Source organism: Planococcus massiliensis, assembly GCF_000821325.1.
Lineage (GTDB): Bacteria > Bacillota > Bacilli > Bacillales_A > Planococcaceae > Planococcus > Planococcus ruber.
This window is the reverse complement of sequence record NZ_CCXS01000001.1, coordinates 993124-1223809: the sequence shown is the minus strand read 5'-3', so window position 1 is coordinate 1223809 and position 230686 is coordinate 993124. Positions and strand designations below refer to the sequence as shown.

Here is a 230686-nt window from a genome sequence, read left to right as displayed (position 1 = left end):
TTTCGTCATATTGGTGATGCTGTCGAGCACGAATCCTACTTCTGTCGAGTACGCCTCAAATTCACTCTTCCCTAAGTCCTTCTTTAATGCATCCAGTACTTCCTGTTCATGGTTCTTGATCGACTGCTTTAGCTGCGCCAATTGGGCTTTGCGGAAGTCAGCCGGTTTTGTTGCCCCTGTATAATAATAATCGCGTTGTGCTTCAATCATCTGTTCCACATCGTTAGCCGTAAAATTCATATCATTCTCCCCTTTTGGTCGTTAAATTTGCCTTCAGCTCTTTACCCGTTCCCCGTTCCCCCAAATCACTCGGTTTCAAGAAGCCGGTCGATATGCCGCTGAATCGTCAGCCCTTCTTCAAAAGGAACAAGGAAAGTCGATTGATCCCGCATCGAATCAAACAAGCTTGGAACTGCCGGGAAATCGGTGATTTCCTTGCGCTCTTCTCCCTTTTCCGAAAGGTACAGTGCTGACCAATTTTGGAGCGTCAATACGCCTTTTTCTCCGTGCACTTTAAATTCAAGCAATTCTTTTTGTCCGGTGCCGCTGATGCCTGCAAGCAATAGCGGAATCTCACCAGCTGTGCGGCCATGAGCAATGATGCCGGTCTCGCAAAGATCTTGCCGTCCGGGATAAGTGATCTGATGCGATTGGATGGAAATGCCGCCGAAAATCCGGTTGATCAATTGCAAATAATGCGGAAAGACTTCCCGGACAAATCCGCCTTGGCTTCTTGAAGCAATCCACGGATTTTGCTGCCACGGACGCGGCCAATCCGGAAAGAAAGTCTGCAATTCAATGCGCATAATTTTGCCGATGCTTCCATTGCGGATTCGTTTGACCATTTCGTGGACGGCCGCTGAATACATCAGCGGAAAGTGCATCGCTGTTTGGATGCGGTTCTGATCCGCTGCAAGCGCCATTTCTTCACCGGCAGCTGCCTGATGCGCCAGCGGCTTTTCGCACAGGATGTGGACGCCGGTGCGGGCAGCTTGAATGGCGATTTCCGCATGGAAAGCCGGCGGCGTCCCGATATAAAGCCAATCGATATCTGCATGAAGCAAGGCTTCTAAAGAATCATAGCCTGGAATGTTGTATTCTTTTTCCAATGCAGCCACTCTTTCCTGTTGTGCATCGTAAATTCCGCGTATTTCAATGCCCTTTTCCTCAAGCATCTGTTTGATGATTCGTTCCCCCACGATTCCTGCTCCTACAATGCCGATAGTTATCATCGAATCCCTCTTTCCTAAAGGCCCTTTGGCTTAATTTTTGCCTATCTGTTTAATAGTGTAACCTTTTGGGGTATTGAATAGTCAAACGATTAAGACAGAAAATTCAAAGGAGGAATTGAACATGGAAAAGCAAGCAAACTGGTGGGAACCTATTTTTTCTGGAGAACTTGAAGTGGGATTGAACAAAGAGAAATTGGCAGATCTTGAACAAGAGTCCTTTTTGTATTTCGATCCAACTTCCCCGGTCGACATGGAGAATCACGCTTAATTGGCCGCATCACACATCGCATTTTGCCGCATCCGTACATAGCATCGCCTTTTCGAGTCATAATGGAAAAGGCGTTTTATTATGCCCTTTTTTATTCGATGCTTCGCCATAAATACAAAGCAGCATACGATAGATAAGGTTCCCATTCCGGCAAATGCGCTGTGATTTCTTCAATTTTCGGCTTTTCGCTCCGCTCCCATTGTATTTTCAAAGCATTTTGAAGGCCGATATCTGCTAATGGAAATAAATTAGGCCGCCCGAGACCGAACATGAGAAAGCTTTGCGCCGTCCAAGGGCCGATTCCTCTATAGGCGACAAGTTCAGCTGCAATCTCTCCGTCCTCGCGATTTTTCATTTCTTCAAGCCGCAAGGTGCCGGCTGCAATCGCCTGCGACAAGCCGATGACATATTCCGCTTTTCGGGTACTGAACTGCAGCTCCCTTAAATCAGGCGGTTCAAGCTTCGCTATTTTTTCAGCGTTCGGGTAAGACCAGACCCCTTCCTTTTGCTCACCGAAATTTTGGACAAACCGGCTCGTTAACGTATGGGCAAACGCAAGGTTCAGCTGCTGATGTATGATGCTTTTCATCAAAGCGCCATACAAGGAAAATTCGCGAACGAGCGGCGTACCGCGATGCTCTTGAAAAAGATGGGCGAGGTTTGTCGACTGAAAATGCCGATGGATGTTTTCAAGTGACCGGTCAAAGTGGAAAATATTTTTGATTTCTTCCAGTTGATCAGGATCCGCTCCTGTGATTTCAAATTTCGGCTGGTCGGTTGAACCCGTCGCTTTTACTTTCACAATATTTCCTTCCGGCATCGGCAGCCTGACCGCTTTCTCTGAAAGGTCGATTGCATGCAATGGATCGAGCGACAAACGCTCCAATGTCCGGTCAAAATCGTAAGTGAACGGCAGATTGATTTCCATGGAACCCCTCCTTTTTTCTAAACGTAGCCGAACGTGTTTTCGATTGCAAGCCAAATCGATTCAAAATATAATGAAAAAATGGAAGCAGGGATGTAAATGAAAAAACTAATTGGTCCGATTTTTTTGTCCCTTCTTTTGAGCGCCTGTACATTCGTTTCCCTCGAAGAAGAAAACGGCTCATCAGAACGGATAGACGTTAAAGTCATCTCTGTCATTGACGGAGATACGATTAAAATCGACTTCGAAGGAAAAAACCAGACAGTGCGCTATTTGTTGGTCGATACACCGGAAACGAACCATCCGACCATCGGCAAACAGCCGCTCGGTGCGGAAGCTACAGCTGAAAATAAACGGATCATCGAGTCCGGTGAAGTTTCGATCGAGTTCGATGAAGGCGGACGCTACGATGACTATGACCGGCTTCTCGCCTATATCTACGTCAATGGCGAAAGCGTCCAGGAACAGCTGCTTGCCTCAGGCCTTGCGCGTGTCGCCTATATTTATCCGCCGAATACGCGCTACGTCGAAGAATTCAAGGAAGTTGAAAAACAGGCAAGAGAAAAAGAGATCGGCATTTGGGAATCCCCCAATTACGCAACCGACCGCGGCTTTAACGCAGCGGCTTACGGCTCTTCTGCCCCGTCTGCCGGCCAATCGTACGATAAAAGATGCAACATCAAAGGCAATATTAGCCGCAGCGGCAGTAAAATTTACCATATGCCCGGACAAAGTTCATACGACCAAACCAATCCGGAAGAATGGTTCTGCACAGAACAAGAAGCACAAGATGCCGGATTCCGAAGCACCGGAAGCTGATTTAGGAGGATACGCATGCAAGCCATTGTTTTAAGGTTCGATTATCAATCATCGGGCGCCATCGAAAATTTGCAAAACCAAGCCAAAACGGTGAGCATCAACCCAAACCAGATTTTCCCGCCGCACATCACGCTGCAAACCTATACGCAAGCGCATCCGCTGGAACTCAAAAAAGCGGTTGAATCGTGGGCGGAATCTTTCCAGCAGCTTCCGCTGTCGTTCGATTCACTTGGATTTTTCAAACAGCAAGGCAGCTTTTTTCTGGCTCCGGTGTTTACCAAAAGCTTGGCTGAACTGCACCGCGCGGTGAATCTTTCCACCCGGGAGTTTTCGGGCCAAAACCGTTATTATTTGCCTGATCACTGGGTACCGCACGCAACGGTCATCAATAACATCGCTCCGCCTTTTTGGGGACCGCTCTTTGCCCGTCTCACTTTAGAGTTCACGCCATTCCAAGGCAAAGGAATCGCACTTGAATGCTGGTCGATCCGGCAGCAAAAAGCGCAAACTGAGTGGTGCATTTTTCTCGGCGAATAAAGTATTGACTTTTTTTCGGGGCACGATATAATTAGACTTGTCCTGGAAATTGAGATTCCTTAGCTCAGCTGGGAGAGCGCTACCTTGACAGGGTAGAGGTCGCTGGTTCGAGCCCAGTAGGAATCATTGGGTGCCAAACCCGCAGCAGGCTTTAGGAACAGAGCCTGCCATAAAAAGCCATCACATTTATGTGGTGGCTTTTTCCATACCCAAAAAGACGGCTGAAAGCGAATGCTTCCAGCCGTCTTTTCTTATGCTTCTGAAGTTCTAATTTCTTTCTTCTCGCGCCCCATCCATTGGATAACAAATAGGACGATGAAGACGACCGCACCGATTGCATCTGAATAGCCTTCCGGATAGATCAACGCAAGTCCTGTCGCGACAGCGATAATCCGTTCAAACCAGTACAGTTTCCGGTACCAGAACCCGATCAATCCGGCTCCGATCGCCAGCATCCCTGCAATCGCCGTGATTAAGACGACAATTAATTGAGGGATCGTCGTATCAATCATCAGCAGAGCTGGATTCAATACGAACATATACGGAATTATGAACGCGGCCGCAGCCAATTTCGCAGCAATAAAACCGGTTTTGATCGGTTCTCCGCCGGATATCCCGGAAGCTGCAAAAGCTGCTAAGGCAACTGGCGGTGTGATATCGGCAATGATGCCGAAATAGAACACAAACAAATGGGCAGACAACGCAATGACTAACGGCACAGCCGCCCCTGCAGGTTCACCGATCATCAGCAAAGTAATGATTGCCGGTGCCGCAATAGTCGATGTAATAACGTAGTTTGCCGTAGTCGGCGAACCCATCCCAAGCACAATGGCTGCAAGCATTGTAAAGAAGAGCGTTAAGAGGATATTTCCGCCCGAAGCAGAAACCAGTCCGTTTGCTAAGCTCAATCCAAGTCCAGTTTTTACAACTACCCCAACGATGATTCCTGCTGCGGCTGTTGCTGCCGCTACTGCCAGTGCAGTTCTTGCCCCGTCGACAAGTGCATGGATAATATCCTTGATGCCTAAACGGGTTTCTTTATTGAATGCACTGACAAAAATGGTTAAGACGATGCCATAAAGCGCCGCGTGCATCGTCGGAATCCCGATCAATAAGAACACGATGATGGCCACAATCGGCAAAAGTAAATAAATTTTCTTTAAGACTTCTTTTCGGTTCGGCATTTCTTCTTTTGTTAACCCTTTTAAGCCGATTCGCTTCGCTTCAAAATGGGTCATGATCCAAACACCGGTAAAGTAAAGAAGTGCTGGAATCGCAGCTGCTTTTGCAATCTCCCAATACGTAACTCCACCGATAAATTCAACCATCAGGAAGGCCGCTGCCCCCATGATCGGCGGCATCAATTGCCCGCCTGTCGAAGCCGCCGCTTCAACGCCTCCGGCAAACTCTTTCTTATACCCTAATTTTTTCATCATCGGAATCGTATACGATCCAGAAGTTACAACGTTTGCGACAGAGCTCCCTGAAATCGTCCCTTGAAGGGCACTGGAGAAGATGGCGACTTTTGCAGGACCGCCAGTCAAATGGCCTGCAAGCGAAACAGCGAGGTCATTGAAGTATTGCCCTACTCCTGTTTTCACCAGGAAAGCCCCAAATAGCAGAAAGACAAAGATAAACGTTGCAGAAACACTGATCGGCGTCCCAAGTATCCCGTCAGTTGTATAAAACATTAACTGGATGACAGAATCCAGATCCTGGCCTCTGTGCTTTAGGAAGCCCGGGAAATAAGGGCCGAAAAAGGCATAGGCCAAGAAAGCCGAAGCGATGATCGTAATCGGCAAGCCGACTGCCCGGCGGGTAGCTTCCAGTGTCAGCAAAATCGCCAAAATCCCCACAATAAGATCCAATTCGGTCACGCGCCCAAGCCGGAATACTAAATCATCGTACATAATCGGCCAATACAAACCGACTCCGATCGCGAGTAATGCCAAAATATAATCGTAAATCGCAACTTTATGTTTTATTCCTTTTCGCTTAATCGCCGGAAACAGCAGGAATATAAGGGACAACGCAAAACCTAAATGGATGGAGCGCTGAATATAAGCTGTATATTGGCCGAAAATCGCCGTGTAAAGCTGGAAAATGGAAAATGCCAAAAGGCCGAAAAATACAATATGTTTCATAATTCCTGCTAAGTCGCGGGTATTGGACTCCGGATCGTATTTCTGCAAAATCTCTTTTTGCTTTTCTTCGGAAATATAATGTTCATCTTTTGGTGGGAGTTTCATTGGTTCCCGTTCTTCCGGCGGAAGTTTATTGCTCATTTAAATTCACTCCTTCTAGTTGCTCAAATAGGGACAATCGCTGGACCTTGACCGTGTAGGATTTCCCCCGGTCCAGCGTTTTCTTTAAATCGTATTCTTGGCCATTTGCCAAAAGAAACAAATCCGCATCAATATCACCGACGAATAATCGAAAATCGCTTACTTCCTTGTTCATATTGGTGATCAGGTATTTTCCATCTTTTTCGACAAATGTTTCGCCTTCTCCTGCATTGGATGGCATACCGATATTAAAATCTTCATATTCCAATTCCACCATGCGGAGGTTATCGTCCGGCGACAGCTCATAGCTTTCCAATACATCGGAAAGATGGATGGAATGCGTATAATTTATTTGAAAAGCATCCCCTTCAACTTTGATAAAAGCCGAAAGCGCCGCTTCCCTGTTATCGATAAAAACTAAATTCTTTTCCATGGGAATAAATACTAATGCGGAGAGAATAAGAATGAGGGCTAGTACCGAAAGAAGAATCCATTGATTTGTCTTTGTTGGCATCTTAGTTCTCCTCTACTAAATATGAATCTCTACAAAAATAACGACGATAAAGCTTTCGCTTTATCGCCTATTATTTTGGTTTGCTTATTAGTTGACTTCATCGAAGTATTTTTGTGCACCCGGATGAATATCGATTCCGATTCCATCAAGCGCCGTTTCCGTTTTAATGAATTCAGCTTTCGCGTGTTGGATTTGGTCTGTATTTTCATAGATGGCTTTTGTGATGTCGTATACGAGATCTTCGGAAAGATCGTTTTGAACGACTAACATGGCAAGCACTGATACTGTCGGTACATCTTCAGTCAAACCGTAAGTACCGGATGGCACTGTATCTGTTGCATAGTAAGGGTATTTTTCAATCAATTCCGCAGCTTTGTCTTCCGCTACCGGCACAATCACTACATCTGCTGTTGCGCTTAAGCTTTCAACTGCTCCTGTCGGTGTCCCGGCAGTAATAAATGCCGCATCGATTTGGCCAGCCTGCAGACTTTCTTGGGATTCGCCGAAGTCAAGATTCTGTGCTTCGATGTCTTCCATTGTCATGCCGTGGATTTCAAGCAATTGCTCTGCGTTGATATAAGTACCTGAACCTGGTGCTCCTACTGAAATGCTCTTGCCTGCTAAATCATCAAAAGAAGTAATGCCGGAATTTGCAGTCGTTACCAATTGAATCGTTTCCGGATAAAGTGCTCCGATCGCTGAAACGGTATCGATGACTTCCCCTTCAAACATATTCGATCCTTCAGCTGCATAAAAAGCTGTGTCGGTTTGGACAAATGCGATTTGTGCATCTCCGTCCGCAAGCGCTGTCATATTGGCGGCAGATGCTTGGGAAACTTCAGCTGTTGTATCGATCCCCGTTTCATTTTCCACAATTGTAGCCATCGCTCCGCCAAGCGGATAATACGTTCCCGTCGTTCCACCTGTTAAGATGCTCAGGAATTCCGGATCAGCTGAACCGCCAGAACCGCCGTCTCCGCTGTCATTTGCCGCGTCATCTCCGCAGCCTGCAAGGAACACAGATCCTGCAAGCGCTACCGCTGCAAATAAACCAAATTTCTTTTTCAACATAAAATGACCTCCCCTTTGTTTGAAAATTTCTATATTTCCAATTCTATCATAACATGACTTTGTATCTAGGAGTCAAACTGATTTTTATAGAAAAGAGAAACTAAGGAAAAAGTTCGGTTCATTTGCATTAAATTTCTGCTCCGTCCACCTGGGTTTCCGGCGCCGTTTCTTCAGGTCTCAAGTCTTCAAATGTTTTGCCTTGCTCTTCCAGATCGCGCGTCCGGTGTGCAATGCGGGCAGAGGCGCAGGCTGCGATGCTCGCAACCAGATCATCGAGAAACGTATGGACAGCTCCGCCGACTTTCGTATCCAGCTTGCGGATGATGCCGACTTTGTTCTTGTCGAGATGGCCGAATGTGGTAACCGCGATGCTGCCGTAAGTCAATACCGCACCTAAGCCGATCATTTCATCAACGCCAAACAGCCCTTCGTCCGCTCCGACGATTTGCTGAAGCGGAGCAGACAGCTTCCCTTGTTCGGCAAGTTCATCAAGTTCAATGCCGACAAGCAAAGCATGCTGCATTTCCCGTTTGCGCAATACGCTTTCTACGGATTCTATACAATGCGAAAGCGTCAAGCCTTCGTTATAAGGCAATTGCATTTCCAATACGATCTTAGCGATTTCCTCTACTTCCACACCGCGTCGAGCCAGTGCTTCATGGGTCGCTTTTGTCACTTCTTCTGAATGTACTCGGAATTTCCCACCATCCATACTAAAAATCCCCTTTCCAATTTAGCGTTCTTACTAATTATACCTTGTCCGAATGAATATGTTACAATTTTCGTACAGAATAGTATAGGAGGTTCATCTATGAACAGAGGCACAGTGGAAGATTTAACGATTTACAGTGAAGCGCTGCAAGAAGACATGCAATTGTTGGTCTACCTTCCCCATAATTACTCACCTTTATATAAATACACATTGGTCATCGCATCCGACGGCAAGGACTATTTTCAATTAGGCCGTGCTCCTAGAGTGGCAGATGAATTATTGGAGAATAAAGAAATTGAAAATATTATTTTTGTCGGCATCCCGTATAAAAGCGTGAAAGAACGCAGCATCAAATACGAACCGACCGGAGAACAGCACGGGGCTTACTTGCGTTTCTTAGCCCACGAACTCGTTCCGTTCCTTGACGAAAAATATCCGACCTACCAGGTAGGCATGGGACGAGCTTTGATCGGCGATTCGCTTGCCGCGACCGTTTCATTGAGTGCCGCCCTAACTTACCCGAATATTTTTGGCCGTGTCATTCTCCAATCGCCAAAAGTCGGCGAGGAGTTGTTGGAGAAAGTATCGAATTTCAAATCTGCGCATCCTTTTACAGTCTATCACGTGATCGGGACCGGGGAAACCGCTGTGAAGCTCAGCAATGGCGGCACCGCCGACTTCCTGGAACCTAACCGGACTTTGCACAAATTGCTGAAAGAGAAAGGATTTTCGGTCTTCTATGAAGAATTCGATGGAGACCACACTTGGAAGCATTGGCAGCCCGACTTAAAGCGTGCGCTTGTACAAAATTTCGGCGTTTGACCGGCCATTCACAATTTTCAAGTTTCTTTTGGTATAATAAAATAAGAAATAGGAATTACTGACGAGGAGGTCATATTATGAAATACGGAGTTGTCGCTTTTCCATCCAAAAAACTTCAAGATTTAGCAAACTCATACCGCATGCGGTACGATCCGCATTATGAGCAGATCACGCCGCATATGACGCTCAAAGATGCGTTTGAAGCGGACGATGCTGAGATTAAAGATATTTCAGAAGAATTATCTAAAATTGCGAAACGGCATAAACCTTTTAAAATCCATGCCACCCGCGTCAGCAGTTTTGCACCGTTGACAAATACGCTTTACTTCAGAATTGAAGACAATTCCCAAATTACAGCGTTGCATGAGGATCTCCATTCTGACTTTTTTGGCGGCCCGGCACGTTTCTCATTTGTGCCGCACATTACAATCGCACAAAAAATGTCCGATTCCGAGCACGCGGATATCTTCGGCCAATTAAAAATGGTCGGCGTCAACCATGAAGAAGTCATCGACCGCATCCACCTGCTGTACCAATTGGAAGACGGATCTTGGACGGTGTACGATACATTCCGGTTAACAGGAGATGAGGAATAATTGCAAAAAGCTAAAATCGCAGAAACTCCTTTAGAAAAAGAACACGCTTTTGACATTAGACGAAAAGTATTCGTAGAAGAACAAGGCGTCCCTGTGCACCTTGAGCTGGATGAATATGACGACACAGCCGTCCATTTTATCGGCTATGAATTAGAACAGCCAATCGCTGCAGGGCGCATCCGGGAAACGGACATGGGCGTCGGGAAAATTGAACGTGTTTGCGTGCTTCCGGAATACCGCGGTTTGCATGTCGGGGTGTTGATGATGAATGAAATGGAGGAATACGCGCGTAAAGCCGGGCTTCTAACCTTAAAGCTTAATGCCCAGTCTTACGCCATTCCATTTTATGAAAAATTGAATTACACCGTCACTTCCCCCGAGTTTATGGACGCTGGGATTCCCCACCGTGCCATGGAAAAAAACGTTATGTAAAAAGAGGCCATCGCTTTTATGCGATGGCCTCTTTTTTCTTCACTTATAAGATATGATAGCCGCTGTCTACGTGAATCGTTTCGCCCGTGATGCCCCGAGACATATTGCTGAAAAGGAAGACGGCGGTATCGCCGACTTCTTCCGGCGTCGTATTGCGGTGAAGCGGTGCTTTTTCTTCAATTTCGTGAAGGATGCTGTTGAAATCACTCACGCCTTTAGAAGACAACGTCCGGATTGGCCCGGAAGAAATAGCATTGACCCGAATTCCTTGGCGTCCAAGATCTGCAGCCAAATAACGGACAGACATTTCAAGAGAAGCTTTTGCCACTCCCATGACATTGTAGTTCGGCATAACGCGTTCTCCCCCAATATATGTGAGCGCGATGATGCTGCCGCCTTCTGACATAAGCGGTTTTGCATGGCGGGCAATAATCGTCAATGAATACGAACTGATATTTTGGGCCAATAAGAATCCATCTCTCGACGTATCAGAGAAATTCCCAGCCAGCTCTTCTGTTTTCGCAAAAGCGATGCAATGCGCCAACCCATCAATTGTGCCGACTTGTTCTTTAATAGTAGAAAAACAGTTTTCCACGCTTTCATCGTTCGTTACGTCACACGGCAAAATGATGTCGTGGTTCCCGTCAAGCGTCGCGACAAGGTCGCGGACCGATTTTTCAAACCGTTCTCCTGCGTAAGTAAAGATAAGGCGTGCTCCGGATTGATCCAAAGACCGCGCGATTCCCCAAGCGATGCTTCGTTTATTGGCTACTCCCATAATTACGTAAGTTTTGCCTTCCAATGATATCGACATTCCGATTCCTCCTGCAATTCTTATTCTAATCATCATTTGTAGCTTTATATTATTACCTGGTACTAATATTACCTCATAAAAAAGAAAAGTGCAATTCGCACTTTTCTATAGCTGCCCTAAAAATGTTGTAGCCAATCCTAAATAGATCAAAATCGAAATGATGTCATTCAACGTGGTGATGAAAGGCCCTGAAGCAACAGCAGGGTCGATTTTTAGCCGGTGTATCAACAATGGGATAAAAGAGCCGGCTAAAGTGGCGACAAAGATCGAACCGAAGACCGCTGCTCCAACAAGAGCGCCGATCAGCAACTCGCCTTTCCAAAAATACACCAGGCCAACCACGACCGCTCCGCAGACGATTCCGGTAATCAATCCAGTGCCTGCTTCCCGGAACAGGAGCCGCATCTTGCTTTCTTCTTCGATATCGCCTGTCGCGATCCCGCGGACGGCAACGGCCAGCGCTTGGGTTCCGCTATTCCCCGCCATCCCGGCAATTAACGGGATAAAGACGGCAAGGAGCGCCACTTTATCAAGCGTCGCTTCAAACATTCCCATCAAATTGGCAGTCAGCATTCCGAGGAATGTCAGCAAAATCAGCCAAGGCAGCCGTTTTTTCGCTGCCGTAAACGGCCCCTTATCAAACGTATCCATATCAGATACTGCAGCCAGTTTCGAGTAATCGTCTGAAGCTTCTTCATCTAAAACGTCGATGATGTCATCGACTGTAATGATGCCGAGCAAATGCTGCTGAAAATCAACGACCGGCATCGCCAGGAAGTCATAGTCTTTGATCATGCGGGCAACTTCTTCCTGGTCTTCGCTGACCGAAACACTGACCACCCGTTCGTTCATGATCGAACCGATCAGCGTATCTTCATCCGAAACGATCAAATCGCGCAAGGTAACGATTCCCGACAAGCGTTTGTCTTCATCGACAACAAAAACATAGTAAATGGTTTCCGCATTCGGCGCGGCATTCCGCAGGATATTCATCGCGGACCGGACAGTGGAGTTTTTCGGGATGGAAACAAACTCCGTCGTCATGATGGAACCAGCCGTATATTCTTCGTAATGGAGCAAATCTTTGATTTGCCGCGCAGATTCTTTTTCCATAATCGTCAAATACGTAGCCACTTGTTCTTTGTTCAGCAAATTTAAAATATCCACTGCATCATCCGTGTACATATGTGATAGCAAGTCCGATGCGTAATTGGCATTCATTTCCTTGAAGAGATCTTCGTATTCATCGTCATCAATTTCAATGGCTTCAAAAATATCCGCCATTTCCTTCGGAGAGAGATACTGATACATCAAATGCCGGATATCTTGATCTGCCTTTTCATAAAATGTCGCCTGATCATAGGGATGATGCGTCAAAAACTCTTCTCTGAAGCCTTCGACGTCCCCTCGATTCAGAAGACCTAGAATCATTTCATGATCCATTTCACGATCATTCTGGTTCATTTCTTCCATTTGGCGTACTCCCTCCTTCCCTAATCTCAACACACAATTTCACCATTCTATACGTTACACTATGTATAAAGATAATCAAGATTAAAGAGGTGTTTTTTCATGGGATTTGATATTATTGGCGATATTCATGGCTGCTACCAGGAACTTCTGGATTTACTCAGTGAACTTGGATACCGGGAACAAGGCGGGCTTTACTTGCATCCAGACGGCCGCCGCCTTGTGTTCGTCGGAGATGCAATGGACCGCGGCCCTGCCTCGCTTGATGTCCTGCACCTCTTATTTAAAATGCAGGACGCAGACATCTTATACTATTCCCCAGGAAACCATTGCAACAAACTCTATCGGTTTTTTAAAGGCAATAAAGTCCAGATTGGCCACGGACTTGAAAATACGCTCGACGAGTGGCAGCGGCTGCCAAAAAAAGAGCAGTCGGAGTTCCGGACCCGTTACTTGCAGTTCTACGAAAAACTGCCGCTCTATCTGCAGCTGAGCCCAGATTTGGTAGTTGCCCACGCCGGCATCAAAGAAGAAATGGTCGGAGCAAAAATCAGCAAAGGCATTGCGGCTTTTGTTCTTTATGGAGATACGACCGGCAAATTCCATGCCGATGGCCGCCCCGTCAGAAGAGACTGGGCGGAAAATTACCAAGGCGCTAAATGGATTGTCTACGGCCATACGCCGACAGAAGAACCCTATATCATCAATCGGACGGCCAATATCGATACCGGCTGTGTGTTTGGCGGCTCGCTCACCGCTTTTCGCTTCCCGGAAAAGGAACTGGTTTCTGTCCCATCAAAGCAGCCGTTCCAGCCTGAAAAATTTCACCGCTATACGTGAATCAATTGCTCCATATCTTCGTTTAATGGAGAAGAAAAGGCGAATGGCTCTTCCGTGACCGGGTGCAGCAACTGGAGCTTGCTGCAGTGCAAAGCTTGGCGAGGAATGATGTCGCGAATGCCCCCGTACAAATCATCGCCCACTAAAGGATGGCCGATGTGGGCTAAATGGACGCGGATTTGATGCGTTCTGCCCGTATTCAATTGCAGCTTCACCCGTGCATAGGCATCGAATTGCCGAATCACTTCCACTTCGGTTTCAGCAAACTGCCCGTCTTCACGGACTTCCCGTTCAATGATGCTGGAGTTTTTGCGTCCTATCGGCGCCGTAATCGTAAATTGTTTCTCTTCAAAAATTCCATGGGCCAGTGCATCGTATTGCCTTTTCATGATTTTTTCTTTTTGCTGCATCGAGAGCATATGATGGATATGGCGATTTTTCGCGATGCATACGAGCCCTGAAGTATCACGGTCAAGCCGGGTAGCAATGTGCAATGTTGCCGGCACGCCGTGGTCTTCAAAATGTTTGGCGACAATATTGGCCAGGCTCCCTGTAGGATGCTCCCTTGAAGGAATCGTATTTTGAAGCGGCGGCTTATCTACAATCAGCAGAGCTTCATCTTCATAAATGATCTTCAACGGGCCGCTTTCCGCCTGCAGCCCTCCTCCCAATTCCTCTTTAGGAAAAATAACGGTCACGGCATCGCCTTGTTCAACGACATGCCGGACCGTTACTTCACGACCATTCACCAGGATTTTTCCGCCGCCATATTTTACAGATGCCAAAGTCCGCTTGGAAATCCCCCAGCCGCTCAACGCATCGCGCAGCAGCATGGAGGTTTTCACGGGATAAGTTAATTGAAATGCGTTCATTTGTTCCACTTTTAAACCTCGCTATCGATAAATGAATCGTGTACACGTTTCCAGAATGGGAAGGCACGGAAACGGGCAAATCGGACATTTTCATCCGCTACCCGGTATTCGATGGACTTCACATCTTTATGGAGCAGTTGCAGATGGTCAACGGTGACCATGAAATCCGGCGCTTTCACCGGCCGAAGCGCGCATCTGTGGTGGGCTGGCAGCACTAACGGAGAGCCGACCGTTCGGAAAACGCGGTTGTTGATCGATGCCATTTCCGTCAGCTGCATCGCGTGAAGCGATGGATGGATAATGGCTCCGCCCAGCGCTTTATTGTATGCGGTACTGCCCGAAGGCGTGGACATGCAGAGCCCGTCTCCCCGGAAACGTTCAAAATGCCCTTCATTTAAAAAGACATCCATTACTAGCGTGACATCCGGCGATTTGACGGTCGATTCGTTCAGTGCCAAGTACACGGACGGTTCGGCTTTGTTTAAATAGTGGATGCTGACTTCAAGCAAAGGATACTCGATAACTTCGTATTCTTTTTTCGCAATCGACAACACTAGCTTTTCAATCTCGATCGGTTTCCAGTCTGCATAAAACCCTAAGTGGCCGGTATGTATCCCGACAAAAGCCACTGTATCCAATTGATCCCGGTATTTATGGAATGCATGCAGGAAAGTTCCGTCTCCGCCAATAGACAGCACAACATCCGGCGCCTCTTCACTCCATTCCAACCCAAAGTCCTGCAAATATTCCCGCGCAGTCGCCATCAATTCATTTGAAAGTTCATCGGTTCTCGATATGATAAAAAATTTCATCGCTTAGATGGTCCCCCTTCTCTTCCTGTAGGAAAATGTGTACCTGAAGATTCCTTGAATTCCGTAAAGTAAGCTTGCGCTTCCTGGATTTCGTCACGGATTTGCGACATCTCTTCATCCAGCTGGAAAGCCGCTTCTGCAGCACGCTGCAGCCTGTTTTTGATTTCTTCGGGAAAAACGCCTTTGTATTTATAATTCAGCGAATGCTCAATGGAAGCCCAGAAGTTCATCGCCAGCGTCCGGATCTGGATTTCAGCGAGAATCAGCTTTTCCCCATTGATCGTTTGGACCGGGTATTCCACAATGACATGATATGAGCGGTAGCCGCTTTGTTTTTCATGGGAGATGTAGTCCTTCTCTTCAACGATCCGCAAGTCGTTCCGCTGCCGCAGCAAGGTGACGACGGTTTGGATATCTCCGACAAATTGGCACATCATGCGAAGCCCTGCAATATCCTGCATCTGATGCGCCAATTCCTCCGACGGTTCAAATGCGATCCCTTTTTCAAGGGTTTTATCATAAATGCTTGCCAACGGCTTTACACGGCCTGTGACGAATTCAATCGGCGAATTTGTATTGTCCGTTTCAAATTGTTGGCGCATGCCTTTAAATTTAATCTTCAATTCATCCACCGCTTGTTTATACGGTGCTAGAAAACGATCCCATTGGCCCATACCCAATCCTCCTAACCCTCTTTAAGCTTGTGAAGCCAATCTCTCATGAAAAACTTCTTCGACGGCCGTACGGAATTCTTCTGCATAATTATCGTTGCCTTCGATATTTTCAAGGAGCATGCCCAGTTCTTCGTGAAATGCATCCAAAGGCATGATTTGTTTTCCCCAAACCAATAGAGGAACAACTTCCGTTCGCTTCAACGCTTCCGCTAAAAGCGGCCAAGTGTGGTCTTTAAAATGCACATAAATATATTCGGTTCCGGTATCGGCCAGATAGACAAAAGCACACGCTTCTGTATCCGTCAGCATTTTCCCGGCTGCTTCAACTGCTTCCGCAGGTTCAGCCGCATTCACTTGAAATTGGATGGTTTTGCCTTCGATGAGGCCCGCTGATACTTCTACTAATTTACGCAAAGGGATGCATCCTTTCCAGTTTTTATCTACAGTCATATTTTAACACAGCTCCCCTGTCCGTTGCAGTTCAGCTAAAATTATCCCATAATAAATACAAATGATGAGGTGAAGCTAAAATGACAAAAGAACTTGAGATTGAATACAAAAACATGTTGGACCAACAGGAATACAGCCGCTTATTGAAAACTTTCGACGTGAAGGCGGAAGAGATCCAAACGCAGACCAACCATTATTTCGACACAAAAGAGTTCGACTTAAAAGCGAAGCGCTGCGCACTGCGCATTCGTGTAAAAGATGAAAACTTTGAATGCACTCTGAAAACCCCCGCTCCGGAAGGAAACTTTGAAATTACCGATTCCCTAACGGCAGAGCAAGCCCAGAACATGCTGGAAGGCGTTTCGTTTCATGCGCCGGAAGTCAGCGCGGCTCTAGATGAATTGGGCGTCGAGGAAAAAGGCCTTGAACGATTCGGTTCTTTGACGACCCACCGGATCGAATTTCCTTATAAAGATGGCTTATTGGTCATTGATCACTCCGAATACGGCGAATCTGAAGACTATGAAGTGGAATTTGAAGTGCAAAATGCGGAACGTGGCCGCAAACAGTTTCTGGAATTCTTAAAAGAACAGGATATCCCTTTGCGTCCTGCCGATAAAAAAATTGCCCGATTCATGAAATCCATTCAGTCTTGATCCAAATTTCAGCCTAACCCTATTCCCTGTCTTTTCCACTTTCAATCGATTTATTTGAGAAATTTCCGTTGCGTTGATAGAATGAATCTACAGCTAAAGCAAAGGAGACTCAATAATGACTGGAAAACCAATTATTCCGTACGAAGAAATTGGTGCGGAACGCTTGTCGCAGTTAATTGACGCGTTCTATGCGCGAGTGGCAAAGCATCCCAAGCTTGAGCCTATTTTTCCTAAGGATCTTACTGAAACAGCTCGAAAACAAAAACAATTTATGACCCAATATTTAGGTGGACCCAATATATATTCTGAAGAGCACGGCCATCCGCGGCTAAAGGCACGCCATCATCCGTTTCCGATTACGCCGGAGCGGGCACAGGCTTGGCTTGAGTGCATGAGCGAAGCGATGGATGAAGTGGGATTGACAGGCAAATTCCGCGAAGTCTTTTACCAACGTCTTGTTTTGACTGCTCACCACATGGTGAATGAGCAAGATAGCGAGGAGGAGTTAGTGTGAATCAATTAGATCTGACTCAGGAAAGCCCGGATCTCCCGAAGCCGGCGAAGCCCATGGAACTTTACATTTTTCTCGATCCGTTAAATCCGCAATGCTGGGAGCTGCAATCCATCGTCCGTAAACTTCAAATCGAATACGGCCAATACTTTTCGATGCGATTCGTTTTAAGTACAAAATTGTTTAATCTTAATAATGCTGCCCAAGCACCGAATATCGATACCGAGAACCTTTCCCATCCTGTCCTTGCTTCCGTAGCCGTGAAGGCTGCTGAACTTCAAGGGAGACGAGCAGGCAACCGATTCTTGCATAAACTTCAGGAACATCTCTTGTTGAAGACAAAAGATGTTTCTTCTTATGACGTTTTGCTTTCGATTGCCGGCGAATCTGAATTGGATTTAGAGGAATTCAAGCAGGATTTCCACTCAGTCAATACGGCGAAAGCGTTCCAATGCGATTTGCAGATCACACGGGAAATGGAAATTGACGAAGTGCCGAGTGTCGTTTTCTTCAATGAATGCATTGAAGACGAAGGTGTCAAAGTGACTGGACTTTATTCATATGATGTCTATCAAACCATTCTTCAAGAAATGTCCGGAGAAGAAAATTTAAATCGGCAGTCTCCGCCTTCTTTGGATGAATTATTTATCAAATATTCCACAATGGCTACAGGAGAAATTGCTTCCATCTACAATATTTCGGAGCAAAATGCGGAACGGGAATTGAAAAAGCAATTGCTTCAGCAAAAACTCGAACGCATCAATTTGCCCGGCCAGACTTTATGGACATTAAAATAGCCTTTCGCAGCTGCGAAAGGCTATTTTTTCTATTTAAGTGAAAAAATCGGCAAAGTGAAAGGCGCCTTCCACGTCCGGAAGGCGCCTTTCGGTATTACACAAAGGGGATGGGAGAAATGTTCACGCTCAAACAAAGGGGTGTATGTTTGTATGTGATTTATTTCACAACCTAACTTTATCACGGAATAATAGTTAATGCAATAATTCACAAAGGATTTCACAAATTTGTCATATTGCTGTAAAGATAAATTCTTAAATGTCCCTTTTTATTATATTGATATACAAAAAAGAAGCCGGCTGGTACTCCGGCTCCTTTTGCATTTATTTATTCAGCAATAATTTTTCCAGTTCGTTGAGTTTTTGTTCAAAAACTTTGCAAGCTTCTTCCACCGGTTCAGGCGATGTCATGTCGACGCCCGCTTTTTTCAACACTTCGATCGGATAATCCGAGCTTCCTGCTTTTAAGAACTCGTTGATGTACCGTTCAACTGCCGGCTGCCCTTCTTCTAAAATGCCTTTGCTGAGAGCAGTCGCTGCACTGAATCCTGTAGCGTATTGGAAGACGTAATAGTTATAGTAGAAATGTGGAATCCGCGTCCATTCCAAACCGATTTCTTCGTCGATTGCCGCGTCTTCCCCGAAGTATTTCTTATTCAAATCGTAATAAACTTCGGTCAAGCGGTCAGCCGTCAAAGCTTCTCCGTCCTGGTTCATCTTATGGATTAAATGCTCGAACTCTGCAAACATCGTTTGGCGGAAGACGGTGCCGCGGAACCCATCCAACCAGTAATTCAACAAATACATTCTTTCCTGGTCGTCCTCAGTAGTCCGCACCATGTATTCATTCAATAAGGCTTCATTCGTCGTCGAAGCTACTTCAGCGACGAAAATCGAATAATCGCCGTAGACGTACGGTTGGTTTGAACGCGTGTAGTAGCTGTGCACACTATGCCCGAACTCATGTGCCAAGGTATAAAGATTATTGACGTTGTTTTGCCAGTTCATCAAAATATACGGGTTTGTGCCGTAAGCACCTGACGAGTAGGCTCCGCTCCGCTTCCCTTTGTTCTCTTTGACGTCTACCCAGCGGTTTTCAATGCCGTGCTTCACAATGCCGGTATATTCCTCACCTAGCGCTTCCAGGCCTTTAAGCATGATTTCTGTCGCTTTTTCATAGGGGATCTCCATTTTCACTTCTTTAACAAGCGGCGTGTACATGTCCCACATATGAACTTCGTCAAGCCCTAAAACTTCTTTGCGCAATTTCACATATCGGTGCAGCAGATGGAGGTTCTTATTGACCGTCTCTACCAAATTATCATAAACGCTTTCCGGAATATGGTCGTCAGACAAAGCGGACTGGCGAGCGGATTCGTATTTGCGGATGCGTGCATTTACGTTATCGCGCTTAATATTTCCTGATAAGGTGGAAGCAAAAGTATTGCGGTATTTGCCATAAGTCGCATATACCGCTTTAAATGCGTCTTCGCGGACTCGGCGGTCAGTGCCTTCTAGGAAATTCGAATAGTTTCCGTGAGTAATCTGCACTTTTTCGCCTTTTTCATTTTCGATCTCCGGAAATTCCAAATCTGCATTGTTCAGCATGCTGAACGTTTCAGAAGAAGAGTTTGCCACTTCGGACATTTGCGCAAGCAAGGCCTCTTGTTCAGCAGGCAACACGTGCGGACGCATATTATTCAATTCCTCGAGGGCATGTTTGTATAATTTTAACCCGTCATGTTCTTCAATGAATGACGCTAACGTCGATTCTTCGATTGCCAAAATTTCTGGAGTCAAGAATGACAAGCCGGTCGCCACTTTTGCATAAAATGCTTTAATGCGGCTGTCCATTGCCTGATAGGTTGAATTGGTCGTGTCCTGGTCATAACGCATGTGCGAAAACGTGTATAGGCGCTGCAGGCGCTGGATCAATTCATCTTTATACACCAGCACTTCGTACAAAGCATTTGCCCCGTTTTTCAATTTCCCTTGATAGGATTCGGATTTCTCCGCGAGTTCCGCCACTTCTTTAAATTCTTGTTCCCACGCTTCATTGGTTTCAAATATATCTTCCAGTTTCCATGTAAGTTCTGCAGGTACTTCATCTCTGAGCAATAATTTTTCAGCCATTCCATTTCCTCCTTTTCCCGCTCTTTCGGGAGTCGAACTATAGCTTATTTTCTCAATTTTCATACGCTATTGCAATAGTAATCATATAAAAGCTCATACATCATTGTAAAGTTATCTGGCTGGCTCGCCAAAATAACGAAAAGCTCCAAGTATTGTTCCAGCAAGGCTACCGCTTTCTCAAAATGGCCCGGATCTGCCAATACAAGTTTGCCGCTTTCAATTAGCTTTGCCATTGAAATCTGCCCGTTGAACGCTTCAACGGCAAGCAACTGCCACAAGACGGCATGCTGCGGAAAGATTTCTGCACCGATAAACGGATGTCCAATGGAAATCGGTAGCTTTTTCATATCCAGCTGGAGCGTATAGCAGGCACGCCAAAAAAGATTTTGCATCCGGTTCTTTGCAAACAGCTGGCTTTGAATGAATTGCTGCCGAGTTTTGGAGAATAGTCCACAAACCTGTGCGAATTCTTCTTTGCTCAGGCGCTTTGGTACAGCAAATGGAAACGATTGGCGTGAAGCATCCAAAGATTTCACTTTGCCAATTCTTCGGCTGCCGCTCACATAAAACAAATTTGAATAATAATAAAAGCGATTCTCGCTAGGGCAAAAAGCCAGCAAATATGGATTTTGGCCCTTGTGCTGAAACAATTCGGTTTCATAGGTTTTCAGCCGGATTATTTGGATGGATTCATTAGGGGGATCATCCAAGCCGCCAATCCAGATAGGCTCAATTCCAAGCTGCAAATAGCCTTCTGTCCGATGAACCACATCTTTTTGGGGAATCGTACTGCATTGGAATTCGATCGCTGTTCGCCCTTCTACGAGCAAGTCTGCCCGTTGGCGAATAGCCGGCAAGAATTTTTCAAGTTCACATTGTAATTGACGGTTTTGGAAGAATTGAAGGAGTGAAAGTTTACCGTGAAGATGCAAGGAAGATTCAGGTTCATGGGAGTAGTCACAACCTGAAAGCGTTTTATGGGCAAAATGGGGGATTTTTATGTCGCCGACTTTTAAGACGACCGGTGTATGGCACCGGGAACAATAGAACCGTTCTTTTTCCCGAAGAGCCAGAAGACTTTCCTTTTGATGAATGTGTGAAAGATTAATAATGGATCGATTGGCTAATGATGCGATTAATATCGAAAACACCTCCCACTCAATTGTAAGAATATTCCCGAATATAAGCAATAAAAAAATCCCCTCGAAAGGGGATTTTATCCGAAATAATAGAGAACGTTCGACAAAGCATCTTGTTTAAAGATCTCTTTGCCATATTCCTCTAACCGGTGAATTGTTAGAGGTGAACTTTGTAGGTACTCGGAAATGATGCTTGTATTGTCTTTGACATCGTCTTCAGAATGAAGCAGATCGTCAAAGCTCACATGCAAGTAGTATTTGTTTTCGAAATGATACAAGGCAGATTCAATCGGCACATACATTAAGCGCCGTGCAATTGGCAACAACTCGTCTACATCGTTGAAAGCAAAAGTAAATTCAAGTTTTTTCACATCCGGTTCATCAAAAACCGGTTCGAATTCATCGAAATCAGCTGTGTTGGCATCATCGCTTGAAAACATTTTACGGCGTTCTTCTATATCATCAGGCATATCGATCTTCTGCCCGTCTTTCGTTAATTGTGCACGGGTAACCGTCACTTCAAGTCCTTTATCCATCGCCTGGACTTGGATCCATAAAGGCCCTTCCATTATAAAGTCGGCCTCTTCATTCACTTCATCCATCATTTCCCAAAAAAGCTCTTCACTTTTATCTCTGTTAAACCATATTTCATCACGGCTAAAACCCCGTTCTTCAACGTCGAGATAGGAAATGTAAAATTTAACTGTATTGTCATTGATTCTTTCGATTTCCATTTTACACCTCTCCTTTCGAAATGGACTAAGAGGATCGTCCTTCTATGCCGTGCTTGTCTTATCTTACTAGTACTAGTATATCGTGTTTCCTAAGAGAAGAAAAAGTTTCTGCCTGAATCATTCAGGAACTCTTAAGTACATACGAGTCTAGATTATTTCACCAAATTATGCAACTATTTTAGATAAAGAAAAGCTGTCCATAATTTCCTTATGAAAGTTCATAAAGACTGGACAGCTTACGTAGCTTTTTTAGTTCACCATACGCTGCGCTTCGAGCAATTGGTAAGCACGAACTTTGCGCGGAAGGAAACGGCGAATTTCGTCTTCATTGTATCCAACCTGGAGACGCTTTTCGTCCATGATAATCGGACGGCGCAACAATCCTGGATGTTCTTGGATTAACTCATATAAGCGTTGTAGAGGCAGGCTCTCGACATCAACATTTAATTTTTGGAAAATCTTCGAGCGAGTCGAAATTATTTCATCTGTACCGTCTTCTGTCATGCGCAAGATTTCTTTGATCTCGCTGATTGTTAACGGCTCAGAAAATATATTGCGTTCAGTATATGGAATTTCATGTTCTTCTAGCCACGCTTTTGCTTTCCGGCAAGACGTACAGCTTGGAGAAGTAAATAGAGTTACCATCATAGTGGAACACTTCCTTTCGGATTCAAGTTAAATCATATTAGAAATTTATTAAATTAGAATCACTATAATATAGAAGCTCTACATTCATTATACAATATTAGCTTTCAATTGAACATACCTTAGACAAAAAAACTATTATTTTTGTAGGGTTTGTCACATTATCGTTATAATTTCACGGCTTCATTCTCTCGTACATATTATTAAAAATACCCGCATCCTGTCCCTATTAAACCCTATTGTGAAAAAAATTTATTCTCAATTACAAGTGAAGATTTGAAAATAAAGTCTTCTCTTTATAGTACGTTTCACCTTTTAAATAGTTTCGTCTGCTTGAGAAAAAGTCCGGAAGCTTTTATTTTTCTTATTCACTAAAAAGCCGCAAGAGGAATTTGGCGCTTTTCCTCTTGCGGCTGCATCATGCTGCTCCATTATTCAGGTGTATAATCCACGCCGGGTGAATAACTATTGCCGGCATTCCATAGAAGGTATTCGTCAATGCCATTATCATGCAAGGCTCTGATCTGGGCTTCCACTTCCGCTTTCCCGTAGTTCAAGTAATTTCCTGCCCCTAAATAGGAAGCGGTAAAGTCTTGAAGCCATGGACGCGATACCGGTGGATCTTTCAATTCGCCCAGTTTTTTGTTTTCCACTTTTGCATATTCAGAAACTAGCTTATAAGGCTCCAAATCGGGTTTCGCAATGCCAAAATAAGAAGTCCAGTGGCTTGGATAGATCATAGAAGAAATGACGTCCACGTTCTCAGAAATTCGAGAGAAGTTCTGTCCAATTCCAGGCGCTTCCGGAAGTGTCGCTGAATAGCCGAAGATGTCCACCGAAACTTCTACATCATACGGTTTAAGCTGTTCTCTGGCATAGGCTACAAAATCTGTGACAGCTTCTACTCGTCTTTGAACAGGATCTAAATCAGAGTCTGCATATTCACCCATTGAATATTGAAGCGTGTCTGCACGTTTTTCAAACCCTTCAGGAAATCTCACATAATCAAACTGGATTTCCTTAAACCCAAGCTTCGCCGCTTCGATTGCAATTTGGACATTATAGTCCCAGACTTCTTTCAAAAATGGATTGACGAACGACTCGCCTCTCCCGTTCTTCCATACTCCATTGCCTTCGACAAATGAAAGCTCGGGTTTAGCATTTGCCAATTCCGAATCTTTAAAGACAACCACTCGTGCAATTGGGTAAATCTTTTTTTCTTCCATTCTTTCCAGTACTGCCCGCGGATCTTTTATAAAAGGCTGTCCAATGCCCAATTTCGCCAGCGGTGATCCTTCTTCCGGCTTGTAAGTCAGATAACCCATATCTTCTTTAAAATCGATTACCATGGCGTTTAGGTCCGTTGTATCGATTAAATCAACCAGCTTCTCAAAACGCTCGCCCCCAGCAGAATGCCCCGTTACAAAAATGCCTCTTACTGCATCAGGATATTCAAAAGTCAGTCCGGAATCGTATTTAAATAATTGTGAAGTAGCTAAAATTTCTTCATTCACTTCTAGTGAATGATATGTACGTGTTGTAAAGTCAGGAGCTGCCTCTTTATCTTCAGCCGCCATAACTGTAGTGGATGCCAATGTGCTTAGCATCAGTGCGCTAGTAATTGTTAATTTTGTCCATTTCATTGTTGCCATGCACCCTCTCCCTGTTGTAGTTTAATTTTATCATTATTTCAATAAATTGAAAGAAAAAAACGATGATTCCAAAGTATGGAATCATCGTTTACTTTATATTATTTTACCGCAGCAGATGCTTTCAAGGACTGGAATTCGCTTTCTGAACATTGTACAAAATGCCCAGGGGTGATTTCTCTCATCTTCACATCGTCTTTCTCCGTGTAATTATGGATAGCAGGGTCGTAGGATTTACGGACCCGGTTGCGCTCATAATTCGGATCTGGAAGCGGAATGGCTGAAAGCAAAGATTGAGTATAAGGATGCATTGGATTGTTATATAAATCTTCTGCTGGAGCCAACTCAACCATTTTACCGAAATACATAACGCCGATACGGTCTGAAATGTATTTAACCATCGACAGATCGTGGGCGATAAACAAATACGTTAACCCTTTTTCTTCTTGCAATTCTTTCAATAAATTAACCACTTGCGCCTGGATAGAAACGTCCAGGGCAGAAATCGGTTCATCGGCAATGATAAAATCCGGTTCTACCGCCAGTGCGCGGGCGATTCCTAAACGCTGGCGCTGTCCACCTGAAAATTCATGTGGGTAACGGTTCGCGTGCTCTTTGTTCAATCCAACTGTTTCGAGCAAATCAAAAACCATTTTCTTGCGGTCTGCTGCATTTTTAGCCAGGCCGTGAATATCAATGCCTTCAGCTATAATGTCCATGACTTTCATACGAGGATTCAAGGAAGCATAAGGATCCTGGAAAATCATCTGCATTTTGCGATTGAACTTTTTCAAATCTTTCTTGGATTTCTTGCCATGTACGTTTTCGCCTTCATAAAAAACGTCGCCTGAAGTTGCATCGTACAATCGGATGATCGAGCGGCCAGTTGTAGATTTCCCACAACCGGATTCCCCTACCAATCCAAGTGTCTCACCGCGATAAATATCGAAGCTGATGCCGTCTACCGCTTTTACTTCATTGGGTTTGCCTACATTAAAATGCTGTTTTAACTCTTTGATTTCAAGTAATTTTTCTGCCATCAAATTGCGCCCCCTTCATAATATCGGCTTCCCGGAAATTTCTTCATGCGCTCGATAACCGTCGCAGGAGGATCCACTTGCGGAGCATCCGGATGCAAGAGCCAAGTTGCAGCAGAATGTGTATCGCTGACTTTAAAGAATGGAGGGTTTTGCTCCATATCAATTTGCAATGCATATTCGCTGCGAAGTGCAAACGCATCTCCTTTAGGCGGATCCAAAAGGTCCGGAGGAGTTCCTGGAATGGCATATAATTTCGCTTCTTCTGTATCCAATGAAGGCATTGAACTTAATAGTCCCCATGTATATGGATGCTGTGGATTATAGAAAATTTCATCCACTGTTCCAATTTCCACAATCTTGCCGCCGTACATAACAGCTACACGGTCAGCTACATTCGCAACAACCCCTAAATCATGGGTTATGAAAATGATCGATGTGTCGATTTTTTTCTGAAGGTCTTTCATCAGCTCTAGAATCTGCGCTTGGATCGTAACATCGAGTGCCGTAGTCGGCTCATCCGCAATCAAGATTTGCGGATTGCAGGCTAAGGCGATGGCAATTACGATACGTTGGCGCTGACCGCCTGAGAATTGGTGCGGATATTGCTTCATCCGCAATTCTGGCTTAGGCATCCCAACAAGGCGAAGCAAATCGATCGCTACTTTTTTCGCTTCTTCTTTGCCAATTTTTTGGTGTTTCAATAACGGTTCAGTAATTTGACGGCCAATCGGCATCGTCGGGTTTAAAGAAGTCATTGGATCTTGGAAAATCATCGAAATGTCTTTTCCACGAATCTTCTGCATTTCTTTATCGCTCAATTTCGTCAGATCACGGCCGCCAAATAGGATTTCTCCATTTTTAAATTCAGCTGAATGATCAGGCAATAAACGCATGATCGATTTTGTCGTAACCGATTTACCAGAACCGGATTCTCCTACAATTGCTAACGTTTCACCTTTGTATAAATCAAAGTTAACGCCTCGGATCGCTTTGACTTCCCCACCAAATGTGTTAAAGGAAAGCTCGAGGTCTTTTACTTGTAAAATTTTCTCCATTTAACTTTCCTCCTTAATCTTTCATCTTCGGATCCAGCGCATCACGAAGACCATCGCCGATCAAGTTGAAGCAAATCATGATAATACTTAATAGGACAGCCGGGAATGCTAAGATATGCGGCTGGTATTGAAGCAATTTATAACCATCGTTGATCAATGTTCCAAGCGATGCATCGGGTGCTTGAAGACCAAGTCCAATGAAACTTAAGAAAGCCTCGAAGAAAATGGCGCCAGGAATCGTGAACATCGTATTGATGATGATGATGCCTAACACGTTAGGCATTAAGTGTTTCCAAATAATGCGGGAATCGCTCGCCCCTAATGTGCGGGAAGCCAAAACGAATTCCTGGGATTTGTATTTCAGTACTTGTCCACGAACTACTCGTGACATCCCCGTCCAACCGGTGATGGTCAAAGCGATAATGATCGCGAGAATCCCCGGATCCATGATCAAGATGAAGAGAATAACAACAACCAAGTTTGGAATACCTGTTAAAATTTCGACGACACGCTGCATGATATCATCAATGCGGCCACCGAAGTAACCGGAAATTCCGCCGTAAATAACACCGATAAGCATGTCGATTGCGGCAGCGACAAATGCGATGAATAGGGATACTTGCGTTCCTTTCCATACACGCGAGAACATGTCACGGCCAAGCCCATCAGTTCCGAACCAATAGTTGACTTCGACATTTTTCATATCATACAAGTCGACTTCTTTGCCGCCAAGAGAACCTGTTCCGTCCATGATCCCAAGTTTTTCAATTCCTGGAATCTTGGGCGGCAAGTTTGCATGCGTGATTGTTTGAGCATTTGGCTCGTAAGGGCTGATCATTGGTCCAACAAAAGACATGATGACAATCAATCCGAAAAGGATGATACTGACGATTGCCCCTTTATTTTTCTTTAGGCGCATCCAAGCATCTTGCCAGAAGCTGACACTCGGCTTCGTGATGCGTTCTGCCTGTTTTGTGTCTACCGTGATGCGTTCAAATGAACCTTTTGGCAGTTTTTCTAGATTTTGGGTCATTAGTTTTTACCTCCTGAAAGACGGATGCGCGGATCGATAACGCCGTACAAAATATCGACAATCAAGATAACGATAATTAGGAAGACTGAGAAGAAAATCGTTGTTCCCATAATGATTGAGAAGTCATTCACCATGATTGATTTTACAAACTGCTCCCCGATTCCTGGAATTGCAAAAATTTGCTCGACTACTAAAGAACCAGTAAGAATACCGACTGCCATTGGTCCAAGAACCGTAATTAACGGAATCAATGCGTTGCGGATCGCATGTTTAAATGCAATTTCTGAACCGCTGGCGCCTTTTGCTTTTGCTAAAGTGATATAGTCAGAACCTAAAACTTCAATCATTTCTGTACGAATGAAACGAGCCGCTGTTGCAAGCGGGAACATTGCCAGTGCGATTGATGGCAGGACGCTGGACATAAAGCCGTCTTTCCACAAAGCAACAGGGAACCATTCCAGCTTTAAGCCGAACCAATATTGCAGCAAAGAAGCAAATACAAACGATGGTATTGATATCCCAATAATTGCAACTAGTGTACTGGAGTAGTCAATCCACGTATTTTGCCTCAAGGCAGCAACCATTCCAAGCAAGATGCCGAGAATTGTTCCCAGCACCATACCTTGGAAACCAATTTGAGCGGATGGACCCATACGGCTAATAATCAGGTCTGTAACATTTGCTCCTTTAAATTGGTTAATTGAAATACCTAAATCCCCTTTTAACAAGCCAAACATATAGTCAAAATATTGAACAGGCAGAGGTTCATCTAAACCATACCGTGCTTCTACTACTGCCCTTTGTTCTGGAGATAATTTATCTGCGGAAGCGATAGGGGAACCTGGTAAAATCTTCATTAAGAAAAATGTAAATGTTGCAATCAATGCCAATGTGATCACCATATAGATTAATCGTTTGCCGATGTATCGTGCCATGTTGCACCTCCAAAAAATAATTCTATTTCACAAGCTATGTGCATTGACAATAGGCTTGTTCTTTTCGATAGTTAGCAGAAAATGGTCAATTTTCGGTGAATTCGCCTGCATTAGAAAAGAGAGTATATCGTCCAAATACCAGCGATATACTCTCTTTCTATTTGTTTTTCACAGAGGCCGGGTAATTAACTTATTTACCTGAAATGTAAGCCCATTTGTAGCTGTAATCTCCGCCGAATGGGTGAGAGATAATGTCATGCACGTAAGGTTTTTGAAGAGACATCAAACCGCGTTGGTAAATTGGTGCGATTGCAGCATCTTCTTCGATCAAGATTTGTTCTGCTTTAGCCATAGCTTCCCAGCGACCAGCAAGATCTTGAGCCAAATCGCCTTTCGCTTGATCAACTAAAGTATCAAATTCTTCGTTAGAGTAGGACATTTTGTTTTGAGCAGATCCTGTTACGAATAGGTCAATGAATGTCATTGGATCCTGATAGTCAGGGCCCCAACCAGAGTTTTGGATATCATAGTCTTGTGCTTCATCAAGCTCTAAGCGAACTCCGAAAGGAACAGCTTTAAGCTCAAGAGTCAAACCTTCAAGGTTTTCTTCAAGTTGAGATTTCATGTACTCGTCCATTTTCTTAGCAAGCTCTGAATCTCCACCTAGCATTTCAAGTGTAACTTCAGTCAAGCCAAGCTCTTCCATTCCAGTTGCCCAGAATTTCTTCGCTTCTTCAGCGTTGAATTCGTTCATGTCGCCGTTAACTTCACGGAAGTCCGCATTGTTTTCATCGAATGTGAATTCAGTTGGTACTAGGTAGTTAGCTGGCAATGAACCGTTTGCTAATACTACATCAACTAGGTCTTGTTTGTTGAAAGCCATAGAAATCGCTTTACGGATATTTACGTTTGCAAGTGGAGTCTGTTCTCCATTGCGCTCTTGGTTAAATTTCAAGTAGAACACAGTTGGTTCTAGTTCTCTTACAACATCTGGATCTTCAGCATATTGCATTGCGAATTCACCAGATAGACCTGTACGGTCTTTTTCGCCTGAAGTATAAAGGTTGATTGCAGTGCTAGTTTCTTTAACAACGTCTACGTTGATTGTTTCAAGTTTAACTGTTTCTGCATCCCAGTACTCAGGGTTTTTCTCCATAGACCAAGTCAAGCCAGTGCCATCCCAGTTTGTTAACATGAATGGACCGTTGTAAAGCAAGTTATCTGAGTTAGAAGCGTAAGCATCGCCTTTTTCAGTAACGAAAGCTTCGTTCAATGGGTAGAAAGTTCCGAAAGCCATTAGTGACATGAAGTATGGGGTAGGGCGCTCAAGAGTAACTTCTAGAGTTTTCTCGTCAACAGCTTTAACTCCCAATTCAGCTTTGTCCATTTCGCCTGCAGCAATTGCTTCAGCGTTTTTAATCGTACCAGCCATCATGTATGGGCCGTAAGGTGATCCAGTCGCAGGATCGATCGCACGCTGCCAAGAGAATACGAAATCGTTAGCAGTTACTGGTTCGCCGTTAGACCATTTAGCATCACGTAATTTGAAAGTGTAAGTTAATCCATCTTCGCTGACTTCTGGTTCAGCTTCTGCAAGAGCAGGTTCAGCAACGTTTTCTTGGTTTAAACGGAATAAACCTTCGTTAACGTTGTTCATGATGTTGAAAGCAACGGCATCCTCAGCCAATGATGAATCCATTGTTGGGATTTCTGCACCTTCCATCAAGTTAAGTACTTGTTCAGCATCTGGTTCTCCTGCTGGTTCTTCTCCGGCTGCTTTATCGTCGCCGTCTGTCTCTGGTGTTTCAGCTTTATCGTCATCCCCGCCGCCACATGCAGCTAGGAAAGCGCTAAGAACTAAAACAAGGCTAAGTAGCCAAAATAACTTGCTGTTCTTCACTTAGGTGACCCCCTTAAATTTTCTGAAAAATTGGTACACTGTTTATTATACATAATCTTTTTTTCTTGTACAGTACTTTTTTTAAAAGTATTTACACTTTTGTAACAATTGTGTTTCAACATTATTACACAAAAAGCCGTGATTATTGAAGTTATCAGCATTTTCGAGGTGGAATTATTTTCATTATTTTTTTGATTTTTTTTTCAAGTTCTTCTACAATTAATAAGAATTGAGGTGCAAAAATGAAAAAATTGGTGATAAGTGTCATTGTTGTGCAGGTGCTAATTTTACTGACCATGCTCATTCGAAGCGAGCCTTTCTCCCTGCTTTCTTATATAAATAATTCGTTTATTTTTGGAGGGGTCCTGGTTTTTATCGGTTTATGGGTGTTTGTCATCAGGACAGGAGTTTTCGATATCTTTACACTCAGTATGCGGAAATTCTTCAAAGTCAGATCCACTCTCGAAGATGATGAAATGCGGGCCCCTTCCGAAATTTTCTCGCTGTCGGCTACACCACTATTGATCATCGGCGGCGTGACATTGCTTTTTATGGCGATTTCCTTATTGATTTATGAACTTTAACCGTTGCACAAAAAAAGTTTTTTGTATTATACTTAGAAAATAAACATTGAGCGATGAGAAAGAAGAGTAAATGCAGTTTCTTCTATATAGAGAGCCTGTGGTCGGTGGAAACAGGCAGAGAGCTGCATTGAATGGACTTTTGAGCTGAAACAGTGAAGTAACAGTAGCTGTTTCCGTGATCTTCACGTTATGAAGAAGAGTGGCCAAATACGGCAACTAGGGTGGTACCGCGGAAAAACACATCATTCGTCCCTTTTTTACAGGGATGTGTGCTGTGTTTTTTTATTAGGAGGAGGAAAAGAAATGAAGAAAAAAATCTTTTCAGGCGTTCAGCCTACCGGTACAGTCACACTAGGAAATTACATCGGTGCGTTTAAACAATTTACTGATCTGCAAGATGAATTTGACTGCATTTTTTGCATTGTCGACCAACACGCCATCACCATGCCGCAAGAACGGTTAGAACTCAGAAAAAATATTAAGGCTCTTGCAGCTCTTTACTTGGCTGTCGGGATCGATCCCGAGAAAGTCACCCTATTTATCCAATCTGAAGTTCCCGCACATGCCCAAGCCGGATGGATGATGCAATGCGTCTCTACTATTGGCGAATTGGAGCGCATGACCCAATATAAAGATAAATCAGCGAAGACCGCTTCTGTGTCTGCTGGATTATTGACTTATCCTCCGCTAATGGCTGCTGATATACTGCTCTACCAAACAGATGTTGTGCCTGTTGGCGATGATCAGAAGCAGCATATTGAACTGACGCGCGATTTAGCAGAACGGTTCAACAAAAAATACAACGATGTTTTGACCATTCCGGAAATCCGCGTTCCGAAAAACGGCGCGCGCATCATGTCGCTGCAAGATCCTACTAAAAAAATGAGCAAGTCGGATGCCAATAAAAAATCTATCGTCACGTTATTGGACGATTTAAAAACGATTGAAAAGAAAATCAAATCAGCTGTGACGGATTCGGAAGGGATCGTCAAATACGATCCAACAAACAAACCAGGGATTTCAAACCTCTTGACGATTGAAGCCGCACTTACGGATGCAAGCATCGATTCGCTTGTTGCTAAATATGAAGGCGTCGGCTATGGCGACTTCAAAGCTTCCGTCGCGTCAGCCGTAACTGCTCACTTGGCTCCTATCCAAGAACGCTATAAAGAATTATTGGACTCGGAAGAATTGGACCGCATTTTGGACGAAGGCGCCGAAAAAGCGAATTTCTTAGCCAATAAGACATTAAAGAAAATGGAAAATGCGATGGGCTTAGGCCGCAAGCGCAAATAAAGAATGAAAGAGGCTGCATTTTGCAGCCTCTTTCATTTTTTCAGGATTTCCTGCGTGAAGCGCCTTATGCCTTTCGGGGCTGACGGGCCGCTTCCGCTTTTCTTATTGTCCAGACTCCAGCGGCCAGCCCCTCGGGATCATAAGTCCCTTCGCTACGGAAATCAGGATTTCCTGCGTGAAGCGCCTTATGCCTTTCGGGGCTGACGGGCCGCTTCCGCTTTTCTTATTTCCCAGAGATGTACGCCCATTTATAGCTGTAGTCTCCTCCAAACGGATGCGAGATGATGTCGTTGACATACGGTTTCTGCAAGGACATCCGGCCGCGCTGATAGATCGGTGCGATTGCCGCATCTTCTTCTATCAGAATCTGTTCAGCTTGCGCCATTGCTTCCCAGCGTCCTTCAAGGTCTTGAGCCAGCTCTCCTTTGGCTGCATTGACCAACTCATCAAACTCAGGATTTGAATAGGACATTTTGTTTTGAGGGGAATCGGTTACGAACAAGTCGATGAATGTCATCGGATCTTGATAGTCCGGACCCCAACCGGAATTTTGAATATCGTAATCTTGTGCTTCATCCCGTTCTAGGCGAACACTGAACGGGACGGTATTAATTTCAATCGTTAAGCCTTCAAGATTTTCTTCAAGCTGGGCTTTCATGTATTCGTTTAATTTTTTTGACGTCTCGGTGTCGTCTCCTAAATAATCCAAGGTCACTTCACTGACACCGAGTTCTTGCAATCCGGTTTCCCAATATTGCTTCGCCTCTTCTGCATTGAATTCATTCATGTCTCCGTTGATGTCTCGGAAATCTTCGTTATTTTCATTGAACGTAAATTCTGTCGGTACAAGATAGTTCGCAGGCAAGGATCCGTTAGCCAGCACGACATCCACTAAATCCTGCTTATTGAAAGCCATCGATATGGCTCTTCGGATGTTTTCATTGGCGAGCGGCGTCTCTTCCCCATTCCGTTTCTGATTAAATTTCAAGTAGAAGATGCTTGGTTCGAGTTCCGTCACAACTTCCGGATCTTCTGCATATTGCATTGCGAATTCTCCTGACAATCCAGCCCGGTCTTTTTCTCCGGATGTATAGAGATTTACAGCTGTGCTCGGTTCTTTAATCACGTCCACATTGATGGTTTGAAGCTGAACCGTCTCTGCATCCCAATATTCCGGATTCTTTTCCATTGACCAGGTTAGCCCCGTTCCGTCCCAGTTCGTCAGCATAAACGGTCCGTTGTACAGCACATTATCGGAGTTGGACGCATATGCATCTCCCTTATCCGTTACAAAAGCTTCGTTCTGAGGATAGAAAGTGCCAAATGCCATCAATGACATAAAGTATGGCACCGGACGTTCAAGGGTTACAACTAACGTTTTATCATCAGTCGCTTCTACTCCCAGTTCGGCTTTGTCCATTTCACCAGCTGCAATCGCTTCTGCATTTTTGATGGTTCCTGCCATCATATAAGGCCCGTATGGTGAGCCGGTTGCGGGGTCGATCGCCCGTTGCCAAGCAAATACAAAGTCATTTGCAGTAACTGGTGTTCCATCAGACCAATTAGCCTCACGCAAAGTAAAGGTATACGTCAAACCATCTTCGCTGATTTCAGGTTCGCTTTCAGCGAGAGCCGGTTCAGCCATATTTTCCTGATTCAACCGAAACAATCCTTCATTGACATTGTTCAAGATATTGAAGGCTACTGCGTCTTCCGCTAAAGCCGAATCCATTGTTGGAATTTCAGCGCTTTCAATTAAATTCAATACTTGTTCCGCATCAGGTTCTCCTGTTCCTCCGCCCGTACCGCCTTCATTATTCCGGCTGCCCTCATCGCTTCCTCCATTGCCGCCACAAGCTGCTAAAAACCCACTTATCACCAGCATGAAAATAAGTAAGATCGGTCTTTTCTTGGTGAACACGGGAATGCCTCCTTATTTTTCCGAAAAGATTGATTTTTTTAATTATAACTCTTCTATTATACTTTTGCACTTTATTTTGATAAATATTAATATTTTGACTTATCGCTTTTTATTCTATAAAAAAGAGCCGCATTGGAGGCGGCTCTTGCTTTTAACGAAGTGATTTGGGGTTAAGTGCATCTTTCAATCCTTCACCGATAAAATTGATGGATAGAATCGTCAATGTGATAATGAAAGCCGGCGGCATCCAAATCCAGGGTTTGCCTTGCAATACGTCAGGTTCATTTGCCGAGGACAGCATGTTGCCCCAACTTGGGGTGGCTTGCGGAACCCCGAATCCTAAATAGCTCAATGCGGCTTCCGCAACAATCATGCTGGCAAAGATCAAAGTGGCCTGCACAATGATTGTCGACATGACGTTCGGCAGCAAGTGCTTCCGGATGACTTTCCACGGCGAACAGCCGATGGACAACGCCGCCAAAATGTATTCATTCTCCTTCTCAGCGAGAACTTTGCTTCGCACCAGCCGCGCAACCCCGCCCCAGCTCAAGACGCCAATCACTAAAATCAGCACCCATAGGCCGTCTACTATGCCATACAAAATCGTATTTAAAACGATAACAAATACCAAAAATGGGAAGTTCAAAACGAAATCCGTAAAACGCATCAGGATATTGTCTACCATGCCGCCGAAAAATCCGGCAATTGAACCGACGAGCGTTCCTAGAGTCACTACGATCAGAGTCGCGCTAAAACCGACCAATAAGGAAATGCGCCCCCCGTAAAATAATCTTGTCAGGACATCCCTCCCGCTCTTATCGGTTCCAAGCAAATGCTCCCCGTTCGGCTGAATGTTCATCGATCCAATATTTACTTTTGTAACATCTGGGAGCGGCGATAAAAAATTCGCTACGAATGGTGCAGATAAAGACATGATGGTGACCAGTAGGATGAAAATGCTGCTAGCCATAGCTAGTTTATTCCGCAAAAATTTCTTTCTAGCAATCTGCCAGGGAGACAAGCTTCTTTCCGGCTTCTTTTGCTGTGAGATGGTAGTAGTTGATGCCATAATTGCTCCTCCTTAGTCCAGACGGATTCGTGGATCCACGATTCCGTATAAGATGTCTGCGATTAAATTCCCAGCAAGTGTCAAGAACGACAAAAGCATTGTTAAGGCCATTAAGGTCGGATAATCCCTGCTGGTAACTGAATCAAGGAAAAGCTGGCCAATGCCCGGATATGTGAAAATGGTTTCAGTAATGATGGCGCCGCCGATAAGTGCAGCAAAATCAAACCCTAAAAAGGTAACTAATGGAATAATAGAATTTCTTAAAATATGGACATTGTAAATTTTCTTGAGCGGCGTCCCTTTTGCACGCGCTGTGCGCACAAAATCTTTTCGGGAATTTTCAATAATATCATTGCGCAAGAACTGGGTATATGAAGCGGTACTCATTGCTCCTAAAACTAAGGCAGGCAGCAATACATGATGAAGCCGGCTGAACCAGTAGTCGAGCGTACCTTCCTCTACTAAAATATCGACAGATCCTCCGAATGGGAACCAATTTAAATGGAAGGAGAAAAAGTATATAGCAAATACAGCTGCGACAAAGGAAGGAATTGCGAGCATGATATAATTCACTCCAGCTATCGCATTGTCTCCGATTGTATACGGTTTACGCCCTGAATACATGCCCATTAGAAATGCAAGAATATAGGTTATGAGCAAGGACATGACCCCAAGAAACAGCGTATTGGGGATTTTCTCGATAATCACATCTGCTACCGGAACTTTAAAGCGCGTTGATTTTCCGAAATCGCCTTGCAGAAAACCGGTAATCCAGTCGAAATATTGAACAGGAAGCGGTTCGTTATACCCTAATTTTTCTCTCATTTCTGCTATGTATTCCGGATTCGTATTGAGTGGATCGATTTCGCCGCTCAAGGAATCTCCCGGCATCAATTTCGCTAAAGTAAATACCACAATGGATATCAGGATGAGCATAGGTATCATTCCAAGCAACCTTCTAATCGTATATTTCAGCATATATACTCTCCTTGTCTGTCATATTCTCAGCTGCGCTCCCGGGCACGGTAAGAATTGTTTGCCATCAAACATCCCTTACCGTGCATAAGAGCCAATAATGATTCAACGATGGGCGACTTGCTGCGCCCACCGTTGAATGAAAATCTACTATTATTATTCTGTTACAAACCATTCGGCTGGGCTGTTAGAACCTGATACATCAAATTCAGTTCCGCCAACACGTTCGTTCATAGCTACAATTTCTTCCAGTTCAGCAATATAAAGCATTGGCACTTCTTCGTTGACGATCTTCTGCCATTCGATGTAAAGGTCCGCACGTTTTTGCTGATCTGTTCCCACAATGTCAATATTTAAAGCATCATCAAGCAATTGATCTGCTTCCGGATTGTTGTAGCGCGGGTAGTTCCATAATTGATCTGCTTTCCATAGTCCAGATGGATCCGGGTCTGTGCCAGTTCCCCATCCGCCGAAGAATGTTTCGATTGAAGGATCATCTTTTTCAATCATGTCGTAGTAAAGGTTAACTTCGACCATTTCAAGTTCGGATTTGATGCCGACTTCTTCCCAATATTGCGTGATTGCTTGTGCGCGAGACTCAAATGTCGGATTTCCAGTTGCATAGTGTGAGAATTTCACAACGAACTCGTCGCCGTTCGGATCTTCACGGAAGCCGTCATCATTTGTATCTACGTATCCAGCTGCATCTAACATTTCTTTTGCTTTTTCCGGATCGTATTCATAAGTGTTTAAGTCTGCTTCCGCATCGTCTGCTGCGTTCCAATGTGAAGTTGGAACCGGTTTGTTCACGACATTTGCATAGCCGAAGAAGAATGCATCCACCCATTCTTGGCGGTTGATCGCATACATCATCGCTTGGCGAAGCTCTTTGCTTTGGTATTTCGGAAGTTCTTCCGTGATGGTTTGTGTCGCATTGTCGAATTTGCCAAGCTTGAATCCTACATAATAGTAAGAAAGGCCAGGATATGTGACAATTTCAACGTTTTCTAACGGTTCTACTTCAGGGCCGGAAACCGGTTGAAGCGAAATCATATCGATATCGCCATTTTGCAATGCCCCTACAACAGAAGAGTTGTCGATGACGCGCAAGACGATTTTGTCCAAGTTAACTTCGCCATTCCAGTATTCATCGAAACGAGAAAACTCAACCGATTCGCCGGGAACAATTTTGTCCACTTTGAATGGCCCGATTCCGATTGGTGTTGAACGCACCCATTCAGATGCTGACATTTCAGCTACCGGCACATCGCCAAGAACGGATTCTGGAAGCGGGTAAGACCAAAGGTTCGTCAAGTTGTTCACACGCGCTTCGTCAAATGTGATTTTCACTTCGTAGTCGTTTATCACTTCCACTCCTGAAATCGTATCAGCTTCTCCGTTGCGGTAAGCTTCTGCTCCTTCAATCGTTTGGACGTTTGTATAACGGGGACCGTCATAGTCAGGATCTGCTAACGTTTCGAAAGCGAATACCCAGTCATTGACTGTCAATTCTTCGCCGTTGTGCCATTTAACGCCTTCTTCAAATTTAAAGTTGAAGACTTTGTTGTCTTCTGTTGTCCATGAAGCTACGTTCGGCTCCGGCTCCAGGTTTTCGTTATAATTAATCAATGATTCATCGAATAAGGAAATAACATCAAAGTCTGTTTGAATCCCATAAAATGCCGTAGAAAATAATCCTTCAGGTGGAGCATCGATTCCGTAGACTAACGTGCCGCCTTTTTGCGGTTCTCCGTCAGCTGCCTTATCTTCTGTAGTGCCGTCTTCTTTCTTTGAATCTTTGCTGCTTGTATCGCCATCATCTCCGCCGCAAGCCGCTAGAAATGCGGAAACGACAAGGATCATCGCGAAAAGCCAAAGTAAGGATTTGTTCTTCTTCATACTTTTCCCCCTCAAAAAAATTTTTTTGATTTAATACAGAAGACATGCTGCAAAATGGCCTGGCCGCACTTCTTTTAATGGAGGCTTTTCTTTCGAGCATGCTTCCATTGCCATCGGGCACCGCGTATGGAACGGGCAGCCGGTCGGCGGATTTTGCGGACTTGGCACATCTCCTTCCAGCACAATCCGTTCTTTCTTGATCGCCGTATTTGGTTCTGGGATCGCAGAAATCAAAGCCTGTGTGTAAGGATGCAAAGGTTCTCTGTATAAATCTCTATTTGAAGCAAGCTCAACGAGATTGCCCAAATACATTACTCCGATTCGATCGCTCATATGCTTTACGACGCTCAAATCATGCGCGATAAACAAATAAGTCAAATCGAACTCGATCTGCAATTCCTTCAGCAGATTCAATACTTGCGACTGTACAGATACGTCCAGTGCGGACACCGGTTCATCTGCGACAATCAATTTCGGGTTCAAAGCCAGTGCACGGGCAATCCCGATGCGTTGGCGCTGGCCGCCGGAAAATTCATGGGCGTATTTATAATAGGCCTCTTCCGGCAGTCCGACTCTCGTCAATAATGCTTTGATTTCTTGCTCCAACTCTTTTTTATTGCGCTTCTCGTAATTGAGGATAGGTTCTGCAACAATATCTCCCACCATTTGCATCGGATTTAAGGAGGCATAGGGATCCTGGAAAACCATTTGGAAGTCTCGCCGTGCTTTTTGCAATTTGGAGCCGGTGACTTTCGTGATGTCTTTTCCTTCAAATAGGATTTTTCCATCCGTCGGTTTCAGCAACCGGAGAATCGTCCGGCCAGTTGTCGATTTGCCGCAGCCCGATTCCCCAACCAGCCCTAAGGTTTCACCTTTTCGGATGCTAAAGGACACATCATCCACCGCTTTTACGTTGCCGACGACCCGCTTGAAAAATCCGCCAGTTACCGGATAGTAGGTTTTTAAATTCTGTACATCAAGCAAGACTTCACGATTTTCTAAGCTATCGATTCTTTCCTGGATAAAATCTCTCGTTGTCATAGAACAGGTACCCCTTCTCTTTGGCGTTCTTCTCCTGCCGGCCAGCTTTCATCGTAAAGGAGGCATGCTGCTTCGTGCTGCGGTTCCACTTCTCCCAATTGAGGAGTGACCGTTAAGCATTCCGGCATCGCTTTCGGGCAACGGTTGGCAAACCGGCAGCCGATTTGCGGCATATTTATAATAGAAGGAACTAATCCATCAATTGTTGCTAATTTCTCTACATCTTCATCCATTTTCGGAATCGCCTTCATCAAAAGGTCTGTATAGGGGTGCTTCGGATTGTTGAACAATTCATCTACCGTCGCCTTTTCGACAATCTTCCCTGCATACATAACAATCACTTCATCACAGATTTCCGCTACTACGCCAAGATCATGTGTAATCAGGATTATGGACATATCATTGGTTTCCTGAATATCTTTCAGCAGTTCCAAAATTTGGGCCTGCACCGTAACATCCAAAGCGGTTGTCGGTTCGTCTGCTATGAGCAATTTCGGTTGGCAGGCGATGGCCATCGCGATCATGACCCGTTGTCGCATTCCACCCGATAATTGATGGGGATACTCGTTAACGATTTTATCCGCTCTTGGAATTCCCACACTTTTCAGCAAAGCGATTGAACGGAGCCTCGCTTCTTTTTTAGAAATCGATTCGTGGTTCAAGATCACTTCTTCTATCTGGTAACCGATGGTGAATACGGGATTTAGCGAAGTCATCGGTTCCTGAAAAATCATTGATATCTCTTTGCCCCGTATTTTATTCATCTTTTTATCGCTTAGTTCTGAAATGTTCAATCCTTCAAAGTCAATTTCTCCGCCGCGGATTTTGCCGATGCCGTTCGGCAATAGCTGCATAATGGACAATGACATTACGCTCTTTCCACACCCAGACTCTCCCACGATCCCGACAATTTGTTTTCTGTCGACATTGAACGAGACATCTTCGACTGCATTGTAAAACTTCCGGTCAATTTTAAAGCCCGTTTGTAAATTTCTTACTTGCAAAAGGGGTGTCGTTTTTTTCGTTGTGTAGTTCCCAGTCATGTGAACACCTCAAAATTCTTTTTTTTCTGTCAATTAACTCTAAACAAAGTTTATTACAAAAACATTACCAAGGCAACGCATTTTTTATAATTTTACAAATTATTTAACAATTTCTATAAATATGGTAATTATAGGCATCCCCCCCTCTTATTCAACAAAAGAAAAACCACCAGCTGAAAAATAGCTGATGGTTTTATTGGCGCAAATCATTATTCTGCTAGTTTTTTAAATACTAAAGAAGCATTGTGTCCGCCGAAGCCAAGCGAGTTGCTCATAGCATAAGCAAACTCTGCTTTGCGGGCTTCATTCGGCACGTAGTCCAAATCACATTCTTCATCCGGTGTTTCGTAGTTCATTGTCGGCGGCATGATTCCTTCTTTCAAAGCCAAAGCTGTGAAAATCGCTTCGATTCCGCCTGCCGCTCCCAATAAGTGGCCTGTCATGGATTTAGTAGAGCTCATTCCTAATTTATAGGCATGCTCTCCGAAAACCGTTTTAACTGCCATCGTTTCATATAAATCATTGTATTGGGTACTGGTTCCGTGGGCATTGATGTAGCCGATCTCGGTTTTATCAACACCGCCGTCTTCCAGCGCTTGCGCCATTGCTCTTGCTGCGCCTTCGCCGCCAGGTGCCGGAGCCGTAATATGGTGCGCATCGCCAGTTGAACCGTAGCCAATCAGTTCGGCATAAATTTTCGCACCGCGTGCTTTTGCATGTTCATATTCTTCCAGAATCACAATCCCTGCACCTTCCGCAATAACGAATCCATCACGGTTTTTATCAAATGGGCGTGATGCTGTTGCCGTATCTGTATTTGTCGTTAAGGCTGTGTTCGCTGTAAAGCCGGCTACCGATAAACGAGTGATCGGCGCTTCGGCTCCACCTGAAATCATGACATCCGCATCGCCGCGCTGGATTACTTTGAATGCGTCGCCGATTGAGTTTGTGCCCGACGCACAGGCTGTCACCGAACAAGAGTTGATCGCTTTTGCACCAAAGTGGATGGAAACCTGGCCAGAAGCCATATCCGGAATGATCATCGGCACAAAAAACGGGCTGATGCGGCGAACGCCGCGATCATTCAACACATCCATCTGATTTTCAATCGTTTCCATTCCGCCGATGCCGGAACCGATCCAAACACCAGTACGAAGTGCTGTCTTTTCATCCAGCTCAAGCCCGGCATCCTTCATCGCCATGATGGATGATGCGAGCGCATAATGAGTGAAGCGATCCATCTTGCGGGCTTCTTTCCGTTCAATATAATCTTCGATTGAAAAGTCTTTAACTTCTGCAGCTACTTTAGCTGGATATTGATCTGCATCTAAACGAGTCAGCGGCCCTACACCGGATTTCCCCGACTTTACCGCTTCCCACGTGGTTTCGATATCATTTCCTAAAGGAGTCACTGCCCCAATACCTGTAATTACTACTCGACGATTAGCCATTCTCATTTCTTCCTTTCGCATATCTCTTATTTGCCCCATCTCATTGCGATTGCGCCCCATGTCAATCCGCCGCCAAATCCGACCATGACGACGACATCATCCTCTTTAATCCGTCCTTCTTCCACATCTTCTACAAGAGAAATGGGAATCGAAGCTGCAGATGTATTGCCGTATTTATGGATCGTTTTCGACATTTTCTCTACCGGTAATTCCAAACGGGCCCGTGACGCCTCCATGATGCGGATATTGGCTTGATGAGGAATTAAAAAGTTGACTTCTTCTTTCGTTAATCCTGCTTTTTCAATGACATTGATTGCAGATTCACCCATTTGGCGAACAGCGAATTTAAACACTTCTCTGCCGTTCATCACCAAATGCTTGCCTTCTTGGTAAAGGTTCGAACCGCCGCTGCCATCCGCTCCGAGTTCGAAGGAAAGAATTCCGCGCCCTTCGGATACTTTCCCGATGACTGCTGCTCCGGCTCCGTCGCCGAACAGCACAGCTGTATTGCGGTCTTCCCAGTTCGTAATTTTCGATAATTTTTCCACGCCTACAACGAGAACATATTTATAAACATCGGAATCAATGAATTGTTTAGCAGTAACGACGCCATACATGAAACCTGCGCAGGCAGCTGAAACATCCATAGCCGCAGCATGTACTGCCCCAATCTCCTGTTGGATGACGCATGCCATCGAAGGAAACGGCTGATCCGGTGTAACCGTTGCAACCAAAATCAATCCGATTTCAGCAGGATCGATGTCAGCATCTTTAATTGCTTTCTTCGCTGCCTCTAATGCCATATCGGACGTGTCCTGTTCATCTCTTGCAATTCGGCGCTCTTCAATCCCGGTCATCGTACGGATCCATTCATCAGAGGTATCCATCCGTTTTTCCAAATCGAAGTTCGTTAATTTATCTTCCGGCAAACATCTGCCAATGCCGATAATTCCTGCATTCATTATGGGTCCCTCATTTCAATTTAACATCAATTATTAGTACCTGGTATTAATAATACGCCATATCCTGTTATTTTTCAACTAACTGACATACTTCCGACAAAATATCTTTGATTCTTCGAAACTTTCTTTGTGTATGGAGGACGGTATGATATGATTAAGCTAGATATTTTATGTAGAGGTGAGATTAGATGCAATATATTGGCACATTCTTTTGGTCGTTCTTATTGATTTCTTTATTGAACTATGTGGTAAGCGCTGTACAAAACGTCCATTTCGACTTCATGTTAGGCGTTTATATTTCTCTAATTGTCTCTGTCTTGATTTTTGTTATTTCCGCAATCATCCCAGACGAGCCAGCAGCAGAAAAGCATTAATTAAAAATACGCCATCCGGAATTATCCGGATGGCGTATTTTTTTAATTTCTGGTGATCTTCAAATGCCCCTCTTCCATTCCTAAATGCAAGGTGGCATTTGCTTCGATTTCCCCTTTGATCAATTCCCGGGCAATCTTTGTTTCAATTTCCCTTTGGATAAAGCGTTTTAGCGGACGGGCTCCGAATACCGGATCGGTTCCCGCTTCCACAATATACTCAATGACCGAATCATCGACCGCTAATTCCAATTGCTGGCCTTTCATGCGCTGTGCCAGTTCTCCCAGCATCTTTTTCGCAATTCCATAGAAATGAGAATTGCCGAGTGCGTGGAAAATGACAATATCGTCAATGCGGTTCAACAATTCCGGTTTAAAATGCTTCCGCAATTCGGCCATGACAATGTCTTCAAGATCGTGTTCAGTATCCGTTCCGCCAATGAAAGCGGAGCCGATATTCGAGGTCATGATCACAACCGTATTCGAGAAATTGATCAACCGGCCTTGGCTGTCTGTAATCCGTCCATCATCCAAGATTTGCAGCAAAATATTGGCGACGTCCGGATGCGCTTTTTCGATTTCATCCAAGAGCACCACGGAGTACGGATTTCTGCGAACTGCTTCTGTCAACTGGCCGCCTTCTTCATAGCCAATATAGCCCGGAGGAGCCCCGACCAGACGGGAAACGCTGTGTTTTTCCATATACTCCGACATATCGATGCGGATAAAATGGTCTTCCGAATCGAAAAGGTTCGCAGCCAACGCTTTAGCGAGCTCTGTTTTCCCCACCCCGGTAGGACCTAGGAAAATGAAAGAACCGATTGGCTTTTGTTCATCTTTAATGCCCGCACGAGCGCGCCATACGGCTTCTGTTACCAGTTCAACAGCACGGTCTTGCCCAATGACCCGCTCTTTTAATGTTTCATCCAGTCTTAACAGCTTCTCGCGTTCCCCTTCGACTAACTTCGTAACAGGGATGCCTGTCCATCTGGCGACGATTCCGGCAATTTCATCTTCGGTCACTTCTTCGCGCAAGAGGCGTTCTGCACCGCCTTCATGCAAGTCTTTTTCAAGAACTGCCAGTTCTTTTTCAAGTTCTGGAATTTTGCCGTGGCGGAGGACAGCCGCGGCATTTAAATCGTATTTGTTCTCTGCTTCTTCCAATTGCCGACGATACTGATCCAGCTTTTCACGCTTTTCCTGAATCTTTTTCAGCGATTCTTTTTCTGTGTTCCATTGGTTCTTCATATCTGCCGTGGAAGATTTCAAATCCGCAATTTCTTTTCTCAAAATGGCCAACCGATTTTGGCTCGCCGGATCTTTTTCTTTCATTAAAGCTTGTTCTTCAATTTCCAATTGCATCAAACGGCGAGTAACTTCATCCAGTTCCTGCGGCATCGAATCGATTTCCGTCCGGATCATTGCACACGCTTCGTCGATCAAGTCAATCGCTTTGTCCGGCAAGAAACGTTCGGTAATATAGCGGTCTGACATTGCCGCTGCGGCGACAATGGCCCGGTCATGAATGCGGACCGCATGGTGCAGTTCAAACCGTTCTTTTAACCCTCTCAAGATGGAGACCGTGTCTTCGACAGACGGCTCGCGCACCAGGACCTGTTGGAAACGGCGTTCTAAAGCCGGATCTTTTTCGATGTTCATCCGGTACTCATCAAGTGTCGTTGCACCGATGCAGTACAGTTCGCCACGCGCAAGCATCGGCTTCAGCATATTCCCGGCATCCATTGCCCCTTCGGTTTTTCCTGCTCCGACAATCGTATGGATTTCATCGATGAATAAAATAATTTGGCCGTCGCTGTCTTTTACTTGCTTCAGCACACTTTTTAAGCGTTCTTCAAACTCCCCCCGGTATTTGGCACCGGCAATCAGTGCACTCATGTCGAGTTCGTAAATGATGCGGTCTTTTAACCCTTCTGGCACATCATTTCGGACAATCCTCTGCGCTAATCCTTCGACAATCGCTGTTTTCCCAACCCCAGGCTCTCCAATCAGAACCGGATTGTTTTTCGTTTTGCGCGAAAGAATCCGAATGACATTGCGAATTTCCTGATCCCTTCCGATGACCGGATCCATATTGCCATTTTTCGCTTGTTCCACCATATTTCGACCATATTGTTCCAATGGGGATTTTTGTTCTTCGTTCGTAAATTGAACCATAAAATCACTCCTTAATAAGTTTGACCTTATTTGACTAATTTAATTATATAAAATTACAATTTCTTTGGCAAATAATAACCATAAAAAAACACCGTAAAATCAGATGATTTTACGGTGTTTTATGCTCTCATTATCGAACGCCAAGCGCCATTTTTGCATAACGCGACATATGGTCTTTGCCCCATACTGGCTGCCAAACGATTTTCACGTCTACTTCTTCAATTTCTGGAAGTTCGTACAACGCACGTTTGACCATATCCACGATTTGCGGCCCCATTGGGCATCCCATCGAGGTCAATGTCATCGTCACGACCGCAAACCCATCTTCTGAAAGGTCAAGGTCGTAAACAAGCCCTAAGTTGACGATGTCGACTCCAAGTTCCGGGTCCACTACTTGTTCCAAGGCACCCATCATGCTATCTCTCATGTCTTGATCCATCATAATCCCTCCCTATTCTGCTCTTCTCATCTTACCAAATTTTCTTGGAAAAAGAAATTCAACCGCTTATTCAGCCACATGCTCAGCTAACCAAGCCATAGCTGCAAGCATTCCAGGACGGCTCACCGCATGGCCGGATTCTTTTTCCCGCATAAAACGGATTCGCTCCGGCACTTCGGCATAATCTTCCTTTAACGCGTTATAGAAATTAAAAGTCGGCTCAAAAGGAACCGTCGTATCCTGTTCTCCGTGCCAGAAAAATAAAGGACGCTGTTGGAAGACAGCCCGGTTTTTTGTTCCGTCAAAACGGGCAAGCGTATCCAGCATCTGTTTCCGTTCGTCATCCGTAATCGGCAATTTAAATCCTTTCGATTCAAATTGGGCCATTTGCGCTTTTGCCAATTGGACATAATTGGCAGCACCCATCATGACCGAGGCCGCTTTGATCCATGGATATACTGTCAACGCCCCTAAAGTCGTGATGCCCCCCATCGACGTACCGCCAATGCCAATCTCGCCTACAGCTAAATTCTTTTCGTAGATGGCTGTATGTATTATCGCTAATTCTTCTATTGATGTCAGAACAATCTCCCAAAAACGCAGGCTCATTTGGATTTCATCTAAGCCTTCATCCCGGTCTCCATGCAAATGGGCATCCGGCAAGATGACGCGCATGCCTTCGTTTGCCAATTGATAAGCGTAATGCAGATTATGTTCTTTTGCACTCATATGCCCGTGAAAAAAAACAACTGTCGGCAAAGCTTCTGCAAACCGGTCTTCAGCTGCAACATTCAGGAGCGGGATGCCTTCCCAAATTTCGTGTACCACTTTCACTTTACCCACATCCTTTTTCTTATTCTCCCCAATCGTACCAATGTTCTCCTTCTCCAGCAAACAATCCGCTAAAGCTGACAGAACTTTTTCGAAGCGCCGCATTCCCATGGAAGTTTTTTTGACGAACTGCTTCCTTTATCGCTAAACTATACATAGAGAGAAAGGAGACGGTTTTTAATGAAGCAGCATTTAATAGTGTTAGATTTAGACGGCACCTTATTGACCGATCAAAAAGTCATTTCAGATAAAACAAAATCCACTTTACAGAAGGCCCAGGAGCAAGGCCATCAAGTGATGATCGCCACCGGCCGCCCTTTTCGTTCCAGTGAAGCATATTACAAAGAATTGGGACTGAGCACGCCCATCGTCAATTTCAACGGCGCTTTTGTCCACCATCCAATGGATTCAACTTGGGGCACTCACCATACCCCGATTTCTTTGGATGTTGTGCATGAAGTGGTCGAATCAATGCATCAATTCGATTTCTATAACATCGTCGCAGAAGTATTAGACGATGTATACGTCCACCACCATGATGAAAAATTAATGAATATTTTCAGTTTTGGAGATCCAGAGATCACTACCGGCGACTTGAGAAACTTTTTGAAAGTGGATCCTACCTCAATGCTGATCCATGCACCGGTTGAAAAAGTGCCATTGATCCATGACCATTTATCTTCGGTCCATGCGGAAGTGATCGACCACCGCAGATGGGGCGCTCCATGGCACGTCATCGAGATTGTCAAAAGCGGTTTAAGCAAAGCGGTCGGCCTCGACCGGGTTTCCAAATCGCTCGGCATTCCGCGTGAGAATATTATCGCGTTCGGCGACGAAGACAATGATCTTGAAATGATCGATTTTGCAGGCGTCGGTGTGGCTATGGGCAATGCCATTGAGCCATTAAAAAACATTGCCAACGAAATCACCTTAACGAATAATGAAGATGGAATCGCTGAATTATTGATAGACCGGTTAAGCTTAAAATAAAAGGAGGATTTATATGCGATTATTCGCTGACAGTGCATCAGATTTGCCAAAATCTTTTTTCCAGGATGAAAATGTGGTTTTATTTCCATTGCGGGTCCATATCGGAGATGAAGAGTTCGAAGACATTCGAACCGTACATTCGAAGAAAGTGTTCGATGCCATCCGGGAAGGCATCCATCCAAAAACTTCGCAAGTATCGCCGGATGAGATGCTGAATGCCTTTGAGCAGTTGGCAAAAGAAGGAGATGAAGGATTCTATATCGCTTTTTCTTCTGAATTATCCGGAACCCATAATACAGCTGCTATGGTAGCAGAACAGGTCCGTGAAGATTATCCTGAGTTGAAATTAACGATTTTGGATTCAAAAGCGGCATCTTCCGGCTACGGGCTTCTTGTAAAAGAAGCGGTTAAGATGCGCACAGCAGGCGAATCTTCTGAAGCCATTATCGAGAGAGTTCGGCACTTGGCAAATCACCTTGAAAGCTTGTTTACTGTAGAAGATTTGGATTATATGGCGAAAGGTGGAAGAATTTCAAAAGGCAGCGCGTTTGTTGGAGGCTTGTTGAATATTAAGCCTTTGCTGCACGTGGAAGACGGCAAACTGGTGCCAATTGAAAAATTGCGCGGGCGCAAAAAGGTCCTTAAACGAATGGTCGAACTTATTGAAGAACGCGGCAATAATTTGAATGAACAAACGATTGCCATTTGCCATGGCGACGATTTAGACTTTGCCATGCTCTTAAAATCCGAAATCGAAGAACGCTTCCATCCGAAAGCGATTGAAATTGATATGATTGGATCTGTAATCGGCGCCCATACCGGCCCCGGCACACTCGGTGTGTTCTTCTTTAACGAATGGAAAGCTTGAGGTGGCAGCGATGAAGAAAATCGTGGTTGTCGGAGCCGTCGGCGGTGGCGCTACAGTGGCTGGCCAGATCCGTTTTTACGATAAGGATGCCAAAATCACAGTATTTGACCGCGATTCAACCATGTCTTATGCTGCCTGCGGCACTCCTTATGTGATTGGCGGCGTCATTGAGGATACTGAATCCTTGTTGATGGCCGACCCAGAGCAGTTTAAGGAAAAACGAAACATCGATGTATGGTTAGAGCACGAAGTGATGGAAATTAACCGGGCTGAAAAATCCGTTTTGGTGAAAAACCTTAAAACCGGTGAATGCTTCCACGAACCCTATGATTTTCTCATCCTCTCTCCCGGCGGTTCCGCAATGGTCCCTGCCTTAGACGGTTTGGCTTCTACCGACCATTTTGTTCTTAGAAGCTTTGGTGATATGGAACGGATCATGTCTTATATCGAACAAACGCAACCTTCAAGCTGTGCGGTTTCAGGAGCTGGGTTTATCGGCATTGAAATGGCAGAGAATTTAAAGAACCTGGGCCTCCACGTCCAAATGGTGCATAAATCTTCACACGTCATGTCGATATTGGATCCGGACATCTCTAATCAAGTATTAGCGGAGTTAAAAAGCAACGGTGTGGTTGTACATACGAACTCTGTAATCACGAAAGCAGACCAAAAAGAGCTTCTCTTATCTACGGGACAGAAACTGCACGCTGATTTTCTCATCCTGAGCACCGGATTAAAACCGAATACGGAACTGGCCGAAAAAGCCGGACTTCCAATTGGCGAAACCGGCGGCATCATTACAAATGAATTTATGCAGACGGCCGATCCCTCGATCTATGCGCTGGGAGATGCTTCTGAAAATACCGATTTTGTAACTGGCGGCGCAAAACGCGTACCGCTTGCTTCGCCTGCTCATCGCCAAGCGTTTATCGCTGCCCAACATTTAACGGGGCATGCGATTCCAAAGACCGGTTTGCTTGGCACATCGATTGTCAAAGTCTTCGCGCTCGATGTGGCCATGACCGGTTTGAATGAACGATCCCTGATCGAAAAAGGATTGCTTTATGAGACTGTATTGCTTAAAGGCAATTCAAATGCCGGCTACTATCCGGACCATAGTGAAATCACTTTGAAAGTCCATTTCAACCCTGAGACGAGAAAGATATTAGGTGCCCAGTGCATCGGCAGCAAAGGCGTCGATAAACGAATCGATGTCCTGGCTACTGCGATGTACGCCGGCCTGGCGATTGAAGATTTGCAGGCGCTTGAACTTTGCTACGCGCCTCCTTATTCTTCACCAAAAGACCCGATCAATATGGTCGGCTATAAAGCCATCAGCAACCAAAAAGGAACCAATGCCTAAATCGGTATTGGTTCCTTTTGGTTAACGATTATTTAGTTGTGTTTCTATTTGCTTTCCGTTGCTTGCCTTTTCTCCAGACTATCCATAAGAATGCCATGAATACAAGGTAAAGCACAGCTAAAGCGGCAATATACGCTTTATTGAATCCCGTTTCGTCAATGACGTGGAAAGTTTCCCCTAGTTCGCGGTCCAACGTAATCCGGTAATCGCCGTTCGCTTCCTGGCGGATAATATCGCTTTCGAATAAACCGCGAAGTTCTTTATCGCTGCCGATCACATCAGCCGGAAGGTTAATCGTTTTCGTTTCGGCCGAGTTATTAATCGCAACGATCCACGTTTCTTCTTCATTTGACCGTTTGTAGACTAGCCAATTGGGTTCTTCCAAAATGATTTCCGTTTCTCCTGTGCGAAGCGCTTCCGAAGAATTGCGCAGCGAGTTCAAATCGGAAATATGCTCGATTAATTCTTCATCTACCGACAAGTTCAAGATCTGATGCGACTCTTGCGGAGTGATTCCGTTCATCGCTGTTTCCGATCCGTATTGAACGACTGGAATCCCCGGCATTGTCAGCAATTGAGAAAAGATGACCCGCATACGAGTCGGCGGAAAACCCCGTTCTGCCACGACATCCGATACAAAGCGCGACCCCAGCAATGAATCAATCTGGATGAGCTTGCCTTCGCTCGATTCCACCAATTCCCCTAAACCGGTGCTGTCCGCCCCAAAGTTTTTATAGCTTTCGCGCAATGTCTCTTCAGCGCCTGGCAACACCATGGCATCAAAGCCCGCAGTCTCTTCCATTTCTACATCATTTAATAAATAAACATCGCGAATTTCTTTCATCGCTTCTGAAAACTTCTCAATAAACTGTGGATCCAATTGATCGGCATCAGATAGACGCAATCCATCCACTTGATATGTACGAATGAAATCGCCCATAGCGGCAATCAATTCATCCTGCACTTCAGGATTTGAGGTATCCAAAGCCAGCGTCCCCTCTTCATTTTCCGAAAACCATTGCGGATGTTCAGCTGCCCAAATATGGTTGCTGCTGACTTGCTGCGTCGGCACGTCCACCATTAGTTTCAGATCAAATTCATGTGTCTTCTCAACGACTTCCTTTAACTCTTCTTCCGTCCCGAAATGCCGTTCCAACTGCCGGTAATCCAGTACTTTTTTGCCATCATACGTATCGGTTGCAAAAACCGAGCCGATTGATAAAAGCGTAAAGCCCATGTCTTTTACATGCTGCAGCTGTTCGATTACGCCGCCAAAATCACCGCCATTGAAGGCTGCTGGATTTTGCGCATCCACTTCAAAATCGTTTTCGATTTGTTTATTGAAAAAGCGGTCAATCAACACGTCATATATAATTTCATCTTCAATCGTCTGTTCTTCTTCTGCAAAAGCTGCGGGTTGGATCAATCCAACTGCCAACACTCCGCTCAAGATGCCTGTTAACCATTTTGCTTTCAATTTAAATCCTCCCTTAATGAGGCTACTCTATTCCAGTCCACCCGATTAATTTTATCAAACCCTTGGCCTTGCCGCTATGGATAATTCCCGAAAACGTCGAGACGCCTTCCCACTTTCGTCTAAACTGTGAATGGACTAAAGATTATAGCTTAAATCAGCCCATAGAAAAACTGCACTTCCATCGTCAGTTGCAACTAACAATGGAAGTGCAGTTCAATTCGGCATTCACTTAAACCTTAAGCTAAGAAATTGATGCCGACTGGCAGTTTAAATCCGAAGAACATGGTTACGAAAAGGAAGACCGCAAACAAAACCCAGAATAATGTAACCGGTTTTTGTTTTTTCGAACGGACCAATACCATTTCCATCATGCCAATCGTCAATAAACCGAACAAGAATTTCAAGCCATATTGCATTGCATCAGATGATGACCATTCGATAAACAAGGCCAATCCTGTAATGATGATCAGGATATAGAACAAACGCAAGATCATGTGGACAATTTTGCGGCCCTTGCTGTCGCGGTTCATGAATGCAGCTACTAGAAACAGTACGATTCCAATAACCCATGTTGTAATGTGTACATGTGTAGTTTCAGTTAAAAAGTCCAAAAGCTCACCTCATTTAATAGTGTCCTTAACAGTTTAGCATAGTTAAGGTGCTAAAAGACATGCCTTCTGTTATGACAAATGTGTGACGAGCGTACCAATTGACTCGATTGAGACTTTGATGGTATCTCCTGCTTTAAGAAACTTAGGCGGATTATATCCTTTTCCTACACCTGAAGGCGTGCCTGTTAAAATCACGTCTCCTGCTTCAAGCGGCACGTATTTGGAAATCTCTGAAACAAGATCATCCACACGGCGGATCATATCTCCAGTGTTGCCATTTTGGCGAACTTCATCATTCACTTTTGTGACAATCGATAAATTTTGGGATTGCGGAATTTCATCTTTTGTGACAAGGTAGGGACCCATCGGGCAAGACCCTTCCAAGCTTTTGCCCAAGAAGAATTGTTGATGTTTTTCCTGCAAGTCACGTGCAGTTAAATCATTTGCTATCGTATAGCCGAAGACATAGTCGTATGCCATCTGCTTCGGAATGGATTTTCCTGGCTTGCCGATGACAACTGCCAACTCACCTTCGTAATCATATGCATCCGTTAGATCTGAATGGACAGAAACAGTCTGTTCATCTGCAGCGATCGTATGCGGCGCTTTTGTAAAGACCACTAAATCGACAGGGCCATCGCCGCCCATTTCCTTAATATGCTCAGTATAGTTTTTGCCGACGCAAATGACATTTTTCGGTGTTTTTGATATTGGAGCTAACCATTCGATATCCGAAAAAGAGAGTTTAAATTGATCTGGATTTTCAGATGCTTTAGCTGCTTCGCTTAATTTGCGCATTTGCTCTACGAATTCCATCCCTTGGGGAATTCCTTCAATCAGTGTAGCAGGAAACGAAGGCAAAACTTCTAATTCCTTTTGAATCGCTAACACATCCCAAACAGCTTCCTCTTTTTTCACTTTTGGTCCAAAACGTTCTTCTTCTTGATATCGAAAAGATAACAGCTTCATTCGTCAAACACTCCTTTTCTTTGATTCCATTCATTATACACATTCATTCTTTTGAATTGTTGCTTTTTTCGAAATTTCTGCCATAGCTCGCTTTGCGCCATAAGAATTCAATCGGGCCTTGCTTAAACTTGGAAAACCAAACTTCTGCAAAAATAAGCTGAATAGCAAAAATTCCAAGCGCAATCCATGTGCCGGTCAATAAATCCACTTGGCCATACAAACCTAAGCCGTATGAGTAGAAAATCAACGTGGCAATGACGGACTGCATTAAATAAGTCGTCAGCGACATCCGCCCCGCCTTGGCTATCGGATTGAACAATTTTTTCGCTCGTGCATTTTGCGCAGCCAATATAATCAGGGAAGCGTATCCAACTGCTACGATCGGTCCGCCAAAAGAATCCTGCAAATAACTATAAGCATAATTATTGTCGATTAAATATGGCGTTGCTTTGAGCACCAACCCAAATGCCAGCGTACTGATTCCGAGGATCCGCCAAAACTTCGTCAACTCTTTCGCGCGTTCGACCAACCGCCATTTGGCTGCCGCTGCACCGATCATGAAGAATGGCAGAATCCGGACAATCAATTCCAGATAATATACAGGATTATTGCTGTACATCCAATCATCAAACCGTTGGCTGAAAATTTCTGCGAACGTTCCGGTCGGATACGCAGCCAAGGAATTTTGGACTTCCTGCATACCAGTGTAGAAGTTTGGATCGATGCCAACTGCCACAAACATCAGCGCCAAAAAGAAAAATTGAGGAACCGCATAAATCACAGCCCCTAGGCCCAGGAGCCAAGATGCAGGAATCCGCATCATGCCAATCAATAAGAAACCGGTGATGGCGTAGGTAATTAAAATATCACCATACCAGATTAAAAATGCATGAATGATCCCGATGATCAGCAAAATCGCCAATCTTTTTGCCGCAAAAGGTGCAAATGGCTGGCGCCGCTCCTCGGCTTTCATAAACTGCATAGTTAAACCATACCCAAAAAGGATAGAAAATAACGGATAAAAACTAGCTTGGACGAAGATATCCAAAAAAACGAAAACTTCATCATCCCAAGCTCCATCGAACCAACTGTAAGGATCGATATATGAAAATGGCGAATGGAACGCCAGCATATTAATCAGCAGGATTCCGAGAAGAGAAAACCCGCGCATTAAGTCCAGCGCTGCAATTCGTTCTGTTGCTGCAACAGGTTGTGCTTTCACTTAAATCCTCCTAAATCTTCACTTCTTCGCCTGATGAAAACAAGTACAGCAGGCGTTCTTTAATTGGAATTTTCAATATCGCTTCAACCGCTTCTTGATAAACCGATAATTGAACCTCATACCGTGCCGACATTTCTCTTGGAACATCTGAAATTTGGCTTACCCGGTCTGTTTTGTAATCGAGGAGAACCCAACCATCTTCTTCTTCAAACAAGCAGTCGATAATCCCTTGGACAATTTGATAGTCGCCTGCCTCGTCTTGTTTGGCATAAGTGAATGGAACTTCTCTTTTGATCGTTAAAGCGTTCGAAAGGCGTTCGGCAATTTCACTTTTGTAAAAAGCCTCGATGTCTTTGACACGAATAGCTTTTGCCTCCTCAGCGGATAAAATTTCCCGCCCTGTCAAAGTGCCGATAAACGCTTTAATTTCAGCAGCCTCCATTTTCTCTTTAAATGAGATATGCTGCATGACGGCATGCACCGCAGTTCCAATATCGGCAGCCGACAGCCGTTTATCCTGCATGAAATCCGGCCGGTGCATAATTGTTTTTTGGGCAGGGGCATTTGGCTGGATGAATGATTCCGGCTCATCAGAACGCTGAAGCATCTGCAGCCGCTTCATTTCGGAAACGGACTGTTTTGACCGCTTTTCCACAGCGTGCATGAACGGATAACGATAATCAAAACGGGCTTTGATTTCTTCCGTATAGTCTTTTTCATCTGCCGTAATTTGCAAAAGTTCATCCAGATCCAACAGAGCCGGCACCAAGGATTGCGATTCAACAATATTTAGCTGGAAACGCGATTGATGAGGCAACACGCTTCCAAAATTGCCAATCGCCTCCGTGATATCCGGATGCCGGGACAGTGCCGGTCCGATCCAATCCAGATAGCCTTTTGCCCGTGAGCGCATGAAATCGGGCAGCTTAACATCCGAAGAAGATACTTTCCACTTTTCGATCGTCTTCTCGATATCTTTGACAGACGCTGTTAAGTAAAGGCGTTCTTTTGCCCGAGTCATGGCAACGTACAATACGCGCATTTCTTCCGCTTTCATCTGGAGCTGCTTCATTTCCTTCACAGCCAGAAACGGCAGCGAAGTGTATTCAATCCGCGTATCCGGGTTGACAGCTTTCACCGCCAAACCGTAGTCCTGGTCAAATAAATACGATTTATGGAAATCCATTTCATTGAACTGGCGGCCAGTCCCTGCAAAAAACACAACTGGAAACTCCAATCCTTTCGACTTGTGGACGGTCATTAAGCGGACCACATTTTCTTTTTCACTCAATGATTTTGCAGTGCCGAGGTCATCCCCTCTTTCCCGCATCCGATCGATGAAACGCAGGAAGCGGAACAAGCCGCGAAAAGAAGTTTTTTCATATTCCAGCGCACGGTCATGCAATGCCCGCAAATTCGCTTGCCGCTGTTTGCCGTTTGTCATGGCGCCTACCATTTCGTAATAGTTTGTATCCAAGTACACTTGCCAAATCAATTCAGCGAGCGATCCGCGGCGGGCCAGATTGCGCCAATCTTCCAATTGATACATAAACCTTCTGAGTTTCTCTGCTGTCGCCGGATGGATGCCAGACCCTCCACGGATAAAAACTTTTAACGCTTCATAGAAAGAGGCTTGCGGAGCAGCCAAACGGATGGCCGCCAGTTCATTTTCCCTAAGCCCGATGAACGGCGAACGCAAGACTGAGACGACCGGTACATCCTGATACGGATTATCGATCACCCGCAGCGTATTCAGCATGATCATCACTTCCAACGCATCAAAATAGCCGCCGGACAGTTCTGCGTACAAAGGAATGCCGGCCATCTTGAATTCGTCTACAAAATCGCCAGACCATGTCATTGAACGCATGAGCACGACAATATCGCTGTACTCCAATGCCCGCTGCGTCTTTTTCCACGGATCGTAGATTTGCGTTTCCTTTTCCATCAATTCCCGGATTTTGCCTGCAATGTAACGGGCTTCCCATTGTGATTTCAACAGCTCATCATCCGGCTCTTCTTCCGTTTCCGGTTCGTGGATCAGCGTCAGTTCTACCGGAACTTCCTGTTCGGGATAAGGGGCCTGATGCTTCAGCGCAGCTGCCTCGTCGTAATTGATCTCCCCTACACGCTCACCCATGATTTGAGAAAAGATATAATTTGTGCCGTCAAGCACTTCTTTGCGGCTGCGGAAATTGGCATTCAAATCGATTCGCATGCCCTGGTCTCCGCCGTCATGGGCAAAACGGTTGTACTTGCCAAGAAACAGCATCGGCTCTGCCAGACGGAAACGGTAGATGGACTGTTTGACATCTCCAACCATGAACAGATTACCGTCGCTTTCGCTGCCAGATTTGACGAGGGAGAGAATGGTCTCCTGCAGCATATTGGTATCCTGGTACTCATCTACCAACACTTCTGCAAACTGGCGGCGATAATCTTCTGCAATTGCGGAAGGCTTTCCATCATCCATAAGGATTTGAAGCGCATAATGCTCCAAATCGGAAAAATCGACAATGGCGCGTTCAATTTTCAACGCTTTGTACTGCGCGGCGAATTGTTTTGTCAATTCGACCAACGTCCGCATCAATGGAGCCATTTCACGCATTTCATCGAGCAGACGGTTCGGCGTGCGAGTGAAATAGGAGTCGAAGACGCCATTGACGATTTTCTTTACCTCATTCCGGCGCTTTTTCGCTTCGTCAGCAAGAGCCGGGTCGCAGCTGTCTTTTCGAATGGAAGCCGCTTTTCCGAAAGTAAAATTCTTGCTGTATTGGTAGAGGCTCTCCCATGATTCTTCTAATGCAAAAATAGCCTGTCTGACAAGTTCTTCATCCAGATCAAAAGTCTCTGCCAGTATAATCGGGCCATCCGGTTCGCGTGTCAGCTGCTGCCCTTCATGGATCAACTGAAGCGCTTCTTCTAATGCATGGTGGATCGTCATTTTCAAATCACCGATAAATGGCAGATCATCGATAGCGGATCCGCTTGGAACATCGTATAATTCCGGGACTTTCTCGAGCCACTGCTCTGGAGACGGATGGACGCGCGAGTAATCGTACAATTTGCTGAGCAGCACTTCCATTGCCTGGTCGCTTCTGTCGGAAGTGAAGCTGTCTGCCAGCCGGTAGACCGCATCTTGCCCTTCGCCTTCATAAGCCCGTTCAAGCACTGCTTCCAATACATCATCCCGCAGCAAAGCCGCCTCGGTCTCATTGGCAATCCGAAAACCGGGATCGATTTCCAAAAGGTACGCATATTGCTTCACGACTTGCAGGCAGAACGAATGCAGCGTGGAGATCTGAGCTTTATTGATCAAGCGCAGTTGTTTCCGCAAATGCTTCGATTCCGGATTTTCAGCTACCGCTTTTTCCAAAGCCGCCGACATCCGGTGGCGCATTTCTGCAGCTGACGCGTTCGTAAAAGTCACGACCAGCAATTCATCAACGGAAACCGGATCTTCTTCAGATAAAACCCGTTCAATCATCCGATTGATCAGGACAGCCGTTTTGCCGGATCCAGCTGCTGCTGAAACCAGCATATCCTGCCCTTTTGCCCAGATGGCCTGCCATTGTTCATCTGTCCAAGTGGCATCACTCGGTTTGATCGGTATCATCTGCGATCGTCTCCTTTCGAATCAATTCTACAGCCTTATCTGGCGACAAAGCCGGTAATTTGCGGTAATTTTGTTCAGGATCAGTCGGATCAAACTGGCAGATCGACCGGTAAGAGCAAAATTGGCAAGGGGTATCTTCTTTCACTTTATAAGGCGTAATTTGCGTATCTCCATCCAGAATGCCGTTTCCTGCCGCTTCGTGCTTACCGCGGACAAACTTCCGGATAAAATTCATATCTTCTTTCAAAACCGTTTTTGATTGGGATTTTGAAATCACGCCCTTTTTATTCATGCGCACCGGAATCACATTGGAGAACCCGTCAATTTCATGGTCCATTGCCTGGATCACTTCCGGGTCTTCCACGACCAAGCCGTTCATTTTAAAGGACCGGGCCAATTCCTCTTCCAGCTCTTCTGCGGTTACCAGTTTCGTCAACTTCAACATCGGATTGTGCATGTGGAAATAGAGAACGCCTGCCGGTTCAGCTTCTGCTCCGAGCCAGCGCTCGGAATGAGTCAATGCTACATCCAGATAGGTGAATGTCTGCAGCGACAATCCATGGTAAACATCGCCTAAATCCAATCCCTGTTTGGAAGATTTGTAATCGACTACCCGGATATAAGGCTTTCCGTCGATCTCGGTCGAGTCAATCCGGTCGATGCGTCCCCGGACATTCATCTTTCTTCCGCGTTTCAAATTGATTGCAAGCGGCGGAATCTGCTCTTTCGGCCCAAAACCGACTTCAAGCGCTACCGGTGAAAAGCCGGTCACTTTGGCATGGCGGCTCAGCATAAACGCCGTTTGGCGAATAATGCCTTCCAATTTGTGCTGGATGTAGCGGTAGCGATGCGAACTGATCAAGATATGGTTGACAAAATAAGGCGAAAGTTGATCCATTGCATTTTTGGCCAACTCGCGGCATTGCTTTTCAGTAAGCGAAGACCAGGAGACATTCAAGCGGTTCACTTCATCTGAAATCCATTTGATCGCCGCATGGAAAAGATCGCCTATTGCCGGAGCCGCTAATTTATACTGGCTGCGTTCTTCTAAACGAAGGCCATATGTGACATAATGCGCAAAGGCACAGCCATAATACGTCTCCACTCTTGAAACACTTGATGCAATTGGTGTGCCATATAGAGGTTCAGCGATATCTTCCCTTAATTGTTCCGCAATATTCGGCTTCAACGGTTCCAAAATTCGTTCAATGACCGATGCCCATAGAGGATCCTGCTGATAATAATGGAGGACGGCCCGCCATTCGGGCGACAGTTCTCCGCCACGCAGCTGGGAAGTCAAATAAGACAAACTTGCCCGGGGATGAGAAATGTAAGAAAGATGGGCCGCGTTTCTCAATTCTTCCGGATCAATTACTGCTGGAGTCAGATCGAGAGAAAGCATATCGCTGAGCTTCTGGATATAAAGAGAAGGCAAAAGCGCTTTTCCTTCTTCATCCGCAATTGGATACGACACAGTCAAATAATCCGAAGAAGAAGTAAATGTCCGATAAGCCATGTAGGTTTCATCCATAAGCCGCATTTTCGAAGTCGGAGCCAATTCAAAGCCGATTTGGGCAAACCATTCTCTTTCCGTATCGGTCAGCAGCCCTTCCTGTTCGACGCGCTGAGGCAAGATGCCGTCATTGGCACCGATGACAAAAACGGATTTAATGTCCATCAAACGGGCTAAATCCATTTTAGATACGGTCACTTGGTCTAATGAAGGCGGAATGCGAGAGAATTCGAGTGTTTCAAATCCTTCGTCCAAAATTTTCAACGCAGCACTCAATTCGACTTTCTTATCGCCGAACATGAGGACGAATTGGTCTAAAACAGCTGTCCACTGCGTCCATGCCTGTTCATGTTCCGTTGCCGAAAGCAGGCGGTGTTCCGCCTCTTCTCTATCTTTTAGGGCTTGCAGTTTTTCATAGACATTCAATTGCTCCATAAAGACATATAAAGTTTCGGCAATTTCTCGGCCGGTATTGCATCGTTCCAAATCGCCTCTCAGCTGAAGCAGCGGTTCTCTAATCAAATCACGGACGGCATGAAGCTCTACCTGAGCCGCCAATTCCTCATCCGTTTGAATGCCGGTATGGAATTCCAGCCCACGGTATTTTTTATAGAACCAGCGTTTTTCATCAAACCAGCGCTCTCCATAGATGCCGTTGGCAATGACGAAGTTTTCAAGAATATCACTCCGTTCACGCCATTTGGAGACGCTGCCTTCCGGGAAGAACAAATCGGTCTTGACTGCTCTAAACACCGGTTCGTAGGAAAAATTCGACAGCACCGCTTCTAAGACGGAGCGATTGAATTCAATGAGCGGATGGTGCAGCATGGATTTTTTTCGGCTGATAAAATAAGGGATTTCATATTGCGGAAAGACTGTATTAATCAATTCGTCGTAGACTTCCGGCTGCCGGTACAATAAAGCAATGTCCTGGTAGCGAAGCCCATTTCGAACTTGGGCGCGGATTTTTCGGGCCACGGCATGCATCTCTGCCCGGCGATTCGAAGCCTCGACCAATTCAACATTTCCTTCAGAGACGGCTGTACGCAAAGGAAAATCGTCAAAATGTTTTTCGAGATGCGCCAATTCACGGTTATTGAAGCGCCGCTGCTCTGTCATATAAACGGACCTATCGATATCTACGGCTTCCGCTTTTGCCAATTCCGTCAACCGGTATGCAGTATTCGCCGATTGATAAAAGAGGTCCTGTTCATCCTCTGGATTTGATTGGTCATCCATCGGAAGTGCTATAGTCACGTTCTTCGCGTATTTCATGAGTTCAGTTAGTATTTCATATTCACGGGCTGTGAAATTGACGAATCCATCAATATAAATGGTCGAAGCTTTGATCATTTCCGAATGTTTAATGCGTTCTGAAAGCATCGCTAAATGCCCTTCAGAATCTACAAAAACCGTACCAAGGCGATTTTCGAGTTCCGAAAGGATGAGTTCCAAATCCGAAGCTTTATCAAGCAAAGTGCGGGGAGCCCCCACTTCGGTCAATGAATTGCGGATGCCAGTCAGGTCGCCGCAATCAACGCAGTATCTGGAAAATTCTTTTACCAGCTGTTCAATCTGGTCGGTAAAGCCTCTTTTTCCAGCGGCTCTCCGGAATAATTGAAATTCTTCTTTATGTTCTTCCAATAAACTGCGGATCAGCATGCGATAACCGAAAGTATCTACTTCTCTTCTGCTGATGCCGCCCACTTCCTGCAGTACTCGCCAAGCAAGGCGCTTAAATGTTACAGCTTGGGCACGGATCATGCCTTGCATGCCGTAAGCGGATGAAAGCCGATACTCGGTAGAAAATGACATTTGATCCGGCACGATGAAGAAAATCGGATCGCCGTCAGCTTGCCGCTTTAATTCATCGGCTATTTCTTCCTGGATGAATCGTGTTTTTCCGGAACCTGCGCGTCCGTATACAATCCGTAATGCCATTATTTAACCTCCAATAAGAACGTTTGTTCTAATTATATAAGAACTTGGCCATTTTTGCCATTCACAACCGCTATTCAACTTTTCCGCTTTCGCGCTCTTTTTTGGCTTGCCGAAAATCCGCTTCCACTCGCTTATTCAGCCTTTTCTCCAGCACTTTGCCGATCACATAGAGCAAAATAATCACCACTACAACGACAGCTGTCCGGATCGGTTGCGTAAATAATGCACGGATATCATAGCCGACATAAGAAATCATTAAGACCATTACGAATTTCCCAGCCATCAGCGTCAGCAAATAATAATGGCGGCTGATATTAGATAGCCCTGCCACTAAATTGACTAATGCGGATGGGGTGAAAGGAAAACAGAGCAATAAAAAAAGCGGACCGAAGCCATTCCGTTCAACCCAATGAATCAGCCGCTGTACACGCTCATGTTTTGTCATGAAATTCATGAAGCGGGCCCGGCCATATTTCCGGATAATCAGAAAAACCACATAAGATCCAGCAACCGCCCCGCCCCAGGAAATAAGGAATCCGATCCACAAACCATAGGCTGTCGCATTCGCAAACACAAAAACGAACAGGGGAAGAAACGGAAGAAAGGCTTCAATGAAAGGCAGCAAAAAACCGATTAACGGGCCAAAAGCCCGGTAAGATTGGGTCAATTCAATAATATTTTCCATCGTAAAAAAATCAGCCATGAACTCAATCCTTTTAGGTGCTCTAGTTTTCGAAAAATCGTTTCTATTTTCAAATAATTTTATGCTATGCTTATATTCGTATATTAATTACTTTACACTCTTTCTCCTCATTTGGAAAAGAGAAATACTTTGTGCGGGGAGCGATTTGAATGGATGATCGTGGATTTTTTTCCGGGATCAAAGCTGGAACAAGCATTGCCGTAGGTTACTTCCCGATTGCCTTGACTTTCGGATTGTTAGCTAAGACCACGGGCTTATCTTTGATCGAAGCTACTGCGATGAGCATCTTCGTCTATGCAGGTGCAGCCCAATACATATCTCTTTCGTTAATCGCAGCGGGCGTCTCTCCGCTTCTCATTGTTTTAAACACGTTTGTTGTCAACATACGCCACTTTCTTATGACGGCTTCACTCAACGAAAAGATGCAGCCTGAAAAAAAATGGATAAAAGCGCTTTATGCTTTCGGCGTGACGGACGAATCTTTTTCGGTGCTTGCGACGCAAAAAGGCGGCAAACTGCGGACGTCTTTCGGAATTGGCGTCATAGTTGTCGCATACGGCAGCTGGGTCGTCTTTACAGCAGTCGGGCATTTGATCGGAGCCAATCTCCCCCATTTCCTCCAAGCAGCCATGTCAATTGCGCTTTATGCCATGTTTGTCGGTCTCTTAGTCCCTTCCATGCGCGAAAATCGGAAAGTTGTCAGTTTGGCACTAATCGCGGGGTTGATCAATTCTTTCTTTTATTTCACCGGTTGGCTGTCGACCGGATGGGCGATTCTGGTATCGACTCTGGCATCGGCGATCTTGATTGAAATTATTTCTTCGAAAGGCAGGCGAGTTTAATGGGCGCTTGGTATTGGTGGATGATCATCGGCATGGCAATTGTAACGTACTTGCCGCGCGCGATTCCCTTGGCTTTTTTGGAAGGGCGCGAATTGCCGCCGGCTATCCAGAACGTATTGCGCAACATTCCCTACGCCGTATTAGGGGCACTCATTTTCCCGGCCATCTTTTTTGTACAGGAAAATATTTGGTTCGGCATTATCGGAGCCGCTGCTGCTTTTGGCATTGCTTTTGCCGGAGCCAATGTCATGACTGTGGTATTGGGCTCTATTGCAGTGCTCGCCGTCTACAGTGTTTGGTTTTTATAAGGAATTAAAAAAACGCCGTTACTCATCTTTATGAGTTTCGGCGTTTTTTCTGCGTTGGTACATCGTCGAAGCATACCAGAATCCAATGGTCAGAGAAGCGGCATTGACGACAAACAAGAGCCACGTGTGGGTATAGCCCGCATACACAGCAGCTGCGATCAGCGCCACTGTCAATATCAATCCAACGATATGATTGAAGGTCACACGGGTAAACAGCACAACGAGCAAACCTGGCACCAATAAAGATAAGAAAAATTTTGTTATCATTGAGTCCATTTAAATTTCTCCTTAGTTGACCACAATCAACCCTAGACGATGGTGATCATGCCGGAAAATGACATGCTGGCGCAATCGGACTTCCCGGTTGTGGTCTAACACTTCCAACCGGCAATGCGCCGCATTCACTTGAATCGCTTCATAGAGCTCGGTTTCATTCGAAACAGACAAACCATTTACTTTTCGGATGACTTCCCCTTTTAACAGCCCCATCTTATCTGCCGGAGAATCCGGCAAGACATCCACGATCATGACCCCCATCGATTGAGGCGTCACTGCATGGTTTCCTTGGCGTTCTTTGATTTCGAAGAATAGCGTAATGGCCAATCGGCCTGCCGCACCTGCTAGCAATGCGACGAAAGCCATCGGTTCCCATAAGAATGAGCCGAGTGCCAAAACGATGATAGCGATTCCCAGTTTCCACGTCAGGCCGCCGATTTTCGGAAAAAGATAAATCGGCAACGTTTTTCTGGAGCGGTTTTGGAAGGCTAAAATAAACGGGACCAGCATGAATGAAAACGAGCTTTGCCCGATTGTAAATTGCGGCCAGTAAGGTGCGTACGCATCAAGTAGGCTTCCTGGAACCACAACCAGTACCGGAATCATCCATAAACGTTTGACGTCATAGACAGCTGCCATCAATCCGCGCGATGTACTTTCGCGGCGGGGAGAAGCTGAGCTGGCGCCTTTTTTCGAAATCAAAATCCCTTCAGCGATCACAAAGGCTCCGGCAATCAATGCTATTGGCACGAGCCAGCCCCAATCAAGATAATGGCCGCCATATTCAAAAATCCCAAAATCGATGGTCCACCCGTTTCGTTTAAAGAGCCAGCCAAGCCCAACAGCCGCTAATGCCAAGTAAACAAATGAACCGAGGTAGAAGACGCCAGTGACCATCATTATAATGCTGATGAGGCTAAGTGCTACGAGCCATTCGAGCGGAACAGCCAATCCAAGTGCACAAAAAAACAGGGAATAAATCAAGATAAAGATCGCGCCATCTTTTAGAAGGCCTGAGAATTCAGTCCATCCCCAAACAATTCGTGTCCGAAACATTTTCCGTTCTCGTTTGACACGGAAATATCCTAACAGAACCGCAGTCAACAGTGCTATGTAAAAAGCAGGGTTGATAAAAAATCTTCCTATGTCCAGTAACGCATCCATTATCACTTCTTCACACCATCCTATCACGGGCACTGTCGTTTCTTTCCATTGTACCAAAGAACCCGATGTTTCTGTAGATTTTTTCGGTTAACGGAAAGCTCCGTCCAATTGTTTTAATAGATCTTCTGTCCCTTCAATTCCTGCAGACAGGCGAACAACTTGCGGAGTAACGCCGATTTTCTGTTTTTCTTCTTCCGTCAATGCTCTGTGCGAGGTGCCGTATGGGTAGGAAACGGTTGTTTCCACCCCCGCAAGGGTAGGAACGATTTTTATCCATCCTAACGAAGAGAAGAATTTAGAGATGTCCATGTCTTCCGGCAGCTCAAATGTAACGATAGCGCCTTTTCCGGGATACCATACTCTCGCCTTTCCGTGCAGAAATTCTGCCATGGCTTGGGCATTTGCCGTTTGGGCTTTCATCCGCACTGCGAGCGTTTTAAGGCCGCGAAGAGTCAGCCAGGCTTCAAAAGGGCTTAAGTTTAGCCCTAAATTAACAACCCGTTTTTCCGCTTCATCGATTAAATCGGCATTTCCAACGAGGACACCGGCCGTAACATCGCTATGGCCGCCTAAATACTTTGTGGCACTGTGGGCTACCAGATCGGCTCCTTGTGCATAAGGCGCGGTCGTATAAGGCGTCGCAAAAGTATTGTCGATCATTACTTTCACGCCGTAGCGTCCCTTGAATTGCTCCAATGTTTGAAGATTTTCCACACGCAGAAATGGATTGGTAATCGATTCGCTGAAAATCAATTTAACTTCCGGAAAATCAATCAGGATTTGCTCCATTTCATCCGTATTTGTAAAATCGGCAAAGTGTACATGGATGCCCATCCGCAGCAGCTCTTCTCTTAAAAGATGAAAAGTTCCCCCGTAGACATCTTCTGCTGCCAGTATATGGTCACCCGCCTTCACTACCGCGAGCATGCCGGCAAGTATGGCAGACATGCCTGAAGAAGCCGCGATGCCTTTTGGGGCGCCTTCCATTTCGGCCACCGATTGCCCTAAAGCATCGGTGTTCGGATTTGCAGTACGCGAATACAAATAGGTGCCGTTTCCTTCATAATAGCCTTCCAGCTCTTCTAAAGAAGAAAAAGAAAAAGCGGAGGTCTGGTACAAAGGCATTACTTTTGGTTGAATGAAACGTTCTTCCATTGCCGCAGTGTGGACGGCTTTTGTTTCAATTGAGCGCATGCTAGCATCCCCTTTAATCCATATTGGCGATCATTTCTTTCATCATGGTTTCATTCATCGGCCCAACAATTTTATTTTGGACTCTGCCATCCGTATCGATCATGTAGGAAGTTGGGATGGTCACCGCCTGATAAAGTTTTCCGATTTCGCCTTCCTTATCCATCGGAATCGGAAACGTCAGCTCATATTCCTTCACAAAGTTTTGGACTTTATCGATTCCTCGATCTTCCGTCGTTAGATTCACTGCTAATACTTCGACATTGCTGCCAGCAGCATGCTCTTCAAAATAATTTTGCATATGCGGCATTTCTGCCCTGCACGGCGGGCACCACGTGGCCCAAAAATTCAAAATCACTTTTTTCCCTTGATAATCGGATAGCTTTACTGTTTCGCCTTCTAACGTTGTCAGCTCAAAGTCCGGAGATAATTCGCCTTTGGCCAGCCCTTCATCTGTTGGAAGAAAATCGACATCGCTGCCGAGAGCAATCTTGGCAAGTTCATCTTTGTTTTCAAGATTCGTTTTGACAATCCCAGCAACGGCAATACCGATTAAACAGGCAATAAGCAGTAAACCAATCATTTTTTTAGACATTCGCACGTCACCTCATTCATCTTTCATCATACGATAAATCGACCCTTTTGTTCCACTTCTGTCTCATCAGAACTGCATAGAAAAAAGCCGGCATCAGTGAACGATGCCGGCTTTGGTATTAAAGTGAAATGTAATTTGCAGGATTGACTGCGTTCGTGCGTCCGCCATTCCATGGACCTACATGGATTTCGAAATGCAGATGCGATCCGAATGAACGGCCGGTATTGCCCATAGCGCCGATGCTTTGGCCTTGGGAAACCGATTGACCGACTGATACGCCAATTGAACTCAAGTGAGCATATACAGTCGCATGGGTTTGTCCGTTCAAGGAATGGGTGATGATAATGACATTCCCGTACCCGCCCATAGAACCGGCATATGAAACAAATCCGTTTGCAGCAGCCATGATGTTCGTTCCGACACTATTGGCAATATCTACGCCTTGGTGGAATTCAGGGCCAGCTCCGATATCTCTCCAGCCAAACTTCGAAGTATAGCGGCCTGAAGTCGGGTTGATGAACCCTGAACTTTTTGCCGGCTGTGCTGCTGGCGGCGTATATGCAGGCGCGGCTGGGGCTGCCGGCGCGGCTGCGCTCTTAGCGGCTTTCGCACTTGCAGCTGCTTTGCGCGCTGCCGCTGCTCTTGCTTCTGCAGCAGCTTTTTCTTGGGCCGCTTTTTCAGCAGCCAGTTTGCGTTGGCGCTCTTCTTCCGCTTTGCGTGCTAGTTCAGCCAGTCTTGCCTGTTCAGCAGCAATTTGTTTTTCCAAATCTGCGCTGACATCAATTGTTTCTTCACGCTGCTTTTCAAGTTTCGCTTTTTCATTTGCTAAACGTTTTTGTTCAGCTTCAAGCTTTTTCACTAATCCTTTTTGCTTCGCTTTTTGCTCATCCAAAGATGATTTCAACGAAACCAATTCTGCGCGGCGCTCTTCCTGCTGCGCAAGCTTCGTTTCAACTTCCGCTTTTTGTTCAGCTAGAAGCTGTTTGTCTTCCGCTTGTTCCCGCATGATTTTGCGGTCAGCGTCGATTAATGTATTTACGGCAGAAAAACGGTCAATGAAATCAATAAAGCTGTTGGCACCAAGCAGTACATCTATGTAATCCACTGATCCTCCGCTTAATTGAATCGCACGTGCACGTTCTTGCAGCAACTCGGTTCTTTCTGCAATTTTGCGCTCAAGTTCTTCAATAGAAGCTTTTAGTTCTTCGATTTCATCTTTTGTGACATTGATTTCGCCTTCCACACTGGCAATTTTCGCTTCAGTTTCTTGAATTTTCCCATTCAATTCCTGAATCTGCGCCATAATTTTTTCTAATTCGGATTGATTTACAGAAATCGCTTCAGACTTTTTGTTGATCCCTGAATTCAATTCGCTTTGTTTTTGCTGTGCTTCTTGCTGTTTTTGTTCTAATTCACTCAGTTTATCCGCACTGGCTGTAGGCATGATTAGCGATACAGCTAGCAGCGAAGATAACCCAGTCAACATCCATTTCGACTTCGACATCAAGTTCGTGTTCCCCTTTCGGATTTACGTTCTTTTCTCTCTGTCTTAAACACGCAAGAATTTACGTATTGACATAAAGCTTCCCCAAACTCCTATGAATATGCCCATCAATAGAATCAATGCGCTCACTTGATAGATAAATGGCGAGAATTCCAATAGCTGGAAGATTTCATTTTTTAATCTTGGTTCTGCATAAACTGTAACGTTATAGTATAGAGCGGCTACGAGGCCAATCGGGATGATCGAGCCAAGCAATCCAAGCCACATGCCTTCTAATATGAAGGGAATTCGTACAAACCAGTTTGTCGCGCCCACTAATTTCATAATTTCGATTTCATGGCGTCTTGCAACAATTGTGATCCGGATCGTGTTGGAAATTAAGAACATGGCTGTAAAAAGCAATGCAAGAATTAGTACCAGTCCAACATTGCGGCCGGTATTCAAGACATTGAACAGTTTTTCAATCTTGCCGGCTCCAAATTCCACTTTTTCGATTTGATCGATTTTGGAGATTTCGCCTGCAACTTTTTCAGTCTGCTGCGGATCAATAGATTTTACGTAAAAAACATCAAACAACGGGTTGTTTTGTTCGTAAAGGCTAAAATCATCTCCGAAGTTAAGGATGAGGTCCGTCAATTCTTCCTCTTTAGTAGAGAAGTCTACTGATTCGACCCCCGGCAATACACTGATTTCATTTTCAAGCCGGTCAATATCTTCTTGACCAGTTTCCAACGCGATAAATACTTTCATTTCCACATCATTTTCTACATCATCAGCTATTTTGTTTAAGTTCATCATAATCAAAACAAAAACACCGACAAGCAATAACGTGACGGTTACTGCACTGACTGATGCAAAAGTCATCCAGCCATTCCGTCCAAGGCTTTTCAGGCTTTCACGGAAATGGCGCCCTAATGTTCTAGCCTTCATAGCCGTAATCACCTCCGGCTACGTCTCTTACGATCAATCCGCCTTCAATGGCGATAACGCGATGTCTCATTGAGTTTACAATTTCCCGGTTGTGGGTTGCCATCAAGATCGTTGTTCCGCTTTTATTGATCTGTTCAAACAATCTCATGATGTCCCATGAAGTTTCCGGATCTAAGTTTCCAGTAGGCTCATCTGCAATAACCACTTTCGGTTTATTGACGATCGAACGTGCGATGGATACCCGCTGCTGCTCCCCACCCGATAATTCCGTCGGGAACATGCGTGCTTTATGTTTTAATCCTACTAAATCCAAGACTTTCAATACGCGCTTGCGGATCTCTTCCGGTTTTTCTTCTATTACTTCCAGCGCAAACGCTACGTTTTCGTAAACGTTCAGTTTAGGAAGCAATTTAAAATCCTGGAAGACGACGCCGATTTGGCGGCGAAGCAACGGTACTTTAGAGTTCTTTAATGTAGCGATATCAATGCCGTCTACGAACATTTGACCTGAGGTTGGGCGTTCTTCCCGATACATCATCTTGATAAATGTCGATTTCCCCGCTCCACTCGGACCTACTACATATACGAATTCGCCTTGGTCGATCTCAACATTCATTCCGTTGAGTGCCACAATGCCGTTCGAATACTTTTTGTAGACATTTTTCATTTGAATCATTTACTAACCACCTATATATATTAAGAGTTTCCGTAAATCTTGAGTTCCATGAAAATTTCTAGCAGAATCATTATAACACCTTAAACCTCTTTTTTTATTACATTTATGTATCAATTAAAATTCAATATGAAATATTTTATAGATAAATAGTAATGTGTTTTTCTAAAATCAAACATCAAATTAGTATCATTTTACTCTATTTTAGCGCATTTTTTCACCAAACTGAATTTATGACATTTTTGTGAAATAGAAAAAACCGGCTATTCAGCCGGTTTACTTCTTCTCGGATAACCATTGGGCTACTGCATCTGCTTCTTCGCCTTCAATGATATCTGGAGGCATTGCTCCTCGTCCATTATCAATGACATCACGAATTTCTTCTTCTGATAATCGGGAACCGACATCATTCAAAGATGGAAAATTGCCTGCACCTTCCAGGTTTTCACCGTGGCACGAAATGCAATTTTGCTGTACCACTTGCTCCGGGTCTATCGATGAGTCATCTGAACCGCCGCTATCTGGCGCATCTGCTGAATCATCGCCCCCGCCGCATGCACCAAGCACTAGCGCTGAACCGAATAATAAAGCCATTAGCTGTTTCTTCATGCTGGGTCCCTCCTCTCGTTTTTGCCTACCTATTAGAGTATACCAAAGTTATGCGCGTTTGAAACCTTCCCCAAGCACCTCTGCAGCATCCGATACGATAACAAAGGCGGACGGGTCAATAATTTTCACCAAGTTCTTCAACCGCGTAAATTCCGTTTGATGAACGACAACCATGATCATCGGCTTTTCAGCTTCGGTATAGCCGCCTGTAGCCGATAGCTTCGTAACGCCCCGGTCGATTTCTTCATAAATTGCATCGCGGATTTCCGCCTGCTTGTTCGTAATGATGTAAACCAATTTCGATCGGCCAAATCCGACTTGGACCAAATCGATCGTTTTGGTCGTTACGTACAATCCGATCAAGGCGTACAACCCTTTTTCGATATCGAACACTAAAGCAGCTGCTAAAACAATCATTCCATCGATTAACGCTACGCTTGTCCCGAGCGTCAGCCCCGTATATTTGGTGATGATTTGTGCAGCCAGATCCGTCCCTCCTGTAGACGCTTGTCCGCGAAAGACGATTCCGAGCCCAAGCCCTACCATAATTCCGCCGAACAAAGAACCGAGCAAGGGATTCATCGTCCAGGGTTCCCACGATTCTGTCATAAACACGACAAAAGGAAGAAATACCGTTCCCACTGCTGTTTTGATTCCGAAGTTCTTGCCGAGCAGTATGACACCTGCGATAAAGAGCGGAATATTAAAAGCCCATTGCACAAAGGCGGGCTTCCAATCAAAGACACCTTTTAAAATGGTACTGATTCCACTGACACCGCCCGAAGCCACTTCATTCGGCAGCAAAAATACATTAAATGAAATCGCTACGATTGCCGAGCCCAAAATGACACTGGCGTATTCTAAAATTACACTAAGAACCGGATGCGGCTCTTTTCTTATTCGCTGATTTTTTTTCCCCATTCAACTTTCCTCATTCCTGCCTAATCTTGAGTTCAACCCTGTCAGAGTATATCAAAGCTCCAGCTACTTGTGAACTTCATCAAGATAAAGAGAAAGGCCTCGACAGCGCTAAGCGTTATCGAGGCCTTATTATAATAGGAGGATACTTTCTTAAATTAACCGAATCTGCTCGGTCTCGGGATTATTATTTGTCGCGGCTAACCGGCCACCTCCGCTTTTCTTACTGCATCTTCGAACGCAGCAACGAGTTGATGAAGCCGTCGATATCTCCATCCATCACAGCTTGCAGATTCCCGGTTTCGTAATTTGTGCGGTGGTCTTTTACCATCGAATACGGGTGGAACACGTAAGAGCGAATTTGGCTGCCCCAGCCGATTTCTTTTTGTTCTCCACGAATTTCAAGAAGCTCGGCTTCCTGTTCTTGGATTTTCAATGCATAGAGTTTAGCTTTCAGCATCTGCATCGCTTTTTCGCGGTTTTTGATCTGAGAGCGTTCTTGTTGGCAAGTCACTACTGCCCCTGTCGGCAAGTGAGTGATTCGAACGGCAGAATCGGTCGTGTTGATGTGCTGTCCGCCGGCGCCGCTCGCCCGGTACGTATCAATTTTCAAATCTTCCGTCCGGATATCGATTTCGATTTCCCCGGTGAATTCCGGCATGACTTCACACGATACAAATGAAGTATGGCGGCGGCCAGAAGAATCGAATGGAGAAATGCGGACTAAGCGGTGAACGCCTTTTTCCGCTTTCAAGTAGCCGTATGCATTGTGCCCTTTAATGCCCAATGTGACAGATTTTACGCCAGCTTCATCTCCCGCCAAGTAATCAAGCGTTTCAACTTTAAACCCGCGTTTTTCCGCCCAGCGCGTATACATGCGCAGAAGCATCGAACACCAATCCTGCGACTCCGTGCCGCCTGCACCTGGATGCAATTCTAAAATAGCATTGTTTTTATCATAGGGTTCACTTAACAGCATCGTTAATTCGTAGTCCCCCAGTTCTTTTTTAAAGGTTTGCATTTCTTCGCTGATTTCTTCGTGCAGTTCTTCGTCGTTTTCTTCACGAAGCAATTCCAGCGTCATTTCTAAATTTTCCTGGGTTTCCGTAAAACGATGATACGCATTCACAATATCTTTCAATCCGTTCAATTCCGAAATGACCGTTTGCGCCGACTCTTGATCGTTCCAAAAGTTCGGATCCAGCATCATTTCATCCAATTCCTGGATTCTGGCTTCTTTGTTTTCTAAGTCAAAGAGACCCCCTAAAGTCCGCCAGTTTGCTGGCTGATTTATCAAGTTCGTTTCGGATGTCTGCTAATTCCATCATTATGTTTTCCTCCTCAAAATAACACCGAAGAGCAGATGCTCTTCGGTCCTGTGGCTTGCTTTTATTTATTTCATTTTAACGGCTTTTTTGAATCAGAGGCCGCTTTTAAACTGTTGCCCCATGGCAGTTTTTAAACTTTTTGCCGCTGCCGCATGGGCATGGTTCGTTGCGTCCGACAGCCATATCGTTGCGTACCGGAGCTTTTTTCTTTTTCGGTGCCGGCCCATCTTCTTTCGGATTGACTGCTTGCCCTTTTGCCACTTCTTCACGTTCAAGATTATTGCGGATTTCCGCTTTCATGGCATATTTTGCAACGTCTTCCTCAATGGATAAGACCATTTCCTCGAACATCGCGAATCCTTCGTTTTGGTATTCACGAAGCGGATCGTTTTGGCCATAAGCACGCAAGTGAATACCTTGGCGCAATTGGTCCATTGCATCGATATGGTCGATCCATTTTGTATCGATTGAACGAAGCAAAACAACTTTCTCAAATTCGCGCATGCGTTCAGAAGTCATTTCTTCTTCTTTTTCATCATAGCGTTTCACAACTTCCGCTTTGATGAAATCAATCAATTGTTCTTGGGTCTTTCCTTTTAAATCTTCAACTGTAATTGTGTTTTCAGGCAACAAGTTTGCTGAAGCCACATCTACAAGCGATTTGTAATTCCAATTTTCCGGGTTCTCTTCCGAAGTATGTGCATGGACCATACGTTCAATGGAACCATCAATCATCCGTTCAACGAGTGCACGCATGTTCTCGGTTTCAAGAACTTCCATCCGTTCTTTGTAAATAATCTCACGCTGCTGGCGCAAAACATCGTCATATTGAAGCAAACGTTTACGGGCATCAAAGTTATTTCCTTCAACCCGTTTTTGCGCAGACTCAACCGAACGGTTGACCATTTTAGACTGCAGCGGCTGGGAATCATCCATCCCTAGTTTGCCCATCATATTGCGCATGGCATCCGATCCGAAGCGGCGCATCAAATCATCTTCCAAAGAAAGATAAAATTGCGTTACACCCGGGTCGCCTTGGCGTCCAGAACGGCCTCGGAGCTGATTGTCGATACGGCGGGACTCATGCCGTTCCGTACCCAGAACCGCTAAACCGCCTGCCTCGGTCACGCCTTCGCCAAGTTTAATATCGGTTCCGCGTCCAGCCATGTTTGTTGCAATTGTTACTGCGCCTCTCTGGCCGGCATTCAAAATGATTTCCGCCTCATGCGCATGGTTTTTCGCATTCAGTACGGAATGCTTGATGCCTTTTTTCGTCAAGTAATCAGAAATGATTTCCGACGTTTCAATTGCAACCGTACCGACTAGCACCGGCTGGCCATTTTTATGGCGCTCCGCAATATCATCAGCAACAGCTTTATATTTTCCAGCAATGGTCGCGTAGATCAAATCGACTCTGTCATCACGGATGATCGGTTTATTTGTCGGAATGGCAATAACGTTCATATTGTAAATATTGCGGAATTCCTCTTCTTCCGTTTTCGCTGTACCGGTCATGCCGGAAAGTTTATCGTACATACGGAAAAAGTTCTGGAATGTAATAGTCGCCATCGTCATGGATTCGTTTTGGACTTCCAAACCTTCTTTGGCTTCAATTGCCTGGTGCAATCCATCTGAATAGCGGCGCCCTTTCATCAAACGGCCCGTAAACTGATCGACAATCACGACTTCCCCGTCTTGAACCACATAATCAACGTCTTTATGCATGGTCACTTGCGCTTTTAACGATTGGTTGATTGCGTGGTTTAAACGGACATGGCGAATATCGAATAAGTTATCGATATTAAATGCTTTTTCCACTTTTTCAATGCCGTCTTCTGTCAACACAACGCCTTTTGTCGTTTCATCATACGTATAATCGGTATCTTTCACCAAAATCCGGGAGAAAGCATTCGCTTGCATATACAATTGCGCTGCTTTCGCCGCCTGTCCTGAAATGATAAGCGGCGTACGCGCTTCATCGATCAAAATGGAGTCAACTTCATCAATTACTGCAAAATTCAATGGACGCTGAACCATGTCTTCTTTGTAGAGCACCATATTATCCCGAAGATAATCAAAACCAAGTTCGTTATTGGTGCTATATGTGATATCTGCTTGATACGCTTGGCGTTTTTCATCTTTCGTCAAGCTGTTCAAGTTCAATCCGACCGTTAGCCCAAGCCACTCGAATAACTGGCCCATTTCACCGGCATCCCGGCTCGCCAAATATTCGTTGACAGTTACGACATGAACCCCTTTTTTCGAAATGGCATTTAAGTAGACGGCCATGGTTGAAGTCAATGTTTTACCTTCACCGGTTTTCATCTCGGAAATATTGCCTTCGTGAAGTGCAGCTGCACCCATGATCTGAACACGGAATGGGTACATGCCCAAAACGCGCTTAGAAGCTTCACGAATCGTCGCAAAGGCTTCAGGCAATAGATCGTCCAATGACTCACCCTTAGCAGAACGTTCAATAAATAGTTCGGTTTTCGCTTTTAAGGCATCATCCGATAAAGCTGCATATTCTGAAGCTAGCGCTTCGACCTGATCGGCTGTTTTTTCTAATCTTTTCAAGTCCCGTTTGTTCGGGTCAAATACTTTGTTTAATACTCCAAGCATCTATAACCGCTCCCTGCGTAGTGTCCGGCTAAAACAAGTCCAGCCGGATCGCTTTTGCTTTAATATTCTTATTCATTTTGAATTAGTCCTTAATGACTAAAATATTCAAAATCTCTTAGTCCTTGGCAAAAATTCTCACTACTTATTTTAACACTGCAGACAACCGCGTGCAAACTTCCTGTATGCCACTTAAAATTGCTATAAAGAGCAAAAAAATAGTTTCTTTCCCTATAAAAAGAAAAAAACCTCTCACAAGGAGAGGCTTTTTGACTATTATTAAGAGCTTGTTTCAATCAAACCGTAGGTGCCGTCTTTTCGTTTGTAGACGATATTGGTTTCATTCGACTCAGCATCAGTGAAGACGAAGAAATTATGCCCAAGCATATTCATCTGCAATACGGCTTCCTCTTCATCCATCGGTTTTAGTTCAAATTGTTTTGTACGGACGATTGTCAAATCTTCATCGTCTTCATCTGTATAGGAATTTTCCGCATCATTTGAAGTTTGAGTCACTTGTTCAGCTGAAGCAAACGCAATGCCCATTCCTTCGCGATCGCGGAATTTACGGTTGATTTTCGTTTTATATTTTCGAATTTGGCGCTCAAGCTTGCCAATGATCAAATCTACTGCTGCATATAGTTCATCGTGCCGTTCTTCTGCACGCAATACGAGATTTTTCATAGGGATTGTAATTTCCACTTTGGTTTGGCTGTGATTCAGCGCTTTTAAGTTAACCATCGCAGTTGCGTTTGTACCTTCCGGAAAGTATCTTTCGATTTTGTCCACTTTCTTTTCGATGTACTCGCGGACTGCTGGAGTTACTTCCACATTGTCTGCCTTAATATTGTATTGAAGCATATGAACTCCTCCTTCTTTTGTGCTTACCTTTACATTTCTATATATCCCCTGAAGTTTCCTGCTTAAAACTAAAAAGTTTTAAGGAAGTTAAATTCAGGTAAAGTAAATCACAAGGAGATGAAAGCCATGTTTACAAATAAAACAGTAGTGGTGACCGGTGCTTCCCAGGGCATCGGCCGAAGCATTGCAGAACATTTTTTAGCGAAAGAAGCAAAAGTCGTCGGACTCGACATCCAAGGGGGTGATTTGCCTGGAATGGATTTCCGCAAATGCGATGTCGGGAATTTCACTGAAGTCATCAAGGTATTCTCAGAAATCCATAAAGACTACGGAGCCATTCATATTCTGATTAATAACGCAGGGGTTTCAAAGTTCACTTCCATCTGGGAGATTGAAGAACAGGACTGGGATGAGCTTCTCAATACAAATTTAAAAAGCGTATTCATATGCAGCCGTGAAGCTGCACGCTATATGACAGAAGATATCCGTTCAATCGTCAATATGGCTTCGACACGGGCATTTATGTCAGAACCGAATACAGAGCTTTACTCCGCTTCAAAAGGCGGGATTTTTGCGTTGACCCATTCACTGGCAGCTACTTTAAGCGAAAAGGGAATTCGGGTAAATTCGATTGCCCCTGGATGGATCCACACCGGAGAAGAAGAACTCCGGAAAGTCGACCATGAGCAGCATTGGAGCGGGCGCGTCGGCAAACCCGATGATATTGCCCGCGCCTGCCTTTTCTTGTCCAATCCTGAAAACTCTTTCATCACCGGAGAATGCCTCAATATTGACGGCGGCATGACCAGAAAAATGATTTATGAACATTAATATAAAATGGCCGGGCGTTGTTAAAGCGCCCGGCCATTTTATTCAAATTCCAGATATGCTTTTAATTCATTGTTGATCAGCATTTCTTTAACCGGATCTTTATGGAACTCCATGCCATACATCCATCCCTCAGTTGTGCTTTCTTTCCATAATAGGATGGCTTTTAAATGAAGCTTTTCATGGTTTAAAGTGAACTCGACATCGATTTCTTCTTTTATTTTTTCCAATTCCTTCTCCAAAAAGAATTTTCCGCCTCGCGGAGAGACATCAAGCAAAAGTCCATAATGCAAAGAAGTTCCACTCGGTTCATTCGAACGGATGAGTAATTCTTGCGGATGGCCAAACGCATACCGATAATGTTCCTGCCTGTTATAAAACATTTGCACCCCTCCAAAATGTTTTTGAATCCCTTTCAACCGCGAATCAAGCAAAACAATTCGATTTCCTCCGCACCTGCCGATTTCAGAACTTTTGCTGCATGGCGCATCGTCGTGCCTGTCGTATAGAGATCGTCGACCAATATAACTTTTTTCGGAACCGCTTCTCCATTCCACTGGAATAATGGAGCGGAAGCCATTCTTTCGGTTTTTGTTTTTTTGCCTTGGACATCTTCGTTCTTTGTCAATAAATGTTTGTACGGGAGCCTTGCTGACTCCAGCATCGCGTCAACTTGGGCAAAGGTCCGCTCTTTCAACTTTTTCGGATTCATGGGGATCGGGACAATCACAGCTTCCACTTTTGCTAATGCGTGCTGCACTTCTTTTGCAAAAACTTCGGAAAGAATTACATCCTGCAGAAATTTATATTGGTGAAAATAAGTCTGCATCGCAGCATTGTATCGATACAAGCATTGTCCTTTCGTGATCAATCCGGCATATTCCGTCTGCTCCCAATAAAGGCAGTCTCGACAAACCCCATCTTCAAGCGCACCACAATATAAGCAAGCGTTTCCCGTGATGCTTTCAAATTCCGCTTTGCATTTCGTACAAACTGCTTCGTTCAAGTCATTCATAAATAAACTTCTCCATGATGCCTGCATGGGCAGCTTCCTGCTGCAAAGGAGGCAATTCATGAAATGGTCTTTCTATTATAAGCGATTATTGTCTTTTTGGCTCTATCCATTTCTCTCGTTATGCCATTATGGAAAAAAACAATATCCCCGGTTGGAAAGTCCGCTGCCCTGCCCGTCCTGCCGGAAATTTGGATTAAAGCTGCTGCATCGAAAATTTCTTCTTCTGCTCCAATTACCGCCACTTGAACCTTCGGTATCGTAATCCCCCGCTCCAGGATCGTAGAAGTCAGCAGCCCCGGAATTTTTCCTTGCCGCAATGCCATGACTTTCTCTTTTCTGTTTGGATCTTTGGAATGCACTGCTTCAATACCAACGTCCAATTCTTTAAATAAAGGGATGTTTTGGTCAATCAATTCTATCGTCGGGAAAAATAAAAGAAACGGTTCTTGCCGGGAAATCCTCAAACGAACCCATGTTTCCAACTTTTTCGGGATGGTCTTCTTTTTTAATTGCTTGTTATAATTCCAAAGCGAATCGAAGCGCGGCACCGGCAAAGGCTGTCCATGATACCGCCTAAAAATTTCTGAACGGCCTGGCGTTTCTTTTAATAGCCGGGCAGATGGGGTCGCTGAAACGTAGACAACCGGCGCTTCCGGTTTTTTCGCTTTCATCACTGCTCTTTTCAAAGCGGGATCCATCGAATAGGGAAAGGCGTCTGCTTCATCCACGACCATCAGATCAAAGGCATTTTGAAAACGGTAAAGCTGATGTGTAGTGGCGATGACGATTTCAGCAAATCCCGGTTCATCCCTCGAACCGCCGTAAAGTGTGTGGACAACAGCTTCAGGAAAGACTGCACGGATACGAGGAGAGAGTTCCAGGACAACATCTGTCCGCGGGGCCGCAATGCAAATCCGGTCACCTTTCTTTAGCGCTTCGTAAATAGGGGCAAATAGCACTTCTGTTTTTCCGGCTCCGCATACCGCATAAATAAGATGGGAGCGATTGTTTTGAATACTTTCAATTACTTGTTGGGAAGCTAGATTCTGAGAAGGGGTTAAACGGCCGCTCCATTGAAATGAGCGGGTTTTGAGGGGTCTAGGAGATGGGGCCGCCCAAGTGATCAGCTCCGTACAAGAACTGATGCGTCCCATTTTGAGGCAATGGCGGCAATATAAACACTCGCCTTCGCATTTTTCACAATAAAAAGATATGAGGTGTGCCGACTTTTCTAAACATCTGCTGCATTCCTGTTTCTCGCTAATGCCTGGAATGCACGCAATGAACCCTTGGGCAATAGCTTCATCAATTTCATTTTTAGGAAAAGGGGTGAATTCTTTCAACCAGATTCTTCCGGTCAAAAAATCTTCTATTTCTTTCATAAACGGCCTCCTTTTTTGAAAAATGGACCTTGGCCGGTTATTTTCTTACCCAGCCAAGCCCCATTGAGCCTTCTCCTAAATGTGTTCCAATCACAGGGCCGAAATAGGAAATGACAAATTCCACTTCCGGGTACTGCTCGTGCAATTCTTCATACCATGCCTGTGCATCATCCGGACGGTTTGCATGGATGATAGCTGCTTTAAGGGGAATTCCCGCTTGTACATCTTCTCCGAGCATTCCTTCGATTCGCTTCATCGCTTTTTTCCGAGTCCGGATTTTTTCAAACGGCACAATCAATTTGTCCTGAAAATGAAGCAATGGTTTAATTTGCAGAAGCCCGCCGACGATGGCTTGAGCATTGGAAAGCCTTCCGCCTCTCCGCAAATGATTGAGGTCTTCCACCATAAAATAAGCGCGCATCGTTTTTTTCATTTCGTTAAGCGCTTGGATGATGGTGGCAGCATCCGCTCCTGCCCGGGACAATTCAGCCGCTTTCAACGCATAAAAACCTTGCATGGCACAAGAAATTTCTGTATCAAAAGCAAAAACTTCCACATCTTTGACCAGTTCATTGGCTTGCTGCGCTCCTTGGAAGGTTCCGCTGATGCCACTCGACAAATGAATTGAAACGATTTCATCATACTCTTTTGCAAGCTCTTGATATTTGGTGACAAATTCACCGATCGGCGGCTGTGATGTTTTAGGTAATTCCTGTTCCGCTTTTTTATAAAAATCATCCACGTGCAATTCTTCCTCTTCAGCGAACGACTCATTTCCAAACGTCACTTGAAGCGGAACCATATGGATATTTTCAGCTCTGCGTATTTCTTCAGGTATGTACGCGGTACTATCTGTTACTATCGCTGTTCTCATTTTAATCAGCCTCCATTGCCAGTTTACCAAATAACGCATTAAAAATAACCCTTAAGTTCAACTAATTCTTTTTATGGTAAGCGAAAGAAGTTTTGAGCTTCTATATCCTGCCCCAGAGATGAAAATCGGAGCCGAAAAATAAAAACTTCCCGGAACTTCCGGGAAGTTTTTATTGGTTTCCGATAAAATGCAGGCTTGTGACTTTCCAAGCGCCGTCTTCATTTTTAAAAACAACCACTTGCCGTCCTGACTGCTTGGCCGTTTTATCCGAATTCGGCTCTGCCATCGACACATCGATTTGAGCATAAACTTCCGCCCGGCTCTCTTCATATTCCACAATGGTTTCATTGCTTGGTGTATAGGTTGTATCAAAATCTGCAAAAGCTTCAGTCAACGCAGCGCGGTCGTCTTCCCGGTCAAAGCCATCCGGCTCCTCTGCGATCACTTCCATATACCGATCGACGTCTTCTGCATTAAAAGCATCGATATATTCTTGATAGGCAGCCAGAATCTTTTCCGCTTCAGCTTCTGGGACTTCGGCAGCTTCCGCTTCACCTTTATCGTTCAACGTAAAACCGACTTCGTCTTTCCCTTCATCTTCCACATCTTCGACACCATGGTCCACGGCGCTATTTTCATTCGTTCCATTTCCATCATCTGCTGTATTGCTGTTTACTGAAGGCTCTTCAGAATCAGAACAAGCAGCAAGCAATAAAGCCACACTTGCGGCCAAAATCATCTTTTTCATCATACATTCCTCCTGCGCTTCATTTTGCCATACGCACGAAAAGAATACAATGAAGAAACTGTGTCGAATGAGAAAAGCGGAAACGGCCGTTTAGCCCCGACAGGCATAAGGGGCTTTACGCAGGAAATCCTGATTTCCGGAGTGAAGAAACTTATGATCCCGAGGGGCTGGCCGCTGGAGTCTGGACAATGAAAAGCGGAGCCGCCTCGGTAGCCGCGACAAGCGCTGGAAGCCTTATCGAAAATGGCGGTCTTTGCCGCACCCTGTCCCTTCACATAAGAAAACCCCTGCATCAAGGATGCAGGGGTTCGCTTAATTAGTTAGCGCACTTCAACCCAGCCATTTTTAATGGCTGTAACAACGGCTTGAGTACGGTCATTTACTTGCATTTTTTGAAGGATGCTGGAAACGTGGTTTTTCACCGTTTTTTCAGAAATGAAGAGCGTTTCGCCGATCACACGGTTGCTTTGCCCATCCGTCAATAATTGAAGAACTTCACTTTCACGCTTCGTCAATAAATGGTATGGACGGCGAATTTCGGTTTGATGGAAAGAACCTTTGTTTTCACGTTCGCTCAAGCGACGGAATTCCATCACCAAATTGCGCGTTACTTTCGGGTGAAGATAAGATCCTCCTTTTGCCACAACTTTAATGGCCTGGATAATCGCCTCTGCATCCATTTCCTTCAGCATATAGCCAAGAGCGCCTGTCTTTAATGCATGCGTTACATAAGATTCATCATCGTGAATTGACAGCATAATGACTTTTGCATCAGGGAAATTCTCAATCAACTCGCCTGTTGCCTCTACCCCATTTTTTTGCGGCATATTAATGTCCATTAATACCACATCGGGTTTATATTCTTCGTATAATTTGACGACTTCCGTCCCGTCTCCGCCTTCTGCTACAACTTCAAACGAATCTTCAAAATCAAGAATCCGCTTTACGCCTTCACGGAAGAGTTGGTGATCGTCGATAATAATAATTTTTGTCATTATGTTGTCCTCCTCGAATACCGTATCTTAACTGTCTAGAGTTAATGGAATAATAAACATCAGTACTGTGCCATTTCCTAGTGAAGAATTGATGATAAAATCTCCATTTATCAATTCAATCCGTTCTTTCATGCCCATCAAGCCAAAAGATTGGCTTTTCACGATGCTTTTATCGAATCCTGAACCGTTATCTTTCACGATAATGGTCACCTGTTTTTCCAGCCATTCAACATTCACATCAATTTCAGAAGCTTTCCCATGCCGAACTGCATTGGTAATGGCTTCTTGAACCAATCGGAAAATAGCCGTTTCGTAATTGCTGGGAAGCCGCACTTCCTTTCCTGTTGATTGGAAATTCATACGTGTTCCTTTGTTATACTCTTCTGTCGTATCAATATACTTTTTTAATGTAGGAACTAATCCCAAATCATCTAAAGCCATCGGACGCAGATCATAAATGATCCGTCTTACTTCAGTCAAGGCATCCCTTACCATCTCTTTTAAGGAAGTGATTTCTTTGAATGCCAATTCAGGACCTTTTTCACGAAACGTCCTGTCAATCAAGTCTGAACGCAAAAGCACATTCGCCATCATCTGGGCCGGACCATCGTGGATTTCGCGTGACAAGCGCTTCCGCTCTTCTTCTTGCGCTTCGATGATCCGAAGGCTATAATCTTGCTTTAGCTTCACATTGTCCTCTGCTTCATCAACTTTTTCAAGATCTGAAGTCAGGTAATTCATTGTAACGTTCAAACGGTTGACCAGATATTCCGCACGTTCAATTGTCTGAAGCAATGATTGGAGGCGCCGCTGCAAGCTGTCGCGTTTTTGGCGATATTGTTTTTCTTCAGAACGATTGATTGACAACTTGACCTGCAATTCATTAGCCTGTTCATAAGCTTGCCTGACTTGGCTCTCAGTAAATGAATTAAAGAATTGAGAAACTTCGGCAAGCCTCCTGCGTGCAGCACGGGTCTTTTCTTCCAGAAGGTCTCCCGTTTTTATCACACGTGCAATATTTGTTCGCACTTCTTGAAGTTCGTTTTTCATATCTTCATAACTTTGGCGACTTTGTTCACTTATGACGAAAATATCCTGCTTGGAACGTTCCATTTTGTCCATTACTTCGTCAAAAATGGAGTCTAATGCTTTCACGTCGAATTTTTTAGCCATTATAAAACCGCCTTAGCTATACTAAACTGTACATAGAAGAAAAATCCTTGCACCTTTATGCCTGCCACAGCTGTAATAAGTATATCACTTTATAAGCAAGGCCATGTTAAAAACACATTACAAATTATCTGATTACATTTTACACCAGGAGGCTCTAAAATGCGAGAAAATTACAAAACCATCGGCAATGGAAAAGAATCGGAAATTACAATACAAAAGTCCCGTTTTATTGCGCACGCAAAAAGAGCAGAAACAGAAAAAGAAGCATTGGAATTTATCGATTCCATCAAGGCGCAGCATAAAAGCGCCAATCATAATTGTTCAGCATACATGATTGGCGAACATGATTCAATCCAGAAGGCGAATGACGACGGAGAACCGAGCGGAACGGCGGGAGTTCCGATGCTGGAAGTTTTAAAGAAGCAAGGTTTAAAAGATACGGTCGTTGTCGTTACCCGATATTTCGGCGGCATTAAACTTGGCGGAGGCGGATTGATCCGCGCTTATGGAAAAGCGACCACAGAAGCGATTGCCGCAGCCGGCGTAGTGGAACGGCGGCTCCACTGCCTGATGAACGTTCAAGTCGACTATACGTGGCTCGGAAAAATAGAAAATGAAATTCGTCAATCCGACTTTCCTTTAAAGGAAATTCTCTACACGGAAGGCGTTGAATTATTGATTAATGTACCTGTTGAACAAGAACAGCAATTTAGCGATTGGATCAACGAAATGACGAACGGACAGGTAAAGATCGTGTGCCAGGAAAAAGAATTTCTTGAATTCAAAATATCCTGATCTTTTTTCGTTTACGTATCTTTCAACTCGCTGTATAATAGGTTGAATCAGAGTATGCATGCAACTTAGACTATTGTCATGCGTCTACTATCATAGTAAGATTGGATCGACCCGAATTGAATACTCGGTTAGCCCATTCCTAATTTAGAGGAGTTATAACCATGAACCGTAAAAGTTATCGCAAGTCGAAATCGAGCAAAAAACGGACAGCGATTAAAATAATCGTAACTTTGGCCTTATCTTTGCTCATATGTGGATCCGCATTCGGCATTTACCTCGTCAAGAAAGCGGAAAATGCAGCGGATCGAGCTTTTGAAACCGCTGGAGACCGTGAAATGTCGGATTTAAGGGAAGAACAAGTCGAACCGCTGCATGATAATATATCGATTCTCTTTATCGGTGTAGATGACAGTGAAGCGCGGGATCAAGATGATCACAACATCCGCTCAGACGCCTTAGTTCTTGCCACTTTAAACAACGAAGACAAATCAATCAAGCTTGTCAGTATTCCTCGGGATACTTACACTTATATCCCAGACGCTGGATACAAAGACAAAATCACCCATGCATACGCACTTGAAGGGCCTAGTTCCACAATCGAAAGTGTAGAAGAACTGCTGGAAGTGCCAGTCGATTACTATGTGCGCATGGATTTCCAAGCGTTTATCGAAGTTGTTGATTCCTTAGGCGGAATCGAAGCAGAAGTACCATACGATTTAGAAGAAAAAGATGAGAATGATATACACGGCGCGATTGTCCTAAAAGAAGGTTTACAAGAATTGAACGGAAGCGAAGCTCTTGCCCTTGCAAGAACCCGCCATTACGATAATGACATTGAGCGCGGCAAACGCCAGCAAATGTTGATTGAAAGCATCATGGATAAAGCTTTATCCGCAACTTCCATTACTAAATACGGATCTGTTATTGATGCAATCGGAGATAATATGCGCACCAACTTAACTTTCAGAGATATGCAGTCGTTTTTCGAATATGCGAAAAATGGCAAACCTGATATCGATACGCTTTCATTAAAAGGGTATGACGATATGTCAACAGGCATCTATTATTGGCAGTTGGATGAAGAATCCCTTCTCGAAGTCCAAGATATACTTCAAAGCCATTTAGGGCTAAAACCTGATACATCCAGTTTGTCCGACAACAGCGACACGAATTTAGCTGAACGCACAAACGTAGAAGAAGATTATTAACCGCAGCCAAAGCTGCGGTTTTTCTTTTGGAACAAAACAAAAAAGGCGCGATAGCAACTGTGCTATCGCGCCTTTCCTATTTACTTTCCGATGAATTTCACTAGATTGATCAGCGGGCGGTAATTCTTTCCTGCCAACCCCACTACTTCGACAAACAATTCAATCGCAATCAACATGACACCGAGCAGCAGGATGCCTCCCCATAAGGTAGCTTGGGAGAACAATAAAGCAGCTAAACCGAATAATGCGGCAATGCCGTAGATGATCAATACCGTTTGGCGATGCGAGAACCCGATATTCAACAAACAGTGATGCAAATGCGATTTATCCGCTGCTGAAATGGATTGCTTCTCACGCACACGCCGTACGATGGCAAAGAACGTGTCTGAGATTGGTACGCCAAGCATGATGATTGGAATAATCAAAGCGACGACTGTTACGTTTTTGAAGCCCATCAATGCGAGCACCGAAATCATAAACCCAAGGAATAAAGCTCCGGTGTCCCCCATGAAGATTTTCGCGGGATGGAAGTTATAGAAAAGGAAACCGATTGAACTGGCAGCTAAAATCGCAGCCAACGACATAACAAATGGGTCACCCATGATGAAGGCCATAATAGCCAGTGTAATTAACGCAATCGTTGAAACTCCTGCCGCTAATCCATCAAGCCCGTCAATCAAGTTGATCGCATTTGTTATACCCACGATCCAAAGAATCGTCAGCGGAATACTGAAGTAACCAAAATCCAACTCTCCGCCGAATGGCAAGTTGATGAATGAGATTTCAAGTCCCCCACCTACTACAACGATGGCAGCTGCAGCCAATTGTCCTAAAAGCTTCGCTTTTGCAGTGATTTCAAACATATCATCCAATACACCAGTAACAGTAATTATCACAGCTCCGATTAAGATGGCGGTTGAAATCGGGATAAAAGATGCATCCACTGCATTCGAAACTGTTTCTTCCGGACGCAAAATGAAATAGCCGATAACAAATGAGCCGAATATTGCTAATCCGCCTAAACGTGGCATAATTCTCGCATGAACTTTTCTATAGTTAGGCCGATCGACTGCTCCTACGCGAAAGGCAATTCGCTTTACAATGGGAGTAAGTACGATTGAAGCGATAAATGCCAAAACCAAAGTAAGGTATAGCATGTCTTTCCTCCTTAAAACTTCTAATTCAACATATAAATCCAATTTCATTATAGCATGTCTCTACAGGAAATAAAGTATTTATGTGTGCATAATTGCTCTCCAGTCTATGAGACGCCCGCAAACACAAAAGGTTTCCTTTTTGTTAAGTGGAGTTTGTTGGTAAAGTTTGATAAAATAATCAAGTAGCAATGGATGTACATAAAGGAGACTATTATGCATGGCAACGTTATTCAAGCGTTCTAATAAACCGAATTTAAGACAACTTAAAAAATACAAAAAAATTGTTGAAGAAATCAATCGCTTGGAGGAAAACTATCAATCCATGAGCGATGAAGAATTGAAAAACATGACTGTTTCTTTCCGCGAACAATTAGCCGATGGAAAGAAAATCGAAAAGATTATTCCCGATGCATTTGCTGTAGTCCGTGAAGCATCGAAGCGTGTGTTGAACATGCGCCATTTTGATGTGCAATTGCTCGGCGGCCTCGTGCTGGCTGAAGGAAACATCGCGGAGATGCCGACTGGCGAAGGGAAAACGCTTGTCGCTTCCCTCCCTTCCTATACACGGGCGCTTGAAGGAAAAGGCGTCCATGTCATCACTGTCAATGATTATTTGGCGCAGCGGGACTTTGACCAAATCGGACAGATCCACCGTTTTCTCGGATTGACTGTTGGCTTGAATCTGCCGTTAATGGATACTGACGAAAAGCAAACTGCCTATAAAGCCGACATCACTTATGGAGTTGGAACAGAATTCGGATTTGATTATTTGCGGGATAATATGGCGGGCACGAATGAAGATAAAGTTCAGCGCCCCTACCATTACGCGATCATTGATGAAGTCGACAGCGTCTTGATCGATGAGGCAAAAACGCCTTTGATCGTTGCTGGAAAAGCAAAAGCGAGCGCAGAACTCCATCAAATAAGCGCACTCTTAGCTGCCCGCTTTAAAGAAGGCGTCGATTATGATTTTGATGCTGAAACAAAAGCGACTTCCCTCACAGACAAAGGCATTGAAAAGGTGGAAAAAGCTTTTGGTGTCGATAATCTGTACGAATTGGAGCACCAAACCCTCTACCATTACGTAATCATGGCGGTCCGCGCGCACGTGATGTTCCAGCGCGATGTCGATTATATTGTCAAAGACAACAAAATCATGCTCGTTGATATGTTCACCGGACGTACGATGGAAGGCCGTACTTTGTCAGATGGCCTCCATCAAGCGATCGAAGCAAAGGAAAAAGTGGAAATCACGGATGAAAACAAAGCACAAGCGCAAATCACCATCCAGAACTATTTCCGTATGTACCCGATTCTATCCGGTATGACGGGAACCGCGAAAACGCAGGAAAAAGAATTCATGGAAGTTTACGGCATGGAAGTGATCCAGGTTCCGACGAACAATCCGCGGGCACGCGTGGATATGCCGGACCGGGTTTTCGAAACAGCTGATCAAAAATACAAAGAAGTTGCTCGCCAAGTAAGCGAACGCCATAAAACAGGCCAGCCGGTCCTAGTCGGAACCACCTCCATTTTGCAATCTGAAATGGTCGCTGATTACCTCGCAGCGGAAAATCTGGAATTCCAATTGCTAAACGCTAAAAGCGTCGAGCAGGAAGTCCATCTGATTTCCCAAGCAGGGCAATTGAACCATATTACGGTTGCTACGAACATGGCCGGACGCGGAACGGACATTGTGCTTGGCGAAGGCGTAGCCTCCATTGGCGGTTTGCATGTCATCGGCACAGAAAAACACGAAAGCCGCCGGATCGACAACCAATTGCGCGGACGCTCTGGCCGCCAAGGAGATCCGGGATCAACTGAATTTATTATTTCCCTGGAAGACGATATGTTTAAACGTTTCGCAAAAGAAGAAACCGAAAAATTCATGAAGAAAATGGCCACCGACAAAAACGGGGAAATTACGAACAAAGACGTCCACGAATTGACAGACCGGACACAGCGCATCGTAGAAGGCTCCCACTTCTCTATGCGGGAATACAATTTAAAGCTGGATGATGTCATCAACGAACAGCGGAAAATTGTCTACGGTCTACGCAATCGGGTCTTGAACGGCAATGAAAACACGCATCTCTTAAAAGATATGGTGGCTGATGCTGCCGACTTCATCATTTCGGAATCGCTGCCGGAAGACGAGGATTATACAGCTGCCCATCTGCGGGATTTGGAACATTCGCTGCAGCAATTGCTCGGGCCGGAAGTGGCACTTTCAGTTAAATTGGATAAACGCAAAAAAGTGGATGCTGCCGTAAAACCGGTTCTGGATTCCGTCAATGAATTGATCGAAGCCTATGCAGACAACGAACGCGTCATGGCCACGATCCCATTTGTGATGAAATCGTATATCGACCAAATGTGGGTTAAGCATTTAGAGAGCATGTCCCATTTAAAAGAAGGAATTGGCTTGCGCTCTTACCAACAAGAAGATCCGATGCGGATTTATCAGCGTGAAGGATTGGAGCTTTTTGCAGGCAATTTCCAAAATCTCCGTTATTCAATCGCATCCGAATTACTGGGCTTTTTGCACATGCTTGAGAACGAAGAGAAGGAGGCAATCGAATGAGTATTTTTTCATTCTTCAATAAGACAACAAAAACCGGACGTGATGCCACCATCTCTTCTACCGAAGTCGTAGAAGGCACGGCTTCTCAGACAGATACTGAAGGCGAAATTCATACATCGCTTTCCATTTCTCCTGACTGGAAGATCAGCAAAGAACAGGAATATGTCTTAAAATTCTTGTCGAATGATTTGCAGCCGCTGAAGAAAGACCAACTGTCGCTGTCCGGCATCGATATTGAAATGGACAAAAGAACTGGAAACTGGAATGTTCAAGCATTCCTCCGTTCTTCTTTAGACCGCCCGATGACTTTAGGAAAAGCTGAACTTCTTCTATTAGATGGAGACAGCCAAGTACTTGCAGCACAAGAATTCGATTTATCAACGCTCGGGGCCATTCCGGCATTATCAAATCGGCCGTGGGTATTCCAATTCGAAAAAGCGAACATCAAAGCTCTCGAAGTGCCGGCAGAAAACTGGACGTTAGCCTTTAATGTCCAATCTTTAGTTCCCCACTCACTGGACCTTGATCCAGCTTGGGAAGAAGCACTCCCGGAAGAACAAAAAAATGCACTTAGCGCAATTGTGAAAGAATTGCCCGCTTTAAATCCAAGAGAAGTCAATATCACTGGATTCCAGTCAAAATTGACCCCTGAAGGGAATTTAGCCGCTTCAGTCTTTATTCGGAATGGGCATACCCAGCATATCCAATTAGAGAAATTGCCGCTTGAAGTGCTCGATGCAACCGGACAGCAAATCGTATCCGGATCGTTCGAGCTTAATAAACTTGAAGTGAAAGCCAATACGTCTAAACCATGGACGTTCATTTTCCCGAAAGAAATGCTTCAAATCCAAGAGCCCGATTTGTCCCGATGGACTGCCCGGGTTCCAAAATAACACCTAATAAAAAAGCTCAGCGCTATGCTGAGCTTTTTCTTATTGGATTTTAAATTCAGTAATATGGTCTTTCACCATTTTGATGTTTGACGAGTTTGGCACGAAATGCGTGACAATCAATTGGTAATTTTGTCCGCTCTTATAGCCGCCAGCCGGCGCTTCCACAATTAATTGGTTTGGCGCAGCACCTTTCTTAACTGTCACTGCCTGGCGTACCCCGTATTGATCTTCCACATACACATACTTCCCGTGAATAAATTCCGGGTTCATAGGCTGTGAAAAAGTCACCGTGAATTTTTTATCCGCTTTTTCAATGCGTACAGATGGATTTGGAACAAAGCTTTGCTGAACCGTTTTGTCGGCCGTATAAAGGGCTTGGAGGCCGTCGATCCATACAGAACCTTTCGTCTTCTTCGTCGATTTCGTTTCCGCCACGTAGATTCTGTTTAAACTGAGAGGAGCTGCGGCAGTAGCCGGGATATTCGCTTCAACGTATTTCCATCCAACCCAATCCAGTTTATCTTCCGCCGTAAAATCAATGACCACTTCTTTGCCGTTGGCATCGGTCAAAGAACCGCGGAGCCAATGGTTCATCCCGTCTCCATATACCCATGCACCGATTCGCTTCGGCTGATTCGGTATTTGGTAAGGGCTGTTCCACTTCAAGTAAGCTGCTGAAACGCCGTCTTTATAGGAAGTGAAATCATAGGCTAATTTAATCGAACCGCTTCCCTGCTTTGGCGCAATTGATTTCTCTAAAGAAATTGCTGCCGCGGCACGGACAGCTTCCGCAGATAAACTGCTCGTTGAATCCAACGTGCTTAATGCCACCGCTTTATCAGATACTTTAGGGCTTACTGTGACCGGAATCGTGATGGATGCATTTTCATATTTAGCAGAAACCGTTCCGCTGCCTTCTTTAACTGCGATGAACTGGTTGTTTTCAATTTTTCCAATGCCTCCAGAAACTGAAATCAACTTCAATTTTGCCTGGTCAATCGGCAAAGTATTGTAATATTGGTCCAACACTTTATCCACTTTGAATCCAAGCGCCGAATCTACCGGAATGCTTCCAGCTTGTTTCGGTGAAGCGGTCACGTAAGTGCCAACGCCATATGGTGCAGTGCTGACTGCCTCTAAAATGGCAGAAACTTTTCGTTCATAGCCTGTAGACGGCCGGTTCACCAAGGTCGGCAAACTATCGCCGTACTTCCGGGCAGCCATGGTAGTAGAGCCGCCGCCGTCCAGGTTGATGGCATTGTATGCGCCGATCGATTTCAAATAACTTGCGAATTCAGTCAAAGTCATTCCTGAACTGCCAGTGATACCACTATCCACTGTTACAAAATAAGCATTTGAACCGTCGGCATTCGTCGCTACAGCTGTTCGGGCTGTTCGCTGCGTAACCCGGGGACTGTTCAAATCAATGGACAGATCCACTGCACCATTTTGGACAAGCAGCGGGCCAGTCGCCAGCATGAATTTCGATCCTTTCCATTGCTTTTCAACATCCACCGTCAATCCGACAGCATCGCCGATTTTCAAGTCACGGATCTTATCGACTTCTTCTTTGTCAACAGCTGAAATAACATAGCCATTCTTCGGAATCGTCGCACTTGTATATTGTCCATAAGGGCGGATTGCCGTTACTTTCCCGGGAACCGTTTCCCCGAATTCATTGCCCGTATTAACTGAAGAAGAAGTGGAAACCACCACTTCAAGGCCGGTACTATTAGTCCGTGTGTTTTCATACGGCCAGCTTGAAGTATAGAGGATGCTTTCCCCGCGTTCTCTTTCCCTGTTTAAGGAAGTTAGCTCTGAAGATTTTCCATTATGCGTAATTGTATAAGAAAGATTATACTTCCCGACTTTCGCTTTGTTATCGGCCGTAACGCCAAAAGCGGCTGGGGTATGCATAAAGTCATTATAGTTTGTTGAAACAGCCCCCAAATTAACGATGTTATTGCCTTCTGCCAATAAGTAAGTAGGCAGCCCCGATTCGAAAGTGAAAAGCGAAGCGTTAATTGCGCCAATTACGTGATTTTGTTCTTTCGTATGTAAGCGGCTCAGGCTCGTAGTCGTTGACAAAGCCGTGAATGGATTCGATATCCCCATATTGATTGTGGTAAAGGGTGCATTCATATTAATCGTCATTCGGTTGATGCGTTGGGCTTTTCCCGATACGCTTTTGCTTTCATTTACATAATTCACGCCGGGCGACAGCATATCTGCACTTGCCGGTTTTACTTGCATCGACAATAATAATCCCGCGGCCAAAGACACAGTCAGTAACTTTTTAAATTTCATCCAATAACTCCTTAAACTATATTTTTTAAGCACCATTTAAATTTCCACAAAAAAAAGGAATCCACAAATAACATTGTGGATTCCTTTTCTCGCTTCAACCAAGCCATTGCACTTTTATAGTAAAAACAGGTTAATTACAATTTCTATTTTACCATACCTATCCTTAATCACAACCATTAAAAGTGCAAATTTCAGAAAAATATCAATCCACTGATATTACTTCCGGCGGGGTCATATCTTTCGAAAGATTGTCTCCCTTGAAGATGAAGATGGCGAATTCTCCACGCGTTATATTATCGTTTGTTCCAAACTTTGTCGGGCCTTTTCCGTTCGTTATTTTCGCTTCCACAAGAGCCGCAACCGCACTTATATAACGCGGATTGACATCAGTGAATGGAACCGAATTCGAGCTGGCAGATAATTGATAAGCGGAAGACAAGACAATTGCCATTTCCCCGCGCGTCATATTTTGGTAGCTGCCAAACGAAGTTGCTGTCTTTCCATTGATAACGCCTGCTTGGTATAACGCGTTGACGGCCCAAGCCCGGTTATCCGGCACATCGGTAAAGCCGGCAGACGGAACAGCTGAAGATTCTTTAAAACCGAGAACTTTTGCAATCATGACGGCTGCATCCAAACGCGTAATTTGGTTGTCCGTGCCGTATTGAGTCGCACTAATTCCTTTCGTATAGCCTTGATCCACCATATGGCCAACCGCTTCTTTATAGCGATCGTTTACATCCGTAAAGCTTCCAGCTGCTTTTGTGTTAAAAATCGGTAAAGAAATAACCAATGCCAAAACAACCACTAGAGACAAAATAAAAGATAATTTTTTCAAAGAAACATTCCTTTCAATTTCCTGAACCCAATATACTATATGTAAATATTTGTTACAAGGTTCTTTTGATGTATTCTTCTTAGAATATTCCCTATTAAATACAGTTATGTAAAATGTGAAAAACCGGCAATGAATTAAATATGGATTGAATAATTAAAAATAACCTGTTTCTAAAGAATTTATAAAAGGACAAAGGAATAACTAAATGGCTCCATAAGAAATATGGCACTCCAATTCGAAAAAGATTAATAGTCAATATAGCCCCCTGCCTCATTAAATAACTTTTATTTTAAATTATATATGATATAATATTCTTATAAATCAAAAATAATTCACTATAGGAGTGAAGCCTAAACAATGGATAGCAATATCGATTTTTATGCAAGCTTACGTGACTGGTCGCCTTGGGATGAAGCGGATGTTCTGAAAATGGAATATGAAAATCGTGCCCAACTAGCCAAATCGATTTCTTGTGTAGGATTGCTTGTTGACTTATCCCTCGATCAACATGCTGAAGTGCGAAAAGCGGTTGCAGAAAACCCGGTCACTCCACTCTCCACATTAAAGCGCCTGGCAGAACAAGATTTGTGCATCAGCGTACAGCAAACCGCCAAAAATACTTTACTTGCTTTATCAAAAACATAAGAACGCAAAGCCATTTCAATGTAATTTGAAATGGCTTTTATTTTGTGCCACTCGAAGTTCCTCCAGGCAATTGTTTTTATCTATCTATTTATTCTAGATTAAGTTTTCAAAACTTATTGAATTCAGCTATAATAGATTTCTATGTAAACAGATAATTTAAGGAGTTTATTATGCAAAAGAAAACGCTTACGTTGAAAGAGTCCATCACAGTCGGCCTTATGCTCTTCGCGCTTTTTTTAGGAGCCGGCAATATTATTTTCCCACCTTATCTTGGGCAGTTAGCAGGAGAAAATATCGGCATTGCGATTTTCGGCTTCCTGCTAACCGGAGTCGGGCTGCCTCTACTGGGGATATTAGCAATTGCGAAAGCCGGCGGTGACTTGCAAACGATTGCCGGCCGAGTGCATCCGTATTTCGGTTTGATCTTCACCTTTATCGTTTACCTGGCCATCGGGCCTTTCTTCGGAATTCCCCGAACAGCTACCGTCTCTTTTGAAATCGGAGTTTTCCCCTTTCTGCCAGAAAGTATGGAAAAATCCTTTTGGCCCTTATTAATATTCAGTGTTGTCTTTTTTACCATCACTGTGCTATTCGCTTTAAATCCAACTAAGCTTGTCGACCGGATCGGCAAGATATTGACGCCCATTTTAATCCTGATCATCGCATCCCTCGTTGTGAAAAGCCTCATCACTCCTCTTGGGCAAATCGGTGAAGCGGTGGGCAACTATCAGACGGAAGCATTTTTTGAAAGCTTCCTCCAAGGATATTTAACCATGGATGCGATTGCTGCTCTCGTTTTTGGCATCGTCATAATCCAGTCCGTTCAGGCAAAAGGCGTAACAGATAAGAAAAGCATTTTAAAAACTACGGTATTTGCCGGAATTATTGCCGCTTCGGGCCTGGCGGCAGTCTACCTCTCTTTAAGCTATATCGGGGTGACCAGTGTAGAAGCCGTCGGATTCCATGATAACGGAGGCACCATTATCGCTTTGGCTTCCAGAGTCCTCTACGGAGAATTTGGCGGGATGATTGTGGCGGCAGCTATTTTCTTTGCCTGCTTGACCACTTCCATCGGTTTAGTCTCAGCTACGGCCCAATTTTTAAATAAAATCTTCCCAAAATTTTCGTACGTCACTTATGTATTCCTATTCGCAGGGTTCAGCACAATTATTGCGAATATCGGCTTAACCCAGTTGATTTCTGTGTCATTGCCAGTCCTCTTGATGATTTACCCGGTCGCTATTGTATTGGTACTGCTATCGTTCATTGACCGCAGTTTTGGCCAGCAGCCGTTTGTCTACGCAATGGCGCTCAGCGTGACCGGAATCATTAGTATTTTGGATGGTTTAAAAGCGGCGGGCATTCGCTTTGCCCTCATCGACGAAAAATTGGGCTTTCTTCCATTCTACGAACAAGGCATCGGATGGGCAACCCCTGCTGCGATTGCCGCAATTCTCGGAATTCTAATTTATCAGTTCAAATCAAAAAAGCAGCCTCATTGATTTAAATGAGGCTGCTTTCTTTTAAAATAATCTGGGTGTTGGAGGAGTTCCCGTCTTTTTCTCCACGTCTTCATGGAGCTTACGGCCATCTCTTGGATTCTGTTCATGTTCGTAGTCGTCGCGTCGAGGCGTATCATTTAAAAGATGCTCTTCCTCCGAATCCCGGCCAAATGGTGCCGGCCCTAAATTTGGATCAACCCCAGGAGACTGCTCGTCTTCTCTGCGATTCACGCCGTCCTGCTGATCCAAAAGGCCGCTTCCTTCGCCTGAAGCAATTCCAGGTTCGTGTTCCATCAATTTCTCTTTCGGTTTGCTTTCATCAGCTGTTTCAGATCCGGTCGTAGGATGGATGTTTTCGCCTTTGACACGCGAATCTTTCGCTTCATCCTGATATCCCGGAACACCGTATTGTTCTTCACGCGAAACTTCAGAAGTGTAGATTTCGTCTTTTCCATGATTTTCTTTTTCATTAAAAGCCATTGTATTTCGATCTCCCTTCGCTAGCGATTTATCCATGTATAGCAAAATCGCTCCGTTTTCCAAATCTTCTGCATAGCGGTCAACTTGCCACTCTTCCAGCTCCATTTTTTTCAGCTGTTCTCTGACTGCATCTTTTCCAGTAAACATCGTTTTAAATGTATTCCCCAATGTACCTGTTTCATGTACATCAATACGGCTGGTGTCTTCTGCATTTAAAACTGCTCCATCATCAACCAGCACGTGAAAATCTTCCTCACGATAGCCTTGGGATTTCAGTTCCTCTATTTTGCTGCGCATTTCTTCCTGGCTGTAAAGCACAATAAATTCGCGATTTGTCGGTTCCATTTATTTCAGCCTCCTGTTTATCGTCTTACTGTTTTGTGTACCCGGTAAAAAGGCTTGCTGAAACATTCAGGAACTCCAGGAATCTTATTTGTATTTTTTGTCACTGGATGAATGTTTTTCAGCAGTCGACATCGATCCGCGCTCTTTTTCAATTTCCGGCTTTTGTTGGGTACTGAAAGACACATGGTGCGGATCTTTCATTAGCGTCGGATCTTGCTGGAATGTTTCTCCCCGTGCAAACCGGTCTTCTTGCTCATCGAAATTATTATCCACCGAATTCACAAATTCATTTTGTGAAGGTTCCACAGGATTTCCCTCCCGGTCTTTAAAAGCGCTTTCGCCTACAACATCTTCAATGCCTTTTCGTTCATCTGCATAGATTAAAATTCCGCCTTTCGCGAGATCCTCTGTATAGCGTTCGGTTTCCTCCTTAGAAAGGTCTAAAGATTTAACCGTACCAAGCACGCTGCCTTCACCTGTTATGAAACCTTTGAATTTATCTTTAAAAGAACCCGCTTTTTGTACATCCAGATCGGTTCCGCCTTCAAGGCCGTCCAGGCGATCTGAATCCTTTGCAAGAATGTGGAGATCCTTTTCTTCATATCCATCTTTCTTGAGTTCTTCAAGTTTGTGGAGCAAATCATTTTCAGAATAAACAACCGCTAATACTCTTTTATCTGTAGCCATCCTCAAAACCTCCATCCATGTATTTGTTATTGCTTTCCCCTTCCCATCCACACCTTAAACAAGACGGTATATTTTACGGGTATTTCTTCTCTATAAACGATGAGAAAATTTTTTATTTTAATTTATGTAATGCGAAATTAATCATTTTAATATTTATTTAATATGTTATTATAAAAGCCGAGAAAAAGATTTTTGATATATTAACCATTTCATCCAATTACTAATTTTCTGCCTAGGTCATTCTTCCTTTATATTTAACTTACAAAAAATAGGTATTAAAAAGGCAGTATATTTTGAAAATTGATGATATCATGGATTTAGGATATTGCATTTTCGTATAATATAAGTTGTGGAGGCGGAAACTATAGTACTTAACAATCTTTCTATGCACTACTTCCCGGAACCGACGTCAAAGCTGGAAAGAAACTCTCCTACATGGATGCTTGAAGTTCTGCCCATTCAAACGGAAAGGAGAGAATCAATGGACACTGGACTGCGCCTGAAATATCATCGATTAAAGAAGAAAATCAGCTTAGAGGAAGTTGCTTCCGGTATCCTCTCTCCCAGGGAATTGAAAAAGATCGAATCCGGTTTAAAAGAACCTTCTTTGGCTGACTTAGAAGCATTATGCAAAAAACTCGAAATTCCACTGGCTCCTAAAGACAATCCAGTCGGAAAAGTTTTGGTTAAAAATTTTAAATCTTCATTAGTCCACCCTCAGAATAAAGGGAAGATCATGGAGCAATACTCCGACATTAAAGATCACCCACTGCTGCATGTGAATGAAGATATTGAATTAGAATATAGCATCCAACAAATTCGGTATTTTATCGTTATAGGGGATTTAGATACCGCAGAATTGAAGTTAAAAGAGATGGAACGTTTCAAAGAATTCATGAATCAAGAGCAATTTTATCTTTTCCATAAATATAACGGAAACTACCATTATATTTTAAACGACCATGAAACAGCTTTGAAAACTTACCTGATGGCTGAAAAAATTGCACCTTCTACTACTTCTCCTTCTGAGCTAGGAGATCTATACTATTCTATTGGGATTTCTTCTTCTCAATGTTGGGAAACTGAATTAGCTTTTAAATACACAGATTTAGCTTTAAAAATATATCAGCAAGAATTTGTTCCAAAGCGTATTGTAGAGTGCCATTTAAATATAGCGATGACCCAACAGCGCATAGGTAATTTCAAGATAGCTACTGAACATTTTAAAAACGCATTAACAATTGGTAGAAAGCTTGAAATTGATATTTTGAGATTCACTACAGAATTTAATGTAGGCTATTCGAACTTTCTATTTCAAAATTTCGAAGCTAGTATTCATCATGTAACTGCTGCATTGGAATTTGTTCCCGCCGAATATACTGCAGATATATTATTGAGTTATTGTTTAATAATAAAGTGTAATATAGAGTTAGAAAATATTGAAGAAGCTCTTAAATGGCAAATGAAGGGCGAGGAAATAGTAGTTGAAAAGCACCTTAATTTAAATTTGCCGACTAATCATGCTTTTAAAGAGGCTATAATGGAATTCTTCTGTTTGTCCCATTATTTAAATGGCGAATATGATCAATTCGAATCCTTAGTTGTAAATACTTTTTTGCCAAGTTTAAGTGTAAATGATAATTTTTATGAAATTGGTTATTATTATGGATTATTGGGTAATCTATACTATAATCAAGAAAGGTACAAAGACTCGTCTTTTGCCTTTAATAATTCACGTTTGGCTTATAAGAATCTTATTACCATTAAATAGGAGTGAATTCAATGAGGAAATTGTCTAAACTAGTCTTGGCTTCAACACTAATTCTCACAAGTCTTTCTGCTACTGCCTTCGTCAATCCAAGCGAAAATGACGTCACTATGCAACACCGTGTTCCGGAGCCTTGGTCTATTCGCAAAGATGTAGCTATGCAACACCGTGTTCCTGAACCCTGGTCTATTCGTAAAGATGTAGCTATGCAGCATCGTGTCCCTGAACCCTGGTCTATTCGTAAAGATGTAGCTATGCAGCATCGTGTCCCTGAACCCTGGTCTATTCGTAAAGATGTAGCTATGCAGCATCGCGTTCCTGAACCTTGGTCTGTAAAAGATAAATTCCAAGCATAATCTCTCATAAATCATAAAAAGCAGCTGCCTTCAAAATGAGGCAACTGCTTTTTGCTTGTTTTTATTTTTCGTATCCGGGCTTGCCAAGAAGCTGGAACATGTTTTGTTTGTACTGCTCTACTCCCGGCTGATCGAATGGATTCACGCCCGAAAGGTAAGCGCTCATGGCACAAGCTTTCATGAAGAAGTACAGCAAATATCCTGTATGATGGGCATCTAGTTTCGGAATCTCCAATTGCAGAATCGGCACGCCTCCATCGTGATGGGCCATGGCGGTAGCATTCAGCGCTTGCTGATTCACTTCATGCAAGGTTTTATCCACCAGATAGTTCAAGCCATCCCCATCCTCTTCATCAAAAGGAATTTGGCTTTGCTGCTGGTCTTCCGTAAAGCTGACCATCGTTTCAAATAACATGCGGCGGCCGTTTTGCAAGTATTGGCCAAGCGAATGCAGATCGGTCGAATAAATGACGGATGCCGGGAAAATTCCTTTTCCTTGCTTGCCTTCACTTTCGCCAAACAATTGCTTCCACCATTCGTTCATGCCAGCCATCGCCGGTTCAAAACTTGCCATGACTTCTGTCGAATAGCCGCGCGCATTTAACACTTGACGGTAAGCTGCATAAGCGTAAGCTGCATTCTCCTCTAAATTCGTAGAGATCAAGTCCGCCTCTGCTTGTTTTGCTCCGCTTAGCAACTGGCGGATATCAACGCCGGCCGCCGCCAAAGGCAGCAATCCTACCGGAGTCAATACCGAATAGCGTCCGCCAATGTCACCTGGAATGACAAAAGAAACATATCCTGCTTCATCCGCCGTTTTCCGGAGGGCTCCAGCTGATTCATCCGTTGTTACGATAATTCGGCTAGCAGCTTCCTGTTCACCGTATGCTTCGTACATCCACGCTTTCAGTTTCCGGAAAGCGATGGCTGGTTCTGTTGTTGTACCTGACTTCGAAATTACGTTAACCGCCACTTTTTTGCCTTCAATATAAGCAAGCAATTCTTCCAAGTATCTGCCGCTTATGTGCTGGCCTGCATACACCACTTCAAGTCCTGTGCGGCCGAAAGCCGGACTCAACAAGTCCTGCACTGCTTTGGCTCCCAAATACGAGCCGCCAATTCCGATGACAATCAGGACATCGACATCCTTGCTCAATTTTAAAGCCGTTTCTTCAATGCGGGAAACTTCTGCATCATCCATCGTAGAGGGCCAGTTCAGCCATCCAAGGTAATCAGCACCTGCTCCTGTTCCTTCATGGATTTTTTTGTGGGCGCTTTCAACGAAATCTTGTAAAGCCGTCAGTTCATCTTTTTCTACAAACGATTGAATGTATTTGTCATTTAAAGATATAGTTCCTATGGAAACCACCGCCTTTTTTTAATGTATTTATTTTACCATGATTCCTTAAAGATCAGGGATAATATGTCGAAAGTCGCATATTATTTACAGCAAATAAAAACCGATGCCCATAATTAAATAAGCAGCCAGCAAGGTCAAGCCTTCGAACCAATTGGATTCTCCATCATTCGTTGCGTTAATCGTAAGAAATACTGCCGTGATCATTGCGACGAGTTCAGGAATCGTGAATACCAGCGGCATCTGGACAGGCATGAACAAAGAAAGCAACACGAGCACCGGCGCTACGAACATGGCTACCTGCAAAGTCGAGCCGATGGCAATTTCAACTGCCACATCCATTTTATTTTTCATTGCCATCATAAGTGCTGAGGCATGTTCTGCTGCATTGCCGACAATGGCAACCACAATTACACCGATAAATAGTTCAGACCATCCGAATTGTTCGCCGACTTCTTCAAATGTATGGACGAGGTTTTCTGAAATAAAAGCGACCACTAACGTGGCAGCAAATAAAATAATAATAGCTTTTGGTTTCGTCCATTCGGGTTCTTCACGCACTTCTTCCACATCGGCGTCCGAATGTGTGTATACCCCTCTATGGGTAACCAATTTGAAAATTAATCCTGCTAAATACAACAGAATCATAATAATCGAAATGCCGGCGCTTAATTGAATGGTTTCACGATCCGTCATGGTCATCGAAAAAATTTCAGGTATGACAAACGCGACGACAACCGCAAATATCAACAATCCCGAATTATGCGAAGCATCATGGACGCTGAATTTCTGTCTCTTGAATTTAATGCCTCCCAAGAAGAAAGACAGCCCTCCCACAAGTAGAAGGTTCCCAAGAACAGATCCCGTCAAAGAGGCTAGAACGACGCCAACCAATCCCGCCTGCAGCGCAAAAACGGAAATGATCAGTTCTACCGCATTGCCGAATGTAGCATTTAACAAACCGCCAATACGCGGCCCGCTGACGATCGCTAAACTTTCAGTCGCACGCCCCATAAAGCTGGATAAAGCGATAATGCTGAGGGAACAGAGGACAAACATCACGATACTCGGCCATTCCAGAAACGAACCAATGATGGCTAAAGGCACGGTGATGATTACCAATATGCTAAAAATCCGATTCATTCTTCTCACCTCCTGTATTCGTTTTTCCATACCCGATGCCCGTACGTTCGACACTTATTAAGACCAAAAGAAACTAAGAAAAGGCATGCGCCCGGTATCGACCGGACGCATGCCTTTTCACTTTAACGATTCGATTCTATTTCTGGTTTTGCATTTTATCTTTTCTGCATTCTTTTACGAAACGTTCAAAGATTTTTTTAGAAGCTTCATCGCCCTGCAGCGCAAATTCTTCGGGATGCCACTGGATGCCCATCACAAACTGGTGATTTTCGCTTTCCAGCGCTTCCACTAATCCATCGGCTGCGCGCCCTGCAACTTTCAGCTTGTCCGAAACATCTTTGATCCCTTGGTGATGGAACGAGTTCACGTTAAACGTTTTTTCTTCCATGATTTTAATCAATCGGCTATCGTCTTCGAGGGTCACGGAATGGGTACGGTGTGTACGCATAGCCATTTGCTTATGCTGGTACAAGGTCCCTTCATATTGCGCTTCCAGATCCTGATAGATGGTTCCGCCCAGTGAAACATTCAGCATTTGCATGCCTCGGCACATGCCAATAAAAGGTTTATCCAATTCGAGGAAATTCAAGATTAATTCTTTTTCGTATTGGTCACTGCCTGGATAAACAGCTCCTAAACGGATATGCGGTTCTTCTCCGTAAAGCGTCGGATTAATATCCCCGCCTCCCGTCACAATCAATCCGTCCAATCGTTCACAAAGCAAGGGAATATCTTCTTCGTCCACAATCGGAACGATTAAAGGCAAGCCTCCTGCTTGCAGGATTGCCTTTCCGTAAACCGGATCCAATGTGTACATTTGATCTTTTTCTACACGTGCTGTAATCCCGATGACGGGTTTATGCTCATTTTTCATTCGTAAAATCCTCTCTTGTAAAAAGCCACAGTACTATTTCTACCCCTTCTGCTAAAAAATAAAACATAGATAAGCCGTTGGCTAAGAGAGAAGTTCGAAGTCATATCCGCGGATCGTATCGATATCTCTCTAAATCGACAATCCCATTCTGCGCCACATCGACGCCTTCTTCTTGAAGGAGCTGAAGCTGGGCAAAACGGGATTCTTCGTCCTGCAACACTATTTTCCCTTGGGCATTGATGACCCGGTGCCAAGGCAATCCATGCTTCCGGCTCATGCTGTGGAGGAGTCGCGCAACCTGGCGTGCGCCTCTTGGACTTCCAGCACAGGCAGCAATCTGCCCGTAGGTCATCACTTTCCCTTTCGGAATCTGAGCAATCAGTTCGATGGCTTTTAATGTAAACGGCTGCATCTGGTTCAATCCTATCTCGTTAATTTTACTTTTCGGCAACTGCCTTTTCTTTTACTTCCCTGAGCAGCTCCCCGCTGCGATAACGTTCAACGACGCCATAGCTGAATTCATACAAAGGCAAGTTGGCTGTCTCTGCTGCCAATCCTTCCGTTTTGTAATGAAGGAACTTATAATAGCCAATCATTCTTTCGATCAATTCTTCCAGCCCTTTGATGGATTCTTCCTTTTCGTATTGAAGCGGCTTTGAAAAATCCACGGCTTCTGCATCAACTGCATACAGCTCTTGCAGGCTTTCCAGGCCATTAACAGTTTCGTCAAAAAGCATCTGCCTCGGCTCCAACCGGTAATATCGCTGCCAATAGGAAAAAACTTCCTTGGCGATCCCCAGTTTTTTTGCGCCTTCGGATGCAGTCAGCCCTTCTTCTACACATAATTCATGCATCACTTTTCTCAACGACTTTTTATATTCCCGTTCAACTAATCCTTTATATTGCAAGTATCTCATAAATGGCCCTCCCCCGTAATAGATAGACGTTCGAATATCCGGCATTCTTTTTCCTATAAATTGCGATAGCGCTTTATTACATCGGATTCTTCTTCAGAGATCAATTGTTTATAGATCGAACGATTGTGCACTTTCTTGCAAATATAAAACATGGAAGCTGGCATATTGCTTATTTCTTCTTTTATGCTGGCCCTTTCTTCTTGGTCTTCGGAATAGTCACCGCCAAGATGAAAGAATTGATAATAATTGTCCCTTCCCCATTCTGCTATTTTCATTAGAAGCATTTTCGTCGCATCCAAGGATTCAGGCTCTTCCAGATCCCCTTCAAGATGATGGTAAATGGTGTCGCCCAAAGTCAGCACATAGGAAGCAGAAATCAATTTATTCTCGTGATAAGCACCAAACAAATGCAGGTTCGGACCTAAGGAACTAATGAGTGCTTCAAAATAATCATTGGTAAAAAAATAATAGCTGTCCGCATCTTCTTTTCTCCTGACACCTGAATAATAGAGCACCAGAAACTCAAACATATGCCGGACTGTTCCCAACTTTTTTATGACAAAGCCGTTCTCCCATTGCTCGGTTGACTGAACAGAGGAAGTTTTTGAACCGGGATCGATTTGAAGAGTAAAGGTCTCATAAATAGGCAGCAGGTTTAAATGTTCCTTAAACAGTTCGGCATTCCCTTTTAGCGGATGGAAACGGATATATTCGACAATGATATTTTCTTGCCGGCAATATTCTGAGAAGACAGCAAGAAAGTTTTGGATCAATAACGGGATATTCTTGACCGCTCTAACTAAAGGACCGCCATAGCCAAAAGGCGTAGTAATGTCAAAATAAGCTGAAGATTGTCCTTCAATCGCCCTCTTGATGAAAGGATAGGCGATTTCCCCTTCTTCATCGATATAGTAAAACATCAGCGCTTCTCCCGGATCCAGTTTCATGGCGCTTAAAAAATATTGGCTTGTGTAATAGATATCGGATGCCTGAAAAAGATGCAGTATCTTTTCCCAGCGCATATGGTCATGTATGGATACAACCTCAAACATTCTCCTCACCCCTGTTTTCAACTAAAAAAATTCGTCTTTTTCTTCCGTTCACGTTTATCTCTATGCGGAGCGCTTCTCTTCAGCCTTCTATCCAATCAATCCAACCTAAGTTCCACCAGAAAAATGATAAAAGAGAGGTGAGGGCAGAATCCAATCTTTCCTTGAACTTTTGATACAATAGCTTAACTTGTACCGCTAAAGTTTGGAAATTCGCTCAGTCGGCTGCTCTTTTGGAGCAGAGGATTGGAACAGGGGAGTAGTCTCGAATCACTAATAATTGTTTATTTCTAAAAATTCAGATAATTATAGTTCATTTATATCATAAAATATTAGTTCTATCCACACTTTTTCAAAAAAAAATGAAATTTTCTTTCTATCCTTTGAGCATTTAGACTTTGAAAACAACTTAATAAACAGTTAAAGGGCTTTAAATAGTCTCAATGAACTATTCATCGTATATTTTCAGGCTGGAGGCATTCAAAGCATTTTTAACAAAATAAACTCCCTCTTCTTTTTCGAAGAGGGAGTTTATTTTAATCTTTCCATAGCCCGATGATGCCATTCCGGCGATAAATGATTTGTTTGTTTTCCAAAGTTTTTAAAACTCGGGTTAATGTTTGGTGCGGTGTATTCATCTCAGTCGTGATCTCTTTGATGGTCTTAAATAATACTCCTTCATTTGTAGCGTTTTTGATAAAATACTTCATAAACTTTTCGCCTGTATCAGCTATCCGTTCAGACTCGTTTGTGAAACAATCTCTCGATCTCTTTAAGATCTTATGCTCCGTAAAAGCACGAGAATCAGACACTTGGTTAAATGCAGATACCATCTTATCGCCTCCCAGAAGTTTACTATTATTATTGTTCTTTTACATATATACCCTGTTTCCCATCAAATAGACATCAAAGTTTAAATTTTTGTATTATTTAAAATAAAAATCCCGCTTTTCATTGAAAGCGGGATTTGAACAAGTTAATTTCAATTAGAATTTGTAATGGTTTCACCCATCTTTTTTTCAATAAAGTTTTTTAACACATGAATCCCGTAAATACAGTCATTCAAGGATGACCATTCTTTCGGATTGTGGCTGATCCCGTCTTTGCTTCTGACAAATAGCATGGCGACCGGAATGTGGCGGCCTAATATCATGGCATCATGTCCCGCCCCACTTGGGATATAGGCGGGTTCAATGCTGAACTCCTTCAGAGAATCTGCGAGTTGCGCTTGCAATTCTTGTTCAATCGGCACCGGTTTTATCTTCGTGTTCTGTTTAATCGCGAGCTGGATATCCCGATTCTTCGCAATGTCCTCTGCTTCCTCGATAATGCGGTTAAGTAGAGCATCCCGTGTTTCTTCATAAATGTCCCGGATATCCACATGCAGCACCACTTTTTCTGGAATCACATTGATGCCGTTTGGAAGAACTTCCATTTTGCCGACTGTTGCCACAGCGGTTTCACTGATTTCTCCTGGAAATTCAGGAATCCGTTGAATAAAGTCAGCAGCCGCAACCAGCGGATCTCTTCGCCCGATCATCGGGGTATTGCCGGCATGGCCTGCTTCGCCTATAAACTCGACTTCCAGCCAAGCTGGCCCTGCAATTCCGCTTACGATGCCTACTGGCTGATCCGCTTTTTCCAATTTCTTGCCTTGCTCAATATGCACTTCTACAAACAATTCCAATTCCTCAATATCTCGTTTCGCTTCTTTGAATTGTTGGAGGCTGCTGCCATAATGCGTCAATACTTGTTCCAGGCTGTCTCCATTGTAATCACGCAGCCCTTCTATTTCTTTATCGTCGATCGCACCGATCATCGCTCGGCTTCCGCTCAAGCCGCTGTTGAAGCGGGAACCTTCTTCATCTGAAAAAACGATGACTTCGTAAGGCTTTTCTGGAACGTAATTTGTTGCTTTCCATGCTTCAGCTATTTCCAAAGCGGATAAAACGCCAAGAGGTCCATCGAAGTTCCCTCCATTCGGCACACTGTCTACATGAGAACCGGAGGCAATCGCTTTCGCTTCTAAGTTTTTCCCAGCAAGACGGCCTCTAATGTTGCCCGCTCCGTCTTCTGTGACATCCAGACCCGCTTCAACCATCCATTTTTTCACCAACGACTTAGCCTTTTTCTCTTCGTCTGAAAATCCCGGCCGCTTTACGCCGCCAATTTGGGTATAGCCGATATGCGACAGCTCGTATAATCTGCTTGCCACTCTTTCTCCGTCTATCCCTGAATGCGTCAACCGGCTATCAAAGTCTTTCATTAATTCTTCGAATAGCGGATTTTCCAAAGCCATAAATTTGTGCCTCCTATTCTACTATTTAGTCAAGTATGCCCACGCATATTGGGCATATAATTCAGCTCCAGTCGCCATAGCCTCTTCGTCGATATTGAACTTGCCGTGGTGATGTGCCCACTCTGTATCTTTTTCTGCATTTCCGCTTCCCACTAAAGCAAAGCTCCCTGGCACTTCGTCGAGATAAAAAGAAAAATCTTCCCCGCCCATCGTTGGCTTTTCCTTATATAGAGAAGCTTCACCAAAGGCTTCAGAGGCTACTTGCTGAACAAATAGGGCACTTTCTTCTCCATTAATGACCGCTTGAGTTCCTCGAATATATTCAACGGTTGCAGTTCCGCCGTAGATCGCCGCTGTATTGGCTGCATATACTTCCAGCTGTTTTTCGATGTGGTCCCGAGTTGCAGCATCAAAGCAGCGGACTGTTCCTTCAATCTCAGCGTTTTCCGCAATGATATTGAAGCGGGTGCCCACAATCATTTTCCCGATCGTTACAACTGCCGGCTGCTGCGGATCAATGGTGCGTGACACAACGGACTGGACGTTCATCACAAATGATGAAGCAATGACTGCTGCATCGATGCAATCTTCTGGAATTGCCCCGTGTCCGCCTTGCCCTTTAAAGTGGACTTTGAAGATATCCGCAGAAGCAAAAGACGGTCCCGGGTTGCAGGCAACTGCCCCGGTTGGAATCTGTGACCAAATATGAATGCCAAAAACCTCATCGACCGCTTCCACCGCGCCTTGTTCAACCATTGCTTTAGCGCCGGTCGCTACTTCTTCTGCAGGCTGAAAGATAAAGCGGACAGTTCCTGGGATTTCGTCTTTAACCGCCGCTAAAGCTTTGGCAGCTGCCAATAGCATTGCCGTATGGGAATCGTGGCCGCAAGCATGCATTTTTCCAGGCTCTTTTGATTTATATGGAAGATCGGTATTCAACTCTTCTACGGATAAAGCGTCCATATCAGCTCGAAGCGCTACGGTCTTTCCGTCTTTTCCGCCTTTTAAGTTCCCGATCACGCCTGTCGGTTCCGTTTTTCTGCATTCGATGCCGAGCGCAGTCAAATAATCGTAGACGAATTGAGACGTCTTTACTTCTTCCCACGAAAGTTCCGGTTCGCTATGCAGTTTTCTTCTAATCTCGATCATTTCTTCATTGTTTTCTTGGATGGCGTTCTTGATGATTTCATTTAGCATAAAAACTCTCCTCCACTGATTGATAGAGTCTTTCTTCTATTTAAATACAGGTTATAGGAAACCGACAAATATTCCCGCTAATATGACGGATACGATGGTTACGGTGATAAATCCAGCGACAAGCATTGGCGGCAGCATATGGCTAGTCAATACTTCGCGCTCTTTCTCATCCTTCGTTAAAGAATTGATGACTTCGTTAGTAATAATGTAGTCAGCCGGGAAACCGTAAAGGGCGGTCAATGAAACAGCAAATGCCATTTCTTTGCTCACTTTCAGCACTTTTCCCATAAAGAATGAGAAGACATACATGCCGGCCACGCCGATGACAATACAGCTGACCAACGGATACAAAATTTCAAGCATCATGCTTGGCGTCGCTGTTTTCAATCCATCAAAGATGTATAGCAATAGGGCCATGATAGCAAAACCAAAGCCGTTTGCTTTCATCAATGGATGTTTTTCCAAGAATCCGGCCGAACGGGCTATGACCCCGAAAAGAAGGCAAAGGACGAATGGGCTGATTTCCACTACGGGTGCAGCTACAGTAGACACCAAATACGCCAAGTACGCTACAAGCGATAATCTAAAGAATTTGAAGAAATCGGTATTGTATTTTTCAGGCATTCTTGCGAACATTCTCGGTTCTTTAACAGGCTTTACAGGTTCAGTCGTTTTCTTAGATGCCACTAAATTCTGCTCAGGCAATTCATTATTGCGGTATTTCTTTAACAGCATTTTCCCTTCACGCTTCAGCATGATGGATGTTAAAGGATATCCAGCGAAACCTTGGACAACATAGATGACGATTGCGAAAACAGCCAATGTCGGCAAACCTGCAGCTGTTGCCCCTTCAGACATGATCAAGGCAGATACCAATCCGCCCACCAATGGCGGAATCGCTACAACGACCGTTTGAAAATCGAAAAGGAACGTGCCAATCGCAAATAAGAACGCTACAATTCCAAGTATTCCAGAAAGTGCAATTAAAATGGTGCGCCATTGATTTTTCAATTCTTCAAGAGACAATAGCGTCCCCATATTCGTAATCAGCAAGTAGATAAGCATGGTCGCCACAACCGGCGGCACGCCCGCTAACGAAACAATGTCTTCCGGAAAGAATGTCCAGTAGCCAATGAGGAAAAGCACACCGCTGACAAAGATAGACGGAATCCATGCTTTTGTCCGTATTGAAATCATTTCACCGATAAAAAGTATAAAAATCATTATTGCCAAAGCCAGCATTTGCGCCATTGTGCTTCCTCCTCTTTCTCATAACCAAATAATTTTCTCTCGCTTTATCAGGGAAGTACGCGCTGGCCAGTACGACGTCCTTTCCCCCGTTAAAGTAATGTTGCAATATTAGCATAGTTTTTAAATTAGATAAATAGAATAAAATGACTATTATGAAATTACGCACAAATCGAGAGGCTTCTTTCGATAAATGAAACCGATTCCAACAGCTATATATTGCATATTGTAGACACCTACAAAAAATTAAAAAAATTTTTTAACTTTTTTCTTTTTTTCAGCATTTTTCGTTTTTATTCCAAGAAAACGATTTTGTTTAAAGCAATCCCGTAAGAGGTAAAAGATATAATTAGAGTACATAAGAATAAGAGGAGGAATGGAACGATGGAAGGCAAACATTATATCAACGGCGAATGGACTATATATGGCGATGAAGTCATCCAGGTCATGAATCCAGCTACCGGCGAACAAGTGGGCACGGTGCCAAACGGCGGAGAAGCGGAAGCAACTGCAGCTATTGAAGCTGCAGCTGCTGCATTTCCCAGCTGGTCGAAGACGACCGTTTATGAACGCGCAGACCTTTTAATGAAATGGCATGACCTGCTCCTTGAACATAAAGAAGAAGTCGGAGAAATCTTGACAAAGGAAATGGGAAAACCGTTGGCTGAAGCAATCGGTGAAATCGAGTATTCCGCTTCTTTCATTTCCTGGTTTGCAGAGGAAGGCAAACGTTTATATGGCCGGACGATTCCCGCCAGCAAAGAAGGAAAGCGAATTCAAATCAATAAACAGCCGGTCGGCGTTGTGGTTTCCATCACGCCGTGGAACTTCCCGGCTGCCATGATGGCCCGCAAAATGGCCCCGGCTCTCGCAGCCGGCTGCACCTTTGTTGCAAAACCGGCTAAACTTACGCCGCTTACTGCTGTTCGGATCTATGAACTGGCGGAAGAAGCAGGATTTCCAAAAGGCGTCATCAATTTGGTCACAGGAAGTGCGAGCAAAATCGGCAAAGTCTTCACGAGCCATCCGGATGTCCGGAAGCTGACTTTTACCGGATCCACTGAAATCGGCAAAGAACTGATGAAGCAAAGTTCAGAAACAATGATTAATTTGTCTCTGGAACTTGGAGGGCATGCGCCGATCATCGTTCTGGATGATGCCGACCTGGAACTCGCTGTCGAAGGCGTGATGGCTTCGAAATTCCGCAATGCCGGGCAAACTTGTGTATGCGGGAACAGGATCTATGTGCAATCAAACATTGTCGACAAGTTTTCAAAAATGCTTCAAGAAGCGACTGCTAAACTAAAAGTCGGCAATGGACTGGAAGAAGGCGTAACAATTGGTCCGCTCGTTGATAAAGACGGCTATGAAAAAGTGGAAAAACATGTACAAGATGCCGTTTCGAAAGGTGCCAAAGTGTTGATTGGCGGCGATGGCAAAACGGAAAATGAAGCCTACTTCTACAATCCGACCGTTTTGGTGAATGCCAATTCCGATATGCTCGTGATGAACGAGGAAACATTCGGGCCAGTGGCTCCCATCATGTCATTCGAGAAAGATGAAGAAGCGGTCAAACTGGCGAATGACACGCGTTTTGGCTTAGCTGCCTATTTCTTCACCGACAGCATGTCGCGCGGAACTTACCTTGCTGAAAACCTGGATTATGGAATTGTCGGCTGGAACGATGGCTCTCCTTCAACGGCTCAAGCGCCATTTGGCGGCATGAAAGAAAGCGGAATCGGCCGCGAAGGCGGCCAGGAAGGACTCGAAGCCTTCGTGGAAACTAAATACATTTCCATCAAATTATAAAAAAAGAAGGTCCAGGGGAAATTCCCCTGGGCCTTCTTTTTGTTATAGGACGGTCTGAACGGACTTGATCCCCGATTCAGAAGGTTTAGTTAAGAGGCATTCATAATGCGTGAATTGCTTGCTTAAAATCTCGCTCAACCTGTGCTCTTTTCCCTTTTCCGTCATGACGAAAAGAGACGGGCCGGCCCCGCTGATCGCCACGCCATAAGCACCGGCTTTTCTGCATACGGACCGAATTTCATCGAATCCAGGAAATTTTGCTTTTCGATACGGCTCGTGGAATTCGTCTTTCTCCATCATGCGCCCTGCTGTCTGCCAATCTCCCCTCGCAATCGCGGCAGAAACGACATTGGCAGCCGCACTACTGCTGACCGCTTCCTTATAGTCCAATTTTTCCGGAAGCAAGCCCCTGGACTCACTTGTCAAAAAAACTTCCTGCGGCACTAAAATGATGATTCCAATATCCACTTTGGGTACGTGTACGACAGCGAGTTCTTCCCCATTTGCGTACGAAATCGTTGCGCCGCCCAGCAAAGAGGCAGAAATATTATCGGGGTGCCCCTCCATTTCGGTGCCGATCCTCACCTTTTCCTGCATCGGAATCTTTAGTCCGAGCAGGCAATCGGCCAGCTCGATTCCACCCGCAATTGCTGATGCGCTGCTGCCAAGCCCCCGTCCTAACGGAATATCAGTCTCAATCAGCAATTTTGCTGAAGGCAATTGCTGCCCATATTTTTGCGCCACTTTTTTAGCTGTCTGCACAATCAGGTTGTCTGACGAGCTTGGAAGATGGCGATATTCTTCATCCGCATATTCCACTATCCAAACCGGATTTTCTGAAACGTGAATGGTCATATGAAGGTCAAGAGCCAGGCCAATCGAATCAAAGCCCGGACCAAGATTTGCGGTTGAAGCTGGAACGGTTACAGTGAAATCATTCCATTTCATAATTTCACTCCTTTTTTCAGATCCTCCCAAAAACGTTCCATGTCTTCAGGGACCAGCTGCGCTTTATGTTCGTTTACGGAAATGGCCGTTTCCGGATCTTTCAATCCATTTCCAGTCAGTACAGCTGCAACCGTCGATCCTTTTTCAATCATGCCGCTTTCGACTTGTTTCTTTATGCCGGCAATTGATGCACAAGAAGCAGGTTCTGCAAAAACGCCTTCTGTAGAGGCAAGGAGTTGATAGGCCTCTAGGATTTCTTCGTCTGTGGCAGCGAGTATCGTCCCATTCGATTCATCCAGTGCATTTAAAGCGAGTTGCCAGCTGGCCGGATTGCCGATGCGGATAGCAGTTGCTACTGTTTCCGGGTTTTCCACGACGTGATTATTGACGATCGGCGCGGCGCCTGCTGCTTGAACACCTAGCAATACCGGACGTTTTGCTCCTTTTTTCTCGGAGTATTCACTAAAGCCTTTCCAGGCGGCAGAGATATTCCCTGCATTTCCAACCGGAAGTGCGAAAATATCCGGCACTTGCCCTAATTGATCGATGACTTCAAAAGCGATCGTCTTCTGCCCTTCCAAGCGATATGGATTGACTGAATTCACTAAAGCGATTCCTGCTTCCTGTCCGACTTCACGAACCATTTTCAGCGCTTCATCAAAATTGCCTTTGATTTCAAGAATTTCCGCTCCGTACATTTTGGCTTGAGCCAGTTTGCCGAGTGCAATACGCCCTTCCGGAATAACGACGATGGTGCGCATGCCGGCTCTTGCACCGTATGCCGCTGCAGAAGCGGAAGTGTTGCCGGTAGAAGCACAGACAAGAACTGTTTTTCCTTCTTCTTTTGCTTTTGCCACAGCCATCACCATGCCGCGGTCTTTAAACGAACCCGTTGGATTGGCTCCTTCCAATTTCACGTATAAGTTGATGCCCCATTCTTCGGATAATTTCTCCAAATGCACCAAAGGTGTATTTCCTTCTTGCAATGTCAGTGCCGGCGTCGCTTCGCTTACCGGCAGCCACTCTTTGTATTGTTCAATCAATCCTGGCCATCTCATGCTGTTTCCTCCCCTTCAATGCGGTAATGGCTGATGACGCTTGCCGTTCCTTCTAAATCTTTGAGTACATCCAAATGCTGCTGCCGCGAAATCTGATGCGTCAATAAAATCAGTTCCGCCTGGCCTTCCTGCCCTGCCGGATTTTGGATCACGGATTGCAGGCTCGCACTGTTTTTGCTGTAAATCGAAGTTAGCTTTGAAAGAACGCCTACTTCGTCATTTACAAGCAGCCGGTGGAAGTATTTTGAGTACCGGCTGTTTTCCGGTTTAATGACTCGTTCATGCTGTGCGGAATGCATGCGTTTGCCGTTGACTTCCATTAGAAGATTGCGGCAAGCAGCAATGATATCCGAAACAACCGAAGTCGCAGTCGGCAGCGAACCTGCCCCCGGGCCATACAGCATGGTTTCACCGACTGCATCGCCATATATGTATACCGCATTGAATTCATTATTGACTGAAGCTAATGGATGTGAATTGGCAAGGAAAATCGGTTCTACAGAAACTTCGATGCCTTCTTCGTCTTTTTTCGAAGATCCGACCATTTTCATGGTGTAGCCGAATTTTTCAGCCATTTCAAGATCCCCATCCTGGATTTCCTTCATGCCTCTTACCAAAACATCGTCCAAGTGGACTTCCGTCGAATAAGCTAATGAAGAAAGAATGACCATTTTCCTTGCTGCATCCACTCCGTCTACATCAGAAGAAGGATCCGCTTCTGCATAACCGAGCTTCGTCGCTTCTGCGAGTGCATCTTCGTAGCTCATCTTCTCTTTTTTCATTTTCGTTAAGATGAAATTCGTTGTTCCGTTCACAATCCCCATTAAACTTGAAATTCGGTCAGAAGCCAATCCATCCTCAAGCGTCCGGATGATCGGAATGCCGCCTGCGACACTTGCTTCGTAAAATAAATCACATTTCTCTGCATCGGCAAGCTTTAACAGTTCATGTCCGTATTCTGCCATGACGTCTTTATTGGCTGTCACGACTTGCTTGCCTGACTTCAGCGCTTCTTCGATCGCTTTCTTTGCGCCGTCAATGCCTCCCATGACTTCGACAATGATATCAAGGGAAGAATCATTCAAGATTTCCTGAATATCGGTTGTGAACACGTTCGGATCCAAACTCGATAATCTTTCCTTATTATGGTTTCGGACCAGCACCTTTTTAATGGTGACAGGTACGCCTAGTTTATGGTGGAGATCCTGCTGATGCTGCTGCAGAATTTTAGCTACACCGGTCCCTACCGTTCCCAGTCCCAGCAAGCCGATTGAAATTTCATTTTTCATTGACGATTCCTCCCAAGGTGTGTACACTGTGAAAATACAGTTGTTTTCTACATAGAGACATTATAGTATTATATAAAATTTAACACAACCCTAAATTCACTATTAACAGATAGGACTTGATAAGATGAAGGTATGTAAATTCGGTGGAACATCCGTAGCAGACGCTCAGCAACTAAAAAAAGTGGCCTCAATCATCCGTGAAGATCCGTCCCGAAAAGTGATTGTGGTATCGGCTCCCGGGAAACGTTTCGATGGCGATACAAAAGTAACCGATCTGCTCATCGATTTAGCCGAGGCGGCATTAGCAGGACAGGATACGGTCCCTGCACTCCAAAAAGTAGTAGACCGTTATGCACAAATCGCAGCGGACTTAGGCTTGGATAGCGAAATTATGGCGATTATAGCTGCTGACCTTGCCGGCCGTTTATCATTCAGCAAAGAAAACCCTTCCTTGTTTTTTGACCAATTGAAAGCAAGCGGCGAAGACAATTCCGCAAAACTGGTCGCAGCTTATTTGACAGCTATCGGCCTGAAAGCCGAATACATCAACCCCAAAAATGCAGGGCTAGTGGTAACCGAAGCACCTGCGCGGGTTCAAGCGCTGCCAGTTTCAAATGACAATTTGTCGGCTTTGCGCTACAAAAACTCCATATCAGTCTTCCCCGGATTTTTCGGCTTCACAAAAGATGGAGAACTGCGGACATTCGACCGCGGCGGATCTGACATCACCGGCTCCATCCTGGCGGCAGCCATTGGAGCGGATCTCTACGAAAACTTCACAGATGTGGATTGTGTCTTTGCAGCAAATCCGCGAATCGTTGAAAACCCTGCGGAAATTGAGCTGATGACTTACCGCGAAATGCGCGAATTGTCTTACGCAGGATTTGCTGTCCTCCATGATGAAGCATTAATGCCGGCCTTTAAAGCTTCTGTGCCCGTCTGCATCAAAAACACAAATAATCCTGGAGCCCAAGGAACGATGATTGTAGCCGAGAGGGATTATTCCAAACGCCCGGTCACTGGCATCTCAGCCGACAGCGGCTTTTCCACTTTATACGTCAGCAAATATTTGATGAACCGGGAAGTCGGCTTCGGCCGGAAGCTGCTGCAGATTCTCGAAGATGAAAACGTTTCTTATGAGCATATTCCGTCCGGTATCGACAACTTATCCGTCATCATTCGGAGCCATCAATTGACGCCCGAAAAAGAATTCCGCATTGTCAGCCGTGTGAAAACTGAATTGAATGCAGATGATGTCCACTTAAACAGCAACTTTTCGATGGTGGTTTTAGTAGGTGAAGGCATGAAGTATACAACGGGGCTCGCTGCCCGTGCAACAGAAGCCATCTCACGGACGGGCGCTAATATCGAAATGATCAACCAAGGCTCTTCCGAAGTCAGCCTGGTGTTCGGCGTCCTTCAAAAAGACGAACAGAAAATCTTGAAAGAATTATATAATGAGTTTTTTGCCCCTTCCTATGCGCTATAATACATGAAAACGCCTCTGACATTTCCTGTGTCAGAGGCGTTTTTTTCTGGTCCGGTTAGGCTAAACGGCCGTTTCCGCTTTTCTTATGTCCAGCTGCAAGCGCCAGCTTCTCGGCCATAAGCTGGCCCACTGCGGCGGCAACAGCCTCCTCGTGGTCCATCTTATGACTGCCGAAGCTAACCGGCTCTTTCCGCTTTTCTGTGTCCAGCTGCAACGGCCAGCCTCTCGAGGTCTTAAGCCGTCTCGCCTGTGCGGCAAAAAGCGCCGCTTCGGCAATCCGTCTTAAGCTTGTCGAGGCTAAACGGCCGTTTCCGCTTTTCTTATGACCAAGTTGACAGCAGCGGGCCGTCTTCTCCGTGCACTGGGTCAAGCTGCGGCAATGGGGCGTTTAAAATTTCTTCGAGTACATCGGGGCGTTCCTCCTGCTCACCCAATTTTTTATTGGGCTCGAGACCGCCAGGATAAGCTCCGACTACTTGAAAATCTTCCGTGCTCTCCAGCAATTTATGACCGGTTCCGGCAGGCAAAACTATGACATCCCCCACTCTGACATCGAACGGCTTCCCTTGTTCTCCGCCAAGCTGGATTGTAGCTGAACCTGATCGTACACCCAGCACTTCGTGTGTATTGCTATGGTAATGATGATAATTGAAAACGCCGTCTGTCCAGCTATTGGTCCATTCATTACGGTTAAAGGCCGCCTCGATTTCTTCTGGGTTCGTTTGGAATGCACCTGGATAAATAACCACCGGCAGCCTTGGGTTATTCGGGATCGATCCATCATCTTCGAAATGTACAAACTGTTCTTCTGGCATCTGTTTCACTCCTTTTCTTTCTTATCTCCCTTCTTCCCTTGAACCCTTCGATTAAAACGGTAAAAATCTAAAATCCTAAACGTTCCCTCACTGAACTTGTGTAGTTTTGGCTGACCGGCAGAACCGAGCCATCTTTCATGGTCAATAAATAATTGGAAGAAAAATCGCGGGAAATTTCCATGATGTAGGAAATATTGACAATGTAAGAGCGATGAATAGGCAAAAACCAATCAGGAAGCCGATCTTTCAAATACTTCAAAGTATGGATTGAACAATAAGCTTCTTCGTCTGCATAAAACCACGTCTTCTTTTGGCTGCTTTCGATATGTGAAATTTGTTCGACCGGTATCGGTTTCCATGCCTCATCCACTTTCCCAGTTAGAAAACGTACCGGCTGCTTTTGCCGGATCATGTAGTCCGGCGGGAGGATAATGACAAGCACCCCGGATTTTCCTGCTGCTTGAACCGGGTAGCCAATCCCAAAATAAGCAGCGCCAAGCACAGATTCTTCGACCAGCATTTCTATGCGTTTTCTTTCTGTATATGTACGGTCAGCTACACTTCCCGGCAACACTTCGTCGCCAATGCAGATTTTGAGTTCCCGCTTTCCGGACTTGTAGTAAACGTAACGCCCATCTACTGCAACTGCGATTGAAGCTTCTTCCGGAATCCAATCTCCCATGATAAATCCCATTTGTTTCAATGCCAGCTTTTCCATACACCGATTCCCCTTTCAAATGTCTTTGTCGTGAAATCTTTTCTTTTATCCGCAAATAACGTGTTTTATCCAATATTCAGGACAGTCAAACTATTCTGTTATATATTAATATACATCAAAACAAACTGTATTAATACAGTTGCAATAAAATTTTTTATTCGAAAGGGATGGATGAAATGGCCAACAAACAATACCAAATTGAAGAATTGAAAAAGAGCTGGGAACAGGACAGCAGATGGAATGGAATTGAGCGTCCCTACTCCGCAGAAGATGTTGTGAAACTTCGCGGATCCATTCAAATCGAATATACATTAGCCAAAAAAGGAGCCGAGCGGTTGTTCCGCTCCATTCACGAAAAAGATTTCGTCAACGCTTTAGGCGCATTAACCGGAAATCAAGCCGTCCAGCAGGTTAAAGCCGGATTGGAAGCGATCTATTTGAGCGGTTGGCAAGTTGCTGCGGATGCCAATTCAGCGGGACAAATGTATCCGGATCAAAGTTTATATCCCGTCGACTCGGTTCCGACCGTCGTCAAAAAAATCAACCAGGCACTCATGCGCGCCGACCAGATTGATAACGTCGAAGGCAATGAAGGATTTGATTGGTTCGCACCGATCGTGGCAGATGCAGAAGCGGGCTTTGGCGGCCCGTTAAATGTCTTTGAATTGATGAAAGCGATGATCGAAGCGGGTGCAGCAGGCGTCCACTTTGAAGATCAGTTAGCATCGGAAAAGAAATGCGGCCACTTGGGCGGGAAAGTTTTGCAGCCGACGCAGAATGCCGTCCGCAATTTGGTTTCTGCCCGATTAGCATCTGATGTGCTCGGCGTACCGACGGTCTTAATTGCCCGCACCGATGCAGATGCAGCGGACCTGATCACAAGCGACATCGATCCAGCTGACCATCCATTCATCACGGGCGAACGGACGCCGGAAGGATTCTACCGGACAAAAGCCGGAATTGAACAAGCGATTGCGCGCGGCCTCGCTTATGCCCCTTACGCGGATTTAGTGTGGTGCGAAACTTCGCATCCCAATTTGGAAGAGGCAAAACAATTCGCCGATGCGATCCATGCGAAATTCCCTGGCAAGCTGCTTGCCTACAACTGCTCGCCGTCCTTCAATTGGAAAGCGAAGCTCGATGAAGAAACCATTGCAAAATACCAGGTGGAGCTTGGCAAGATGGGCTATAAATTCCAATTCGTTACACTGGCTGGCTTCCATGCATTGAACCACAGCATGTTCGAGCTTGCGCATGATTATAAAGACAACGGCATGGCCGCCTACTCGAAACTGCAGCAAGCTGAATTTGCAAGCGAAGCAAAAGGCTATACGGCTACTCGCCACCAGCGTGAAGTCGGAACCGGCTACTTCGATGAAGTATCCCAAATCATTTCCGGCGGCACGAGTTCGACAACAGCGATGAAAGGCTCGACTGAAACAGCCCAATTCCAATCGGTGAAATGAAAGGATGAGTTGATTGATCACGAAACCAAATGTCTCCATTAAAAATACCGTAACGCCTGAAATGGAAACGATCCTCACTCCAGAAGCGCTTAGCTTTATTGAAAAGCTGCATGTGAACTTTGATGAAAGGCGCCGCAGCTTGCTTAAACGGCGGCAATTTCGCCAGCAGGAGATCGATGCCGGAAAGCCGCTCGATTTCTTGCCGGAAACGAAACACATCCGCGAAAGCGAGTGGACCATCGCGCCGCTGCCAGACGATATGAAAGACCGGCGTGTGGAAATCACCGGGCCCACTAACCGGAAAATGCTGATCAATGCGTTGAATTCCGGCGCGAAGATGTTCATGGCCGATTTGGAAGATGCGACCGCACCGAATTGGTTCAATGTGATCGACGGGCAGATCAATTTGCGGGATGCGGTCAGGCGGACGATTTCTTTTGAAGCGCCTGGCATCGGAAAAAAATATTTTTTGAATGAAGAAACGGCTGTTTTGATGGTCCGTCCCCGCGGCTGGCATTTATCCGAGAAGAACATTGAGATTGAGGAACGCGCTGTTTCGGGAAGTTTGGTCGATTTCGGCCTTTACTTTTTCCATAACGCGAAAGAGCTGATGGCGCGCGGCACTGGCCCTTACTTCTACCTGCCGAAGATGGAAAGCCATTTGGAAGCGAGGCTTTGGAACGATGTTTTCGTTTTTGCCCAAGACGAGCTCGGCATTCCGCAAGGAACCATTCGGGCGACAGTGCTAATTGAGACCATCCTCGCAGCTTTTGAAATGGATGAGATTTTATATGAACTGCGCGACCATTCAGCCGGTCTGAATTGCGGCCGCTGGGATTATATTTTCAGTGTCATTAAGCGCATGCGGAGCCGGCCGGAGTATTTATTCCCTGACCGGTCGCAGGTGACGATGACCGTTCCCTTTATGCGAGCTTATACGCAATTATGCATCCAGACTTGCCATAAGCGGAACGCTCCGGCACTTGGCGGAATGGCCGCGCAAATTCCGATCAAAGGAAATCCCGAAGCGAATGAAGCAGCTTTCCAAAAAGTGGCGGAAGACAAACGGCGGGAAGCGAAGGATGGCCACGATGGCACTTGGGTCGCCCATCCGGGAATGGTCAAGATAGCAATGGAGCAATTCGATGAACTGATGCCGGCGCCAAACCAGATCCACCGAAAACGGGAAGATGTACAAGTGAGCGCTGAAGCTCTGGTGGAAGTGCCGACCGGCAGCATCACCGAAGAAGGCTTGCGGTCCAACATTTCCGTCGGCATCCAGTATATCGCTTCCTGGCTATCGGGAAATGGCGCTGCCCCAATCAATCATTTGATGGAAGATGCGGCGACGGCCGAAATCTCCCGGTCCCAAGTGTGGCAGTGGATCCGGCATCCGGATGGCGTGTTAGAAGACGGCCGGGACATAACGCTTGAGTTGTTCCATGAAATCATCGAAGAAGAAGCGAATAGGATCAAAGAAACTGCCGGAGATGCCCTTTACCTTTCAGGACATTTTAAAGAAGCCCGTGAATTGTTTACAGAGCTGACGTTGCAAAATGATTTTGCCGAATTTTTGACATTGCCAGGCTACGAAAAACTAAACTAATTACTGGAGGAGATTTCAATGAAAACGACAAAAACTTATGAAACACGCTCTAAGAAAGAATGCCGGGAATGCGGATGCGAAATCAAAGAACAGCGCGAATCCATCATCTACGAATGCGAGCGCTGCATCGCAAGCAAAGACGAATGATTGGTTAGGGCCCTCCTCAAATGGAGGGCCTTCTTTTCAGGCTGTACACCACGGTTTTTATTGGATGATTGATCACAGAACGGCAGAAACCGCTCATACACAAAAAAAGCCGCCAATTTGGCGGCTTTTTCGTTTAATCTTGTTTGGAAGATTGAATGCGGTATCGTGAATCTTCTTCAAGTTTATTGAAAATCTCAATAAAACGGATGCCTTTTGTTTTTTCTTCAGTCGGCGCTTCTTCAGCATCCAACACATCCGCAAGTGGTTTTGCTTCCGGTTCAATGATGCGCGAATCGAAGTCTTCCATGAGGCTTTGCAGGCCATCATAGCCATCCAATTCTTTGTCTTTGCTTACTTGTTCATACAGCTTTTGCGACTCTTCTTCCGTCAATTCGATATAGCCAACCATAATCCTTCTTGCAGCCATCCGATAACCTCCTGTCAAACTCGTTACGTTTCCTTTCTATACCCTTCATTGGAAACGGGATAAACCTCCGGCCCCTTTTCATCCGGCTTTTGCACTTGCCAGAACAAAGGTGCATTTTTCGGCAGCTTGCCATAGACGAAGCTCGCAAAAGGAATAAAACGATGGAACCACCAGATCACGAAATAACAGATGACGGCGACCAGAAGATACTGGAAGAATATCATGAAATGCCAAGAATACCAGCCATCCCTGATAGGGAAATAGATATTCACTTGCGTGATGACATACGGATGCATTAAATAGAACCCGAATGAGTAATAAGCGATATTTTTAATTTTTAGCGTCGTTGTTTCTGCAAACGCAGTTACAAATCGCTCACAGAGATTAAAGAAGAACCATCCTCCGACAACGAGGAAACCGATGCCGATCAGCTTGTATAATTCTTCCGGAATCGGCACACGTGTATTGAAGGCGTTCTGATAACGGATCAACACGTACGGAATCGCCATGGAAAGGAAGGCAAAGAACAGCCAAACCGTTTTGGTCCGCGTGACTTTCGCCGCCAACTCTTCGTAATGCAGACCGATCCAGGCCCCCAGCAAAAAGGCAGCGATTGTAGACATGAAAAACGGACCTGTGACGAGTTGATATTTCAGGTTGGCGAAATAATAGACAAATTCTAAGACAATGCCGACGAGCCACAAATACTTTCGCAGGAAAGCGGACTTCTGGACAATGAACATCAGAACTGGAAAGATCAAATAGAACTGAACGACCAGCGAGATAAAATGGAGTTGGTACTTGCTGCCTCCGTCAATAATATTGTCGATGATGCCAGCCAGATCAAAGACTTTATGGTTGTAGTGGATGGCATCCGCTTCATAGATGATGCACCAGACAACGTATGGAATCAATATGTATACGACTCGTTTGCGGAAATAATCAAAAAGGACTTTCGGTGTCCATTCGCGGTTCCGGTAATTATAGAAAAAAACAATGCCCACAAGCATGATGAACAAACCGGCTTCCACCCGCACAATATTATTCAGAAAATGATAGGACATATGTTGAATCGTATTTGGTGAGAACAAATGGCTGTACGGTGCCGTCACATGGACCAGAACAACCATCATCATCGCAAACACCCGTATGTAATAAATCGATTTAATTTCTTTTTTCAAATTCCATTACCTCCGGAAGAAATTGCAAAGTGAAGGTGCCACTTTTGCCTCTCCCCATCTTATCATAAAATTAGCATGTTTATCTTCCATTAATCAAATGGAGAAACGAGTAGAACAGGTTCCTTATTTCCGTTATGATGTTCTTACAAGAAATTAATAAGGACCGGAGTGATTCATATGCGTGTAGCGATATTTGACTTTGACGGAACCCTGTATTCGAAAGAAACTTTTCAATTGATGATGGACCATTTAAAAACCCACCCGACACACAGCAGCCGGTATCGCCAGTTTTACCGGGCAATCATGCCGCCCTATATCGGTTCGAAATTAAAATTAGTCTCTGTCCAGAAAATGCGCGAGCGCTCTGTTCAAGCCTATTTAGCCGCCTTGAAAAGTTTTACGAAACAAGAAATGGAATCTTATTTCAAAGAGATGGCTGACAAAATGCATGCTGATTTTAATCCGAAAGTTGTGGAGCGCCTTAAGAACCACGTGGACAAAGGCGATTATGTGATGCTCGTTTCAGGCGCTTTTACTCCTTTGCTTCATTCGGTGACGGCTGAATTGCCGATCGAAACCATTATCGGCACGGAGATTCCGTATGCCGACAGCATTTTGGACCATCAAGCCAAGATCAATCATATTCAAGGGCCGATGAAAACCAAAAAAATCCATGAAACATTGGCCGGAAAAGAAATCGACTGGGCAAATAGCTTTGCCTATGGCGACAGCCATTCGGATCTCCCTGTACTGGAACTCGTCGGGCATCCCGTAGCTGTGCAGCCCGAATCGCGCCTCCGGACAGTCGCCGAACAGCGCAAATGGGAAATCATTTAAAAAAGCGATCTGCCAACCATGCGGCAGATCGCTTTTTCTATTCTGCTGCCATTGCTTCAATGCAAAGGCGAATGCCCTTTGCTAAATCGCTGTGCGGCCAGCTTGGAATGCTCCCATGCTGAATCCCTAATTCATGCGAGGCCGGTATATGAATAAACCCTGTCGGCATATTCAATTGCTTCACAGAAGCCAGATGGAGACCTTCGTACATAATGTTATTGCATAGATATGCACCGGCTGTATTCGAAATCTCTGCAGGCAAGCCATTTTGAATCAAGCGTTCAACCATTTTTCGGATAGGCAAAGTCGATAAGTAGGCAGGCTCCCCTGCTTTTTCAATCGGTTCATCTACCGGCTTATGGCCTTTATTGTCCGGCGCACCGTCTTTGAAATTGATCGCAATGCGCTCCGGAGTAATCTTATAGCGGCCTGCCGCTAATCCAAGCGATACCGCTGCTTCCGGTTTAACTTCCTCTATGTACGACAGGAACAATTTGCCGGATTGGTTAAAATCCACCGGCAACACTTTTCCGACGATTTGATAGCCTGCAATATTTTCCCCATCCAGCTCTTCCACTATTTTCATCGTTGGATTGACCGTATAGTCCAAAAATGGTTCAAAGCCGGTCAACAATAGTTTTTTCATCCTTCTCACACCTTTCCCATCCATTATAGCTGAAAATACAGAAAAGTTAAAATACATTTTTATTCAATAAATCGAATAAAAAACCCTTTATTATTTTGAAGTAGTTTGTTAAAATTCATTTAGTTGAATAAATATTCGAAAACTTGGAGGAATTACATATGAAAAAGAAAAACGTTTTATTGGCTATTGCTGCTTCTGCTGCTTTAATGCTTGGAGCATGTGGAAATGATGACTCAGCGTCAGGCAGTTCGGATGCTTCTGACGATGCAAAAGTATTGAAAATGGGCACTTCGGCTGAATTTCCGCCTTTTGAATCCCGCAATGTTGAGGGAGAAATTGTTGGATTTGATATCGATTTGGCTAACCACATTGCCGATGAACTGGGCTATAAACTCGAAATCAATGATATGAAATTTGACGGCTTGATCGGTGCTCTTCAAAACGACCGGGTGGATATGGTCATTGCCGGCATGTCCGCTACTGAACAGCGCAAAGAGAACGTCGACTTTTCGACAGAATACAATCATTCCGGCGAAATGTTCTTGACGCCTAAAGGATCGGACGTAAAAACGCTTGAAGATCTGGAAGGAAAAGTTGTAGGCGTTCAGCTTGGAACGATTCAGGAAGAAGGGGCAAACAGCATCATCAAAGATGAAGGAATCAATTTCGAACTGAAATCCCTTGATGATTCCGGCGCATTGATCCAGGAAATCTTATCAGGCCGCATCGATGCCGCTTACATGGATAAAGCTGTGGCAAAAGGCTATATCGATGCTCAAGATCTAGATGCATTTGATGATCCGACAACCGCTTCGCCTGGAATGGCTGTCGCTTTCCCGAAAGGCGGCGATCTTGTAGAAGATGTGAATAAAGTTCTTGCCGAAATGGAAGAAAGCGGAAAAATGGATGAACTAAAAGAGAAATGGGAGATTCTAGAATAATCTTTCTTATAGAAAAGAGTTGGATATTATGAACTTGGATTTTTCACAAATCGTCCCGTACATCCCTTTCATGCTGGAAGGGATTTGGGTGACATTAAAATTTGTCTTCTTTGCGATTATATTAGGAGCCATCCTCGGAACGATTTTAGCTTTGTTCAAAATCGGCAGCATCAAACCGCTGCGCTGGTTCGCTGATGCCTATACGTCAATCTTCCGCGGAACGCCGTTGATTTTGCAATTGATGATCATTTACTATTCCATCCCGCAATTAACGGGCTATGACATCTCGCCTTTCCTTTCTGCTATCCTGGCATTCGGATTAAATTCTTCCGCCTATATCTCAGAAATCATCCGGGCCGGCATACAGGCTGTGGATAAAGGGCAGATGGAAGCAGCACAGGCGCTTGGCATCCCTTATCGCGCGATGATGAAAGACATCATTTTGCCGCAGGCATTGAAGAACATCCTCCCTGCTTTGATGAATGAATTTATCACCTTGACGAAAGAATCTGCCATCGTCTCGACCATCGGCTACCTCGATTTGATGCGCCGCGCACAAGTCGTCGGCTCCGACCTTTTCCGCAACTTCGAACCCTTGTTGTTTGTCGGCTTGATTTACTGGTGCCTGGTCATGGGCTTGACGGTGCTTGGCAGATTGTTCGAACGGAGGTTGAAACTAAGTGATTAAAGTAGAGAAGCTATATAAGAAATTTGGCAGCAACGAAGTCCTAAAGGACATTTCCACTGAAATCAAAAAAGGCGAGGTGGTTTCGATCATCGGCCCTTCCGGCTCCGGAAAATCGACGTTTCTCAGATGCCTGAACCTGCTTGAAACACCGACTTCCGGTACCGTGATCGTGAATGGCCAGAATTTATCGGGGCCGAAAAAAGACATTCAGAAAATCCGGCAACAGATCGGCATGGTGTTCCAGCATTTCCACCTCTTCCCTCATCTGACGGTTTTAGAGAATTTGACGTATGCCCCGATGAAAGTCAAAGGCGAGAAAAAAGCTTTGGCCGAAGACAAGGCGCGGACATTGCTAAAACGCGTCGGATTGTCGGATAAGGAAAAAGCCTATCCAAGCAGCTTGTCCGGCGGGCAAAAACAGCGTGTAGCCATTGCCCGGGCTTTAGCTATGGAACCGGAACTGATGCTTTTCGATGAACCGACTTCCGCGCTTGATCCGGAAATGGTGAAAGAAGTGCTCGAAGTTATGAAAGACTTGGCAAAATCCGGCATGACAATGGCCGTTGTCACACATGAAATGGGCTTCGCCCGCGAAGTGGCAGACCGCGTTCTTTTCCTCGACCACGGTGTATTGGTCGAAGACGGAGAACCTGTTGAGTTTTTCAGCAGCCCGAAAACCGAACGAGCCAGAGATTTTTTGGAGAAAGTGTTATAGGAAAGCGCCCATTGCGGCGCTTTTTTTATTTCCGAACGACTTCCTATGCCTTCTGAAGGGTCCAGCCTACTCTATGGGCAGCTCTTTTTCTCACCGGCACTTGTTCATCCGATGCTCATATCTCCTCCCGCTTATTTTGATTCCCTCGTGATATAATCAAAGCAGTTTGAAATAATAGAGGTGGAAAATTTGATTCGAAAGATTATACTCTCAGTCGCTGTGTTCTTTTTCATGGCGCTGATCCTGTTTACCGGCATGATGTTTTTGAAAAACGAAGCAGAAGTGTACTCGCAAGGTGAAGTGAAGCTGACGGTGGAAAAGCCGACGTTTTTCACCCTGTCAGAGGCTGAGCCAACAGAAGATGGCGAAAACCTGGTTTATGAACACGCAATTACCTTTTTCGGGATTCCGCTTGGAACTTACACTCTTGTTGAACGAACGCTTGAAAACGGCGTAGCGATCGTCTTTGAAGAAATCAACAACACGAGCTGGATGCCTTATGCGCTGTCATTGAATACAAACGGTTTGAAAGAGGCCAAAGTAAAATCATGGAATGAAGAACCGATTTCTCGCGAAGAAGATCCCGTATACGGCAATGACCCTACCCGCAACCCTTTTGGCACAATCAGCTCTTCCGAGAATGAGATATTGCAAGGGAATTTATACGTATCCCGGCAAATCCCTCTTGGCAACGGCAATAAAGTCCAGGAACTGCGCCATGAAATCCCGGATTTGACTTTAGAAGAAGGCAGCTTGCTAAAAAGCTTCTGGCTCCCCCCAAAACATCAAGCGCAAACGTGGTTCATGTTAGGGCAAACGCCTTTCTTTGAATCCGAAGAGAAGGAAGACGAATGGATTCAATTTGCCGCTGAAAATCGCCGGCAGCAGCTAAACTGGCTGACTCCAGCCGGTCCTTTGGTTAAAGTTGAACAAACAGACGACCTTCGCACCGAGCTCGCCTATGATTTAAACGAAGATCGGACAGCAGATATGGTTTCAGCAGAATGGAATGAAAAATCTCCTTCCCTCTTTTTTGAATCGATGGAACTGAATGCTGAAATCAATTTAAGTAAATGATTAAAATCCGCAAAAGCGAAGCTGCTTTTGCGGATTTTTTGTATGAAACACTTCCCTTCGCCCCGCCATTTGAAAACAGCAGAAAAGCCAAGCCCATTCACTTCCAATAAAGCAGAATAGTCAGTATAATTGATTGAGAGAGAATAATTCATCCATCATCCTTTTAGCGAAGTATATAATTCACGAGGAGGTTATTTCATCATGGAACGCGCGCGAGTGGACCAAAAAGAAATTTCCCGTCTCTTGGAAGAAGATTACTATGCTGTATTGAATATGATTGGCGAAGGTGGACCGGATTATGCGGCTATTGAGGATGATGCGCCTGAAGAAGTGAAGCGCGACGCTAAAAAAGCAGAAGAGCTTCAATAAACTTCAGATTTGCAAGTACGATAAGACCCCGGGAAAGCAATGCTTTCCCGGGGTCATTTTTCTGTTATTCCATTAACTCGGCAACAATTTCATAAGAACGGAGCCGGTCTTTTTGGTGGAAAATCTGCGAATTGATGATCACTTCGTTCGCCCGTGTTTTATTGATGAAACTGCGCAGTTTTTCGCGCACCACATCCGGCGTTCCGACAATCATGGATTCCGAATCCAATTTCTCGCGGAAAATCGCAATTTCGCGGTCTGTCCATTCCTCTTCCAAATTGTCGATCGGCGGCATAAACGTCGTCGGCATCCCGCGCATCAGCGCAAACATCTGCTGCTGGCTGGAAGTTGCTAGCCACTCGGCCCGTTCCTGGGTATCTGCCGCAATCACATTGACGCCAACCATTGCATAAGGCTCTTGCAAGTCTTTCGATGGTTTAAAATTCTGATGGTACAATTGCATCGCCTGCATCGTATAGTCCGGTGCAAAATGGCTGGCAAATGAGAAAGGCAAGCCTTTCACTGCTGCAAGCTGTGCGCTATAGCCGCTTGAGCCTAATAGCCATAATGGAATATTCAACCCGATTCCTGGATAAGCCTTGACGCGGCCAATCGGGTTATCGGAAAAATAATTCTGCAGTTCAGCGACAGATTGCGGGAATTCATCCACATTGCTTTGCAAATTTCTGCGGAGCGCATAAGCCGTTGCTTGGTCGCTGCCTGGTGCCCGGCCAAGTCCAAGGTCGATGCGCCCGGGATAAATCGTCTCGAGCGTTCCAAATTGTTCAGCGATGACGAGCGGAGAATGATTGGGCAGCATTACGCCGCCTGATCCCACTCGGATCGTATTTGTATGGCCAGCAATATGGCCAATTAATAAAGACGTAGCCGAACTGCCGATTCCCGGCATATTGTGATGCTCAGCAAGCCAGTAGCGGTTAAAGCCCCATTTCTCTACATGCTGGGCAAGTTCCACACTATTCGCAAAAGACTCAGCCGTCTCGCTGCCTTCATTGATTGGCGCTAAATCCAAAACGGATAAGGGAATATTTTCAAATTTCTTTTGATTCATCTGATTTTCACTCCTTGTCCCTCATATTGTAGCGACTTTACGAGATAAAGGCATGCAATCAGCTCATACACGAAGCACAAAGTGATGCAGGAGCAATATATGTTTTAGACGGACCGCGAGGAGGCTGTTGCCGCCGCAGCGGGCTGGCTTATAGCCGAGAAGCTGGCTCTTGCAGCTGGACATAGAAAAGCGGAAGCGGCCGGGTTGGCTTATGATCCCGAGTGGCTGGCGCTGGAGTCTGGACATAGAAAAGCGGAAGCGGCTCGCTATACAAATCCACCTAAATAAAAAAAGCCAACTCGAGATTTTCGAGTCAGCTTTTGCTGGTTTCTGGACGCAAGGCAATGACTTCCTGCAGCGAAGAAGCAAATTTTACATACATTAGCGATTGGAGATGGTGCAGCTTTTTTGCATGGCTCGGCTTTACGCCACAAATAATGCTTTCTGTTCCCATGACGGAGATTGTCTGTAGAAGGGATTCTAAGCTGGTCAATCCTTGGCTTGTAATTTTCGTTATAGCCGTAAAATCCATAATGGTCGTTTCCGCATTCACTTGATAAATATTTTCCAGCAGGCGGGCACTCACGGCTTCCACTTTTTCTCTGGATAATTCTCCAAATACCGGAATCAGCAGCCGCATGCTATCCAATTGGATGCATGGGGCTGACAATTCCTGGACTTGCTGCAGCAAATCAGCTGTCCGCTCTTTTTCCAGGAATAAATCATAATCGGTTTCATTCAGCCGGGAACGAAGCTGGGCGAGCTGCTGAACGATGCCTGCCAGTTCATCATCTTTCGGAACAAGGATGACGGATAAGCTAAATTGGCTGTCCCATTTAGCAAAAACATCGGCCAAAATCAGCTTGCTTGGCTGCGCAATTACATTCAGCTCAAACTTTTCAACTGCCATTCCAGAAGCCAGCATCTTCCTTGCCTTATTCGCACTTGCTTCATCGACAATTTCCAAGAATGACGAAACCTTGCCGAATAGGCGCAGCGCTTCTTCGGAACAATTGACTACTGAAAGCTTTTCATTTAACCGAAAAGCCGGGAGCGGCAAGTCATCATATTGAAATTCTGTATTCATCGTCCGGCTCCTCTCCCGTTTTGATCCAGTGTTCCAGTTGCTCAAGGTCTTTCACTAAAATGGCGCCTTCCTCAATCAGGATGCGGCTGCTTTCAAAGGCAGCGGCCCGCCCTCCGACGATGATTGCAGGAGCATGCGCCAATTCTTTAAATTTATTTATATACGCTTTTAAAGTTGGCATGCGATAAACGAGCGCTGCCGATAAAGCGATGGCGTCCGGCTGCCACCGATTAGCAGCTTCCATTGCGTGGTCAAGCGGCATATTGGGCCCTAAATAATTGACGGACCAATCGTGTTCCCGAAAAAGGCTTGAGACCATTTTCAATCCGATGTAATGCTCTTCCCCTTCCGGTCCCAGCACCATAACTTTTCGTTTTGCAGCGTGTTCTTCTTCTCTGCGTTTATCTATGACCGAAACGACAAAATCACAAATAGCTGTCGCAAGGTGTTCGTCTGCCACTGAAATTGCATTGGTTTCCCATAACTCGCCAATATGGTACATGGCGGGCGTTAATAGCTGATCAAAAAGTTTTTTCCGATTATGGCTGTCGAGAAATTGCTGGACTTGCTTCAGCGCTTCCCGGTCATTGCCCTGCAAAAAAAGTTCTGCCAGTTCGGTTGGTTGAATCATCTGATCAACCTCCCTTCTTCAAATTGCTGCCTTTCAATAAATCATTTGCTTCTTGAAGGCATTGCTGCATAAATTCTTTTTCTTTCTGTTCAGCTTCTGCTTCAATGAAGCCTATAAGTCTCTCAAAGTTATCTATGATCAAATCGGCTCCGACATTCCGGCTCGTTAATACCTTTTCCAGCCATATCGTGTAATCCAAAAACACTTGTTTATCGTTTAAATCATACGCTGTTTCCAAATGGTCAAGATGATGCAGATTGTCTTTTTCCGTATGTTCAAATCCACGCTCACCGAAACGATCCCATAAAAATGGGTAGGCTTCATAGATTTGATTGGCTGTGCTTTTGGCGATTTGCTTCTTTAACGCTTGATTCATTCTGCTACCACCTCATACTGATGCACTTTCGGTACAATTCCGGCCAGCGCTTTGTCGGGGTAATGCTTTTCGAGATCATGGATTTCCTTGAATTCGCTGCTTCTTACCCATTCCATATAAGCCTCTTTCGAATGCCATTCCAGATGGACAGTCAGTTCATTGCGCTTCTTTGTATTCTGGATCAGCCGGAAAGAATGGAATCCCGGCGCTTTATCGACCCGTCTCGAACGTTTTCGGTAAATATCAATGAGGTCCTGAGTCTTCTCTTCAGGCACCACAACAGTGGACGTCACAATATACATCAGATTACCCCTTTGAATTAAAGTGTTGATATCCATTATAGCCTTTCGTCTTTCGAATTAAAAGGAATCCCCTATTTGCGGTTAAAGCATTAGGATATTAACGTTTCCCCTTTTTATTAAAAGAATATTTTAATAATTTTCCTTGCAGTTTCTGTCAAGATGGTTTAAGCTTGAAGACATCGCAGCATCCATAACTTCATATTATGTATTTCTTATCAAGAGAGACGGAGGGATTTGGCCCTTTGATGTCTCAGCAACCAGCCTGAAGAAGGCCACGGTGCTAATTCCAAAAGGCTTCGGCCTTAAAGATGAGAAGAACGCGTTCCTTATGAAACGGAGCTTTCTTCTTGCTGAAGAAAGCTCCATTTTTCGATTCACGAATAGGAGCCGTTCTTTACAACTAATAGGAGGTTTTTATGATGACCAACCACTTAGAGACTCGTTTTATCCATTCAACCGGCGTAGACAAAGAAACAGGGGCGGTCAATGTCCCTATTTATTTGTCTTCCACTTATCATCAGCCCAATATTGATGAGTTCGGACCATTCGACTACAGCCGATCCGGCAATCCGACGCGCCAAAAGTTAGAGGAAACCATTGCAAAACTTGAAAATGGCACCCGCGGGTTTGCCTTTTCTTCGGGCATGGCCGCCATCTCCTCTGCTTTCATGCTCCTATCTGCGGGAGACCACGTCCTTGTTTCGGAAGACGTTTACGGCGGAACTTACCGTTTCGTCACAGAAGTCCTGAACAAATTCAATATCGACTACACATTTGTCAATATGACCGATCTCAGTGAGATGGCTTCGGCTATCCGCGAAAACACAAAGGTCATCTATATCGAAACGCCTTCAAACCCGGTGATGAACATCACCGATATTGAAATTGCGGCTAAACTTGCCAAAGCAAACGATTGTTTAACTTTTGTTGATAATACATTCATGACGCCTCTTTATCAAAACCCGCTTGATCTTGGAGCAGACATCGTTTTGCATAGTGCTACAAAATTCCTTTCTGGCCACAGCGACATCATTGCCGGGCTTGCCGTGACAAAGGATGAAGAACTCGGCAGCCGGCTCGCTTTTATCCAGAACACATTCGGTTCGATTTTAGGGGCGCAAGATTCCTATTCACTCCTTCAAGGCATCAAAACACTTGGAGCCCGTATGAAACAGTCTTCCGCATCAGCCCGCATCATTGCTGATTATTTGCATAGCCACCCCGTTGTTGAAGAAGTCTATTATCCAGGATTCCGATTCCATCCAGGGAATCCGATTCATGAGCGACAAGCACGTGGGGCTGGCGCGGTTTTGTCTTTGCGGCTTGCCGATAAAGCGGCTGCTAAAGTTTTTGTCGATAGTTTGCAAATCCCGGTTTTCGCGGTATCGCTCGGAGCCGTTGAAACGATTCTGTCGTATCCAGCCACCATGTCTCATGCCGCTATGCCCCAAAAACAGCGTGAGCAGCGCGGCATTACCGACGGCTTGCTGCGATTGTCCGTTGGGTTGGAATATACGGATGACTTGCTTGAAGATCTCGAGCAAGCATTGAAAAAAGTCCATCAAACCAGTCCACAAGCCATATTCTCTAAATAAATGCTGCCCAAATCAAAAAAGCCGTCCATCTTCTAAAAGGTGAACGGCTTTCTTCTATATTATATATGGTTACTCTTTTACGATAACCGCTGTGAAGTCATCAGCACTTTCAGCATCAAGATTCGGACAAGTGGAATAGTTTGCTACCCCTGTTTCAATTGCCGCCTGGGCTACCGCTTTGGCAACTGCTTCAGCCACGCGCAGATCGAAGGGAGCCGGAATGACATAGTCCTCCCGGAGTTCATGCTCTCCAATCAAATCGGCTATAGCTTCCACTGCAGCGATTTTCATTGCATCATTGATTCCACTGGCTTGCACGTCCAGCGCTCCTCTGAATATGCCCGGAAAAGCTAATACATTATTCACTTGGTTCGGAAAATCTGAACGCCCCGTGCCGATTACTTTGGCTCCTGCCCGCTTAGCTTCATGGGGCAAGATTTCCGGGTTTGGATTGGCCATTGCAAAAATGATGGGATCTTCTGCCATCTCCCTCACCATTTCTTCGGTTAACGCGCCTTCTGCAGAAACTCCAATAAAGACGTCCGCACCGATAATGACTTCGTGGAGCAATCCTTCCTTGCGCTCATAGTTGGTCATCTCCGCTACTTCTTCTTTAAAAGGATTCATTCCATAAGCTCGGCCTTTGAAAATCGCACCTTTTGTATCGCACATCATCACATTCGTAAAACCGAATTTACTCAAAAGCTTGACCACAGCAATCCCCGCAGCGCCTGCTCCGTTCACAACGACTTTCGTGTCGGCAATTTCTTTGCCGACCAATTTTAGCGCATTGACCAGGCCAGCTAAAGTAACAATGGCGGTTCCATGCTGGTCGTCATGGAATACAGGAATATTCATCTCTTCTTTTAAACGCTGTTCCACGATAAAGCAAGCCGGTGCTGAGATATCCTCTAAATTCACACCACCAAATCCGGGTTCCAATAGCTTCACGGTCTGGATAATGGTTTCGGCATCTGTTGTTCCAAGGCAAATCGGAAAAGCATCCACTCCGGCAAACTCTTTAAAAAGCACGGCTTTTCCTTCCATGACAGGCAAGGCAGCTTTCGGACCAATATTTCCAAGTCCGAGTACAGCAGTGCCGTCTGTGACAACGGCGACTGTATTGCCTTTCATCGTGTAGTCGTAGACTTTGGCCGGATCCTGCGCAATTTCCTTGCACGGTTCAGCCACTCCTGGAGAATAAGCGAGGCTTAAATCGCGTCCATTTTCTACTGCCACTTTTGACCGGACTTCCAACTTCCCTTTATGCTGCAGATGCAATTGCAAAGAGTCATTTCTCAGATTCGACATCGCTTCATCTCCTTCAATACATAATGGTTCATTATAGAGGGATTTCGAAAAATTAAAAGACTTTTTCATAATATTCGGACTTTTGACTGATGGGTTAAAGAAAGGAAGCGCTTTCTCTTATCGCTTCCTTCCTATTTTTTATTGTGCGGTATAGCCGCCATCCAAAATAATAGCTTGCCCCGTCATTCCTTTAGCAGAATCACTTGCCAGATAGAGGGCTAAATCGGTAATTTCTTTAACATCAAGCAAACGCTTTTGCGGCACTAGTGGATAAAGCACTTCTTCCAACACTTGCTCAAGCTCAATATTCCGTGTTTTTGCTAAATCTGCAAACTGATTCCGCACCAGTAAAGTATCCACGTACCCTGGACAAATCGCGTTTACGGTAATACTATCAGCAGCCGCTTCAAGTGCCGCCACTTTCGTTAATCCGATGACACCATGTTTGGCGGAATTATAAGCCGCTTTTCCTGCAAAGCCGATAACGCCGTTAATGGACGCCATATTGAGAATGCGGCCGAATTTCTGTTCGCGCATATAAGGCAAAGCATATTTGGTCGCAATAAATGGAGCTGTTAACATAATTTTAACGAGCAGTTCAAACTTCTCCGTCGGAAAATCTTCCAACAGGGAAACGTGCTGCATTCCGGCATTGTTAACCAGAAAATCTAAGCGGCCAAACGTCTCAACCGTATAATCTATTGCATTTTTGATATCTTGCTCCTTTGTCACATCGCAAACAATGCCCTGCGCTTCTCCAGGCATTTTTGCCGCAGCTTCATCCACTGCTTGTTGTGTCAAATCCGAAATAACCACTTTGGCGCCTGCTGCTGAAAAGGCATGTGCAATGTCAAATCCAATTCCCCTCGCGGCTCCTGTAATAAACAAGACTTTCCCTTCCATTTAGAACCCTCCTTTAAATAGCGGTCCAGCCGCCATCCACTTTGATTGTTTCACCCGTAACGAAATTTGCTAGATCCGATGCTAGGTACAAAACAGCACCTGAGATATCTTTTGGCTGAGAGAGCCCGTCCAATAAGATACGGCGATTGACGTCTTCTTGAAAATCCAGATCTTCGAACATCTTGGAAGTCAGCTCGGTTTCAATAAACGTCGGCGCCACCCCATTGACGTGAACACCGTGTTCCGCCCATTCCACAGCCAAAGCTTTCGTCAATTGAACCAGGCCGCCTTTGCTTGAACAATAAGCTGCCCTTTTTACATAGCCGACAAATGCCATTTGAGATGCGATATTAATGATTTTCCCGCTTTTTTGGGCAATCATATACTTGGCGGCGGCTTGACTGGCGAAAAAAACAGACTTTAAATTTAAATCGAGAACGGTATCCCAGTCTGCTTCTGTCACTTCCATCGCTGGCTTGGCAATATTGACTCCTGCATTATTAACTAAAATATCCACCGTACCAAACTGTTCGGCGGCTGCATCAATTAATTTACGGACGTTTTGAATTTCGCTTAAATCACCTTGAACCGCGAAGCAGCTGCTGTTAAACTTCTTTAGCTCTGCTAAAGCTTCATTTAATGCCTCTTCACTGCGCCCAGAAATGACCACATTGGCTTTCAGTTCAGCAAAAGTCAAAGCAATTTCTTTGCCGATGCCTTTGCTTCCCCCAGTGACTACCACTGTTTTTCCTGCAAGTTCTGAAAAGTAATTCTTCACGGACGGATGCCTCCGGTTCTTTTAAGATCATTTTTCAAAAAATGGATCAGCGTCTGTTCGCGCTCTTCATTGATTTTGTCTGAGGTTTCCGCTTCCCAATCATAGAATCCCTTGCCGCTCTTATCACCGAATTTATTTTCCTTCACAAGTCTTGTCAATGTTTCACCTGAATGTTGATCTGTTGCTAAATCTTCAAACAAATAATTTGAAATGGCCGAGAATACATCCAACCCGCCTAAATCTGCAGTCATTAACGGACCTGTAACAGGCAGTCGCCGGCCAATGCTGTATGTAACGGCTGCATCAATGTCTTCTTTGGTTGCGGCTCCTGAATCCAGCAGCGCTTGCGCTTCACGAAACAACGCATATTGAAGCCGATTGCCGATAAAGCCGGGCAATTCCTTTTGCAGCAAAATCGGCTTCTTGCGCATGGAATGGATCATGGCCATTGCCCGCTCTACAGTTGCATCAATCGTTTTTTCTCCTTTTACCACTTCGACTAAAGGGATAAGATGTCCAGGATTCCAAAAATGAGTTACGATGAATCGCTGAGGGACTTTCATATCCGCTGCCAGCAGGCTCGGCATGAACCCGGACGTATTGCTTGCGATGATGACATCTTCGTCCACCAATGCTTCTAACCGTGCATACATTTCTTTCTTCAACTCAAGAACTTCTGGAATCACTTCAATAATAATGGTACTTTCGGAAACAACTTCTTCCAAAGAGGACGAAAAATAAATCCGGCTGTTGATCCGATTTGCTTCTTCCTCATCAAAAAGTCCATTGGCAGCCATAACTTTCAATTTTCTGTTGAGCCCTTTAGCTGCAAGAGCCAAATCTTGCTCATCAATTCCGTAAACGTTTATATTTTGCCCAAACCATGCAGCTGATAAAGCAATGGAATGCCCCATTGTCCCACAGCCAAGAATCGAAATTTTTTCCATTCTTTACACCCCTTTTATATGTTATGAAACGAAGTATACCCAAAAAACTTTTGGTCGAAAAAAAGTTTTTTGGGTATCGCTTTTTTATAAACCTAGTGAAAATAGAATAACAGCCAATACGGTTCCAAGAATCGGAACGACTACAGTCAATGCCCCGAATGCCGGATACGCGTCTTTATGCGTTTCTCCAGCAATTGATCGTATAGTGGTTACCACGTATCCGCCTTGCGGCAAGGAATCCAGAGACCCGGAAGAAATCGCGACTGTCCGGTGCAACGCTTCCGGATTGACGCCAAGATCCAAATAATGAGGAGCCAGCAATGGCAAGGCAATGGCTTGCCCGCCTGATGAAGATCCTGTAAGTCCTGCGATAATGGCAACCGCCAACGCGCCGCCGATTAATGGGCTTCCTGGAATTCCAGTCATCACATCAACAGCTGCTTCAAAAGATGGCGTGGCTTTTACCACACCGCCAAAACCGACTACTGCAGCCGTATTGGCAATTGCAACAACAGCGCCCATTGCGCCGTCCCCGACCGCTTTTCCAAAGTTGTGGAAATACTTCCGATTGATTAGGTACGTAGCTAAAATCCCGCCGGATAACGCAATGATTAACGCAGAAGTCCCTAAACTATTATGGAAGATAAATGAAATGATGAGGACAACCGCTAATGGAATCATGCTGAGCAATGGATTCGGCAAATCTTTTCTGGTTTCCTGCGTTTCATCCGTTGCACGTGCGACAAAACGTTCTCCATTTGCCAATGCTTTGTTGATCATTTTTTTCAGCCACCAATAACCGAAAATCATCATAAATATAGCAACGAAAATACTGACTTCCCATCCTGCATAAGGAGTTGTCTTTAAGAATTCAATTGGAATCCAGTTTTGAATTTCCGGAGATCCCGCTGAAGTCATTGTAAAAGTCGTAGAACCAAATCCAAGCGCCGCCGGAATAAAGCGTCTCGGCAAATCTGCTTGTCTGAACAAGCTCAGTGCCATCGGATAAACAGAAAACGCGACAACGAATAGGCTGACGCCTCCGTAAGTCAGCACGGCACAGGCAATGACAACCGCGAGCGCCGCCCGTTTCATGCCGATTTTTCCAACAATCCATTGGGAAACGCTATCAGCTGCACCGCTGTCCTCCATAACTTTTCCAAATATAGCACCAGCTAAGAACATTAAATACCATGAAGCGATAAATCCAGTAAACCCTGTCATATAGTTCGTTAAAAAGTTTGCCGCTCCCTCTTCCGCTAATTGCGGAAAAATGGGCAATCCGTTGAATATTGCTACTAACAGCGCCGTCAATGGGGCTGTAATAAGTAAATTCATCCCTCTCATTGTTAAATAAATCAGCAGAGCCAACCCGCCGAACATTCCAATCATGCCGATAATGCCCAACATACCTTTCCCCCTCTTCTTAAAATCCCAAGCCCTGCTCCCCCTAATGTAAATCACGAGCAAAACTTTTCTGCACCATGTGTCCACTTTATACAGAAATCAGCGGGAATTGATTTCCCGCTGACGGTTGTGAAAAATTATTTGTTGCCGTATCTTCTCACACGCAATAGTGCCTGTTCGGCATGCCCAGCGAAGTTTTCCAATTGGCATAGGCGTGCTGCATATTCACCAATATAGGCGCTCGCTTCCGGAGTGGTCACTTTTTGATACGTCACGGTTTTGATAAACTTTCCTACCCATAGTCCGCCTGTATAGCGGGCTGCGCCTTTAGTCGGCAGCGTATGGTTGGTTCCAATCACTTTGTCACCGTATGCGACATTTGTTTCTGGCCCTAGGAATAAGCAGCCATAATTCGTCATATTTTCTAAGAAATAATCGGGATCTTCCGTCAGGATTTCAACGTGTTCGAAAGCTAAACGATCCGCTTCTATACGCGCTTCTTCAATGGAGTCAACCAATAAAATCTGTCCGTAATCCGACCAGGATACACGTGCAACGTCTGCTGTCGGCAAAGTTTCCAATTGGCGTTCAATTTCTTTTACGGTTTCTTCAGCCAACTCTCTGGAAGTGGTAATCAATGCCCCAGGAGAAGTCGGTCCATGTTCACCTTGTCCTAAAATGTCTGTTGCGACCATTTCTGCATCCGCTGTATGGTCAGCAACTACCAATGTTTCCGTCGGCCCAGCAAACAAATCAATTCCTACGCGTCCATAAAGCTGGCGTTTTGCTTCCGCAACAAATGCGTTGCCCGGACCAACAATCATGTCGACAGCTTCAATTGTTTCCGTGCCAATGGCCATGGCCCCCATCGCCTGGATGCCGCCAAGCAAGTAAATTTCATCAGCGCCTGCCAACGACATCGCTGCGATCGTCGCATGTGGAATTTCTCCGTTAATTGGCGGTGTACAAGCGATAACCCGTTTGACCCCAGCAACTTTTGCTGTCATCACACTCATATGTGCCGAAGCCACCATTGGATAGCGCCCGCCAGGAATGTAGCAGCCTACACTGTTTACCGGAATATTTTTATGGCCTAAAATAACGCCTGGAATATGCTCGACCTCTACATCATTCAAGGAAGCCAATTGCGCTTCTGCAAATGCACGGATATTTTTTTGGGCAAACTTAATATCCTCTATCACCTCTGATGGAACTTTGGAAACGATTTCATTTATTTGCGCTTCACTTAACCGGAATGATTCCGGAGCCCATTTATCGAATTTCTCAGAAAGCTCTTTTACTGCTTTGTCTCCTCTAGCTTCTACATCCTTTAAGGCCTCGGCAACGATTTGAGAAACTTTCGAATCGCTAGCGTTTACTTCTTCCTGCGATTTACCTGCTTTTAACACTTCAACCATTTGAATCCCTCCATTTTTGCATACGTATGCAAATTCAACTCTACCTAGAAGAATATTTCAATTATTTATAAAAGTCAACATTTTTTTAAGTTGTCAGTCGTTCAATTAAAGCACCATTCACTTCTACTTTTCCTGATTTCCCTGTATATGCAGCAATTTCATCCATTAAGTATGAAATTGTAAAATGAATCATTTTCTCTACTGGCTGCCGCCAAGTTGTCAGTTGATAGGAAGGCCAATCAGCCATTTCAATATCATCAAATCCAATCACTTTCGTCTCTTCAGGAATTTTCACCCCTTGTTGTTTCAAAGCATCTACTGTTCCAAGTGCCATAATGTCATTGGCTACAAAAAAAGCTGCCGGTACATGTCCCGATCGGATTGCTTTAAGAGCTGTTTGGTAGCCTCCTTCATACGTATAATTTGAAGCATATTTTGTATAAGGAATCTGTCGGCTTTCAAGCACTTCAAAAAAACCTCTTTGCCGCTCACGGCTTGTCGAAGTATCTTCATTGCCGCTGATATAGACCATGTCAGTTACCCCTTTTTCTAACAAGTAAATTGCTACTTTACGTCCTGCATCCAAGTTGTTGCAGCTGACGGAATAGAAATCATCGTTCTGCAATTTACGGTTAAAAAAGACGAGCGGAATTTTATTTTCTTTAAATTCATTTGCTACATTTAATGACATTGTCGCATCGGTGATAATAACACCTGCTACGTTGTAATTTAATAATATTTCAATATCTTCTGCTTCCAATTCTTCATTGTTGGTATGAACGAATAGTACACTAAATCCCAATGCTTTGAACGCTGCTGTAAACCGGGTCAATACCTGCGGATAAAAAGGATTGTCCACGCCTTTCATGACCAGTCCGATAATCCGGGTCCGGTTGGTGATTAAACTTCGGGCAAATTCATTGGGCCGGTAACCCAATTGTTTAGCGGCGGCCAATACTTTCAATCTTGTTTTTTCCGACACTTTAGCTCCTTCAAAATAGACGCGGGATACAGAAGATTGTGAAACGCCTGCTAGTTTGGCGACGTCTTTTGCAGTGACTGTATGATTCATGTCCATCAACCCATTTCCGATATATTCGAATAATAGAATACACTATTTCCCATTCTTAAGCACTAATTGCTTCTAGCATTTCCGAATATAAAGCGGCTTATTGATAAATTGATCTTTCAGTTTACGGTTTCTGCATCTTTTTCTGCCCATTAGAAAAACCCAGCAGAAGCAATGGAGCTTCGTACTGGGCCATCTTCACAAATGAAAGGATTCATCATAAATCGGCTTCATATGCAAATCGAATTTGCCTTTCACTTCTTCAATATCATAGATGTTTCCGGGAATTTCACCTTTTTCAATTTTTTCGATATGGGTTTTTACCAGATCCGCAAAATATTTGCCGCAAGCGACATCATTTGGATATTGCGCTTTCACTCTTTCGACAAGTTCTTCACTCATAATTTCCTTAAATGCGTAGTACAAGGCTGCATTGATGAGCGTCAATGAATCTTTGCCTGCATAGGAAACGAAATAATAATTGCCATACCGGTCTTTCAACAAGTCTCTTTTCGCTACAACTTCCATTCCGTCCACTCTCCTTCAGTCCTTTGCCATTCCATACCCTTAGCCTTTCTTCCAAAAACGTATGCCTGCAGATTTGACGCCCCAATCTGTCGGCTTTCCATCCAACCCAAAAACCAGCGGCGATCGCCACTGGTCTTTTTTTCATTTACACCGATATGAATCCGCCGAATAAAGAGATCAGCAATAAGCTGACCATGCCGACGGAAATCGCTGCAATAAACCCGATATAGAACGGCTTGATGCCCATGCCTTTGAAGACTTTCAAGTTCGTGCCTAGCCCGACGGCTGCCATTGCAAGCCCGAGCATGTATGTGGAGCCAAAAGAACTCCAGAAACTATAAAAGCCTTCCCACGCCGCCGGATCAAATAGGCCAAAAGCCAAACCGGAAGAAGCAACGGTAGAGTCGCCAATTGTCCGCAGCAACGACAGCAATAGAAACCCTAAAATAAATAATGGGAATAATTTATACCATTTCGGCAATTGAGCTGCCTGCCCATTTTCCCGATTGTTCCGGTAGAACAAGAATGAGACAAACGGGATGACCGCGATGATGAACACATTGCGGGTAAGTTTCGTGATCGTTGCGACATCGACTACTGTCGACGAATTGTACAATTGATCGTAGATTAACGCTGCCCCTGTAACTTGCGCTGTATCATGGATGGCCGTACCCAGGAATAACCCCGCTTTTATCGGCTCATCAGCGAAAAAAGCATTGGCCAGGTATGGATAAAACAGCATGCCGAGCAAACCGAAAATCGTAATATTGGCAACTGCATAGGATATTTCATTTTCCTTTGCTTTAATAACAGGTGCTGTCGCCATAATGGCGGTAACACCGCAAATGCCGGTGCCTGTCGCAATCAACGTCCCTAATCGCTTGGATTGATTCATTTTCGCGGTAAAAAATAAGGTTACAAAAAGTCCGACTGAAATACATGCCACGATGAGCGGCAATCCCCAAGCTCCTAATTTTAACGCTTCTGTCATGCTCAGGCGCAGTCCGAGCAAAATAATTCCCGCGCGCAATGCATATTTAAGGGCAAAACTGATGCCTTTAGCAAATGCATCCGGCAAACCGATTGTATTGCGGATCAGAATTCCAAGCACGATGGCTACAAAAATCCCTGATATTGGGCTAGCGCCGCCCTCCGGCAAAATTGCTGCAGCGCGCAATGCAGCGCCAATCCAATCTGCACCGATGATCCCCGCCATCATGACGATAAAACAAAGCAATAATCCTGGAATCAGACGGAGAAAAGATGCTTTCTTAACATTTTTAACCATAATCCTTCTTCTCCTCACCTCTAACTAGTCTTTCCTATCGTAACATTTTCAAAGCATTAGAGGGAATGAACAGGCTTCTAAGGCACTCCACGAAAAAAGAACAGGGATTTCTCCCTGTTCCCAGTTTTCCTATCACGCTATTTGGCCAATTTGTTAATGACTAATTGAAAATCATCTTTAAGGCTTCGTGGCATTTCTTCAACCACCCGGATATTAAATTTCGTATCCTGGCTGAATGCGGACTGTAAATTTTGGTGAATCGTTTCAGTCAATTCATTTGTATAGGACTCTCCAGCTTCGACAAACACTTCAATCGCTTCTTTTTTGTGTTGGAAAAAATGGATTTTCTTTATGCCGTCGGATAACTCATGGCCGGTTTCATCCAATTGCGGAATATCTACTTTGGCGTTATCTGCTGTACGCAAACGGCTGGAATCAGGATCTTTGCGGCTTTTAATAACAGGTTGGGTAGATCCACAGGCACAAGGAGACTCCGCATCCTTCACTTCTGCATATTCCCCTGTTCTGCATCTTATAATCGGCGTCCCATAGCTCATAAAATTCGTCACAATCATTTCTCCATCTTCAGCCAGTTCAATAATGCCGGCTTTAGGATGGACGTGGAATTTCCCTGCCTCGCATTCGGACATGACCGGAAATTCATAAGACGGAAGAAACAAATTTCTCACCGGACAGCCAAAAGCTTTTTCGATTTCTTTTCTTTGAGCAGCCTCCATGAGTCCCCCTTGCAAAAAGAGCGCTTGCGGCGGGGAAGCCAGCTTCTCCTGCGCTTCGTTCAAAAAGGCAGCCAGCTTGTATAAGATGGGAGCAGTCCCGATGATAAGTGCCGGCTGGAAATCGTTCAAGTTTCGAATGTATACTTCCGCATTGCCATTTGTGCAATAGTAGTTTGAATACAACCGGATCTTCTCTGGACGGTTATCCCTCCAATAGATTTTCTTTTCCTGAGCTTCCGGCACGATTTTTCTCGAAGTGAAAATCGCTTGTTTCAGTCCTTTAGAGTCAGCGCCGTTCTGCTGTTTAAAAAAATCCATAAAGGCATTGCGCTTTTGGATATCTTCCTTTGTAAGCAAAAACTTAAGCGGGATCCCTTCCCGGTCAATTTCATGGGCTACAGCCGCTGCTGAATCATCCGCTGCATGCATCATCTGAATATTTTGATGGATGGCTTCTCTTTCTACTACGGGAAGCTTCGGCAAGTCAGAAAGACCTTTGAGAGCTTCTACATTTATGCCTTTATAAAACTTCCGATAAAATGGGCTATGCTCGATTGAATGCTTCAGCAATTTGTGAATTTCCTTCCACTGGACTGCTTCTCCAAATTCATCCGCTCTTTTTGATGCAAGCTCCCGCAGCAACTCGGCATAGATTTCACCATACCGCTCTTTTTTCACCTTTTTGTTTTCGGAGCGCACATAAAGGTTTTGGAAGTATATCGGCAGATGCTTATAGAGCATCGATGAGAAATTTCGCAATGCTGCTTCCTCCTTAGTCCGAATGATAGCCTTCATAATAATTCCGGCTTTTTCCAACTTCGTGGTTATTTAAAATGACCCCTAATATAGTGGCTTTTGCGGCTAGCAATGCTTCCTTTGCTTTTACTATTTGCTGTTTATCGGATTTTCCGCTGCTCGCTACTAAAACTGTACCGTCGCATTTATTGGCTAAAATTTTCGAATCTGCAATGGTTAAAACCGGAGCCGAATCAAAAATGACTATATCGTAATACTTTTTCATTTCAGCCATCAATTGTTCCAAAGCGGCGGCTCCTAACAGTTCCGCCGGATTGGATGGAACATGGCCGCAAGGAAGCACTTCCAAGCCGACTATGCCCGTTCGCTTGACCGTATCCAAAAGTTCGCCTTTTTTCATCAGCAAACTCGAAAAGCCGTTGCGGCTTGAAATGTCGAAAAAATGATGCAGGGCCGGCCTGCGCATGTTGCCATCCACAAGCAGCACTTTTTTGCCTGATTCTGCGTAGACGATGGCTATATTTAAAGCGGTGGTCGTCTTCCCTTCCCCGTTAGTTGCTGAAGTGAAGAGAATGGTTCTTACATTCGAATCTGGCATTGTAAAATTCAAGTTTGTGCGGATGCTTCTATATTGTTCTGCAGCGAGCGAATTCGTTTTGGGTATGTCGAAGCGCTTTCTTTCGCCTGCATGCTTTGTTTTCTTTTGAATCCCCATCGGGTTCCAACTCCTCCGTGCTGCAAGATTTCCCCTCTCCTTTCGATAGGGCAGGTGTATCTTGGCGAACATTGTTTGCTGGGCTGTATGCCATTGAATTCAATTCGCGCTATGCGCAAATTTATAGCCGAATCCTCGGATGGTGCGGATATAGATTGGATTGGCCGGATCTTTTTCGACTTTCCTTCTCAGATTGCTGATATGGACCTTAACTGTTTGAAGTTCTCCGGCAGAATAATAGCCCCATATTTGGTTGTATAGCTGTTCGGCTGTCCACACACGATTGGGCTGTTTGGCCAGCAATAAAAGCAGCTGAAACTCTTTGTGATTCAAGTGAATAGGCTTTCCGGCTACATACACCTGCCGTGCATCTGCATGGATATGTAAATCACCAAACCGAAGCATCGCTAAATCGTCCGTTTCTTTCGTCCATCCGGTTCTTCTTAGTACAGCACGAATTCTTGCTTCAAGTTCATTGAAATCGAAAGGTTTTGTAATAAAGTCATCTCCGCCCGCATCCAGGCTTTGTATTTTGAAAGATAGCTCTTTCCGGTAACTGATGAAAAGGATAGGCAGCCTTGACCGGGAGCGGATTTTCGCACACACTTCCAAACTGTTGATGCCAGGCATTTCAGCATCCAACAAAATCAAATCCGGTTCTCTTATTTTGAGCAGTTCAATAACCTCAGAGCCTTCATTTACTTCGATGACTTTGTATCCTTTCGTCTTCAAAAAAGCATGGATCAACTCCCGCACCCATTTTTCCTCTTGAATTACCATGACTGTCGCGCTCATCATCCTATTTCCCCCTATCTGAAATCCGCCAGACCGGTAATGGATACCTTTAAATTTAATTAAATATTCAGAAATATTAGAATCACCTATATTCCATTATATGGACCGAGTGTAGGTGTATTCGTACAAAAATCATACCATTTTTATCATTAAAAAAGTATATTATTTTTTCTGAAAATTCAAATAAAACTATTGACCTAATATCTAATCCGGTTTACGCTATGAAAAAGAATGCATTTGGTCTAAACGTCCCTCCTTCATTTCTTAAAATTTCTTTAAAAGGAGAATGAAAATGGCTCAATATCCTACGAATCGCAAAAAGAAAACTTTTACTAAGTGGCTATTGATAGCTCTCGCTTTGCTCGTTGTTACAGGGTCTCTCGGGTTCATTGCGCTATTCCCGAAAGCTACGAGTACGTTGGAGGAAATTCATGAACCGCTGACCCGGCAAGTATCGGCGAAACGCCCAGAAAAGGTTGCTCTGGAAGAAAAAGAACCCCTGTCCATTTTGCTGCTGGGAGTTGATGAGCGGGAAAACGATAAAGGAAGATCAGATACGATTGTGGTTCTGACAGTCAACCCCTCTACTCAGTCCATTAAGATGGTCAGCGTTCCAAGAGATACCTACACTGAAATTGTTGGTTTTGGCAAGCACGATAAAGTAAATCATGCTTTTGCTTTCGGGGGAGCCGAAATGTCTTTGGAAACGATTGAGCATTTGCTCGATATTCCCATTGATTATGTCATGCAGGTCAATATGGAAGGGTTTAAGGATATTATTGATGTTCTGGGCGGCATTACCGTTACAAACGAATTTGCTTTCGATGGATTTAGCGAAGGGGAAATTTTGCTGAGCGGCGAAGATGCCTTGGAGTATGTGCGAATGAGAAAAGAAGATCCGGACGGCGACTTTGGAAGGCAGAACCGGCAAAAGCAAGTTTTGAAAAGCATATTAGCTAAAACGGCTTCTGCTAATGCTCTCTTTAATTATTCTAAAATCCTGGATGCTTTAGGCGACAATGTCAAAACGAATATGAGCTTCTCGGAAATGATGGATGTCCAAAGCAACTACCGTTCGGCCATCCAATCAATCGAATCGATCAGTTTTGACCGCGGCCGCGGCGAAATGATGGACGGCATCTGGTACTACCAGATGGATGAGCAGGAATTAACTGAAGTTCAGCATCTTTTAAAAGAACATTTGGAGATAGAATAAAAAACAAGGCTCTGCCAACAGCAGAAGCCTTGTTTTTTCATTATCAAGTTATCCATCATGAGCCCTGTGAACAGGCTATTTATTTCTTTGGCGCAAGCTCTACTGCTTGCCGCAAAGCTTCTACTAAACTCTTTTCATCCGCAATTCCTGTACCGGCAATATCAAACGCTGTGCCGTGATCCACGCTTGTGCGAATAATCGGCAAGCCGACTGTAATATTCACTCCTGCTTCCAACCCCAGTACTTTGACAGGAGCATGGCCTTGGTCATGATACATGGCAACCACGATATCGAAATCGCCTCGCACGGTGCGGAAAAACAACGTATCGGCTGGCAGCGGCCCTTGAACATCGATGCCTTGGGCTACCGCTTTTTCGATAGCCGGGATCACCTTTTCTTCCTCTTCGCCGTAGCCGAACAAACCATTTTCGCCCGCATGCGGGTTAATTCCGCAAACCGCAATTTTCGGGTTTTCGATTCCCGCTTTCGTCAGTGTTTCATGAGCCAATTGAATGACATGAAGCACCCGTTCCGGATTAATCATCTTAATCGCATCAATAATCCCTACATGAGTGGTTACATGAATCACCTTTAGATTTGGTGCGGATAGCATCATCGAATATTCTTTTGTTCCTGTCAATTCCGCTAAAATCTCTGTATGGCCAGGATAGCGATGGCCGCCTTTTTGCAGTGCTTCTTTATTCAATGGAGCTGTGCAGATCGCGTCGATTTCCTGGTCATTAGCTAAGCTGATCGCTTTTGCCAAATATTGAAAGGCGGCATCACCCGCTGCAGCCGATACTTCTCCAATCGGCAAATCGATCGGCAATAAATTCAAGTCCAGACAGTCAATCGCCCCTTTTTCAAATCCGGCTTCAGAAGGATGCGAGATGCGGTTGATGGTTTTCGTACTGCCTGTATATTGTTTGGCCCGCTCTAAAATAGCGGCGTCTCCGATGACAAATGAACGGCTTGTTTCAAATACCACATCGTGTTCGAAACTTTTCAAAATAATTTCCGGCCCTACTCCGGCCGCGTCCCCCATTGTAATGCCTATAACCGGTTTAGTTGTTTGCATCTGATCCTGCTCCCTTCAAATAATCCACTGTATTTGCCAACGATTCGGCAACTCCAAAGCCTCCCGCTTTTGTCACAACAATCATTTCGCTGCCGTTCCTGTTTGCCAGGCCAAGCGGCAGCCCCGCTTCTACTTCAAAGCGCAATTCCATATCGTAAATTCCTAACACATTGCAAATATCTTTGGCTGTGTCTCCACCTGTCATCACGAGCGCATTAAACGCTGACAACTCCATCGCTTCTTGGACAAGAAGGCCCAATCCGTTTGAAATTCCTTTAGCCGTTTGATGTGCCGAACGATTGTGGACCGTAGCCCATTCTTTTACTTTATCGCGATTCTCTTGGTGAGCACCCACATAAATCACTGCACTGTCCCAACCATCTTCCTGTTTTAATGATTGAAGCATGGCAACTGGCTCGAGCGAATTTTCAAGCAGCATGACGGGATCTATCTCGATCATTTTTGTGCGCGGCCGCTCTGTCAAGACTTCAATTTGCTCTTGAGTCCGAGCGGATAGGCTCCCGGATGCGACGAGAACTTTGTCGATCGGCATTTCAAGAACGCGCTTGAATTGCTTCTCGTCCCCTAGCTCATTATAGAGATGATTAATCATCCCGGCTGATCCGGCCCATCCAAGATTCAGATTAAGGTTCTTTTCAATGTTTGCCAATAAGGCGAAATCTGCCTCTTCCTTCACATCGCAGACAATCCATTGAACCCCTTTTTCCACTTGGCTGAGCACCCATTTTTCTGGATGATCGCCCTGCAGCATTTCTCTTCTCAATACAGCAATCGAAATGCCATCAAGAGCCAATAAATCGGGAATGTAGCTGTGCCGCACCGGCGTCTTCGGGTCCCGGCCGAATTCTGTATCGGCGACCGGTATGCCATTTACATATAGAGTGCCGTTTTCAACCGTTCTTCCCATGCTCGGAAAAGCAGGTGCAATAAAGATGACATCCATTTTTGCGGCTTCTTGCATCGCTTTAAGTTCAGCCGAAACAGAACCCCTTAAAGTCGAATCCACTTTTTTATAAAAGTGGCTGACTCCGCGCGCTTTCAGCTGGCCAATTTCTTTTAAGACTGTTTCATAGGCTTCTTTTTCTTCCATAGCCCGGCTGTTCGTGTCTACAATCCAGACATCAATTTCCTGATTCGCCTGGGTATTTTCATTTTCGCGCTTTGCCAAGATGACGCGGGATTTCAGGCCTTTCTGAGCAAGCCTAACTCCTGAATCATTTGCTCCTGTAAAATCATCCGCAATGATGCCAATCTGAGTTGCCATATTCCGCCACTCCTTTAAACTTCTTTTTTGAGCAAATTACCATTATCAAACAAATAGCCTTTTTTCTCAAGTCTCTTTACTAAAAACGCTACATAAAGCGGCAATAGAATAGCAGTTGTCACAGTGGATGCCGCTACCTGGACCGTTGCAATGTCAACAACCGAAGCAAACCCTGTGCTGGCTGCTGCAATAGCAGCCGGTGTAGCTACAGCATTTCCGGCTGTCGAACCTTCCGCAGCTCCGACAATCGGATTCCATTTCAACGCTTTAAATACTAAGTATCCCGCTGTACCCGTGATAAACACGGTCATCAATCCAAGTGCGATACCGCCAAGCCCGCCTTCAATAATGGCCTTAAAGTTAATGCCCATCCCTAGTGCGAATGCAAAGAATGGAATCAGCATCGAGCTTCCCTGGTCCAAGAACGAGCGCATATCTTCATCCAAATTCCCTAAGATCATCCCAATTAAAATCGGCAGTAAAACTGCGATAAATGAAATTGGCGAAAACAGTCCATCCACAAAGCCCATCGCACCAAAAATGGTTAACGCCACCATCGTTAAGAATGGCCCGTCATTTAAAGCTAATAGCGAGTAGGCTGCCCGGTCTTCCTTGCTGCCGTATTGGCCGACTAGCGCCACAAACAGGCCGCCATTGCTGTTGGTCATTGCTGCAATGACTGCGATCGGGGCGATGCCCAGCCACAATCCATTATCTCCGGCTAACATATAGGCGATTAACCCAAAAATGGCACCGACCACCCATTTTGTAGTCAGCAGCGTTGCTCCTTTTGCCAATGAAACGCCAAACGTTTTTACATTGATTTGTGCGCCTGTACATAGTAAGAAAAGTGCAATCAACGCATTCGCGCTATCTACAAAAAGTGCTTGTGTAAAACCGCCAATGCGCAATAAATCCGGCGCCAATGTGTTAATAATGGCTGCCAATAGCAATGGAACTACCATCATACCCCCTGGAATGCGTTCAAGTGTCGCTTTAATCTTCATCCTAACCCCTCTTTTCTTTAAATAAAAAATATGCGAATTTCTTCTTGAGTAATCGCTTTCATTTGTAACTATAAAAATAATTGTATAAAAAAGCAACATTATTTTTAAAATAATATAGTTATAAATAAAAATCGTTTAAAAATGCAACACTTATACCGATAAAAAAACGCAAACTCATTTATTGAGTTTGCGCCATAAAGTGGCTCGGTTAATGCCGAGGCGTTGAGCTGTTTTCGTCTGGTTAAAGTCTTCTTCCTCCAGAACTTGTTCAATGATTTGCTGTTCTATTTCCTGTAAACTCATGTTTTTGAAGGAAGCATCTAATTCTTTTGATTGGCTCGTTGAATGAAACGGCATGCTGGCAAGCGTCTTTTGTTCAATCACGTACTCTTTTTCGAAGAGAGCCAGTTTTTTTACGTACATTTTTAAGTCAATCAAATTTCCGGGCCATTCGATTTGTTTAATTTGCTCCATGGCATCTTCTCGGACTTTGATCGCTTGAGTGCCGAGGTTTTGATGGAACTCCAATAAAAATTGGCGAACCAATGGAGGGATATCTTCTTTTCGCTCGGCTAAAGAAGGCACTGTTATTCGGATCGCATCCGCCAATCCAATTTTCGATAAAAGTTCAGCAGAGATTTTCGTACCAGCCAAGATCACCTGAACATTTTTTTCACGCGCCCATTCCAGTATGGAACGCATTGCACGTACCGGTTCCCCTGCCTTATCGGTTTTCAAATGAATCAGCAGCGTAGAGGCTTCGGAAATGTCAAAGCGGCTTGGAAAATCTTCAAACTCATCCAAAGCGAGATGAATGATAAATCCACTTTTTTGATGGAAGTGATGGAGATAGCGCACGATTTCCTTTTTCCCAGTTCCCAGCTCTCCTTCAAGCAATAAGGGCTCTTTCCCCATTGCTGGCTTTTCAAGAAGCTTCTTTATGCCTTCCATCACGGGGCTTTCTGCTACGAGTGAAGGCAATAAGGAAACCGGCTCCATGCGGATCCCGGGAATCGCCATTTTGTAGTTTTCAGGATGTTTGATTGTGCAGATAAACACATTCCCTTCGCGGTCTTCCATCTGTTCGGCCCGTATTTCAACTACCACGCCATCATTACCGGCCATTTGGACAACCGTCTTTTCTTTCCCTCGAACTTGATGATGGATTTCCGTTAGTTGGGACGAAGAGAAAGGCGATCCGTCAAAAGAAACCCAATTCTCCAGGAGCGTCCGTCCATCTTCTGAAAAAATCAATATATCCTGTTTTTTTATTTCCAGGAGATTTCGCATCACCCGCAGCAATTGTTGGCTGTCTTTCTGCGACTCAAAAATTCTTTTCGCTTCTTGGAAAGACTCCACAATCGATTCTTTGCCCGACTGGAGCAGCAGCCCGTTCAACCCGAGCTTTCCAGCCGCTTCAACAGTGACCACATCGCCAAGGATGCTCTTATAGCCTGCATCTTTTAGTTTTAGTAAGACTGCCTCTACTTCAGTTGCTTCTTTAAGCGTCACAACTTCCATCTCGATGTCTAAAAGACTGACGATGGAAGCCGCTCCCAATGTAATATTCGAGAAGCCAACCAAAGCCTTTTTTTCGCCGGAATAGCCATTGGCAAGCATGATGGAGCGCAAAAGGTCATAGCCGGAGATATGGACATCAATCACTGGCACAGAGACAGCTTCCCGAATTAAATTTGCTGTCCCGCCCCGGCTAATTAACAGGTCAATGCCTTGCTTTTCCATGGCCAGCGCATAATTGACGCCAGCCGCCAGATTTCCGACTTGTATGGCCACTTCAAACTCGTCCTGACCTTTCTTTAATTCATCGATTAGCGGAACCATCGCCTCGTACGGCGAAATAAATCCTAATCTGATTTTCCTCATTGCGGCAGCCCCCATTTAAAACGCTCTTTTGCCATTATATCAAGCTGTCCGAAAGCAGCAATTAAAACGAATAGAAAAAGCCATCCCGCTAAACAGGATGGCACAAGGTAAGGCACACATAACATAAAGTTAGTGTAGCAAATCAATTTGAGGGATTCAAGCTTAATTGTGTTTATTTTAAAAAATTTTCTGTCAAATTATTCCTTGATAACTTAAAATTGGTGAGTAAAAAATCAAACAACCGTTAACGGTTTAATTGAAAATTATTCTTCCCGGCATTTTTGGCTTCGTATAACGCATGGTCCGCTTTCTTCAATACATCAGAAGGATTGGAAGCATCCGCAGAAGCAATATGAATGCCGATACTGGTCGTAATTTTTAGTTCAACACCTAAAGCTTCCCATGATATTTCCATAGACCGGCGTATGATTGAAGCTTTTTGAATGGCCTCTGCGGAAGTGATCGGCCCTTTGTATAGAAGGACAAATTCATCGCCGCCGAGCCTTGCGGCCAAGTCATTTTCTCCGATGTTCTGCGATAGCCTATGCGCAAATTCCTGGATGACTTGATCTCCTATTTCATGCCCCCAACCATCATTAATCTCTTTGAAATCGTCGATGTCTAAAATCAGCACGGCAAACTCTTCGTCGTGTTCAATTTTGCGGTACATGGCTTCTTTCAGCATGCGGCGGTTGGGCAGCCCGGTTAAGGCATCATGGTAAGCGAAAAACTCAAGTTTGGACTCATACTCTTTTTGCTTTGAAATGTCACGCAGCAGCAATACTTTATGGCTAAATTTCCCGTCCTCATCGAAAACGGGCGTTCCCAATAGCTCCGACCATACCCACCCGCGTGTCTTGTGCTTAATGCGCAATTGCATTTTCCATAACTCTCCGGTTAAAATCGATTCCGCCAGTTTTCGATCCAATTCTTCCGTTTCTTCCGGATGGACCAGGGATAATAGAGGTTCGGCTTCGATTTCTTCTCTTGTTGCACCATATACATTGAAACAGGAGGGCGAAATATACATAAACTGTCCGCTATTGTTTAATAAAATGATGACGTCATGGGCATTTTCAGCAATGATTTGAAACAGATTTTCGCTTTCAGCAAACTTTCCTGCCATTTTATCGAGCTCTGTCATATCTTTCAAGATGGCATAAATGCCGACACGATTCCCACCGACTATAATTGGAACCAGTTTGAGCAAGCAGCTGATCTGGCTCCCGTTGTTTGCCAAAAAACGGATTCGGGTGTCTTCTAACGGCGTGGATAATGCCTGGTCCAGATAATCCCGAAACTTCTCGGGATCTTCTGCAATGACGTAATCCAAAAAACGCTTATCTCTCAGTTCATCGATGAGAAATTCGGTCATATTCGCAGCAGTCTGATTTCCTTCGAGGATTCGTCCCTTTAAATCCAATGTAAACACGGCATCCGTGTTATTTTCGTACAGTGAGCTGTATCTGGAGCGGCTTTCTTCAATTTGCTTCCACATTTCAAGCGCATCCTGATCTGCTTTTCTTTCTTTCGTCACTTCTCTTATAAATGCCGAAACATGTGTGCATTCTTCTTGTCCATTCAATAATGGCGTCAAAACCATTTGGTACCAGCGCACTTCACCGGTACTCAATTGAAAAGCATCTTCGATTTTCAACTTCTTTGCACTCTCGGCCGCTTGCCGGTAATGGCTTTCCAAGCGCTTCCCTATTTCGGGAGAATGGACTTCACGCACACTACGGCCAATTGCACTGGCGTCAAGGGCGGTTTGGTTTATCGCTTCCTGGTTCAAGAATTCATAAAAGAAATTTCCAGAACGGTCTACTCTTACGATAAAAACCATTTCTTGTGTACTATCCATCCACACCCGTTCAACTAAAAGTTCCTCAGTAACCCCCACAGCCATGTTCCTCCCCAATACGCATTCAATCGTAAAATGATGTTGCTAACGCAAATACTTCTCTTCAAAATCCGCTACTGTCAAGGGCTTATCAAAATAATAGCCTTGGAAATGAATGCAATCATGTTCCTTTAGAAAGTCCACTTCCTCAACCCTTTCCACGCCTTCTGCCAACAGTTCGCATTCGATGCTTTTGGCCAAATGGATCAACGAGGCAAGGACCGCTTCCGACTTTTTGTCTTCACCGATTTTTTGAATAAAAAATTTATCCAACTTGATTTTATTGATCGGAAATTGCGTCAGATAAGCGATCATGGAAAAGCCTGTGCCAAAGTCGTCTATGGCGATGGAAATACACTTCGATTTGCATAGCTGCAAGTTTTCCAAAGTACAGTCGGAATAGGTCAATTCCGCTTGTTCTGTAATTTCGATTTCAATAAGCTCTGGCTGGATCTCATAGCGGTCGATCAACGCAAAGAAATCTTTGAAAAATTCCGGGTTGCCAAGCAAGGATGGCGTCATATTGATCGCTGTCTTTAAGTTCCATCCGTAACGTTTTTGCCATTCTTTCAATTGTGTAAAGACTTCATGTAATAGATGGGTTGTCAACGAAACAATCGTCGACGATTGTTCAGCGACTTGGATGAATTCCAAAGGCGAAAGCTCCCCTAACTCGGGATGATTCCACCTGGAGAGAATTTCAACTCCAATGACCTTGCCGGTTGCTCCATCAATTTGCGGCTGCAGAGTAAAATAATACCCATTCTCTTTCAAGTCTTCCTGCAATCCTTTTTCAATTTTGATTTTTCTTTCGCGTTCTGAATTCATGGCTTTCCTGAAAAAGCAGTAACTTGTTTCTTTTGTTTTCTTAGCCTCGAACATCGCGGTTTCTGCAAAAGAAAGCACTTCTCCTAAGTTTTGGGCGTCATAGGGATAGCAGGCAATTCCGATGCTTGCGGCAATATTGACGGATTGCTGGTTTTCCAGCTGAAATGGATGCATGAAGATTTCTTTCAGGTTCTCTGCGAAATTTTCGAGCCGTTCTTTCCCTTGCGGTTGGCGGATCACAACGAATTCATCTCCGTCCAGCCGGCCAATTTTACTATAGGGACCTGCCAGTTCTTTTAGTTTTGCAGCGACCGATGCGAGCACTTTATCGCCAGAATTGAAATTGTGCATGGCATTGACCACTTTTAAATTGTCTAAGTTAATAAAAAATAACGTGAATTTCGTTTTGCTTTGTACCAATGATTTCGCGAGTTCCGACATGGCTCTGCGATTGGGTAAACCCGTTAGAAAATCAGTGTAGGCATATTCCCAGAGCTTTTCTTCCGTTACTTTCCGTTCATTTATATTTTGGAAATACAGCGCCATGCCGCCGCTCGACAGCGGATACGCATTCAAACGGAACCAAGTTGAGAGCGGTTCATAATATTCCTCGAAATGGACGCTGGTCCCTTTCAAGATCACTTTGTCAAATTCCTGATGAAACTTGGAGCCTAACGCATCCGGGAATAGATCCCACCAGTTCATGCCGACATTTTCTTCCCGCGGGCTTTTCAATACTTCCTCTCCATACGCATTCAAGTAATGGATTTTATAATTTTCATCCAATAGCGCAAATCCTTCATCCATATTTTCAAGTACACTCTCAGCGGTGATGGCTTGAATGGTGTGAAGGTTGACCAGCTTCAATGAAATAACCGTCCCATTTAAATTTTCGTTCAAGGTTTTCATGGGACGTGCTTTTATAGAGAACCATTGTAGGGAATTGTCTTTTAAGATGACAGGGATGATGTCCAGATATTCCTTCAGGTCTTTGCCAATCACTTTCTGCAGCGTTCTTAATTCATCGCCTTTTCCAAATTCTTTGATGAAATTAAAAAAATTCACGCTGTTTTTCCAATACTTTTCAGGAAGGCCATGCTCTTTCCCGAACTCTGTCCATCCTTCGATGTTTCGGATAATCTTGCCGGTTTCATCCAGAATGAGAACGAGCTCGCCATGGTTTTCAGTCATTTCCTTTATCGCATTTTTATCGCTCTCCATCTTATAAACACCGCCTTCACACATCATGAAAAATCAAATATGTACTTTAGTAATAGTCATTATATACTAAATGCGTTTATTTTATTGGATTATTTTTCCTATATTATATAAAATTTCTTATACGTTTCTACTTATCTATTCCCCCAAAAACTTTTTGCTAATCAATAACTTCCGTATTTGCCTCAAAATTTTCAATCTTCTTTTCTGTTTTCATTTTACTTCCTTCTATATAATGAAAACAAAAGGAGTGAAGGCGATGTGCTTAATCAATTTCAGTTTCCAGGATCACCCCCGCTACAAACTGGTGATTGCCGCGAACCGCGACGAATTTTACAAAAGGCCAACTGAAAAGGCGCATTATTGGAATGATGCACCGAATCTCTTAGCCGGCCGTGATCTGTTGCAGATGGGCACCTGGCTCGGCGTCACGAAGACCGGAAGAATTGCAGCCCTCACGAATTTCCGAGACCCTTCCATGCCGGAAACCGGAAAATTATCACGTGGTGCGATTGTGCGGAATTTTTTAAGCACCAACGCTTCCCCTGAAGTTTTTTTAGGTTCTTTAATTGCTGAAGATTATACAGGCTTCAATTTGATTGCCGGCACAGCGGATGAACTTTTCTATTACAGCAATATTGATAATAGACTTTCTTCTATCGATCAGGGCGTCCATGGACTCAGCAATCATTTTTTGAATACGCCGTGGCCTAAAGTCGTCAAAGGCAAAAAGCATTTGGAGCGTTACCTTTCCGCCCATCTGGAGCTCGACCTGGACCAGCTTTTTGAACTGCTCGCAGATGCAGAACAGGCGGACGAAACAGCATTGCCCAATACAGGCGTTGGCTTGGAATTTGAAAAAATACTCTCCCCGATGTTCATTAAAACCGCTGACTACGGAACCCGTTCTTCCACCATCGTAGCTGTCGATATGGATAATCACCTGACGTTCGCAGAACGCGTTTATCAGAATGGGCATTTAAAAGGGGAACAAGTTTTCAATTTTAAAATCAGCCATTCCTAATAAAAGCCAAAGCCGATTTCTCATCAGCTTTGGCTTTTTCCTTATCCTAACGAACCGGTCAGGCTATCCAGCAGCCGTTCATATTCCGGAAGTTCTTTTTGCCATTCCTGATCTCGGTCGATCTCTGCGCCATCCAATCGCGCTTGAATAACATCCAGGCACACATGCCAGCCCGTAAGGTCTTTAGCCGTGTGAGGCGTAATTTGGCGAATCGTTTCGATTAACAGAAGCTGGGTGTCGCGATTCAGAGACCGCACTTCAAAATGGACTTGGTCTTTCCACCATTCAAAACCCAGGATGCTTCCTTCCTCATACTCCAGAATCGCCAATTCCTCATAAGACCCGTCTTCGAAATCGAATCGCATCGTTCCGCCTTCCTTTAAGTCCTCTACCGATAACTCGGAGAACCATTGCTTAAGCTTTTGATTGTCGGTCAGCATTTGCCAAACCGATTGGGGTGTATGCGCCAATGTGCGTGAAAATGTTGCTGTATAGCCTTGCTTATCTTGAATAATTTCTGCCCTCATCAATTCCTGCCTCCTCGAAATATTGCTTTTCCTCTCCTTTACCCTTGTAGAAGGGATTTTCTCCAAAAGCCCTAAATTTTTTTGTATCCGATAAACCATAGGAAAGTTGGGTATACAGCTTTTAAGGAGTTGAACAATATGAGGCTGGGTTATGCTTGTATGAATACTGAATTGAAAACCGTTTTCCGCACTTTGCGTGTTGCAACAGCAGAAGCTGAAGGCACAGCAAAAATTAAAGAGTTAACGCTGAAAAATATGCAAACGACTTTCGAAATCCTGCAATGGAATCTGGAACATGATATTTTTTTCTATCGTGCTTCAAGTTCGATGATTCCTCTTTCCACCCATCCTATCAATGATTGGATTTGGTGGGAAGATCCGGACTTCCTTTCGATCGCCGCTCAAATACGGGAACTGGCAGAAACGCATAGAATGCGCATTTCCATGCATCCCGGCCAATACACGGTCTTGAATTCCCCGAAACCGGAAGTGGTAAAGAAATCCGTCGAAGATTTGGTGTATCACGACCGGCTCATTGCATTGTTAGGCGGCAATGACTTGATTGTCCACACTGGCGGTGCCTACGGAGATAAAGAACGGGCCAAAATCAGGTTTGCAGAAAACTATGCTTTATTGCCAGCCAGTATTAAAAAACGGCTCCGTTTAGAAAATGACGATAAAACCTTTACGGTGCGCGACGTCCTAGATGTCAACAAATTATGCGGAGTGCCGATTTGCTTTGACATCCATCACCATAATTGCAATAACGATGGAACCCCTGTCGACTACGCCGAAATTCTGGCCACTTGGGAAGGCTATGGCATTCCCAAAATCCACATCAGCACCGGAAAAGAAGGGTTTACAGATTTGCGGCATCATAATATTGTTACCCAAGAAGATTTTGATGAACTGCTGCTGCTTTTAAAAGGGACGGATGCTGACATCATGTTTGAAGCCAAGCTGAAAGAACAAGCCGTCCTTCCTTTTGTGAAACAGCAAACGGATAAGAAACCATAAAAAATTCCGGAGAATTTCTTCTCCGGAATTTTTTATGGTCGTCTCAAACTTTAAATTTGCCAATTGCCTGACATGGGCCGCTAAAGCGTTGCTATCGCCTAGATAATGCGATTTGGTCCGGGCCTATATTTTCTTTTAGCTTTTTTAATACACGCTCCCTTCTTTTTTTCATGCCAGCCAGCGAAACTCCTTCACTGGCGGCGAGCCCTGTTAAACTGGTTCCTTTAACGAAAAGTTCTTCCAGCAATCTTTTTTCGCCGTTCTTTAAATAGCGGGCATCGATCCATTCCGGCAGTTCATCTTCTACGATGCAGCCAGCCAAGTCATCAAATTCATGGTTTTGCTGCACGAGATTCCGTTCAATATATTTCGCCTCTTTCTTCAAATGGTCTAGCATCGCTCCATGAATGGTCCGATAAGCAAATGCGGTAAAACTCCCTTTCGATTCATCATAGCGGATGCTCGCTTGCCAAAGCGCAATTTTCCCCACTTGGCGAAAGCTTTCGTAGTCTCGGTATATATGGAGCTTCCGCATTAGGGCGTTGATCATGGGTGCATACTGAGCATCTAATTCTTCGTATTCTTTCAAGTTCCCATCCTTCTGGATATCCTTTGTATTCCCGGGTATCACCAGAATAGCGGTTAAATTTTCCAGCAGCAAAAACCGGTTTTGGGCATTCAAGCCATCATGCAGCTGATTTAAACGATTCAATTTCCCTATACGGTTGAGTAAACCTTTCGTTTATCACACCGTTCCGGATATTCAGAACCATTTTTTATGCGATTTCATCGCGCAAAATTAAAAAAGATAGCTCAATTTCCCATTTGGTTAAATCCGGTTCCGTTTCAGGATCTGTTAAATACTGTTCGAAGCGCCCATTCCAAATTTCAATATCCCCTTCAAAGCGTTTATCGAAAGACAAGCCTTCCTTTTCCGCCCATTTTTCTACTTCATGCACGGAATCCGCAAGCATATCCGGATGCCCTCTATGGATAGCACAAACATAAGACCCTTCAGGAATCGAACTGGCAATGACCCGTTCATCGCCGGCAACCATCCTTTCCAGTGGCACTCCAACTTCCAGATCGAATTCACTTTTGCCAACTTCCAGGCACCAATATCGATAGAACGGTGCGCCTGCCGGCAGTACGTTTTTGTTCTCCAGCCATTGAAAGAGTTCAGGCACTAAAGCGGTGGTTTTATTCCACTCCTCTAAGGCCGCTTGAATGGGGATTGCTGCGTACGGCTGTTCCACTCTATATTCCACAGTCGGTCCAGACAATAAATACGAAGCCATTTAAAACCTTCCCTTCTTCGAATTACTTTTGATGGAATGCTGCCAAGTATTTGCTGTTTCCTTTCTATTTACCCTAATTTTTCGCGGCAAACGCACTGTCCGTTCAGCGCTTTTTCAAGAAACAAAATAGACACACGATATAAGTCCCTATAAATTGACTCAATTTTTTTCAAGCTTTATCCTAAAGTATGACCGAAGGGTTACTTAAAATGACCAATTGGTTTTAAGGAGGGGTGTTATGGACAAACGGCAGGAATTGATGAATCATGCTGTACATTTCTTTTCCATCAAAGGATTTCATCAAACGTCTGTCCAGGAAATAGCGAAGGCAGCGGGAATATCAAAAGGCGCTTTTTACAAGCACTTTGATTCGAAAGAAGGCATCTTCGTTGAAATCCTCAAACAATACCACGAGGATTTGACGAGAGATTTAAACAGCGCCGACTTCGAACCCGGCTTGACTAACCGGGAATTTTTCAAGAAAAAATTATTGCTTGAAATTGAGCGGACAGTGATGAACAAGGAATTCTTTTTAATGGTCTTCAAGGATTTCCCGGCAAACGACAATGAACTTATGCAAAATTTGCTGCAAGAACTTCGGATGGCGCAGTTAGTCTTACATAAATATAGTTTGCTCGAAGTCTATGGGGACCGAGCCAAACCTTTCATCTACGATTTGGTGACCGTCTATGAAGGGATTAAAAAAGAGTATTATTTTTATTTGATTTTTGAGAACCGGCCGATCAACAAGGAGCTTCTGGCTGAATTTATCGTTGCCAGCCTTGATGCCATCGTTAGCCACTCGGAAAAGATCCAACCCGTTCTGACCGGCTTTACCTCCACCATTTCTCCACTTGAAGAAGCTTACAACCAATTGGAAGAACAGATCAAACAAACTTCTTCTCAACGGGAAAAGCACTTATCCGCTTTTCTGATGTTGAAGGAAGAAATGGCCAAACAAGATGCCAAGGCATTTTTGGTCGAGGCCTTACTGGACTATTTAAAACAAGAAGAATCATTAGCAACCGAACTTTCAACTTTAGAAAAGTTCATTTGAAGGAGTGTATCGATTGAAGAAAATCATTGATTTTTCACTGAATAACAAGTTTGCTATTTGGATTTTGACGATCATGGTTGTTGTCGCCGGCCTTTATGCTGGATTGACCATGAAACAAGAATCCATTCCAAGCATCACGCTTCCTGCAGTGACTGTTGTCACGACGTATCCAGGTGCTGCACCGGATGAAATCATGGAAGAAGTCACGATTCCGATGGAGCAGCGGATTCAAAATATGAATGGCGTCGAACTGGTGACATCGACTTCATTGGCAAATGCCTCTACGATCCAAGTCCAGTACGCTTTTGAAGTGGACATGGACGAAGCGACACGCCAATTGGAAGATGCTTTGTCCCAGATTTCCATTCCGGAAGCTGCAAACGATCCGGAAGTATCCCGCGTCAGTTTAGATGCTTTCCCGGTCCTTGCGCTAAGCGTAAGTAAGCCCGGCAGCTCTTTGGAAGAATTGACGGCAGATGTGGAAGAACATGTCCTCCCGGCTGTCGAAGGCATCGACGGATTGTCTGAGGCTCAAGTTTCTGGACAGCGTGTCCAGAAAGTGACCATGACTTTCGACGAAGCGGCTTTAGCACAGTATGGATTGACAGAAGAAACGATTCAACAATTGATCCAAGGGTCAAACTTGACTTTCCCATTAGGATTGACGAATTTTGATGGCGAATTGAAAAACTTGGTCATTGATGGAAATGTAACAACCGTTGATGATTTGAAGAACCTTCAAATTCCAGCGATTCCACAGGCAGCGCAAGCCCCATCAGGCGATGCAGCAGCCGGCGCACAAGAAGATCCAAGCGCTGCACCCGAGGCACCATCTGCAGCACCGGCAGCGCCTTCTGCTGAAGTGCCGGCCTCAGCCGCAATTCCGACTGTCGCATTAAGCGAGTTAGCCGAAATTGAAGTTGTCAGTGAAGCAGAGTCCATCTCACGGACGAACGGCGAAGAATCAATCGGCCTTTCCATTGTGAAATCTCCGGATGCCAATACCGTGGAGGTTGTAAACGGCGTCAAAGATGTCATCACGGATTTGGAAAAAGATTTCGATTTAACTGTGGCAACAACATTTGACCAAGGAGAGCCGATCGAACAATCAGTTGAAACTATGCTGAGCAAAGCCTTATACGGCATCCTATTTGCCGTTGTCATTATCCTGCTCTTCTTGCGCAGCTTTAAAACGACTTTGATCTCGATCATTTCGATTCCGCTTTCATTATTGATGGCGATTTTCTTATTAAATCAACTCGATATTACCTTAAATATCATGACGCTTGGCGCTTTGACCGTAGCAATTGGGCGTGTCATCGATGACTCGATTGTCGTCATTGAAAATATTTACCGCCGTATGGCATTGCCAGACGAAAAACTGCGCGGCAAAGAATTGATTCGCGAAGCAACACGCGAAATGTTCCTTCCAATCTTTTCTTCTACTGTCGTAACGATTGCCGTATTCTTGCCGCTGGCGCTTGTCAACGGACAGATTGGTGAATTGTTCTTGCCATTCGCGCTTGCAGTGGTCTTCGCACTTGCAGCATCCCTGCTCGTTGCAGTCACAATCGTTCCGATGATGGCCCATTTGATGTACGGCAAACAATTGAAAAATTTGGATGCCACTAAATCAGTGACAAAAGAACACAAGCCTGGAAAAATGGCTGCTGGCTACAAACGCATTTTGGAATGGTCTTTGAACCATAAGATTATTACATTCGGCGGAGCTGCTGTCCTTCTTGCAGCGAGTCTTTTCTTGGTGCCGGTCATCGGGGTAAGTTTCTTGCCTGAACAAGAACAGAAACTTGTAATGGCTACTTACAGCCCGGAACCTGGACAGACGCGTGAAGACGTGGAAGAAATTGCGCTTGACGCAGAAAGCGCAATTGCAGATCGCGACGGCGTCACTTCATACCAATACTCGCTTGGCGGCGGCAATCCGTTGACAGCGATGGGCGGCGGCGGAGACAATTCCGCGTTGTTCTATATTGAATACGATTCTGATTTTGAAGAATTCAGCGAAGAAAGCACAAACTTGATTGATTCGCTGAACGAAAATACAGAAGCCGGCGAATGGAGCAGCCTTGACTTTGCGGCCATGGGCGCCACAGGACTTGAATTATTCGTCTACGGCGACAATCTTGAAGACATCCAAACCGCTATTGATCAAATCCAGCCGATCATGGAAGATCATAAGGAATTGGAAAACACGGAATCAAGCTTGACTGAAGCTTATGACCAGTTTACTTTAGTCGCGAATCAACAAGCGCTGAGTGAAAAAGGCTTGACGGCTGCTCAAATCGGCATGGCATTAAGCAATGTCGGCGAAGCGCCAATCTTGACGACTGTTAAAAATGATGACAAAGACATTAATGTTTATATTGAAACTGAAGAAACCACTTATGCAGGAATTGATGATGTAACAAACGTCCAAATCCCGACAGCCCTTGGCACCACCGTTGCTGTTGGCGATGTGATGGAAGTGGAAGAAGGCAAATCGCCTGATACCATTAACCGCAGAGACGGCCAAATATACGCGTCATTGACTGCAGATGTACTTGGAAACAACGCAGCGGCCATCACGACGGAAATTGATGAAAAAGTGGCGGATCTTGACTTGCCTTCTGGCATTTCAATCGACCACGGCGGTGTGACCGAACAAATCAATGAATCGTTCAGCCAGCTCGGCTTAGCGATGCTAGCTGCGATCGCCATTGTCTACTTCGTACTGGTCGTCACATTCGGCGGCGCATTGGCTCCGTTTGCAATCCTGTTCTCGCTGCCATTCACGGTTATCGGTGTGCTGGTTGCGCTTTGGATTACCGGTGAGCCATTGAGTGTCAATGCCTTAATCGGTGTCTTGATGCTGATCGGTATCGTAGTCACAAATGCCATTGTATTGATTGACCGGGTTATCCATATGGAAAAAGCCGGACTTACGACTCGCGAAGCCCTGCTTGAAGGCGGCGTAACGCGTCTCCGTCCGATTTTGATGACGGCCCTTGCAACCATTGGCGCATTGATTCCGCTTGCTATCGGCGCTGAAGGCGACGGCGGCGGGTTGATCTCTAAAGGACTTGGCATCACCGTAATCGGCGGACTTGTCAGCTCCACTCTATTGACGTTGGTCATTGTGCCGATTGTTTATGAAGTGACAGCGAAGTTCCGTAAAAAACAGCACGATTAACTAGAAGCAGCCCCTTTCAAATTGGAAGGGGCTGCTTTTTTTCCTTAAAAGGGGACGAATGAAGGCGAACGCACCTCATTGAGAAAGTTTCGCACCTCAGACCAGTTTTTTCGCACCTCGTATCCCTAATTTCGCACCTTCAACAAAAAACCGCTTGTATTCTATGCGAATAAATTCAGGTACTTGAATTAGGTCTTTTTATATGTATTTTCTTAAAACAATAAAAAAATGTTATTAAAAATTCAGAAAAATGATATAATAGAATCATAAAAAGAATGCAATTGAAAGATTCGAGGTTATAAAAAATGTATTCATTCCATGCTTATACATACGCACTCAACTAAATGCGTAACGATTAAAGGGGTGGATATGATGTATAGCAAACTTCTCAAAATTGCCGCAGCCTTCTTATTAATTCTTTTTGCCGCCCTCTCCTTCTCGCCGCCTGCTGAAGCTGCCAGTTCAAAATTCATCTCAAAAGCGACTACTTCAAGCAAAGTTGTCGCACTCACATTCGATGATGGATCTGACGGCACCAATATCCAGAAAATCCTGAATACTTTATCGGCGAATAAAATCAAAGCGACTTTCTTTCTGACGGGATCCGGTGCCAACAACCATCCGCAGGCCATTAAAAACATTGCATCTAGCGGCCATCAACTGGCCAACCATTCTTATTCTCATCCTGACTTTACAAAACTGAGCGCTTCTCAAATAAAAACGGAACTGGATAAAACTGAAGCCGCTGTGAAAAAAATTACCGGCAAATCAACGAAGCCTTTATTCCGTGCACCATTCGGCGCTTCAAATTCAGCCGTTTTGGCGGCAGTCGGAAATGCCGGATACACCCACACCATCCAGTGGAACATTGATACCTTGGACTGGAAAGGTGTATCTTCCACAGCCATCACCAACAAAGTCGTCAACAATATCGTCCCAGGCTCTATCGTCTTGATGCATACAGGTGCCGGGGCATCCGGAACTCCTGGCGCCCTTCAAGGCATGATCACCAAATTAAAAGCAAAAGGCTATTCTTTTGTGACGGTCTCGCAATTGCTCAAATTGCCTTCCGCTCCTCCGCCTGCCGGCACTAAATACACGGTCAAGGCAGGAGACACACTTTACAGCATCGCTAAACGCTATAACGTCACGGTCAACGCTTTGGCTTCAGCCAATAAAATTTCAAGTCCGTATATCATCCGTGTCGGCCAAGTATTGATCATTCCAGCTAAGGCCGCCCCTCCTGCTGCATCAGTGAAATATACGGTCAAAGCAGGAGATACGCTTTACAGCATTGCCAAAAAACACAATTCCACTGTCGCAAAAATTGCCGCAGCCAATAAAATTCCAAGCCCTTACATCATAAAAGTTGGCCAAGTGTTGGCCATCCCCAAATAAATGTTGAAAGCAGCCATTTGCACCGGCTGCTTTTTTATTGGAAAATTTCCCATCTTTCTTTAAAATTACCTCTTTCAGCCTAAGTAAAATACAATAATTCCAAGATAATTTACGCTATAATGAAAGCTGAATTTAATTTTGCTTGAGAAAAGAGGAATGCTGGTGCGAAAAATTCTATTTTCCATCCTCGGACTTATCATTGTAATTGCTTTGCCTTTCGTTTTCTGGTTTTTGCAGGAGAAAGAAAATTTGCAAGTTGCCATCATCGATAAAACGGTGCCATCCGAAACGTATCGAGAACACCATGGTTTGACATGGCTCTTAAATCATATGGGTTATTTAAAAAACGACGATTCAGCCTATGAAGCCAGTAAAGATTATTACGGCTTTAAGCCTGACGAACGAAATGAATCTTATAAGTTGAGTGAGGTTCCGGAAGATTTCGGCGAAACCGATATGATTTATTTAGCCGATACATACGGAGTCTATGAAGAAGACCTAGCTTGGCAGACAGCGGGACAAGAAGCGAAAGAGGCTCCTTCTTTGGTTTATGGCGGACTTGAAATGGCTGAGTGGCAAAGCATCCAGAATCAAGTTGATAATGGAGGCAGCGACTTGGTAGTGGAATTCAACACGCTTGCGTCCCCCACCTCCATTGAAGTCCGGGATGCAGCAGCTGATTATTTGGGGATTCAGCCGACTGGCTGGAGCGGACGGAAATTCAATGAACTGGATAAACAGCAAGATGAAGTTCCTCCCTGGGTCATCTCCCGTTTTGAAGAAACTGGAGACCGCTGGAATTTTGCCGGCAGCGGCTTTGTGTTGGCCAATGACCTATCAGGTGAGATCCTGGTTCTGTCTGAACAGGAAGGGCTGATTGGCCCTGATGGGATTCAATTGGATTTTACAGAAGCGGGACAGGAATTCTTTTCAATGGAAGACTCTCCCGAATTTACTTATTGGTTTGATATTAATGAAGCAGAGGAAAGCAGCATTTTAGCGAATTATGATTGGGATCTTTCGGAAAAAGGGAAGTCCCTGCTCGTTGAAAATGGCATACCTGCCTCTTTCCCGGCCATCGTCCACCAGCAAAAAAGTGCGGCTGACACGTTTTATTTCGCTGGAGATTTTGTCGACATTGCAGAAGTCCCGAGCTTTTATCAATTTGCCGGATTTGCGAAAGTGCGGTCATGGCTATCATTTGAAAGCCTTTCAGGAGAATCCGGTTTCTTTTGGAAAACGTATGCTCCAATGATGAAAAAGATTCTCCAAAACAGTGCTGCTTCTAAAACGGCGGCGGCTGCTCCGGAATTAGCCAAAGACGAAGGAATCGCTTTCCCAGCCAGAGTCAATGGGCAGGATTTCCAAGTCTTTGAAAACGGCGAGTGGAAAGATTTCACCGTCAAAGGAGTCAATATGGGAATGGCAAAACCGGGCACTTTCCCCGGTGAAGCAGCCATTTCACGAGAAGAATATGACCGCTGGTTCGAGCAGATCGGGGAAATGAATGCCAATGCCATCCGGGTCTATACTTTACACCCGCCCGCTTTTTATCAAGCATTGAAAGCTTATAACGAGCAGGCTGACCAGCCTCTTTACGTCTATCATGGCGTCTGGATTGACGAAGAACCGCTTGTGGAGAAACTTGATGCTTTCGATCCTGAAATTACCGAAAGGTTCCAAACAGACATCAAGACGCTGATAGATGTTGTCCACGGCAGTGCAGAAGTCGAACCGCGGCCCGGACATGCGGCTGGAACGTACGATGCGGATATTTCCCCTTACGTCATCGGCTGGATTGCGGGCATCGAATGGGATCCGTCCATGGTGGACCAAATGGTGAACACGTATCCCGATCTTGGCGACTTCAAAGGAAAGCATGTCTACACAGAAGGCGCCAACGCCATGGAAAATTGGATTGCGCAGCAGTTGGATATGCTCGCTTCATACGAAATGGATCAATACCAAAGTATGCGCCCGCTAAGCTTTACCAATTGGGTGACTACGGATAATTTAGAGCAGCCTTCAGAGCCAAGTGAAAAAGAAGATATTGCAGAAATCGATCCCAATCACATTAAATTGGCAGGACAAACTGAAAATGTCGGGATGTTTGCTTCTTATCATATCTACCCTTACTATCCTGACTTCTTGAATTTAGAGGAAAAATATACGGAGTTTATCGATCATCGCGGCGAGAAAAACAACTACGCCGGCTATTTGAAAGACTTAAACGACTCGCATGAAATGCCAATATTAGTAGCCGAATTCGGTGTGCCCGCTTCCCGCGGAAAAACGCATGAAAATCCATCCGGCTGGAACCAAGGTTTCATTTCCGAGAAACAGCAAGGTGAAATCGCCCAGCATCTCTATGAAGATATCTTGCATGAAGGCATGCTTGGCGGGCTAGTATTTACCTGGCAGGATGAGTGGTTTAAACGGACATGGAATACGATGGACTACGACAACCCGGATCAGCGTCCATTCTGGTCAAATGCCCAAACAAACGAGCAGCAATTCGGCATCTTGAGTTTTGACCGGCATAAAGTGAAAGTAAACGGCGTGGATGACTGGGAAGCGGGTGAAACACTTTACGAGAAAAATGAAGGAGCGATGCAGTCGATCGAAATGGACCACGACGAACGCTACCTTTACATCAAAACCACTTTTGATGAAAGCCGCAGGGATTGGTGGAACCAGCAGCAATTCCACTTGTATTTCAATATTCGGGACGGCCAAGGAATTCCGGTAGACATTGGAACGGACGCCACATTCAAAGCCGACTTCCATTTGCAGATCAACGGCAAAGATTCTGCCCGTCTATTGGTTGCCGGAGATTACGATTCGTTCTACTACGATTATGCAGAGAGGCTCAAAATGATACCGGAATCGAAAGAGGACATCTCAACGGTCTTCCATCCGATCCGCCTCGCCTTGAGCAAAGAAATCACGCGCCCGGATACCGGAGAAGTCCTTCCGTTCTCTTCTTACGAAACCGGCGTGCTGCAATTCGGAATCGCAGATCCGGAAAGTGAGGACTACGACTCCTTGAACGATTATTTCTATTCGGAAGACACGGGTGTGCTTGAAATCCGCATTCCATGGATGCTGCTCAACGCTAAAGATCCAAGCCAAAAAGAATTTGCCGGCGATTTCTGGAAAGACGGCCTTGAATCGTCCATGTCAGCTGACCGCATTGCCGTCGCTGCCACTTTAACCGATCAGGACAAAATCGTTGATGCATTCGCTGGCGAAGAACCTGCGGCGTACACGTGGGAGCCATGGGAACTTCCTGAAACAACAGAACGCTTGAAACAATCCTATTACATCCTCCAAGAATTCTTTGGAAAAGTGGAATAAAAAAAGGAAGCCCTCAAATGAACTGACCCAAAATTGTTAGACACAACTAACAATGGAGGTGCAGTTCACAAATGGGCTTCCTTTTTAGGTTGGCGTATCGTCTGAGAAAACGCCTTTTCGTTCCATGTCTCCCCACGCATGCTTTTTGCGGAGCGAATAAATTAAACCCTGCACACGCCAGAAATTGGCCAGGATCCGGTACCAGAATATTTCGGTTAACGCATAGACATAGAGGATGAAAATGCTTTTGACGTCCGGGTATTTATGGTACGTCCATTCCTCCAACAGCACCGCAAGGGAGGATAAAAGAGAACCGTACAAAATCATGACGAGCAGCATCACCAAAGCGATGTCGGTATCCACGAACGAAAACAGCAATCCGCTGATAATGATGCCGTAGCCGATGACTTCAAAAACCGCGCTTAACAGCTCGATGAACAAATAATAGGGCATGGAAAACATCCCAATGCCTTTATATTTCGGATTAAACAGCATCTTCCGGTGAATCCAGATGGTTTCAGCCAATCCGCGCTGCCAGCGGATTCGCTGTGCCCGCAAGGAAGCGATGGTGCTCGGCGCTTCTGTCCAGCAAACTGGATCTTGGATGTATTCGATGCGCTGATTGGACTTTTCCTCTTTGATCGACCGGTGGATCCGAACGATCAATTCCATATCTTCTCCCACCGTATTGGTGTTATAGCCGCCGACTTTGATGACCCGGCTTTTCTCAAAAACCCCGAAAGCTCCGGAAATGATCAACAAAATATTCGCTCGGCTAAAACCGAGGCGCCCAATCAAAAAGGCGCGGAAATATTCAACGATCTGCATGACTTCAAGCGGCCGTTTCGGCAATTTGATTTCCGTGACTTCCCCTTTGACGATTTTGCAGCCATTGGCGATCCGGACCGTCCCGCCCGTAGCCGTGACCCTTCCGCTTGAATCAATGATCGGTTTCATTGTTTTTAATAGTGCATCTTTTTCAAGAATGGAATCGCCGTCGATTGCAGCGAAATAAGGATATTGGGAAAAATTCACACCGGCATTCAAGGCATCCGCTTTTCCGCCATTTTCCTTTTCGATCAAATAGAGGTGAGGATGCAATTCGGATTGATAAGCGGCCGTCAGCTTGCCCGTTTTAAAATAGCTTCTTGCGGCCAGCTCGATCCGTTTCATCTGAAAGACATCCATCAGTTTTTCGCTCGTTTTATCGGTTGAGCCGTCATTGACGACAATAATCTCATATTGCGGGTAATTCAAAGACAAGAGCGAACGGACGGTACTGGCCACTCCCGCCTCTTCGTTGTAAGCAGGGACTAACACAGAAATCGGATAGGTATCTTTGTTGATCATTATCTCTTCAATTTGCTCTGTCCGATTCAATTTTTTCTCCCGGTTGATTTTCGGTCCGGCTACCAGGAAAAGCACAAGATAGATACCTCCGGCCGCCAGCATATAAACAATGATGCCTAAAGATATGATTTCAATCGCGTTCATCGATTTCCGCCCCCTTTCTTCGTCAGCATATGCCTTGCGACATCGCGGGCATAGGCATCTTCACTGGTTGAAGCAATTTCATGCAGCAGCGCATTGCCATCTTCAAATTCCTGAAGATTGTCTGCCGCTGCAAAACGAACCCACCAAACCGGATCCGTGAATAATTGGATAAGCTGTTCTTTAAAATCGGTCAATTTACAAGCTCCCGCTAACTTAGCTGCATACATGCGCTCTTCCCAGAAAAGGGAGATGAAGAAAGCGGACAATTTTTTGGGGTCTGAAAGTCTGCCGTAATGCGTCAAACTTTTCATTGCTTTGATCCGCACTTCTTTCCGTTCGTCGGTCATCAATTTTTCGACAAACGGGAAAAAACGTTCACTTTTCCGTTCGCCATTCAGCATAATAAATGCGTACAGCAGGTTTTCAGGCGCATCATCTTTCATAAACATCCGCGCCATGATTCTTTGATGCAGTTCCTCATCCATTCTCATTAATAATTCTTTGGCAAAGCCGACCGATAAATTCGACTCTTCGAACAGTACATCCACGACTTTCGGCTCTTGCAGGATGGCAGCCGCCCGGAGACATTGCCAGTACTCATCATCTTGTTTAGCCAAGCTCTTAAAATGGCTAAATACTTCTTCTTTTAATGAGGCAATGCGAAAATCTTCGATGAAATAAAGGGCATTGATCCGTTCTGCCCATCCCCCATTTTTCAGGATGGATTGATAGCGCGGAGCCAAGTGGCGTTCTGCCAGATCCGTGATGCGGTTTCGTTCTTTTTGATCTTTATAAGTCTCTTGAAAATCAATGAGCATTTCTTCAATCGCCGCTTGCCTGATCGATTTATTTGAAGGAAGTTGGGGTTCCATCCACTTTTGTTCGGGAGCTTCGATAAACTGGCGGTAAATCGGCATGACCTGCCCTTTGACCCACGCTATTTTCCGTTGCCGTTTAAGCGCCTTCTGTTTGCCAACAATTAATACGGCCAATAACACCAATTGCACCGCCAGCAATCCCACCACTACCCAGAGGAATGTCTGTACCATTCTCATACGCCCCTTCCATTTAACCCTGCTTCTATTTTTTTCATACCCTATTTTTTCTAAAATAAGTTAATTTCATATAATAAATTGTAAATATCCAACAATTGCAAACTTAATTCTACAATAAAAACCAAGGAAAAAACTACATGAGAAAAGCACCTTATTGGTTCTAATAAGGTGCTTAAAATTAGTATTCCAGGCTTTTTATCCATTTATCGTAACCGACGCCCTTTAAATGGATGCCGTCAATCGTCAGATCCTTTTCCAACTGCCCATTTTCCCCTTGAAATTCCGGCTGCAAATCAACATAGCCAACCCCATACTCCTTAGATAGGGATACGAGGATTTGATTGAAATCATCGACTTTCTCATTAGACAATTCGTTATTGAAATCCTGATTGTTGATCGGCAAAATCGACTGCAGGACGAGCTGAGTCTCCGACAAATCGAATGCCTCGATGATGCGGCGCATATTCTTTTCGTAAGCTGTCGGACTTGAACCCGCGCCTATGTCGTTAATGCCAATCATTATGTATACTTCTTTCGGATGCCGATCCACGATTTCATCGATGCGGTTCAAGACCCCTTTTGATGTATCTTCTGCGATTCCTCTGTTCACTACATTCTCATCCGGGAAGTATTCCGGAAATTCTCCATGGTCGGTGATGCTATCGCCGAGAAAGACCTTATCCGGCGCCTCCGTATCCAGTGACTCAAAGATCGCTTTCTTTTGCACATAGTAATCCGGGAATTCCTGATTCGAAGTCAGCGAAGCCCATTGTTCTTTCACAAAACCGATGCCGCCTTGTTTTGCAAGAAAAAACCCGGCCATGACGATAAAGGCAAGATTTAACGCCACGGATATTCCTAAAAACATTTTGATTTTTTTCATGTTGTCCACTTCCTGTTTCTCTAGTTGCTTTTCGTTGCACAATAGAAAGTATTTCCTTCTTAGCCCGGCGTTAAACCCGCCTAAACCGCTTTTGGCTTGGAAAAGAAGCGGCGATAAATTTTCAGGAAGATAATTGCCAGCACAATCAAGAAGACAATCGCTAATATCGGAATGATGAAAATCAGGATGGGTACAGCCGTGGCCGTCGCGTCTTCGATCCCTGCAACGGCCGGGCTCATCAAGACGGTTTCACTTGCCCCTTTGACGGATGCTACTGCAGCATGGGAAGTAGTGGCAATGCCTCCGCCTCCAATAATGGCGATGCTCCATTCCAAAAATGGACTCATGTCCCCGATAAATGAAGCCGTCAGCAAAATCCCTGCCAGTGCAGCGAGCGGCGTCTCCAATACTTTCATAAACGAACCGACAGCCGGAATATAGTTGACCGTAATTTCCAGAACCGTCGCTACGCCAAATGCGATCAATGCCGGAGTACTGCCAATCCAGCTAAAGCCTTCAGCAAGCGACAGCCAATCCGCCCTCACAAATAAGCCGGTGATCAGTAAAGGCGTGAATACACGGAAACCCGTAGTGGCGCTTAATGCCAGTCCAATGCAAATTGCGAGTATCATTTCCATCCTAGCCCTCCGTTCTTTAAAACGCTTTGCTTTACTATGACCTGATTAGCGCTGCTTCAAACACTCCCTGGATATCATCCGATAGCACGCTAATAAAACGATAAGTTGATGACATGGATGAAAAAAAAGATTATTATAGCTATTACACTAGTAAATGAATGGAAGTTTTCAATCCACTCGCCGTATTTAGCCCAAAACCCTGCCTTATGTTTTAACAATCTTGTTTCAGACAGTGTACCATCGGATGATTGAAATTGACCGAGGAGGACATTTGAATGCATTATGCAGTGACTTCAACCTTGTCTGCAGAATTTACGGGGCGCACAGAAGCATTATTAAAAAGAACGCGCTTGTTAAGTGCGCACGGCAAGTTTCCGGCTGCCATTATATCCACAGACTATAATCCGGATTTAAACTCGGTTTACAAGCTTTACTACGAAAAAGCGTTGATTCCAAAACAGGTGCAATTTTTGAATATCTACGATTTCCTTTCCAAAAGAACTTATGATGTACGGGAAATTGAACATCCGCTAGAAGAAAAAGGGTTGGTATGGTCAGCAGTAGAAAATGGCAAGGCATACCGCTATTTTGATAATGGCAAATATGTTTTGTACAAAAATTACGAGACCCCCGATAAGCGCTTGAAATTTATCGATATGCTGGACCCTTATCAGCATAAGAGAAAGGTCCGGAAAGAATACAACTGTGCAGGGCTCTGCCATAAAGAAATCCATTATCGGCAAGGCACTGTATATGTATTGGAAGAAATTTACTTAGATGAACTTGGGAAGGCTTATTTGAATAAAATGTATGACGGAACATCCGAACAAAAATTGCAAAGCATTTACGTTTTCCAGGACGGAAAAGCACTTGAATTTCAGTCAGAAACCGAATGGATCCGCTTTTGTTTGGGACAAATGATAGAGGCGCATTCCACCGTTGTTTGCGATGAACGCTTGTTGGATCGCCCCGTTCTCGAAATGGAGGTCCCTAAAGTCAAAAAGATTTTATTCCTCCAACATTTAGAGCTAAATAGCGTAGAGCATTCCTTTTGCCGATATACGCGGGATCACCTCGACCAAATTGATGAACTCGTGGTTTTAACAAACGAACAGAAAGAAGTTTTAAGAGAAGCTTTACCGCATATAGGCAAAGTCACAGTCATCCTCCACTCCCCGGAAGAAGCGGACGAAAGTATGGGGGCCCCCTACTCGGATGCACTATTTCTTCAAGCGTGGCGCTCGTTGTTAAAAGCGCCAAAACCTGCCAGCCCATTCAACAAGTTTTTTAGACGGGCATAAGGAAATAGCCGATTGGATAAAGACTATGAAAGCGGCTTTATCCAATCGGCTATTTTTCACTATTTTGCCCACTCAATCTCCAGTATATTCAACGAATGGACATGTACACAAATGCGGACTTCATCGCCATTTTGATAAAATACCGCTTTCTCAATGGAAAGCTTATCTGAAATTTTATCCGGTTCTTTGAAAATGGCTGAGAAATTTCCGTGTTTGGTCCGGTAAGTTTTTACATCAAAATAGCCGGTTTTTGCCGTCCCGAACAAGCCGAAGGAATCTTCGAAATACCGGGCATCCGCCATTAACCGTGTCTGGATTTTATAGCCTTCGAATGCACTGATTAAGGAGAAATCAAAATAATGCGGTTCTTCGATTTCCCTGACAAATGACAAATCAAGTACAGCATGAAAATAGCCATGTTTTTCTTTTCCTTCCGGCACAGTCAGCAAAGGCATCCCCGCGCTATTCTCTGAAAGCCCGGACTTCGCAGGGATCCGGTAGACTTCATCTATGTCGCGCCTGCTCATCATCAGCGTCAAAAAAGGCGCTTCCGGGAAAAAACGGCTATGGTATTGATGCCCTTCAATGATAAAGTTGACCAATTATACCAGTTATCTGAAAATTTAATCAATTTAAAAACCACCGCCCTTTTTTCGGACAGTGGTTTTAATGAACTTACTTCAATAAATCTGGATAAGCGGTTTCGGCTACAAGTTTCACTGCTTCTCCGATTCTTGGCCCCGGACGTGAGGTGATATCTGAATCCAACAAGAAGACTTGCTCATTTTGGACAGCCGCAATTTCCGACCAGCTATCGCGGGCTTTGATTTCATCTACAGCGTTCTCCACATAGGATACCGTTGTAAAAATCAGTTCTGGGTTCCGGTTCACCACTTCTTCTTCAGAAAGTTGCGGCCAGCCTTCCAAATCTGCAAATACATTTTCCACTTGAGCGTGATTCAAAATTTCCTGTTGGAAGGTCTTATCGCCAGTTGTATAGATTTCAGGCAATGGACTGATTTCAATATAAGCTTTTTTCTTTTGTTCAACTTCAGCAAGCTTGTCTTGGACATCTTTGATTTCTCCTTGAATGGAAGCGATTAGTTCTTCGCCTTTTTCTTCAACTCCCATTACTTGAGCGATTTGTTCAATGTCACCATATACATCTTCAAACGAAGCGGCAGATTCAATGACGAAGACAGGAATATCCGCTTCTTCCAACACCTCGAGTCCGGTCGGGCCGCCAGTCGAATAAGCAAGGACGATATCCGGATCCAATTGGATGATACGCTCTGCATTGAATTTCACGGAATCGGAAACCCGCTCGACTTCCATAGCTTCTGCCGGATAGTTGTCAAAATCCGTAGCGCCGATCAATTTATCCCCTTCTTCTAACGCATAAAGGATTTCCGTATTGCTCGGAATTAAAGAAACGACTGTTTCCGGGACTTCTTCAAATTTTATTTCATTGCCTAGATCGTCTGTCACTGCATAAGATTCAGCCGCTTCGGTTTCTGTGCTGGTTTGGTCTGTTGGATTGTCGGCGCCTGTACTTTCCTCACTTTGGCAGGCACCAAGAAATACAGCGAGTGCAAGTGTTCCGCTCAATAGATAAGATTTCTTCATTTAACTTTTTCCTCTTTTCTCTTTTTCGGTCTTGTCGGATAGGATTTGCTGATGAACGGTATTTCTTCCATGCCGTGTTTGCGGTTGGCATAAACCGCCATCGCAAATAATACATTGGCAAGCAATTGCGCATAATCAAATAAAATCTCGGGCACTTCGCGCTCTAAGCTGACTTTATGCAAGGCCCGCACGGATTTTTTCGCCTCGCTGCGGCATACATGCAAACAGCAGGCAGCGGGCGTCCCTTGCGGCAAGACAAAATTTCCGATGCTGTCTTCCACTTCCGCCACGTAAGCATCGTATAACCCGCTTAAGATTTCGAGATCTTCCGCAGCAATAGCGATTTTCCCCCGCACTGAACCATTCAGATGATAAGCCATGGGCTGCAGATAGCGGAGGTCCCGCTGCAGTTCCGGGATGTCTCCAGCCAAGGAAATGGCTTCTCCAATTCGGGTTGTCAATGAATCGGTCCGGATTTCAAAATCCACTGTGGATGCGGACTCCCGCATAAACGGATAGCAGATATAGCGCATATCTTTTTTCATTCCAATCACCTCTTCTCTTTATGGGCTTCGTGGTAATCTGCCGCATCGCACTTCAGATAAACAGCAAAAAGCCGCCCTCATAAAAAGGGCGGCACAATACCAATTAAACGGCTCGTCAATAAAGCCGCAAGAGGAAAAGTTGCCATATGATTCCCTTATCTTCCGAAGAGTAAAAATACGTTCAAAAAAAGGTAGGTCTCCTGGCTTGTGCATCGATTTACTCTAAGAACCTTCCCGTCCAGATTATCTTAGACAGTGGCATTTTCTTATTTCATACGCACTTACAGTTGCGGAAACAGCTCCGGATTCACACCGGATTCCCTGTTATGCTGACGAATCAGTACCTTTTTTCTGCATGATTATTCACTTGTTTCCAGTGTAGCATATTTTATTCGGCAAAGATGCACATTTTCCGTTTAGAAAGCGCTTCCAGATATTTGAATAATACGACTTTTACTTCTGCTATCGCTTATTAATCGTTTATTGGGTAAACTAATAATCAGATAAGTCGAAAATATGAAATAGGACTGAATTTTCAAAGCCGACCAATGAGGGGGATTATTAGATGAAAGAAAAGATTCATGAGCTTCTGAAAAAAGAAAATTATGCATTTGATAATGAAAATTGGAAGTCGATCGAAAATGTGCCTTTTCTTTTGAATGATGAGACTACCAAATTGCTGAATAAAATCAAACTGAACATGGGGATGGCAAAGGGCATTTACATTTTCTGCGATTCCAATCAAAATATCCTCTACATCGGAAAAGGGGCACCGATCTATAACCGCATCCGCCGCCATTTTGCAAAATTGAAAAAGGCAACTCATGCCCCCCACGGATTCTTTCAAGCGATTCAATCACCTATCACGATTCATTGGGTGGAAATCGAACAGCCTGAAAAAAGAGAAATTGTTGAACATATGCTTGCCTACACATTAGAACCGGTGTACAAGAAATGGTATGTAGGATAATAAGGAAGCCTGTAAATGACATTTTGGGTCTTTTAAAGGCTTCCTTCTATATTAAATTGCCTTCATTTTTTCATTCAGCTTGGCAAAAAGCGCCTCTACTTTCTCTTTCGGCACCGTTTCGTACAAATCCCCCATGCTGACTTCATAGGAACTGCCGCCGTTTTCCAGCTCTTTGACGTAGCTGGTCAGCCCGATTCCGGTTTCCTGATGGAGATCAGCCAACAGCGCTTCCATCGTTTCTTTCGGGTGGCTGAAATGGACATGGAACATATTCGATACAGGTTCGACGGGCAAAGTGCTGATGCCTTCACAGCCATTGAACAAGCGGGCCAGTTCTTTCGCCTGCTCATAGTAAGCTGCCATTTTGCCAGAGCGTTTGTCAAAATAATAATCTGCAGAAAGGATATACGGATACAGCGAGATCAAATCTCCGCCGTGGCGCCGTTTCCATACTTTCGACTGGTCCGTAAATTCCTTGTCCCCTGCCAGGATCGCTCCTGCTATGCCGCCGATTCCTTTATATAGCGAGAGGTAGACACTGTCAAAAAGGGCGCAGACTTCACTTGCAGTCTTATCGTAATACGGAAGCACTTCCAACAGCCGCGCTCCGTCCAGATGCAGTTTGATCCCTTGTGCGCGGCAGTGAGCAGAAATCTGTTCCAATGTTTCATAGCTTGGCAATTGCCCGCCGATTTCACGCTGCGGCAACTCGAGCAGCACACATGCTACTTCGTCTTCCATTTGAAGGACATCTTCCAGCTCAATTACACGTGTCTTATCGGCGAGCAGCACCGATTCGATTCCATGCAGTTCTTGCAGTCCTTTTTCTTCGTGGATTTCCAGATGGCTCAACGGATGGTAAGCTACTTTCCGAATGCGTGCTGCGTCGCACCAAATACGCAAAGCAATCTGCTGGGCCATCGTTCCGCTTGGGAAAAACACCGCACTTTCTTTCCCCAATAAATCCGCCATTTTCTCCTGGAATTTTTCGATAACAGCTCCTTGGCCGTACATGTCGCTTTCCACATCGCCGTCTATCTTCTCAAATGCCTCTTTTAATACGTGGACGTCCCGTTTGCCATGCCCTGCCAATACCTGCTCAGCATCAAAATAGCTTTGCTTTAACCGTTCATTGGATTTCATTTTCTAGCTCCCCATCTATCAGAATACTTGCGCTTTTCTCCACTATATCACTTTTAAAGACACGGGCAACTCGCTAAAAACCTGGAAAAGCGGATACAATTTAAGAAAAAGCGAGCAAGCATTAAAAAAAGCCGCTCTGATCCGGATGGATCAGAGCGGCTTGCTTATGAAATTAGGAATTTGCTGCAGCTTTAAAAGACGCACTTGAACGGCTGCCGCCCACTTCAACCGGGTGCACAGCTTCATATAGAAGGCCTTCCAGTTCATTGCTGTAGGCAGTTGCCTGTTCTTCTGTCCAGCCAAGCACTTTGCCCATATATGCATTTACAGATGCTTTATTGGCATGTACCCAATTGATGTCGAAGAACAACGCGCCTGTACGGCGGATAAAGAAATCGACTGGTTTGTAAGCCGCTTCGTATTCCAAAGCGTAGCGCAGCATTGCGAACGCGATAGGATCGATTCCTTCTCTAGCCGCTTCTGCGTCTCCGGTAAACAAGAAATTAAAGACTTGGTCCACATTGGATCCGTAGCGCTGAACCAGTTTGCGTGCTGCTTCCGGAGAAAGGCCGCGGCTTACGCCTAAACGCACACGGTCTTCAGAGAACTTCACAAATCCTTTTGAACCGCCTACTTCGCCGCCTGAAATCGGCAAGTGTTTGGTCGATACTTTTTTGAATTTCAAGCCATGTTCTTTTTCCAATTGCTCCGCTACCATATCAACGATGCTTTCGCCCATTTTACGGTATCCTGTCAATTTACCGCCGGCAATCGACAGCAAGCCGGAATTGGAAACAAAGATTTCATCTTTCCGTGAAATTTCAGAAGGGTCTTTACCTTCTTCATGAATCAACGGACGAAGTCCAGCCCAGCTGGATTCGATGTCTTCAATGCGAATGCCGACTTCCGGGAACATGAAGTCAATCGCTTTTAAGACGTAATCGCGGTCTTCTGTTGTCATTGTCGGATGCGCAATATCTTGTTTGTAAACGGTATCCGTTGTACCCACATACACTTTTCCTTCGCGCGGAATCGCAAATGCCATCCGGCCATCCGGCATATCAAAATAGATCGCCTGTTTTAACGGGAAGCGGCGGCCATCAAATACTAAGTGGATCCCCTTTGTTAATTGCAGCGTCTTGCCTTGTTTTGAATGGTCTTTGTCGCGCAGTGTATCCACCCATGGTCCAGCTGCGTTGACGATTTTCTTCGCATAAATTTCATGGATTTTGCCATCGATTTGGTCTTCTACACGGATGCCGACCACTTTGCCGTTATGGTAGATGAAGCTGGCAACTTTTGCATAGTTCATCGCCAAAGCGCCTTTTTCAACAGCTTTTTTCATGACTTCCATTGTTAAGCGCGCATCGTCTGTTTTGTATTCGACGTAATAGCCGCCGCCTTTAATGTCTTTCTTTTTAAGCAATGGTTCGCGGCGCAACGTTTCTTCTTTTGACAGCATTTTACGGCGTTCGTCTTTCTTGACGCCTGCCAAAAAGTCATAGACGCGCAAGCCTACGTTCGTGCTTAGCGGCCCAAACGTTCCGCCTTTGTAAAACGGCAATAGCATCCATTCAGGAGTCGTCACATGTGGTCCGTTTTCATAAACGATCTCGCGTTCTTTCCCGACTTCAGCCACCATTTTCACTTCGAATTGCTTCAAATAACGAAGACCGCCGTGAACGAGTTTAGTAGAACGGCTGCTTGTGCCTGCAGCAAAATCCTGCATCTCAACGACTGCCACTTTCATGCCTCTCATCGTGGCATCAAGCGCTGTTCCGGCGCCTGTAATCCCGCCTCCGATAACAATCAAATCAAGAGGCGTGCTTTTCATTTTGTTATACGTTTCCGTCCGGTTAAAACTAGAAAATTTCATATTATACCGCTCCTTTAGTTTTTTTTTACATTTTTTGGAAATGAAACAAAAGAGACCAAGCTACAGTCGCGGAATTTCTTCAGCTGAACTGGCTTGGTCTCTCGATATCTCCGGCCAAATATTAACTTTTACTTAAGAATTAACAATTGTTTTTGATTCAGGTTTTTTAAATGTACGAGTTGCAGCTACTGCATTTTTCCAACCTTCGTAAAGTTCTTCACTTTGCTCAGCTGGCATCAAGCTCGTAAACGTTTCTTCCACTTTCCACTGTTTCGCGATTTCTTCTTTGTCTTTCCAGAAGCCGACCGCTAGGCCTGCAAGATATGCAGCACCAAGTGAAGTTGTTTCTTGAATGACCGGACGTTCTACCGGTACATCAAGTATATCACTTTGGAATTGCATCAGCAAATCATTTGCAACGGCTCCGCCGTCAACGCGCAAAGTTTTCAGTTCAATTCCAGCATCTTCGATCATGACATCCACAACATCTTTTGTCTGGTAAGCCAATGATTCAAGCGTCGCACGGATGAAGTGGGCTTTTGTCGTACCGCGAGTTAAACCGAAGATCGCACCGCGTGCATCCGTATCCCAGTAAGGAGTTCCAAGGCCAACAAATGCCGGAACCATGTATACGCCGTCTGTTGATTCGACAGAAGCCGCATACGCTTCACTTTCAGGCGCATTGTCCAGGATTTTCAAGCCATCGCGAAGCCATTGGATAGCTGATCCAGCGACAAAAATACTGCCTTCAAGCGCGTATTCGACTTTGCCGTCTACTCCCCACGCAAGCGTTGTCAATAAGCCATGGTCTGAAACCACACCTTTTTCACCAGTGTTCATCAACATGAAGCATCCTGTGCCATAGGTGTTTTTCGCCATGCCTTTTTCAAAGCAGGCTTGGCCGAATAATGCAGCTTGCTGGTCACCCGCGATGCCGGCAATCGGCACTTCGTGGCCGAAGAAATGATAGTCAACCGTGTTTGCATAAACTTCAGATGATTGGCGTACTTCAGGGAGCATGCTCTTTGGAACTGTCAGAATTTCCAACAGCTCATCATCCCATTCCAAATCGTAGATATTGTACATCAATGTACGGGATGCGTTGCTGTAATCCGTGATATGCGCTTTGCCGCCGGATAATTTATAAACCAGCCATGAATCGATGGTTCCAAACATCAAGTCGCCGTTTTCCGCTTTTTCGCGGGCGCCTTCTACATTGTCCAAAATCCATTTTACTTTTGTTCCAGAGAAATAAGCGTCGATCAGCAAGCCCGTTTTCTTGCGGAATGTGTCTTCCAGGCCTCTTTCTTTCAAGTCTTTGCAGATGCCGTCCGTTTGGCGTGACTGCCAGACGATTGCACGGTATACCGGTCTGCCGGTTGTGCGGTCCCACACGACCGCTGTTTCCCGTTGGTTCGTGATTCCGATCCCTGCAATCTGATCCGGTGTGATGTCTGCTTTTCTTAGCACTTCTGCGATACAGGCAAGGACCGACGTCCAAATTTCGTTGGCATCGTGCTCAACCCAGCCTGGCTGCGGGAAAAACTGTTCGAATTCCTGCTGAGCTGAATTGACAATTTCCCCTGCATGGTTGAACAACACCGCACGTGAGCTTGTTGTTCCTTGGTCAATGGATAAAATATAATCTTTTGTCAAAACGATCTCCTCCTCCGGATATTAAGAAATGATTTTTTCTTCTAATTTATCAGCTGCTGTTGAGCCTTTTCTCAATTCTACACTTGCTGCTCCGAATAAAACCAGCAAGAAGACTGCACTTAGTACCCAGAATAGCAAATTGAATTCGCCGACAAACATCGCTTTATAGAATACTGCCCCGTAGATACCCCCGAAAATCGGTCCGACGATCGGCACCCAAGCGTAGCTCCAATCGGAACCGCCTTTGCCTGGAATCGGCAACAAAGCATGGGCAATTCGTGGCCCCAAATCACGGGCAGGGTTGATGGCATATCCTGTAGGGCCCCCTAAGCTTAATCCAATCGCAAGGATCAATGCCCCAACGATCAGCGGGTTTAACCCTTCTGTAAATTCGTTTGCTCCGATGAACAATAAGCCCATTACCAAAACAAATGTTCCGATGATTTCTGAAACCAAGTTCGAAAACGGCTTACGCACAGCCGGAATTGTCGCAAATACGCCAAGCTTCGTTTCTTTGTCTTTTGTACGCTCCCAGTGCGGCAAGTAATTGAAAAAGACGATAGCTGCTCCAATGATCGCACCGATTATCTGCGCCAAAATATAGACAGGAACTTTCGACCATGGGAAGTCGCCGACTGCCGCAAAGCCAAGTGTAACAGCTGGATTCAAGTGGGCTCCCGAGAAATTGCCGACAGCGTAAACCCCCATCGTTACTGCTAAGCCCCACGCGATTGTGACAACAATCCATCCGCCGTTTTCTGCCTTGGAATCCTTTAAGGCGATGCCAGCTACAACTCCGGCACCAAAAATAATCAAAATCATGGTACCGATTACTTCAGCTAAAAATTCCGTCATTTTTCAACACTCCTTTATCATTTTGTTTAAGAACCGAAAAGATAAAAAAGACCTGCACTGAAATGAGCAGACTTCTACTTCAGAAGTACTCATATCAGTGCAGGTCTCCATTTCTCCAACACAGCTCTTAACTTGTTAATCCTAAATTAGCACTTACTGAAAGCGCTGTCAACATGATTTTTTCAAAAAGTTTCTGGATTTGACATATTTCAATCCAGAAACTTTTTTCTTGCAGGCAGCGCATTTATTTATCCCATAATTCCGGTTGGGAAGTTGAAATTGCTACAGCTCCGCCCTTATAAGCCAGGCTAATATCTTCTGCAGTCCGGATCAAACCGCCGGCAATTACAGGAATTCCCGTTTTTTCTTTTACTTCTTTGATAACCGTAGGAATGATTCCAGGGAGAAGTTCAATGTAATCCGGCTTCACTTGATTGATCAGATTGATATTGTTTTCAAGCGCTTGGCTATCCAGCAAAAAAAGCCGCTGGATGGTCATCAGTTTATTCTTTTTCGCCAGCGTAATGACATTGCTCCGTGTGGAAACGATGCCATCCGGTTTAATTTCCCTAACCAGATATTCGATGCCGTACATATCCGCTTTCAGGCCTTGGATCAAATCGACATGAAGGATCACTTTTTTATCCGCTTTTTTCGCCGCTTGCACAAGCGTTTTCAGCTGCGATAAACGCACTTCCAAATAAATAATGTATTCATGGTCGCTTTTCAATAAGCGCTCAAATTCTTTCATATTGCGCAATGCCGGCAAAACGCCTTTTAAGTCAGCCACGAGTCAATTCCTCCTTTCAACGAAAATTGCTTGGGAGATCCATTCATTCCATTATCCACTGCTTTGCAGCGCCTATCAACCGTTTTTAAAATCCTTTTCTGTCCATTTGCCGCAGCATGGAAAATCCCTGCATCGCCAAACTGCGATGCAGGGATTTTAACGGTTCTTAGTAAGCATCTTTCGAGCCAAACAGCACCAATACGGTTTTCAGAATTAATTTGATATCGATAAATGTATTGCGTTCGCAAATGTATTTCAGATCTAAATAGACCCATTCTTCAAATCCAATATTGCTGCGGCCATTCACTTGCCAGTAGCAAGTCAGGCCAGGTGTCACACTGAGCCGTTTCATTTCATACGGCGTGTATTTCTCGACCTCATCCGGCAAAGGCGGACGGGGGCCAACCAGGCTCATTTCGCCTCTCAATACGTTCAAAAGCTGCGGCAGTTCGTCGATGCTGGTCTTTCGGATAAAGCTGCCGACCTTGGTCACCCGCGGGTCGTGCTTGATCTTAAAAACCGGTCCTGAAACTTCGTTTTGGCGCAGCAGCGCTTTTTTTAGTTCTTCTGCATTGCAGACCATGGAACGGAATTTATACATATAGAAGGTTTCTCCGTCTTTCCCTACTCTTTTTTGCTTGAAGAAAACCGGTCCCGTCGAATCCTCAGCCTTTATAAAAATAGCGACCAGCAGGAATAGCGGGCTTAAACAAATGATGCCAACCAGGGCACCCATCAGATCGATCAGCCGCTTCGTAGCTAAATACGCGTAATTTTCATTGGTAGTGACCTCTTCAAAGGTCAATTGCGGCATCTCATTCATCACCGGTTCTTTTGTTTTTTCAGGAGTGGAAATTGACAATAAAATCACCACTTTCGCCTAGAAGTTAAATTTCACTATTCACAGAGAGGCAGTTTCAATAATTTCAATAACAGAAGGCCTTCCAATCGAATGGTACTCGATTCTCGCTTCTTTCATCGCATCGAGCGAATAACAGTTTCTTCCATCGATGACCAGCGGCTGTTCCATTTGTCTAAATACAGAGAGATCCAGACGCTTAATTTCATCCCACTCCGTAAGAATCAAAGCGGCATCGCATCCCGCTATAGCTTCTTCCACTGAATAAGCATACCGGACAAGCGGATCTAAAATGCCTTTCGCATTGTCGATAGCGATCGGATCATAGGCAATGACGTCTGCACCTAAGTTCAGCAATTCATTTGTCACTTGGATAGAAGCTGCTTCTCTCATATCATCCGTATTCGGCTTGAATGCCAACCCAAGAATGGCGATTTTTTTGCCTTGCAGGCTGGAGAAGCACTGCTTCAACTTATTCACTAAGACCCGCTGCTGTTTTTTGTTGACGCTGACAACGCCTTTCAGCAATTTAAAATCGTATTCAAAGTCTCCGGCGATCTGGATAAGCGCTTTTGTATCTTTTGGAAAACACGATCCGCCGTAGCCGATTCCGGCTTTCAGGAATTGGCCGCCGATGCGTTGGTCCATCCCCATGCCAGCCGCTACATTTTCAATATTGGCTCCAACCAGCTCACAAATATTCGAAATTTCATTGATGAAGCTGATTTTGGTAGCTAAAAATGCATTGGAAGCATATTTAATCATCTCTGCACTTTTAATATCCGTTTTGTAAATCGGAATCCCGAACGGCTTATTGATGGTTTCCATCACTTTGAAAGCATGTCCTGTTTCAGCACCGATGATAATGCGGTCGCCATGGAAAGAATCGTAAATAGCAGAACCTTCCTTTAAGAATTCAGGATTTGAAACGATGTCCACCCGCACCGGATGGAGCAGGTTCTGTTTGATGATTTGCAGCAGTTTATGATTGGTGCCCACTGGAACCGTGCTTTTTGTAACGATCGTGACGGGTCTCGCAATATGCCTAGCGATATCAATAGCCGCCTGTTCAACATAATCCAAGTTCGCCGCCCCGCTCGGCTCTTCCGGAGTCCCGACGGCAATATAAATCACTTCCGCATCCTTAAAGGCTTCGACATGGCTAGTGGTGAATTTCAAGCCATTCTCCAAAATGTTTTTATTCATTAACTCACTGAGGCCAGGCTCATAGATCGGTGAAATGCCTCTCTTCATTTTCTCTATTTTCTTCTCGTTTAAGTCTACGCAAGTGACCTGATGGCCGATTTCCGATAGGCTGACACCCGTCACTAGCCCGACATATCCCGTACCGACTACCGAAATTTTCATCCTCATTCCTCCCAAGCTAGATTAATGATGCAGCAGATTTTTGGCTAAGCAGTTCTTTCATGATTTCTGCAAGAGGTTCTGAAAATTCTTCATTGTCCAAGGCAAATTCAATGGTAGTCCGGATAAAGCCGAGCATCTCCCCAACATCATAGCGCTTGCCTTCAAAGTTATAAGCAAAAACATTCTGGATTTCATTCAATTTTTGGATGGCGTCCGTCAATTGGATTTCTCCGCCAGCTCCCAATTTCTGTTGGTCCAGGAAGCTGAATATCTCCGGCGTTAGAATATAGCGTCCCATGATCGCCAAGTTCGATGGAGCGGTTCCTTGTTTCGGCTTTTCTACGTAATTGCTGACCTGGTAGCTCCGTCCGTCTACCGCTACGGGATTGATAATGCCATAGCGATGGGTTTCATTATCCGGCACTTCCTGGACGCCGATAATAGAAGATTGCAGGCTATCGTATTGATCCATCAACTGCTTTAAACAAGGCTTGTCCGCCTTCACCACATCGTCTCCAAGAAGCACGGCAAACGGTTCGTTGCCGATGAACTTGCGTGCACACCAGACGGCATGACCCAGACCTTTTGGCTCTTTTTGCCGAATGTAATGGATTTCCACTTTTGAACTGGCACGGACTTTCTCCAACAAATCGTATTTGCCTTTCTTGAAAAGATTATCTTCCAGTTCGAAATTCTTATCAAAATGATCTTCAATGGCCCGCTTTCCTTTTCCTGTAACGATAATGATGTCTTCAATCCCGGAAGCGATGGCTTCTTCTACAATGTATTGGATCGTCGGTTTATCAATGATCGGGAGCATTTCTTTCGGCATGGCTTTCGTAGCCGGCAAGAAGCGTGTTCCAAGGCCTGCTGCCGGAATAATGGCTTTTGTAACTTTTTTCGTCATTGGATTCCCTCCTGAACTTAGCAATTAATTATATTTCGGCTATTTATCTAGCCATTTTAAGAATGCTTAAATGCTTTTCTCCTCCATATTGAAATGATTCTATGCTTCACTTAGTGGTTAAGCATAAGTTTTTATTAATTTTTCTGGAAAAATCCATTATTATTTTGATGGGATAACCCCACAAATTAACTAATACTTTTTACCTAAACAAACACTTTTATTCAAAATCACTCTCCTTTTGTGGTTATATATAATTAGTAATATTCTTAATAATCAATTTATTTAACTATTTTAACATCCATAGTCCTAAATAGAAAGCTTTTTCAGTGAATATATTACATTTTTCTAAATTTTCTAGTAAATTAGAATATTGTTATGCAGAAAAATAAAAATAGCTTGAGTGTTCGCCCGTTGCCGGACCTGCACTCAAGCTATTTTTAATCAATGTTTCGCTGCGCTTCTTTTTCTTTCGGGATTTCTCTGTTCATCAGTTCTTCCCGGTGCTTTTCAGTTATTTTTTCTGCCCGAGAACTTGTTTTTGCGAAAGAAAATGCAAATCCTGCCACTACCGCTATTCCTGCCGTTAACGCCATCCACATAATTGACTCCTCTTTTATCTGCATATGTATTTTTCTGTCCATTCAGCTTCCTGCACAAGTTCATTGCCGATCTACTGATTTAATATCTTTAGTTTACCATCTTATTGGGAGTTTTTTGTAGATTACGTAAAATTTTTTCTTAAAAAATGCTGACTGCACACAGCTTTCAACGACTGCATATAAAAAAGCGATTGGAAGTTCCAATCGCCCTAGACTAAATATTCAGAAATTAAAGTATGGAAAGATGCACAGTTGAACTTCATTTTAACCCGATTGCAGCGTTTGATGTATGCGAAACGATCATTTCCATTTCCCCGCTGATGCAATAATCTTTGATGGTAGCCGGCACAATAAAATTGTCGCCTTTTTTTAGCGTCATTTTACAGTCTTCGCTGCCAAATTCGCCGGCCCCCTCGATGACGCTGACCATCAGAAACCCCGCAGCTAAACTTGCTTCCATTTTGCCTTTCAAGAGCCAATGGTAAACCGTAAAATACGTTTCTTCCACTAATCGGGTAGATGTCAGATTCCCTTTCTTTTCACGCAGTTTCTCGCATAGAAAATCCTGATGCGGATACATCGTGCATGTCAAAGCATGCTCTAGGTGCAGCTCCCGTTTTGCACCATGCCGATCCGTACGGTCATAATCATAGACGCGATAAGTAATATCGGAACTTTGCTGGGTTTCCAAAATGACAATTCCTTTGCCAATCGCATGCAAAGTTCCGCTCGGCACGTAAATAAAATCGCCTTTTTGAACCTTCATGGTCTGGAGAAGATTTTGCCATTCGCCGTTTTTCACCATTTCCTGAAATTCCATTTGGCTGCGCGCTTTATGGCCGATAATAATTTCCGCATCTTCGTCGCAATCCAATATATACCAGCACTCAGTTTTTCCGCACGGTTTCCCAACGACTTTTTGAGCATACTGGTCATCCGGATGGACTTGGACAGACAAATTATCATTGGCATCCAAAATTTTGACCAACAGCGGAAATTCATCATCGGAAGCGTTGCGGCCAAATAAATTGGGGTGCTCTCGCCAAACATCCGATAATTTCTTCCCTTTCAACGCACCATTCCTTACCACAGAAGGGCCATTTTCATGCGCAGAAATCACCCAAGCTTCGCCTGTCAAATGAGTGGGGATTTGATAATCGAATAACGTTTGCAGCCGGCTGCCTCCCCATATCCTTTCCTGAAAAACAGGATCTAGAAAAACCGGTTCCTTATACATGGACGCACCTCCCCTAAAGATCAGAACTGCCTTTTTATTGTTGGATTGCCGATACTCTTCCTTTGCAGACCGCTTCGATTTCTTCCCACTCATTCAAAGCGCGGAATATATCTTCCTCAATCAGTTCGCTGCCCGTCTGGACTTCAATGATCTCCATTTCAGTCGTCGCACGGAGTGTATGCTTTGCGGCCAAAGGAATATGGATGACGTCGCCCGTGCGCACATGGCTGAGCTGGTCATTGATCACAAAAACCCCTTCTCCTTTTACAATCGTCCATACTTCACTGCGCTTATAGTGAACTTGGTAGCTGAAATTTTTGCCTGCATGGACGCTTAAGCGCTTAATCAGCACTTCATTGCCTTCGGGGTACTTCGTATACTCCAACACCCGGTACCATCCCCACCGGCGTTCTTCATACATCGGGCGGCCGCCGAAGCCGTCGACATATTCCTTCACTTTTGTGCTGGCATCTTTATCCGTCACAAGAATTCCGTCCGGGCTCGCTGCCACGACGACGTTATCTAGCCCGAGCAGCGTAATCGGCACATCTAGTTCATTGACGATATGCGAATTAGTCACGTTTTTGCCAATGACGCCTTTCCCAGTAATCGAACCGCCCATTTCTTCCGTCAGCGTATTCCAGGTTCCAAGGTCTTTCCAGTACCCTTCATACGGCAGGGAAATGATCTGCTTCGCCTTTTCCACCACTTCATAGTCAAAACTGTTTTTCGGCAAAAGATGATAATTTTCAAGAAGCCCTTCATAGTCCGTCGGAAGGCCCCGTTCAATCAGCTGGTCGATAATATAATCGAGGCGGAACGCAAACACCCCACAATTCCATAAAGCATTTTCAGCAATCAGACTTTCCGCTTCCGCTTCACTCGGCTTTTCTTTGAAATAATCAACCGTTAAATAATCCTCGCCATTTGACGCTTTCGGAATGATGTATCCGTATTTCGCAGAAGGATAGGTCGGCTTAACTCCCATCAATGCCAAATCGGCACCCGATTTTTTCAGCGATTCCTCCAAATCGCGGACACGATTGAAAAAAGCGTTATCCACATACGGATCTACAGGAAGCATGCCGACTACTTCGTCCAGCCTGCATCCTTTAACCGAAAACAAGTAAACGGCAGCGAGTGCGATTGCCGGGAAGGTATCTCTTCTTTCCGGCTCTGTCACGATATGGACAGACGGCCCTAATTGAGTTTTAATCATATCCACCTGGGAATAACTCGTCGCAATAATTGAATGATCGGCTAAGTTTGTTTCCCGAAGCTGCTGCCATACCCGCTGGACCATCGATACCTTATTGCCTTGCTGGTCATTCAGAACCTTCAGGAACTGCTTTGACCGCGCATCATTTGACAGCGGCCAAAGCCGTTTGCCTGATCCCCCTGACAATAAAACAAGTCTCATATAGAATCCTCCCATCGCCTTCGAATAAGTTTTGTGCACTTTAATCCAACCGCATGATTATTCGCGGCTCTTAATTAGGTACAAATAACTAAAATAAAAATAACCAAAGATTCTTTTTACCCTCATAAGAAATTGATATAACCCCATTGTACTCACAAATATCTGATAATTCAATATAAATATTCAAATTAGTTTGAAATATCAGATATTATAAAATTATTTATTGGAAAATATCATTCATTTTTATAAGTAAATAGGATTACTTATAGCGTTTATTGGATTTCAAAAGATAAATGGTATATAGATATTTAGATTTTTTAAAGCAAATAAAAACCGCCTCTTCCACAGCGGGACTAGGCGGTTTTTTCCTTATAATGACTTCAAGACTTCCCGGTATTTGCCGATTGAATTTTCCCTTGTGAGATTCTCTTCTAAATACAGGCGGCCATTTAATCCCATTCTTTGCAGCTCGTCCTGGTTCATCCGGTAAAGCTTCTTGATGGAATCGACAATTCCCGCATAATTCTGCGGTTCCACCACTACTCCCGACCCACTTTCCGAGATCAGCCGCTCCACTTCGCTTCCTTGCTCCAAAACACCCAAAATAGGTTTTCCAGCTGCCATCACGCCATAAATTTTGCTCGGAACCGACACGCCTTTGATGCCTTTTTGATTTACCACTAAATGGACGTCGGCTGCATTCAAGGAATAGCGGATAAACTCTTTTGGCTGATAAGGGAGAAACATCACATTCTCTAACTGATTCGCTTTTGCAAATTCCTGCATCCGTTCCTTCACTGCACCTTCGCCGATGAACAAGAAAACAATGCCTGTTTCTTCCTTAAATTCTTTGATGATTTCTACGATATTTTCCAGATCGTAATACAGGCCTAAATTTCCCGAATACATCACGATGAATTTATCCTGCAATCGGTGCTTCGCCAAAAAGTCAGCCACCATCGGCTGTTGTTTATCGAGCGGCAGGATTTCTTTCTCGTTGGTCCAATTGCTGATGACGGAATGGTCAGGAACGCTTTTATTTGAAAAGCGCTGCCTAAGCGTTTCCGCCATGTCCCGCCCGACGACCAGCACATGGTCAGCGTAGCTGCAATTCCACTTGTCGACCATTTTTGCTGCTTTAAAGATCAGTTGGTTGTTTGTATAAGAAACAGCTTGCGCCTGCTCAGGATTAAAATCATGGATACTGTAGACATGCTGAGCCCGCTTAAGAAATTTTCCGATCGAACCAATCAGCCCGCCTAAAATAGGAGGCTGAGAAATCGTAAAGATGATATCTATGCCCTTTTCCTTTAATAGCGCGATATTTGCGAGCGCAAAATACGAAAGAATATAGCGGATCCGGCTGAGCTTCGAATTTTTATCAACTTCCGGCAGCTTAATCCGGACGATTTTAATCTGTTCCAGGTAATCTTCCTCGAAAGTCTCTTTTACTTCTTTCTTTTCTCCAGCATACCCAGGCTGGGCAGCGATAACCGTAATCGAAAAATCTTCCTGGAGGTCTTTCGTGAGTTCAGTCAATAATTGGCTCGTAGCTGCTAAATCCGGATAAAAGTAATTGATGACAAAAACAATTTTCTTTTTAGGTTCCATAAGTCGCCTTCCTATCCTAAAGAATTAACAGAGATTGGTGCTTCCTGATTATCAAATTCATTGAAAATAGCGATGAGCGAATCGGTATACTTGTCTTCTGTGTAATATTCTTCATAGATTTCCCGGCTGATTTTGCCAAGCAGCTTCCGCTCGTCTTCATTTACAGCGAGCCGTCTGATCGCTTGTTTGATATCCGCTACTGCAGGTTCCACCAAAATGCCGCAGTCTTCGATCAACTCAGCAATGATCCCACGGTCAGACGAAATAATCGGCAGTCCCGCTGCCATCCCCTCGATAATGGACATCGGTTGGCCCTCCACCTTGTATTTTGTAGGTAGCGCCATCATATCGGCCTCGAGGAAAAACCGCTTTTTCTCTTCGCCGCGCTTTGTCCCATGGTAGATGATCCGATCAGCCATCCCGTTTTTATCAATGAACCGCTTTACTTCCTGGAATTCATTTTCACTTTGAATGGCCCCTACGAGATTCAGTTCAAGATCCAATCCTTCTTTTATCAAGCCGACAACAGCGTGGATCAATTCGACATATCCTTTTTCAGCCATCAAATTACTCAAGTACAAGATGGATAATCGCTCTTTCTTCCGATTAAAATTAATTTCATTTTTTCGGATGAAGTGTTCAGGTATTCCATTTGACACGACTTCTATCCGCTTTACGAGATTTTTAAAATTAGGCGCCAACTTCCCGCCCAAAACGATGCCGACATCCACTTTCTTTAAAGTATTCTCAATAAATTTCCGGAGTCTCCCTGAGGTAGCATCGATGGTTCCGCCGAGATTATTGCCATGCAAATGGGCAACTACTCGATTTCTATTGGAAACTTTGGCAAAGCGGATGAACAGGCAATCTCGGATCAGCCCCATTTTCGTTTGGGAAATCGAAATGTACAGGATGGCATTTTTATTGAAAACACTGAGAAAAGCGGTATATGCAAGCTTAATCGAATCAAAAAACAGCTTATCCATCGCCAGGCCGCCAGGATTTTCAAAATCTTTCCGGCTCAAATTCATTTTTTTCACATCAAAGATTTCATGAAGCTTCTCTGCTTCATACAACGATTGAAGAGCGATGCTTTCCCCTAAAATCGGCGGCGGCAAAGGCCCGACAAAGATCAGCGTCTTCTTTTTCACATTCCCCATTTGATTCACCTCTCCATTCAATGGATCGCTATTTGAATTTCAGCACAGGCTTTCCGGCCAACTCTTTTTCCAAGGCGTTTATCACCAAATAGATCAAGATAAAGACTGGCACGATGACCAGCATGGGTTTTATATAGTAGATATAGCCGTACCAGAAAACACGTGCGATTGTCGTGACAATCAAGTAATAGCCAAGAGAAAATCCAAAATCTCCAAATACCTTCCGCAGCAGCAACGCCGGAACAAAAACCACAAGATACGTCAGAAACGGAGCTAAAATCACGCCTATCACTTGATAATTCAAGAAATACTCTCCGTAAATAAACAATCCGTAATTGGTATGGATCGACTCAGCCACAAGATGCGCTGCCCCCGGTCCCGCTTCCGATCCCAGGAAAGAAGGCATCAATTGCGGAATATACCCGAGAAGCGTTGATGACGTTCCATGGTCGTAGGTCACTTCAATTGCAGCAGCAGTGGAGTAGACCAAATCCTGGACTGTTGGATAATTCACTAAAACTGCAAATGAATCCAAAATGGCTGCTGCATCAAACACCAATCCGTTATGCCGCACAATCCCTAAATAAGAAAAGACCAAAAGCCCGATGGCAATGATGCTGAATTTCTTAAAATTAAAATTGGCCTTAAAAATCTTCCCTTTTTTCATGTTCGTAATGATGACGTATAAAATCAGGATCAAGCCCAGAATATCCACCCGTGCATAATGGGAAAGCAGCCAAAAAGGCACAAACAGCAAAGCAGCTTTTCGCAGCATACTTCCCTTAACCCCAATCAGGACAAAAAAGTAAGAAATGGCAACCACTGAATTCCAGGCATTCCCCGGCAGCAAGCTCGGTGAGAATTCATGGTAGGCGCGCCCCGGAAGATCCGGCAGATAAATGATGGCGGAAGCAATCGCAACAGCGCTGAAGAACCAGGTGGACAACAAGCTATTCGTCTCTCTAAAAAAGAACTTTAAAATGATCGCATCATACTTCTTAAACGATTTATTGTCGAGCACCAGCAGCAGCGACCAAATAAAGTAAAAAAACAATGCAGCAAAAGCTAAAAGGTAGAAATGTTTTTCAATCAGCTGCGTCCGGTCGTTGAATAGCGGCTGCACATTGCCGGAAGGCGCAAATCCGAGAATGCTCAATATCGGCAAAAACAATAGAAGCAGCGAAAAAGAAGCAAAACCGACTTTAAAGATCGCCACATCCATCACAAATTTAACGGCAAAAATTCCTAATATAATAAAATGAAGCACATCCTTCGCCTGAAACAGCTGGCCGATTTGCGCAAAATAATACAGCATGGCGATTCCAGCCAGGATATTCACAGCCACTTGAAAGACCCGTTCATTTTTATTGTCTGATTCACTGTAGTTGTTCACCATATGATCATCCCTTTATCCTTATAATGCTCTTCGGTATTCGATTAACGTTTACGTAGAAAGAATTTCAGAGAATTTATAGTTCTTTTTCGATTGCTTATACATGATTTCCAGGACTTTCAACGGCAGGAAAGTGGAAAGATAATAGATGCACGCTTTTACCGAGCTGTTCTTTTCAAATGCCGCTTCGATCAGCACTTTTCTGGCCAATTTAACCGCTTCTTTATCGCAGCTTGTAATGGCCACTTTCAATAAGGTTTTAAAAATATTGATGGAGAACTTTTCAAAAACTCCGTTTCCCAATTCTTTCGCTAACTCTTTATAGGCTTTGAAAATATACAGCTGGCCATTGAGCACCGCCTCGTTGTTCGTCGAAATGCGCTCTCCCGAATGTTGGAAGAACAAGACCATCGAATCCTTTACAAAATCAAAATTTGTAATCTGCGACAAACGAAGATACAAATCCCAATCTTGGCAGCTGGGCAAAGAGGATTCAAACCCGTTAATTTCATGGAGCAATTCTGTTTTGACCAGAACCGAAGAAGTCGTATCAATGCAATTGGATTCCATAAGCATCGGCAAAATGTTGCCCCGGTAGCGGGGAACAATTTCCTTCAGTGTCTGGCTGTCATTGACCAATTTGACTCCGGTGTAGACGGCGCCGACTTCCGGATTGCTGCGAAATATCGCTAATTGCTTTTGCAATTTATCAGGAAGCCACTGATCATCGGAATCCAAAAAACCGACGTAATTTCCTTTAGCCAGCTTAATGCCTGTATTCCGGGCTTCGGAACCCCCTCTATTGATTTGGTGCCGAATGTACTTGATGCGCGGATCCTGCATTTCTTTCACTACCGCTTCTGTATCATCGGTTGAACAATCATCCACAATGATGATTTCCAAATTTTGATGCCGCTGGTGCTGGAGGCTATAGACGGCTTTCTTCAATAATTCAGAACGATTATAGGTAGGGATTACGACACTTACTTTTTCACTTGTTTTTCCCAATCGAGTCCACTCCTTAGCGTCTGTCTCCTCTTATAAATTGAACATACAATTTTTGGGTTTTTTATTGCACATTTAACTCTGATGCAGGATTAAGACAGAATTTGACTCGACAGCAGCCGTACAGTTCTTGTCTGTAATCTGATTTCTTAGTTGTCTGAAAATAGAGAATACTTTATATGGTGAAAAAGATGCAGAGCCCTCTTCCAGCAGCTCCGCATTTTACCTTAAAACTCTTTTGTGCTATATGCTTCTTGCTTTTCCTTGCCCAATAAACGCAAATCGTTTTTAACCATAATCTCAACCAATTCCTCAAACGGCGTTGCCGTAGGATTCCAGTTCAACAGGCGTTTCGCTTTTGACGGATCGCCGAGTAATTGTTCCACTTCGGCTAAGCGGAAGTAATCCGGATTCACTTCAACAACCACTTCTCCGGTACGTTTATTGATTCCTTTCTCTTCGACCCCTTCGCCTTGCCATTCGATTTCGATGCCCGCATGCAGAAAAGCGAGAGTCGCAAATTCACGCACCGTATGCATTTCTCCTGTCGCAATCACGAAATCTTCCGGCGTGTCGTGCTGCAAAATCAGCCACATGCACTCGACGTAATCTTTTGCATATCCCCAGTCCCGGCGGGCATCCAAATTCCCAAGCGACAGCTTTTGCTGTTTACCGCTGGCAATCCGGGCAGCGGCCATGGTAATTTTGCGGGTTACAAACGTTTCTCCCCGGCGTTCTGATTCATGGTTAAACAGAATGCCGTTCACCGCAAACATCCCATACGATTCCCTGTAATTTTTGGTAATCCAAAAACCGTATAATTTGGCCACTCCATATGGCGAGCGCGGATAAAATGGCGTCGTTTCTTTTTGCGGCACCTCCTGGACTTTTCCAAATAATTCGGAAGTAGAGGCTTGGTAAATCCGCGTTTTCTGCTGCAAGCCAAGGATCCGTACAGCTTCCAAAATTCGGAGCGTGCCGATGCCATCTACATCTGCTGTATATTCCGGCGTCTCAAACGACACTTTTACATGGGACATCGCAGCCAAATTGTAAATTTCATCCGGCTTAATTTCGCTGATCAACCGAATCACATTGGAAGTATCGGTCATGTCACCATAATGGATAAAGAAGTTTTCACTTGTTTTCAATTCTTCGATATAAAGGTGCTCAATTCTTTCTGTATTGAAACTCGAGCTTCGCCGAATAATCCCATGAACCTCGTAGCCTTTCTCTAAAAGAAAATCTGCTAAAAACGATCCGTCCTGGCCAGTGATCCCTGTTATCAATGCTTTTCTCATCGAATCCCCCATTATTTAACCGTAATAGTTTCATTGCTGATATTTTCCAAAAACCATTCATAAGCCAATTTCAGCCCATCGTCCAATGACGTCTGGGCTTTCCAGCCAAGATTGTGGAGCTTGCTCACATCTACGAGTTTTCGCGGCGTCCCATCCGGTTTCGATGTATTAAATCTGATTTCGCCTTCGTAGCCCGTAATGTTCTTGATTTTTTCAGCTAATTCCTTAATGGAAATATCCTTGCCGACACCGATATTCACCAGTTCGCTTTTGCTGTAAGTATTCATTAAATACACAGCTGCATTCGCCAGATCGTCCGAGTAAAGAAATTCTCTCCTCGGCGTTCCGGTCCCCCAAACTTCAACGGTCGGCGAAGAATTTACTTTCGCTTCATGGAACTTGCGGATCAAAGCAGGCAGCACATGGGAGCTGTTTAAATCAAAATTGTCATTAGGGCCAAATAAATTGGTCGGCATGATGGAAATAAATTCAGTTCCGTACTGCTTATTGTAATACTCGCACATTTTGATTCCGGCTATTTTCGCAATCGCATAGGGCTCATTTGTCGGCTCCAGTTCTCCAGTCAATAACGAATCTTCCCTCATCGGCTGCGGCGTGTATTTTGGATAAATGCATGTGCTTCCTAAAAACAGAAGCTTTTTTACTCCATTCTTATGGGAGGCATCAATTACATTCGTTTGAATCATCAAATTGTCTCGAATGAAATCAGCAGGATAATCGTTATTGGCTACAATCCCCCCTACTTTTGCAGCAGCTAAAAATACATATTCCGGCTTTTCTAAGTTGAAGAATGCGTCAACTTGGCTGCGGTCTGTCAAATCTAATTCGCAATGATTGCGAAAGACAAGATTATGATAGCCATTCTTTTTTAAATCTCTGACAATAGCGGATCCTACTAGGCCCCGATGCCCTGCTACATATATCTTTGATGACACATCCATTTAAACCCCATCCTTTTCTATGGTCTCTGAAGAGAAGGCTTCCTTACTTGCATGCTGGCAAAGAGCCGACGCTGCCGTAATGCTGTTCTTGAAAAATAAGGCTTTTTAGACCCTCTAAAATTATTCCTGCATTTTTGTACATATTTACCAATACTAAATGCTTATCGTATGCCTTATTTTTATCATTTTAGCATACTTTAGACTTAATAAAACAGATTATTTAGATTATTTTATAAATTTGAATATTTTTCTTTAAGCCAGCCTTTTCTCTGCCTTCTGGATAAAGAAACTTTTGACTTCCAGCAATAATTTTTTCTGGAACATCATCATTAAAAATCCATAGATGAGCAGACCTGCACAAAAACTGATCAGAATGATGGCAATGTCATTTGTTTTTGCCAAGATACCGATCAATCCCTGGAGCAACAAAATCATTACAACTGAATGAAAAATTGGAACAAAGATAGATTTCATCAATTCATTGAAGCTGTTTCCAATGATCAACCGGATTCTGCTGAAATAATTGATGAAGAATAAAACAAACCGCAAGAGGCCCATAGCCAATGCCACCATTGCCAGTTCACCAGTTAAACTTGAGAAATAGACAACGACCGGAACTATAAACAGCAGCCCCAACTGCCAGTAAAAGCTCCAGCGCACTTTCCCAACAGCAGTGAACAAGCTTCCGCTTGGATTCCCCAAGGCCCGGAACAAGGCATAGAAGCAAAGAATTTGAACAATCACTATTGCCTCTGTCCATTCTTTTCCTAGAAGAAGCGGCACAAGAAAAGGTGCTAACACAATAAGACCGGAAAAAAATGGTGCATTTAACGTCATAATCAGTTGAATGATAAAGAGGTAAGCTTTTTGCAGCCGCTTTTGATCCTGTTGAATTTTAGCGAAAACCGGAAATGAAACCCGGGTAATCATCGGGTTCAATTTCTGGATCGGCTGCATGATCAAGTTCATGGCCATGCTGTAAATCCCGAGAATTTGCGGCCCCATTAAAATTCCAATGATAATTTGGTCGATTTTCGTATTGAAGTAATTGGCCGTTGTCGTTCCGAGGCGATACAATCCGAAAACAATCAATTCTGTGATGCTTTTCCAAGAAAACACCAGTGCCGGCCGTGTTTCCGGATTTCTAAAACCGGCAACTGCCCAAGGCACCGTCCGCACAAGCGAACTGGCGATGTGGCCAAAAACAAGCGACCAAGCTCCCGCTGCCATAAAAGCTGCCAAGAAGATGGTCAGAGAAACCCCGATGAAAGAAGCGGCGATTTCATTCTTCGTAATTTGGCTGAACTCCAGATTTTTGCTGGCAATCGTTTGGAACTGCAACCCAAAAGGGATAATGACAAAGCTGATGCCCACTACTTGAATCATCCCTTTTAGTTCTGCATGGTCAAATAAGCTGGCGAGAAGCGGTGCCGCAAAAAAGAGAAGAATAAAGATTCCGATCCCCGTAAAAATTGAAACCCAGTAAAGGCTCGATAATTGAATTTTGCTGATTTTCTCCTTCTGAATGATGGCATCTGTCAATCCCATATCCATATACATTTGGGCAAATTGGATAACGATCTGCACGAGCGCCAAAATGCCATAGACGGCAGGGCCGAGAATGCGTCCCAGAACCACTAACTGGACAATCTGCAGAAGGCTCGTGATTAGCATGGAGAGTGATGTGAGTTTCATGCTGGCGGCCACTTTCTTTTTTAAGGACGACATCGCTTCAACTCACTCCCATCTCAATAAAGGATTTTTTTCCACAGATCTTTTCGGCTTTTCAGATCGATGCCATACGGGATGTCCGCCATGAAATTATCGGGATATCCGATAAAATCAAAAGATTCATCAATTGTTTTCGGCTTGTGATCGTATTTATACAAGAACTCAAAATCGATGATCCGCGGCCCTTCTTTGGTCATTAAAATATTTCCGGGATGGAAATCAATCAACGCAAAACCTTTTTCATAGAAAAAACGGCTAATGCCCAATATTTCTTCTTTGTATTTTTTCAGCATCCATTTCTTCACCCGTTTGTTCTCGGCAATTTTCAAGGTATCCAGCAACGGAACAATCAAGTAGTTATCGCCGCTGTCGAGGAGTTTCGGGATAAACTCGCATTCTTTGCTAAGTTCTCCGTACACATAGACTTCACGTTTCAGAAAACGTTCTTTTCCTGCCTGATAGGTTTTTTTGACTGCTTTTTTGCCTCGGTATTCAATCACTTCTACCTTTGCCCGCCGCCGGTTGCCGGACAAATCTTTATAGACTTTCTCTTTCGTGACATAGGCTTTATCCCATTCCCTGATAGTATCTCGGACATAGGACATGATTTCTGGAACAACCATATTGATGTAATCCAGCGCTTCAATTTCATCGTCCGAACTATGGATCGGATTCGTCTTTTCCTCGGGCTCAAGATTTGAATTGATTTCTCTCCGGACTTCTTCTTTAAAGAGATAATGTTCGTTCGACACATGCGGATATTTCTTTTTAAATTTTTCTTTTAGAGGATTTGGATGATAATCATACATGACTAGCAAAACAGCAGGCTCTCCTCCATTTACCGGCCAAGGCCCCTGCCCCCAATTTCCTCCGCGCAGCCGTTGGGATGCCTGCCTTTTTTGTTCGCGATTCAATTCGATGGCTTTCACCAGATTCAATCCGCTTTTTTCCAGCCAATTGATGATAAATCCGGTCAACCCTCTTTTATAAGCCCAATCCCTTATGACGAATACCATCACTTCTCCTGATTTTTCAAAGTCATCGGAGGAACGGGCAATGGTTTCTTTCAGCCAAGACGCATTCTCATCCGGCAGCTTTCGAATCGTATCGGTCGCCGGTGCCCAGCCTTCTGCTGCCAATAAGTGATGGAAGTACATGAGATTAAGCTCTTTTAGTTCCATTTCATTTTTCTTAGCCAATGCTTGTAAAATATTCAAATATTCATGATCCGCTAATTCCTGTCGGGCGAAGCTTCCGTCTCGAACCGGAATTCCGGACTTTATCCCTTTATGGTAAACCGCGTGATAAAGAAGGCTTAAAAAGTAATGGCGTTTATCCGGAACAAAGAACCGATTTTCCCAAAGGGTCCTGGCAGACAGGATTTTTTCAGCCAAATTCGGCGGATAATAGGCCATATTTTTGAAGCTGCTCCCAGGCAAGCCGCTCACGCTATAAAGGTCAAAAGGCAGAATGCCTACTTTTTCATTTAATGCTTGTTGGACTTTATGGATGTCTTCGTCGGCTACCAGGAGATCGACATCTTCCTGAATGTCCGAGAATGGAATTTTATCAAACCATCGAAGGACGACGTATCTTAACCGTTGCTCATTAAAGCGCTTGAAAAGCGAGTCAATGGGTGTCTCTGGAGATAGATAATGGCGTGCTTTCTTTTCTTTTTTATATTGGCGTTTAAATAAGATGCCTCTACTGAATTTCCCGTTTTCTTCAGCGAACACCTTAAAGCTCATTTCCCATCTTCGCTTCCGGGCATATTTATAGGCCCACACGGCCAAAAAACTGAAATTATTCACTAAGTTGCTTGGTTTAAAGACAATCAATTCTGCTGAAGAATTAAACGCTTTTTTAATATCATCGAATCCTGCCTTCCCTAAAATCAGGACATCCGCATTGTTTTTATAAATGACATCGTTGCCGTTTACCGGATAAGCATAGCCGCTGAAAGAATGGGAAATATCTGAAACGACCGCTAAATAATTATCATAACCCGCTGCAGCGAGCTCCATTTTCAATCGGTCGTCTTCTGCGTTGTAATGCAGGATTTTCACTTTTTTCTTATCGCTGTTAAGTTCTCTCAAATAATCGCTGACGCGCATACTATTCTCCATTACTGCACCTCCCCGCTTTTCATAAACCGCTGTATAAATCAAAACAGAAGAGCCCCATCCAATTGTCTTCTAAAGGATGACGCCCCTTGAAACGATATGGCTTTCTTTTTTCCTTATTTGCTGATGGGCTCCAAATCCGGTTTAGGCTGGCGCTGCCGTTTTAGGATATGTTCCCACCAATCCCGGTTCTCCAAATACCATTGAACGGTTTGCTGTATGCCGCTGTCGAAACGATACATCGGCTTCCAGCCCAGCTTTTCTAATTTGGAAGGATCGATGGCATAGCGGCGATCGTGGCCAAGGCGGTCGGGTACGTATTGGATTAATTCTTCGGTTTTTCCTAACGCGTTGAGAATCGTCCGCACCACGTCTAAATTGGATTGTTCATTATGGCCTCCGATATTATAGACTTCTCCAAGTTCCCCTTTATGCAGAACCAGATCAATTGCGGAACAATGATCCGCCACATGCAGCCAATCCCGAATATTTTTGCCATCTCCGTAAACCGGCACCGGCTGGTCTTTCAAAACATGGGAAATGGCCAAGGGAATCAATTTTTCCGGAAAATGATAAGGGCCGTAGTTATTGGAACAGCGTGTAATATTGACCGGCAAGCCGAAAGTCTCAAAATACGAACGGACCAGTAAATCCGAAGATGCTTTGCTTGCACTATACGGGCTATTCGGCTGGAGCGGCGTCTCTTCTGTAAAAAACGTAGAAGGGTCAAAATCCAACTCTCCGTAAACTTCGTCAGTAGAAATATGGACAAACTTTTGGACCTCAATGCGTTTTGCCGCTTCCAGCAGAATTTGCGTGCCAAGTATATTGGTCGTGATAAACACTTCCGGCTCCCGGATCGACCGGTCAACATGGCTTTCCGCAGCAAAATGGACCACATAATCAAACTGTTCCTTTTCAAAAAGCTTATGGATTTCCAAACTTTTCGTAATGTCTGTATGAACGAACGTATAATTGCTCCTCTTTTCAATTTCCCGGTGTTTCGTTAAATCTCCGGCATAAGTTAGAGCATCCAAATTAAAAATATGGTACTCCGGATACTTTTTGACCATATATTGAACGAAATTACCGCCGATAAACCCGGCTCCACCCGTAACCAACACTTTTTTCATCAGCAAGACCTCTATTCTCAATTGTTTAATTGAAAGGATTTTTCTGCTGCAATATCAAGCAGATATTTTCCGTAATCGGTTTTGATCAATGGCTCTGCCAACTCCACTAATTGCGCGCGGGAAATATAGCCCCGGCGGTAGGCAATCTCTTCGATGCAAGATACGTATAATCCCTGTCTTTTTTGGATGGCTTCGACAAAATTGGCCGCCTGCAGCAAGGCTTCATGGGTTCCGGTATCCAACCAGGCGAGCCCGCGTCCCATAAGGTTGACGGTCAATTCACCTCTTTGCAGATAGACATCGATAATCGAAGTGATTTCCAGCTCCCCCCGCTCGGAAGGCTCTATGCTTTTGGCGATTTCAATCACCTGGTTATCAAAAAAATACAAACCTGGAACTGCAAAAGAAGATTTTGGTTCTTTCGGCTTTTCTTCAATTGAAAGGACTCGGTTGTCATCTCCAACTTCCACTACGCCGTACGCTCGCGGATCAGCAACATGGCAGCCAAAAATAATGCAGCCCTGCTCCAGTTCAGATGACTCGATTAAGCGGCTCCCAAAATCCGAGCCGTAAAAGATGTTATCCCCGAGAACCAGGGCCACTGGCGAGTCCCCGATAAAACTTTCCCCAATGGTAAAAGCTTCTGCTAATCCTTTTGGCTCTTCCTGAATGGCATATTCCAATTTGATGCCAAGTTTTTGCCCATTGCCCAGAAGGCTTAAAAATCCGGCAACGTCCCGTGGAGTTGAAATGATCAAAATTTCTTTAATGCCCGCAAGCATCAATACCGAAAGCGGATAGTAAATCATCGGCTTGTCATAAACCGGCAGCATCTGTTTCGAAATGGATTTTGTCAATGGATAAAGGCGCGTCCCGGATCCTCCGGCTAAAATGATCCCTTTCATAACCAATCCCTCTTTTCTTAGATTCGAGTCAAAGCCTTTGAGCTTTGCTGAAGCTCTTTGATCAACTGGCAAATTTGATTGACGGCTTCAAGCGGCAATTTGCCGTAATACGGCATAGATAAAACTTCCTTCACTGCTTTTTGGGCCTTCGGCAAATTTTCCGGTTTGGCAGATTCAAGCTGCCGATACCATTCAAAATCACTGCATAGCGGATAAAAGTATTTGCGGGTATAGACATTGTATTTCTCCAATTCCCGGTGCAGCCAGTCCCTCGAAAAGCCGAATTCCTGTTCATCCACTTCGATGACAAAATACTGATAGCTGCTCTCTTCCCCTTCGAGAACCGTAATCGGACGGATGCCTGGAATTTCCGCCAAGTTGTGCTCGTAAAGCTTCATCAATTGATGCCTTTTCGAGCGTTCTTCTTCTACAAGTTTGAGGACTTCGATGCCGATTCCCGCCTGGACTTCGTTCATTTTGGCGTTCAGTCCTGAAAGCACCACTTCTTCGGGATTTAAGATTCCAAAGTTTTTCAAAAGATTGAGCTTCTTCAGCACGTCTTCACTTTTGACTGATAGAGCGCCGCCTTCGATCGTATTGAATAATTTGGTCGCATGGAAACTGAACATCGTCATGTCACCAAAGTCGCTGATTGGCCGGCCGTTTAGTTTTGCACCAAACACATGCGCTCCGTCGTAGATAACTTTCAGCTTATATTTTTCGGCAATCTTTCCAATCTGTTCTACATCGCACGGATTTCCGAAAACGTGAACCGCTAGAATAGCGCTGGTCCTTTCTGTAATTAATGCTTCGATTTTTGACGCATCGATATTCAAAGTAATCGGGTCAATATCGCAAAAAACAGGTGTCAGGCCGTTCCAATCCAACGCTTGGACGGTAGCCGGAAAAGTAAAAGGCGTCGTAATAACTTCCCCTGTGAGGCCAAGCGCCTTTAAGCCAAGCAATAGCGCCAATGTCCCGTTGTTGAACAACGAAAGATGCGGGGCTTGCAAATAGGCTTCCAACTGTTCGGTCAATTCTTTGTGCTGTTTCCCGTTATTCGTTATTTGGCCGCTTTCCCAAATTTCACTGATTTTATTCGCTGCATCTTCTGCATTCGGAAGCAATGGACTGGTGATATAGATCGGTTTTTCAAACGGATTTGCCATATTCTTCATCCCCCACGATCACACTTTTTTTATATCGCTTGATTTGGCAAAGCTGATTTTCTTTAGCATCGGCTTTAGCAGATCGAAAATAATCGTTAATTCCTGGATTCTTAAAAGCTTGCTGATTGCGATGTATAAGGCAATGCCCAAACTGATTTGGAACAGCAGTTTCCATAAATCGCTTTCAAATAGGTATTCGCCGGCCATGTAAACAGCGAATCCCATTGCAAGGGAAACGAGATACATCGGCAGCAAGTCTTTTATCTGCTCTTTTATGGAATAGGAAATTTCACGGGCAGAAAAGTAAGTATTGAAATACAGAGCCACATACGAATCGAGGACGATGACCCCGACAAGCCCCATAATGCCAAGTTTGAACCAAATCGCTAAAAAGATGAGAAGCGACAAGACCACCATTTTGGCTATTTCCAAGTACAGAAACAAATCTGAGCGACCGCGTACTTGAAGGATATTTAAATTCAAGGCGTGGATGGGATAAAGCATTCCAGCAATGCACAGCAGCTGAAAATAGATCACCATCCCTGCCCATTGCTCTCCCAGCACCAAATGGATGAGCGGCCCGGCTATGGCAGCAATTCCTGCCATGATCGGGAAAATAATAAAACCGGATAATTTTATGATTTTACGGAATGCTTGCTTGATCCGATTCTCATCCTCTTGCAGGCTGCTGAGGACCGGATACGTCACTCGCTGCAAGGTGGCTGTCAAAGTCTGGGCAGCGACATCACTGAATTTGGAAGCGTTCGTGTAAAATCCAAGGCTTCTGGCGGAATATTGTTTCCCGATGATCAAGAAGAAAATATTGTTGTAAATCGTATCGATTAATCCTGAAACCAATAATTTCCACCCGAATCCGAATAATCGCTTAAATGACTTCCAGCTAAATGCAAGGGAAGGCAGCCATTTTCTTGACAGAGACAAAAAAAGCGATTGCACTGCATTCATCGTCAATTGCCGGATGACCAAGCTCCAAACGCCCAGCCCGGCAAAAGCCGCTCCTACCGCCAGGACTCCCGATGCGACACTCGCAGTTAAATTCACTTTTGCCTGGACTTTGAAATTCACTTCTTTCGTGAACATCGCCCTTGGGATGATGGCAAAAGAATTGATGATGACCCCAATCGAAAGCACCCGGATCAGCATAGTCAACTCAGGCTGGCTATAAAAAGAGCTGATGGCTGGCGCTGCCAAATACAGGACGGCATAGATAAACAGCGAAACGGCGATATTGAAGTAGAAGACCGTGGAATAATCCGTTTGCGTCACTTTCTGCTCCCGGATCAGTGCCTGGGTAAATCCGCTGTCGGTGATGGAATTGGAGATGGCCACAAAAATCAAAATCATGCCAATCAGCCCAAAGTCTTCCGGCAGCAGCATCCGGGCCAATACAATTTGGATGATAAACTGTCCCCCTTGGTTTCCAACCAAGTCACCAAAGCTCCAAAGCAAACCGCTTATTGTCTTTTTCTTTAAGGAATTTTGCTTTTCCATAAGCTGGCTCCAATCAAAATAAAGTGGTGTCCCTCTTATTTACGTAATCAGCTTCCATTTCACAGCCTTTAACACACGGGCAATCCGCGGAAATGAATGCTTCACTTTCAAGGCAGTTATTCTTTTCAACCCTAATTCCTTGTAAAGCTCGCTGTATTCCGGTTTTTTCACTTCTTCTTTTTCACCCATTTCAATCAACAGGCAAAGATAGTTTTTCCTCTTTGTCCGGTTGATCACCGCATCGTATTGAAAATGGGTGTAGGCATTGATTTCGTCCAGCATCGATGCAATATCATAGACATGCTGTGTTTTTTTGCTCAACGTGCCGAGCTCCCTATCTGTCCAAGAGCCATTTACACCGATGCGGTAGGCGGACATGATTTCGTCTATATAATAGACATTGCCTTTAAGGGCCGCGTAAATCACTAGAGGGTAGTCGCCCACTACGGCATTCAAGTAGAACTGCGGCATTTCCCCTACCTTTTCACGGGCAATCATGATTGAATTGGTCGCAACAAAGTCGCCTCCGCCTTCAATCAATTCTTCTACGGTAAAAATTCTGCTTTCCGTGCTCGGCCGCACCTTCGCTACTGCCTTTTTCCGGCTCGATGATACTTTGTAGGCCGCGTGCACACACATGCTGCACTCCGGGTGGGCTTCCATATAATCCACTTGCTTCTGGAGCTTGAACGGATCCGTCCAGTAATCGTCGCCTTCACAAGTGGCTGAATATTTTCCTTTGGCCCGGCTCGTATTGATCAGTTCAACATTGACGCCTTTTGAATATTGATTCTCTGTTTGGTAGATCGGCTTTATAATGTCCGGATATTTCCTCTCATACTCTTTAATGATTTCTGCCGTTCGATCAGTTGAAGCGTCATCATGAACAAGGATTTCAAACGGAAAATTCGTTTTTTGCATGAGAAAACTTTCAAGTGCATCTGCTATATATTTTTCATGGTTATAGGCTTCACAGGTAATGCTCACCATTATCTCTTTTTCCATCCTTATATGGCTCCTCTTCAATTAAATTCTTTCTAGTAAGAGATCGCTTCTATCAGGCCATTTTCTTTCTGGCAATTTGATAAATGCTTTTATCATTCTTCCTTTCATCTAAAATCCACTGCAGCTATTAAGAGCCATTAGTAACGGCTTTGTTAAAATAATCCTTTTTGTTCGGAATAATACTAATACTTTCTACTTAAGTGATTCTATTTAATTTTCATTCTATCATAGAATGCACCATAAGTAACAGATTATTTAGATTATTTTATTTATTTAGAAAACTAAAACCCTTTTCTTCCTGTATGTCTAATTTGTTTATCCTACGGAGGAATCTCTTACTTCCTCTTTATTTTTCTGAATAATCTGTTTTATTATTCACTTTTCCTTTCCCTCTTGCTATAATAAATTTTAAGATTTCCTGATTCAGGAATTTTTAGGAGGTTTTTAGTGTCATTCGATTCGTTTTCTTTGAAAACAATAAAGATAAAATAAATGGATTGAGGTGTATGCATTCGTGGATATATACTATAAGAAAAATTACGGGCTCTTGTATGAACAGATTGAAAACGGCACATGTGAAGTATTTGATTTTAAGAGTTCCACTGGTTCAGTCAGGCATCTGTTCATCAAGAAAGAAATTCCCCTTCTGCTAAACGGCAGCCAATACTTTGATATTTCTTCCCCGTACGGCTACGGAGGACCGCTGATCACATCATGCCAAGAAGGAAAAAGAAATTTACTTGCCAAAGAGTTTGAAGCAGCATTTTCCTCCTACTGCGAAGAGCAGCAAATCGTCAGCGAGTTCGTACGGTTCCATCCTCTATTCTCCAATGCCCGGGATTTTTCAGCCTGCTATGAACTTGCTTTCAAAAGTTTCACTACCGGCACGGCATTAGCCCCTTATCAAGACCCGATCCAACATGAATTTTCGAAATCCACCAGAAAAACAATACGCAAAGCGCTGAAAGCCGGCGTCACCTATCGAATTACAAAAAATCCCGATAGCCTGGCTCCATTCCGAACTATGTACGTGGAAACCATGAAAAGAATCGGTGCCCACGACATCTATTTTTTTGATGATAAGTATTTTGCCAAATGCCTGGAATATTTCGGCGATCAAATCATCCTGGCCGAAGCCATGTACGAAGGAAAAGTGATCGGCATGGAACTTCATTTCCATTTCAATAAGTGGATCCACACCCACCTCTCGGCCACGATAGAAGAATTCCATCATCTCGCTCCCGTATACGTCCTGACCTATGCCATTGCAGAATGGGGCAAATCGAACGACGCCGAATTGATCCATTCTGGAGGCGGCAAAACGAGCGATCCGGATGATAGCCTCTACCTCTTTAAGAAAAAGTTCGGGCAGAATACGCAATTTGAATACTATACCGGCACGAGGATCTGGAACGAAAAAATCTATAGCCGCCTATGTGATGAAAATGGTTCGATGGAAAGTGATTTTTTTCCCGCTTACCGTAGCCCTGCCGGAACCATTTCCACTGTTTAATCAATTTAATAAAGTTAAAAAGCTGCCAGCCCTATAATAAGGGACGGCAGCTTTTCACTTTTATCGTTCGACGGCGATTGAATTATTCAGCTCTTTCTTTAATAGACCCGCCATGTATTCCATATCTTCCAAGCTGTAGCGTTGGTCGCATGGAAGCGGCAGGATATTGGCTGTGTAGCGGTTCTCGACAGACGTTTCCTCCGTATCCGCCAAAACATTCGGCCATAGCGTCGGAATGTAAATTTTTTGCCCTGCTAATAGCTTTCTAATTTCAGGTCCGTTTTCGCAATAGAACGGGTAGGCAAATGCACCGTCTGGAGAAGAGATATTTAAAGGATTCCACTCCTGAAATTCATTTGCCAAATAACTGAAATTGCGGCTGCGCGCTTCTCTCGCTTTTTCATAATCGACAGCGCCCATGATATTCTGCGTCAGTTTCGACATATGCTTCAACGGCTCCAGATCAAATAATTCGTTGACTTCATGGTATTCCTTGTAATAATCCGAAGCTTTCCCTTCAAATCGCCCTAACATGTATGGATACCGGTCTTTTGAAGCGTCCATAGCCAGTTCTTCATCCAAAACCGCATCCGTCGAAAGGTAAGCGCCATCCGGCACACCAAAAAACTTTCGGCAGGAGTAAATGGTATCGATTCCCGGGAGCGGCGGCTGAAAAAAAGCATGGGTATTGTCGACAATAAGAGGGCCGTACAGCGATTCAAATTTTTTGATTGTGCCATTTGAATGCTGGCCATAATGATTGACAATGTAAAGGTAAGCCCCGTTGTCCAGCTGATGATCGATTTTCGGCATAAAATCCTGGTCGATGTGGTAATAGCCGAAATCGTATTGGTGATTTTGCAGCGTATCCCGTATGCAATCGCATAAATAATAAGGAATGTATATTTTTTTGATCTTTCTCGCTTTCATGACATATAACAAAGCATTCCGCGCACTGTTCAAAGCCAATAAATTCGGATAAAATTCATGCCGCACTAAATTCTCAAGCTCAAAATATCCCCCGATTTCCTTCACACCAACACCCCTTCATCTCTTTGCCTACTTTTCATTAAAGTCAATCCACATAAAAATTTTGCTTTTCATATTTCGCAAACATGTCTGAATCTGTGATGATCAAATTCCCTTTGTTTACGGTATTGCCTGTAATGACATGCCCTTCTCCGATATCGACGAAAATTCCGAAATGCGAGTCGCCTCGCGGGTTGGTCGCAAAATTATTGGTGATGACAATGTCATGGCTTGGCGTCAAAAGATTTTCGCCGCCATCTCCCGGGCGGATTGCGATATTGTATTCGTTGTCAAAAACATTATTGGAAGTGATGATATTCGATTCAGCGCCATTTTTGATATCAATGCCATAATAAAACCCGTTGACGGTATTGTTTTCAATGCGGCTGTTTTTTTCGCTTTCGACGGTAATCCCTTGTTCGATTGTGTGGTCCGGCCGGTCTTCCGTGACTACGCAATTGACTACTGTATTGTTTTCACCGACTCCATATAAGGAAAGATGCCCATCGCTTGAATTCCTTACCGTGCAGGAATCAATGATGTTATTGTTGGATGAGAAATTAATAATGCCGGAGCCATAGTTGTATTCCGAAGTGACGTTTCGGATTAAATTATTGTCCGCATCATGCAAATGGATTCCTTGCGAGTGGTTTTTCGTGTACGTATTTTCAATCGTACTGTTTTGTGTTTCATGCAAGAGCACCGCGATATTCGAAGTCAATTCGGCATCATGCGGAAATTTATCCCCTATGAGCGAGCCCCCCTTCAAATGGACATCCGCCGTATCATGGATCCAAAAGATTCCGTACCGCCCGTCCGTTTCCGTTTGGATTGTCACTTCATCCATTTCAATTGTGAGAGGCTGGGTGATTTCAAGCGCAAAGTGGCTTTCCCCGTATCCCGTGACAGCCTTTAAAGCTGGATTCCGGCTCACTTTATAGGTGCCAGCAGGCAATTTCAGCGTCCCGCCCGGCGGCACAGCATCAATGGCTGCTTGCAGCGCCGCGGTATCGTCCGCTATACCGTCTCCTACTAAACCGTTCTTATCCGCCACCGCCTTTTCATCCTCCGGTTCCTCCGTACCTTCCGAATTATTCAAGTTCATATATAGCAAATAACTAACCCCCATAATTCCCAAAAAAACGACCATCCACCTCAACCATTTTGCATTCTCCAATTGGATCCTCCTTCGGCTTTGAAAATTGATGTTCTTTAGAACAGTTGCCATTTTGTTTTAGGAGAATTCCCACACCCCTCTTAGTAAATATCATGTATTTAATATTATCAGAGAAATGCATAATTTAAAATATATTATTTGAATTTTCTAATAGTTAAAGGCAATAGAAAAGCCGTTTGCCAAAGGAGGTGGATTTCCTTCCAGCTGCGGCTTCCTGGTGCTTTTAATATTGATAATAATAAGTTTCTTTCGTTGAAGTAAAATTATTAAGGACGATTCCCAGAAGTTTGCTGCTTGTCATTTCAATCATTTCCTTCGCTTTCAGCGCGCCGCGTTTTTCAGTGGTGCCCGAATTGATGATCAAAACCGTGCCTTCACAATGGTCCGCAATCAATTTCCCATCCGCTACGGATAAAATCGGGGGCGAATCAAAGATGACCAAATCGTAGGATTTCCCTAAATGCTGAATCAGCTGAGCCATCGTTTCTGAAGCCAGCAGCTCAGCCGGATTAGGAGGAATCGGTCCGCATGTCAGTAAATGCAAGCCGCTGATCGGCCCTTTTTTAATCGCTGCCTCCACCGGCAAGCGGCGAGTCAATACGCTTGAGAGTCCGACGGTATTGCGGATTTCAAACGTATGATGCATCGTGGGTTTTCGCATGTCGCCGTCGATCAAGAGAACTTTCTTGCCTTCCTGTGCAAAAACGACGGCCAAGTTGGCGGCAGCGGTGGACTTGCCTTCTCCCGGAGCTGCGGAAGTAATCGCAAGCGACCGGATTTCTTTGTCCGGCGTTGAAAAATGAATATTCGTCCGGACATTCCGGAATTGTTCTGAAACGAAGCTTTTCGGCATCGTATACGCTACAAGCTTTCTGCCAGTCCGATCTATTTTCTTTTTCGATTTGCTCATGCTCTAAACGCCTCCTTTTCCTTAAGAGATATTTGTTCAATCTTTCGGACTTTATGGCTGTCATTCATCGGAGATACGACGCCAAGTATCGGCAGTCCGAGCAATTCCTCCACATCTTCCTCGCTTTTCACCGTAGTGTCTAAAAAGGCCAATAAGAAAGCGATGCCGATGCCGAGGACAAGCCCGCCTGCAGCGGCTGCTGCAATATTCATCACCAGATTAGGCTCAACCGGTTCCGGATTTTCACTCAGTGTAGCAGTTGAAAGAATATTGACATTGTCTACATTCATCAATTCTTCGATTTCCGCCTGGAAAACCGTCGCAATCATATTTGCGATTCTGACGCCTTCGGCCGCATTCGCATCTCTCACTGAGATGTCGATGACTTGAGACTCGGATGCGGAATTCACGGTTATTTTATTTGTCAATTCTTCCGCTGTCACCGTTAATCCCAAGCGTTCGATGACCTGGTCCAATATAAAAGGCGTTTTAATGATGACGCTGTACGTATTGATCAACTGAAGATTTGTTTGGATGTCTGTATTGGTAATAGGCATCGTTTCGCTTTGCTCGGAATTGATGAGAATCTGGGTCGAAGTCTGATAGATGGGCGTCACAAGATAAATGGTCGCTGCCCCTGCCAATACTGCAGCTAAAATGACCAGGCTGATAATCATCAAAATCCTCTTTTTAATAATTCCATATACCGTGCGCAAGTTTATTTCTTCAATCATACCGCTGTCCCCTTTGCTCCTAAATTTCTTTTTTAGTTTATATAGGCCAATAGAATCCCTAAATCTTCATTTTCAAAATTAAATCTAATAATTCAGATTATTTAAGAGGTTAGCATTCTCCTCATATAAAGGATCTTTGGCGAGATGGATCATCAACGAAAGCTTCTCATCCCAGTCCTGCTGCTTCGCTGTTTTTTGCCTTTCTTGAATCAAACTATCCGAATTTCTCAGCTTAATGCTTTTGAGGCATTCAGAAATAAACTCCAAATCGCTCTTTGCATAGGAATAGACGCCCGCCTGCTGATACTTTTCAGTAGTGGGCACCCCAATGCCGACTACCGGAATTCCAGCCGCTAAGTATTCGAACATCTTTAACGGACTGACAGCTTGATTGTATTCGATTTTCTTATAAGGAAGCAGCCCGACGTCCATGGCTTTTATATATTCCGGAACTTTGGTGTATTTCACGCCGCCCAGGCTATGGACATTTCTCAAAGACAACAGCTTATCGAGCGATTCATTTTTTTCTTTCGCTGCGGGCCCGACAAGTACAAGCTGGACTGACGGCGCTGTAATCGCCAATTCGTAGAGAAGCTCAAAGTCGAGTTTGCTTTTGATGCCGCCTATGAATCCGAATCTCGGCGAAGGAATTTCCGCCAATTCAGCAGTGGCGGCATTGGCAAAGTCATTGTATTCCACTCCATTTTCAATAATGGCAGCCGGTTCGCCTGTGATGCGCTCGATTTTATCCCCCAAAAATTGCGAACTCGCAAAGCGGACAGCACTGCTCTTCGCCACTCTTCTCTCGGACAGCTGGATCATTTTTTTTAAGACAGCCGGTTTCACTCGTTTCAGGCCCCTCGGCTGTACCCACGTGCTCCCCCAGGAATCACTGCAATCGTAAACAATGCGATTCCATTTTGCGGCAGCCGCCAAATCGCTGAAACCCGGATAAGTGAACCAGAGAATCCGTTTCTCTGCCCTGCTGACTTCCTTAACAATTTTGTTGAAAGTAGAAAGCGCCATTCCGCTTTGTAGAGTGATGATATTCTTGTAGTCATTGATTTTCAGCTCTACCAGTTTTTCTGACTGGTCCACTCTTCTCCAGCGCTTTTCTTTCCTGAAAAGTTCTCCTTTATTGCCTGTCTCTATCGGCGAGATCCAGAAGACTTTCCCCGTATCCGGATCCCCCAGCAATTTTTCGACGAGCCGGTGCCTTCTATACTTTAATGCGTCATCTCCAATGCCAGACGGCGCTACCACAAAATGATCAATTTGCATCTCCATCACTCCACTTCCCAATGCTTAGGTGAATTGCAAAAGACTGCTTCTACAAATGATTTGGTTCATTATAAAGAAAATATGGCTGAATGGACATAGGTTTTATTGCTAATAAAATCATTATAATACGAATTTAACTGAAATACCTAATAATTCTGAAAATATTTGAAATAAATTTATCTTTTTATAGTTAGAAGGACTAAAATCGTTTCATACGAAAGGAGCAAGAAGGGGTGTAAAAAAAACAGCCTGCCCTTTTATAAGGGTAGACTGCCAGATCCATGGAAAAGTTTCTTTCGGCTCGATTAAATTTGGCGATTATAGCTTTTGCTGTGCCAAGCCCAAGCGCTCTGGATCATTTCTTCTAAATTGTATTTCGGGGTCCAACCAAGGATGTCCTGAATTTTTTTGGAAGATGCGACCAATACGGCAGGATCGCCGGGGCGGCGCTCAGTCCATTCAACTGCTGCTTTTTTGCCGGAAATCTGCTCGCAAAGACCGATCACTTCTTTTACGGAATAGCCGAAACCATTGCCCAAATTGAAAATCTCATTCTCCACTTTCCCCTTGACCAATCCTTCGTAGGCTAAAATATGCGCATTTGCTAAATCAGTGACATGGACATAGTCCCGGATGCAGGTGCCGTCCGGCGTCTCATAATCGGTGCCGAAAACCGAAATCTTTTCGCTTTCTCCAAGCAGATGCTGCAAGATAATCGGGATTAAATGGCTTTCAGGATCGTGGCTTTCTCCAATTTCTCCAGAAGCATGCGCGCCTGCTGCATTAAAATACCGCAAAATGACGTACTTGAAATCATGCGCTTTCGCCGTATCTGCAAGAATCCGTTCAACCATCAATTTCGAACGGCCATATGGATTGATTGGACGGACCGGATTTTCTTCTGTAATGATTGCGCTGTCCGGAATTCCATACGTCGCTGCCGTAGAAGAAAAGATGAATTTATCCACGCCGTATTCCACCATTTTTTTCAAGAGCGTAATCGTAGACCCGACATTGTTTTCATAATATTTTAAGGGCTGCGCGACAGATTCGCCTACCAGGCTATTGGCTGCGAAATGGAAAACCGCTTCGATGCTATGCTCTTGGAAGACTCGGTCCAACGTTTCCTCATCGCCTAAATCTCCATGAATGAAGGTCGCTTTTTCATCCAGCAGGACAGGAAACCCTGTAGTCAGATTATCGAGTACGACGACCTCATAATTGCCGATTAATTCTTTTACCGTATGGCTGCCGATATAGCCGGCGCCTCCACAAATCAGAATAGACATCAAATTCCCCCTTATTTTTCAGACGTTTAGTTTTTACAAAATATGTGAAAAGCATAGCATATTTTGGGGCGGAATGGGCAATTCCTCTCGAATAAGGGGCAGCGTGAACCCACTGCCCCTCCCAACCATTCAGATTTAAAAAGCTTTATCCAACTCCCGCCCTAAAAAGGAGGCCGCAGGATGCATCGATTCTTTATAGCCAAAGGGATTTTTCGCCTGCCAGTTCCAGGAATCGCGGCACATTTGCATTAAATCTCTTTCCACTTTCCAATCTAAGACCGATTGGGCTTTTGAAGGATCTGCCCAATAGCAGGCAGCATCTCCGCTCCGTCGGGGAGCAATTTGATAAGGCACATCAATGCCCGTTGCTAAAGAGAAGGTGCGGATCAAATCTAATACGGAATAGCCTTTTCCGGTCCCTAAATTGAAGGTTTCAAGCCCTTCATGCGTCTCTAAATAATCCAGCGCTTTCACATGCCCTTTCACCAGATCGGTAACGTGGATATAGTCACGGACTCCGGTGCCGTCATGGGTATCGTAATCGTCGCCGAATACTTGCACCACTTTCCGCCTTCCTACAGCCACTTGCGTAATGAACGGCATCAGATTGTTCGGCTTGCCTTTCGGCTCCTCTCCGAGCAACCCGCTTTCATGCGCTCCAATCGGATTAAAATAACGAAGCACCGCGATGCGCCATTCAGGATCCGAGACGAGTAAATCTTTCAGGACTTCTTCCGTCATCGATTTGCTGCGCCCATACGGATTTGAAGCAGCGAGCGGCGATTCTTCGATGAGCGGCGTATCATCTGAGACATCGTAAACCATCGCCGAGGAGCTGAAAATCAGTTTTTTAACCCCGTGCCTCTTCATGATTTCACATAAGTACAACGTACCCGCTAAATTATTTCGGTAATAAGCGAGCGGATCCGCCTCGGATTCCGCCGCCGATTTCAGCCCCGCAAAATGCATGACTGCCGAAATGGGATGCAAAGTGAAGATTTCGTTCAATTTCTTATAATCCAACAGATTGACTTGATAGAAAGGAAAGTCTTTGCCTGTGATACTTTTAATGCGCCGGATGGCTTCGCTCTGGCTGTTGATCAACGTATCCGCCACAACAATTTCATGACCCGCTTCCAGCAATTCAACTGCCGCATGGCTGCCAATGAACCCCGCTCCGCCTGTTATAAATATCATAGTGGTCCTCCTCCTGCTCCAAGGATTTCTAATGACTTCCTATACTAAATGGCTTAGGTTAAATTAAAGTTAAATAGACGAAATTATCTAATAATTTTAAATTCTTTAGGTTATTGGACGGTTTCTGCTGTAAATAATAGAAAAAATATTTAATGTAAAAAATCGTCCCTTAACAGGAACGATTTTTTTCAAGAGGAATTCAATTTATGGAACGGGAATCCCGCTTCGGGAAAAACCATCTTCGGAAGAGCCAAAACAGCAGGAGGCCAGCAGCTGCTCCTGCACTGTCGATTCCGACGTCCCGCATTTCACCGCTTCTGCCGGGGATAAACAACTGATGAAATTCATCGGTTAGGGCATATCCCGCTGCTATGCAAAACGCAAATGCATAACTGCGGAATCCAGCTGCACCGCTTTTTCGCAGCGCATTCAGCGCTAAAATGCCCAGCAGGAGATAAGCCGCAAAATGGGCGCTTTTGCGGACTATCGTATGCAGCTTTTCTACAGAATCCCCGAGCGCCGGCGAAATCTGTTCAGCTGCAGCAATGATTTTTTCCGTAATGGCGGAACTTAGTTCCCCTGATTCGCTCCCAGGTTGATGGGACAAGAAAAAAATGGCGGCCATCCAGATCAGGACAGCCGCCCAAGCTGCTTTTGGTATGTTTTTCATCAATCGATTAGCCTCTTTTTCCAACAGTTTTGGCTCCATTATACCATTTCAGCGGTTCTCTTTCCCATCAACTCATTGTCTTTTCAGTTTTTGCGGCAAGCCGGTAAGCAGGCAGGATGTCCTCGCTCTTTTCCGCCCCCGCCTTTTCACATAAAAGCGCGTATACTTCGGGATCCCAGATGCGGTGGCCAGTAAAATAATCCAGCTCTGCACTTTTGCTGAATTTCTTTTTAAATTGATAGAGTTTGTCGTCTTTTTCCCCAGTTCTCCCTCCACCATGATGGATCCGTTCGTAGCCATGTTCTTCTCCCCATAAGGCAAGTGCGTATTGCAGCACATAGGCTGGCGCTAGCCGGTGGTATTCTTTCAGCGTCCCGGTGAGATGGGCATGGATCGCGTCGCCGCAAGCAAAGCTGATACTCATGCCGATCGTCTTCCCTTCATACATCACTTCCACTGTGACCAGATATTCACCCAGCAGTTTCATGCAGTTTTCAAAGTAATCATCGTCAAAATAGTAAATGGAGTCTGCATCATTCCGGTTCATCGTCGAATAGTAAATCTTTTTAAAATCATGAAGATCGTCCGGGTTTTGAACAACTTGGAATTCCACTCCCGCTCTCAGCGACTGCCGAATGTCTCGTCTGCAGGAAGAGGAATATTCATGCAGAATCAAATCATCCCATCCTTTCAACCAGGTCTGGATGGTTTTCCTTTTGAAACGGATCTCGTAGCATTCTTTGAAATCCGCTGCATTATTGAAAAGCGGATGAAATCGGACAAATTCACACACCACGTTGTTTTCATTACAGTACCGCTGAAAAGCCGCTTCGTATGCTTTTACGAGCCCGTCTCTATCGCCATTTTTGCAGTCGAGAATGATCGGGCCGCCGTACCCGTAGGGAGTCGTCAAGTCATAATACGGACCGCCTTCGACTTCAAGCGGAATTTCTCTTTTGATAAATAGATTTTTAACGGTTCCTTCTGGCCCCTCGTAGCAAAATTCTTCCGCTGCGCCGCCCTCGATTTTTTCATAGAGCCGCGCATAATCTTTTTTAAAATAGATATCGTTCATTTTTCAAAACCTCTTTTCTTCTCTCTCTTTATATAAGCGCCCGTCTCAACCGCTACCCGCGATACAGCGGGAAATAGCCCGGATGTTTAATTCCTTCCTGCGCTTTTTTCGCTTCCGATAATTGATCATAGGCTTCCGGCATACGGATTTTCTTCCCCATAAGCAATTCTAATGGAGGAGCTTTTGTAAAGTTCCGTTTAAAACGGTAAAGGTTTTCATCCGACCCGGCCCCTCCAAGGTGGAGTTCCTTTTTGCCGTTTTCGACTCCCCAGCGGCATGCTTCTGAAATGACCAGGCTGTTCCCTGCTAGCGGATAGGCGGAAGGGTCATTTGCCGCCAGATGGTAATGCATATAGTCCCCGTGGTGAAGAATGAGCGAAGAGGAAATGTAGCTGCCTTCATGAATCGCGTTTATGAAAAATTGCTTGCCTTTGAACACCTCGAACGAGGCATGCAAAGATTCCAAACTGAAAAGATAATAGTCCTCTATGTTATTTTTTCGGGCCGTCAGATCATAGAGCCGGTGAAATTCACTGGCGCTTTCACCCGTGAAATCCAGTTCGATGGACACATTGTTCTTAACCGCTTTTCGCACTTGCCTTCTGCTCGAAGAAGAGAATTGCTCCATAAAATAATCTTCCCCTGTCAAATCGATATAGAGCGTATGCCCATTGTCGCGGAACTCATAGTAATCCTCAAAATCAAGCCGATTCCGCAGCCACGGATTAAAGCGGATGTATTCACTGACAATCCGCTCCTCTTCGCAATATCGCTGGAATTGCTCCTGAAACTCTGCAGCCAGCTGCTGCCGCTGCCCTTCTTCACATTTCAAAATGATTGGTCCGCTAAATCCGTACGGCGTAATAATATCGGAATAACGTGCCCCGTCTACCTGGACCGGCGTTGGCCTGACAATGAATTGATAATAGACATGCCCTTTTTCATTTTCCGTCTCAAATACACGCCATTCTCCGCCCGCCTCTTTTGTCTCAAAAAACTTCCCCCATTCGGGCAAAAAATAAATGTCCGGCACTTGCACGTTCATTCCTCCCTTATTTCCTAGAACTAATTCAGGATAATTAAGCTATATCTAATCAAATATTTTCTAAAATATTTGAAAAGAGTATATCATAAAGACCTATACCAAATACAGATAATTCTGAATTCAATATTGAAAAATTAAGAGAAATCGATTTAAATAGAACTGTGCAGCTTAACCTGATCCATTATTTTGAGAAACGAGGGTGATTGGATTGCCAGACATCTATTTTGAAGAAGCATACGGAAAACTTTATGAAGAAATCGAGGGCGGAGTCTGCGAAACTTTTGAGTTCACCCATTCGCTTGGCAGCGTCAAACACCTCTTTATTAAACGTAAAATTGAAATTGAACCGGACGGCGCTGCCTATTATGATCTCACAACCCCATACGGATACGGCGGACCGCTCATGTTCTGTGAAAATATAGCCGATCGTCCCGTTCTGGCAAAAGAATTTCAGAAGGCTTTTCAGCAATACTGCCAAGACCGCAATATCGTTAGTGAATTTGTCCGTTTCCACCCCGTCTTTTCCAATGAACAAGATTTTGGAGAAATGTATGAAGTGGTTTGGAGAAGAAAAACGGTCGGCACCAACCTCGCTGATTTTGAAAATCCGGTTCAAAGTGAATTTTCAAAATCAGCGAAAGAGAACATCAAACGGGCCCTGAAGGCTGGAATTGAGACCCGCGTGACCCGGCATCCCAAAAGTTTAAAACTGTTTAAAGAGTTCTACTATAAGACTCTGCAAAAAAATCATGCGGAAGACATCTACTTTTTTACGGATGAGTATTTCGAGAAATGCCTGGCTCTACTCGGCCCTTCCATTTTACTCGTTGAAGCCCTCTATAAAGGGGAAGTAATTGGAATGATCATGAATTTCGTCCACGGAGATTATGTGCATATCCACCTGTCCGGCACGCTCCAGGAAACAATTCACTTGTCGCCCGTCTACATCATGATGCAAACACTCACCATCTGGGCAAAAGAACAGAACATGAAACTCATCCATTCTGGCGGCGGCAGAACGGCAAGCCCGGACGACAAACTGTTCCAATTTAAAAAACGCTTCGGAAAACATACGGAGTTTGACTATTATTTCGGCTACAAAATTTGGAACCCAACTGTTTACGAACGGCTGACGGCCGCAGTTGGAGCGGTTCCACCCAATCCATGTTTTCCGGCTTATCGGGCTCCGGCAACGAAAGAAGTCGGATAAAAAAAGGCGCAGATGGGGAGAATTCCACATCTGCGCCTTTTTGATAGGGCTGGCATTTAAAGAAGCTTTTCTTTATTGACCTCTTCCATTTTCCTGTCGTATTCTTTCTGGATCACGCCTGAGAGGAGATGGCTGAAAACAATCGGAACGGCCATCATGAACACGGCTGCAAGAAATAAATTCAGGCCAAGATGTGCATGAAGAATGCCGAAGATCACGAAACTGAATGGCGCGACTCCGAAAACAATGGCAAGCGACAAAAACAATTTCATCGATTCGAATTTTCTGCGTTCCCGCTGCGCCGAACGCGAATATGTATCTTCCGGGTTCTGCACTTCGCTTACGGATAAGTTTTTCGCGTATTTCTTTTCAATCATTGGCAAGAATGCATCTTTGTTCATCAATACTCCCCCTTTGTCGGTTTTACTCCAGTGACAAGCTCTTTTTGTAAGATGAGGCTGAGGCTAAAGAAACTAAAAAAATATTTCCTAGTTCTATGATATCATATTGTTTGAAAATTAGAACTACTTTATTCAGTGTATTTCTTTCTGTTCCATAAAAAATGTTCCTTATCTGAATTTTCAGTATTATTATTCCGTGATTTTGTATATACTAATAGTTAATATGCTTTTTCAATTGTAAAGGAGCGAATACATGACTTTAAAAGATATTTATTTTGAAAAGCCTTACGCCCGTTTATACGAAGCCATTGAAAAAGGATCTTGCGAAGTATTCGAATTTAAGCACCCATTAGGTTCAATTAGGCATCTATTCATTCGGTGCGAATTGGAAACAAAACTAGAAGGGCACACCTATTACGAACTTAAAACGCCTTACGGCTATGGCGGACCGATGATTTCGGATTGCCTCGAGCGCGACAAGCCGGTGCTCGTTAAAGAATTCCAAGCCGCTTTTCAAAAATACTGCGTAGAGCAGCGAATTGTGCGCGAAATTGTGCGCTTCCACCCTGTTTTTTCAAACGCCGAAGATTTCAGAGGCTGCTACGATGTTTCTTTTAAGCGGAAAACGACCGGCACCAACCTGGAGTTATCGGAAGACCCGGTCCAAAGCGAATTTTCGAAATCGTGCCGAAGGAATATCAAAAAAGCTTTAAAAAGCGGTGTCAGTTTTAAATTGACTCTTCAGCCAGACAGCCTCGGAAATTTTATGGAACTTTACTACGAAACCATGAAACGCAATCAAGCCGAAGATATTTATTATTTTGATAAAGCTTATTTCGACAAATGTCTAGCTAATTTGCGTGAACATATTCTCTTGACCGAAGTAATTTATGAAGGAAAAACAATTGGGATGGGGATCAATTTTCTCTACGGCAAACTTATCAGCACGCACTTGTCGGGAACATTCGAGGAATACCATCATCTTTCTCCTGCTTCGATTCTGCAATACGCATTAACAATATGGGGGAAAGAAAACAATTTCACTTTGATCCACGACGGCGGCGGAAGAACAAGCGACCCAGAAGATTCGCTGTTTCTTTTCAAAAAGCAGTTTGGAAAAAATACCGAATTCTCCTACTACATCGGATATAAAATTTGGAATGAAGAAATTCACCGGGAATTGAACAAATTCGCTCAACTCACCCAGACTAACTAATAAAGACGATTCCAAAAGGCAACATGAGCCATTTGGAATCGTCTTTTCTTCTTTTATGTATACGTATTCATTTTATGTCCAAACACATCGGTAGCGCCCTCGCTGATCCACTTGAATATCATATAAGCGAATCAATTCGCACATGCAATAAAATACATTTAAATTTTCCATCGAGAAATCTTTTATTTTTTCATCATCTATGTAAGTGACGAGGTTATCGTCTTTTCGGTATATGTATTTTTTTTCTGTGTATAAAGATTCGTTGTAAATCGACGACCCTTCTTCCAGAGACGTCTGGAATTCCGACCATTTGTAAATGGATCCTTCCATATGGTCATACTCCCAGGAAAAAATCAGGACGAGGTCGTAGTCTTCCAGAAAGTACACTGTCTCCTCCCGTGTTTTCAACATTTCCTCTACGGTTTCCCCTACAATTTTCTTGAATTTACTTGTATCGAATTCTTCTACTACCGGTTCTCTTTTGAATATAAACATGAATTCCTCTCCTGTGTAAAAATATTTTCTTTTAGAAAAGCATCGCAATTTATCAATACAGGCTTCGGCTGTTGAAGTCTCCTAAATCATTGGCAAAAATCGACTTGAAGTAATATACAATAAAATAACCCTTTAGACTTTTTATCTTTTCTTTATATTAGGCATTATATACCTTTGATTTATTTTATAGAATAGACTTAAATACTCATCATTATTATTTCTAAAAAATTCTTACTATTTCTTTGCGATAATCTTTTATTATATGATAAGACAAATTATTGTCATCTTAAAACGGATCTTTAATCAAGGTTCGAGAACCTTATGATTCATATGGACTATTATTTTCAATTTCTTTCTGAATCTATGAAAGGTAAAATCCATAAGAAGGTATATGGGTTTACTCGCAATTCGAGATTTATGAGTTAAAGTGTTTTTCTTAGCTTTGGAATTTTTGATGCCACTAAAAAACCATCCCCCAAATACATTTGGGAGATGGTTTTCACACCATTATTCTTATTTCGCTGCCTGTTCTTCAACGGGCTGTTTTTTTGAAAGATCTTCAAACTCACGGGAGATCCGCTCCAAGGCTTCCTGGATCAACGGGCGCGGGGATGGAATGCAGATTCGCTGGTACATCTCCCCTTCCTCTCCGAACATATTGCCGTCTTCAAGCAGGACGTTGGCTTTATTGAAAATCCGGTCATGGATTTCCTTTGCGCTGATGTTATAGCCGCTAAAATCGAGCCACATGACATACGTGCCTTCCGGAATGACCACTTTCACTTCCGGCATGTGCTGAGCCATATAGTCTTTGACCATCTGCATCGTGCCATCGATATAGTCTTTTAGCTGCTCAAGCCAATCTTCGCCGTCGTTGTAAACGGAGATCAACGCAGACACTGCAAACGGCGACGGCAATTGCATGCCCATTTCCGTTGCAAACGTCGCACGCAGATCTTCATTCGAAATGATGACGTTTGTACAGTGCAAGCCAGCGACGTTAAAAGTTTTGTTGATGGCTGTGAACGTAATGAGCTTATCCGTAAATTCCGTAGCTTTCGCCATCGGGACGAATACTTGGTCTTTGCGGATCAAGTCGCCATGGATTTCATCCGCCACAATCACCACATCATGGCGATGGCAAATTTCCGCCATGCGCGCCAGTTCTTCCTTCGTAAAGACGCGGCCGGTCGGGTTATGCGGGTGGCAAAGGACGAACATGGTCGTTTTTTCGTCTTTTGCTTTTTCTTCGAAATCCTCAAAGTCGATCCCGTACTGGCCATCTTCTCCTTTGACCATCGCATTGTTGACAACTTTCCGTCCGTTCCCTTCAATCGCGGAAGTGAACGGCGGGTAAACCGGACGCTGGATGATGATGCCATCGCCTTCACTTGTCAAAGCCTTCACCGCTACGTTCAAGGCATGAACAGTCCCAGGGCTGTAGACGATTTCCTCTTTGGCAATCTTCCAGCCATGGCGCGTTTCGAACCAGCGCTGGATTGCTGTATAATATTCTTCTGGAAAAACAGAGTAGCCAAAAATGCGGTGATCCACTGTTTTGTGGAGCGCATCGACAAGCGGCTGCGGCACCGGCAAATCCATATCCGCCGTAAATAACGGAATGGTGTCTTCATCATAGCGCTCGGTCAAACCAAACTCTTTGATCATGTCGCCGCCGTCCCATTTCATCGAATAAGTGCCTCTTCTATTTACAAACTCATCGAAATTATATTTCATTCCACTACTTCCTTTCTGTTCTACATCTAGTTTGGCATATGGACGCGCAACTCGTCTAATCATACACATTTCCACTTAAGCTATTCTTGAAGCATAAGGTGAAATCCTGCTGAGATAAGTCCGCCTCATATTATTTGTTTGAAAATTAACAAAAGAAAATGCTGTATCCGTCTTTAAGAAGGATACAGCATTTGGGTATAGCTTAGAAATTAAACGTTTCAGGATCTGCACCGCTACGGCTGTTGATATTTAAGCCGTTGATTTCTTGCATATCTTCTTCTTCCAATGAAAAATCGAAGATATCTGCATTTTCAATGATTCGATGTTCTTTAATTGATTTGGGAATGGTTAAGACATTATTTTGGATGTCCCAGCGTAAAATAATTTGCGCGGGGGTTTTTTGATGCTTTTCAGCAAGCCGTTGAATAACCGGGTCCCCTAGCAATTCGCCTTTTTTCAATGGAGACCACGCTTCTAACTGAATGCCTTCAAGTTCACAGAATTCTCGTAGCTCCACTTGCGTCAGATGTGGATGGTATTCAACTTGGTTGATCACTGGCTTAACTTCGCCTTCTCTCAGAATATCTTCTAAATGATGAATATTAAAGTTGCTGACGCCAATCGCTTTGACTTTCCCCTCTTGATAAAGCTTTTCTAGAGCTTTCCACGTTTCCACATACTTGCCTCTAACAGGCCAATGAATCAAGTAAAGATCTAAGTATTCTAATCCGAGTTTCTCTAAGCTGATATCAAAAGCTTTTAAGGTGTTTTCATAACCATGGTCGCTGTTCCAAACTTTTGTCGTAATGAATAAATCTTCTCGAGGAACGCCAGATTCTTTAATTCCTTTTCCTACTCCTGCTTCGTTATCATAAAACGATGCTGTATCGATGCTTCGATAGCCATTTTGAATAGCCGCTTTAACTGCCTCTGTTACAACATTTCCGTCTTCCACCTTAAAAACTCCAAGCCCCATAATCGGCATCTTAACTCCGTTATTAAGTGTTACTGTATCTTGTAAACTTTTATACATTTCCTAGCCTCCAATTTTATCAGTTTATTTTTGTTTTGCCATGTCTTTTAATTCTTTGACTAGATTTGGCGGATTTTGCCCTGTAACTCCTGCTACTAAATTATGCGCTGCCGTCATAGCCATTTTGAATCGTGTCGCTTCTGTAGCGGAACCCATGTGCGGCATAGTCACCACATTATCCATTTTTAACAAAGGATTGCCTTTATCTACAGGCTCTGTTTCATATACATCAAGGCCAGCACCTTTGATTGAACCGGTCTGCAACGCTTCGATCAATTCTGCTTCTTTCACAATTTTTCCGCGGGAGCAATTGAAAAAGAAAGATGTTGGCTTCATCAAATCAAATTCTCTTTTGCCAATTAGCCCTTCTGTTTCTGGACTAAGAGGAAGCATGACTAAAACAAAATCCGCTTTTTGAAGTAGGACGTCTAACTCTGTATAGACTGCTCCATACTTTTCTTCTGCTTCCGGACGCCTAGAGCGATTATTGTAAAGTACCTGCATATCAAATCCTAAGGCAGCCCGTTTAGCGATCTTTTCACCAATATTGCCCATCCCAATAATCCCTAAAGTGGCATGGTGAACATCTTGCCCTAAGAAATCTTCGTCGTCTAAACGGGACCAGCTTCCGTCTTTTACGTATTGATTCAACCGCCCTAACTTTCTAGCCGTCATCAAGATTAGTCCCAATGCCAAATCGGCAACACTGTCATCCAGAACATGAGGAGTATTGGTGCCTAGCACATTTCGTTTTTTCATCAGTTCATAATCGAAGTTTTCATAACCGGCTGCGACATTGCTGAAAATCTTCAATTTTGGTGCATGATCCAAGAATTCTTCTGAGACTTTCCATTTCGAAATCATTAATCCGTCGACATCAGCAATCTCTCCATATAGAACGTCTTGGGGAATCGCTTCTTTTTTATCCCAAATTTTATACTCGCAGTACTGGGCAATATATTCTTCTACTTCAAGCGGAATCGGTTTAGCAATATATACTTTAGGCTTCATCTTTTCCCCTCCCATTTACCACTCGGCAATGCTGCCATCTTGATGACGCCAAACTGGATTTTTCCAGTTATGGCCGATTTCACTTTGCTGTCTCACGTAATCTTCATTTATCTCGATTCCAAGACCTGCGCCTTGTGGAATTTTCACATAACCCTCTGTATATTCAAATACAGAAGGGTCTTTAATATAATCCAAGAGATCATTCCCTTGATTGTAATGGATGCCTAGACTTTGTTCTTGAATAAAAGCGTTGTGTGCGGTCGCGTCTACTTGTAAACATGCGGCCAATGCAATTGGCCCAAGTGGACAGTGCGGGGCAAGCGCTACATCAAATGCTTCTGCCATCGTAGCGATTTTTTTGCATTCAGTAATGCCGCCTGCATGAGATAAATCCGGTTGGATAATATCCACATAGCCTTCTGTAAGAATCTGCTTAAAATCCCAGCGCGAGAACATTCGTTCTCCTGTCGCAATCGGAATTGTCGTATGTTTCGCAATTTCTCTCAACGCTTCATTATTTTCTGCTAGTACCGGTTCTTCGATGAACATCGGCCGGAATTGCTCAAGTTCTTTGGCTAAGATTTTTGCCATCGGTTTATGTACACGTCCATGAAAATCGATGCCGATGCCAACATAAGGGCCAACTGATTCTCTGACCGCCGCAACTCTCGCAAGTGTTTGATCGATTTTCTCATAAGAATCAATGTATTGGAGCTCTTCGGTGCCGTTCATTTTAATCGCTGTAAATCCAGCATCCACCACTTTTTGTGCAGCTAACCCAACATCAGCTGGACGATCGCCGCCAATCCATGAATACACTTTAATCGAATCGCGGCAAGCCCCACCGAGCAATTGGTAGACAGGGGCATCAAAATACTTCCCTTTAATGTCCCACAACGCTTGATCAATACCGGCAATTGCACTCATCAGAATTGGACCTCCCCGGTAAAAACCTGAACGGTATAACATATTCCAATGATCTTCAATTCGTAAAGGATCTTTTCCAATCAAGTACTCCATCAATTCATGGACGCAAGCTTTGACCGTAGATGCTCGACCTTCAATTACCGGCTCTCCCCATCCGATAATTCCTTCATCTGTTTCAATTTTTAAAAACAGCCACCTCGGTGGAACTTGAAACAATTCATAGCTGATGATTTTCATTTAAGATTCTCCTTCCGTCGTCGGTTTTTTCACTTTTCTAGTCAATAGCGGAGAAAATAATGTTATAACCGCCAAGATGAGCAAGACCACTGTAATAGGTCTAGTGATGAAGATGTCAAAGCTTCCTTGAGACATTACTAAAGCCCTTCTGAAATTACTCTCCATTAATGGCCCCAGTATAATCCCTAAAATTATTGGAGAGGCAGGGAAGCCGAAGCGCATTAAGAAGTATCCTGCAATTCCTGAAATCAACATGACGAGAACATCAAAATAATTATTTCCAAGAGAATACGCTCCAACTACACAAAGCACTAAAATAATCGGCGTTAATACAGTCGTTGGCACCAGTAATATTTTTGTGAAAAGCCGGATTCCAAATAACCCGACAATCAGAATCATTAAATTTGCAACCAACATCCCGACAAATAATGTATAGACGATCGGACCGTTATTTTCGAACAACATCGGACCCGGCTGAATTCCTTGTACCATTAAAGCACCTAATAGAACTGCGGTAACGGCATCACCTGGAATGCCCAAAGTCAGCAAAGGAATCATTGCGCCGCCAGTTACACCATTATTTGCTGCTTCTGGAGCTGCCACACCTTTCATTTCCCCTTTGCCGAAGCCGTCTTTATTTTTCGAAAAACGTTTTGCTTCGTTATAGGCAACAAAAGCGGCAATGTCTCCGCCCGCTCCTGGAATCATTCCGATAAATGTTCCGATAGCCCCTGAACGAAGGATTGTACCAATTAAAATTTTAAATTCAATCCATTTCAACTTTACTTTCTCAACTACAATTGTAAGTTTTCGTGTCGAGAAAATACTCCCCATCGCCCTGAAAGCTTCCGAAGCAGCGAACAGCCCAATCATTACTGGTATCAAATTAATACCGCTTGAGAGATTGACATTGTCAAAAGTAAAACGTGGGAAGCCACCAATTGGATCGATACCGATAGTGGCAATTAATAATCCGATAAAACCTGCAATCAGGCCTTTGACCATAGACTTACCAGCAATGCTTGAAATAATGGAAATTCCGAAGACTGCCAATGCAAATGTTTCCGGAGCACTGAATTTCAAAGCGAACGTAGCCAGCTGCGGTGCGATAAAAATTAAAACAATGACACTTAATATACCGCCAATAGCCGAAGAAACTGTTGATACGGTTAATGCTTTATGCGCTAAACCTTTTTTTGACATCGCATAGCCATCTATTGCAGTAGCAGCAGAAGATGGAGTTCCTGGCGTGTTGATCAGAATGGCTGTGATGGACCCGCCGTATACGGCTCCGAAATAGACTCCAATCAATAAGAGAATTCCGGTAACCGGCTCCATTCCAAAAGTGACTGGCAAAATCAGCGCCACTCCCATCGTAGCTGTCAGCCCTGGAAGTGATCCAATTGTGATACCAGCAATAATGCCCATTAAAAGGATGAGCAGTACATTTAATTGAAATACACCTGTTAAACCTTCTAATAATAAGTCCAAACTATTCACCCCTAATTAAGAAAATAACGTACCCATCGGTATCGATACTTTCAGCAGAATCTGGAAGAAAACGAAAATGAAGAGACTGGTTCCAACCGGTATCGTAATAAGCAGGATTTTGTTCTTAACTTTAGAGAACAGCAATAATCCTAACACCAGCAAAAAAGTCGAGATATAAAATCCGATATATGGAATGACAACAACATACAAAATAACAAACAACATGGCTCCGATTGAATATTTCATTGTATTCTCTTGTTCATCCGATTCTTCCTTGTTACGAAATGTCTGAATCAGAAGAATGGAACCTAAAATAATCAACATAACGGAATATACACGCGGCATAAATTCTGCGCCGATTAATTGGTTTTCCAATTTTGGAAAATTGAAAGTTAACGAATAGAAAAAGCCAGCAATAATGATGATGATCAGTCCACTAATGTAATTGGGTTTCTTCACGCATTTCACTCCTTAAAGAAGGGGCTTGACAAATGTCAAGCCCCTTTCATGACAATCGTCTGGGTAAGTTCTTTAAATTTTTCAGCGGATTTTAGTTAAGCCCTAATTCACCGATGATTTCACCGAAATCCTGTTCATTCTGCTTCATGTAAGCTTCAAATTCTTCAGAACTTTTCAATTCAATTCCTAAGCCGTTCGTTTTCATGAATTCTGCAAAATCTTCATCTTCTGCAGCTTTCATGAAACCTTCTTCAAGCTTCGCTACCACATCATCCGGCGTATCTTTTGGAACAGTCAATCCTCTCCAGGTACCTGTTGGATTGATTTCAACTCCCGCTTCAGCGAATGTCGGAACATCCGGGATAATATCGGATCTTGTGTCTGCCATTACCGCAAGAGTTTTCACATTTCCAGCTTCAAGCTGTGTTTTAACTTCTGCCGGGCTGACAGTAACTGCATCAATATGGCCGCCTACTAGAGCCGTTACTGCTGGAGCTGCACCTTCGTGAGGCACGTGGTTGACTTTAATTCCTGCCGCTTTTTCAAGGCTCGCTGCAGCAATATGCCAAATCGATCCTGTTCCTGAGTTGCCGACACTCACTTCGCCCGGATGATCTTTCGCATAAGCGATAAATTCTTCAAGCGTATCGTATGGAGCATCTGCTGCTACAGTTAAAGCTGCTGGATCGAAGTTAATCATTCCAATCGGCTTAAACTGGTCATAAGTCAGCGGCGATAAACCTAGGTGTTTAAACATCGTCAACTCAACGAAAACCATCGTCACTTTATAGCCATCAGCTTTTGCATTGGCACCTTCAGACATGCCGACTGAACCGCTTCCGCCTGTCTTATTTAATACACCGATGGATTGTCCAAACACGTCTTCCGCTTCATTTGCCAGCGCACGAGCAGTAGCATCCGTCCCGCCTCCAGCAGCTGCTGGAACAATAATTTCAATAGATTTCTCTGGGAAATTAGAAGCGTCGTCTGAACTCGCTCCCGAACTTGCTCCGCATCCCCCAATAGTTAATGCCAACACGGATAATGTCACTGCACTCAAAAATTTCTTCATCATAGAACCCCCTGTTTTGTTTTAGTAATCGCTTACATTCAGTTCATTGCCTGTCAGATAAACTGATGCGACTTCTTGTGCTCCGAAGACCATAGAAGCAGCCACCTGCTGATCATTTGCTTCGATAATGCGCCAACCATTTCCTAAATACTTTAATAAATGCACAAACGCTTTTCGCAAAGGATCTGACCCCCCGACGATAACCCAATCCACTTCATTGTGTTCAGTTGTCTGCATCAGGGCTTTAATATCGTCGTGAATGACAGCTCCGACAAAATAATTAGCACGCTGATTCTCATTTAAAGTTGAAAACATCTGTAATAGCCGAATATGATAGAAACTTCTTGTAAATCCATATTTTTTTGATGCTTCGTATCCTTTTTCTAACATTTCTATATCAATTTCCTCCACAAGGCTAGTTGTAAGAGATTTTGATAAAATTGTCTCTTTCTGGATAGCGTGAAGAATTTCTCCTCCTAGAGTCGAAAGGCACGACTGCAGATTTTTTTGGTTATCGACTGCGACGTATTTTGTGTGGGAACCCGGCAAAACCATAATCCCATTCCCTTGGACCTCAATCTGTTTTAATAAGCCGATTGTTTCAACTTCTTCTCCCCTCATCACATCATAGTCATTGATAAATACCAGAGAGTCTGAAATATCCTCAGTATTATTCTTCATTCCCGGTACGAAAATACAAGGAATCGAAAGGAATTCCTCAAGTTTGATAACTACGGATTTTCGGGCAAAATCATCGAAGCTGGCCGGACTGGTAATGTGAGGAACCTCATGGACGCCTAAATCAGAAGTAATCATTCCCGAAGCAACCATGTACCGAATATCTTTCGACGCCAGCGAATTTCTTTCCAGAATTTTTTCAATAGCATCTTTCAAGCCACTCTTTAACTGTTCATTATGGCCATCTATTGCCGTGTTTCTTACGCCGATATTTATTTTTAGTTGATCTAAGATTTCACTGCTGCCTCTATCTACGAGACGAAGCCGTGAATTCGTTGTCCCTGAATCTATTAATATCGTTTTCATCAAATCCACCACTTTTTATAATTTCTTAGACAATTCAAATCGATTGGCTAACTCGACAAATTCTTTAGCACGTTTCTCAATTTCATCAAAATCTCCTTGTTTAACTAACTTATTATCAACGAGAGCGCTGCCGATACCTAAAGCGGAACTGCCAGCTTCCAAAAACTCTTCTGCATTTTCAAGAGAAATTCCACCAACAGCCATAATATCAAGATGTGATAAAGGCCCTTTGAGATCGGTGATATATTTAGATCCAACTGATCTAGCAGGAAAGATTTTAATCATGCGAGCACCATATTCATAGGCTGTTAATGCTTCTGTTGGTGTTAAAACTCCTGGCACGATAAAAGTGTTATATCGATTGGCCATTGCAATTGAACTTTCTTTCAAAGTTGGAGCTAGTAAAAAAGTGGCTCCGGCCAATATGGCCTGACGGGCACTTTCAGGATCCAAAACTGTTCCGGCTCCAATGGCCAAGTCAGGATACTTTCCTTGAAGTGAAGTGATTCCTTCTAGCGCTCCGGGTGTGTTCAATGTTATTTCAACAATCCGTATGCCTCCTCGATACAAACTTTGGACTGTTTGTTCCAATTCATTAATTGAATCTGTCCGGATAATGGCTACAATTTTATGCTTGTTGACTTGGCTGATCACATTTATCATTTCCTGCCCCCTTTGTTCCTTAATAAGGAACTTCGTTTCACAAATAATTTTTATTTTTGGCGTTCCTTACTAAGGAACGCCGTTTTGTTTAGTAGATTCTTTTTCAGTATATTTAATAAAGAAAGCGCTGTC

The 230686-nt window shown here is 44.4% G+C and carries 213 protein-coding genes, 1 tRNA gene, 2 riboswitches and 1 other annotated feature (1 of these 217 cut by a window edge); of the genes, 52 read left to right on the top strand and 162 right to left on the bottom strand.

What is annotated here, in order from left to right; genetic code table 11:
- Both BN1080_RS05880 and BN1080_RS05875 read right to left on the bottom strand, forming a co-directional pair.
- Window positions 1-240, bottom strand: partial view of an aldehyde dehydrogenase gene (locus BN1080_RS05880; protein WP_052650995.1) — the start only. Its footprint begins 1149 nt before the window's first position; only the first 240 of its 1389 coding nucleotides appear in the window; its start codon is at window positions 238-240; its stop codon lies beyond the left edge, outside the window.
- Window positions 241-305: 65 nt separating this feature from the next.
- Window positions 306-1232 (bottom strand): Gfo/Idh/MocA family protein, encoded by a 927-nt coding sequence (locus tag BN1080_RS05875; protein WP_052650994.1) that lies wholly within the window; start codon window positions 1230-1232, stop codon window positions 306-308.
- A gap of 121 nt (window positions 1233-1353) precedes the next feature.
- Here BN1080_RS05875 and BN1080_RS17190 point away from each other — a divergent pair, with 121 nt between their 5' ends.
- The gene (locus BN1080_RS17190) at window positions 1354-1500 is read left to right on the top strand and encodes a hypothetical protein (protein WP_199876597.1); all 147 of its coding nucleotides are present in this window, start codon (window positions 1354-1356) and stop codon (window positions 1498-1500) included.
- A gap of 91 nt (window positions 1501-1591) precedes the next feature.
- On the opposite strand, the gene BN1080_RS05870 is transcribed toward BN1080_RS17190, so the two are convergent.
- The gene (locus BN1080_RS05870) at window positions 1592-2428 is read right to left on the bottom strand and encodes a DNA-3-methyladenine glycosylase family protein (RefSeq protein WP_052650993.1); all 837 of its coding nucleotides are present in this window, start codon (window positions 2426-2428) and stop codon (window positions 1592-1594) included.
- Window positions 2429-2524: 96 nt separating this feature from the next.
- On the opposite strand from BN1080_RS05870, the gene BN1080_RS05865 reads away from it, so the two are divergent.
- The 3 genes from BN1080_RS05865 to BN1080_RS05855 all read left to right on the top strand — a co-directional run bounded on the left by BN1080_RS05865 (window position 2525) and on the right by BN1080_RS05855 (window position 3907).
- Window positions 2525-3244 (top strand): thermonuclease family protein, encoded by a 720-nt coding sequence (locus BN1080_RS05865; RefSeq protein WP_110925588.1) that lies wholly within the window; start codon window positions 2525-2527, stop codon window positions 3242-3244.
- Between the two features lie 15 nt (window positions 3245-3259).
- Entirely contained in the window at window positions 3260-3781 is a 522-nt protein-coding gene (locus tag BN1080_RS05860) for a 2'-5' RNA ligase family protein (RefSeq protein WP_052650992.1), read from the top strand.
- A gap of 53 nt (window positions 3782-3834) precedes the next feature.
- Window positions 3835-3907, top strand: a tRNA-Val gene (locus BN1080_RS05855).
- 125 nt (window positions 3908-4032) lie between these two features.
- On the opposite strand, the gene BN1080_RS05850 is transcribed toward BN1080_RS05855, so the two are convergent.
- From BN1080_RS05850 to BN1080_RS05835, 4 genes are all read right to left on the bottom strand, one after another.
- A complete protein-coding gene (locus BN1080_RS05850; protein ID WP_234398992.1) occupies window positions 4033-6030 on the bottom strand; it encodes a TRAP transporter permease in 1998 nt (665 codons plus the stop codon).
- A gap of 25 nt (window positions 6031-6055) precedes the next feature.
- Entirely contained in the window at window positions 6056-6580 is a 525-nt protein-coding gene (locus BN1080_RS05845) for a DUF1850 domain-containing protein (protein ID WP_052650990.1), read from the bottom strand.
- A gap of 87 nt (window positions 6581-6667) precedes the next feature.
- Window positions 6668-7651: a TAXI family TRAP transporter solute-binding subunit gene (locus BN1080_RS05840; RefSeq protein ID WP_052650989.1), complete on the bottom strand. Its 984-nt coding sequence runs from the start codon at window positions 7649-7651 to the stop codon at window positions 6668-6670.
- 127 nt (window positions 7652-7778) lie between these two features.
- Window positions 7779-8363 (bottom strand): phosphatidylglycerophosphatase A family protein, encoded by a 585-nt coding sequence (locus tag BN1080_RS05835; protein ID WP_052650988.1) that lies wholly within the window; start codon window positions 8361-8363, stop codon window positions 7779-7781.
- Window positions 8364-8462: 99 nt separating this feature from the next.
- Between BN1080_RS05835 and BN1080_RS05830 the strand changes: the two genes are divergently transcribed.
- The 3 genes from BN1080_RS05830 (at window position 8463) to BN1080_RS05820 (ending at window position 10213) form a co-directional block, all read left to right on the top strand.
- Entirely contained in the window at window positions 8463-9185 is a 723-nt protein-coding gene (locus tag BN1080_RS05830; protein WP_052650987.1) for an alpha/beta hydrolase, read from the top strand.
- 77 nt (window positions 9186-9262) lie between these two features.
- Window positions 9263-9781, top strand: coding sequence for a YjcG family protein (locus BN1080_RS05825; protein ID WP_052650986.1), 519 nt, complete (start codon window positions 9263-9265; stop codon window positions 9779-9781).
- The gene (locus BN1080_RS05820) at window positions 9782-10213 is read left to right on the top strand and encodes a GNAT family N-acetyltransferase (RefSeq protein ID WP_052650985.1); all 432 of its coding nucleotides are present in this window, start codon (window positions 9782-9784) and stop codon (window positions 10211-10213) included.
- A 43-nt stretch (window positions 10214-10256) separates the two neighbouring features.
- Here BN1080_RS05820 and fabI read toward each other — a convergent pair whose 3' ends face one another.
- On the bottom strand, window positions 10257-11027 hold the full coding sequence (gene fabI / locus BN1080_RS05815; RefSeq protein WP_052650984.1) for an enoyl-ACP reductase FabI: 771 nt from the start codon (window positions 11025-11027) through the stop codon (window positions 10257-10259).
- A 105-nt stretch (window positions 11028-11132) separates the two neighbouring features.
- Entirely contained in the window at window positions 11133-12500 is a 1368-nt protein-coding gene (gene mgtE / locus BN1080_RS05810) for a magnesium transporter (RefSeq protein ID WP_052650983.1), read from the bottom strand.
- Between the two features lie 99 nt (window positions 12501-12599).
- Here mgtE and prpE point away from each other — a divergent pair, with 99 nt between their 5' ends.
- Complete coding sequence (gene prpE, locus BN1080_RS05805) at window positions 12600-13337, top strand: bis(5'-nucleosyl)-tetraphosphatase PrpE (RefSeq protein WP_052650982.1); 738 nt, start codon at window positions 12600-12602, stop codon at window positions 13335-13337.
- Here prpE and BN1080_RS05800 read toward each other — a convergent pair.
- The 4 genes from BN1080_RS05800 to BN1080_RS05785 are packed head-to-tail and all read right to left on the bottom strand — an operon-like array spanning window position 13328 to window position 16109.
- Window positions 13328-14209 (bottom strand): RluA family pseudouridine synthase, encoded by an 882-nt coding sequence (locus BN1080_RS05800; protein WP_052654435.1) that lies wholly within the window; start codon window positions 14207-14209, stop codon window positions 13328-13330. The two genes, prpE and BN1080_RS05800, sit on opposite strands and share 10 nt — an antisense overlap.
- An 11-nt stretch (window positions 14210-14220) precedes the next feature.
- Window positions 14221-15021 carry an NAD kinase gene (locus BN1080_RS05795; protein WP_052650981.1) on the bottom strand — a complete coding sequence of 267 codons (801 nt, stop codon included), beginning with the start codon at window positions 15019-15021 and terminating at the stop codon, window positions 14221-14223.
- The gene (locus BN1080_RS05790; protein ID WP_052650980.1) at window positions 15018-15695 is read right to left on the bottom strand and encodes a GTP diphosphokinase; all 678 of its coding nucleotides are present in this window, start codon (window positions 15693-15695) and stop codon (window positions 15018-15020) included. The genes BN1080_RS05795 and BN1080_RS05790 overlap by 4 nt, the downstream gene beginning before the upstream one ends.
- Window positions 15696-15716: 21 nt before the next feature.
- Window positions 15717-16109, bottom strand: coding sequence for a UPF0738 family protein (locus BN1080_RS05785; protein WP_052654433.1), 393 nt, complete (start codon window positions 16107-16109; stop codon window positions 15717-15719).
- Between the two features lie 116 nt (window positions 16110-16225).
- Here BN1080_RS05785 and BN1080_RS05780 point away from each other — a divergent pair, with 116 nt between their 5' ends.
- The 3 genes from BN1080_RS05780 (at window position 16226) to BN1080_RS05770 (ending at window position 18109) form a co-directional block, all read left to right on the top strand.
- Window positions 16226-16801: a CYTH domain-containing protein gene (locus BN1080_RS05780; RefSeq protein WP_052650979.1), complete on the top strand. Its 576-nt coding sequence runs from the start codon at window positions 16226-16228 to the stop codon at window positions 16799-16801.
- 115 nt (window positions 16802-16916) lie between these two features.
- The gene (locus BN1080_RS05775) at window positions 16917-17315 is read left to right on the top strand and encodes a globin domain-containing protein (RefSeq protein WP_052650978.1); all 399 of its coding nucleotides are present in this window, start codon (window positions 16917-16919) and stop codon (window positions 17313-17315) included.
- Complete coding sequence (locus BN1080_RS05770) at window positions 17312-18109, top strand: ClpXP adapter SpxH family protein (protein ID WP_052650977.1); 798 nt, start codon at window positions 17312-17314, stop codon at window positions 18107-18109. The genes BN1080_RS05775 and BN1080_RS05770 overlap by 4 nt, the downstream gene beginning before the upstream one ends.
- 321 nt (window positions 18110-18430) lie before the next feature.
- Here BN1080_RS05770 and pepF read toward each other — a convergent pair whose 3' ends face one another.
- The 10 genes from pepF to BN1080_RS05720 all read right to left on the bottom strand — a co-directional run bounded on the left by pepF (window position 18431) and on the right by BN1080_RS05720 (window position 30369).
- Window positions 18431-20239, bottom strand: a complete 1809-nt coding sequence (pepF, locus tag BN1080_RS05765) for an oligoendopeptidase F (protein WP_052650976.1) — start codon at window positions 20237-20239, stop codon at window positions 18431-18433.
- Window positions 20240-20298: 59 nt separating this feature from the next.
- The gene (locus BN1080_RS05760) at window positions 20299-21429 is read right to left on the bottom strand and encodes a competence protein CoiA (protein WP_110925587.1); all 1131 of its coding nucleotides are present in this window, start codon (window positions 21427-21429) and stop codon (window positions 20299-20301) included.
- A gap of 26 nt (window positions 21430-21455) precedes the next feature.
- Window positions 21456-22112, bottom strand: coding sequence for an adaptor protein MecA (gene mecA, locus BN1080_RS05755; RefSeq protein WP_052650975.1), 657 nt, complete (start codon window positions 22110-22112; stop codon window positions 21456-21458).
- A 249-nt stretch (window positions 22113-22361) separates the two neighbouring features.
- Window positions 22362-22757, bottom strand: a complete 396-nt coding sequence (spxA, locus tag BN1080_RS05750; protein WP_006829729.1) for a transcriptional regulator SpxA — start codon at window positions 22755-22757, stop codon at window positions 22362-22364.
- Between the two features lie 431 nt (window positions 22758-23188).
- On the bottom strand, window positions 23189-24334 hold the full coding sequence (locus BN1080_RS05745; RefSeq protein ID WP_407674799.1) for a putative glycoside hydrolase: 1146 nt from the start codon (window positions 24332-24334) through the stop codon (window positions 23189-23191).
- Window positions 24335-24507: 173 nt separating this feature from the next.
- Window positions 24508-25446, bottom strand: coding sequence for an ABC transporter ATP-binding protein (locus tag BN1080_RS05740; RefSeq protein WP_052650974.1), 939 nt, complete (start codon window positions 25444-25446; stop codon window positions 24508-24510).
- On the bottom strand, window positions 25446-26501 hold the full coding sequence (locus tag BN1080_RS05735; RefSeq protein WP_052650973.1) for an ABC transporter ATP-binding protein: 1056 nt from the start codon (window positions 26499-26501) through the stop codon (window positions 25446-25448). The genes BN1080_RS05740 and BN1080_RS05735 overlap by 1 nt, the downstream gene beginning before the upstream one ends.
- 13 nt (window positions 26502-26514) lie before the next feature.
- A complete protein-coding gene (gene opp3C, locus BN1080_RS05730) occupies window positions 26515-27534 on the bottom strand; it encodes an oligopeptide ABC transporter permease (protein WP_052650972.1) in 1020 nt (339 codons plus the stop codon).
- Entirely contained in the window at window positions 27534-28469 is a 936-nt protein-coding gene (opp3b, locus tag BN1080_RS05725; RefSeq protein ID WP_052650971.1) for an oligopeptide ABC transporter permease, read from the bottom strand. The genes opp3C and opp3b overlap by 1 nt, the downstream gene beginning before the upstream one ends.
- Before the next feature lie 190 nt (window positions 28470-28659).
- Complete coding sequence (locus BN1080_RS05720; RefSeq protein ID WP_052650970.1) at window positions 28660-30369, bottom strand: peptide ABC transporter substrate-binding protein; 1710 nt, start codon at window positions 30367-30369, stop codon at window positions 28660-28662.
- Between the two features lie 242 nt (window positions 30370-30611).
- Between BN1080_RS05720 and BN1080_RS05715 the strand changes: the two genes are divergently transcribed.
- Window positions 30612-30953, top strand: coding sequence for a DUF3899 domain-containing protein (locus BN1080_RS05715; protein WP_052650969.1), 342 nt, complete (start codon window positions 30612-30614; stop codon window positions 30951-30953).
- A gap of 44 nt (window positions 30954-30997) precedes the next feature.
- Window positions 30998-31210 (top strand) — a binding site (T-box leader).
- Window positions 31211-31256: 46 nt separating this feature from the next.
- Entirely contained in the window at window positions 31257-32249 is a 993-nt protein-coding gene (gene trpS / locus BN1080_RS05710) for a tryptophan--tRNA ligase (protein WP_052650968.1), read from the top strand.
- A 223-nt stretch (window positions 32250-32472) separates the two neighbouring features.
- Here the strand turns inward: trpS and BN1080_RS05705 are convergent, their stop codons facing one another.
- The 8 genes from BN1080_RS05705 to BN1080_RS05670 all read right to left on the bottom strand — a co-directional run bounded on the left by BN1080_RS05705 (window position 32473) and on the right by BN1080_RS05670 (window position 42610).
- A complete protein-coding gene (locus BN1080_RS05705) occupies window positions 32473-34134 on the bottom strand; it encodes a peptide ABC transporter substrate-binding protein (RefSeq protein ID WP_052654427.1) in 1662 nt (553 codons plus the stop codon).
- A 187-nt stretch (window positions 34135-34321) separates the two neighbouring features.
- A complete protein-coding gene (gene opp4C / locus BN1080_RS05700) occupies window positions 34322-35239 on the bottom strand; it encodes an oligopeptide ABC transporter permease (protein ID WP_052650967.1) in 918 nt (305 codons plus the stop codon).
- Window positions 35240-35251: 12 nt separating this feature from the next.
- The gene (gene opp4B / locus BN1080_RS05695) at window positions 35252-36217 is read right to left on the bottom strand and encodes an oligopeptide ABC transporter permease (RefSeq protein WP_052650966.1); all 966 of its coding nucleotides are present in this window, start codon (window positions 36215-36217) and stop codon (window positions 35252-35254) included.
- Window positions 36218-36370: 153 nt separating this feature from the next.
- Window positions 36371-38113 carry an oligopeptide ABC transporter substrate-binding protein gene (gene opp4A / locus BN1080_RS05690; RefSeq protein ID WP_052650965.1) on the bottom strand — a complete coding sequence of 581 codons (1743 nt, stop codon included), beginning with the start codon at window positions 38111-38113 and terminating at the stop codon, window positions 36371-36373.
- Between the two features lie 30 nt (window positions 38114-38143).
- On the bottom strand, window positions 38144-39154 hold the full coding sequence (locus BN1080_RS05685) for an ABC transporter ATP-binding protein (RefSeq protein WP_052650964.1): 1011 nt from the start codon (window positions 39152-39154) through the stop codon (window positions 38144-38146).
- Window positions 39151-40197 carry an ABC transporter ATP-binding protein gene (locus tag BN1080_RS05680; RefSeq protein ID WP_052650963.1) on the bottom strand — a complete coding sequence of 349 codons (1047 nt, stop codon included), beginning with the start codon at window positions 40195-40197 and terminating at the stop codon, window positions 39151-39153. Before BN1080_RS05680 ends, BN1080_RS05685 begins: the two co-directional genes overlap by 4 nt.
- A gap of 209 nt (window positions 40198-40406) precedes the next feature.
- The gene (fabF, locus tag BN1080_RS05675) at window positions 40407-41648 is read right to left on the bottom strand and encodes a beta-ketoacyl-ACP synthase II (RefSeq protein ID WP_052650962.1); all 1242 of its coding nucleotides are present in this window, start codon (window positions 41646-41648) and stop codon (window positions 40407-40409) included.
- A 26-nt stretch (window positions 41649-41674) separates the two neighbouring features.
- On the bottom strand, window positions 41675-42610 hold the full coding sequence (locus BN1080_RS05670; protein ID WP_052650961.1) for a beta-ketoacyl-ACP synthase III: 936 nt from the start codon (window positions 42608-42610) through the stop codon (window positions 41675-41677).
- A 188-nt stretch (window positions 42611-42798) separates the two neighbouring features.
- Here BN1080_RS05670 and BN1080_RS05665 point away from each other — a divergent pair, with 188 nt between their 5' ends.
- A complete protein-coding gene (locus BN1080_RS05665) occupies window positions 42799-42984 on the top strand; it encodes a YjzD family protein (RefSeq protein ID WP_052650960.1) in 186 nt (61 codons plus the stop codon).
- Window positions 42985-43026: 42 nt separating this feature from the next.
- On the opposite strand, the gene BN1080_RS05660 is transcribed toward BN1080_RS05665, so the two are convergent.
- The 3 genes from BN1080_RS05660 to BN1080_RS05650 form a co-directional block, all read right to left on the bottom strand.
- A complete protein-coding gene (locus BN1080_RS05660; protein WP_110925586.1) occupies window positions 43027-45156 on the bottom strand; it encodes an ATP-dependent Clp protease ATP-binding subunit in 2130 nt (709 codons plus the stop codon).
- A gap of 130 nt (window positions 45157-45286) precedes the next feature.
- Window positions 45287-45595, bottom strand: a complete 309-nt coding sequence (locus BN1080_RS05655; protein WP_052650959.1) for a metal-sulfur cluster assembly factor — start codon at window positions 45593-45595, stop codon at window positions 45287-45289.
- Between the two features lie 66 nt (window positions 45596-45661).
- Window positions 45662-46429, bottom strand: coding sequence for a prolyl oligopeptidase family serine peptidase (locus BN1080_RS05650; protein ID WP_052654425.1), 768 nt, complete (start codon window positions 46427-46429; stop codon window positions 45662-45664).
- Between the two features lie 177 nt (window positions 46430-46606).
- Here BN1080_RS05650 and BN1080_RS05645 point away from each other — a divergent pair, with 177 nt between their 5' ends.
- Genes BN1080_RS05645 through BN1080_RS05635 form a run of 3 tightly spaced genes read left to right on the top strand, consistent with a single transcriptional unit; the run spans window position 46607 to window position 49647 of the window.
- Window positions 46607-47416, top strand: coding sequence for a Cof-type HAD-IIB family hydrolase (locus BN1080_RS05645; RefSeq protein ID WP_052650958.1), 810 nt, complete (start codon window positions 46607-46609; stop codon window positions 47414-47416).
- Window positions 47417-47429: 13 nt separating this feature from the next.
- Entirely contained in the window at window positions 47430-48284 is an 855-nt protein-coding gene (locus tag BN1080_RS05640; protein ID WP_052650957.1) for a DegV family protein, read from the top strand.
- Between the two features lie 10 nt (window positions 48285-48294).
- Window positions 48295-49647 carry a CoA-disulfide reductase gene (locus tag BN1080_RS05635; protein WP_052654423.1) on the top strand — a complete coding sequence of 451 codons (1353 nt, stop codon included), beginning with the start codon at window positions 48295-48297 and terminating at the stop codon, window positions 49645-49647.
- 28 nt (window positions 49648-49675) lie between these two features.
- On the opposite strand, the gene BN1080_RS05630 is transcribed toward BN1080_RS05635, so the two are convergent.
- The 7 genes from BN1080_RS05630 to BN1080_RS05600 all read right to left on the bottom strand — a co-directional run bounded on the left by BN1080_RS05630 (window position 49676) and on the right by BN1080_RS05600 (window position 61699).
- Complete coding sequence (locus BN1080_RS05630) at window positions 49676-51124, bottom strand: alpha-amylase family glycosyl hydrolase (protein ID WP_052650956.1); 1449 nt, start codon at window positions 51122-51124, stop codon at window positions 49676-49678.
- 236 nt (window positions 51125-51360) lie between these two features.
- Window positions 51361-51735, bottom strand: coding sequence for a YisL family protein (locus tag BN1080_RS05625; protein WP_052650955.1), 375 nt, complete (start codon window positions 51733-51735; stop codon window positions 51361-51363).
- A 69-nt stretch (window positions 51736-51804) separates the two neighbouring features.
- Window positions 51805-52704, bottom strand: coding sequence for a fumarylacetoacetate hydrolase family protein (locus tag BN1080_RS05620; RefSeq protein ID WP_052650954.1), 900 nt, complete (start codon window positions 52702-52704; stop codon window positions 51805-51807).
- A gap of 43 nt (window positions 52705-52747) precedes the next feature.
- On the bottom strand, window positions 52748-53926 hold the full coding sequence (locus BN1080_RS05615; RefSeq protein ID WP_110925585.1) for a DUF418 domain-containing protein: 1179 nt from the start codon (window positions 53924-53926) through the stop codon (window positions 52748-52750).
- A 10-nt stretch (window positions 53927-53936) separates the two neighbouring features.
- Complete coding sequence (gene addA / locus BN1080_RS05610) at window positions 53937-57542, bottom strand: helicase-exonuclease AddAB subunit AddA (protein WP_052650953.1); 3606 nt, start codon at window positions 57540-57542, stop codon at window positions 53937-53939.
- Window positions 57520-60996 (bottom strand): helicase-exonuclease AddAB subunit AddB, encoded by a 3477-nt coding sequence (gene addB, locus BN1080_RS05605; RefSeq protein WP_052650952.1) that lies wholly within the window; start codon window positions 60994-60996, stop codon window positions 57520-57522. The genes addA and addB overlap by 23 nt, the downstream gene beginning before the upstream one ends.
- Window positions 60997-61066: 70 nt before the next feature.
- Entirely contained in the window at window positions 61067-61699 is a 633-nt protein-coding gene (locus BN1080_RS05600) for a TVP38/TMEM64 family protein (RefSeq protein WP_052650951.1), read from the bottom strand.
- A gap of 149 nt (window positions 61700-61848) precedes the next feature.
- Between BN1080_RS05600 and BN1080_RS05595 the strand changes: the two genes are divergently transcribed.
- Both BN1080_RS05595 and BN1080_RS05590 read left to right on the top strand, forming a co-directional pair.
- Window positions 61849-62541 (top strand): AzlC family ABC transporter permease, encoded by a 693-nt coding sequence (locus BN1080_RS05595; RefSeq protein ID WP_052650950.1) that lies wholly within the window; start codon window positions 61849-61851, stop codon window positions 62539-62541.
- Window positions 62541-62849 carry an AzlD domain-containing protein gene (locus BN1080_RS05590; RefSeq protein WP_052650949.1) on the top strand — a complete coding sequence of 103 codons (309 nt, stop codon included), beginning with the start codon at window positions 62541-62543 and terminating at the stop codon, window positions 62847-62849. The genes BN1080_RS05595 and BN1080_RS05590 overlap by 1 nt, the downstream gene beginning before the upstream one ends.
- Before the next feature lie 18 nt (window positions 62850-62867).
- Here the strand turns inward: BN1080_RS05590 and BN1080_RS05585 are convergent, their stop codons facing one another.
- The 12 genes from BN1080_RS05585 to hpf all read right to left on the bottom strand — a co-directional run bounded on the left by BN1080_RS05585 (window position 62868) and on the right by hpf (window position 75517).
- Window positions 62868-63125, bottom strand: coding sequence for a CsbA family protein (locus BN1080_RS05585; RefSeq protein WP_052650948.1), 258 nt, complete (start codon window positions 63123-63125; stop codon window positions 62868-62870).
- 12 nt (window positions 63126-63137) lie between these two features.
- Window positions 63138-64181, bottom strand: coding sequence for a PDZ domain-containing protein (locus tag BN1080_RS05580; protein WP_234398940.1), 1044 nt, complete (start codon window positions 64179-64181; stop codon window positions 63138-63140).
- A gap of 195 nt (window positions 64182-64376) precedes the next feature.
- Entirely contained in the window at window positions 64377-65483 is a 1107-nt protein-coding gene (locus BN1080_RS05575) for a trans-sulfuration enzyme family protein (RefSeq protein WP_052650946.1), read from the bottom strand.
- Window positions 65484-65496: 13 nt separating this feature from the next.
- Window positions 65497-66075 carry a peroxiredoxin family protein gene (locus BN1080_RS05570; protein WP_052650945.1) on the bottom strand — a complete coding sequence of 193 codons (579 nt, stop codon included), beginning with the start codon at window positions 66073-66075 and terminating at the stop codon, window positions 65497-65499.
- A gap of 118 nt (window positions 66076-66193) precedes the next feature.
- Window positions 66194-67579 (bottom strand): murein hydrolase activator EnvC family protein, encoded by a 1386-nt coding sequence (locus tag BN1080_RS05565; RefSeq protein WP_052650944.1) that lies wholly within the window; start codon window positions 67577-67579, stop codon window positions 66194-66196.
- A 45-nt stretch (window positions 67580-67624) separates the two neighbouring features.
- On the bottom strand, window positions 67625-68509 hold the full coding sequence (ftsX, locus tag BN1080_RS05560) for a permease-like cell division protein FtsX (protein ID WP_052650943.1): 885 nt from the start codon (window positions 68507-68509) through the stop codon (window positions 67625-67627).
- Window positions 68499-69185, bottom strand: coding sequence for a cell division ATP-binding protein FtsE (gene ftsE / locus BN1080_RS05555; protein WP_052650942.1), 687 nt, complete (start codon window positions 69183-69185; stop codon window positions 68499-68501). Before ftsE ends, ftsX begins: the two co-directional genes overlap by 11 nt.
- A gap of 273 nt (window positions 69186-69458) precedes the next feature.
- Complete coding sequence (gene cccB / locus BN1080_RS05550) at window positions 69459-69791, bottom strand: cytochrome c551 (RefSeq protein ID WP_052650941.1); 333 nt, start codon at window positions 69789-69791, stop codon at window positions 69459-69461.
- A 48-nt stretch (window positions 69792-69839) separates the two neighbouring features.
- Complete coding sequence (locus tag BN1080_RS05545) at window positions 69840-70712, bottom strand: YitT family protein (protein ID WP_052650940.1); 873 nt, start codon at window positions 70710-70712, stop codon at window positions 69840-69842.
- 220 nt (window positions 70713-70932) lie between these two features.
- A protein-coding gene (prfB, locus tag BN1080_RS05540) for a peptide chain release factor 2 (RefSeq protein WP_110925697.1) occupies window positions 70933-72034 on the bottom strand; the annotation gives its coding sequence in 2 pieces (ribosomal slippage) (window positions 70933-71961 and window positions 71963-72034; 1101 coding nt in all).
- A 108-nt stretch (window positions 72035-72142) separates the two neighbouring features.
- A complete protein-coding gene (secA, locus tag BN1080_RS05535; protein ID WP_052650939.1) occupies window positions 72143-74659 on the bottom strand; it encodes a preprotein translocase subunit SecA in 2517 nt (838 codons plus the stop codon).
- 276 nt (window positions 74660-74935) lie between these two features.
- Window positions 74936-75517, bottom strand: a complete 582-nt coding sequence (gene hpf / locus BN1080_RS05530; RefSeq protein ID WP_052650938.1) for a ribosome hibernation-promoting factor, HPF/YfiA family — start codon at window positions 75515-75517, stop codon at window positions 74936-74938.
- A 126-nt stretch (window positions 75518-75643) separates the two neighbouring features.
- Here hpf and BN1080_RS05525 point away from each other — a divergent pair, with 126 nt between their 5' ends.
- A complete protein-coding gene (locus BN1080_RS05525; RefSeq protein ID WP_052650937.1) occupies window positions 75644-76348 on the top strand; it encodes an SDR family NAD(P)-dependent oxidoreductase in 705 nt (234 codons plus the stop codon).
- Between the two features lie 38 nt (window positions 76349-76386).
- On the opposite strand, the gene BN1080_RS05520 is transcribed toward BN1080_RS05525, so the two are convergent.
- From BN1080_RS05520 to BN1080_RS05485, 7 genes are all read right to left on the bottom strand, one after another.
- Window positions 76387-76728, bottom strand: a complete 342-nt coding sequence (locus BN1080_RS05520; RefSeq protein WP_052650936.1) for a PilZ domain-containing protein — start codon at window positions 76726-76728, stop codon at window positions 76387-76389.
- A 32-nt stretch (window positions 76729-76760) separates the two neighbouring features.
- Window positions 76761-77360, bottom strand: coding sequence for a ComF family protein (locus tag BN1080_RS05515; RefSeq protein WP_234398939.1), 600 nt, complete (start codon window positions 77358-77360; stop codon window positions 76761-76763).
- Between the two features lie 56 nt (window positions 77361-77416).
- Entirely contained in the window at window positions 77417-78742 is a 1326-nt protein-coding gene (locus BN1080_RS05510) for an ATP-dependent helicase ComFA (protein ID WP_052650935.1), read from the bottom strand.
- A 37-nt stretch (window positions 78743-78779) separates the two neighbouring features.
- Entirely contained in the window at window positions 78780-79616 is an 837-nt protein-coding gene (locus BN1080_RS05505) for a DegV family protein (protein WP_052650934.1), read from the bottom strand.
- A gap of 169 nt (window positions 79617-79785) precedes the next feature.
- Window positions 79786-80364 carry a nuclear transport factor 2 family protein gene (locus BN1080_RS05500; protein ID WP_052650933.1) on the bottom strand — a complete coding sequence of 193 codons (579 nt, stop codon included), beginning with the start codon at window positions 80362-80364 and terminating at the stop codon, window positions 79786-79788.
- 320 nt (window positions 80365-80684) lie between these two features.
- Window positions 80685-81359 carry a response regulator gene (locus tag BN1080_RS05490; protein WP_052650931.1) on the bottom strand — a complete coding sequence of 225 codons (675 nt, stop codon included), beginning with the start codon at window positions 81357-81359 and terminating at the stop codon, window positions 80685-80687.
- A gap of 27 nt (window positions 81360-81386) precedes the next feature.
- On the bottom strand, window positions 81387-82532 hold the full coding sequence (locus tag BN1080_RS05485; protein WP_052650930.1) for a sensor histidine kinase: 1146 nt from the start codon (window positions 82530-82532) through the stop codon (window positions 81387-81389).
- 159 nt (window positions 82533-82691) lie between these two features.
- On the opposite strand from BN1080_RS05485, the gene BN1080_RS05480 reads away from it, so the two are divergent.
- Together BN1080_RS05480 and BN1080_RS05475 are read left to right on the top strand one after the other, a co-directional pair.
- On the top strand, window positions 82692-83327 hold the full coding sequence (locus tag BN1080_RS05480) for a YigZ family protein (RefSeq protein ID WP_052650929.1): 636 nt from the start codon (window positions 82692-82694) through the stop codon (window positions 83325-83327).
- A gap of 161 nt (window positions 83328-83488) precedes the next feature.
- Window positions 83489-84535: an LCP family protein gene (locus tag BN1080_RS05475; RefSeq protein ID WP_052650928.1), complete on the top strand. Its 1047-nt coding sequence runs from the start codon at window positions 83489-83491 to the stop codon at window positions 84533-84535.
- Between the two features lie 80 nt (window positions 84536-84615).
- Here BN1080_RS05475 and BN1080_RS05470 read toward each other — a convergent pair whose 3' ends face one another.
- Window positions 84616-85692, bottom strand: coding sequence for a glycosyltransferase family 4 protein (locus BN1080_RS05470; protein ID WP_052650927.1), 1077 nt, complete (start codon window positions 85690-85692; stop codon window positions 84616-84618).
- A 217-nt stretch (window positions 85693-85909) separates the two neighbouring features.
- On the opposite strand from BN1080_RS05470, the gene secA2 reads away from it, so the two are divergent.
- Entirely contained in the window at window positions 85910-88276 is a 2367-nt protein-coding gene (gene secA2 / locus BN1080_RS05465) for an accessory Sec system translocase SecA2 (RefSeq protein ID WP_052650926.1), read from the top strand.
- Window positions 88273-89169 (top strand): accessory Sec system S-layer assembly protein, encoded by an 897-nt coding sequence (locus BN1080_RS05460; RefSeq protein ID WP_052650925.1) that lies wholly within the window; start codon window positions 88273-88275, stop codon window positions 89167-89169. The genes secA2 and BN1080_RS05460 overlap by 4 nt, the downstream gene beginning before the upstream one ends.
- A gap of 39 nt (window positions 89170-89208) precedes the next feature.
- Here BN1080_RS05460 and BN1080_RS05455 read toward each other — a convergent pair whose 3' ends face one another.
- Both BN1080_RS05455 and BN1080_RS05450 read right to left on the bottom strand, forming a co-directional pair.
- Window positions 89209-91476 (bottom strand): phosphodiester glycosidase family protein, encoded by a 2268-nt coding sequence (locus BN1080_RS05455; RefSeq protein ID WP_052650924.1) that lies wholly within the window; start codon window positions 91474-91476, stop codon window positions 89209-89211.
- A gap of 202 nt (window positions 91477-91678) precedes the next feature.
- Window positions 91679-92314 carry an S-layer homology domain-containing protein gene (locus tag BN1080_RS05450; RefSeq protein ID WP_052650923.1) on the bottom strand — a complete coding sequence of 212 codons (636 nt, stop codon included), beginning with the start codon at window positions 92312-92314 and terminating at the stop codon, window positions 91679-91681.
- A 357-nt stretch (window positions 92315-92671) separates the two neighbouring features.
- On the opposite strand from BN1080_RS05450, the gene BN1080_RS05445 reads away from it, so the two are divergent.
- Window positions 92672-92959 carry a hypothetical protein gene (locus BN1080_RS05445; RefSeq protein ID WP_052650922.1) on the top strand — a complete coding sequence of 96 codons (288 nt, stop codon included), beginning with the start codon at window positions 92672-92674 and terminating at the stop codon, window positions 92957-92959.
- A 170-nt stretch (window positions 92960-93129) separates the two neighbouring features.
- The gene (brnQ, locus tag BN1080_RS05440; RefSeq protein WP_052650921.1) at window positions 93130-94461 is read left to right on the top strand and encodes a branched-chain amino acid transport system II carrier protein; all 1332 of its coding nucleotides are present in this window, start codon (window positions 93130-93132) and stop codon (window positions 94459-94461) included.
- A 21-nt stretch (window positions 94462-94482) separates the two neighbouring features.
- Here the strand turns inward: brnQ and BN1080_RS05435 are convergent, their stop codons facing one another.
- Complete coding sequence (locus BN1080_RS05435) at window positions 94483-95286, bottom strand: YflT domain-containing protein (RefSeq protein WP_052650920.1); 804 nt, start codon at window positions 95284-95286, stop codon at window positions 94483-94485.
- Between the two features lie 84 nt (window positions 95287-95370).
- A complete protein-coding gene (locus BN1080_RS05430; protein ID WP_052650919.1) occupies window positions 95371-95973 on the bottom strand; it encodes a YflT domain-containing protein in 603 nt (200 codons plus the stop codon).
- Window positions 95974-96454: 481 nt separating this feature from the next.
- Here BN1080_RS05430 and BN1080_RS05425 point away from each other — a divergent pair, with 481 nt between their 5' ends.
- Entirely contained in the window at window positions 96455-97744 is a 1290-nt protein-coding gene (locus tag BN1080_RS05425) for a helix-turn-helix domain-containing protein (protein ID WP_052650918.1), read from the top strand.
- Window positions 97745-97755: 11 nt separating this feature from the next.
- Window positions 97756-98097 (top strand): hypothetical protein, encoded by a 342-nt coding sequence (locus tag BN1080_RS05420; RefSeq protein WP_052650917.1) that lies wholly within the window; start codon window positions 97756-97758, stop codon window positions 98095-98097.
- 61 nt (window positions 98098-98158) lie between these two features.
- Here BN1080_RS05420 and BN1080_RS05415 read toward each other — a convergent pair whose 3' ends face one another.
- The 10 genes from BN1080_RS05415 to BN1080_RS05370 form a co-directional block, all read right to left on the bottom strand.
- Entirely contained in the window at window positions 98159-99457 is a 1299-nt protein-coding gene (locus BN1080_RS05415) for a glucose-6-phosphate isomerase (RefSeq protein WP_052654416.1), read from the bottom strand.
- Between the two features lie 84 nt (window positions 99458-99541).
- Entirely contained in the window at window positions 99542-100627 is a 1086-nt protein-coding gene (gene cax / locus BN1080_RS05410) for a calcium/proton exchanger (RefSeq protein ID WP_267882908.1), read from the bottom strand.
- Window positions 100628-100733: 106 nt separating this feature from the next.
- Window positions 100734-101471 (bottom strand): gamma-glutamyl-gamma-aminobutyrate hydrolase family protein, encoded by a 738-nt coding sequence (locus tag BN1080_RS05405; RefSeq protein WP_052650915.1) that lies wholly within the window; start codon window positions 101469-101471, stop codon window positions 100734-100736.
- Window positions 101472-101571: 100 nt separating this feature from the next.
- Window positions 101572-101883 carry an MGMT family protein gene (locus BN1080_RS05400; RefSeq protein ID WP_052654414.1) on the bottom strand — a complete coding sequence of 104 codons (312 nt, stop codon included), beginning with the start codon at window positions 101881-101883 and terminating at the stop codon, window positions 101572-101574.
- A gap of 25 nt (window positions 101884-101908) precedes the next feature.
- Window positions 101909-102388, bottom strand: a complete 480-nt coding sequence (locus BN1080_RS05395) for a hypothetical protein (RefSeq protein WP_052650914.1) — start codon at window positions 102386-102388, stop codon at window positions 101909-101911.
- Between the two features lie 53 nt (window positions 102389-102441).
- Window positions 102442-103440, bottom strand: a complete 999-nt coding sequence (locus BN1080_RS05390; RefSeq protein WP_052650913.1) for a GNAT family N-acetyltransferase — start codon at window positions 103438-103440, stop codon at window positions 102442-102444.
- Between the two features lie 533 nt (window positions 103441-103973).
- Window positions 103974-104270 (bottom strand): replication/maintenance protein RepL, encoded by a 297-nt coding sequence (locus BN1080_RS05385; protein ID WP_052650912.1) that lies wholly within the window; start codon window positions 104268-104270, stop codon window positions 103974-103976.
- Window positions 104271-104419: 149 nt separating this feature from the next.
- On the bottom strand, window positions 104420-105736 hold the full coding sequence (locus BN1080_RS05380; protein ID WP_052650911.1) for a M20 family metallo-hydrolase: 1317 nt from the start codon (window positions 105734-105736) through the stop codon (window positions 104420-104422).
- 21 nt (window positions 105737-105757) lie between these two features.
- Window positions 105758-106933, bottom strand: coding sequence for an amidohydrolase (locus tag BN1080_RS05375; protein ID WP_052650910.1), 1176 nt, complete (start codon window positions 106931-106933; stop codon window positions 105758-105760).
- 51 nt (window positions 106934-106984) lie between these two features.
- Window positions 106985-108184: a hypothetical protein gene (locus BN1080_RS05370; protein WP_052650909.1), complete on the bottom strand. Its 1200-nt coding sequence runs from the start codon at window positions 108182-108184 to the stop codon at window positions 106985-106987.
- Between the two features lie 381 nt (window positions 108185-108565).
- Here BN1080_RS05370 and BN1080_RS05365 point away from each other — a divergent pair, with 381 nt between their 5' ends.
- On the top strand, window positions 108566-109990 hold the full coding sequence (locus BN1080_RS05365) for an NAD-dependent succinate-semialdehyde dehydrogenase (protein WP_052650908.1): 1425 nt from the start codon (window positions 108566-108568) through the stop codon (window positions 109988-109990).
- Window positions 109991-110032: 42 nt separating this feature from the next.
- Here BN1080_RS05365 and thrB read toward each other — a convergent pair whose 3' ends face one another.
- From thrB to BN1080_RS05350, 3 genes are read right to left on the bottom strand one after another with little or no spacing between them, the layout of a single operon-like run.
- A complete protein-coding gene (gene thrB, locus BN1080_RS05360) occupies window positions 110033-110938 on the bottom strand; it encodes a homoserine kinase (RefSeq protein ID WP_052650907.1) in 906 nt (301 codons plus the stop codon).
- The gene (gene thrC / locus BN1080_RS05355; RefSeq protein ID WP_052650906.1) at window positions 110935-111996 is read right to left on the bottom strand and encodes a threonine synthase; all 1062 of its coding nucleotides are present in this window, start codon (window positions 111994-111996) and stop codon (window positions 110935-110937) included. Before thrC ends, thrB begins: the two co-directional genes overlap by 4 nt.
- Window positions 111993-113285: a homoserine dehydrogenase gene (locus tag BN1080_RS05350; RefSeq protein ID WP_052650905.1), complete on the bottom strand. Its 1293-nt coding sequence runs from the start codon at window positions 113283-113285 to the stop codon at window positions 111993-111995. Before BN1080_RS05350 ends, thrC begins: the two co-directional genes overlap by 4 nt.
- Before the next feature lie 124 nt (window positions 113286-113409).
- Between BN1080_RS05350 and BN1080_RS05345 the strand changes: the two genes are divergently transcribed.
- Window positions 113410-114774 (top strand): aspartate kinase, encoded by a 1365-nt coding sequence (locus BN1080_RS05345; protein WP_052650904.1) that lies wholly within the window; start codon window positions 113410-113412, stop codon window positions 114772-114774.
- 55 nt (window positions 114775-114829) lie between these two features.
- On the opposite strand, the gene BN1080_RS17185 is transcribed toward BN1080_RS05345, so the two are convergent.
- From BN1080_RS17185 to BN1080_RS05335, 3 genes are all read right to left on the bottom strand, one after another.
- Entirely contained in the window at window positions 114830-114988 is a 159-nt protein-coding gene (locus BN1080_RS17185; protein ID WP_199876595.1) for a hypothetical protein, read from the bottom strand.
- A gap of 106 nt (window positions 114989-115094) precedes the next feature.
- A complete protein-coding gene (locus BN1080_RS05340; protein WP_052650903.1) occupies window positions 115095-115589 on the bottom strand; it encodes a cupin domain-containing protein in 495 nt (164 codons plus the stop codon).
- A gap of 67 nt (window positions 115590-115656) precedes the next feature.
- Window positions 115657-116307 carry a LytTR family DNA-binding domain-containing protein gene (locus BN1080_RS05335; RefSeq protein WP_052650902.1) on the bottom strand — a complete coding sequence of 217 codons (651 nt, stop codon included), beginning with the start codon at window positions 116305-116307 and terminating at the stop codon, window positions 115657-115659.
- A gap of 176 nt (window positions 116308-116483) precedes the next feature.
- On the opposite strand from BN1080_RS05335, the gene aceA reads away from it, so the two are divergent.
- From aceA to BN1080_RS17180, 3 genes are all read left to right on the top strand, one after another.
- Window positions 116484-117773, top strand: coding sequence for an isocitrate lyase (aceA, locus tag BN1080_RS05330; protein WP_052650901.1), 1290 nt, complete (start codon window positions 116484-116486; stop codon window positions 117771-117773).
- A 61-nt stretch (window positions 117774-117834) separates the two neighbouring features.
- On the top strand, window positions 117835-119379 hold the full coding sequence (aceB, locus tag BN1080_RS05325; RefSeq protein ID WP_052654412.1) for a malate synthase A: 1545 nt from the start codon (window positions 117835-117837) through the stop codon (window positions 119377-119379).
- A gap of 18 nt (window positions 119380-119397) precedes the next feature.
- A complete protein-coding gene (locus tag BN1080_RS17180; RefSeq protein WP_199876594.1) occupies window positions 119398-119526 on the top strand; it encodes a YhfH family protein in 129 nt (42 codons plus the stop codon).
- A gap of 133 nt (window positions 119527-119659) precedes the next feature.
- Here the strand turns inward: BN1080_RS17180 and BN1080_RS05320 are convergent, their stop codons facing one another.
- Entirely contained in the window at window positions 119660-119953 is a 294-nt protein-coding gene (locus BN1080_RS05320; RefSeq protein ID WP_052650900.1) for a hypothetical protein, read from the bottom strand.
- 23 nt (window positions 119954-119976) lie between these two features.
- Window positions 119977-121134 (bottom strand): acyltransferase, encoded by a 1158-nt coding sequence (locus BN1080_RS05315; protein ID WP_052650899.1) that lies wholly within the window; start codon window positions 121132-121134, stop codon window positions 119977-119979.
- A gap of 177 nt (window positions 121135-121311) precedes the next feature.
- Between BN1080_RS05315 and BN1080_RS05310 the strand changes: the two genes are divergently transcribed.
- Window positions 121312-121971 carry an HAD family hydrolase gene (locus tag BN1080_RS05310; protein ID WP_052650898.1) on the top strand — a complete coding sequence of 220 codons (660 nt, stop codon included), beginning with the start codon at window positions 121312-121314 and terminating at the stop codon, window positions 121969-121971.
- Window positions 121972-122008: 37 nt separating this feature from the next.
- Here the strand turns inward: BN1080_RS05310 and BN1080_RS05305 are convergent, their stop codons facing one another.
- A complete protein-coding gene (locus tag BN1080_RS05305; protein ID WP_052650897.1) occupies window positions 122009-122617 on the bottom strand; it encodes a pyroglutamyl-peptidase I in 609 nt (202 codons plus the stop codon).
- A 158-nt stretch (window positions 122618-122775) separates the two neighbouring features.
- Here BN1080_RS05305 and BN1080_RS05300 point away from each other — a divergent pair, with 158 nt between their 5' ends.
- From BN1080_RS05300 to BN1080_RS17175, 5 genes are all read left to right on the top strand, one after another.
- Complete coding sequence (locus tag BN1080_RS05300; RefSeq protein ID WP_052650896.1) at window positions 122776-123558, top strand: ABC transporter substrate-binding protein; 783 nt, start codon at window positions 122776-122778, stop codon at window positions 123556-123558.
- Window positions 123559-123586: 28 nt separating this feature from the next.
- Window positions 123587-124246 carry an amino acid ABC transporter permease gene (locus tag BN1080_RS05295; RefSeq protein WP_052650895.1) on the top strand — a complete coding sequence of 220 codons (660 nt, stop codon included), beginning with the start codon at window positions 123587-123589 and terminating at the stop codon, window positions 124244-124246.
- Window positions 124239-124961, top strand: a complete 723-nt coding sequence (locus BN1080_RS05290; RefSeq protein WP_052650894.1) for an amino acid ABC transporter ATP-binding protein — start codon at window positions 124239-124241, stop codon at window positions 124959-124961. Before BN1080_RS05295 ends, BN1080_RS05290 begins: the two co-directional genes overlap by 8 nt.
- Window positions 124962-125150: 189 nt before the next feature.
- The gene (locus BN1080_RS05285; protein ID WP_052650893.1) at window positions 125151-126038 is read left to right on the top strand and encodes a hypothetical protein; all 888 of its coding nucleotides are present in this window, start codon (window positions 125151-125153) and stop codon (window positions 126036-126038) included.
- Window positions 126039-126239: 201 nt separating this feature from the next.
- Complete coding sequence (locus BN1080_RS17175; protein WP_199876593.1) at window positions 126240-126407, top strand: hypothetical protein; 168 nt, start codon at window positions 126240-126242, stop codon at window positions 126405-126407.
- A 64-nt stretch (window positions 126408-126471) separates the two neighbouring features.
- Here the strand turns inward: BN1080_RS17175 and BN1080_RS05280 are convergent, their stop codons facing one another.
- From BN1080_RS05280 to BN1080_RS05260, 5 genes are all read right to left on the bottom strand, one after another.
- Window positions 126472-127479 (bottom strand): LLM class flavin-dependent oxidoreductase, encoded by a 1008-nt coding sequence (locus BN1080_RS05280; RefSeq protein WP_052650892.1) that lies wholly within the window; start codon window positions 127477-127479, stop codon window positions 126472-126474.
- Between the two features lie 313 nt (window positions 127480-127792).
- Window positions 127793-128566 carry an STAS domain-containing protein gene (locus tag BN1080_RS05275; protein WP_052650891.1) on the bottom strand — a complete coding sequence of 258 codons (774 nt, stop codon included), beginning with the start codon at window positions 128564-128566 and terminating at the stop codon, window positions 127793-127795.
- Window positions 128544-129197, bottom strand: coding sequence for a cobalamin B12-binding domain-containing protein (locus BN1080_RS05270; protein WP_052650890.1), 654 nt, complete (start codon window positions 129195-129197; stop codon window positions 128544-128546). The genes BN1080_RS05275 and BN1080_RS05270 overlap by 23 nt, the downstream gene beginning before the upstream one ends.
- Window positions 129198-129201: 4 nt before the next feature.
- Complete coding sequence (locus BN1080_RS05265; RefSeq protein ID WP_052650889.1) at window positions 129202-129573, bottom strand: hypothetical protein; 372 nt, start codon at window positions 129571-129573, stop codon at window positions 129202-129204.
- A complete protein-coding gene (locus tag BN1080_RS05260; RefSeq protein ID WP_052650888.1) occupies window positions 129570-129875 on the bottom strand; it encodes an antibiotic biosynthesis monooxygenase family protein in 306 nt (101 codons plus the stop codon). Before BN1080_RS05260 ends, BN1080_RS05265 begins: the two co-directional genes overlap by 4 nt.
- Before the next feature lie 209 nt (window positions 129876-130084).
- A riboswitch (SAM riboswitch) is annotated at window positions 130085-130190 on the top strand.
- Between the two features lie 104 nt (window positions 130191-130294).
- Here BN1080_RS05260 and BN1080_RS05255 point away from each other — a divergent pair.
- Window positions 130295-131470 (top strand): aminotransferase class I/II-fold pyridoxal phosphate-dependent enzyme, encoded by a 1176-nt coding sequence (locus BN1080_RS05255; protein ID WP_052650887.1) that lies wholly within the window; start codon window positions 130295-130297, stop codon window positions 131468-131470.
- 69 nt (window positions 131471-131539) lie between these two features.
- Here the strand turns inward: BN1080_RS05255 and BN1080_RS05250 are convergent, their stop codons facing one another.
- The 12 genes from BN1080_RS05250 to BN1080_RS05195 form a co-directional block, all read right to left on the bottom strand.
- Entirely contained in the window at window positions 131540-132781 is a 1242-nt protein-coding gene (locus BN1080_RS05250) for an NADP-dependent malic enzyme (protein ID WP_110925581.1), read from the bottom strand.
- Window positions 132782-132919: 138 nt separating this feature from the next.
- Complete coding sequence (locus BN1080_RS05245; RefSeq protein WP_052650886.1) at window positions 132920-133684, bottom strand: 3-hydroxybutyrate dehydrogenase; 765 nt, start codon at window positions 133682-133684, stop codon at window positions 132920-132922.
- A 13-nt stretch (window positions 133685-133697) separates the two neighbouring features.
- The gene (locus BN1080_RS05240) at window positions 133698-134462 is read right to left on the bottom strand and encodes an SDR family NAD(P)-dependent oxidoreductase (protein ID WP_052650885.1); all 765 of its coding nucleotides are present in this window, start codon (window positions 134460-134462) and stop codon (window positions 133698-133700) included.
- Window positions 134459-135409 (bottom strand): 3-hydroxyacyl-CoA dehydrogenase family protein, encoded by a 951-nt coding sequence (locus BN1080_RS05235; RefSeq protein ID WP_052650884.1) that lies wholly within the window; start codon window positions 135407-135409, stop codon window positions 134459-134461. Before BN1080_RS05235 ends, BN1080_RS05240 begins: the two co-directional genes overlap by 4 nt.
- An 84-nt stretch (window positions 135410-135493) precedes the next feature.
- On the bottom strand, window positions 135494-136810 hold the full coding sequence (locus tag BN1080_RS05230; RefSeq protein ID WP_110925696.1) for a GntP family permease: 1317 nt from the start codon (window positions 136808-136810) through the stop codon (window positions 135494-135496).
- Window positions 136811-136953: 143 nt separating this feature from the next.
- Entirely contained in the window at window positions 136954-138234 is a 1281-nt protein-coding gene (hisD, locus tag BN1080_RS05225; RefSeq protein ID WP_052650883.1) for a histidinol dehydrogenase, read from the bottom strand.
- An 85-nt stretch (window positions 138235-138319) separates the two neighbouring features.
- The gene (locus BN1080_RS05220; RefSeq protein ID WP_199876592.1) at window positions 138320-139306 is read right to left on the bottom strand and encodes a LacI family DNA-binding transcriptional regulator; all 987 of its coding nucleotides are present in this window, start codon (window positions 139304-139306) and stop codon (window positions 138320-138322) included.
- A 195-nt stretch (window positions 139307-139501) separates the two neighbouring features.
- Window positions 139502-139831 (bottom strand): hypothetical protein, encoded by a 330-nt coding sequence (locus tag BN1080_RS05215; protein ID WP_052650881.1) that lies wholly within the window; start codon window positions 139829-139831, stop codon window positions 139502-139504.
- Window positions 139832-139976: 145 nt separating this feature from the next.
- Complete coding sequence (locus BN1080_RS05210) at window positions 139977-141119, bottom strand: YeiH family protein (RefSeq protein WP_052650880.1); 1143 nt, start codon at window positions 141117-141119, stop codon at window positions 139977-139979.
- A gap of 137 nt (window positions 141120-141256) precedes the next feature.
- The gene (locus BN1080_RS05205) at window positions 141257-142615 is read right to left on the bottom strand and encodes a phenylacetate--CoA ligase family protein (protein ID WP_199876591.1); all 1359 of its coding nucleotides are present in this window, start codon (window positions 142613-142615) and stop codon (window positions 141257-141259) included.
- A 13-nt stretch (window positions 142616-142628) separates the two neighbouring features.
- On the bottom strand, window positions 142629-143327 hold the full coding sequence (locus tag BN1080_RS05200) for a CpsD/CapB family tyrosine-protein kinase (RefSeq protein WP_234398938.1): 699 nt from the start codon (window positions 143325-143327) through the stop codon (window positions 142629-142631).
- A 99-nt stretch (window positions 143328-143426) separates the two neighbouring features.
- On the bottom strand, window positions 143427-144125 hold the full coding sequence (locus tag BN1080_RS05195) for a response regulator transcription factor (protein ID WP_052650878.1): 699 nt from the start codon (window positions 144123-144125) through the stop codon (window positions 143427-143429).
- 289 nt (window positions 144126-144414) lie between these two features.
- On the opposite strand from BN1080_RS05195, the gene BN1080_RS05190 reads away from it, so the two are divergent.
- Entirely contained in the window at window positions 144415-145338 is a 924-nt protein-coding gene (locus BN1080_RS05190; protein WP_110925580.1) for an LCP family glycopolymer transferase, read from the top strand.
- 79 nt (window positions 145339-145417) lie between these two features.
- Here the strand turns inward: BN1080_RS05190 and pdxA are convergent, their stop codons facing one another.
- The 6 genes from pdxA to BN1080_RS05160 form a co-directional block, all read right to left on the bottom strand.
- Window positions 145418-146416 carry a 4-hydroxythreonine-4-phosphate dehydrogenase PdxA gene (pdxA, locus tag BN1080_RS05185; protein WP_052650876.1) on the bottom strand — a complete coding sequence of 333 codons (999 nt, stop codon included), beginning with the start codon at window positions 146414-146416 and terminating at the stop codon, window positions 145418-145420.
- A complete protein-coding gene (locus BN1080_RS05180; RefSeq protein ID WP_052650875.1) occupies window positions 146403-147701 on the bottom strand; it encodes a four-carbon acid sugar kinase family protein in 1299 nt (432 codons plus the stop codon). Before BN1080_RS05180 ends, pdxA begins: the two co-directional genes overlap by 14 nt.
- A 14-nt stretch (window positions 147702-147715) precedes the next feature.
- The gene (locus tag BN1080_RS05175; protein WP_052650874.1) at window positions 147716-148708 is read right to left on the bottom strand and encodes a 2-keto-3-deoxygluconate permease; all 993 of its coding nucleotides are present in this window, start codon (window positions 148706-148708) and stop codon (window positions 147716-147718) included.
- 174 nt (window positions 148709-148882) lie between these two features.
- Window positions 148883-150592 (bottom strand): sigma-54-dependent transcriptional regulator, encoded by a 1710-nt coding sequence (locus BN1080_RS05170; protein WP_052650873.1) that lies wholly within the window; start codon window positions 150590-150592, stop codon window positions 148883-148885.
- 244 nt (window positions 150593-150836) lie between these two features.
- Window positions 150837-152492, bottom strand: a complete 1656-nt coding sequence (locus tag BN1080_RS05165; protein WP_052650872.1) for a sensor domain-containing protein — start codon at window positions 152490-152492, stop codon at window positions 150837-150839.
- 45 nt (window positions 152493-152537) lie between these two features.
- Window positions 152538-154541 carry a sensor domain-containing protein gene (locus BN1080_RS05160; RefSeq protein ID WP_234398937.1) on the bottom strand — a complete coding sequence of 668 codons (2004 nt, stop codon included), beginning with the start codon at window positions 154539-154541 and terminating at the stop codon, window positions 152538-152540.
- Between the two features lie 256 nt (window positions 154542-154797).
- On the opposite strand from BN1080_RS05160, the gene BN1080_RS05155 reads away from it, so the two are divergent.
- A complete protein-coding gene (locus BN1080_RS05155) occupies window positions 154798-155562 on the top strand; it encodes an NRDE family protein (protein ID WP_052650871.1) in 765 nt (254 codons plus the stop codon).
- A 41-nt stretch (window positions 155563-155603) separates the two neighbouring features.
- Here the strand turns inward: BN1080_RS05155 and BN1080_RS05150 are convergent, their stop codons facing one another.
- Window positions 155604-156089, bottom strand: a complete 486-nt coding sequence (locus BN1080_RS05150) for an SRPBCC domain-containing protein (RefSeq protein ID WP_052650870.1) — start codon at window positions 156087-156089, stop codon at window positions 155604-155606.
- Window positions 156090-156227: 138 nt separating this feature from the next.
- On the opposite strand from BN1080_RS05150, the gene uvsE reads away from it, so the two are divergent.
- On the top strand, window positions 156228-157106 hold the full coding sequence (gene uvsE, locus BN1080_RS05145) for a UV DNA damage repair endonuclease UvsE (RefSeq protein WP_052650869.1): 879 nt from the start codon (window positions 156228-156230) through the stop codon (window positions 157104-157106).
- A gap of 91 nt (window positions 157107-157197) precedes the next feature.
- Here the strand turns inward: uvsE and BN1080_RS05140 are convergent, their stop codons facing one another.
- A complete protein-coding gene (locus BN1080_RS05140; RefSeq protein ID WP_234398936.1) occupies window positions 157198-157818 on the bottom strand; it encodes a sigma factor in 621 nt (206 codons plus the stop codon).
- 64 nt (window positions 157819-157882) lie between these two features.
- Window positions 157883-158404, bottom strand: coding sequence for a GyrI-like domain-containing protein (locus BN1080_RS05135; protein WP_052650868.1), 522 nt, complete (start codon window positions 158402-158404; stop codon window positions 157883-157885).
- 238 nt (window positions 158405-158642) lie between these two features.
- Here BN1080_RS05135 and BN1080_RS05130 point away from each other — a divergent pair, with 238 nt between their 5' ends.
- The 4 genes from BN1080_RS05130 to BN1080_RS05115 all read left to right on the top strand — a co-directional run bounded on the left by BN1080_RS05130 (window position 158643) and on the right by BN1080_RS05115 (window position 167406).
- Window positions 158643-159461 carry a TetR/AcrR family transcriptional regulator gene (locus BN1080_RS05130; RefSeq protein WP_052650867.1) on the top strand — a complete coding sequence of 273 codons (819 nt, stop codon included), beginning with the start codon at window positions 158643-158645 and terminating at the stop codon, window positions 159459-159461.
- A 13-nt stretch (window positions 159462-159474) separates the two neighbouring features.
- Entirely contained in the window at window positions 159475-162651 is a 3177-nt protein-coding gene (locus BN1080_RS05125) for an efflux RND transporter permease subunit (protein ID WP_052650866.1), read from the top strand.
- Window positions 162652-163023: 372 nt separating this feature from the next.
- The gene (locus tag BN1080_RS05120; RefSeq protein ID WP_110925577.1) at window positions 163024-164049 is read left to right on the top strand and encodes a LysM peptidoglycan-binding domain-containing protein; all 1026 of its coding nucleotides are present in this window, start codon (window positions 163024-163026) and stop codon (window positions 164047-164049) included.
- Between the two features lie 156 nt (window positions 164050-164205).
- Complete coding sequence (locus BN1080_RS05115; RefSeq protein WP_234398935.1) at window positions 164206-167406, top strand: hypothetical protein; 3201 nt, start codon at window positions 164206-164208, stop codon at window positions 167404-167406.
- Between the two features lie 84 nt (window positions 167407-167490).
- On the opposite strand, the gene BN1080_RS05110 is transcribed toward BN1080_RS05115, so the two are convergent.
- The 4 genes from BN1080_RS05110 to BN1080_RS05095 all read right to left on the bottom strand — a co-directional run bounded on the left by BN1080_RS05110 (window position 167491) and on the right by BN1080_RS05095 (window position 171476).
- Complete coding sequence (locus tag BN1080_RS05110; RefSeq protein ID WP_052650863.1) at window positions 167491-168900, bottom strand: glycosyltransferase family 2 protein; 1410 nt, start codon at window positions 168898-168900, stop codon at window positions 167491-167493.
- Window positions 168897-169949 carry a HEAT repeat domain-containing protein gene (locus tag BN1080_RS05105; RefSeq protein WP_052650862.1) on the bottom strand — a complete coding sequence of 351 codons (1053 nt, stop codon included), beginning with the start codon at window positions 169947-169949 and terminating at the stop codon, window positions 168897-168899. The genes BN1080_RS05110 and BN1080_RS05105 overlap by 4 nt, the downstream gene beginning before the upstream one ends.
- A gap of 184 nt (window positions 169950-170133) precedes the next feature.
- A complete protein-coding gene (locus BN1080_RS05100) occupies window positions 170134-170838 on the bottom strand; it encodes a GDSL-type esterase/lipase family protein (protein ID WP_052650861.1) in 705 nt (234 codons plus the stop codon).
- 80 nt (window positions 170839-170918) lie between these two features.
- A complete protein-coding gene (locus BN1080_RS05095; RefSeq protein WP_052650860.1) occupies window positions 170919-171476 on the bottom strand; it encodes a DUF4126 domain-containing protein in 558 nt (185 codons plus the stop codon).
- Between the two features lie 275 nt (window positions 171477-171751).
- Between BN1080_RS05095 and BN1080_RS05090 the strand changes: the two genes are divergently transcribed.
- Entirely contained in the window at window positions 171752-172777 is a 1026-nt protein-coding gene (locus BN1080_RS05090) for a glycosyltransferase (RefSeq protein WP_052650859.1), read from the top strand.
- A gap of 59 nt (window positions 172778-172836) precedes the next feature.
- Here BN1080_RS05090 and BN1080_RS05085 read toward each other — a convergent pair whose 3' ends face one another.
- The 3 genes from BN1080_RS05085 to BN1080_RS05075 all read right to left on the bottom strand — a co-directional run bounded on the left by BN1080_RS05085 (window position 172837) and on the right by BN1080_RS05075 (window position 174948).
- On the bottom strand, window positions 172837-173379 hold the full coding sequence (locus tag BN1080_RS05085; protein WP_052650858.1) for a hypothetical protein: 543 nt from the start codon (window positions 173377-173379) through the stop codon (window positions 172837-172839).
- A 73-nt stretch (window positions 173380-173452) separates the two neighbouring features.
- On the bottom strand, window positions 173453-174403 hold the full coding sequence (locus tag BN1080_RS05080; RefSeq protein ID WP_052650857.1) for an ABC transporter substrate-binding protein: 951 nt from the start codon (window positions 174401-174403) through the stop codon (window positions 173453-173455).
- Window positions 174400-174948: a hypothetical protein gene (locus BN1080_RS05075; RefSeq protein WP_052650856.1), complete on the bottom strand. Its 549-nt coding sequence runs from the start codon at window positions 174946-174948 to the stop codon at window positions 174400-174402. The genes BN1080_RS05080 and BN1080_RS05075 overlap by 4 nt, the downstream gene beginning before the upstream one ends.
- A 173-nt stretch (window positions 174949-175121) precedes the next feature.
- Window positions 175122-175312: riboswitch (cobalamin riboswitch) on the bottom strand.
- A gap of 201 nt (window positions 175313-175513) precedes the next feature.
- Between BN1080_RS05075 and BN1080_RS05070 the strand changes: the two genes are divergently transcribed.
- Window positions 175514-175918, top strand: a complete 405-nt coding sequence (locus BN1080_RS05070; RefSeq protein ID WP_052650855.1) for a GIY-YIG nuclease family protein — start codon at window positions 175514-175516, stop codon at window positions 175916-175918.
- A 51-nt stretch (window positions 175919-175969) separates the two neighbouring features.
- On the opposite strand, the gene BN1080_RS05065 is transcribed toward BN1080_RS05070, so the two are convergent.
- The 24 genes from BN1080_RS05065 to BN1080_RS04955 all read right to left on the bottom strand — a co-directional run bounded on the left by BN1080_RS05065 (window position 175970) and on the right by BN1080_RS04955 (window position 205638).
- Window positions 175970-177061, bottom strand: a complete 1092-nt coding sequence (locus tag BN1080_RS05065; RefSeq protein ID WP_052650854.1) for a threonine aldolase family protein — start codon at window positions 177059-177061, stop codon at window positions 175970-175972.
- Between the two features lie 172 nt (window positions 177062-177233).
- Window positions 177234-178937, bottom strand: a complete 1704-nt coding sequence (locus BN1080_RS05060) for a glycerol-3-phosphate dehydrogenase/oxidase (RefSeq protein ID WP_052650853.1) — start codon at window positions 178935-178937, stop codon at window positions 177234-177236.
- Between the two features lie 132 nt (window positions 178938-179069).
- The gene (glpK, locus tag BN1080_RS05055) at window positions 179070-180593 is read right to left on the bottom strand and encodes a glycerol kinase GlpK (RefSeq protein ID WP_052650852.1); all 1524 of its coding nucleotides are present in this window, start codon (window positions 180591-180593) and stop codon (window positions 179070-179072) included.
- A 21-nt stretch (window positions 180594-180614) separates the two neighbouring features.
- Window positions 180615-181448: an MIP/aquaporin family protein gene (locus BN1080_RS05050; RefSeq protein ID WP_052650851.1), complete on the bottom strand. Its 834-nt coding sequence runs from the start codon at window positions 181446-181448 to the stop codon at window positions 180615-180617.
- 244 nt (window positions 181449-181692) lie between these two features.
- Window positions 181693-182238: a glycerol-3-phosphate responsive antiterminator gene (locus BN1080_RS05045; RefSeq protein WP_052650850.1), complete on the bottom strand. Its 546-nt coding sequence runs from the start codon at window positions 182236-182238 to the stop codon at window positions 181693-181695.
- Between the two features lie 166 nt (window positions 182239-182404).
- On the bottom strand, window positions 182405-183061 hold the full coding sequence (locus BN1080_RS05040; RefSeq protein ID WP_052654403.1) for a sugar transferase: 657 nt from the start codon (window positions 183059-183061) through the stop codon (window positions 182405-182407).
- 78 nt (window positions 183062-183139) lie between these two features.
- Entirely contained in the window at window positions 183140-184465 is a 1326-nt protein-coding gene (locus BN1080_RS05035) for a UDP-glucose dehydrogenase family protein (protein WP_052650849.1), read from the bottom strand.
- A 16-nt stretch (window positions 184466-184481) separates the two neighbouring features.
- Entirely contained in the window at window positions 184482-185372 is an 891-nt protein-coding gene (gene galU / locus BN1080_RS05030) for a UTP--glucose-1-phosphate uridylyltransferase GalU (protein ID WP_052650848.1), read from the bottom strand.
- 437 nt (window positions 185373-185809) lie between these two features.
- Window positions 185810-186013: a hypothetical protein gene (locus BN1080_RS17170; RefSeq protein ID WP_199876590.1), complete on the bottom strand. Its 204-nt coding sequence runs from the start codon at window positions 186011-186013 to the stop codon at window positions 185810-185812.
- Between the two features lie 217 nt (window positions 186014-186230).
- Complete coding sequence (manA, locus tag BN1080_RS05025) at window positions 186231-187208, bottom strand: mannose-6-phosphate isomerase, class I (RefSeq protein ID WP_052650847.1); 978 nt, start codon at window positions 187206-187208, stop codon at window positions 186231-186233.
- Window positions 187209-187242: 34 nt separating this feature from the next.
- Window positions 187243-188628, bottom strand: a complete 1386-nt coding sequence (locus tag BN1080_RS05020) for a sugar phosphate nucleotidyltransferase (RefSeq protein WP_052650846.1) — start codon at window positions 188626-188628, stop codon at window positions 187243-187245.
- 369 nt (window positions 188629-188997) lie between these two features.
- A complete protein-coding gene (locus BN1080_RS05015) occupies window positions 188998-190239 on the bottom strand; it encodes a glycosyltransferase family 4 protein (protein WP_052650845.1) in 1242 nt (413 codons plus the stop codon).
- An 11-nt stretch (window positions 190240-190250) separates the two neighbouring features.
- Entirely contained in the window at window positions 190251-191399 is a 1149-nt protein-coding gene (locus BN1080_RS05010) for a glycosyltransferase family 4 protein (protein WP_052650844.1), read from the bottom strand.
- 28 nt (window positions 191400-191427) lie between these two features.
- The gene (locus BN1080_RS05005; RefSeq protein ID WP_052650843.1) at window positions 191428-192795 is read right to left on the bottom strand and encodes a hypothetical protein; all 1368 of its coding nucleotides are present in this window, start codon (window positions 192793-192795) and stop codon (window positions 191428-191430) included.
- A gap of 48 nt (window positions 192796-192843) precedes the next feature.
- Window positions 192844-193800 carry a glycosyltransferase family 2 protein gene (locus BN1080_RS05000; protein WP_052650842.1) on the bottom strand — a complete coding sequence of 319 codons (957 nt, stop codon included), beginning with the start codon at window positions 193798-193800 and terminating at the stop codon, window positions 192844-192846.
- Window positions 193801-194024: 224 nt separating this feature from the next.
- Complete coding sequence (gene gmd, locus BN1080_RS04995) at window positions 194025-195098, bottom strand: GDP-mannose 4,6-dehydratase (RefSeq protein ID WP_052650841.1); 1074 nt, start codon at window positions 195096-195098, stop codon at window positions 194025-194027.
- Window positions 195099-195109: 11 nt separating this feature from the next.
- Window positions 195110-196060 carry a GDP-L-fucose synthase gene (gene fcl, locus BN1080_RS04990; protein ID WP_052650840.1) on the bottom strand — a complete coding sequence of 317 codons (951 nt, stop codon included), beginning with the start codon at window positions 196058-196060 and terminating at the stop codon, window positions 195110-195112.
- Between the two features lie 252 nt (window positions 196061-196312).
- On the bottom strand, window positions 196313-197788 hold the full coding sequence (locus BN1080_RS04985) for an MOP flippase family protein (protein WP_052650839.1): 1476 nt from the start codon (window positions 197786-197788) through the stop codon (window positions 196313-196315).
- Window positions 197789-197808: 20 nt separating this feature from the next.
- On the bottom strand, window positions 197809-199917 hold the full coding sequence (locus BN1080_RS04980) for a hypothetical protein (protein ID WP_052650838.1): 2109 nt from the start codon (window positions 199915-199917) through the stop codon (window positions 197809-197811).
- Window positions 199918-200030: 113 nt separating this feature from the next.
- On the bottom strand, window positions 200031-201047 hold the full coding sequence (rfbB, locus tag BN1080_RS04975; RefSeq protein ID WP_052650837.1) for a dTDP-glucose 4,6-dehydratase: 1017 nt from the start codon (window positions 201045-201047) through the stop codon (window positions 200031-200033).
- 17 nt (window positions 201048-201064) lie between these two features.
- Window positions 201065-201952, bottom strand: a complete 888-nt coding sequence (gene rfbA / locus BN1080_RS04970) for a glucose-1-phosphate thymidylyltransferase RfbA (RefSeq protein WP_052650836.1) — start codon at window positions 201950-201952, stop codon at window positions 201065-201067.
- A gap of 17 nt (window positions 201953-201969) precedes the next feature.
- Window positions 201970-203121: a DegT/DnrJ/EryC1/StrS family aminotransferase gene (locus BN1080_RS04965; protein WP_052650835.1), complete on the bottom strand. Its 1152-nt coding sequence runs from the start codon at window positions 203119-203121 to the stop codon at window positions 201970-201972.
- A gap of 18 nt (window positions 203122-203139) precedes the next feature.
- Window positions 203140-204633 carry a lipopolysaccharide biosynthesis protein gene (locus tag BN1080_RS04960; protein WP_052650834.1) on the bottom strand — a complete coding sequence of 498 codons (1494 nt, stop codon included), beginning with the start codon at window positions 204631-204633 and terminating at the stop codon, window positions 203140-203142.
- Between the two features lie 39 nt (window positions 204634-204672).
- Window positions 204673-205638 carry a glycosyltransferase family 2 protein gene (locus tag BN1080_RS04955; protein ID WP_052650833.1) on the bottom strand — a complete coding sequence of 322 codons (966 nt, stop codon included), beginning with the start codon at window positions 205636-205638 and terminating at the stop codon, window positions 204673-204675.
- 514 nt (window positions 205639-206152) lie between these two features.
- Between BN1080_RS04955 and BN1080_RS04950 the strand changes: the two genes are divergently transcribed.
- Window positions 206153-207151, top strand: coding sequence for a GNAT family N-acetyltransferase (locus BN1080_RS04950; protein WP_052650832.1), 999 nt, complete (start codon window positions 206153-206155; stop codon window positions 207149-207151).
- 60 nt (window positions 207152-207211) lie between these two features.
- Here BN1080_RS04950 and BN1080_RS04945 read toward each other — a convergent pair whose 3' ends face one another.
- From BN1080_RS04945 to BN1080_RS04900, 10 genes are all read right to left on the bottom strand, one after another.
- On the bottom strand, window positions 207212-208186 hold the full coding sequence (locus tag BN1080_RS04945; RefSeq protein ID WP_052650831.1) for a hypothetical protein: 975 nt from the start codon (window positions 208184-208186) through the stop codon (window positions 207212-207214).
- A gap of 40 nt (window positions 208187-208226) precedes the next feature.
- The gene (locus tag BN1080_RS04940) at window positions 208227-209357 is read right to left on the bottom strand and encodes a right-handed parallel beta-helix repeat-containing protein (RefSeq protein WP_234398933.1); all 1131 of its coding nucleotides are present in this window, start codon (window positions 209355-209357) and stop codon (window positions 208227-208229) included.
- A gap of 223 nt (window positions 209358-209580) precedes the next feature.
- Entirely contained in the window at window positions 209581-210267 is a 687-nt protein-coding gene (locus BN1080_RS04935) for a CpsD/CapB family tyrosine-protein kinase (RefSeq protein ID WP_052650829.1), read from the bottom strand.
- Complete coding sequence (locus BN1080_RS04930) at window positions 210264-211001, bottom strand: YveK family protein (RefSeq protein ID WP_052650828.1); 738 nt, start codon at window positions 210999-211001, stop codon at window positions 210264-210266. Before BN1080_RS04930 ends, BN1080_RS04935 begins: the two co-directional genes overlap by 4 nt.
- Before the next feature lie 84 nt (window positions 211002-211085).
- Window positions 211086-212288 (bottom strand): glycosyltransferase, encoded by a 1203-nt coding sequence (locus BN1080_RS04925; RefSeq protein WP_052650827.1) that lies wholly within the window; start codon window positions 212286-212288, stop codon window positions 211086-211088.
- A 299-nt stretch (window positions 212289-212587) separates the two neighbouring features.
- The gene (galE, locus tag BN1080_RS04920; RefSeq protein ID WP_052650826.1) at window positions 212588-213571 is read right to left on the bottom strand and encodes a UDP-glucose 4-epimerase GalE; all 984 of its coding nucleotides are present in this window, start codon (window positions 213569-213571) and stop codon (window positions 212588-212590) included.
- A gap of 135 nt (window positions 213572-213706) precedes the next feature.
- Window positions 213707-214768, bottom strand: a complete 1062-nt coding sequence (gene galE / locus BN1080_RS04915) for a UDP-glucose 4-epimerase GalE (protein WP_052650825.1) — start codon at window positions 214766-214768, stop codon at window positions 213707-213709.
- 199 nt (window positions 214769-214967) lie between these two features.
- Window positions 214968-215438 (bottom strand): VanZ family protein, encoded by a 471-nt coding sequence (locus tag BN1080_RS04910; protein WP_052650824.1) that lies wholly within the window; start codon window positions 215436-215438, stop codon window positions 214968-214970.
- Window positions 215439-215505: 67 nt separating this feature from the next.
- Window positions 215506-216513, bottom strand: a complete 1008-nt coding sequence (locus BN1080_RS04905; protein ID WP_052650823.1) for a GNAT family N-acetyltransferase — start codon at window positions 216511-216513, stop codon at window positions 215506-215508.
- 52 nt (window positions 216514-216565) lie between these two features.
- A complete protein-coding gene (locus BN1080_RS04900; protein ID WP_110925576.1) occupies window positions 216566-217558 on the bottom strand; it encodes a GNAT family N-acetyltransferase in 993 nt (330 codons plus the stop codon).
- Between the two features lie 208 nt (window positions 217559-217766).
- On the opposite strand from BN1080_RS04900, the gene BN1080_RS04895 reads away from it, so the two are divergent.
- The gene (locus BN1080_RS04895) at window positions 217767-218768 is read left to right on the top strand and encodes a GNAT family N-acetyltransferase (RefSeq protein ID WP_052654401.1); all 1002 of its coding nucleotides are present in this window, start codon (window positions 217767-217769) and stop codon (window positions 218766-218768) included.
- A gap of 56 nt (window positions 218769-218824) precedes the next feature.
- On the opposite strand, the gene BN1080_RS04890 is transcribed toward BN1080_RS04895, so the two are convergent.
- Window positions 218825-219169 carry a hypothetical protein gene (locus tag BN1080_RS04890; protein WP_052650821.1) on the bottom strand — a complete coding sequence of 115 codons (345 nt, stop codon included), beginning with the start codon at window positions 219167-219169 and terminating at the stop codon, window positions 218825-218827.
- A 253-nt stretch (window positions 219170-219422) separates the two neighbouring features.
- Here BN1080_RS04890 and BN1080_RS04885 point away from each other — a divergent pair, with 253 nt between their 5' ends.
- Complete coding sequence (locus BN1080_RS04885; RefSeq protein ID WP_052650820.1) at window positions 219423-220385, top strand: GNAT family N-acetyltransferase; 963 nt, start codon at window positions 219423-219425, stop codon at window positions 220383-220385.
- A gap of 72 nt (window positions 220386-220457) precedes the next feature.
- On the opposite strand, the gene BN1080_RS04880 is transcribed toward BN1080_RS04885, so the two are convergent.
- The 10 genes from BN1080_RS04880 to BN1080_RS04835 all read right to left on the bottom strand — a co-directional run bounded on the left by BN1080_RS04880 (window position 220458) and on the right by BN1080_RS04835 (window position 230554).
- Window positions 220458-220880 carry a CRISPR-associated endonuclease Cas1 gene (locus BN1080_RS04880; protein ID WP_052650819.1) on the bottom strand — a complete coding sequence of 141 codons (423 nt, stop codon included), beginning with the start codon at window positions 220878-220880 and terminating at the stop codon, window positions 220458-220460.
- 513 nt (window positions 220881-221393) lie between these two features.
- Window positions 221394-222617, bottom strand: a complete 1224-nt coding sequence (locus BN1080_RS04875; protein WP_052650818.1) for a MalY/PatB family protein — start codon at window positions 222615-222617, stop codon at window positions 221394-221396.
- Window positions 222618-222819: 202 nt separating this feature from the next.
- Window positions 222820-223650 carry an aldo/keto reductase gene (locus tag BN1080_RS04870; protein ID WP_052650817.1) on the bottom strand — a complete coding sequence of 277 codons (831 nt, stop codon included), beginning with the start codon at window positions 223648-223650 and terminating at the stop codon, window positions 222820-222822.
- A gap of 24 nt (window positions 223651-223674) precedes the next feature.
- Entirely contained in the window at window positions 223675-224661 is a 987-nt protein-coding gene (locus tag BN1080_RS04865; protein ID WP_052650816.1) for a 2-hydroxyacid dehydrogenase, read from the bottom strand.
- Window positions 224662-224676: 15 nt separating this feature from the next.
- On the bottom strand, window positions 224677-225825 hold the full coding sequence (gene dgoD / locus BN1080_RS04860) for a galactonate dehydratase (protein WP_052650815.1): 1149 nt from the start codon (window positions 225823-225825) through the stop codon (window positions 224677-224679).
- Window positions 225826-227325, bottom strand: a complete 1500-nt coding sequence (locus BN1080_RS04855; RefSeq protein WP_052650814.1) for a tripartite tricarboxylate transporter permease — start codon at window positions 227323-227325, stop codon at window positions 225826-225828.
- Window positions 227326-227331: 6 nt separating this feature from the next.
- Window positions 227332-227775, bottom strand: a complete 444-nt coding sequence (locus BN1080_RS04850) for a tripartite tricarboxylate transporter TctB family protein (RefSeq protein WP_052650813.1) — start codon at window positions 227773-227775, stop codon at window positions 227332-227334.
- Between the two features lie 91 nt (window positions 227776-227866).
- Window positions 227867-228847 (bottom strand): tripartite tricarboxylate transporter substrate binding protein, encoded by a 981-nt coding sequence (locus tag BN1080_RS04845; protein ID WP_234398931.1) that lies wholly within the window; start codon window positions 228845-228847, stop codon window positions 227867-227869.
- A gap of 21 nt (window positions 228848-228868) precedes the next feature.
- A complete protein-coding gene (locus BN1080_RS04840; protein ID WP_052650811.1) occupies window positions 228869-229891 on the bottom strand; it encodes a 2-dehydro-3-deoxygalactonokinase in 1023 nt (340 codons plus the stop codon).
- A gap of 15 nt (window positions 229892-229906) precedes the next feature.
- Window positions 229907-230554 carry a bifunctional 4-hydroxy-2-oxoglutarate aldolase/2-dehydro-3-deoxy-phosphogluconate aldolase gene (locus tag BN1080_RS04835; RefSeq protein WP_052650810.1) on the bottom strand — a complete coding sequence of 216 codons (648 nt, stop codon included), beginning with the start codon at window positions 230552-230554 and terminating at the stop codon, window positions 229907-229909.
- Window positions 230555-230686: the final 132 nt, after the last annotated feature.

Coding starts and splice junctions, on each gene's coding strand:
- BN1080_RS05875 (WP_052650994.1), bottom strand. CDS start 1,232: ATGATAACTATCGGCATTGTAGGAGCAGGAATCGTGGGGGAACGAATC.
- BN1080_RS17190 (WP_199876597.1), top strand. CDS start 1,354: ATGGAAAAGCAAGCAAACTGGTGGGAACCTATTTTTTCTGGAGAACTT.
- BN1080_RS05870 (WP_052650993.1), bottom strand. CDS start 2,428: ATGGAAATCAATCTGCCGTTCACTTACGATTTTGACCGGACATTGGAG.
- BN1080_RS05865 (WP_110925588.1), top strand. CDS start 2,525: ATGAAAAAACTAATTGGTCCGATTTTTTTGTCCCTTCTTTTGAGCGCC.
- BN1080_RS05860 (WP_052650992.1), top strand. CDS start 3,260: ATGCAAGCCATTGTTTTAAGGTTCGATTATCAATCATCGGGCGCCATC.
- BN1080_RS05850 (WP_234398992.1), bottom strand. CDS start 6,030: ATGAAACTCCCACCAAAAGATGAACATTATATTTCCGAAGAAAAGCAA.
- BN1080_RS05845 (WP_052650990.1), bottom strand. CDS start 6,580: ATGCCAACAAAGACAAATCAATGGATTCTTCTTTCGGTACTAGCCCTC.
- BN1080_RS05840 (WP_052650989.1), bottom strand. CDS start 7,651: ATGTTGAAAAAGAAATTTGGTTTATTTGCAGCGGTAGCGCTTGCAGGA.
- BN1080_RS05835 (WP_052650988.1), bottom strand. CDS start 8,363: ATGGATGGTGGGAAATTCCGAGTACATTCAGAAGAAGTGACAAAAGCG.
- BN1080_RS05830 (WP_052650987.1), top strand. CDS start 8,463: ATGAACAGAGGCACAGTGGAAGATTTAACGATTTACAGTGAAGCGCTG.
- BN1080_RS05825 (WP_052650986.1), top strand. CDS start 9,263: ATGAAATACGGAGTTGTCGCTTTTCCATCCAAAAAACTTCAAGATTTA.
- fabI (WP_052650984.1), bottom strand. CDS start 11,027: ATGTCGATATCATTGGAAGGCAAAACTTACGTAATTATGGGAGTAGCC.
- mgtE (WP_052650983.1), bottom strand. CDS start 12,500: ATGGAAGAAATGAACCAGAATGATCGTGAAATGGATCATGAAATGATT.
- prpE (WP_052650982.1), top strand. CDS start 12,600: ATGGGATTTGATATTATTGGCGATATTCATGGCTGCTACCAGGAACTT.
- BN1080_RS05800 (WP_052654435.1), bottom strand. CDS start 14,209: ATGAACGCATTTCAATTAACTTATCCCGTGAAAACCTCCATGCTGCTG.
- BN1080_RS05795 (WP_052650981.1), bottom strand. CDS start 15,021: ATGAAATTTTTTATCATATCGAGAACCGATGAACTTTCAAATGAATTG.
- BN1080_RS05790 (WP_052650980.1), bottom strand. CDS start 15,695: ATGGGCCAATGGGATCGTTTTCTAGCACCGTATAAACAAGCGGTGGAT.
- BN1080_RS05780 (WP_052650979.1), top strand. CDS start 16,226: ATGACAAAAGAACTTGAGATTGAATACAAAAACATGTTGGACCAACAG.
- BN1080_RS05775 (WP_052650978.1), top strand. CDS start 16,917: ATGACTGGAAAACCAATTATTCCGTACGAAGAAATTGGTGCGGAACGC.
- pepF (WP_052650976.1), bottom strand. CDS start 20,239: ATGGCTGAAAAATTATTGCTCAGAGATGAAGTACCTGCAGAACTTACA.
- mecA (WP_052650975.1), bottom strand. CDS start 22,112: ATGGAAATCGAAAGAATCAATGACAATACAGTTAAATTTTACATTTCC.
- spxA (WP_006829729.1), bottom strand. CDS start 22,757: ATGGTAACTCTATTTACTTCTCCAAGCTGTACGTCTTGCCGGAAAGCA.
- BN1080_RS05745 (WP_407674799.1), bottom strand. CDS start 24,334: ATGGCGGCTGAAGATAAAGAGGCAGCTCCTGACTTTACAACACGTACA.
- BN1080_RS05740 (WP_052650974.1), bottom strand. CDS start 25,446: ATGGCAGAAAAATTACTTGAAATCAAAGAGTTAAAACAGCATTTTAAT.
- BN1080_RS05735 (WP_052650973.1), bottom strand. CDS start 26,501: ATGGAGAAAATTTTACAAGTAAAAGACCTCGAGCTTTCCTTTAACACA.
- opp3C (WP_052650972.1), bottom strand. CDS start 27,534: ATGACCCAAAATCTAGAAAAACTGCCAAAAGGTTCATTTGAACGCATC.
- opp3b (WP_052650971.1), bottom strand. CDS start 28,469: ATGGCACGATACATCGGCAAACGATTAATCTATATGGTGATCACATTG.
- BN1080_RS05715 (WP_052650969.1), top strand. CDS start 30,612: ATGAAAAAATTGGTGATAAGTGTCATTGTTGTGCAGGTGCTAATTTTA.
- trpS (WP_052650968.1), top strand. CDS start 31,257: ATGAAGAAAAAAATCTTTTCAGGCGTTCAGCCTACCGGTACAGTCACA.
- BN1080_RS05705 (WP_052654427.1), bottom strand. CDS start 34,134: ATGCTGGTGATAAGTGGGTTTTTAGCAGCTTGTGGCGGCAATGGAGGA.
- opp4C (WP_052650967.1), bottom strand. CDS start 35,239: ATGGCATCAACTACTACCATCTCACAGCAAAAGAAGCCGGAAAGAAGC.
- opp4B (WP_052650966.1), bottom strand. CDS start 36,217: ATGCTGAAATATACGATTAGAAGGTTGCTTGGAATGATACCTATGCTC.
- opp4A (WP_052650965.1), bottom strand. CDS start 38,113: ATGAAGAAGAACAAATCCTTACTTTGGCTTTTCGCGATGATCCTTGTC.
- BN1080_RS05685 (WP_052650964.1), bottom strand. CDS start 39,154: ATGACAACGAGAGATTTTATCCAGGAAAGAATCGATAGCTTAGAAAAT.
- BN1080_RS05680 (WP_052650963.1), bottom strand. CDS start 40,197: ATGACTGGGAACTACACAACGAAAAAAACGACACCCCTTTTGCAAGTA.
- fabF (WP_052650962.1), bottom strand. CDS start 41,648: ATGGCTAATCGTCGAGTAGTAATTACAGGTATTGGGGCAGTGACTCCT.
- BN1080_RS05670 (WP_052650961.1), bottom strand. CDS start 42,610: ATGAATGCAGGAATTATCGGCATTGGCAGATGTTTGCCGGAAGATAAA.
- BN1080_RS05665 (WP_052650960.1), top strand. CDS start 42,799: ATGCAATATATTGGCACATTCTTTTGGTCGTTCTTATTGATTTCTTTA.
- BN1080_RS05660 (WP_110925586.1), bottom strand. CDS start 45,156: ATGGTTCAATTTACGAACGAAGAACAAAAATCCCCATTGGAACAATAT.
- BN1080_RS05655 (WP_052650959.1), bottom strand. CDS start 45,595: ATGGATCAAGACATGAGAGATAGCATGATGGGTGCCTTGGAACAAGTA.
- BN1080_RS05645 (WP_052650958.1), top strand. CDS start 46,607: ATGAAGCAGCATTTAATAGTGTTAGATTTAGACGGCACCTTATTGACC.
- BN1080_RS05640 (WP_052650957.1), top strand. CDS start 47,430: ATGCGATTATTCGCTGACAGTGCATCAGATTTGCCAAAATCTTTTTTC.
- BN1080_RS05635 (WP_052654423.1), top strand. CDS start 48,295: ATGAAGAAAATCGTGGTTGTCGGAGCCGTCGGCGGTGGCGCTACAGTG.
- BN1080_RS05620 (WP_052650954.1), bottom strand. CDS start 52,704: ATGAAGCTGTTATCTTTTCGATATCAAGAAGAAGAACGTTTTGGACCA.
- addA (WP_052650953.1), bottom strand. CDS start 57,542: ATGATACCGATCAAACCGAGTGATGCCACTTGGACAGATGAACAATGG.
- addB (WP_052650952.1), bottom strand. CDS start 60,996: ATGGCATTACGGATTGTATACGGACGCGCAGGTTCCGGAAAAACACGA.
- BN1080_RS05600 (WP_052650951.1), bottom strand. CDS start 61,699: ATGGCTGATTTTTTTACGATGGAAAATATTATTGAATTGACCCAATCT.
- BN1080_RS05595 (WP_052650950.1), top strand. CDS start 61,849: ATGGATGATCGTGGATTTTTTTCCGGGATCAAAGCTGGAACAAGCATT.
- BN1080_RS05590 (WP_052650949.1), top strand. CDS start 62,541: ATGGGCGCTTGGTATTGGTGGATGATCATCGGCATGGCAATTGTAACG.
- BN1080_RS05585 (WP_052650948.1), bottom strand. CDS start 63,125: ATGGACTCAATGATAACAAAATTTTTCTTATCTTTATTGGTGCCAGGT.
- BN1080_RS05580 (WP_234398940.1), bottom strand. CDS start 64,181: ATGTTTCGGACACGAATTGTTTGGGGATGGACTGAATTCTCAGGCCTT.
- BN1080_RS05575 (WP_052650946.1), bottom strand. CDS start 65,483: ATGCGCTCAATTGAAACAAAAGCCGTCCACACTGCGGCAATGGAAGAA.
- BN1080_RS05570 (WP_052650945.1), bottom strand. CDS start 66,075: ATGTCTAAAAAAATGATTGGTTTACTGCTTATTGCCTGTTTAATCGGT.
- BN1080_RS05565 (WP_052650944.1), bottom strand. CDS start 67,579: ATGTCGAAGTCGAAATGGATGTTGACTGGGTTATCTTCGCTGCTAGCT.
- ftsX (WP_052650943.1), bottom strand. CDS start 68,509: ATGAAGGCTAGAACATTAGGGCGCCATTTCCGTGAAAGCCTGAAAAGC.
- ftsE (WP_052650942.1), bottom strand. CDS start 69,185: ATGATTCAAATGAAAAATGTCTACAAAAAGTATTCGAACGGCATTGTG.
- cccB (WP_052650941.1), bottom strand. CDS start 69,791: ATGAAGAAACAGCTAATGGCTTTATTATTCGGTTCAGCGCTAGTGCTT.
- BN1080_RS05545 (WP_052650940.1), bottom strand. CDS start 70,712: ATGGGGAAAAAAAATCAGCGAATAAGAAAAGAGCCGCATCCGGTTCTT.
- secA (WP_052650939.1), bottom strand. CDS start 74,659: ATGCTTGGAGTATTAAACAAAGTATTTGACCCGAACAAACGGGACTTG.
- hpf (WP_052650938.1), bottom strand. CDS start 75,517: ATGCTTCAATACAATATTAAGGCAGACAATGTGGAAGTAACTCCAGCA.
- BN1080_RS05525 (WP_052650937.1), top strand. CDS start 75,644: ATGTTTACAAATAAAACAGTAGTGGTGACCGGTGCTTCCCAGGGCATC.
- BN1080_RS05520 (WP_052650936.1), bottom strand. CDS start 76,728: ATGTTTTATAACAGGCAGGAACATTATCGGTATGCGTTTGGCCATCCG.
- BN1080_RS05515 (WP_234398939.1), bottom strand. CDS start 77,360: ATGAATGACTTGAACGAAGCAGTTTGTACGAAATGCAAAGCGGAATTT.
- BN1080_RS05510 (WP_052650935.1), bottom strand. CDS start 78,742: ATGAAAGAAATAGAAGATTTTTTGACCGGAAGAATCTGGTTGAAAGAA.
- BN1080_RS05505 (WP_052650934.1), bottom strand. CDS start 79,616: ATGAGAACAGCGATAGTAACAGATAGTACCGCGTACATACCTGAAGAA.
- BN1080_RS05500 (WP_052650933.1), bottom strand. CDS start 80,364: ATGAAAAAGATGATTTTGGCCGCAAGTGTGGCTTTATTGCTTGCTGCT.
- BN1080_RS05490 (WP_052650931.1), bottom strand. CDS start 81,359: ATGACAAAAATTATTATTATCGACGATCACCAACTCTTCCGTGAAGGC.
- BN1080_RS05485 (WP_052650930.1), bottom strand. CDS start 82,532: ATGGCTAAAAAATTCGACGTGAAAGCATTAGACTCCATTTTTGACGAA.
- BN1080_RS05480 (WP_052650929.1), top strand. CDS start 82,692: ATGCGAGAAAATTACAAAACCATCGGCAATGGAAAAGAATCGGAAATT.
- BN1080_RS05475 (WP_052650928.1), top strand. CDS start 83,489: ATGAACCGTAAAAGTTATCGCAAGTCGAAATCGAGCAAAAAACGGACA.
- BN1080_RS05470 (WP_052650927.1), bottom strand. CDS start 85,692: ATGCTATACCTTACTTTGGTTTTGGCATTTATCGCTTCAATCGTACTT.
- secA2 (WP_052650926.1), top strand. CDS start 85,910: ATGGCAACGTTATTCAAGCGTTCTAATAAACCGAATTTAAGACAACTT.
- BN1080_RS05460 (WP_052650925.1), top strand. CDS start 88,273: ATGAGTATTTTTTCATTCTTCAATAAGACAACAAAAACCGGACGTGAT.
- BN1080_RS05455 (WP_052650924.1), bottom strand. CDS start 91,476: ATGAAATTTAAAAAGTTACTGACTGTGTCTTTGGCCGCGGGATTATTA.
- BN1080_RS05445 (WP_052650922.1), top strand. CDS start 92,672: ATGGATAGCAATATCGATTTTTATGCAAGCTTACGTGACTGGTCGCCT.
- brnQ (WP_052650921.1), top strand. CDS start 93,130: ATGCAAAAGAAAACGCTTACGTTGAAAGAGTCCATCACAGTCGGCCTT.
- BN1080_RS05435 (WP_052650920.1), bottom strand. CDS start 95,286: ATGGAACCGACAAATCGCGAATTTATTGTGCTTTACAGCCAGGAAGAA.
- BN1080_RS05430 (WP_052650919.1), bottom strand. CDS start 95,973: ATGGCTACAGATAAAAGAGTATTAGCGGTTGTTTATTCTGAAAATGAT.
- BN1080_RS05425 (WP_052650918.1), top strand. CDS start 96,455: ATGGACACTGGACTGCGCCTGAAATATCATCGATTAAAGAAGAAAATC.
- BN1080_RS05420 (WP_052650917.1), top strand. CDS start 97,756: ATGAGGAAATTGTCTAAACTAGTCTTGGCTTCAACACTAATTCTCACA.
- cax (WP_267882908.1), bottom strand. CDS start 100,627: ATGGAAAAACGAATACAGGAGGTGAGAAGAATGAATCGGATTTTTAGC.
- BN1080_RS05405 (WP_052650915.1), bottom strand. CDS start 101,471: ATGAAAAATGAGCATAAACCCGTCATCGGGATTACAGCACGTGTAGAA.
- BN1080_RS05400 (WP_052654414.1), bottom strand. CDS start 101,883: ATGCAGCCGTTTACATTAAAAGCCATCGAACTGATTGCTCAGATTCCG.
- BN1080_RS05395 (WP_052650914.1), bottom strand. CDS start 102,388: ATGAGATACTTGCAATATAAAGGATTAGTTGAACGGGAATATAAAAAG.
- BN1080_RS05390 (WP_052650913.1), bottom strand. CDS start 103,440: ATGTTTGAGGTTGTATCCATACATGACCATATGCGCTGGGAAAAGATA.
- BN1080_RS05385 (WP_052650912.1), bottom strand. CDS start 104,270: ATGGTATCTGCATTTAACCAAGTGTCTGATTCTCGTGCTTTTACGGAG.
- BN1080_RS05380 (WP_052650911.1), bottom strand. CDS start 105,736: ATGGCTTTGGAAAATCCGCTATTCGAAGAATTAATGAAAGACTTTGAT.
- BN1080_RS05375 (WP_052650910.1), bottom strand. CDS start 106,933: ATGCTAAATGAAATCATCAAGAACGCCATCCAAGAAAACAATGAAGAA.
- BN1080_RS05370 (WP_052650909.1), bottom strand. CDS start 108,184: ATGGCGCAAATGCTGGCTTTGGCAATAATGATTTTTATACTTTTTATC.
- BN1080_RS05365 (WP_052650908.1), top strand. CDS start 108,566: ATGGAAGGCAAACATTATATCAACGGCGAATGGACTATATATGGCGAT.
- thrB (WP_052650907.1), bottom strand. CDS start 110,938: ATGAAATGGAATGATTTCACTGTAACCGTTCCAGCTTCAACCGCAAAT.
- thrC (WP_052650906.1), bottom strand. CDS start 111,996: ATGAGATGGCCAGGATTGATTGAACAATACAAAGAGTGGCTGCCGGTA.
- BN1080_RS05350 (WP_052650905.1), bottom strand. CDS start 113,285: ATGAAAAATGAAATTTCAATCGGCTTGCTGGGACTGGGAACGGTAGGG.
- BN1080_RS05345 (WP_052650904.1), top strand. CDS start 113,410: ATGAAGGTATGTAAATTCGGTGGAACATCCGTAGCAGACGCTCAGCAA.
- BN1080_RS05340 (WP_052650903.1), bottom strand. CDS start 115,589: ATGCCAGAAGAACAGTTTGTACATTTCGAAGATGATGGATCGATCCCG.
- BN1080_RS05335 (WP_052650902.1), bottom strand. CDS start 116,307: ATGGAAAAGCTGGCATTGAAACAAATGGGATTTATCATGGGAGATTGG.
- aceA (WP_052650901.1), top strand. CDS start 116,484: ATGGCCAACAAACAATACCAAATTGAAGAATTGAAAAAGAGCTGGGAA.
- aceB (WP_052654412.1), top strand. CDS start 117,835: ATGGAAACGATCCTCACTCCAGAAGCGCTTAGCTTTATTGAAAAGCTG.
- BN1080_RS17180 (WP_199876594.1), top strand. CDS start 119,398: ATGAAAACGACAAAAACTTATGAAACACGCTCTAAGAAAGAATGCCGG.
- BN1080_RS05320 (WP_052650900.1), bottom strand. CDS start 119,953: ATGGCTGCAAGAAGGATTATGGTTGGCTATATCGAATTGACGGAAGAA.
- BN1080_RS05310 (WP_052650898.1), top strand. CDS start 121,312: ATGCGTGTAGCGATATTTGACTTTGACGGAACCCTGTATTCGAAAGAA.
- BN1080_RS05305 (WP_052650897.1), bottom strand. CDS start 122,617: ATGAAAAAACTATTGTTGACCGGCTTTGAACCATTTTTGGACTATACG.
- BN1080_RS05300 (WP_052650896.1), top strand. CDS start 122,776: ATGAAAAAGAAAAACGTTTTATTGGCTATTGCTGCTTCTGCTGCTTTA.
- BN1080_RS05295 (WP_052650895.1), top strand. CDS start 123,587: ATGAACTTGGATTTTTCACAAATCGTCCCGTACATCCCTTTCATGCTG.
- BN1080_RS17175 (WP_199876593.1), top strand. CDS start 126,240: ATGGAACGCGCGCGAGTGGACCAAAAAGAAATTTCCCGTCTCTTGGAA.
- BN1080_RS05280 (WP_052650892.1), bottom strand. CDS start 127,479: ATGAATCAAAAGAAATTTGAAAATATTCCCTTATCCGTTTTGGATTTA.
- BN1080_RS05275 (WP_052650891.1), bottom strand. CDS start 128,566: ATGAATACAGAATTTCAATATGATGACTTGCCGCTCCCGGCTTTTCGG.
- BN1080_RS05270 (WP_052650890.1), bottom strand. CDS start 129,197: ATGATTCAACCAACCGAACTGGCAGAACTTTTTTTGCAGGGCAATGAC.
- BN1080_RS05265 (WP_052650889.1), bottom strand. CDS start 129,573: ATGAATCAAGCGTTAAAGAAGCAAATCGCCAAAAGCACAGCCAATCAA.
- BN1080_RS05260 (WP_052650888.1), bottom strand. CDS start 129,875: ATGTATATTGTGACGTCCACTGTTGTGGTGCCTGAAGAGAAGACTCAG.
- BN1080_RS05255 (WP_052650887.1), top strand. CDS start 130,295: ATGACCAACCACTTAGAGACTCGTTTTATCCATTCAACCGGCGTAGAC.
- BN1080_RS05250 (WP_110925581.1), bottom strand. CDS start 132,781: ATGTCGAATCTGAGAAATGACTCTTTGCAATTGCATCTGCAGCATAAA.
- BN1080_RS05245 (WP_052650886.1), bottom strand. CDS start 133,684: ATGGAAGGGAAAGTCTTGTTTATTACAGGAGCCGCGAGGGGAATTGGA.
- BN1080_RS05235 (WP_052650884.1), bottom strand. CDS start 135,409: ATGGAAAAAATTTCGATTCTTGGCTGTGGGACAATGGGGCATTCCATT.
- hisD (WP_052650883.1), bottom strand. CDS start 138,234: ATGGTTGAAGTGTTAAAAGCAGGTAAATCGCAGGAAGAAGTAAACGCT.
- BN1080_RS05220 (WP_199876592.1), bottom strand. CDS start 139,306: ATGAATCATACAGTCACTGCAAAAGACGTCGCCAAACTAGCAGGCGTT.
- BN1080_RS05215 (WP_052650881.1), bottom strand. CDS start 139,831: ATGGAAGTTGTAGCGAAAAGAGACTTGTTGAAAGACCGGTATGGCAAT.
- BN1080_RS05210 (WP_052650880.1), bottom strand. CDS start 141,119: ATGGTTAAAAATGTTAAGAAAGCATCTTTTCTCCGTCTGATTCCAGGA.
- BN1080_RS05200 (WP_234398938.1), bottom strand. CDS start 143,327: ATGGGGATTCAAAAGAAAACAAAGCATGCAGGCGAAAGAAAGCGCTTC.
- BN1080_RS05195 (WP_052650878.1), bottom strand. CDS start 144,125: ATGATGAGCGCGACAGTCATGGTAATTCAAGAGGAAAAATGGGTGCGG.
- BN1080_RS05190 (WP_110925580.1), top strand. CDS start 144,415: ATGGCTCAATATCCTACGAATCGCAAAAAGAAAACTTTTACTAAGTGG.
- pdxA (WP_052650876.1), bottom strand. CDS start 146,416: ATGCAAACAACTAAACCGGTTATAGGCATTACAATGGGGGACGCGGCC.
- BN1080_RS05180 (WP_052650875.1), bottom strand. CDS start 147,701: ATGGCAACTCAGATTGGCATCATTGCGGATGATTTTACAGGAGCAAAT.
- BN1080_RS05175 (WP_052650874.1), bottom strand. CDS start 148,708: ATGAAGATTAAAGCGACACTTGAACGCATTCCAGGGGGTATGATGGTA.
- BN1080_RS05170 (WP_052650873.1), bottom strand. CDS start 150,592: ATGAGGAAAATCAGATTAGGATTTATTTCGCCGTACGAGGCGATGGTT.
- BN1080_RS05160 (WP_234398937.1), bottom strand. CDS start 154,541: ATGGAGAGCGATAAAAATGCGATAAAGGAAATGACTGAAAACCATGGC.
- BN1080_RS05155 (WP_052650871.1), top strand. CDS start 154,798: ATGTGCTTAATCAATTTCAGTTTCCAGGATCACCCCCGCTACAAACTG.
- BN1080_RS05150 (WP_052650870.1), bottom strand. CDS start 156,089: ATGAGGGCAGAAATTATTCAAGATAAGCAAGGCTATACAGCAACATTT.
- uvsE (WP_052650869.1), top strand. CDS start 156,228: ATGAGGCTGGGTTATGCTTGTATGAATACTGAATTGAAAACCGTTTTC.
- BN1080_RS05135 (WP_052650868.1), bottom strand. CDS start 158,404: ATGGCTTCGTATTTATTGTCTGGACCGACTGTGGAATATAGAGTGGAA.
- BN1080_RS05130 (WP_052650867.1), top strand. CDS start 158,643: ATGGACAAACGGCAGGAATTGATGAATCATGCTGTACATTTCTTTTCC.
- BN1080_RS05120 (WP_110925577.1), top strand. CDS start 163,024: ATGTATAGCAAACTTCTCAAAATTGCCGCAGCCTTCTTATTAATTCTT.
- BN1080_RS05115 (WP_234398935.1), top strand. CDS start 164,206: ATGCTGGTGCGAAAAATTCTATTTTCCATCCTCGGACTTATCATTGTA.
- BN1080_RS05110 (WP_052650863.1), bottom strand. CDS start 168,900: ATGAACGCGATTGAAATCATATCTTTAGGCATCATTGTTTATATGCTG.
- BN1080_RS05105 (WP_052650862.1), bottom strand. CDS start 169,949: ATGGTACAGACATTCCTCTGGGTAGTGGTGGGATTGCTGGCGGTGCAA.
- BN1080_RS05100 (WP_052650861.1), bottom strand. CDS start 170,838: ATGAAAAAAATCAAAATGTTTTTAGGAATATCCGTGGCGTTAAATCTT.
- BN1080_RS05095 (WP_052650860.1), bottom strand. CDS start 171,476: ATGGAAATGATACTCGCAATTTGCATTGGACTGGCATTAAGCGCCACT.
- BN1080_RS05090 (WP_052650859.1), top strand. CDS start 171,752: ATGCATTATGCAGTGACTTCAACCTTGTCTGCAGAATTTACGGGGCGC.
- BN1080_RS05080 (WP_052650857.1), bottom strand. CDS start 174,403: ATGAAGAAATCTTATCTATTGAGCGGAACACTTGCACTCGCTGTATTT.
- BN1080_RS05075 (WP_052650856.1), bottom strand. CDS start 174,948: ATGAAAAAAGATATGCGCTATATCTGCTATCCGTTTATGCGGGAGTCC.
- BN1080_RS05070 (WP_052650855.1), top strand. CDS start 175,514: ATGAAAGAAAAGATTCATGAGCTTCTGAAAAAAGAAAATTATGCATTT.
- BN1080_RS05065 (WP_052650854.1), bottom strand. CDS start 177,061: ATGAAATCCAATGAACGGTTAAAGCAAAGCTATTTTGATGCTGAGCAG.
- BN1080_RS05060 (WP_052650853.1), bottom strand. CDS start 178,937: ATGAAATTTTCTAGTTTTAACCGGACGGAAACGTATAACAAAATGAAA.
- BN1080_RS05050 (WP_052650851.1), bottom strand. CDS start 181,448: ATGACGGAATTTTTAGCTGAAGTAATCGGTACCATGATTTTGATTATT.
- BN1080_RS05040 (WP_052654403.1), bottom strand. CDS start 183,061: ATGAATGAGATGCCGCAATTGACCTTTGAAGAGGTCACTACCAATGAA.
- BN1080_RS05035 (WP_052650849.1), bottom strand. CDS start 184,465: ATGAAAATTTCGGTAGTCGGTACGGGATATGTCGGGCTAGTGACGGGT.
- galU (WP_052650848.1), bottom strand. CDS start 185,372: ATGACGAAAAAAGTTACAAAAGCCATTATTCCGGCAGCAGGCCTTGGA.
- BN1080_RS17170 (WP_199876590.1), bottom strand. CDS start 186,013: ATGGACAGAAAAATACATATGCAGATAAAAGAGGAGTCAATTATGTGG.
- manA (WP_052650847.1), bottom strand. CDS start 187,208: ATGTATAAGGAACCGGTTTTTCTAGATCCTGTTTTTCAGGAAAGGATA.
- BN1080_RS05020 (WP_052650846.1), bottom strand. CDS start 188,628: ATGAGACTTGTTTTATTGTCAGGGGGATCAGGCAAACGGCTTTGGCCG.
- BN1080_RS05015 (WP_052650845.1), bottom strand. CDS start 190,239: ATGGAACCTAAAAAGAAAATTGTTTTTGTCATCAATTACTTTTATCCG.
- BN1080_RS05010 (WP_052650844.1), bottom strand. CDS start 191,399: ATGGGGAATGTGAAAAAGAAGACGCTGATCTTTGTCGGGCCTTTGCCG.
- BN1080_RS05005 (WP_052650843.1), bottom strand. CDS start 192,795: ATGGTGAACAACTACAGTGAATCAGACAATAAAAATGAACGGGTCTTT.
- gmd (WP_052650841.1), bottom strand. CDS start 195,098: ATGAGAAAAGCATTGATAACAGGGATCACTGGCCAGGACGGATCGTTT.
- fcl (WP_052650840.1), bottom strand. CDS start 196,060: ATGGATGTGTCATCAAAGATATATGTAGCAGGGCATCGGGGCCTAGTA.
- BN1080_RS04985 (WP_052650839.1), bottom strand. CDS start 197,788: ATGTCGTCCTTAAAAAAGAAAGTGGCCGCCAGCATGAAACTCACATCA.
- BN1080_RS04980 (WP_052650838.1), bottom strand. CDS start 199,917: ATGGAGAATAGTATGCGCGTCAGCGATTATTTGAGAGAACTTAACAGC.
- rfbB (WP_052650837.1), bottom strand. CDS start 201,047: ATGAAAAAAGTGTTGGTTACGGGTGGAGCCGGGTTTATCGGCGGTAAT.
- rfbA (WP_052650836.1), bottom strand. CDS start 201,952: ATGAAAGGGATCATTTTAGCCGGAGGATCCGGGACGCGCCTTTATCCA.
- BN1080_RS04965 (WP_052650835.1), bottom strand. CDS start 203,121: ATGGCAAATCCGTTTGAAAAACCGATCTATATCACCAGTCCATTGCTT.
- BN1080_RS04960 (WP_052650834.1), bottom strand. CDS start 204,633: ATGGAAAAGCAAAATTCCTTAAAGAAAAAGACAATAAGCGGTTTGCTT.
- BN1080_RS04955 (WP_052650833.1), bottom strand. CDS start 205,638: ATGGAAAAAGAGATAATGGTGAGCATTACCTGTGAAGCCTATAACCAT.
- BN1080_RS04935 (WP_052650829.1), bottom strand. CDS start 210,267: ATGAGCAAATCGAAAAAGAAAATAGATCGGACTGGCAGAAAGCTTGTA.
- BN1080_RS04930 (WP_052650828.1), bottom strand. CDS start 211,001: ATGATTGAAGAAATAAACTTGCGCACGGTATATGGAATTATTAAAAAG.
- BN1080_RS04925 (WP_052650827.1), bottom strand. CDS start 212,288: ATGGAGATGCAAATTGATCATTTTGTGGTAGCGCCGTCTGGCATTGGA.
- galE (WP_052650826.1), bottom strand. CDS start 213,571: ATGTCTATTCTGATTTGTGGAGGCGCCGGCTATATCGGCAGCCATACG.
- galE (WP_052650825.1), bottom strand. CDS start 214,768: ATGATATTTATAACAGGCGGAGCGGGGTTCATTGGCAGCCATGCGGCA.
- BN1080_RS04910 (WP_052650824.1), bottom strand. CDS start 215,438: ATGAAAAACATACCAAAAGCAGCTTGGGCGGCTGTCCTGATCTGGATG.
- BN1080_RS04905 (WP_052650823.1), bottom strand. CDS start 216,513: ATGAACGATATCTATTTTAAAAAAGATTATGCGCGGCTCTATGAAAAA.
- BN1080_RS04900 (WP_110925576.1), bottom strand. CDS start 217,558: ATGAACGTGCAAGTGCCGGACATTTATTTTTTGCCCGAATGGGGGAAG.
- BN1080_RS04890 (WP_052650821.1), bottom strand. CDS start 219,169: ATGAACAAAGATGCATTCTTGCCAATGATTGAAAAGAAATACGCGAAA.
- BN1080_RS04885 (WP_052650820.1), top strand. CDS start 219,423: ATGACTTTAAAAGATATTTATTTTGAAAAGCCTTACGCCCGTTTATAC.
- BN1080_RS04880 (WP_052650819.1), bottom strand. CDS start 220,880: ATGTTTATATTCAAAAGAGAACCGGTAGTAGAAGAATTCGATACAAGT.
- BN1080_RS04875 (WP_052650818.1), bottom strand. CDS start 222,617: ATGAAATATAATTTCGATGAGTTTGTAAATAGAAGAGGCACTTATTCG.
- BN1080_RS04870 (WP_052650817.1), bottom strand. CDS start 223,650: ATGTATAAAAGTTTACAAGATACAGTAACACTTAATAACGGAGTTAAG.
- BN1080_RS04865 (WP_052650816.1), bottom strand. CDS start 224,661: ATGAAGCCTAAAGTATATATTGCTAAACCGATTCCGCTTGAAGTAGAA.
- dgoD (WP_052650815.1), bottom strand. CDS start 225,825: ATGAAAATCATCAGCTATGAATTGTTTCAAGTTCCACCGAGGTGGCTG.
- BN1080_RS04845 (WP_234398931.1), bottom strand. CDS start 228,847: ATGAAGAAATTTTTGAGTGCAGTGACATTATCCGTGTTGGCATTAACT.
- BN1080_RS04840 (WP_052650811.1), bottom strand. CDS start 229,891: ATGAAAACGATATTAATAGATTCAGGGACAACGAATTCACGGCTTCGT.
- BN1080_RS04835 (WP_052650810.1), bottom strand. CDS start 230,554: ATGATAAATGTGATCAGCCAAGTCAACAAGCATAAAATTGTAGCCATT.